The organism is Peribacillus sp. B2I2, from assembly GCF_041261685.1.
Classification (GTDB): domain Bacteria; phylum Bacillota; class Bacilli; order Bacillales; family DSM-1321; genus Peribacillus.
On record NZ_JBGCCB010000001.1, the window covers coordinates 3,230,649 to 3,461,334 of the forward strand.

The window sequence follows — 230,686 nt, forward strand, 5'->3', positions numbered from 1 at the left end:
GCGATTACCTTTTCATCGTCAAATGGATGGATAAAGGAACGCTCTTCTTTTTCACAGCATTCCATCGCCATGGCAAATGCATCATCGAATGTATCTCCGATTAGGATGATTTCCACATTATCCCGACCAAATAACTGAACTTGATCGACTTTTTGCCTTGGTGTTGTAGCAGGCATATAAATTTTCCCGTGGATACCTAATTGACTGCAAGAAAAAGCAACTCCCTGTGCATGGTTACCTGCACTGGCACAAACGACTCCATTCTTCGTCTCTTCCTCGGTCAAGCTTTTCATTTTATAGTAAGCTCCTCTTAATTTAAAGGAACGTACATGTTGAAGGTCCTCGCGTTTTAAATATACATTACATTCATATTTTTCAGAGAGCCTCTGATTTTTTTGTAAAGGAGTATGTAAAACGATTTCTTTCAGTTCTCTGTAGGCAATTAGAATATCTTCCAATTGAATCCCCCTATTCATGGATGCTGTCTGGTTCATATCAATCCCTCATTTCCTTCCTAATCAATTCAATCATTATAGCACTTTACTGTTATTAATGTAATTGATTTTTCTAAAAATTCTATCTTTTGTTCATTCCATACCAAAAAAAATCCGATTATGGTTATTTCCCCATAATCGGATTAGTCATTTATTTTTTTTGTAGAATAATAAAATCATGTGCATATCGATTTTTTTCATCGATGCTGCCTGGGTTTGAAGAAATTTTATCCCATTCATTTTCATCAATCACGGGAAAGAAAGTATCACCTTCAAAGGTTTCATGAATTTCCGTTATATACAGGCGGTCGGTAACAGGAAGGATTTCCTTGAAGATTTCGGCTCCGCCAATCACGAAGACTTCCTCATCACTATTATCTGCAAACGTTTTGATTTGTGTAATATCATGTAATACTACGCAACCTTCCGCTTTAAAATCCTGATTGCGGGTAACGATGACATTTTCACGGCCAGGCAGTACCCTGCCGATTGATTCAAATGTTTTTCTGCCCATGACGATTGGATGCCCCATCGTCACCTTTTTAAAATACTGCAAATCGGCCGGTAGATGCCATGGCAGTTTATTGTCTTCCCCGATCACACGATTTTGATCCATGGCCACTATCAACGATATCATATGCTAACCTCTCCTTTTATATGGGGATGGGCTTCGTAATTTTCCAAAACGAAATCCTCGAAGCTAAAATCAAAGATATTTTTCACTTCCGGATTTATTTTCATGATTGGCAATGGTTTCGGATCACGAGTCAACTGCAGTTCCACTTGTTCAAGGTGGTTAGAGTAGATGTGGACATCCCCAAAAGTATGTACAAATTCGCCAACTTCCAAATCACACACCTGCGCGATCATCATCGTTAGGAGCGCATACGAAGCAATATTAAAAGGAACACCTAAAAAGACGTCCGCTGAACGTTGATATAGCTGGCACGAAAGCTTGCCATCAGCCACATAGAATTGAAAGAAAGCATGGCAAGGCGGCAATGCCATTTCGTCCAGTTCCCCAACATTCCAAGCACTCACTATCAACCTTCTTGAATTGGGATTCGTTTTGATTTGTTCGATCAATTCACTGATCTGGTCGATTTGCCGTCCATCAGCCGCTCCCCAAGAACGCCATTGATGACCATAAACCGGACCTAATTCTCCCTTCTCATCAGCCCATTCATTCCATATGCGTACGGAATTTTCCTGAAGGTAGCCAACATTTGTATCACCCTTCAAAAACCATAATAGTTCATGGATAATCGCTTTTAAACTAATCTTTTTCGTTGTAAGGACAGGGAACCCATCTTTTAAATTAAATCTCATTTGATATCCGAAGGTACTGATCGTCCCTGTTCCCGTACGGTCACCTTTTTGAGTGCCATTCTCGAGTACATGCTTACATAAATCTAAATATTGCTTCATGATAAACCACCTTTTCTACTTTCATTCTCCTTATTTTAACGTATTATAGCCCAATGTTTAATCTAATTGTTTAATAAAATTATAAGTCTCGGGTGCTTTTTTTCTAAGTAATTGATTTTGTTCGAAGTTTACATAAAACATCGCAAACGTTTCTGCAAAGTATTCTTCAGGATAATTGGAAAAATACGACTGTCCAGGAAACAGTCCTCCCACTTCCTTGCCCCAAATCTTCAAATAATCCATGTCTTCACGGATACCATCATAAACTATATTATCAATGGAATGCCCTAGCTCATGCAGTTCCAAATTAATGGAGCCATGCCCGTTACCCTTGTCACTTGCTCCGATTTTAACCAATACGGTATGAGACCCCCCCATCCCAGGTACATCATCCCAAGTTGTTTCTTTATTCAAATAACCACGGGGGGATTTTCCCTTTAATTTAGCCGCAGATTGATTTTCTGTTAAATTACCATTAAATAGTTTGACCCTCACACCTCTGTCAGCAGTCTTCACTAAAAGGGAATGCGGCAGTTTGTCAATGGTTCCAACAATTTTCAGTGCTTCCTTTTCATTGTATTCCCCTTCTGGAAATAAAAATATTCTTTGTAATTCTTTATTATCATTAAAAATATCTGCTTGACTTAAAAGGTTATCTTTGGGCAAATTCCGCCATTTTACCCCTTCATCCTTTGCTAGGGAATAGGAGAGCATCGAGAGGAAAAAGGCAAATAATGCAAGAACGGTTAACCATTTTTTACTTTTCACAATCTTCTCTCCTTTCAATCATTTCTCATTATCGTCAAGAAATATATGTATTTTTAAATCTATAAATCTTCAACACTATTATATTAGTATAACATATTGATTTAATGTAAAAACTCTATGTTTTTTTGGTAATTTTGGTTCCAGCCCTTCCTTAAAAGAACCATTGTTCCGCTCTTTTCATATATCAACAGTATATAATCGTAAAAGGTTTAAGGTGATTGCATGGAAACCAATAATAAAAACGCCAGCTTGAATGAGCACCGTGAACTTGCTGAAGAAGTCCTTGATATTTACAGTTTAAAAGTGTTCATCATTCTCGACCTTTTTTTGTTCTCCATTTTCTTTGGCATATTGCTGCATCCGTTACTCCCTTCTCTCTGGCTTAACATTTTATTGCCTTTGATTTTCTTCACTACATTTACCGCCCTTCTTCAATTACTTGATATTCTCCAAAAAAGCTGACATCATATTTGATGTCAGCACAGACTGTATGCATCTCGATGAAAATCGAGTTTGCCTACAGTTTTTTTATGGGTGTACAATTTAGACGTTGAATTCCGCTCAAGGCACTCGCTTTCCGCGGGCGGTCCGGGAGCCTCCTCGGCGCCTTTGCGCCTGCGGGGTCTCCCCTGGACGCGCTTTTCCCGCAGGAGTCTCGCACCTTCTGCTCCAATCAACTTTGTTTTAACTTTTAGATAGAACTCTTTTGTCTACTAACTGAAGCACCGTTCTTCAAACTGTGCTCTTCCTCATATTTATCTTTATTAACTAATTGTACTAAAGCTCACCGTTAGTTATATAAACATCCATTAATTTTTCGAACGATTTTCAGTAAAAAGTGTAATTGAAAAGGTAAAAATCTTTCCCTACTAAAAAAGGGAAAGATGATGAAAATTATTTTTTTATATAATGAAGCATAGCAAGTTGACCTAATTTTTCCACTTTGGTTAATGTGTATTTTAGGGTAATATCATCTCCGATATAAAGGGAGATTCCTTTCCCCAAAATAATGGGTGCAATGGCTAGTTGGAATTCATCAATTAAATTTTCTTTAAAAAATTCACGAGCTAAGTTTCCTCCACCAATTAACCATATATCTTTACCAGGCTTTTGTTTTACATTTTTAATGAAAGTTTTGACATCTTCATCAATAAATGAAGCATATTCATCTGATCCACTAACAGATTTAGAAAATACATAATTTTTATAATCACAATAAGGATAATCCATATCAAATCCACGAATGACATCATAAGTTCCTTTTCCCATAACAACAGTGTCAATTCTTTCCAGAAGTGAATTGTAGCCAGAATCTCCTTCTACTTCTGTTGATTCTAACCACTCTAATGTACCATCATCATTTGCAATATAGCCATCAATTGAAGTACCAATGTATAAAATAGTGTTACGCTGTTTTTCCATCAACCAACTGATCCCCCTCCCTCGGAACATAAACTTGATATTTCATCATATAAACCATCTTGTAATTCCATTGATACTTCCTCAGGTAAGATACCACTCTTTACAAGGTTAATTCTTCACTAAATTTAATTCTCCTTCTTTCACTAACCTCCGTCGTTAGTTGAAGAGGAAAAAGGAATTCCATTGATAAAACAATGAGCTATTTTTTTTGAAGAATTTTATATAAATGGAGACTAATCGTTTATAAATTATACCTTCCCAAGAATACACCTTATCGGAAATTTTTAAACGCTGAGCAGGGGTTTCTTTTGTTTCACCTGACTAAAATGGTTTGCAGAAGTTATAATATGTTCTAAGTATTGTAATAGGGCCGCGAGGTCGGACCGCCCGCGGAAAGCGAGTGTCCCTACTTTCCAACCAACTTCAGATATCCGCTCCCTTTCCGCCGACTGTCTGCCAATCCCCCTCGCCGTAAGCATTTAGCGGGGGGCTCGGCATGAGTGTCGCATTTATCTTCAATCTAGTAAGGGTTTCATCCCCCATATAAAACAGTAAAAAACATGATAAAAACTCGAGGCTTAAAGTAGTGAAAAATCACCGCATTCTTATTCGCATAACCCCAAAAAAACATGGCATGCGGTTGGACGACTTTAAAGGACTTTAAAATGGACATGGAAAGATCAAGGAATGGTAAAAGTCGAAATTTGAGAGGTCTAATTAAGAGAATAACAAAAAAAGTCGAAAGGGGTTTGGGATGATAACGTTCCGAATTCTTTTGTCAACAAAAAGCTGACATCATTTTTGTGTCAGCTTTTTACATAGTGCTCAACCATGTTCTTTGAGCTTTTTCCCTTTCTTCAAATGAAATACGATCGTGGTGCCGAAAATTATCAAGATAAAGGCAAAAAAGATCGTAGGAGGGATTTCGATCCCTGCAACGGCAATTAGCATTTTTATAGCAATGAACCCGATAAGCACATATGCGGCAGTTTCCAATTCAGGAACCTTGTCTATCAATTTTAAAAATAAACCTGCTACTCCCCGCATCATCAAGACACCAATCATCCCGCCGGTCAGAAGGACCCAGACTTTTTCACTCACCCCGAAAGCGGCCAAGACACTATCGACGGAAAATGCTATATCCATCAATTCCACTGCCGCAACCGTTCCCCATAATGTACCAAACATACGGATCAGTATGCTGTTTTTACTCATTCCCCGGATATCTTCATCGGTCCCCGCTTGTTTTTTCCTTTTATCCCGAAAGTATTTAAACGAGAGCCAACCAAGATAGGCTGCTCCAATCACCTTCACCCACCAAAGCTTAATGAGGAAAATACCGATTCCAATCGCTATAAACCTAAAAGCGTAAGCACCTAATAATCCATAAAAAAGTGCTTTTTTCCGTTGTTTTTCCGGAAGATGCCTGACCATTACAGCTAATACCAAAGCGTTATCCGCCGATAGTAATCCTTCCATTAATACAAGCGTTCCTATCAATCCCCAGCTCACAGGGTCGGATAAAACCTCCACCCACATATGCCAATCAAAAAATTGAGCATATGTTTGAATGATGTTATTTAACAACTCTGACATGATAAAAACTCCCCTGCTACTATTACAGCAAAATTAGAAAACCATTTAAAATAACATTCTTCCCTGTAATGATAAAAACTCTACTATGTTTTAAACACAAAATAAATACGTTGCATGACAACGTATCATTTAATGCCTATTAGAAATTTCATTTTCATCATACGCTTACACTTAATTAAAATCAACGAAACCATATACACTATGAGAGCCTTTGTTTACTCGTCCACTCTGGCGGCGTATTTTTATCCCAATATATTTTCCCTATATCATAATGGGAGGCAAATGAATCATGGTAGGTATGATAGTGAAAATTGAACCAATATCCATCCAGTGGAGGATTTTCCTGCCTTACATGGAATCTGATGATATCCTTGCCGCTATAAGAATCATAAATATGAAAAATTTTCTCGGCCCTGCCAGCACTCGGCTGCTCAGTAATGGTTAATTGCTGTAATTTTTCATCTGGAAATTGGGCAGCCATTTCTGTAATGGCTTCTTCCATTTTTGGTAATATTACCATTTTGAACTGATCGCCTATTTTAGGATTGATCTTATCGCCAAATTTCATAAATGCGTTTTCCTCTGCTTTATTGAATATGCCCGATAAAAATTCTTCCCGGTTGAATTCCTCTTCAGGTTCAGTCGGTTTCTGTGAAGAAAGATAGGCTAACCCTTCTTCATCCACCAACCCTTTTTTAGTATCCTTTAACGAATCGGCTTCAGCAAGCCACGCCAGATCTGAAGGAGTGACAAGACCAAACGTTAAAACGGATACTAAAATGACCAGACTTTTCCTGAACCAAACCGCTGCTTTCAAATCACACTCCCCCTCCTTTTTTGTATTATCATTATATTTAGTATACTTTTATTTTTTAGTAATTACGAATATATAGTTACCCATGTTTCAAAAATCAAAAAAAAGGATAAATACCTATATAAACTTTATGAACCCGAACTTTTTCACTAAATATCAACAATTCTACAATTAAATGAAGGATTTTGACGATATTTGGAGAACTTAATTAGATTCAAGTCTTTTTAAGGAGGGGTCTTATATGGCTTTGACTACGACTGCCATGGTGGCTTTATGTCTTGTAACATTAGCATTTTTCGTATATTTAGCATTTGCTGATTAAGAATAAATAAATACCTACGAAAAATCTCCTTGTCATTTATACACAATGACAAGGTTTTCTTTTCACATAATCACATAAAGCCTTACCTTCTGGCAGATAAAAGGACTGAATACTGGAGGAATCATTATGGAAAACACCAATGAACACACTAAAGATAAAGATTACATGAGGGAAACAGCTACAGGGAACGCCGGAATGGTCGTTACCGCTCATCCCGTAGCCACTTCCATTGGGGAAAAAATATTACGTGAAGGTGGAAATGCTGTCGATGCGGCGGTCGCCATCCAATTTGCCCTGAATATTGTAGAACCCATGATGACTGGAATCGGCGGAAGTGGTTTCCTTATGGTATATAACGCTAAAGATAAGAAAACAAAAATATTCGATGGCCATGTTAGAGCACCTAAAGCAGCGCATCGAGACATGTTTCTTGATGAAAAAGGGGAAGTCATCCCATTTAAAGAACGCTCGATCAAAGCTACAGCGGTTGGAATTCCTGGAATACTGAAAGCTATGGATGAAGCACTCTCCGAATATGGAAGCAAGCCTTTAGCTGACCTCATCGAGCCATCCATTGAATTTGCAGAAAAAGGAGTTCCCGTCAATTGGGTCCTTTGCGATGCTCTTAAAAATTTTGAATATCGATTGGGAGAGGAAGCCCGTAAGTTCTTCATGCCAAACGGAAAACCCTATCAAGATGGCGAATTGCTGATAAAAGAAAATTTGGCGAATACCTATCGGATATTGCAATGTGAAGGCGTTTCCGCATTTTATGATGGTGAAATCGGAGAGGGCATCATTTCCTGTATACAGGAATTGGGAGGGTTCATGGAGCTTTCTGATTTACAGGATTATAAAGCAACGATTGATGAACCAATGTATGGGACTTATAAGGATTATCGAATTGCATCATCCATGGCCCCAAGTGCAGGCGGATTCACGGTCATTCAAATCCTGAAAATATTGGAGAGCTTCCAAATCGAACAATATGACGTCCGTTCTTGGGAAAAATATTACTTGATTGCAGAAGCGATGCGTCTTGCATTTACAGATAAAAAGGCATTTCTCGCTGATCCCGAATTTGCCGAATTGCCATTAGCGGGTCTACTGCATGATGAATATATAGCCAAACGCCGCTCATTCATTAATTTCAATGCAAGGAATAACGCCATTGACTTCGGAAACCCTTGGATATATGATTCCGTGAAACAAAGGGAAGTCATTCCGCAACCAAATGACGAAGATGTCAGTGAAACGACACACTTCACGGTCCGTGACAGATGGGGTAATATTGCAGCTTGCACTTCTACAGTTGAACATCCATTCGGCTCAGGCATCATGGTTTCCGACTATGGTTTCATGCTAAATAATGAACTGACTGATTTCGATTCCATTCCTGGGGGCATGAATGAAGTGCAGCCTAATAAACGCCCTGTCAGCTGCAAAAGCCCGACCATCATCTTTAAAGACGGCGAGCCGATTTTGACGCTAGGATCACCTGGAGGACCAACCATCATCAGTTCGGTCGTCCAAACGATCATCAATGTACTCGATTTAAAAATGGACTTGAAAGCAGCCATTGAAGAACCTAGAATTTTCACACCAATGGGCCCCCATATTGAATGGGAAGCAGGAATGGATATGACCAGCAAAGGTCACTTGGAAGGAATGGGCTTTGCCTTTAATGAAGTTCCCCATTCTATAGGGAATGTTCAAGCCATTCAAATTAATCCTGATGGTTCGAACTATGGTGCTGCCGATTCAAGCAGGGAAGGTTGTGCAATGGGATTAGACGAGACAGATTATAAATCCTGATCAAGAATGGAAATGAAGCCAAAATGAAATTTGGATGTTTTTCTCTTTAATACCTCAAATCCAAATTCCTCAAAGCGGGAGCTGCGAAAATGGTCTTTCAACACGACTCTCTTTCGCGCAACCCGCTTGGCTTCTTTCATTATTTCCATCGATAAATCCTTATCTTCCGCAAAATGAGTCAACCCCTTGATTCCATTCGATTCCTGAATCGTTTCCTCAAACATGGGATCGAAATATACGACATCAACATGATCATCCGGCAATGCTTTCAATATATCGTAATGATCCGCTTGAATGACCTCTATTCGTCTCATCGCTTGTATCATCTTTTCCTCTGCATTCTCCCAGGTCTTCATCCCATGTTCCACGAGCATGGCCAAATATTGATTTCCCTCCAATGCAACAACCTGTCCATGTTCACCAACTGCGAAACTTGCGACAATCGCATCAGAGCCCAAGCCCAATGTACAATCAAGCACAGAATCCCCCTCATTTATATCTCCGGCAATGAGAAATGGATCACTTTCACCAAGAATTAATCGTTTTATTCTTATCATTGCAAGGTTCGGGTGAAAAAAGAATGGTTCTTTTTCTTGGTACCGATATAACTCCATCCGCTTTTTACCAAAAACGAGGCAATCATCTTCATCATGTTCCGATTGGATATCTCTCACCGATCGTTTTCTTCGGGCAATATAGGGAATATGTAATTCTTCAGCTAACCTTTCGGCTAATATCATCGTTTCTTTATCGACTCTTCCTACTGTAGTGACAAACATGAATCCTCCCCCTCCATACTCTATTAAATTTGAAAAGAATGCCCTGTTTCCAGGACATTCTACTTCATCACTTATTCACTTGACTGAATGCTGCCAATAAATTTTCCATAATGGCTTCCATTGGCTGTCCTTCTATATCATGGCGCGGAATGAAATGTAAGACCTCTTTGCCCTTTAGGAGAGCCATTGATGGTGAAGAAGGTTCTATTCCATCGAAGTATTCCCGCATTTTAGCTGTCGCTTCCTTATCTTGACCGGCAAATACAGTTACCAGATGATCAGGCTTATTGTCTGCTTGAAGTACGGCTTGAGTAGCAGCTGGACGGGCTAACCCGGCAGCACAACCACAAACTGAATTCACAACCACAAGTGTCGTACCTTCTACGGAATCCATAAAGTTTTCAACCGCTTCGGCTGATTCCAACTCCTCAAAACCTGCTTGCACCAGTTCCGCACGCATTGGTTTTACCATTTGTTTCATATATTCATCATATGCCATCGACATAAAAAAACCCCCTTGGTTAAAATTCTTCAATTATTTTAATCATACTATATTCTTAAGTGCTTATGCAAAAATGACGCTTAGAGCGTTGTATATTCGTCCTTCCAACATAATGGGGCATAGTCAAAAAAGATTCATTTTCGCTGCAAAAAAAACATGGTGACAGAATCCGTTTCATTCTGCCACCATATTTTAGTATTTCCTTTAATTAAACTTTCATCACTCCGCCTGAGCTGGCATTCGTCACAAGTTTGGAATAACGTGCTAAATAGCCTGTTCTAACTTTTGATTCGAAGCCTTTCCAATTTGCTTTGCGCTTTTCGAATTCTTCATCGGAAATTTCCAATTCGATTTTACGATTTTCCAAATCCAACTCGATGATATCTCCATCTTCCACAAAGGCGATTGGGCCTCCCTCAGCTGCTTCGGGGGATATATGGCCAATGCTGATGCCTCGAGATGCGCCTGAAAAGCGGCCATCAGTAATCAAACCGACTTTGGCTCCAAGTCCCCTTCCGACGATTTGGGAAGTCGGTGCCAACATTTCCGGCATACCCGGGCCTCCTTTAGGTCCTTCGTAACGAATGACCACTACATTCCCTTCCTTAACTTTTCCAGTAATGATTCCGGAAAGTGCATCTTCCTGGGAATCGAAACAAATCGCAGGACCCCTGTGGTAGCCACCAACTGATTCGTCAACGGCACCCACTTTTATGATGGAGCCTTGAGGTGCAAGGTTACCGAACAATACCGCCAGCCCTCCACGCTCAGAATGCGGATTATCTAACGGATGGATAACATCCTTGTCCAAAATTTCACAACCGGCAACATTTTCGCGGAGCGTTTTACCTGAAACGGAAAGGCAGTCTCCGTTAAAGGCACCTGGTTTTTTGAGTAACTCATTAATGACGGCACTTACACCACCAGCATTATGTACATCTTCAATATGATAATCGGATGCCGGTGCAATTTTTGCTAGATGCGGTACGCGGTTAGCTATTTCATTTATGCGTTCCATTGGATATTCAAAACCTGCTTCATGTGCCAATGCAAGTGTATGCAGTACAGTGTTAGTTGAACCGCCCATCGCCATATCCAATGCAAATGCGTTATCAATTGCATCAATCGTCACGATATCACGAGGCTTGATATCCAGTTTGATTATCTCCATCAATTGTTTAGCGGATTTCTTGACGAATTCTTTACGTTCTTCTGCTACCGCCAAAATCGTTCCATTTCCCGGAAGCGCAAGTCCTAAGCCTTCTGCCAAACAGTTCATGGAGTTTGCAGTGAACATTCCTGAACAAGAACCACAAGTAGGGCATGCAACTTGCTCGATTTCCTGTAAATCTTCTGCATTGATATTACCTGCTTGATAAGCGCCCACCCCTTCAAAAACGGATGTTAATGAAAGAGACTTACCGTTTTTGTCTTTGCCTGCCTTCATCGGTCCGCCACTTACGAATATTGTAGGAATATTGACGCGAAGAGCTGCCATCATCATTCCCGGCGTTATCTTGTCACAGTTCGGAATGCAAACCATACCGTCAAACCAATGTGCAGATACAACAGTTTCCACGGAATCCGCGATGATTTCACGGCTTGGCAAAGAATAGCGCATACCAATATGACCCATCGCAATTCCATCGTCTACCCCGATCGTATTAAATTCGAAAGGCACACCGCCTGCTTCCCGAATCGCTTCCTTCACTATTTTTCCGAATTCCTGAAGATGGACATGACCTGGAACGATATCGATGTATGAATTACAAACCGCGATAAACGGTTTACCGAAATCTTCTTCTTTAACCCCTGCTGCCCGCAACAGGCTTCTATGTGGAGCTCGATCGACCCCTTTTGTAATCATGTCACTTCTCATATTTGATGTAGACATTTGTTGTACCCCCAATTTCCACTAAATGTTTAATGATTCAATATAATATAATTTTTAGTATACTCTAAAAATTCTAACATATTTACATTCAAATGCAACCATTCAACACTAAATATCTACAAAAATCATTTTACTAAAATAATAGAGAACAGATTTATATCTTAAAAAACTTCTATATTTCGAAAAATTGGCCATTTTAAATGTTTTGGGGTTCGACCTGAGGGAACTCAAAAATAAAAAGGCATGCGGATTAAATCATCCGCATGCCTTTTGCCTGGGTTATTCCAAATCACTTGTCATTCGTTTGCCTTGATTCTGTCATTTGCTTCCAAACCGAACCTTTCGCTTCTTCCCCATTTTCAATACGATCAATGGCCATCTTGACCTGAAGGGCCACTTCGAATTCAGGATCCTGTTCCGCTTGCTTTAGATAAGGGAGGGTCGTTTCATTTCCCGCTTCGTATAAAAACATCGCCGCCCTCCACCTTACCAACTTATTTTTATCTGAAAGTGATTGTGACATTTCCCCCATCGCTTCTTCAAACCCTAGATCGGATAAACAGTCACCAGCCGTACGTCTTACGGCTGCACTTTTATCTTTCAAAGCTTTGTACAAGCTCGGAAGCACTTTTCTATCTTCGATCATACCCAAGTATACAACCGCGAGCCTTCGAATGGAGACTTTACTGTCGGAGAGTGCCATGTCCAATACTGGAATATCATCCACTGTTGGATCTTCCATTTGTTCTAAAGCCTGATATCGCTTTTCCCAGCTTTCGTCATTCAGCATTTCTGCAGTCAGTTTAATTTTTGGCCGTTTAAAGAATGTTTCTTTTGTATCCACCATTTCTTTAGCAGCAGCTACTAGCCGATTAATTCGTTCTTCCGGATATGCTGCAATCAGCTCATCCGATACTTCCTTCACGATATCTTCCATATCACCATACCTTACGCCATAATCCTTCCATTTTCGAAGCAGGACTACATTATCATCTTCTTTTTGGGCAGCGGCAATGCCCTTTATGAAATATTCCGGTAAGGCAAAACGTTTCTCGTGTTGGCTATCACTTGCTTTAATTTGCATCGGAATGCCTTTGAATTGTTGAATGGCAACGGCTACTTCACCGTAATGTTCATTTAAAACCGTTTGTTGACTTTGTTCTTCGGTTTTTTCCCCGAAGACCTGACGGATTTGGACCAAGATATCTTTCCAATCATATTTCGCATTGCGCTCAACCGCTAAGAAATCCGCAACATGATATACCCCTTTCACCCCATCAATCATAAATAAATCTTTAATCAGCTGCGGTGCCTGTTCAGCTTGATCCTTCTTATAGTTATTACTTTTACCTGCTAATAACTCTTCAGTTAAATTGATTTTCATTGTATTCGGACTTGGTGTAGGTTCTATTGATTTAATTTTCAATCCATTTCTCTCCTTTTACAAGACGTTTCCATGTACTAGATATTATCACAACGGCAACAGATTCTCATGCAATTGAGATTGGCTAAAAAAAGACCGGTCCAAGTTTGCTCCCTTGGACCAGTCCCCCGCTCATTCCTCTTCCAATTTTTCCGCTAAATACGTCCATCTTTCCAAAAAATGCTCTAATTTATCCGTTAGTTCCTTTTCTTCTTCAAGCAGCAGGCGGACTTTTTCAAAATCACTTCCCGCTGCTGACATTTCTGACGTGATGTCTTTCAGACGCAGCTCGACCCGTTCCATGTTCCCTTCTATCTCTTCCCATTCCTTACTTTCCGCATAGGTTAGTTTTTTCTTTTTCTTTTCCGTGCGGTTAATCTGAGGTTCTGGTGTTTTCACTGGTACGGCCTCTTCCGTCTTTTCTTCCAAGAACTCCGAGTAATTACCGTAATAGAAATCAATTTCACCTTTATTCTTGAAAACAAGAAGCTGATGGCACGTTTTATCCAAGAAATACCTATCATGTGATACGGTAATGACTACACCTGAAAACGTTTCTAAATAATCCTCCAGAACGGTCAAGGTTTGCGTGTCCAAATCATTCGTCGGTTCATCCAAAAGCAGGACATTAGGCGCCGACATTAATATGTTAAGGAGATATAAACGCCTTTTCTCCCCACCGGAAAGCTTGCGAATTGGCGTCCCATGCGATCCCATTGGAAACAGGAACCTTTCAAGCATCTGCGCAGCCGAAATGAAACTACCATCTTTAAGGGCGATTGAATCCGCCGTTTCGCGAATATACTCTATCATGCGCAAATTCTCATCCATATCGACGCTTTCTTGCGTATAGTAGCCTATTTTCACGGTTTGCCCTTTTTCCAGGATTCCTTCATCTATAGATTCCCGTCCCGCCAGGATATTTAACAAGGTTGACTTACCACTGCCATTATTACCAACGATCCCAATTCGATCACCTGGTTTGAAGAGGAAGGAAAAATGGTTGATGATGGTTTGATCCCCGAAAGATTTAGTTACATCCTGCATCTCCAGTACCTTTTTCCCAAGACGGGCACCGCTTAATTCCATTTCCAGGTTCTCGGTTTTCTGCTTATCCTTTACACCAGATTCCAATGTTTCGAAGCGTTGGATCCTGGCCTTTTGTTTCGTTGTCCGGGCCTTTGCACCTTTTCGGATCCAGGCCAGTTCTTTTTTGAATAGACTTTCTTTTTTCGTTCTTTCGGTCGATTCGTTCTCTTCACGAATGGCCCTTGATTCTAAATAGTCAGCATAGTTCCCTTTGTATTCAAAAAGCTGCGTTTGGGCAATTTCCCAAATCTTATTGGAAACCCGATCAAGGAAATAACGATCATGGGTTACGAATAAGACGGACTTTTGATATTTCCCCAAATATTCTTCAAGCCATGTAATGCTTTCGAAATCGAGATGGTTCGTAGGCTCATCCAAAATCAGTAAATCAGGGGTCTCAATCAAGGTTTTTGCCAGGGCCGCACGTTTTTTTTGGCCACCTGACAGTTCCCCCAATTTCCTTGAGTGATCGGGAAGGCCCAGCTTGGTCAGTATCGTTCTGGCATTGGCACTTGTATCCCAGGCGCCATGCGTGTCCATATCCTGTTGCTGTTTTAACAAACGGTCCTGTATTGCACTATTCTGTGGATCTACCTGGAGTTGGACGAGCGTCTTTTCATACTCCTTGATCAATGAAAATACAGGAGTTGAGCTTTCGTACATATATTCCATGATCGTCAATTTCTCATCAAAATGCGGATCTTGGGATAGATAGGAAATCGTGTAATCATTCGGATGATCCTTCGTTCCTAAATCACTGTCTTCCAATCCTGCAATGATATTCAATAATGTTGATTTACCGGTGCCGTTTATGCCAACGATCCCGATTTTTTCCCCTTCGGTAATGGAAAAAGATACATCTTTAAATAGAAGTTTTTCCCCTTGGGTTTTCATTACATGTTCCATGCTAAAAACTTTCATAATCGTACATCCCATTCCTTTTTAAATTCCTCTAAAAATCTAACCATATATTCATGCCTTTCACTTGCAATCCTCTTGGCTGTGCAAGTATTGAGCATATCTTGCAAACGTAATAATTTTTCATAAAAGTGATGAACGGAAGAGCTTTTACCCGTCCTGTATTCCTTCTTTGTCATGTTTTCCCTGATGGGCAGTGAAGGATCAAACATAAGTTGTCCCTTTTTTCCTCCAAATGCAAATGTCCTGGCTATCCCAATGGCACCAATTGCATCCAAGCGGTCCGCGTCCTGAACAATTTCAGCCTCGATGGAAGGAAGCTTCAACTGCCCGGAACTATATGAAATTGTGTTGATGATTTGTTTAATGGCATCCACACTATCAATATCCAACTTCAGTTCCTGAAACCAAAGATCCAGCTTTCCCCATCCCTCATCAGCTTCCTGGTTTAGTTTATCATCAGGGATATCATGAAGCAGGGCCGCCAATTCAATGATGAACTCATTCCCTTTTCCTTCTTCTTTTGCAATATGTAAAGCCAGCTTACGGACCCGATCGATATGGAACCAATCATGGCCGCTGGCATCAGAATTCAATTGGTCGTATACATACTTCTCCGTTAAATCTATCATCGTTTGTTTCATTTCACCACTCCATGTCCTTTCTATTTTACCATGGTTCTCAATAATGTTGTGCTTTAATCTTCATTGAACCAACTGAGTCCAATCGTCTGTTCACCAGTATGTACCCCTATTGCACTACCGAGCGGAGATACATGGGTCAACACATGAGGAAATTCTTCGGAAATCATCTTTTTCCATCTATGTGCCTGCTCCGAAACAGCACCATATAATATGGTGCATTCTTTTACTTTTCCTGCTTCGACTGACCTGCGAAAATCAGTGAAGATCTGTTTTTCCGCCTTTTTAAGGTTCCGAGGTTTAGATTTGGTATGAAGCACACCATTTTCGATTGAAATGATGGGTTTAAAGCTCAATAGGCTTCCTAGAATAAACTGTGCGTTTGTTAACCTGCCGCTGCGATGCAGCTGATCTAAAGAACCTATTAATACATACGTTTCATGATTCTCCGCATATATTCTCGTTTTTGCGAAAGCCTCATTGATGGAATCGCCATTATCAATATAATGCATGAGCCGTTTCAAGATTAATAGCATCGGAAAGGAAATAAGTAAAGTATCGAACACGTCAACGGGGATCGTAACCATTTGTGCAGCTTGCCTGCTCGCGGAAACGGTCCCGCTCAATTCACTTGAAAGGTGTACGGCTATGATTCGATCATAGCGTTTTTCAAGCTCCTTATATAACTCTTGGAATCTGCCGACCGAGGGCTGTGATGTAGTCGCATTCATCTTATCCTCACTCATTCTTCGGTATAATTCCTCAGGTGATAGGTCGACGCCATCTTCATATTCCTTCCCATCGATGATGACGACCATCGGAACGACGTAAACATTCTCATTCAATGCTAATTCTTCGTCTAAAGTTCCCGTACTATCCGTTACCCATGCAATTCGTTCCATGGTTTCCCCCCTCATTTGTGTGTCTTCTATTATATTCAACATCCCAACCATCTGTCCCCCTCTAAAAATGGATCCATGCAATAAATATCTTACCTAAAAAAAACGAGCCCAACAGAAACTGCAGCATCCGTTGGACTCGATATCATTCTTCATAATAATTTTTTTAAATCCTCTTCCATTTCCAGGGGTTTTGTTTTAGGTGCATACCGACTGACGATATTTCCATCACGATCAATCAAGAACTTTGTGAAATTCCATTTTATCGATTTGGACCCCATCACTCCAGGAGCATTTTCAGTCAGATAACTGAATAAGGGATGGGCTTCCTTTCCATTGACATTCACTTTTGCAAACATCGGGAATGTTACACCATGATTCAATTTACAGTAAGAATCGATTTCCAGGTCATCACCAGGCTCCTGTTTCAAAAACTGATTACACGGAAAACCAAGCACGGCTAAACCATCCTCTTTATACTGTACATACAGGCTTTGCAAATCATCATACTGTGGTGAAAAACCGCATTTGCTTGCCGTATTCACGATAATCATCACTTTCCCTCTATATTCTTCAAGCGAGATGGTTTCGCCATTGATTTTATTAACTTCAAATTCGTAAATGGACATGTATGATCGCTCCCTTTTGTATGATGATGTCATTTTACCGTATTGAAAGGTACGTTTACCAACTTTTATCCTTTTCCGATCATCCCTGAATCTTCACCGCTTTTATGGATTGTATCAAATACTCTACCATGTCTTCCAAATCATCCATTTGCTCCTCTTTTACAAGCCTGCCAAATGAAACTTTAAATAAAGATGAATGAACGGGTTGCACCTTTTTACTGACCGTTAAGCTTGTCGTCACTGTAATGATTCTCTGATCTCCCCAAATTTTTCCCAGGTCGTTCAAGAATTGTTCAGCATTCACTTCATTAAGCTTTTGGGGAAAAGAAATGAAAATATCGACCGTGCAACCGGAATGCGTATCATCAATGGTGGAATCGAGTAACTCTGCACTTAGATTCTGGAGTGAAGCGTGTATCTCGATGGCACCGCTAATCGAAATGGGCGCCATGGGTTCTTTCAATTCCATCTCGATCTTATATGATCTGGACATGGTTGACAGATTCACCATATCATCACGGTTTATGACCAATATGTCTCCAATGAAGTCACGATCATAGACAGCTCCTTCCAGTACCACTTTCATGTTCTCAAATGCTGTAGGATCAAACAATCTCCATACACCTCTCCAACTTCATAAGTTTATGTATTCATGATCTTCCCATTTTACCATTCGCGAGCCATTTCCTTCGAGATTTACAAGAAATTATTAAAATTGCTTTTCTATTCAATAATTTTCTATATAATAAAAATATTATGATTTTTGGAGAAGGAGGCTAATCATGCCAATCAGAATTCCGGAACAACTGCCAGCTAGGGAAATTTTAGAACAGGAAAATATTTTCGTTATGGATGAGGAAAGAGCTACCAATCAGGAAATCCGTCCATTGAATATATTAATTTTAAACCTTATGCCAGAAAAAGAGAAAACAGAGGCTCAGTTACTGCGCTTTCTTGGCAATACTCCCATTCAAGTAAACATATCATTCCTGCGCCTAAGCACACATGAATCAAAAAACACGAGTAAATTTCATTTAGACCAATTTTATAAATCATTTACTGATATTCGCACAAAGAAATATGACGGCTTGATCATTACAGGCGCCCCAGTCGAAAAACTGGAATTTTCAGACGTTAATTATTGGGAAGAACTGCAGAATATCATGAATTGGTCAACCGAAAATGTAACATCCACCCTACATATCTGTTGGGGAGCCCAAGCAGCCCTGTACCATCATTACGGAATAGGCAAACACGAACTGCCAGAGAAATGCTTCGGCATATATACTCATGAGGTACTTGAACCAAATGAAAATCTAGTCCGCGGATTCGATGATTATTTTATGGCCCCTCATTCGCGCCATACGGATATTGACTATCAAAAATTAGTTAACCATCCAGAATTGAAGGTTCTGGCACAGTCCGATCAAGCTGGGGTATTGATGGCTGCTTCTGTTGATGGAAAAAGAATTATGGTTACCGGCCATTTCGAGTATGATGCCGATACCCTCGGTGAAGAATACAAACGCGATAGGGAGCGTGGGATCAATACGCAACTCCCTGAAAATTACTTTCCTGATAACGATCCCACCAAGGTACCCCTTCACCGCTGGAAGAGCCATTGCAGCCTGATGTTCTCGAATTGGCTGAACTATTATGTCTACCAATCAACCCCATATGAGTGGGATTGAAAGGGTAAGAAAAAAGAAGCTTTCTATTTAACTAAATAGTTTTTTTTGGCAGCCACTTTCGAATATCATGGGAAACAACCTGAGTTTCTGACTCAGGCTGTTTGTTTCATGATTCCTTATTACCGAAATATACTTCTTCAAAAGGTTGGACGACAACAAAACCTTGGCCTTCGAATTTCATTTGAACGGATTCGCCGCTTCCCCTTCCAAAAAACGACTTTAATGAAACATCCGTTACGAATTCAGGCTGCAATTCCCCTGACCATGCAACTGTTGCATTTGGGTCCGTATAGACTGGATTCCCTGGTTCCACCATTAAAGTAAGTGGCTCATAATGGGATGTGAATGCGACCATTCCTCTCCCCTCGAGCCTTACATTGAATAATCCCCCCGCCAATAACCCGGCAATGCGGCGCATCATTTTTATATCCCATTGAATACCCGGCTCAAAGGCAAGTAAATCATTACCGTTAACACAGATCGATTCACCATTTAACTGTAAAATTGAAATCTTCTTCCCTTGATCAGCGACGTATAGCTTGCCGCTTCCGGTCGCTTTCATCAAGGATGCACCCTCACCCGTCAAGGCTTTTTTGAAAAGTTTACCAAGACCATGCTCCAAGATGCCTTCCCGCTCGAATTTAATATGGCCGCGATAAGAAACCATCGTCCCCATTTTTGCCCATATCTGCTGTTCCAGATTAATTTCCAGAATTCGTTCCGTTTCAAGTTCAAATAAGCCTTGTCCTTTATCCTGCTGTTTCGTCTTTTCAACGAATTGATCGATTTGATACTTCTCCATCACATATCCACCTCTTTTTGAAGGAGGAACAGCCACATGAACGATACAGCTTGCTTTAATTCCTTTGAAAAATGTCCCAGTTTTGTATAGTCCACCCCTCTCTTCGCGACGCCTGTATCAGCCACCGCCTTCCATCCCGTTTCTGTTGCCATTCTTTCAAATTCCCAAGGCTGCATTGTATTCATGATGACTTTATCTCCTAACAACCGTTGAAAACTAAAGTTTTTTCGTGGTTCAGCTGTCGGACCAAGTATTCCAAAACAGACATAACCCCCAGGCTTTATTACCCGTTGGATTTCCTTCAACACCGTTAATGGTTCACCCGTATATTCCAGAGAATTAATGACCATTGCCGCATCCATTTCTTCATCCTTGAATGGAAGATTATAAAAATCTCCTTGAAGGAAAGAAAGTTCAGGTTGTTGAGAGGTTTTACCCTTTGCAAATTCAATCATCACATTGGATAAATCAACTCCAGTTACTTCAAATCCCGCTTCGGCCAATTTTAAAGATCCAACTCCATCACCACAGCCTATGTCAGCCACCTTCACTCCCGAAGGTACATATTCAGAAAAGAAAGGAATAATGTTTTTCCGGCTCCCCGTTTCCCACATTTCTTGCGAATTCTTCACCCACATAGGTGCAAAAACATCCCATTCCTTTTCCGACTCTTTATGCCAAGTATGTAAATTCATCAGACATTCCCCCTCTCATTTAACCCCTAATTATCTAAGTACCTGAAATATTCATGGCCATTACAATCCCGGCCCCGTTCACCAAGACAATAAGTTTTATCGAATCAAATACTGGGGCTACATTATAGCTATTCTGCTTTCACTTTAAAAATCCTTTTTTCAAAATACTTTTGCACTTTCCCTCACTTGTAACCGTATGTGTAAAATGAAGAACGACCAGGTCAAATAAAAAAAAACTGCCAGCGGCAGCTTATTTTGCATTTTCTTCATTTCTTTTTTGTATCTTTCGTAAATCCTCGACACGGTCAGGAGATTCCTCAAAGAATTCAACCAGGTCTCCAATCCTATCGATGGCATTCCAACTAAGGTGGTGTTCAATCCCCTCAACATCATGATAAATATTTTCTTCCTTGACCCCTATCAACCTTAGCATCTGTTCTAAAAGTTCATGACGGTATACGAGCCTTTTACCAACTTTTTTCCCATTTGCAGTTAAAACGAGACCACGGTACTTTTCATATATCAAATATTTTTCCTGATCCAGTTTTTGAACCATTTTTGTAACAGAAGATGGGTGGACGGAAAGATTTTCGGCTATATCGGAAACTCTTGCATATCCTTTTTCTTCAATAAGTAAATAAATTTGTTCTATGTAATCCTCCATGCTCGGTGTAGGCATTCGGAATCCTCCCATTCAAACGCATATCTAAAAATTTTACTATATTAACGGCCCCGAAACAAGAAGATATCGTCTCAGGGCGCCTTTAAATGATGTTTCTTCTCAAGTTTGGTTGACGTTTTGTTCTGTCGGGAATGTAAAACTGATCTTTTTTTCAGAGTCGGACCAGGATAATATGGCATCAAAAGTCTTTTCTCCTTTTTTAAAACCACTTATCAAATCCGTTTCACCGTTCGCCAACAGCTTTTTTATATTTGCTTGACTGATTTTCTTATTTAGGATTTTTTTGGAGATAGTAAAATTACACTTGGTTTTTTGATAACTTACACATCCATAGAATTCCCCTTTATCGACAATCTTAGAACCGCATAGCTTACAGCTGCCCACAGATGCTGAGCTTTTCCTTTTAGGGCCGCTCCGTTGAATCGACTCGGTATCCAGCCCTTGAAAATCCCAGCTTTCCGATGATTCCACGGCATCACTGATTATTTTTGCTGACATCTTCTTAACAGCTTCCATAAAGCCGCCGGCTGAAGCCTTCCCTTCACCAATTTCCCTTAAACGCTGTTCCCATTTGGCCGTCATTTCAGGTGAAGCCAGGATTTTCTCCCCGATGGCAGTAATCAGCACTTTCCCTTTATCTGTCGCAAACACCTGATTTTTTTTGACATCAATGTATTTACGATCTTTCAGCATGGTAATGATGCCAGCTCGAGTCGCTTCCGTTCCGAGGCCCTCGGTTTTCATCAGCACCTTTTCTAGCTCCTCATTATCCAGATGCTTTCCGGCAGTTTTCATCAATGTGATCAACTGACCTTCTGTATAGCGCTTGGGAGGCTGTGTTTTTCCTTCTTTCACCTTTATATTGGCGACCTTTCCGGTATCCCCTTTTGAAACGGACGGCAAAATGATATCATCATCATCCTTGTCATTTTGGAAAATCACTTTGCGCCATCCCTCTTGGATCTGTTGCTTGCCTTTTGAAATGAATTCGGCACGCTTATCGACAAGCGTTATAATGGTGGTGTAATCGAAAATGGCTTTCTCATAATGAGCCGCAATCAACCGGCGTACCACCAAGTCATAAATATTCCGTTCTTCAGCGGAAAGCCGCTTTGGGTCGGTTACCTGCTCCGTCGGAATAATTGCATAGTGATCAGTCACTTTTTTTTCATTTACAAACCGTTTATTATTCATGATGTTCGGTTGTGGCAAAGGAAACAGGGATTCATATTCTGAAAATCCACTTAGTTTTTGCAATATATCGGGAAATGTTTCGGCTTCCCCCTCCGTAACATAATTGGAATCTGAACGTGGATAAGAAACGATCCCTTTTTGATATAAACTTTGTACAATATCGAGAGTCTGTTTCGGTGAATATTTATATATCTTGTTTACTGTAGCCTGCAATGACGATAGATTAAATAGCAAAGGTGGCTGAAATTCTTTTCTTTCTGTGTCCATCTCTGCAATTTCTGCTTCTTTACCCTTGCAAAAAGCGGCAATTTTATCAGCAAGTTCTTTTGTCTTGATTCTCGGATCATTGTTCTGCTGCCATTTCCCCTGATACTTCTTACCATCCATCTTGAAGTCAGCGAACACTTCCCAGAACGGTTCAGACTTGAATTGCTCAATTTCCATTTCCCGCTTCACTATCAAAGCGAGAGTAGGTGTCTGAACCCTACCAGCTGAAAACACATCCGAAACGCCCCTTTGTTTCAATAAAATACTATACGCTCTCGATGCATTCATTCCCACAACCCAATCCGCACAAGCTCTCGTATACGCTTCATAATAGAGCGGCCTGGTTTTTTCCTCGCTCTTCAGATTTTGGAATCCCTCATAAATCGCTTTTGGGGTCAAAGAGGAAATCCATAAACGTTTCATCGGCTTATTGACATTGCATAGATTGACGATATTGCGTACAATCAATTCTCCTTCACGCCCGGCATCACCTGCATGAATGATTTCATCGACATCCGGTTTCCTAAGCAATGTCTTCACAACATTGAATTGCTTTGCCTTTTGCCGGGTCACTTCATATTGAAATTTCTCCGGAATCATCGGCAACGTTTCCATCGACCATTTCTTCCATTTTGAATGATAGGTTTCAGGGGAAACGAGTTGACATAAATGCCCGACGGCCCAAGTTACATAAGCTCCATCGGGAAAAAGTTCATTCGGCATGATTTCTATATAGCCTTGCTGTTTCTTCGTTTTAAATTGAGCTACTAACGTTGAACCTTGATCTGGTTTCTCCGCAATGATTAGCTTCATGATCATCTTCACCTAATCCGTTACAAAATATCTTTCCCTATCATTATACCTTAATTATTACAATCGGCTAGATATGACTTCGTTTTAACGGAACTGTTCCAAGAAAGCATGAAATAATTAACTTTATTACAGTGAAGAGTGGAGATTTCAGGGAGATGAAAAAATCCGTCCAGATATAGGCAGATTAATAGGCAAAAACTCCGGATTTTGGGGGAATCGGAGTATGTACAAAACAATGCAATATTAAATGTGCGTTCATTACTTTTCACTGTTTAGATGAAGAAATTAGTTGGATTGCAACACAGTTAATTATTGACCCTAACAGCCCCTTTTATAAAGGAACGTTAATTGGCAAAAGAACTAGAGAAAAGCATACACTTTACAATATGCATATAATTTTCTTTGGTTATTAATTAAAAATACAAAGATAGCCGAGTGACCTAAGGAAAAAATACTTAATATTACCCTTACATATTTTAATTGTTTTAAAGAGTTGTTACCTGTTGAATGGAGTGATTATAAGCAATATAGACTAACTCATATAGTCTGTTTAAATGCTTAAACTATAGCCGGCAATAAAATTATTCCTTCAAATTATAATTTTGTTTCTAACTACGCACAATTCACAAAACGTGTAAGTAATAACCAAAAGCCGGACATGAACAATTTTATCACCATTAATGTTAAGAATATGAAACGAAAGTTAAAAGTTATTGTTAACCGAAACGGCGACGTGGTTATTAACCTCAATTTGCGATTAAAAGTGTATGTAACAGAGTATCCGAAAGGAGACGTTGATAAAGAAATAGATAAGTTAAATAAAAAATTATCAAGAAGTTTTTCGAAAGATGCTACACAAGTGATTAGAAAGTTACAAAAAGCGAATTGTGACGCCCTTGGTATCGGAAGACATCTGATCGCTTTTTATCCCAATACATGGAAAGAAAAAGACAAAAATGAATATCTTCGAAATGTGAAATTTAAAACAAATGTAGATGTTGAGATTGTTCAAGTAGGCATTGCTGAATAATGCGATTTTAAAAGTAAACATATATAATCATAATTCCTTACATAAGGAATTATGATTTCCATTAATAAAATATGAATGGTATCCGTAACTATAAAACTGCCTTGACAGGGCTTCTTCTAATAGACCTGTTAGTTCAAGAACTCCCTATGTAAACTACTCAATAGCTTTCCAATTTTTATCCTTTATATCGGACTTATTAGGCTGTCTGACATATTTCAAATAAACTTATCAGAAACTCCAAAGTTTATAAAATTTTGTCGTGCTTCTTTTAAGGAAACACGATTTGCTCCATAAACACCTTAATCAGGCGCTCTCCTCTCTTTTAAAAAATGAATGAGCTGCGTCTACTTAATTATTGCCATTTTTCGGATCTCACAGAAGTTAATTTTCATGGTAGTTCATTAAGACTTATTGTAGAGTTGACACAAACTGTGCAATAAGTTGGAAGTCGAAATAAAAAAAAGACCTTATTCAGGTCCCAAAGATTGCGATCGATGTAAGAATTCTCTAATTTCATCAATAGATATACTTAACTCTAGAGCATATAATATTAATTCTGTCCCGACATTTGTCGCTCCGGTTATTGACAAGAGATGCTTCAACTGAAGGTATCCCTCTTGCAAACCTCGCATTCCCGTAGTTAATCAACCGTTGGTTCTAGATTATTCCTCAATCTTAAACCATGGGCCTGAAGCTTGAATGACGCCCCAAAGTTTTTCTGGAAGCTCAAGCTCACTAACCTTTGAAGCCTTTATCTCTGTTTGGATCTCAGACTCTTGTCCATTTTGAACCTTTTCAACCCAGTCTGGATTCATGATTAACGCGTGGCCAATTGCAGCTAGGGTAAGTCCCTTATCTAATGCTTTGGCAACATCATCCGAAGTTACCATAGAACCAGCAGCCAGTACAGGAACTCGTCCGTTTACATGGTCGACAACTAACTCAAGATATGTCTTTTCATCTTGACTGTCGACTGGCTTTGAAGAAAGAGCATCAGCCAATGAAGCATGCACATAATCAACATCCTCTTCAATCAGGCTTTCAATCAATGCATAGGTATCCTTCATTCTCAAACCGCCTTCTTGGTGTTCGTCAGGAGATATTCTGTATCCTAAAATAAACGGTTTTGTTGCATGCTTTTCAATGACATTTTTCACTTCCTGAACGATTGCAAGTGGGAAACGCATGCGATTTTCTAATGATCCTCCCCATTGATCTTCTCGTCTGTTGAAGAAAGGTGAGAAGAAGTTTTGCATTAAAAACCCATGAGCACCATGGAGTTCAACGCCGTCAAAACCTGCTTCAATTGCTCTTCTTGTTGTTTCTCCAAATGCATGAATCACTTCCATTATCTCGACATGGGAAAGCTCTCTAGGTAGTACTGAAGGTGCAAATCCAGTAGCTTCAGTCTCTAAAGCGCTGGAACTAACTACCTCACCATTTGGGGTCAAGTCCGGTAGTGCTTTGTTACCTGCATGGAAAATTTGAAGGATAGCAGGAGCTCCGCCACTTTTCGCGGCTTCAGCTAATTTACGTAAGCCCGGCGTAAATGTATCGTCATAAGCTGCAAATTCATTTGTAAAACCGATCCCGTTTTGAGTCACATGTGTACAACCTGTAATCACTAGTCCTACTCCGTTTACTCTTTTTTTGTAATAGGTTAATTCCTCATCTGAAACCGTGTAATCATCATTACTGGACCAAGTTGTCATTGGTGCCATAACCACTCTATTATTAAGGGTTATCCCGTTTTTAAATGTAAAAGATTTAAATAAGTTGCTATATTTTACGTTCATTTTTTAACCTCTTTCGAATAGTATCGTTCAAACATTGTTAGTTTGACGTATTTTGTAAAGGTTGATTAACCCTTCATGTATTAACTGGTGCAATAATAGGTTAATCCCTAGAGAGCACTCTAACGCAAGTGTTTTTTATTTTCGATAAATACACGATGTAGAAGTCTGTCTGCACGAGGGTTATCCAAAAGATGTAAATGAAAAAAACGAACAGCTGCTTAATTTCTAAGAGAAACAGTCTCCTACTTCATTTTCATAATAATTTATTTTATTATCCAAATGCTCTAAACTTTGACGAATCTTCTCCAATTCTTCCACTACTTTTTTGCGATGCTTTTTAAGCAGAGCTAATCTTTCTTCCATTGTTTTATCCCCCATATGCCCCCACATGGCAAATCGTTTCATGTCTTTTAGTGACATCCCTGTATTTTTTAGGTGGAGCAAGGATTCAATCCATAATTTATTTTCATCCGAGTAAATTCTGACATTGTTATCGTCTCTATTTACTTTTATTAACCCTTCTTTTTCATAAAACCTCAGTGTATGTTCGCTTAGCCCAACTATTTTAGAAAATTCTCCAATAGAATATGTCAATATAACCGCCTCCATTAAATCTGATATGTCTATTTCTTCTTTTTTTTTAATTTGTGTTATAAAGAAAGAATAATACTTAGAGTTTACTCTAAGTCAAGAATTGTAATTCTTCTGCATATGAAGATTAAAGATCTTTTGTGGTTTATTTCGTTAAAAAAATTTTAAAAAGGAGACTTAAAGAGTAGAATAAAAAAAGTCACTTATTTATAAATGGTTTGAAGTGCTTTTCCGAAATTATGAACCAAAATGACAGATGTTTGACTTGGTTATTTTTAAATAAAAAAGCAAACTCGCTCAGTTTTGGCGAGTTTGCTTTTTTATAGCTATCCGGTTCCTTATACAACTAAATTGCCCCGTTAGTTCCAAAAATCGAGTAGGGGGAGGCGCCTAGCCTCCGACCTCTCACACCACCGTACATACCGTTCGGTATACGGCGGTTCAGTTTAAGTCTGACGTAGTTTTGTATATCGTTCATATAGATTGACTAACCCTTGGTGGTGCCAATAAGCATTATTAAGGGTTTTGTCTAGAACAGGACTATGCGCTATGCGCCAAAAACCCTTTCTGCTATTTCCCCATTCATATGCTTTTCCAAATGGGACGCCTAATCCTTTGAGTTTCCTCACTCTCGTTCTTGGCAATTTCCATTGCTTCCATAGGCACATCCTGAGTCTTCTTCGAATCCATGAATCTAAATTCTGCAATACGTTCGGAGTATCAATGAGGGCGAAATACCCCATCCAACCTCTAAGGTATTGCTTTAACTTATTTATTCGGAGTTTCATGGGTATCGGTAATTTTCTCGAGGTCATTTCCCTGATTCGTTTCTTTACTCTCTTCACCGTTTGTTTAGCCAGTAGAACCTTCGGGTTCTTCTTTGACTTCGTGAAACTAAAACCGAGAAACGTTCTGTTCCAAGGGCGATCATACTTCGACTTCTCGTAGTTGACCTTTAGCTTCAGTTTATTTTCAATGAAGCTTGAGATATTTCCCATTGCACGTTTGGCGGCTTTTCGTGTCTTCACAAATATAGTACTGTCATCCGCATACCTTACGAATCGAAGATTGCGTTTCTCTAGTTCTTTATCTAAATCGTCTAACATGATATTAGATAATAAAGGACTTAACGGACCTCCTTGCGGAGTTCCCTCCTCACTTTTATGAAAAAGTCCGCCTATCATAATGCCTGCTTGAAGGAATTTTCGAATCAGTTTGAGAACTCGTTTATCTTCAATTTTCCGCTCTAACATTCCCATGAGCTTGTCATGATTCACTTTATCGAAGAACTTCTCCAAGTCCATATCCACTACCCATGTATAACCTTCGGTTATATAGGACTTTGCCTTTCGAACCGCCTGGTGCCCTTGTTTGTTAGGGCGAAATCCATAGCTATTCTCCGAAAAGGTTGAGTCATATATCTTGGTCAATATTTGGGCAATGGCTTGTTGAATGAAACGGTCTAGAACGGTTGGAATACCCAATAGCCGAACTCCGCCGTTTGGTTTCGGGATTTCGATACGACGGACGGGCTGCGGTTGATAGGTACCCTGTAAAAGGGCAGTTTTCATGTTGTACCATTCGGTTACGAGGTGCGGTCTCAGGTTTTGAACCGGCATTCCATCTACACCATGGCTCCCCTTATTTCTTTCAACACGCTTCAATGCCTGTATTAAGTTTTCCCTCTCTAGTATCTGTTCCATTAACATCGTTGATATCCTTTCTACGTGGATAAATGGTCTATTTGTGCCTTTATCTGCTCCGCCTTTTTGAAGTTCCCCGTGTATTCACCACTTCTTCCTTCAAATAAGTTCCGTTAGGAATTGTTTGCTTCTTCGCAGATAACGAACGCCTAGTATTCATCCTCCTTAATCTGTTCGGTCCTTCCTTATCTTCTCGAGTAGACAAGTACTATGACCTCTGCTGACTTCTGATGATTCAGCTGTCCATCACTGGACAGGTTACCAAGTGTACTTGGCTGTCATCAGACCTCCCCGAGTAAGAGTGCAATCTTTCCCTCCATCTATCTGCTTCATTTACTCTGTACCACCTTCGGCAGTAAGGACTTTGTTTTGTTTCGCAAACTCATCCAATGATACCTAGCCTTATATGAAGTTCGTGTTCCTCAGACCGGAGGTTTGCCGCTTGCTTCCTTCAGATTCCACGTCACCGTGGACACCCTTGCATTAAGCTAACCATTACTACTGCCTTCATGGTTCGGGACTCACACCCTATAGATTGCACCCATGCCGGGCGCACGAAAAAGCTGCCTTAAAGACAGCTCCGATCTTCAGCTAACGCACTTGTTAGTTTAGGTACATTTATTCACAATTCACAAAGTCTAAATAAGGGCTTATAATTTTAGAAACTTCATTGCTTGAATTAAAGTGTGACAATAATCGGACCATTTTTAGTAAGGATAATCGTATGTTCTAATTGAGCTACATAACTTTTTTCTGTAGCATAGGTCCAACCGTCCTCTTTTTGGAATACTTCTTCTTCAAAGGTTGAGATAAATGGTTCGAATGCGATAACCATCCCTTCCTTTAATATTTCATTATCCCATGGATCATTATAATTTAAAATATGGTCAGGTGCTTCGTGTATTCTACGTCCAACACCATGTCCTGTTAGGTTTTTGATAACAGTGAATCCATGCTGTCTCGCTGTTTCGAATACTGCTTTTCCGATTCTACTTTTTTTGGAACCGGGTTTTGCTTTCTTAAGACCTGCTTCAAATGCCTTTTTAGCAACGTCGCATATTCTCGTTAATACTTCTTCTCCTTCTCCTACTACAAATGAGATTCCTGTATCTGCGAAATAACCGTTCTTTGAAGCAGATACATCTATATTTACTAGATCCCCTTCATGAATAACCCGATGACCCGGAATACCATGTGCCACTTCTTCATTAAGACTAATGCAAGTATAGCCAGGAAAATCATATTCACCTTTTGGAGCTGAAACTGCACCTGCTTTTTCTAAAAGTTCTCCGGCTATATCATCAAGTTCTTTGGTCGTTATGCCAGGAATTGTTCTTTGTACCAATTCATCTCTAATGGAGGCAATAATTTTGCCAATTTCCTTCAAACCATTAAAATCTTCTTCTGTTTTTGCAATCATTTTTTCCCTACCTCATTATTTTTTATTATCATCATTAAACCATATAAGTATTAATTGTACCTTTACTTTCTCGAAAAATAAAAGCAATGTAAATTATTTGGTACAATACCCCTCAGCTGAATTTTTCTTCGATCATGAAATAGACCACAAAAAGGATCTAGTACATATGACTATACTATTAATTGGATTTACCTTCCACTTTTCTTATAGAGCTAACCTGCCCCTTTAGCTTCATAAGAAAATGGAGCTGTTTCCAACCCCATATTTATTAGTTCAACAAGATAATAACTTTTGTAAGGTAGTTCCATACATACCTGCTTTCATTAGTAAAAGAAAGTGACAACCAGGGATGGGTGCCTTTACAATTTCATAAACACTTTGATTTCGTTTATTAATAGTATTCCTATATACACACTTATAATTTCATTCAAATTGATTAACTATCTTTAAAAAATATTGTATTTGTTAGTCTTCTTATTAACAACTTGTCCAAACCAATCAATACTTTCCTCATAGAATGAATACAAGTAATTTTACCGAAATGGAGGAAACAAACCAATGAGTGACACAGATTTTTCAAATGATTCTCCAGGCCCAAAAGGAAAATTAATTACTGGCCATTCAAAGGAGTTTATTTCAGATACACTTGGCTTTCTTACCCGTTTAGCAAAAGAATATGGAGAAGTTGCTAAAATTCGTTTTGGACCTTTCCATAATGTTTACCTTATTTCAAATTCAGATTTAATTAAGCAGGTACTTGTAACAAAACAAAAATCCTTCTTGAAATCAAAGGACTTCTCTGCTTTAAAACCAGTAATCGGAGAAGGCCTTCTTACAAGTGAAAAAGAAATTCACATGCGCCAAAGAAGGCTTATTCAACCCTCTTTCAAAAAGTCTCATATTAGCAATTATGGTCAGGATATGATTGATATAACAATGGACTATATTTCCACTTGGAAAAACAGAGAAGAAAGGATTATTACGGAGGATATGATGAGCCTTGCACTGGGTATTATCAGCAAGACCATGTTCAGCATGAACCTCAAAGAAGGATATGGCATGCTCGGGGAACCTATAGAAGCCTTCATGAGAATTGCCGTTAAAAGAATGCGAACACTTCAAATGCCACTATGGGTTCCAACTAAAAACAACCGTGAATATAAAATTGCGAAACAGAGACTTGATAAGGTGATTTATGGCTTTATTGAAAAACGTAGAACAGAGGCAGAGAGACATGAGGATATGCTTGGGATTCTAATGGATGCTCGAGATGATGAGGATGGCTTAGCTATGACAGACAAGCAGTTACGTGATGAGTTAATGACCATTTTCCTTGCCGGTCACGAAACAACAGCAAACGTGCTTTCCTGGACCTTATACTTGCTTTCCCAACACCCTGATGTGGAAACAAAACTTTTCAATGAAATAGATAGCGTAATCGGCAACCGTAATCTAACACCTGGCGATTTTATGAAATTAACATTCACACAAAATGTTATCTATGAATCAATGCGCATATACCCGCCTGCCTATATCATACAACGGGAAGTGGCGGAGGATGTGGTAATTGGAGGGTATCTTTTTAAAAAAGGAGATATGATCCTGTTGAGTCAGTATGTGATGCACCACAAGCCTGAGTATTTTGATAATCCAGATTCCTTTAAACCTGAGCGATTTGAAAACAACTTTATGAAAACCCTACCTCCGTTCGCTTACTTTCCATTTGGCGGAGGTCCGAGAGTTTGTATCGGTAATCATTTTGCAGTGATGGAAGCTGTGCTTGTCCTAGCATGCATTGCTCAACGATATCGGATAAGGCTGGCGCCTGACCATCATGAAGTAAAGCCACTTCCGTCTATTACACTCAGACCGAAGCGTGGATTGCGCATGGTAGTCGAAGATAGAAATATAGGAGGTTTCCAACCAGAAACTTCTGAAATTTAAATGAATATTAGTTGTATTAATGAACAAAATTGTCACTCTACACCTAAGGAAGATCCCCCCCCTTTAGTTCCATAAAAAAGACTGCCGCATCAACCCTAGTTTTTGAAGTAAACCAGCTAATAGGATGTCAATATCTCTCTCTAAAATTTTCATTTATCGGATGAATGAATGTATCCTGCAGCCCTGAGTTCTTTAGCACCTAGTTCATGATAAAAAGCTGCAACATCTTTTTCCTCTTTTAAATACTTTTTTTGACCAACTGCATTATAAGAAGTAAGAAAAAACCTGGCTTCCAATGACAGACTATAAAACTTCTCCTTGTATTTATAAAATTGTCATCAAACCATAGAATAACTATAACAACTATTGCTATTAATATGCCGAACGCAGCTTTTCTCCAAACCCTTTTTTACAGGAAAGCTAGTATTAAAGAGACTATAAATACTGAAATCGTTATTAAGAAAATATGATTTCCAATAAAATCAACAACAGGTGCTAAACAAAAAAATTAGTTACTCATATCATTAAAAAGGAAAACTGATAATAACCCAGCATTTTTTTCAATGCGCTACCTCCATATCGATTCTCTTATTTTATCACCTGCACCGTAATAGGTTTTAATAGCCCAAAGGTTTAAAAGGATGAGGATTTACATGAAAAAGGGTGAGGTCCGAAGACCATCACCTCAACATTTGACGGAGAACAACAAAAACATGTGTGCTCCTTTTATCTTAATCTTATGCCTGAACGCTTGACTGTTCGGTTTGAGCTTTCCATTCTTCCTGACGGAACTCTTTTTCCCACTTCGAAACCACAATACAAGCGAGAACATGTCCAGGAGTATTACAAGCAGTACGTGCCATATCCAGCACACGGTCAATGCCTGCTATAATTGCAACGCCTTCTGCAGGAAGCCCTACTGCTGAGGCAGTGGCTAAAAGGACAACCAGCGAACCGGATGGAACAGCAGCAATTCCTTTTGACGTTGCAACAAGAACACCCATTACAATCAACTGTTGGCCAAAATCCATCGGGATGCCATATGCTTGTGCCAAGAAAATAGAGCAAACAGAAAGATACAATGTCGAACCATCACAATTCAGTGATAGCCCAGAAGGAATAACGAATGAAACAACACGTTTCGAACAACCGTATGCTTCCATTCGATCCATTAACTGAGGCAGAATGGTTTCCGTACTTGTTGTAGAAAAAGCGATAAGGAACAAATCCCATACCATTCGAAACACTTTAAAGTAAGAAATCTTCAAGAACCAAGCAATTATTGGAAACAGAACGAAAATAACAATAGCAAGTCCAAGATACACAACCCCAATCAACTTTGCCATAGGGATTAATAGGGCGATACCATACTGACCTACAGAGGCGGCCATGAGAGATAGTACACCAATCGGTGCGGTTACCATGACCATTTGTGTCAGTTTAAACATGATATTTGCAACTGATTCCATAAACTTCATTGCCGGCTCTGACTTTTTACCAATTGCTCCAGCAGCTGCACCAAATAAAATAGCGAAGAATATAACAGCTAATAAATCACTTTTTGCCATCGCATCAACAATATTGCTTGGAATGATGTTAACAAGCATCGTTTTAAAATCGACAACTTTGGTAACGCTTTCATTTAATTGTGTTATATCTTTCTGGGCAAGATGGGACAAATTAAGCCCATCACCAGGCTTTAAAATGTTAACAAGTAAAAGACCAATACCTAGAATCAGAGTGGTAATAAATTCAAACCATATAATTGTTTTAAGTCCTAATGAACCCATTTTTTTCATGTTTCCGTCGCCTGATGACCCAATGACAATAGTAGTGAAAACAATAGGCACAACAATCATTTTAATGAGATGAATAAAAGCGTCGCCAATTGGTCTTAAAGATTGGCCAAGTACAGGAAAAAAATGTCCGATAAGTGCTCCAATAAACAATGCAATTAACACTTGAAAAGCAAAAAACTTTTTCATAAGTTGTCCTCCCTGAACGAAAGATTAATAGCATCATTACACAATATGTCAATAAATAGAGTAGATCATTCCTTTCTCATTTGACTATTGAATGAGAAAGAAGAAATAGCTTTTATACATATTCTATGAATAACCTCCCATTTAAAAATATTTGTAAATATAGAAAATACTGTATCATTTTCTCGTAATTCAGTAAAATACTGAATTACTATAAAGTTATAAGAATTAATTATTAATCCCATTCGAATAGTAAATGCACTTCCAACACAAAAAAGGTCAGTGTTAATTAATTTTAGTAAATTATACAAAAATATTTAGATATTAATTTATATTAGAAACTTTTGATATAAAAAGCTACCCATTAAGAATGAGTAGCAAGTAATACAAGTTATTTGAAAATAATTTGTAGTTTTCCATATACTTTGCCAGAAGAATATCCATCTTTCACATCAACATAGAATTTACCTATTTTCATACCTGTGAATAATGTCTTTCCACCTGCTAAACTATGATAGCCTGTGCACTTTCCAGTACTAGCATTGCAGAGACGAGACCATAAGTTACTATAATTAGTCAATAACTTACTTCCAGAAGAGGTCTTTAAATAGATTGGGGAAACTAGTTCTACCTCTAGGTCACTACCTATGTTAGGATTTCCAATTTCACCATCCCATTTTCCATCTTCTGTTTGAAAAGAATACTGAGGAACACTTGCTTGTGCAGAAGAAGTACATAATACCATTCCACCTGCCAGAACCAACACAAAGGTACTTAAGATTGAAAATAAGCTTTTTATGTTATTTCCTCCTCCAATCTTTATCCCTTCCATAATATCAGAATAAACTGACTATTAAAATAGTTAAAAATGACCAAAGCTTCTTAGGTTCAAACATCTTTTGTTTGCGTCAATTTCATCAATCACAACACCATAATTTACCTATATTTCAAACGAATATCTTTGTTGAGTTTTACTGCCCCTTACGTACTATAAAAAGAATATTTTCATCACTAATGATCATTTTCCTTATTCAACAAGGCTGCCTAAAGACAGCTCCAATCTTAAGCTAACTCACCTTTTTATTTAAGTACATCCCTTGATAAACTTGCTAAATGCCTAGGTTGTTTACACTTTTATTGACTAACACGCATGATGCTGAAGCGATGTTTATTTTTGTTCCGCAATCGGGCCAGATAATTGAATTACACTTGGTTGTTAATTTAGATATTTATGTTAAAAATAGAGATTGAGAAGGAATGTACTTAAAGTAACGGGACAGTTAGAGCAATAATGCAGTTACACAAACATCGTGTTATTTGTATGAACCAGTTGTATAAAAATAAGCAAATGCCCCTCATAATGAAAGAATCTCCAACAGAATGCTGGAAGATTCTTAAGATTTTTTTTAAAACTTATCCGGAAACTGTTTTACAACTCCCGCAGAGATAGTATCTGCCATTAGGATTATATGTGTGACCCCTTCGTCAATTGAAACGATCCTTGCGTTCCAATCTTTTGCTAAGCATGCAGTTAAATCATTTGTCACTAATTTCAGATGCATATACAGCAAATTTTTTAGATCTTCATTTTTCAAATAGGGGTTGGCACCGCTAAGGAAAGCGGCTATTTCATCAGCATTTCTATACCATTCTTTGTTTAGCTGTTGCACCAAGGCATTATTTCCGCTTTTAGCCGCATCTACAATCTTTCCCGCAATAACAATATGCTCCTTAAGCAGATCCGTAAGTTTGTTCCCAGCCTTCTCTCCGTATACTGGCTTTACAAAACCAAGTTATTCCTTATGGAACTAACCTGCCCCGTTTGTTGCATAAAGAAAAAGCTGCCTTAAAGACAGCTCCGATCTTCAGCTAACACACCTGTTAGCTCAATAGCAAATGAATTACAACTCGTTATTTCTCCCAAAGCTCGACCAGTCGACCTTCAGGATCTTCAATCCAAATAAACTTTCCAAATTCACTAATCTCTTTTTTCTTTGCAAGAGATACACCAATATGTTCAAGGTGCTTAATAGTCTCGTTTAGATTATGTACTTGGAAATTTAACATCACTTGTTGTTCTGTTGGAAAATAACTGTCATTCTCGGTAAAGAAAGAAAAGATAGTCTCATTTTCTAATTGGGGTTTTATCACCGTCCCATTCCAATTTTCCATTTCAATCTTCAACACTTCACTGTACCATTTTTTTACAACTTCAAGATTCTTAGTTCTCCAAAATATTCCTCCGAAACCTTTTATCATCGTATCTAACTCCTGTCTGTCATCAAATTTTTAGCTATCCGATTACATTAGATATTCGAGATTTACATTTAAGTTCCTTTTTCAACTATATTGCCCCGTTTGTTGCATAAGAAGTTCTCTATCCGTCATATAAAAACCTTTTCTTATTAAACTAAACTGCCCGTTAGTGAAACAATAAAAGCTGCCAAAATGACAGTTGATTTGTGACTCTTGCACGATTACTAACGTACATATTCAACTCTTATTATGGGCTTATAATTTTTGATACTCCAATGATTTGCAGGAAGGACATTGTGCGGTAGATATATGGGTTTCATTATGTACCCACTTATAATGACAAGTCGAGCAGAGTAGAACTGTATGTTTTTTTATGAATTCCATGATGATTCCCTATGGATAAGCAAAGGACTAGATCAATTCCCACCCTTTTTGCAGCAATATACCGTCTGTAACCATTCGGATGGATCTTTATTCATCCACCTTTATCAGATCCATGCATGCTTGTCATCGTATACGAAGTATTCTGAAAAAAAGAGTTGACATTAAACTTGTACCTAACTTAAAGTATAGCTTATACAACAAAAAGTTTCCTTTGGGAAACTTTTTAGAAGGGGGTCAAATAATGTCGGATGAGAAAAAGGTTTCCCGCAGAGATATTTTAAAGATGGGGACTGCAGGTGCGTTTGGAGTAGCTGGATCTTATTACTTGAATAAAATGGCACAATTTCCAACTATGGCTCAGGCATCCAATAATTCGTCTCACAAGAATGGCAATCATTCCAATCATGCAAATATGAGTGATAAAACAAAAACCACAGGTTACAAAATGGCAGAACGGCTCCTTACTGAGTTTGATTATGGAAAAGTTACCAAGCTGCCCAACGGTCAAACACTCCGGGAATATGACGTAGTGGCAATTGATAAAGAAATCGAAATTGCCAAAGGAATTAAATTTCCAGGCTGGACTTATAATGGAACAATTCCAGGACCATCTTTTCGTTGTACCGAGGGGGACCTTTTGCGGTTTCACTTTATTAATCAGGGCAGCCACCCCCACTCTATTCATTTTCACGGAATCCATCCTCCAGAGATGGACGGTTTAACTTCTATTTATCCTGGACAAAAATTCACATACGAATTTGAAGCGAAGCCATACGGATTACAAATTTACCATTGCCATGTACTCCCCCTAGCCCGCCATATCCATAAAGGCTTATACGGTAATTTTATTATTGATCCTAAGAAGCCAAGAGAGCCGGCTTTAGAGTTAAACATGGTTATGAATGGATTTGATTTGGATTTAGACGGCGAAAACGAGTTTTATACGGTGAATGGCTATGCCTTCGCATTTATGAATCACCCTATTAAAATCAAAAAAGATCAACTCGTAAGGATCTATCTAAGTAATTTAACAGAATTCGACTTATTAAATTCGTTTCATTTGCATGCGAATTACTTTACGTACTATCCAACCGGCAGAAACGATAACCCCTCTCAGTTCACAGATACCATCATGCAATGTCAGGGAGAACGTGGAATTATTGAAGTTCGTTTTCCATACAAGGGAACATATATGTTTCATGCCCATGTAAGTGAATTTGCTGAGTTAGGCTGGATGGGATTCTTTGAGGTCGAGTAAAAAAGGAGGGATAATATGAAGGGCAAATGGTTAATTACTATTTTAATACCGTTAGTATTACTTATAGGGGTGCTAGGATGGGTGCTGAAAAATGGAGCAGGTGTAGAAAAAGATCCTGCAGCACCGATAGAAGTCTTGAACATTGAACGCATCAAGGTAACTAAAATCGGTTTCGAATTATCTGTTAGTAATACCGGACCCAAACCCTTAACGATTTCTCAAGTGATGGTTAATGATTCGGTGTGGAATTACAATGTCTCTCCTCAAGCAAAACTTGAACGATTTGATGAGGGAAAGGTGACCATCTCTTACCCATGGGTGGAAGGTGATCCACATACCATTAAGTTAATCACAGAGAATGGCATTATCACGGAAGGTGAAGTTGCAGCTGCCACACTCACTCCAGAAACCACCTGGAGCAACTTCCTTAATTACGGCTTAATCGGGTTTTACGTTGGAATTGTCCCGATCACATTGGGGTTGTTGTGGTATCCATTTATGAAACGTTTCTCACGAAAATCTATAAATGGGATTCTTGCTCTTACCGTTGGGCTCCTTTTATTCTTATTTGTCGGGACACTGGCTGATGGATTTGAAATTGGTGCAGAAGCACCTTCTGTATTTCAGGGGAATATGGTTGTCATAATTGGGGCTTCCTTAACCTTTTTATTATTGATCGGCTTTGATCAGTATCAACAAAGAAAACAAGAAAGGAAAGGATATTCACCTTTTGGTCTGGCTTTGTTAATGGCTACCGGAATTGGCCTTCATAACTTTGGAGAAGGTTTGGCAATTGGTTCTTCCTTTGCACTAGGTGAAGCTGCTTTAGGAACCTTTTTAATCATAGGGTTTACCCTTCACAACATCACGGAAGGGATTGGAATCGCTGCTCCTTTATTAAAGGCCACACCTCGATTTAGAGACTTTCTATTACTTGGAGTTATCGCAGGTGCACCCGCCATTGCGGGTACATGGGTGGGCGGATTCATCTTCTCACCAATTTGGGGAGCTTTATTCCTTGGTATTGGAGCAGGGGCCATTCTTCAAGTAATATATGTAATAACAAAAATGCTCATTGAAGATCATAGAAAACATAATGAAGCATCTGTTTCATGGTTAAACCTTTCTGGTTTCGCGATTGGACTATTAATCATGTACTTTACTGCATTTTTTGTGAAATTTTAAGGGATGCCTTAATCTTGTTTGGACCCATAAACAATTCCCGAACTTGGTAGAGCTGTGGGTTCAACATTGTTGAATTAAAAATTAACCAACGCTGCTAAAACTAATTAAAAGGAGCGTCAATGGTGATGAGACTTGGTAAAAAAAGAAGTAATTTTGGTAGATGGGTGGATAAACAAAAAGACATAAATGAATTAGAGTTAGAAAGAGCATCAAATATAAGTAGAGGTACAATTTCAAAATTATGTAGCGATTCGAACTATCGACCAAAAACTTCAACGGTAATTAAAATAAATCAGGGCTTAAAAAAACTTGATAAGTATATTGGATTTTAACGATTTTTTTACTGAAGTTATTCTAAAAATGATTTAAAAGGAATTACAAAATTTAATTACTTGGGGGAAGCATTATGTTTCAAAGTATAGGTATACCAGGTTTAATTTTAATACTTGTCATTGCCTTGATTATTTTTGGACCTAAAAAGCTGCCGGAAATCGGTAGAGCCTTTGGACGTACTTTAACTGAATTCAAGGGTGCAACCAAGGGATTAGTATCTGATGAAGATAAAGAAGATTGGGAAAATCCTGAGTTAACAACAGATAAAAAGAAGCAGGATAAATCAGGTGATCCACTTTTTGATTCAACCAAAGATCACCTTTAATTGTAAAAAAGATGAGGTGATGCCTAAAAATTTAAAATCGTTCCTGCTTTTTGATTTTTAGAATATCAACAAAAAAGTATACGTTTACAATCGGTAGTAGCAAGCTATACCGCCCATTTCTGAAATTTTATACGCTAAAAGAATTCTAACATAAAAAGTCGATCTCCTTTACGTTATAGGAATCGACTTTTTTACTTTTTCTTAATGAACTCCCTCAGTTTAATAGATAATGCTCACGAATACTCGCTTATTCGCAGGATTTCATACCACATGGTATAGGTTGCTTTAGATGAACGAAAGAGATAGGACCGTTTTGATAAGATGAGGGCAGATTGAAATAGGGGATCCATTAAAAATCCCATATTATTACATATGCTGCACGCATTTTCCACGTTGCCCCTGGAGGCTTTCCCTCCCATGTCTCAACGGGTCATAATCATATGCCCTTTCATTCCTTCGTCATACCTATCCAAGGGGTGGAGGCCGGTTTTGCTAACGGAACGGGTCATTGCCCTTTTGTTCATTACATCCAGTACTTCGTGCTTTCTGTGAAATCCTACGAATAAGCCAACTTTCGTTAATAACAATGTGAATGTAAATTTACGCTGCTAGTTGTTCAAGAGGGAAGACCATTTCCGGTTTATAGGCAGAGCCATTACGAGCAATCCCTACTAGAACACGGGCAAGTTTTCCACATAGTTTCATGATGGATTTCATTTTCTTAATCTTCTTCACTTTAACATTGTTCGAGTGTAGGGCTTTAAACTCAGGGTTATTCATCACCAGACTCATGGTCGCAAGGAAAAGGTAACGCCGCAGGCGTGATCTTCCACGTTTGGAAAGAACAATTTGGCCTTTCCACTTCCCAGAGCTTGCTTCAGCTAGATGCAATCCTGCATGACGAAGGAGCGCATTCCCGTGAGCGAACCCACTTAGATCTCCAGCTTCTCCTAAGATGCCCGCTAGTGAAATCTCGCTAATTCCTTTAATGGCAAGTAATGGCTTAACGAATGGAATCTGTTCCAAGACGTTTGTGACTTCTTGCGTCACTCTTTCGAGTTGGGATGAAGCGAGATCATATTCCTCTAATAACTGTCCCAAGTGAAGTTTATACGCATCAAGGGCTTGTTTCGTACCAATTGAACGCTTGGCCAACGCATGCAGGGCATGGGCTTTTTTATGCCCGGAATGTCGCTTCATACATGATTTCCACCCGGTTACGATATCTTGAGGCTGTAAGGAACATAATTCAGCTGGGGTAGGAAAGAGGCGTAGGGTTGCGATTGCCCCTTTACATGATACGTCTTTAAACACTTCCCGGAACTCGGGAAAGACAACATCCACCCAGCGATTAATTTGGTTGATGGAGCTAACAAGACGCTTAACGATCACATCTCGGTTAGCCATAAGGACACGAAGTTTTTCAAATGATTCTGAAGTGGAACGAACGATGGCATAGTAGCCATTCTTCACCATATCAGCTATGACAAGGGCATCTTTTTTATCACTTTTGGATTGCGTATTATCACGATTTTCTTTGTTTCTTTTGACATGGTGAGGATTGACCGTAACAACATCCATGTTTTGTTTGACTAGCCACTTTGAAAGGTTTATCCAATAATGACCGGTAGGTTCCATTCCGACTATCGTGGTGTCTAAGTTTTTCAAGTGTTTTAGTTCCTTGATCCAGTTTAGTAAGCTAGTAAAACCTTCTTCGTTATTTTGAAAAGACAAAGGTTTTCCGACCACAATGCCCCGATAGTTTACTGCACGGGCCACGTGTACGTGTTGGGCAATATCCACACCAACAACTAGATGTTGATCCGTAATTCTCTCAATTAGTTGATTTTGTTTGTTTTGCATTTTAAAATTCATAGTAGGGCTTCCTCCTTAAGGTTTTGAGTTAGATTGGTCTCTATACTCGTATCTTACTGAGGGGCTCTATTTTTTTCAAACCTGATATTTAACGATCTACAGGAATGCTAACGCACCTGTTAGTTCATTAAGAAAAGCGAATCTTCTTCCAGAATCGCGCCCTATAATGGAATAACTTTTTATATTCTTTTAACGTTCCATATTAAATACTTCACTATAGATTTTACGCAGCTTAGTTGAGTTATCGTGCCACTTAATTGGTTTACCATTGACGATTTGGACCAATACATCCAGACACCTATGCCATCCTGCCGCGGTATTAACTGCCCATGAATCATCGTTAAAAGTATGGGTAAAGATCATTCGACACCCTTTATCCTCTTCCTGCAATGAAATGTTTATCAGATCATCAACTTCACGGAAACCAAATAAATATGGCTTTTCTAACTCTGTAATGGTACCGTTATATGTCGTTCCTTCACCGTCATCGAAGGCAATCTGGCCACCAAGTCTGAGATCCATCTCCCCTGTGGCAAAAGGGTACCATTGGGAGAAGTAACTAGGATTCGTAATGACAAGGAAAACATCTTCTGGATTATGAGGAAAAAATCGTTCAAATCTTAAAGCATAACGACCGTTTGACTCATGTAGTGTACCAAATTCATTCATCATTTAATCCTCCTTCTTTTATCCTTAAAGCCTTGAGATTCATCACTAATTCACAAAAATTAAAGTTTGCATAGGCTCAGAAAAATCATCAACAATACTCATAATTGTGTTCATGCTATTATTTTACCAAACATTTATATAACTAAAAAAATAATAAAATCATTTTCGTGTTTTTTAACAATCTGGCCCAATTGTTGAATACAGATCAAACAGCACTCTTCAACTACCCTGCCCCCCCGATAGTTCCATAAGGGGTCTTGCCGCATGCCCATCAAGTTAAAACTTCTTTATACCCCAAAACGAAAAAAGCTATCTTCAGTAGCATTTACAGAAAGATTAGCTTATTTTTCGTTTTGGATATAATCCTTTTTCTTAGCTTGATGGCAATAGGCGGTACCTAATAAACAGACAAATTTGCCTGAAAATTTTTTTCAAATTTTGGTTTAAAATAGGAATTTAAAATAGGAATAATGTAAGATAAATCTATTTTTCTTGTATGTTAAAGTAGAATAGTAGGAAAATGAATCGAAGGATGTGGTATTATTTGATGTTAAATGTAAAAAAAATGTCGTTTGTTGTTTTTATTTGTTTCATGTTTTTTATACCAAATTCAATCTTTGCTCAAGAAATTTTACACAATGGAAGTCAAGGACAAGCAGTTTATGACTTACAAGAAAATTTAAAGAAAATGGGTTACTTTAACAGTCAACCAACAGGGTATTATGGTTCAATTACTGATCATGCAGTGAATCAACTTCAACTAGATTCTGGACTATTACCAGATGGAGTTTTTGGATTCCAAACAGAACAAAAATTACATAGTATTGAAATGATGGCCAGGGTTGTTCATGGAGAAGCTCGAGGAGAAACTTATGAAGGAAAAGTAGCTGTCGCTGCAGTAATTTTGAACCGAATGTCAACGCCAGGTTTTCCTAAAAATACTTACGATGTTATTTTCCAGACAAATGCTTTTACAGCTGTACATGATGGGCAATATTATTTGACCCCAAATAGCTATTCTTATCGAGCTGTTATTGATGCATTACAAGGTTGGGATCCTACTCATGGTTCTGTTTATTATTATAATCCTTCCTCGGCAACAGATGAATGGATTTTCACTAGGGAAACAGTCATTAGAATAGGCAACCACTTATTTGCAAAGTAAAACTAATCTACATACATATTGAGGAATGATATTTTTATAGTTTCGTATTATAAATATCCATTAACTATGTAGTGGGGTATAGTTGAAAGGTCGAGCAGTAGTTGCCCGCACTCCCATTCTTATCGAGCTGTTATTGATGCATTACAAGGTTGGGATCCTACTCATGGTTCTGTTTATTATTATAATCCTTCCTCGGCAACAGATGAATGGATTTTCACTAGGGAAACAGTCATTAGAATAGGCAACCACTTATTTGCAAAGTAAAACTAATCTACATACATATTGAGGAATGATATTTTTATAGTTTCGTATTATAAATATCCATTAACTATGTAGTGGGGTATAGTTGAAAGGTCGAGCAGTAGTTGCCCGACCTTTTTTGCGGTACCCTTGGCGGCACTCCCATAAGAAAAAGCTGCCTTAAAGACAGCTCCGAGCTTCAGCTAACGCACCCGTTAGTTGAAACGAGTGAAAGTTAAATTGTACCTTTCATTCTAATTACTTTCACACCTAACTCAAATTTAAGTTCTAGCATTGCTTTTTTTTAAAAAAGCTATTGCTTGCTTGTTACTTGGTGACACACGAAGGTGGTATTCATCCACTCCATTGTTTTTAAAGAACATCAATATAAATCACCCAATTAGTTCAATATCTATCTCCTTAAACTTTTGAATTATATTTGATGTTTTCCTTATTTCCGTACCCATTTGCTTATAAACAATATTAAGTACTTTTCCCTTGGTTCCAAAAGAAAAAGCGATTACCTGGTTTAGGAACCGCTTTCAACTATCTTTGCAAAGTCATCAAGAGTAGTTGAATACTTGATATAAATTCGTGGTAAAAGATAAAGTTCGTCTTTAATGCCCTTCTCAGAAAATAGTTCAGGAGTTGTCGTAAGTCCAAATAAATAATATTTCTTCGTTTCTTCTACGACTTTGTCATTGAAATTTCCGTATGGATACGCAAGAGCATTAACTGGTTTGCCTGTTATTTTTTGAATTTTATCTTTGGACCCTTTCAGTTCATATTCATAATTTTTTATTTCCGTCAAATCAGGATGTGTAGCAGTATGAGACTGGATTGAGATTATACCCGAATCAGCCATCATTTTTAAATCCGATTTCGATAAACGGTTTGAACGACCGATAAAGTCAGAAATAACAAAAATGGTACCACTTGGTTTAAAACGTTCGTTTTCAAGTTTTTGAAAGATAGCAAATGCATTCAGATTGTTTTTGTATCCGTCATCAAAGGTAATGAAAATGGGTTTATTTTCTTTATTAATGTCTTGCCAACGATCAAAAGTTAATAATGTGTAGCCATGGACTTTTAAATAAATCATTTGTTTCTGGAAATTATCAGGAGTTACATATAGCTCCTTAGAACCATGCCCAGTAAACTCGTCAATCGAATGATAAATTAAAATAGGTACTTTTCGTTGAGCAAAAACTTGTGATGGAAGAATTAAGATAAGCAGACATAGGAAAAACATTACAACCTTTTCCATAAAATTCCTCGCTTTGCATTCTTTTTATATCTTTTCAATTTATTGTGCCTCAAAAGCATAGTTCTATTATCATTTCTCCCATATTTGATTCTATCTCTCATTGATCAATGGTGACTTTGATAATCCCAAATGAAAAACTAATTTCTTAAAACACTAAGGAATCGGACTAACTGCCACAATAGCTCTATAAGAAAAAGAGCTGCCAAATGAACTGCACCCCAATTGTTAGACAACATCTAACAATTGGAGGTGTATTTTTTTGACTAAATATACGATAGACGAAAAATCAAATGCAGTTTTAGAGTACTTAGAAGGGAAAAAATCCTATAAATCCATTGCTCAAGAAAGAAATGTAGGTTTATCCCCTCTGAAAAGATGGGTCGCTCGCTATCTAAAACATGGGATGGAAGGACTTGTTCCATCCTATACAAATTACACTCTGCCCCTTAAACTAGAGGTGCTTAAATATATGAACGAATATGGGGCATCGATCAACGAGACCGCTGTACACTATAACCTTCCTTCCGATTCTACACTTTTGAATTGGGTAAATCAGTTTAAGGAAGGAGGTATAGACGCCCTAAAACCAATGAAAAAGGGGCGTCTATCCATGAAAAAAGAAACTAAGAAAAAATCGCAAGCTAATGGCTCTCAAGAAGCACTTCTTGCCGAATTAGAATACTTACGTGCAGAGAATGCCTATCTAAAAAAGTTGAATGCCTTAGTTCAAGAAAAGGAAGCCTTACAAAGAAAGAAAAAGCGAAAGTAGTCCATGAACTAAGGAAACAATTTGATTTAAAACTGCTTCTATCCATTTCTAAAATGGCACGGAGTACGTACTATTATTGGGTAAACGCCTTCGGGCGTGAGGATAAATACACAGAAATTAAATCCCTTATCAAAGAGATTTTCCATACGCATAAAGGGCGTTATGGGTATCGGCGTATTACCCTAGAATTACGTAACCGAGGTGCTCGCATCAATCATAAAACAGTTCTCCGATTGATGAATGAACTAGGATTGAAGTCATTGATTCGCATGAAGAAATACCGTTCGTACAAAGGGAACATCGGTAAGATTGCGCCCAACATTCTAGCACGTGATTTCAAGGCGGCAAAGTCCAATGAAAAATGGGTGACAGATGTCACGGAATTCCATCTAGCTGGGGAGAAACTATACTTATCAGCCATTCTTGACCTGTTTAATGGAGAAATCATCGCCTATACTATCGAATCTCGGCCTGTTTATCCGCTCGTTTCCAAAATGCTGGATAAAGCCTTTGATCGCTTGGAATCGAAAGATTCACCCATTCTCCATTCAGATCGGGGCTGGCATTATCAGATGAAACAATACTCGCATGATTTGAAAAAACATAACATTACACAAAGCATGTCCCGCAAAGGAAATTGTCTCGATAATGCGGTCATTGAAAACTTCTTTGGCTTATTAAAATCCGAATTACTCTATCTTCAAGAATTTGAAAGCATGGAGCATTTCAAACAAGAACTAGGAGATTATATCCATTACTACAATCATCAACGAATCAAGGTAAAATTAAAAGGCATGAGCCCGGTAGATTACCGGGTTCATGCCCTCAAGGCTGCCTAAGTAAATAAAGTGTCTAACTTTTTGGGTTCACTTCATAAAGACAGCTCTGATCTTTGCTAACTATTTATCATTTCGATATTAAGAATTCCAGCACATCCTACTGGACACCATTACACAACCGACCGATATTCTCGACTTCAACAACGACCTCATCCCCCGTCTTGATCGGGCAGCTGCCAGATGGTGAACCCGTGGCCAAAATGTCACCGGGCTCGAGTGTCATCACCTGCGAAAGCCAGCTGATCAGATACGGAATGCTCAGAGACATTTGATTGGTATTCCCGTCTTGTACAACACGGCCGTTTAAAGTGGTCACAATCCGCAAATTGGTAGGATCTATCCCGGTAACGATGCACGGCCCCAAAGGCCCGAACGTATCAAATCCTTTGCCCCGCGTAAACTGTGGATCTTTTTTTGTAAGATCTCTTGCAGTGACGTCATTAAATATCGTGCAACCAAACACATAATCAAGCGCATCTTCTTCTTTAATGTTCTTTCCGCGCTTTCCAATGACCAGGGCCACTTCCCCTTCAAGCTCCACTTGGTTGGTTAGCTCGTTTGGAGGAAGTATAATTTTCTCCTTGTCTGGAATAAGCGAAGATAATGGCTTTAAAAATAGAAATGGTTCTACAAGGTTTGCCTCTCCGCCCGTTTCCTTCGCATGACCTGCATATGTCCAGCCAAAATTAACCACTTTAGAAGGTTTTACAGGTTCCAAAATTTTCACGTCACTATATTTCAGCTCTACCCCGTCATACTTTATTTCCTTGTTGACAAGTTCAGCAAAACTGCTAGACAGTTGTAATATCATCTCATCCTCAACAATACCGTAATGTATTTTGCCCTGTTGATTCTGATAGCGAACTATTTTTTGTGTTTTTTGTTGCACATGCATGATGAATAAACTCCTTTGATGGGTAAGGTATACTTACCTCAGATAATATAAAACTCGGCTCTTCTCATAATCGCAAACAAGCCCCCTGTAGGAGATAATACCAAACCCTTATGTCTAAAATCTTTTTTATTACATGGTGTTTTCCTTTTTTAAAGTGGTAGCGTCTTGAGAGTGCTCCCAACAATCAAGGTTTTCAAGACCTTTAATGCTGTCTTTATAAAAAACTGGATCTTGACCGGCTTTTTTCTGTTTCATATAATCACTTAATGCTGCAAAAGCTACTTTTGATAATAAGAGAATGGCAATTAAGTTTACGATAACCATCAAGCCCATAAATAAATCTGCTAAATCCCATACAAGCTCGACCTTTGCAACCGCACCGAATACAATCATGGCGAACGCACCTATTCGATATAGAATCAACAACACTTTACTTTTGTGTAAAAATCGAATATTTGTTTCCCCATAATAATAGTTACCAATTAACGAACCGAATGCAAATAGGAATACAAAGATAGCAAGACAACCTGATGCCCAGGAACCGATGTGTTCACTTAATGATGTTTGTGTAAGTGCAATGCCAGTTAGCCCTGGTTGTTTATAAGCATCAGAAAGTAAAATAATAAATGCTGTGCTTGTACAGATGATCAGTGTATCCGTTAATACGCCAAATGCTTGAATAAGTCCTTGTTTCACCGGATGACTTGTTTTTGCCGTTGCGGCAACGTTTGGCGCACTCCCCATACCAGCTTCATTCGAGAATAAACCACGTTTAACTCCATTCATGAACGCAGCGCCTATTGAACCGCCTGCTATTTGTTCAAAGCCAAACGCGTTATTAATAATAAGAGAAAGAATTTCCGGCATTTTGGTTATGTTCATTGCTACGACAAATAATGCCATTCCAAGGTATAACACACCTAGAATCATAACCTTGTATTCAGCAATTTTTGCAATACGATTCACACCGCCAAAGATAATCACAGCGAAAGCAAATGTCATGAGAATCCCTACAGTTAAACGATCTGAACCAAATGAGTTCTCAAAAGCAATTGTAACGGTATTTGATTGTACAGAATTGAATACAAGACCGAAAGAAAGCGTAATTAAAATGGAGAATAATACTCCCATCCAACGTTTGTTCAATCCTTTTTCCATATAATAGGATGGACCGCCTCGGAAACCAGTTTTATCTTTTACTTTATATACTTGTGCTAAGGTACTTTCAATAAAGCTGGTTGCTGAGCTAATAATTGCAATTATCCACATCCAGAATATCGCTCCAGGACCGCCTAATGCAATCGCAATCGCAATTCCTGTGATATTACCTGTTCCAACGCGAGCGGCCATACCAATACAGAAAGCTTGAAATGGGGAAACGCTGTCTTTAGAACTAGTTCTCCCTTCCATTAAAACACGGACCATTTCCTTTAACATTCGAACCTGTACAAATTTCAATTTAAATGTGAAATAAATCCCACAAGAAACAAGCATAATAACTAATAATTTTGACCAAAGGAATTCATTTGTTACGCCAACTACATCATGTAATAATTGTTGCATTCTATCACCTCTTATAAGAAATTTACTAGCTTAGAAGATACCTAGTTTTTTCACTGTAAAAAGACCAACTTCATCAACTGATGAATTCTGTCCAAAGTCAGGAGTTATATAGCCCCCAAATATTTGAGTTAATCGCCTTGATAGCAGTATCTCAAAAAAATATGTAATATCTGCTGCAATCGATGTATCCATCATTTGTTTTACCTTTTTAGGATCTGATGTTTTTCCTAGCACCCACATCAATTTCGTCACGATTGCTAATGTGTTCATATTTTTAGAACGTACTACACGATTATGGTCAATTTTCCGACCGACTTCATATATACCCATGTCTTCTCCTTCTTCTAGACATTGAGTCGTAATGACAACTCTTTCGTATCAATACGGCAAAGTACATTTAATTCAGGTATGTAACTTAATAGATCATCGGCATGCATGCAGTTCAGGTACAAGTCCGTTTTCTCCTTCAAGTGAGGCTACTGTTCACCAGTCGTAAACAACATTAATTTTTTCAATGATAATGGCTCCTCTATCTCTTTTTTACAATAAGTTTTTTAAAAGAAAGTATTCAATTCGCGTATGTTTATTCAATTCGCGTACTTTCCATGTAATTATAGTAACATAAATATAATAATTCAAGATAAAAATATTCAATTCTCGTACACCTCATCCACTTTTTGAATCCACAGAATGGTGTTTGCTTCCTAAATCTGAGCTGAGTTATTACAAATAATAAATATCAAAAAGATAATTATTTCATTAAGTTACTTAATTGCAACTTAGATGTTTAAGCCTAAAAACCATATACATCAACGTGTTTATATGTTCATATTTAGCCAGACACGTTTTCAGCTCCAGTTTTGCCATTTCGAAGCCTTGTCGAAGTCCGATGGACTTACTGACTGCAGACCAAAAAATTAATGGAAGATTTACCAGAGGATGTTGATCCATGTGGTGAGTTTGGTGATTATCACTCATTCGTATATAACGGAGACATTTTCTCTCATTCGATACGACTAGACTTGGGAGATGAAATGTTTGTACTTCCTGCCAATCATTTATTCAGCGAGGTTGGCTATAAACGCGTGGTAAAAGTTTGAATTTTTCATCAATATTGTCAGGTGTTCCAATTTGCGAACACTTTTTAATAGATAAAAAAACATGGTCATAAAGTAACCATGTTTTCTTTTTACTCATATAGCTGTGTCTACACTAAGAGTTATTTATTAATAAATTCTTTGTTGATTTTTTCAGCCTCAGCCAAGTATTCTGTTTTAATCCCGCTCTTAACTCCCCACCAATAGAAGCAAAGTGCCAGACATGCGATGACCACCATATCCCAGCCAAATGTAAGAATATTTTTTCCGCCGAACTTCTCACTTCCAATATAAGAAATCAAAATCATACAACCTAAGTAAAGAAGCATCCAAACACCTGATAAAAATTGTTTTTTGAAACCATTCCATTTATTTTTAGCTTGATAATAAAAGTAAATAGGTAGTCCAATGGCAATGATGAAAACGACTTCTCCTGTTAATGGCCAACGCGCCCAGTATAAAGTAAGCGATGCAAAAACAAATCCACAAGGTGCAATAATAGAAGCACCTTTTAAGTGAAATGGACGGTTAAAATGAGAAGCAGTACGTCTTAAAGTTGCCAATGCAACTGGCCCCATGATATACGAAATAAGTGTAGCAACTGAAATCACTTCAGCAAGTACGCCCCATCCGCGGAATAAAAATAAAAAGATAAAACATACGCCTAAGTTTAATAACATCGCTGGACGAGGAACACCATAAAGTGGATGTAATGTACCAAAGATATTCGGTAAGTACCCATTCTTCTGCATTCCATAAAGCATTCGCGAAGTTGTAGCTGTATAAGTGGCACCTGAACCAGACGGTGATACAAACGCATCTACATACAATACAATCACTAACCAGTTAAGGCTAAGAGCAATTGCCAAATCTGCAAAAGGTGAATTAAAATTCAGTTGACTCCATCCGTTCACAATCATAGACGGATCGATTGCACCGATAAAAACAACTTGTAAAATAACGTATATAAAACCTGCAATTAGAATAGACCCAATAACAGCAATTGGTATAGACTTATTCGGCGACTTCGCTTCTCCTGCCATATTAACTGGACTTTGAAATCCGTTAAACGCAAACACTATACCAGAAGTAGCTACTGCTGTTAAAACGCTTGCCCAACCATATGGTGCGATTCCTTGAGAACTTGTAAAGTTTTCACCATGAAATCCAGCAAAAAATAACGATCCTGCCATTACACCTGGAACAATTAATTTAAAAATAGTAATAAATGAATTTGCCTTAGCAAAAAGGTTAACTGTCCAATAGTTGACGAAGAAATAGAACAATAATAGTAAAGAAGCTATGAATAATCCTTTGGTCGTTAAGATATTGTTATCAACTAAGGAATGAGACCATCTGGCCCATTCCCAAGGCCACGTACTCATATATTGTACCGAAGCAAATGGCCTCAACGGTAATAGTCGAAGCGATAGAAATCCAGTTCGCCCACGCAGCTAAAAATCCAATAAAAGAACCATGCGAATATTGAGGATACTTAACCATTCCTCCAGCTTCAGGAAACATTGCCCCAAGCTCTGCGTAAGATAATGCAATAAATAAAATTACAACCATACCGATAATCCAAGAAAAAATAGCTGCTGGCCCAGCAATCTGGGCGGCTTTCCACGCTCCGAACAACCAACCTGAGCCGATAATAGAACCAATACCTGTCATAGTTAAAGCAAAAGTCCCCATCTTTCTATGCATATTACTCATCTCTACCTACACCTCTTCCTAGGAAAATAAAAAACACTTAATCTATTTATAGATCAAGTGTTTGCCCAGGCGCGCGGCTTATACTCTATATGCTCCCCCATGGTTCTCCATGTTGCGCCAGTTACATATAGGAAAATAGTTTTTTTATAGTATATAGGATTATTTTAAATTTAACAACACTTGAAAAATATTTATATTTTATATATAACCTTATTTATTTTTCGTAATTTCCTATCAATATTCATTTTAATTTGAAAAAATAGGAAAATCAAGGTCCAAAAAACAAACATTCGTTTTCCAGAACACATGCTACATCAATATAATCATTTCTCTTTAACATTATACTTAAAAATCTTTAAGAGCTTATATGCGCAAAATAAACCGTTCATATTTTACAAATTATATCCCAACAACATTTACATAAACTGTTCTTTTCTTCCTCGAAAAAAAAGCCATGCACAAGTTGGGGAAAATACCTGAGGGATGAAGATCTCTCTTTGTTTCGTCCACAATTTATACACAACTTTAATTAGTGACTAATATATTTAACTAATGTGAAACACACTCGGCATAGCTAGAGTGATGAACGTAGATTGAATTTCCAAATCTGATCATTATTATCCACATATGATGATTAGCTTCATGATCATCTTCACCTAATCCGTTACAAAATATCTTTCCCTATCATTATCCCTTAATTATTACAATCGGCTAGGTATAACTTCGTTTTAACTGAACTGTTCCGAGAATAATTGCTTAACTCCGGTGTAGAATGGGAATTTCAATAGTAAGATTAATAGGTAAGAAAAGCTAACCAATGGGTGGATTTAAAGAGAAATAACTATTATTAGATTTTACCTATTAATCCTGATAGTCCTTTTTACAGTAGCAGTACTTCTATTGGTAAGAGAACTAAAGAAAAGCATATCACCTTACAAATTTTAAAATCATTGAAGAGAAAGTCAGATTTAGCTGAATTACCCAACGAAAAAATTTTATATATTTTTATTATTTTACTGAAATAAAAATATGAAGTATTAGAAAGTTTGAGCAGCTGTCCTGTTACTTGAATTGAAAAAAGCTCTGTAAAAAGTTTCCTCTAAACAGAGCTTACCGACATATTAAAGTATTTTCACCAAGTCTTTTCTAGCACTCAAGCAAATACTCTCACCTAGATGATCCATTTGCTCCTCATCAGATAGGTTAACAACAATCTCCTGAGAGCCTGATACACACTCTACCACTCTTTTTGAACCAACAAAATGGACCTTTTTCAATTTAGCCTCAAACGTAATTCGATTAGGCTGAAAGCGACTTTGGGTAATTTTTAAGTGTTCAGGTCTTATTACAAGCTTTTTATCTGAATTCTTAACTTGGGAAAACTCTTTTAATAGATTTTCTCTATTCTGGCTTTCTAATAGATCCACATCTATTACATTCGTTTCCCCAATAAAGTCGGCAACAAAAAGAGTCTTTGGATTGTTATAGATTTGCTGAGGCGTGTCAATTTGTTCGATTCTACCTTGGTTCATAACAGCAATTCGATCGGACATGATTAATGCTTCTTCTTGATCATGAGTGACATATATGAACGTGATTTCGAATTGTTCATGAAGTTTTTTTAATTCAAACTGCATCTTTTTTCTTAGCTTTAAATCTAATGCTCCTAGTGGTTCATCTAGAAGGAGCACTCTTGGCTTGTTGACCAGAGCTCTTGCAAGTGCAACCCTTTGCTGCTGCCCACCTGAAAGTTGTCTTGGATATTTTTCCATGTGCTGCTGCAACCCCATAATTTCGATCATTTCGGTTGTATCACTTGCAATTTGCGCCTTTGATATTTTTTTTTGCTTTAATCCAAAAGCAATATTATTGTAAATGCTCAAATGAGGAAACAAAGCATAGTTTTGAAAAACCGTATTTACCGGACGTTGGTTGGGTGGAAAATTCCCTGCTTCTTTTCCATCGATCTTTATACTGCCTTGATTTGGAAGCTCAAAACCGCCAATCATTCTAAGGGTAGTGGTTTTCCCACATCCGCTTGGACCAAGAAGAGAGAGGAACTCACCCTCCTTTATATTAAGGGAAATGTTGTCTACGGCAGTTGCTTGACTATATTTTTTCGTGATGCTATGTAACTCAATAATGCTGTCTTTTTCTTTGGCTACATGTGCTATATTATTTTCTACAATCGGAACCACTGACATGATTGAAACCTCCTTAATTTCCGATTTCTCTGTTCCATAGCTCGTTCCACTCATCTCGATGCTGGTTTATGAGATTATAATCAGGCATGTTCAAATCCTGTAAGGTGCCGTTTTTGCCATATGGCATTCTTTCAAGGGTTGTTTCATCTAATTCAACATCCTTATGAACTGGTGCCAAATATAAATCACTCGCAATTCCTTCCTGTGCAATCTTAGTAGTAGCATAGTTTAAGAAGGAATAAACCTGCTCAGACTTTTTCGAGCCTTTCACAACATGCCAAAAGCTACCTGCACCTAAAACGCCTTCTTCCGGAACAACAAATTCAATCGGTTGACCTTGGTCTTGCATTACATAAGTAGGGCCTCCGTAGTGAGCTCCAACTGATGCTTCCCCGCTTTGATATAGATTTGTAGCCGTTCCAGAACCATCGAAGTATGCTACTACTTCTAATTCCTTCATTTTTCCAAGGCCTTTTTCTACTTTTCCTTTTGCTTCTCTTTCTAGCTCAGAAACTTGTACCAATAAAGGAAAGCCTCCGGTAGTAGCAGGTGTAGGGACCGTTATTTTTCCTTTGTACTCTTCCTTCCAAAGATCTTTCCACGACTTTGGTGGGTTTTTAATTACGTCTTTGTTATAAACAATCCCTAGCCCCCAATACCCTAGAGCTACTCCAAATACTTCTTCACCATTACCTTGATATGCTTCTGGCAGAAGGGCAGCGTTTTCTTTGAGTTTACTTTTATCAATATTTTCAACAATTCCTTTTTCGTAGGATAGTTCAGAAATTCCGGAGTCCATTAATGCTAAATCAATGGTAGGCGCGCCTTTTTCCTGTAATAGACGAGAAAAAGTTGCCGTTGAATTGCCTTCAATGATTTTCACCTTGATACCAGTCTCCTTTTCAAAAGGATGAATGATATGCTTCTTGATAGTTTCGCCCCAATCACCACCGAAAATGGCAATCGATATTTCTTGTTCTTGTACATCTGTATTGGCTTCAGTCGCCCCACTATTTGGTTGAACGGGCTTTCCGCAACCGGTAGCTACCACTAAAATAATTGCCAACAAAATGGTGTAAACACTTAACTTCTTCATATAACATCCCCTAGTCCCATGTTTTATTTTGAAGCAACATTTTCAATGCCTACTAACATATCAATGACAAGAATTAAGAAAAATGCAATATAAATCGTCACGGCTGAAACAGCAGCTATCATTGGATCGATGTTGTACTGAACATAATTGAACATTTTAACCGGAAGTGCCATCTGATCGGCAGAGGTCAAGAAAATCGTAACTTCAACATTTACCCACGAAACAGCAAAGGAAAACAGCGTTCCTGCGATAATACTAGATTTCATCAGTGGCAATGTAATGAAAAAAAAGGTTTTCAATGCACCCGCACCTAAATCCCTTCCTGCTTCTTCAATATACGGACTTATCCCCAGGAAGCTATTCACACACGTCCGAACCACATAAGGCAATGTAATAATGATATGACCTAACACTAGGTTTAAGAAATTCTGTGGGCTATTAGTAAAGTAGTAAAAAAACTGAAGCAGTGCCAAGCCTAAGAAGATTTGAGGGAGCAAGAGAGGGGATGAGATAAGACTCATCACAATCCCCTTGCCTTTAAAATTATTCCTTGCCAAACCATATGAGGCTGGAATACCAATTAATACCGCACCTAGAGTAGCAACACCCGATAGTTTAAAACTATATATGAAGGATTCTACGTACGATATATCCTCATAAAGCTTTTGATACCATTTCAATGTAAATCCTTGTCCAGGAAAACTTAAATAATTTAGTTCAGTAAATGAAACATTAATCAACACCAATAATGGAAAGGCCAGAAATAAAAGCAGGAAGCCACCTATTGTCCACATTACTAGTTTAGAGATCAACGTCTTCCCTCCTCCATCCAGTCAGACCTTAATAAATAATGGTTTAATCCAATAATCAAAAAGCTAAAGATTAACACAGCAAAAGCAACCGCAGAACCGAACTGATAGTTGAATACCTGCATCATCTGTTCATAGATAACGGTCGCGATCAATTGGATCCTTCCACCGGAAAGCATAGCAGGCGTAACATAAGCACTAATAGCTAGAGAGAAAACCATCACACTGCCAGCCAATATTCCTGGGACTGTTAATGGAAGCGTTACCTTTAGAAAGGTTTGTAAACGACCTAAACCTAAATCCGACGCAGCCTCTTCCAGCCTGCTGTCTATATTATCCAAAACCGTCGTAATGGATAAAATCATAAAGGGAGCTAAAATATACACCAAACCTATTATTATACCAGTCTCATTATACAGAAGTCTTAGAGGCTGGGAGATGATACCCAGCCCTAATAGAGTTTTGTTGATAAATCCGTTATTCCCTAAAATGACCATCCATCCAAATGATCTTACGACAGCGCTCGTAAATAATGGTGATATGATCACGATATAGGCAATACGCTTAATTATCTTACTCTTGATATATTTGGTGGTGAAGTAGGCGATAAAATAACCGACCAACAAGGTGATAAATGTAGCTATTAAGGAGATTTTTATTGATCGTATGGTAATAGATAAATAGTGTTGATCGTTAAAATATGAAAGATAATGCTGAAAAGTTATTCTTCCGCTTTCATCCAAGATGGAATTATTAAGAACAACAATTAAAGGAATAACAAAAAGTCCCAATAAGATCAATACGGATGGAGCTAATAGGATAAGAACAGTTTTTTTGGACATGGGAATTCTCCTTTACTCTATTCGATTGAGTAAGTTGAAAACAGTCTCGATAATAAGCTCCACTTTGTCATATTCGATTTTTTCCATAGTATCTGTCGGACGGTGATAGTCCGGTAATCTCCAAAACATAAGGAGCGCTGTTGGAATCCCTTCTAAATGGAACATCCATTCATCGGCTCCCGCTTTAGGAGTATCAACATCAACTTCGAAGTCATCTCTATCATAAGCTCCAGCTTCTCTGAAACTTTCTTTTACCTTTTGACGGAAATCTTCCGGCCCTACCCAAGACCATATCTTGTCTCCCGCACTAATTTGGTCAAGATTGATAACTGCCGCTACCTCATTAAGTGTTCCTTTTTCCTTTAAATCGTTCACATAATAATCGGCTCCTATGAATCCGACTTCTTCATTGGAAAATGCTATGACATCAATATCAAAAGGAAAATCATGATTTTCAGTTTTCAGTCTTCTGGCAACTTCAACGATTCCTGCTATACCTGAACCATTATCATAGGCTCCAGGAGTATTTAACGTAGTATCAGAGTGACCACAGACAATTACTTTATTCTTTTTAACCGTATTTTTCGATTTATATGGATGACTAATGATGTTTGCCGATTTACATTCCTTTATTTTGCCCTCTACCTTAACAAATACCTCAATGTCATGTTTTTCACTTAATAACTCCTGAACACGAAGGTGATCTTCATAACTCATCACTACAGCGGGAATTGGGAATTTTGCTCTTGGATTCAATAATGCAATAGGGTCACCGCCGCTATTTACAACAACCTGTGCCAAAATTTCTCCTTCAGCGCCTAAGACATTGTAACAAGGCATATCATACACGCCCGGAATCAGGCCTTTTATTCCATGATATGTAAGCTTCCCTTTAATTCCTGTACTTGGAGTAGATCCAGAGAATAGTAGATAAGCCGTTTTTAATACTTTAGGAATTGGAGACAAGATTTCAAGCTCAGGTGTTCCTTCAGGCTCCCACCCCACAAAAGGATACACTTGCTTTTCAGTTTCTACTCCTAATTCGCTAAGTCTTTGGTGTATATAATCAGTACCCTTCCACTCACCTTCTGTTCCTGCGAATCGTTGCCCTACTTCTTCACTTAAAACTCGAATCGTTTCTTTGATTTCCCCGCGGATACTTGTCGTTTTCATATTACTCATTACAATCCCCCTGTTCTGATTACATCATTTTTCCAAACCGATTTGTTCGGAATGCATACTATCTTCCATTACCACTCTTTCATAATCTGTAATTCCGCTCAGATGTTTGATAAATACTTTTTCCACTCTGTCTTCGTCACGGCTACATAAAGCTTCATAGATTTCAGAATGCTCTTTGATGGATCTTTCTACAAGGTGGGGTCTGCTTAAAAAGGAATATCTAAAATGAACAATATAATCATGTAAGTTTTCTAGCATATTGATCAGCCTGTTTAACCCAGAAGTTTTAATGATTTCCGCATGAAATAAATCATGGACTTTCATAAGGTCTTCAATTCTACCTTGTTGAAAATACATTTCAGACTGATCTAAATAACTTTTTAATTTCAATAGCTGTTCATCGGTGATTTTGGACGCTGCGACTCTAGCAGCAGTAGGCTCTAATAAAGAACGAATGAGGACAATTTCATTGATGGCTTCCAAGGTTATGCCTTTCACAACGCAGTGTTTTCTGGGGAGTATTTCAACTAAACCTTCTTGTTCTAGCCGTTGTACCGCTTCTCTAACAGGAGTTCTGCTTACTCCCATTTCCTTGGCTAGATTCATTTCAACCAATCGCTCTCCATTTTTCAACTCACCATTGATTATTTTTAATCTAAGTTGATCAAAAACTTCTGAAGCGATTGAAACGGATTTAATTTTATTTAATTTCATTGCATCCATTTGCCCTCCTTTTTGTAAATTAAACTCATTATATGCCATATTGTATACAATACACAATATATTTATTTTATAATTCTGAATTTTTTATTAATAATTCAGTTACCCAAAAAACCCGTGCCACTCAAAACTTTTTACATTTGAAAAACCGGAACAATATTTTGAATTGGAGAAGTTGCTGTGTCCTTTTCTTTCCTTTAAATTTGCCTATAATTAAAACCTTTTTAAAGAGTGCTTATGTTTAAATATGGGCAGTTCTCTTCTATCATCTATTTTTGGAATTCGACCTTTTTTATACAGAATCCCCACTCACCAACTTTGTTAAGTCAATAAATGAAGTTTTGAATACTATTTACAGGAGAATGATCAACTTCCTAGGTCTGCGAACTGAGTAATAATGGTATCACCTCCACCAAAAGTGAAGAAACAGGTTTAGGCCTAAAACAAATATTCACAACGATACATAAACTTGGAGGAAATATGTTCATCCTCTCTTCTTCATTTCACCACGGTATATGAAGGAAAAAAGCATTTCATGCCCAACTAATTACACCTTTTGTCATAATTTTGTTGTGATAAAAACCAGCTGGACTAAAAACTTGCGTGTTTAAACGCGTCTGCCGGTTGAAGATTCCCCTTTCGAAACCTTGCCAGAATCCTAATTGCTACAATGATAGAAAAAGGAACCAATGAAATCTGTCAATTATGAATTGACTGAATTTTCAGCGTGTGTTAAAGTTGGTATACCACATACCAAGAGGAGGAAAAATGAAAAAAATAGAGCCAGTTATGCCGTTAAGAGATATAGCTTTTGAGGCAATCAAAAAATCAATTTTGAATTACGAACTTCTACCGGGTCAAGCCATTTTTGAAAGAGATCTAAGTGAAAAGTTAGGTGTAAGTAGGACTCCTGTAAGAGAATCCCTGTCGTTGTTAGAAAGAGAAAAATGGATAATTTCAAAACCACGGGTTGGTACGTTTATTAATGAAATTACCGAGGAAAATGTAATTGAAGTAATGGAAATTCGAATGATTATTGACCGATTCTCATTAGAAAAAATGTGTGGAAATATTACTCTAGAACAAATAAAAGTATTGGAAGGTTACATTGAGGAGCAAGAAAAAAATAAAACAGATCACCAAAGATTTATTGAATTAGATAAAGAGTTCCATTCCGAAATTGTATTTTTAACTAAAAATCAGCGATTAGAAAAATGGTTTGAGGAAATTGGTGATCAGATTAGATGGTTTGGGTTAAAAGCCATAACTGAGAAGTCGCGTATTGAGGAAACAATATCTGAACATAAAGCAATTGTGCAGGGTTTAAAATCACAAGATATTAATCAACTTCTGGTTGCATCAAATAACCATGTGGAAAATACCAAAAATGAAATCATTAATCAATTGAGGAGGAATTCAAATGAGAAAAGTAATTAATTTGCATCTTTCTAATGGAGAGGTTAAAAAGCATGAAATTGATATTAATAAAGTAATTGTTGTTGGATATGGTGGACGAAATATAGAAAAAATTCAAGAGCACATAGATGAATTAAAAGAATTAGGTATTGCACCTCCACCCCATGTACCGATGATATATCCACAAAAAATAGAACAACTGAATTTTTCTAATGAATGTAATGGAAGTGAATTTTCCTCTGGGGAAACAGAATATGTGTTATTCCATGACGGAAAAGAATGGTTGGTTACCCTTGGCAGCGATCATACTGATCGAGAAGTAGAAAAAGAAGATATTTTAAAGTCTAAATCAATTTGTGATAAACCTCTTGCAACTGATTTTTGGAGATTAGCAGATTTAAAAGAAGATTGGGATAATATTATTTTACGTTCTTATGTTACTTCAAATGGAGAGAAATGTTTATATCAAGAAGACACTTTAGATGCACTCTTAGAGGTTGATGTTTTATTGGAAAAGCTGGACAAGTTCGGGGAAAAGGATTTAGAACATACTATTATTTTTTCAGGTACTGTTCCTACAAAAAATGGGTTTATTTTTGGTGATAAATTTGAATATGAAATCGAACACCCCAAGTTAAAAAGAAAAATTACACATCATTATTCCATTGTTTATTAAGGGGGAATTGTTTTGAAAAAGAAACCTACAAAAGTTAGATGGGGACTAGCATTCTTTTTCTTTATAATAGGTGTAATCGCTTACATGGATAGATCGAATATTTCAATTATAGCAAAACCAATGATGGATGATTTAGGTTTAGATAAAGTGCAGTTTGGTATGCTCGCATCACTATTCTCATTAGGTTACGCGTTAGTTCAAATTCCGGCAGGACTTATGGCAGAAAAATTCGGTCCTAGAAAAATGATCGCTTTTTCTCTAGTATGGTGGTCAGTATTTACGGGTTTGACGGGTTTAGTTAAATCTCACGGTCTCTTGTATATGGTGAGATTCTTATTTGGGATAGGTGAAGGACCGATGTTTCCAGCTAATGCCGTATTTAATACAAACTGGTTTAGAAGAGATGAAAAAGCCAGAGCATCCAGTGCATTATTGGCAGGTTCATATTTGGACCAGTTATCGCCCCTATCGTCACGGTTTATATCTATCAATATTTTGGTTGGCAAGCTGTATTTTATATTTTTGGATTAATAGGAATAATCATTGCAGGTGTATGGTATGTTATAGCCCGGGACTATCCTGAAATTCATAAACTTGTGAATGAACAAGAAAAAGAATATATTCTAGAAGACAGAGAAATTGTTGATACTGCTAAAGTTAGAGCCCCTTGGAGTACTTTTCTGAAAAGCTATCGATTTTGGGCTTTAGGATTACAATATTTCGTTGTTTTGTATATTATCACTTTCTTTTTAGTTTGGTTACCTACATATTTACTGGAAGATCGAGGATTCTCATTAAGTAAAATGGGATTTGCTGCAAGCCTACCTTGGTTAGCAATACTGATAACAGTAATGACTGGTGGTATTCTTTCCGACTACTTAGTACGTAAAGGTTTTTCAAAGCAAATATCAAGATCCTCTTTAGCTATATCAGGTTTAATAGTATTTATTATTTCAATGTACCTTGCTGTTATGACAGTATCTCCTTATATGAATGTTTTATGGTTATCATTATGCTTGGGTTCACTAGGATTTACAGTAGTGTGTTCATGGGCTTCCGCTACAGACTTAGGGAGAAACTTTTCAGGTTCCGTTTCAGGTTGGATGAACTTGTGGGGAAATCTAGGAGCTTTTGTATCACCGTTATTATGTGGTTGGTTAGCAGAAAACTTTGGGTGGAATATCACATTAGGAGTAACTGTAATCCCTGTGTTTATTGCAGCTATATTATGGTTGTTTGTGAAACCAGATACTTCATTACTAAACTAAATACTATTAAGAGGAGTGACCGATTTGAATTATTTAGTATTTCAAATGGATTTAGTGGTTGGAAAACCTGTAGAGAATAGGAAAATCATTGAACGCTGGTTAGAAGCTAACTATAGTGATGATGTAGATGTTGTTGTACTTCCTGAAATGTGGTCTACGGGCTATGCGTTGGAGGAATTGAAAGAAATCTGCAAAGTGGATGGAAAGCAATCCATTGAATTTTTACAATCACTGGCTAAGAAGTTTAATGTAAACTTGGTGGGTGGCTCGATTGCCGTATTAGAAGGTAATGATATCTTTAATCGTGCGATTATAGTAAATCGAATGGGTGTGATTGTTCACACATATGACAAGATGCATCTTGTTCCGATGTTAGATGAACCTAAGTTTTTAACGGGCGGTCATAATCAAGTTGAAATATTTGAACTTGAAGGTGTGAAGATGGGGGTTATTATTTGTTACGATTTACGATTCCCTGAAATTATTCGTGACTTAGCATTACAAGGTATTCAAGTGTTACATATCGTCGCAGAATGGCCACTTGCAAGGGAAACACATTGGAATACGTTACTTCGTGCGCGCGCAATTGAGAACCAAATGTATGTTGTTGCATCAAATGTGGCGGGGACAAAGCTAGGGGTGGAATTTGCAGGTTGCTCACAAATTGTAGATCCATGGGGAGACATTGTTCAAAAATTAGATCAAGAAGTTGGTGAATTAAAGGCAACTTTAAATTTAGAGAAAGTACCCCAAATAAGAAAAGATGTTCCCATATTCGATTCCAGAGTACCAGAAAAGTATAGAAAGTTATAAAATAGGAGCTACTCCAGAGATACCAATCTTTAGGAGTAGCTTTTACGTTTAATTCAACAAAGCATAAGTTTCACGTAAAATCCATTGATAATTTTTATTTTTGTATGAAAATACATTAGTAAAAAAGCCATGCTAAAATAAACCCTCCATATTCTCATTATTTTTTTGATGGGGGTAAATGTACTATTGCGTTATTTTAACTGGTTATGCAGTTTGTTGTTCAGATGGAGCAATTGTATAGCCTTTCTTTTTTAGGTATTCGATCATTTTTAATTCTTTGTTGTTTTGTTTTTCTTCAAGGTAATTTGAGCCTAGTTCATGATAAGGTTCTCCTGTTTTTAAGATGTTGTAAGCAATCGTTACTAGTAAATGGGCAGAAGCGATTCGTCCCTTCATTTTTCCCTGTCGTTTGGTAATCCTTTTTCGATGTGAAGCAATTCGATTATTTTGCCTTGATGTCGCTAATACACATTCTACGGCCATGGTTTTTAAAGCTTTATTTCCTTGTGTGGTTTTACTCGTTTTTTTTTTACCAGCACTTTCGTAATTTCCAGGACTCACACCAGCCCAAGAGGCAAGATGTTTAGCTGACTTAAATACGGACATATCAACACCCATCTCCGCAATAAAAGTAGCTGCCGCAGCTTTGTTCACACCAGGTATACCATCCAATAATTCTACTTCCTTACGATAAGGGGACAGGAGTTGATCAATTTGTTTTTCTAATTCTTCTATGGTTTCTTCTAAATAACCCATATGCTCCCAATGGTAACGCAACATATCACGATGATGACGGCGAATACGGTCATTAATTGCATGGGCAATGTCAGTAATACTTGCTTTTGTTCGCCAATCCACCATTTTTCGAAGACCATCGGTCTCTATTTTTTCACCGTTTAGAATGGCTTCAAGTATACGGCGTCCCGATACACCAAAAATGTCTGATAGAACGGATGTTAGCTTGATATTAGCATCTTGAAGAATTTTGTGAATGCGATTCTGCTCTGATGTGCGATGATGAATCAATTTTTTTCGATAACGAGTAAGATCTCGTAAATCACGAATATCCTCTGGTGGGACAAAATTGCTTTCAATAAGTCCGCATCTTAGAAGCTTGGCAAGCCATTCGGCATCTTTTACATCAGTTTTACGCCCTGGAACATTTTTGACATGCCTGGCATTGGCCAGAACAAGGTGAAAAGATCCTTCGAGTATATTCCATATTGGTTTCCAGTAGACTCCGGTACTTTCCATCACAACATCGGATACCTGAAGGGTAGTTAACCAATCACTTAAAGCCAAGAGTCCTGTTGTTGTAGTCGAAAACGTTTCAATAGAGATTTTTGGCTTCTTATCTAATTGACCAAATAATACACAGGCTACTACTGTTTCTTGGTGTACATCTAGGCCAGCACACCGTTCAATCATTGCTTCCATAGGAGAATCACCTCAAAAAAAGATTAACAATACATATGACAGGAGATTTGTTACAAAAAAATTTTGTATACGTACTAGCAGTACACTAAATGGTTCTTCCATACTGTCACAACCAGTTTCTTATACAGGGTATCTTCCTTAAGATCCACCAAAAAAAGCTCAGCCTGGTTGTATTGTTATCATCCATTATCGTCAAGGGGTTAATGGGTTAGACTCTATTTTTGAGTGTAGATTTTCGTAGTAGATGGTGGCGGCGAGGAGCGCCGCCATTGGAGTTTCTTATGCAACTACTGTCCCGATAGTTGCATAAGAAAAGGAAATGACTACTCTTTATCATGGATGTAGTGTGACAGAACAGGATCCAATTTCCTTACCACCCCAGTTTAGTGAAAGCTTGTCTTGATCTGAAAGTGGACCGACGCCACTAGGAGTACCGGTAAAAATAATATCTCCTTTCCCAAGCCCAAAATGCTCTGCTGTAAAATCTATAATCGTTTGCAAATCAAAAAGTAAGTCCTTAATATTTCCGACTTGTACACGCTCTCCGTTTTTAAAAAGGGAAAAATCTAATTGTTTACATGCTTCGACACCTTGAAACGGAATGAAATCACTTACAACAGCCGAATTTTTAAATCCTTTAGCCAAAAGCCAAGGATGCTGTTTTTGCTTTAACTGTGCTTGAACATCTCTAAGTGTTAAATCCAAACCAATGGCTAAAGCATCTACTATTTCATCTACTTTCATTCCTGTTTCGTACGGCTTTGCGATATGAAGGACAAGTTCTGTTTCATAGTGAATGGAACCCTGATTACTCGGCAACGTAATTGACTGACCATTTGCTTCAACTAGCGAATGAGTTGGTTTTGAAAATAAAAAAGGGGAAGTTGGTACTTCATTATTTAATTCTTTTGCATGCAGAGCATAATTTCGACCTACACAATAGATATTTTTAATGTCTTTCATTATTAAACCCACTCTTTTCTTTTAAAGAATAAAATTTTTGATACCAAAAATTTCAGATTTATTTTTTATTAAATCTTACTGTGTAATGATTCAATAGTAAATGGAACTAACGCCCTTGTTTTTTCTTTAACTACTTTATTAATAATATAAATAGTTTTTTCTTAAATTCAATGTCAAACGACGTCATAATTATTAAGTGTGATAGATTGGCCCAACCTTCCTTACTATTAATTCTTCACAAACCCAGCACACGTATGAACAGTGATTCTCTAAAAGGTCACATACTTCCTAACGAGTCGTTGTTACTTAACTTTACTTTACTTTCAATTTCGATAATCCTACTCAAAACAGGAACTTTATTTTGGGAAAGCCTCTGTTTTTGAAACTCGTATTATGTCACTAGGAAAGTACTTTTTAAAATATTTAACCACCATTACATGTATATCCTCCCGATACCATTTCGAGAGTCCATATTCTTTAAATAATTCTGGCATTCCTAATCTCCTTGAACGTTTACCCATCGTACCATCGCCAATAATTAAAGTATCAATCCAAATATGATCCACGATTCCATCTAAAACTTTTGGGAAATCCGGGCTAAATGGCATTACGGGAGAAATCGAAACTTGGGTGGATATTCCGGCGTCATGTACCTCTTTTAAAGCTTTAGTACGCAGCTTAATTCCTGGTGCATAAGGAGAGAAAATTCGCTTTATATCTTCCCTATCTGTTTCAATCGTCATGGAAACAAGGACTCTACATTTTTTTTTCAATTTTACTAATAAATCAATATCCCTAATTATCAGTGGACTTCGAGTTTGGATTTGAAGAAAGTCAGGAGGATTTTTAATCATCTCTTCCAGGATTGCCCGTGTAATGTTTGTTTTCCGTTCAATTGGCTGGTATGGATCTGTTGCGGAAGACATAAATATATTCACAGTTTTGCTTTTTCCGCGAAGTGTTAAGATCTCCTTCCGGTAAATTTCTGCAGCGTTTGTTTTTATGTCCACCCATTCCCCCCAAGGAACTCCCTTAAATTTTTGAATGGGCATTTCTCTGACATAACAGTACCTGCAAGAAAATGCACATCCACTGTAGGGATTTAATGAATGTGTAAATCCAACATCCAAATAACCCTTTGCCTCAGTGAGGATTTTCTTTGAAAGAATATCCTTTGTTTCTATTATCATTTGAAATCTCCTCTCGTATTTATAGACGGATGAAATGCTGTCTGGTTATTTACGTCTAGTTCAGCAAATGATTTTTTCTAAAAACTCTTTGGCGCTATTCGCCTCTTTCTTCTCTGCGGCTACTTCGTAATTCATTTTTCTCATTTCGTCATCGGTAATTTTATCAGACAATTTATACAAAATTCCTTTTAACTCTGGGTATTCTTCTAATGTCTCTCGCTTTAACAATGGTGCTCCTTGATAGGGAGAGAATTAATGTTTGTCGTCTTCCAATACTGTAAGATGATATTTTTGCAATTCACTATCTGTTGAATAGGCATCAAGTGCATTTATCTCTCCCAGTTTGTTTATATTATTTTGATAAGTTCTATATAGCTAACTCGTTTGCTATAAGTGAAAAGGACATATTCTCCTTTACATATTGTTTTAACTATGTAAAGGAGAATATGTCTGGTAATTTTATAAAAACTTACTTTTTAGAACTTGGACGTTTACAAATCGGACCTTTATAACTGAAATATATATTAAAACGTTTTTTTCTCTTTGATCAAAATGACACCTAACAATCCCATCAAAGAAAATATGACAGGTATGAGAAATCCATAATGATAGCCCACATCTATAGAATGCCGAGGAAATAGATCCAGTACATTTCCGAAAACACTAGGCAACAACACGGCACTTAAGAATCCACCCATATTGGCAAATCCTGAAACAACACCTACTTGTTGAATAGGAAATGATTCCCGTACCACTGCAAAAGTCAAAGAGCTAGCTCCATTTCCAAAACCTATGATAAATAGTAAAACCACCACCATTATAAATGGAGGTTTTACGCCGGAGAAGAACAACCCACTCCAACTGCATAAGACAATTAGATGGATAAAGGTGTAGACCTTTTTGATAGAACCCAGCCGGCTTGTAATCCAGCTAATTAAAGGGCCTCCTATGATGGCTCCAAAAAGACCATACATAATAAGCTGGCTTGCCCCTGAACGAGACATTTCAAACACATGAATTCCATAGGGAACTCCCCACGAACCGATGAATCCTATATATGTGCCAACAACTCCAAAGTGGCAAAAGAAAGTGGCCCAGGCTTGACGGGTAGAAAATATTCGGCGTAGAATCGACCAAACACCTTCCCGGTCTTTAATTAGAATTTCCTTGGCTTTGGAATCAACTTTAAATATTTGTTTTGGTTTCGATACAAGAACGACATACAGAAGATATGATGAAAGCACTAAAATAATTCCTATGCTAAGGAATGGGGTTCTCCAACCAGCGAATGAAATCCACATGGAAAAAGGAACGGTAGCTGATAACGAACCAAGGCTCGCAACCATGGCAACCAGGCCTAATAATTTTACAAATTCCTGTGCCTTAAACCATTGGCTTAATATTAAAACCAAGTTGACAAAAATGGTGGCATCTCCAATTCCAACTAATAACCGGGAGAAAATCAACACATATTCATTGGGAGAAAGGCTGTATATTAGGCTTCCCAGCCCATTTAGGAGTGTGCCGATAATAAGAAATCGATTGGGGCCATATCTGTCTGATAAAAGACCAACCGGTATTTGTAATCCTGCATAGGCTAAAAATTGAATGCCGCTCATAAGACCTATGGTAGAAGCGGAAACATGAAAATCCTTCATCAATTGATCGGTAATAAGACCAGGAGCCGTTCTTTGGCTCACAATTAAAAAGTAAGCAAATAAAACGGTGCCAAATACCACCCATCTATAACCGCTTTCTTGTTTATTCATCTTTATGTATCGCCTCCCGTCTAAACCTCATCCTCCCCACAAACAAAATCAATGCAGCGTGAGCACATACCGCTCTCATACATGAAACCCCCAATTAATCTAATTCAAGCACTGGATGCCACATAGGGCTCTTCGATTTATTCAAATTAGGTGACATCCATCACATTATAAACAGCGTGACCGCCATAATTCAGAATTTCTTTTTGTAGTTTTCTAACAAACTTCGCGACGAGCTACCGATACCAGCTTCGCACCCTTAGATGCAAGCTCCTTTGAAGCGACTTCTCCATTGCCCCTGGAGGCGTAATAAAGACAACTTTATCTTGAAAATTAGACATACTGCATATCATCATTTTAGTTTTACCCACTTTTGGAGCAAAATGTACGATTATTTTTGGTGCGGTGATAATTCCTTGGATTTTAATCCCTACGATGCATATATAGTGAATCACACGATATGAGTTTATTCCAATTATATGATTTCCCCCTCATTACACCTAGGTACATATGTCCATTTAATTGTAATGAACTGCTTAACCCATTCCATTACTTTAGTAATTGCATATGATACCTCTATCCTCTTTTCAGAAAGAGAAAGAAGTTTTTAATACTTTTATAAGTACAAGCCTATGTAATTCCCGTCAATATAACCCTGTGTTTCTGATTCATTCATACCTTTTTTCTCCTCCCAGTAAATGTATTATACAGGAAAAGTAAAATCATAATGAAGGACCGACAATAAAGTTTCATTCTCTACAATTACTATGATTTTAAAAAGTTTTATAAAAATATCGCGCTCCTTTTTTTACATAAATGGGAGCGTAACTTGTTATAGGAGGATTGATGAAGGTGTATCCAATAAAGAGAGAAAATATCGAATCGGACTCTTTTACTTGTAAATCGTGTGGGGAAACGTATAATCACTCTCTTATGAAAATGAATTTGAATGTTTGTCCTAAGTGCCAATATCACTACCCCGTAACAGCTTATGACCGCATTTCAATGATTACAGATAGTAATTCTTTTTCGGAATTCAATAAATGTTTAACTTCCGTTGACCCGTTATCCTTTCCTGAATATAAAGATAAATTAGTTTCTGATAAGAAAAAGACTTCATTATATGATGGGGTCATTACTGGGGAAGCTTCCATAGGCGGCTATCCGGTTGTCATTTGTGTCATGGATTCTCGCTTCCGTATGGGTAGCATGGGCTCAGCCGTGGGTGAAAAAATCACAAGATCCATTGAAGAATCATTAAAAACCCGAAAACCATTAATAATATTTTCAGCAAGCGGTGGAGCTCGGATGCAAGAAGGGATTCTTAGCCTTATGCAGATGGCGAAAACAAGTGGTGCTTTAGAAAAACTAAACTATGAAAAAATTCTTTTCGTATCCGTTTTGACGAATCCTACAACAGGGGGCGTTTCTGCTAGTTTCGCTTCATTAGGCGATATCAATATTGCCGAACCACAAGCTTTAATTGGCTTTGCAGGTAGACGAATAATTGAACAGACTATAAGAGAAGAACTCCCGGAAAATTTCCAAACCTCTGAATTTTTATTAGAACACGGTCAACTGGATATGGTTGTAAATAGAAGTGCATTAAGACACTCATTAACAACCATTTTAAAAATCCATCATCTAAACTTCAAGGAGTGCCTTGAACGATGAATTTTCAAGAATTAAAAAAACTAGAAAACCATATTGCCGAACTGAAAGAGATGTCAGCAAATCATAATCTTGACCTTTCCGAAATATTAAATAATCTTGAGCAAAAAGCCATTGAAACCAAAAATCATCTTTATGAAAATATGGAAGTTTGGGATAAAATTAAACTATCTAGAATTCAACAACGCCCTACTACTTTAGATTTCATCCATCATATTTTTGAAGACTTTCTTGAACTACATGGTGACAGACTTTTTGGGGATGACCCTGCTATGGTTTCAGGAATAGCTACCTTCGAGGGAATGCCTATTACTGTAATAGGAAATCAAAAAGGGAAAAATACAAAAGACAATATCCATCGTCGTTTTGGCATGTCGCAACCTGAAGGCTACAGAAAAGCTCTAAGAATTATGCAACAAGCCAATAAGTTCAATAGACCTATCGTAACATTTATTAATACGTCTGGAGCCTTCCCGGGTCGTGAAGCAGAAGAACGTGGACAATCTGAAGCTATTGCCCGCAACCTTCGTGAAATGGCTGGCTTTGGAGTGCCCATAATCTGTATTATTATTGGTGAAGGTGGGAGTGGTGGCGCTTTGGCTTTAGGTATCGGCAATCGAATCTTCATGCTAGAAAACACATTTTATTCGGTTATATCGCCTGAAGGAGCAGCAGCATTATTATGGAAGGATGCCACACAAGCAAAACGCGCAGCTGAAGTATTGAAAATTACGGCTAAGGATTTGATGAAACTAGGCGTGATTGATGAAATCATAAAAGAACCAGTTGGAGGAGCACATATTGACCTCCCTCTTCAATCGCATTATATCCAAGAAACTCTTCGAAAAGCATTGCAAGAACTTGGTCATTTAGATAAAGGCATTTTACGCCAACAACGTTATGATAAATTCCGCAAAATTGGTGAGTATATGGACGAAATACTGGTTAAACGTGATAATTAACTAAATCGCGGAGTATTTTCAGGTTGGATTTCAATTCAATTGAAAATCGCCAAACTTCGGTATTTTGTATGCTAAGCAAATCTCAGCAAAAAAGAGCCGTTTCCTGTACGTAAGGAAATGACTTTTTTTATTTCTCTTATTTGTGCCATGGCACCTGGTAAAAAAGTACCAACCGTGGCTTTGAAATAAAGATTATTAACCGTGCCTCTTGATCCCCCATATTAGGGGTAGCACCACTGATGCAGGCTCAATAGGTTAAGCTGTATTGTGTAACCCGGGCAACTTTACCAAGAGGATACGCTTTCCAAAATGAGATTGAACTGCTTTATAATTTGTTTGAATTAGTCCTATCTTAAAATGAACAGCATATTGTCGCTCTATCTTTATAGTGAATTATTTTTGTACTTGAATCACTTTATTTTTTAGAAATATCGCTAGATTGACGACTGCATGATTCGTACTAGTTCTTTTTCTAAAACAACGGGCTCATTTGCGTAATTGTAAATCCCTAAAAACTTCTCTATGGCCTCTGGATGGGAACTGATTAGCTTGTTGACAGCATCCTGTTGTTCAGATATGCTTTCATTCTTGGAAATTTGGCATCCCATGTGAAACCGAACCATAAACTCATCTTCCATTGCCTTTTGATATTCTTCAGACATTTGATTTGATTGATCTGATTGTCCCTTATATTTTAATAGAATATTGGATAATATACGTGCCCCACATATAGCATCATGGATACCCTGCGCCATGCCAGGATCTTTAAAACAAACTGCATCTCCAACTAACGCCCATCCTTTTCCCATCCCTTTATACCAGTAATTATCATAGCCTAGAATGCCTTTGACCGGTTCTTCTAGTTTTGCATTTTTCAAGCGGGCCCCAATTGTTGTATTCGGAAAGTTATCTGTTAAGAGATTGCGTAGACCGCTTTCCGGATTTAATTTCAACCGTTCTATCAATTCCTTATTTCCTAATGGGAAAATGCCGACAATAACATATAAATCATCATTCGTCGGAAAGAGAATGGCTGTGTTATCTTTTAACTTGTATACTTCGAATTTAGGAACATTATCATGGCAAAATCCAGAGAAATACCCAAAATAGATGCCGACTGTTGCCGGAATACTTATTTTGAGTTCACTTTTTACCAGCTTGCGAATAATAGAGGATCGGCCGTCTGCACCGACTACCAGGCGTGCTGAAAATTCTTGTTTCTCGTTGTTGCTGTCTAAACCTTTCACGCCTATTACTGTTTCGTCTTCACGGATGACATCCGTCACACGAAATCCTTCTAAAACAGTTACATTCATTTGAGATTTGGCATGTTCAAGTAGGATATGATCGAGATAAGTTCGTCTAATGCAATAACAACTGTCCTCTCCGTAAACCTCAGGGATGAGACCTTCTATCACGGTATCCTCAAATTGAAATTTAATATCCCGTACCGGTGGTGCTTTTGTTTCCAATAACTTGTCCAGGACACCTATTTCTCGAAGAAGAGCGACAGTATTATTGAAAAAGGTATGGGTTGATAATGTGTCCCTTGGAAAAGTCGATCGGTCCACTAACAACACATGGAAACCAGCCTTAGCAAGATAAATTGCCAAGGTAGAGCCGGCACATCCAGCACCGGTAATGATGACATCATACATCTTATTCATCGTATCACTCCATTTCTAAGTACAATTATTAACTTGCATTTCCATTTGCAGAGTTCTAAAGTTCATGCTCCTAAGAGTTAAAGCAATGGGGAAAATTGATAAGAATATTCTTCATACATAAAGTATGGAAAATAAAACGAAATAAGTACAGAGAATTCCAAAGTCGATCTCCTCTACGTGAACTGCACCCCAATTGTTAGACACAACTAACAATTGGAGGTGCAGTTTTTTTATGGCGAGATTTTCTTCAGAAGAAAAAATACAGGCAGTAAGACAATATATAGATGGTAATGAGGGAGGACAAACCATTGCTAAATCTATTGGTGTTCATCCGAGTTTACTCCATCAGTGGATTAAACAATTTGAACTTTTTGGTGATGATGCTTTTGAAAAACGCTATACACCCTACCCTGCACAGTTTAAACTAGATGTACTTAATTATATGAACGAACAAGGGACGTCTATCAGGAAAACAGCGGCGATTTTTAATATTCCTTCTTATGAAACGCTTCGAAAATGGAAAGTTGCTTATGAAACAGATGGATTTGATGCCCTACAATCAAAGAAAAAGGGGCGTCCATCCATGAAAAATAAAAATAATAAGACATCAAATTCTCAAGTACCCGATGAAGGATCAATAGAGGCTTTACAGGCGGAGAATGAACGTTTACGTATGGAGAATGCCTATTTAAAAAAGTTGAATGCCTTAGTTCAAAACAAGGAAAAATCACCAAACAAGACAAAGCACAAGTAGTCTATGAATTAAGGAATGCATTCTCGGTGAAAGCACTTATACAGCTCGCTGACATTCCGCGTAGCACGTATTACTATTGGGTGAAAAACTTCGGTCGTCCTGATCCAGATGCAGAACTGAAAGTATTGATTAAATCTGTTTTCGATGAACATGAAGGTCGGTTTGGTTACCGGCGTATTCGTGATGAACTTAGAAATCGCGGACACAAAGTAAACCACAAAAAGGTGCAACGTATCATGAAAGAACTAGGGCTAAAATGTCTTGTCCGTATGAAAAAATATCGCTCTTACAAAGGAACTGTGGGCAAGATTGCACTAAATATTTTAGATCGCAATTTCAAAGCTGAACAACCAAATGAGAAATGGGTTACGGATATTACAGAGTTTAAATTATTTGGAGAAAAGCTATATTTATCGCCGATATTGGACTTATTTAATGGAGAAATCATTACGTATACAATCGGTTCAAGACCAACCTACTCACTCATTTCAACGATGTTAGATCAAGCTTTTGAACGTTTAACAGACGACGATACTCTCCTTATTCATTCAGATCAAGGCTGGCATTATCAAATGAAACAATTCCGTGATGCCCTTAGGGAACGTGGCATTACGCAAAGTATGTCTCGCAAAGGGAATTGTTACGATAACGCTGTTATGGAAAATTTCTTTGGTATCATGAAATCGGAACTTCTTTATCTAAAAGAATTTGAAAGTGTGGAACACTTTAAACAAGAACTAGCAAAATATATAGAATACTATAATCACAAACGAATCAAGGCAAAATTAAAAGGCATGAGCCCGGTACAATACCGAACTCATGCCCAACAGGCTGCCTAACGATATAACCTGTCTAACTTTAGGGGGTCAGTTCATACGTTTAGGATCGACTTTTTTACTTCTTCATATAGAACATTAAGAAATTAAATTATCAGGCGAAATTTTAACAAGCCAAAATACTAAAGCAACAATAATAAATACCCACTAAATAAAAGAGATACGAATTTATTAGAGAAATGCCCCTGATTGATGAAGTAAGAATAAATAAATCCAGATATTACTTTTAATTATGCAAAAAAAAAGAGCCAACAAGTTGTTGACTCTTTTTTTTAAAAAGTAGATGCTAAATCTTTTGATCGTGCAATGGAATTTTCTTTAATTTCTTGTGCTTTATCAGGCATTGCAGCATGTCCTTCAACGAATATACCTTCAAAGGAGGGCACTCCGAAGAATTGCATAATGATATTTAGATATCGGTGACCCATTTCCATTTCAGCTGCAGGTCCTTCGGAATAAATACCACCACGAGCTTGAATATGTAAGGCTTTCTTATCAGTTAAAAGACCAACTGGGCCTTGTTCGGTGTATTTAAATGATTTTCCTGCTACACAAACGGAATCAATATATGCTTTCAATACTGGAGGGAATGAAAAATTCCATAAAGGTGTTACAAATATATATTTATCGGCAGCTATAAATTGCTCACATAACTCTGAGAGACGACTGACTTTTGCTTTCTCTTCCGACGAAAGTTCTTCAAAGCCCTTTCCAGATTGAAGTTTCCCCCAACCACTGAAAACGTCTACATCGATCTCAGGAATATTTTCTTTATAAAGGTCAATATTCACAATCTCATGGCTAGGATTAACTTCTTTATAAGTGTCAATAAATGCTTTTCCAACGGCCATACTGTAAGATTGTTTGTCATCATGGGGATGAGCTGTGATGTACAATACCTTTGTCATTTTGTATCTTTCCTTTCTTTTTACATATTTGAACATTCTAGTTTGTCTAAGAAATCCTACATTTATACAAACCTCGAACTAAAAATGACCAATTCCTTGTACAATGCGCCCTTAAACAGAATAACCTTCTTCTAGCCGGTTCGTTTAAGACCAAATAATTTTAGTTCCTGGAAACTAAACCAATCTCCAATCATATTTTTTCGTGTTGACCAATTCGATTCTGCCTCTTGTTTCTACTAGGAACAACTCACAATGGATGTTGTGTAACCGACAAACATATTAAAATCCCCCGACTAAGAAATTTTCTGGCAGGTATAAAGTTGTTTTCAATGATAAGTGTTGTGTATAAAATTATTTCCTTTAAAAAAAGGGGTATCACCAGCTAAAGTAAATCCATTCCCCGTCCATAAAACGGCAGATTTAAGGAAGGTATAAATCTTCTTACAATTTGTGAGAAAGAGTTTGAATTTTGGATATGATAAAACAAGACAATATGGTTGGTTTTAGGAGGCCTAAGGAAATGACGAATTCAATAAAATTTGATCTGCACACTCACCATCATCGCTGTGGGCATGCTATCGGCACAATTGAGGATTATGTAAAGCAAGCCATCGAATACGAGTTGCATTATATTGGGATTTCAGATCATTCTCCATATTTTTATAGTGAGGACGACCATCTCTACCCAACTATTGCAATGGCAAAAAGTGAACTTGTCCCTTATATTGAGGAAGTACATCGTTTAAAAGAGAAATATGAAGGTAAAATTCACGTGTTATTAGGAATGGAAAGTGATTTCTTCCCTGATCACATTGAAGTCTACCGTGATCAATATCTTTTACACCCTTTTGACTACATAATTGGATCTGTTCATTATGTTCAAGACATTAGCATTTTTAAAAAAGGGCGTTGGAATGGTTTGACCTCAAAAGAACAGTCAAGAATCAAGGATGAATACTATGAATTAATACAGAAATCAGCAAAAAGCGGAGTGTTTCAAATCTTAGGCCATATTGATGCAATGAAGGGGTTTTATCCAGCCTTTTCATCCATTGAAACAGACAGTATTGAAAAAACGTTGAAAATCATTAGTCAAGAAGATATCGCCATTGAGATCAATACTTCTGGTAAAACAAAAGAGTGTGGTGGATGGTATCCAGCGGATGACATTTTAGAACGAGCACTTTTCTATAATGTGAAGGTAACATTTGGATCAGATTCCCATACACCTGAACGTATTGGTGATGAATTTGAATTAGTCCAAAAAAGACTAAAGGAGATTGGCTTTTCTGAGTGGGCTTACTTTGTTAATAAGCAAAGGATTCTCACTCCACTTTAACTTTCCCGTCAATAGGATTAGAACTGGGCCGATCACTAGAGCGTCCTGTCACAATGTGTATCGGAGGGATGGATTGATGTTTTTCAATCCTTTTGCTACTAAGATTGTCGAAGAACAAAAAATAATTCGTGGACAGGAATCGATAATGAATCCTGCCTGGAATTAATTTCATTACACCCCTCATCTGATCAATGAATCGGTACCAATCTTTTTTATCAACATAAAATAATCATTATGCATTCTGTAATAAAAATTTTAGCACTTTTGCTTACAATTTCTTACCCGTTCATTTCAACGAATTCGAGTCATCGCCGATATTTTTTAGCATAAAATTATAATATATAGGGAATTAATAACTTACCATTCGTTAATCTTATAAAAAGGAGTTGATCTGGGTATGATTGATAACCCATTGCGTAAAGAGAATGACGAAACCTCTGTAGAGTCAGTTGAAGGTGAGGCTGTAATTAACTCTTCTATAGGGCGATCCGAAGCCCCTCCCATAACTCAGTCAAAAAATCCTGAATTCGATCTTTTTGGTACAGGATTAAATGGGTATCCGTTTTAATTCAAACTTCCTATTCAATATACCTTCAGAACATATTGAATGGTATTAGAGGATTAGATATCAAGACCTACATTATAAATACCTATAAAATATAGAAGAGCACATATTGTCACGTTAATATGTGCTTTCCATTTATTAAATTCAAGCGCCCTTTTCTGGAATAAATCTGGTGTACCTAAATGTTAATTAACTTTATATTATTAATGAGTATATAAAAATGCAGTTTAATATCATTGTTAATTTCTTTATTTGGATTTCCTTAACGTTGTAAATCCGCATTTTCCTAACGCTAGCCCTTTAAGGAATTGGCCACTATAATATCATAAGTGACAATAGATAGGACCATTACGAAAACCTAGTGATGAATCATGAATCGTGACAACTTTACCTGGAGATAGATCAAGCATCTTCAATGCTGCTCGTATGAAGGCTGCCCTAGTATTCCCGAAAGACAAAGTCTAAAATTGCCTAAATACTCCCTGTTATAGAATCGACTAAACACTCAGCATTATATTCTCTCGCATTCGAAAGCGCTTCCATACCAAATAAAGAAAAGGCAGCCAATGAACTCATAGAAATACTAGGTTGCAGACGCCGGATTCTGTTGAGGTTTTTCATAAAAAAACTTATTAACTATGAAGGAATAGCGGCCAGACAGTTCACAATTTTGCTTGAATAAATTTCTTTTCCATTAAAATTATCTTCTATAATCCCTGAGCACACGCATTTTCAATCATTTCATTTCCTCCAGTAACTCAGGGATTTCGCGGTAAGCATCACCTACCCCGGCAGCTTCCCCTTCGTAAAACTACATGCAGGACGATAGGATTTGATTGAGGGCATTGAATTTTACCTCTCAATTAACTGAGTGACAACCGCCTGATTCATTAATTGTTAAACCAGTTGATGAATCACTTTTTTACCCTCTAATTCCTGTCTTCATTAAAAGACACAGAGCTTAAATTGAATTATTATTTTACTTTCTCGAACCAGGAACTGGCTGTCTCTTTCAATACTACATTCAGTTCTTCAATATTTCTTTTACCTGTATCTTGTAACCAGGCACGTCCTGCTTGTTCTCCATTTATAGCAAATGACGCCACACCATCTTTCCAGGTTGCCCGGCCACATAACACACCGTTAAAGGAAGAACCGGATTCTTTGGCAAATTTCAACGTTGCTTGGAATAGTTTTGCACTCACCCCTGCACTTAAGAAGATAAACGGCAGTTCTGTTGCTTCACTCTGTTCCTTGAAAATAAAGGCAGCTTCTTCTTTACTGTAAACAATTTCGCCTGCCGCATAACCTTCCACAAAGTTCATATCTACCGGAACTTCAACTTTCAACACATCAACTTGATATTGAGGTTTGGAGAACTCCTTCATGGCCCTGATCACTTTATTCGGTTTCACTTTTGCGTACTCTTTACTTTTCACATCATTATTTCCAGCATCATAAGAGACTATTTCCAAGAAAAATGGAATATCTTCAGCCGCACACTCGGATCCAACACGTTCCATATAGACATGTTTATAGTTATTGATTTTCTCTTCTTCATCTACATCATAATAAAGTAAGAATTTGATAGCATCAGCGCCGGCTTCCTTTAAACGTTTTACTGAACATTCCGGTAATAAATCAGGCAACCGGCCCACTTCTGACGCATCGTAACCGGTTTTTTCATAGGCCACTAATAAACCTGCGTTCTTGTCGCGGACCTTTGCTGCCGGCAAACCATATTCTGGGTCCAATAGAATTGCGGTTGCAAGCGGTGTTAATTCCTCAGAAACCAATTCTTTGAAACGGATGATACCTTCATCTCCCACTTGACTTGCATCGCCAGCCGCAATCATTTTTTTCAATGAGCCACGTTGATCAATGGCTAATGCTCCAATCACGCCATTTTCATCCGATAAACGTTTAAGAGCTTCTAATTTATTTTTAGTAAGATCTAACATTTTCATTCTCCTATCAATCTATTTTTTCAACTTTTACGAAATCAAAGTACTGTTTAAATTTGTTTATATTAATAAAACCGGTTACGGCTTCCATGGTATTTAACATTCCTGTGGTCATAGCCGTTTTCAGTACAGACTCCACCGTTTGATTTCGGTTCAGTGCCACAGCTAACCCAGCAACGGTCGCATCTCCGGACCCTACAGGATTGACCACATCTATTTTTGGAATCGTAACCTGATAATAATCGTCCCCATGCCTGACAAAGGCACCTTTATCACCCATAGACACGACAATCCACTCAATACCCTTAAAAATCTCATGGTTTAACATTTGTTTCAAATCGATGATTCCAACTTCAGCATTGAAGCCCAACAGTTGAGACAATTCCGCAGTATTCGGCTTGATGGCTAATGGTTTTTTCTCATGTAACAAGACTTGTTTTAACGATTCCCCTGACGAATCAACTATCACGGGCTTTCCCTTATTACGACTGATTTCAACCATTTTACGGTAATAGTGAGTTGGTAACCCTTTCGGTAAACTTCCTGAAATCGTAACAAGTGAAGCGGTTGTAAGCAGGCATTCGAATTTTTCTAAAAAAGCTGTCCCTTCTTCTTTGGATAACGTCGGTCCAGATTCTAAAATCTCTGTTTGCATACCCTCATGAATAATGGCGATACAATTTCTTGATTCATTTTCGATTCTCAAAAAGTCATTGGTAATATTACTTTTATTTAATTCCTGAACAATGTAATCACCAATCGTTCCGCCTAACACACCTGTCGACAAGACCTCTTCTTCCATCTGTGCGATCACTCGGGCAACATTCAAGCCTTTTCCACCAGCCGTTTTTCTTACCGTTTCTACCCGGTTGACATCGTCAAACTTGAATCGATCAACCGGATAAGAAATATCGACCGATGGGTTCATTGTTACAGCTAAAATCATCGTTAATCACTCTTTCTGGTTGTTGTTTAGATTTGATAACGACAAACACCATTCATGTAAGTCACGATCAAATCAAGCTCAGGATTAAACACAATAAAGTCAGCAATTTTCCCACATTCATTATCGAACTGAACACTCTTAGCAAGTGCAGTACATGCTTTATAAATGGTTTCTGCCGCAGTGGCAATACCTCATTGCTGATCCACCGGGTCTATTTTCTTAATAAATATCGAATACTCAATCTTTAATTTCCAGAAAACCAGGACCTACCACCTTTTCCTCAAGAAAAAACTTATCTGCAAAAATAAATGTTGACATGCTTCTTTCCCCTTATTCTATAAAACTACTTAAGCGTTCAAGTACATTCTATTTACTCATATTCGTATACGGTTACGCCTTTAACTACACGATTTACCGTTCCTGTCGGTGAAGGTGTATCCGGTGTATTACCGACTTTTACGGAAGCTAGTAGTGAGACTGTTTGCCCAATCATGACAAAAGGTAATGCCAGGTAAACATCCGGTACGGATTGAGCATCTCTGCCGAATAAAAACGTGTTCCCAACAAACCTGGTTTTGCCATCGACTTCAATCGCACAAATGTAGTTGGCAATGTTATCCCGCTGCAATTCATTTAACATATCCAAATCATATTGACGTGTATAAGGATGATTGGAAACAAAAACAAAAACCAACGTTTTTTCATTGACAAATGATTTAGGCCCGTGTCGGAATCCTAATGGCGAATCAAATGCGGTAACAATTTTTCCCGCTGTTAGCTCTAATATTTTTAACTGCGATTCTCTCGCTAAGCCTTCTAAACTTCCTGAGCCCAAATAAATGATCCGGTCAAAATCACGATTGATGATTTTTTGGATATCCTCTTCTCTACGAATAACACCTTCACCCATTTGGCGAATCGTTTGGACAATTGACCCTTTTTCATCCAATGGCAGCGGATCAAAAACGAGTAATGTTGTTAGTGTCATGCAAGAGTAACTTCCGGTCATGGCAAATCCTTGATCATTGGCTCTTTCAGGCATCAATAATAAAAGATTGTGTTCATCACCTTTTGCCCTTTTCGCTAACTCGCCATCATTTGCACAAGTAATCGTTAACTGGTAGAAGTTCGTTACGATTTGTTCAGCTAATTCTATGGCAGCCACACTTTCGGGGCTATTGCCGCTTCGAGCAAATGAAACCAACAAGGTTGGGAAATTTACATTTAAAAATTCATAGGGGTTTGACACCAAATTGGTAGTCGGAACACTCAGCAATTCCCATTTTTTTTCATCCACTTTTCCTTTTAAATAAGGTGTGACAGTATCACCGACATAGGCAGAAGTACCGGCACCTGTAAAAATGACACGAATTCGTTCATGTTGTTCAGCCAGTTTTTGTAAAAACGCTTGAATCTCTACGTGTTTCTTTGTATACAATAAATAGGTTTCATCCCATAAAACAGGTTGCTGCTTGATTTCCTCTGTTGTAATCGATGCACCTAACGATTCTAATTTTTCTTTATCAAGTGAAAACATCTCCAACACTTCTCCTTTTTTATAATCTCTCGAATACTCTTAATCCTGCACCAACGACGCCATTATCTTGCTTCAATGTGCTGATGCTCATTTGGCCTAAAATATGTTGTTGTTCAGGTAGCTGGTAGCTTTTTAGCTTTTCTTTCATTAACTTAAGCAGAAAAGGGTTGTTTACGATGACACTGCCTCCGAAAACCATTTTATGTGGATCCATTAAACAGGAAATCGTATAAAGTCCTTGAGCTAAGTTGTCAGTCACTTCTTCAATGATGGGTAGATATCCACAAGTCCCATTTGCATAGCCTGCAAAGACTTCTTTAGTGGAAATTTTTTCAACTTTCAAAGCCTTTTCCGCCAACTTTTCGATGGCAGGTCCAGCAGCCACTTTTTCCAATCGCTTAATTCCCTTATGGTCTGCCTTCGAAAGTATCGGTATCAACCCAAGTTCCCCGGCGAATCCGGCCCCCCTGAAAAATGAACCATTTTGAATGATGGAACAGGAGATTCCGGTACTAATAGTCACATATACAAATGTCTCGTTCCGCTTTACCTGAGCTGTCTTCCACTCGGCAAATGCCGCCATATAGACATCATTGTCAATACAAATCTGTTCGAGTCCGAATTGCTCCCGTAAACGGGCAGTGATGGGGAACTGTTTCCAAGGTAAATTATTTTGAAAAATAGCTATGCCATTTTCACAATCAACTTTACCTGGTACACCCACACCGATGCCCTCTATGTCAGCTAGGGAAAAAGATGATTTTTCAAGAACTTGTTCCACTGCTTCTAATACTCTGGCAAACATATTTTCCCGATCTAAAGGATCACTTTTTACATCCACGCGCTTTAGCAATTCTCCCGATTCCGTAATGATACCCGCTGCAATTTTTGTCCCTCCAATGTCAATGCCGATTGCCTTTTTCATTTTCTTGCACCTCTTATTCCTATCCATCGTCTACTTTTTGAACAAGCGATTCCGAACACTTCATAAACTTTTCCCCACTTCCACAAATAGTCAATTCCTTCAGACTTTTTATATCCTCTTTATATAGTTGGGTTGTTGGTACAAGTTTACTTTTAATAAAAACTCATAGCCAAAATACTATGAGTTTTTAAAATGTAAATTCAGTATAAAAGTGTCTAAAATATGCCTGCCTTCCAAAAACCATACTTACAATCTATACTTATTTATTTTACATCATCAATACTTGTTGGGTCAACCCAACAAGTATTGATGTCCTAGAATTAATTTTAGATGTAAGTACCATATTGAATCCTGTATATTTTTTTGTTTATTTTCCGCCGGTTACTGCAATTCCTTCAATAAATTGTTTTTGCAAGAAGATAAATAAAATCAGCATTGGCAGTATTGCTAAAAAGGAGCCTGCCATAAGTATAGGATAGTTTGTTAAATATTGACCTTGGAGCGATGACAATCCGACAGAAAGTGTCATGGCTTCAGGAGAACTATTTACAATCATTGGCCACATCAATTCATTCCAGCTCCAAAGAGTAGTGAAAATACCCAAAGCAATCAAACCCGGCTTAGCGAGGGGAAGCATTATTTTCCAGTAAATTTGGAAATGGTTACAGCCATCTAGTCTGGCTGCCTCTTCTAGTTCTTTTGGAAGCCCCATAAAGAATTGCCTTAGCAGGAACGTACCGAATGCACTAAACAGACCTGGTACTATTACCGCCTGTAATGTGTTTAACCAGCCAAGTTCCACCATAATCATATATTGCGGGAGTAAAAACACTTGCCCTGGTACCATTAATACCGATAAAGCTAACATAAACAGAATATTCCTGCCTGGAAATTCAATTCGAGCGAATGCATAGGCGGCTAACGAACACAAAAATAGTTGCCCTGCTGTCCGGATGACCGTAATTATAAAGGTATTAAACATAAATTTGAAAAAAGGCAGAAGTCCAAAAACCTCTATATAGTTCCCCCATTGGAAATCCTTCGGAATTATAACAGGTGGAACATGAATAGACTCAGCATAAGTTTTTAATGAGGTTAAGATCATCCATAAAAAAGGCATGACCATGGCCATAGATCCAACAATAAGTACGAAATGGATAAGGAATGTCTTACTTGTTACAAACTGTCTCGTTCTTTCCAATGGTTCTCCCTCCTTTAGTCATAATGAACCCATTTTTTCTGTAAAACCATTTGAATTGCAGTAATAATCAGGATTACTATTAATAGTAGAACAGCAATTGCTGCTGCATATCCCTTATCGTTTAAAACGAAAGCGTGCTGATAGAATAAGTAAACAACCGATTGTGTGCTTTCCAAGGCTGTACTACTTTTTCCAATCATCATGAATATTAAATCGAACACTTGAAAAGCTCCAATTAGAGAAGTGATGCTTACAAAGAAAATAACAGGAGAGAGCAGTGGCAGTGTAATTTTAAAGAACACACTGATTGGACCTGCTCCATCCATTTCCGCTGCTTCATAATAGGACTTTGGAATTCCTTGTAGTCCGGAAAGGAAAATAACCATGTTATAACCAATTCCACTCCAGATTGCTACCACAATAATCGAATATAAGGCAATTTTCGGATCACTTACCCACTGTGGGCCCTTGATCCCAAATAAAGACAAAAGATAGTTTAACAATCCGTAATCAGAATTATAAAGCCATTTCCAAACCATTGCGATGGCAGCAGGCATAGTAATTACGGGTAAGAAATATAATGTGCGATAAACGGATGTCCCTTTAATTTTTTGGTTTAGGAGTACCGCTATTAGAATAGAGAAGATAATTCCAATTGGGACAGTGATAATAATATAAATCCCCGTATTCTTAAACGATTTCAAAAGGTTAGTATCCTCGAGCATCCGTTTATAGTTATCTAACCCCGTCCACTCATAATGACCAAATGCTCCCCACTCGGTGAAACTAAAGTAAAAGGTCTGAAAGATAGGCCACAGGTAAAAAATGAACAAACCTAACATGGTAGGAGCAATCATGAGATAAGCCCAAAAGAAGTCTGAACTTTTCCTTGTCTTCATTAAGTTAGAAACCTTAAGTTTTGTATTCGTTTTCACTTCAACCTGTAGAGGGTGCTCCTTCACTGTATTCACTCCTTTTAAGGAAAGAAGAGAAGAATGATCTTCTCTTCTTCATTTTTTCTATTTCTTAGATAGCGCCTCATTTGCCTTTTCTGTTAACTCTTTTACAGCGTCTTCTACACTTTCTTCTTCGCTCCAAACCTTTTTAAGAACGTCCGTTTCGTACTGCCAAATTTCTCCTGTTCTTATCACACTTGGCAGTGGAACGGAATAATCGACACCATCAATAAAGGCTTGAAGATTTATATTTGGAACGGCTTGTATCCAAGCATCTTGTGTATCATTATAGGCTGGAATAACCGTCCCTGTTTTCGCAAATATATCTGCTGCTTCTTTAGAGCCAAGGAACTGGACGAACTTCCATGAAGCATCTTTATGCTTTGTGTTAGCCGCAATAACATTGGCTAGCCCATGAATAGCAACCGCGCGCTGTTTTCCTTTTGGTACTACAGCAACATTTATATCAGGATTATTCTTATACTCTTGTACCATCCAAGGGCCATCAAACATCATCGCTACTTTTCCTGAAGAGAATAATTCAGAAGCGGCTGTTTCTGTCATTTGAGCTTGTGTTGGAGATAATCCATCCTTAATGAAACTAATATTATACTTAAGTGCATCAATGGCCTCCGGTTGATCAAAACCTACGGACTTACCATCGTCAGAAATAATATAACCGCCATTTTGCCAGATAAAATCATAATAGCCACCTTGGTTGCCCATTAATGCAGCATAGCCCCAAATACCTTTGTCTTTATCTGTCAGTTTTTTAGCGACTTCCTTTAACTTATTCCAATCCCAAGTATCATCTGGATATGGCACACCTGCTTCATCAAAGATTTTTTTGTTATACCATAAGCCCGTTGTATCAAAGTCTTTTGGAATACCGAATATTTCTCCTTTAACAGTATAAAGATCAATTAAAGATTTCGGATAATTATCTAAGCCATAGTTTTCTTTTTTTGCAAGGTCAGTAAGTGGGAGGATTACCTTTCCTTCTGCATATTTCTCAACATGGGCACCATTCATCCACATAACATCTGGCAACGCCGCTCCAGTTGCAGCAGTTTCAAGTTTTTGAAAATACTGGCCATAAGGAGTAATCTCCGTTTTCACTTTAATGTTCGGATATTTTTCGTTAAATAATTTGATAACTTCATCTATGGCAGTGACTTGCTTCTTATCCCAAAATCCATAAGTAATTTCAACTTTTCCGTCCCCTGATGCAGTGTCATCATTACTACATCCGGCTAATCCAATTAATCCTAAAATTGCAGTTAAAAGCATTATTAGCCATTTTTTCATCATGTTACCTTCTTTCAAATAAAATTTAGTAGATTTCTAACAAAATACTCCTAGAACACGAATGGTTTTGTGACAAATATCCCCATGATAGCCCTTACATTTATTTCAACCATTAAAACTTTTACTACTGCATAACTGCGAAATAAGTACGAATGCTGAATTGTATAGGGCTTACCACCTCCACTAAATAAAATAGTCTCGGGAAATAAAACCAGAATGTGAACAAACTTTCTTTATATTGAATTTACACTCCAAAGAAAATGGGAGATGGTACTTTTCTCTTAATATAGGGAAACTACTTACCGCTTGGTTTTTCTTTTAAACTATTATAATAATCGTCAATATTAATGGATTGACCCTGTTTTAACCTTGACTCTTCAGCAGCAAATGCCATTAGGTGACTTCTTACTGAAGCAAGTGCGGAAGAAACGCTATCTAGTTTATTTCCATTTTGAATTTCTCTCAAGAAAGTTCTAATGATGCTGTTATCTCCTCCACCATGTCCACCAATGGGATTGTCAAATTTTATTACCGTTTCATGCTTGCTGAGAAAATTAAAGATTGAAATACTATTTTCCTCCATATTTCCACGTATTTCTCCTTTGGTTCCCATTATTTGAACAATACGTGTTTGCTCCTTTGTGAATCCGCACATACTAAACGTCGCTGTTGCTCCACCCTCAAATTCCATATTTACAACTTGATGATCCACCACATTATTATCTGAGCGATATACGCATTTTCCAAATGGAGTTTCATTTAACGCTTTTATTATCCCTTCATTTGTAAAGTCTTCCGTAAATTTCCTTGCCCATCCTTTTCCTTCACCAAGATAATACCTACCCGCATGAAATGGACATTCATGTTCAACAGGACAGCCATCTAAACATCTCTTCGGCGCTCCAATTGGTGCATTATCTTCCTTAAAGTGCATAAGCGAACCATATGAACTAATACGCTTACACTCCTTGTCTATCACAAAAGAAATAATATCCATATCATGACATGATTTTTGCAGAATCATTGGACTTGTTCTTTCTTTATTATTCCAATTTCCACGTACAAAGCTATGCGACATATGCATCACTTCTACATTTTCATTTAATTGCAGCGATACTACCTCTCCAATTTCCCCTGAGGAAATAACCTTTTTAATCGTTGCCCAAAATTCTGTATACCTCAATACATGGCATATTGTAAGATGTCTATTATACTTTTGGGCTGCTTGTTCCATCGCTATGCATTCGATTGGATCTGGGGACATAGGCTTTTCCAACAGAACATGATAACCCAGTTCCAATGCTTTCATGGTCGGTTTAAAGTGATTGCGATCAAGTGTACATATAATAGCTATATCTGCAATCTTTCTTCCTAGATTGAATACATCTTCCCACGACTCATAACAATTTTCATTGGAAACATTATGTTCTTGTTGAAATTTAGTTCTTCTTTCTTTATTCGGCTCAGCCACACCTGTGATCTTTAATTCATTAGGATAATCTAAGGCATAAGGCGCATAAGCTCTTACCCCTCTGTCACCTGCCCCGATAATTATTGCTGTCATTTGTTTCATGGTATACTCTCCTATCTTCCATTTTCCCGATCGTTTTCCTGATTTATTCCAAACGTTTTCCAACAAATTTCAAAAAAAGAACCGCTTAGGTTCGTTTTATGTTAGATGATTCCCGAAGGACTAATTCAAATGGCAATATGATTTTTATCGGAAGTTTAATCTTCCCTTCTACCATTTCCATAATAGTTTTAGCTGCAATTCTTCCCATTTCATATTTAGGTATTTCTACCGTCGAAAGCTGTGGAGACGAATATTTACCCATTTCAATATTATCAACCCCAAAGAAAGCGATATCCTCTGGAATTCTAAGGTTATTTTCTCTGACAGCTCTCATAGCAGGGATGGCCATCAAGTCACTCGCACAAACCATTGCTGTTGGTAAATGCAATGGATCTCTTTTAATCAAACTTTTCATTTTCTCATAGCTATTTTCCATTTTCCACTGTGTATTCATTACCCATTCAGATTGGATGGCTAACCCGGCTTCATCCATGGCATGTTGAAAACCTTTATAACGATGTTCAGCATACAAATTTTCAAAAGTTTCATTAACACCTCCACCAATAAAACCTATATCCTGGTGACCTTGCTTAACTAAATACTGAACCACCATTTTAATAGATTCCTCGCGGTCGTAGTCTACGATTGCTATATTTTTATCTGTATAAAAAAAGTCCAATCCTACTAGCGGTATATTTTGTTGAATATATTCGATAATGCTGTCATTAATCTTATCGATAAGAAGCAGTCCTTCAATCCCCGAATCATGTATAGTCTTTAGAAGTAGCGTCTCGTTTTCAAGTTCATCCCTGGTAATACTAATCAAGTTGTAATCATGATCTGTTAACACATCACGAATACCTGTATAAATATTTGCAAAGTAAGGGTTAATTTCCGCTTGTTTTGGATTGGCTACCCATCCAATTTTCATTGTTCTTATGTTATTCTTCCCTTGCTTGTTAGCAACTAAATTTCGTGCATGCTGATTTGGTATATACCCTAACTCCTTAACAGCCTCCCAAATTTTTGCTTTTGTTTCCTGGTTAACATTTCGTGTCTGATCATTTTGAATGACTCTCGAAACAGTAGAAATAGAAACACCTACACGTTCTGCAATATCCTTTAATCTTATCACTAATAAAACACCTCTTAATTATGTACTTAAGCGCTTTCTTATAAAGGATAACAAAAAATTTTTATCCTTTATAAGAAAAACTTTTTGAATGTTTGTAATGTTTTTAAGAGTAGTTTTATTTCGTTCCCCTTAATGGTTAATGGTTGTAGGTACAAGATGGATTAAAAAAAGGTTCCAAAAAACTATTTTTATCGACTTCAGCTTATAGTTGACAGAAAATTATGACTAATATAAATATATACCCCTTCCATTAACCTGTCAACCCAACAACTTAAATTAATAAAAAAAATTCGATTCCTTTATATTATAATGTTCTAGTATCTCTTTTCTTTCATGTTAGTGGGTTTTTGGTCTAAGTTGAATATAAAAAACTCATAGACACAATGCTATGAGTGCAAACTTTATGTTAGTTCCGTGTAAAAGCGGCAGCGATCGCCTCGTACAATGGATATACAAAATTCAACAGGCATTCCATTGATATCATAGGCTGTCCGTTCAAGCAACAGTGCCGGACGGCCTTCTTCTGTTTGAAGGTACTCACTTTCTTCAGCACGAATGAGGACGGGTTCAAATGCCTCTTTTGCCCTGGTTACTACGATATTAAATTGTTGTGAAAATAAATCATATAATGAAATTTCGCCAACTTTTTTAAGTTGCTCCGTATCTGAAACCACGTTTTTCGGGATGAAAGATGATTCCAAAATATACGGCTCATCGTTGGCACAACGAAGGCGTTTCATTTCAATGACATTCTCATCTTCTCCAAGCAGCAGCGCTTCCCGGATTTTTGCCGTTGATTTAACTTCCTCTATTTTTAGAATGATATCTTTAGGGTTCATTCCTTTTTCTTTTAATACTTTGCTAAAGCTGTAAAACCCCATCAATGACTGTTGCAATTTTGGTTTTGCCACGAAGGTACCTTTTCCTTGAATTCGGTAAAGGATGCCTTCCTGTACTAGCTCCTCAATTGCCTTTTTTGCTGTGTTCCGGCTCACACCGAATTGGTCCATTAATTGATTTTCAGATGGGATTTTGTCACCATGCGTCCAATTCCCCTTTTCAATAGAACCCCTCAGCCTCTCCATTAATTGGTGATAAAGTGGAATTACACTTTCGTGCTGCAGTGGTTTCATTATAATAAGCCTACCTTCCATCCATACTAACATTTCTATAACAAATTATATCATCGACACTTATAGTGTCAACCCAACAAGTACAGTTGGCTTAGGAATTATTGTTAGTAGTTGGGTTAGCAGATTGCAGCCTCATTATATTTATTTTCCTATTAGTTTTGGTGAAGTTTTATAGGAATAGCAAGTAGTACATTTTATTGTTATCTTGGGTTATTGGCATTGTTGCTATGATTGCTGTTCTTTCTACAATTTCTCTCTTGATTTCAATTCGTTTAGGAACGATTACAAAAGATAAAATTAGTTTCCCATCTTGAAATTAAATAAAATGAAATGCCTATTGGCCCTTTTTTAACTGCCTGCCCCTTTAGTAACATAATAAAAAAGGTTGCATCAGCAACCTCCCTTTGAAGTAAGCCCTCTCTTTCATTAAATAGATGAAGCCGGTCTTCTATTTCCCCCCTAAGTTCGCCTCTTTTCCCGGGTGTAATACTTGTACCTTGTCTCCTATTTCAATGGACAATAAATCCTCGCCTACTACAACTGTTCCTTCATATGTTTCTTTTGTTCTTCCGGGCAAATCAGCATTTTCTTCTGTTAACCCACCCAATAATACAATATGTGAGTACACAGCGAGCTTTGGCTGTATTTGGCTAAAGACTTTACCTGCTTCCTCAGGTGTGGTATGAAGATCAAGTATATTGGATATTGCTTCTGATTCATTATCAGGTCTTGCGGCTGCAACCTCATGAATGACTACGTCAGCACCTTTAGCATATTGAATGAGATTTTCATTATAACGGGTGTCACCTGAGATGACTACTGAATGTCCTTTGTAATTAACCCGATAACCGAAAGCAGGTTCAATTGATTTATGGTCAACCTTGAAGGCTATCACCTCAATTCCCTTTTGTTTATACACAACACCTTCCTTGATATCATTTGTAACGATACTTGCTCCTTCATCGTTTCCATTCCCAGAGGAATCCCTTGCATCCAAATCGGCTTTAAATGCTTTATTCATATGTAACATCATTTTCTCTGTTCCCTTAGGTCCCCAAATGTTAAATGCTTGCGCTCTTTTCCCTCCTGTTGGCAAAGAGCCAGTAAGCCATACGTCTGGGATGCCAACCGTATGATCCGAATGCAAATGAGTAAGGAATAACTTGTCAACACTTCCTGGTAACATATTCGCTTTATATAATTGTAAAGCGGTTCCACGTCCTGCATCAAAGAGTAGTTTTTCATTACCAACTTCGACAAGGGTTGCAGGACCGGAGCGAGCTGTACTTAAAATAGGAGAACCTGTTCCTAATAGAGTTACTTTAAAATCCGTTTGCTCTCCAGCTGACCGGCCAATAGAAGGAAGTAATATTGATAATGGTAGAATTATTGAAACTACCAACAAAAAACTGATAGAGGTATTCCTTATTCTTTTCTTCATAGCAAATCCTCCTATTAGATTATTTGACTTTACTCATGGAAAATCAATCCCAGACCTCCTTCTAACTATTTGTTTTCAATAAAAAACAATGTTTTATTACTGAACTCTGCAAACTAAATGCTACAACATTCTTAATATTCAGTCAATATAATCCATAGTGATTTTGGATTTAAAACATGTATGCTCTTTTAACCTATCATTCAGAACTAGAAGAATGATTAATTACAGGTCTCTGTTCGTTAAAGAAGCTGAAAATAATATTGATTTTATTTTGGTTCAATTGTTCATACTAAATAAAAATACTGTTAAAGAAGGAGTTTATATGCCTAATCAAAAAAATAGTAACCCTAACACAGCCCAACATAAAAACCAGGTTAGTCGTTTAAATAAAGAAAAGGATACATTCGATATACTTAACCAAGAAATGGAAGTGGATACAGATGTCAATGAAGATCCAAATCGGGAAAAGTTATTAGATGAATCAGTTGATGCTTTTCTACAATCGAAAGAAGAACAGCCATATTAGAAATCAAAAAAAGTGATACATAATTAAACTGGAAGACAAGATAAAGTCATTTCTCACCAATGGAAATCAGATCATTCTACCAAGTGACATTTTCAAAAGGGCCACTCCTGAAGCTATTGGGGGCCCTTTTGTATTAGTCTTGTAACTCTTATTTCCTGACTTTCACCTAGCTCACGAGACGAGAAAACTTTTCATCGACACAATCCTGTTCTATTTTTAAATGGTAGGTTAGATTTTATAAACATTATTATCTAAAAAAAGATTGGCAGTTCCTTCTTGGAGGACCGCCAGAAAACGCGAATTTACACGTTAAGGATGTTCTCTATTAAAAATCCCAATCTTTCAATGATATAAATCAAAAATTGGAATTTTATTAATATAATTTGCTGATTCATTCTTTATAGAAAAGTTTGTTCGTTTTATGATGTCATATTGCACTAAAGCTCTCATTTGTTGAAAAAGACGATATAATGTTTAGTGTAATATTTGTATTCGCAAAAGGAGGTTCTTTCTTATGAATATTTTGGTTTTAGGTGCAACTGGACGTGTTGGGAGTCAATTAGTTACTTATGCCCTTCATGATAGACATAACGTTGCTGTATTAGTTCGCACTCCAGAGAAGATTGAAATAAATAATGAAAATTTAACGATTATCAAAGGTAATGTTTTAAATAAAGATGATATCGTCCGCGCAATGCAAGGGATTGATGTTGTTATTAGTGCACTGAATACTGATGGGACAACCACATTATCAGCAAGTATGCCACTAATTATCAAAGCGATGGAAGACGAAGATATACAACGAATTATAACTATTGGAACTGCAGGTATCCTGCAAAGTAGAACCACCCCAAATTCACTGCGTTATCTGTCAAGTGAATCAAAGCGTAAATCTACCCGTGCAGCAAAAGAACATCATAAAGTATACGATATGCTTAAACAATCAACACTAGTATGGACTATTGTCTGTCCTACGTATTTGCCTGATGGAGAAAGTGTAGGTAAATATCGTGTAGAAGGTAATTTTTTGCCGGAGGGTGGAGTTGAAATATCTGTGCCGGATACTGCAGAATTTACATTTAGCCAAATAAAAAGTAGCGATTATATAAAATCACGTGTAGGTATCGCCTACTAATAATAGTCTTTTACTACTTGCTTATTGAACTAACCCGTTTATTGAAGAAGCAACGAAGACTCAAGGGAATTGAAGTGACAAAGAAGAAGGGCATGAAATTCTGTCGACGCAATAAGAGATTAATGCAAATTATATTCGGGTGAACGATAAGTGGAAATCTGTATTGATCACTGCGTCGTCTTTTCTTCAATGCTATATTCCCCCTCCAAAAATAGCTACATTCTGCCGGTTAGGAACAAGCGCTTGCCCGTTCCATTTCAATATGGTCTGTACAAACCCTAGTGAGTCGGCATTGTACCTCCCTGCTATTCTCTGATAGGCTTCGAGCTCATATATGCCGTCCCTATTAAAATCAACCGGATACAAACCAGATAAAGGATTGACCCATCCTTCTATCGGCGCCTTCAAAACACCATTCTGGTTATAAATTTCAGATAAATATTCCTTCCCCTTATAAGTTAGGTCAAGAATGTACTTTTCATTTAGATAATGACTGTTCACCTTTGCTTTGTATTGATTTTCATAAGCCACATCATACTTATAGTTTTCATTGAATGCATCGGAATCAAAAATCGGCGTGAGTTTACCATTAGAATAAGAAAATACATACGCATAAATAGTACCAGCGCTGCCACCTGTATCAATGACCACTAAAATATCATCCCTCTTGTTACCTGTAAAATCACCAAGCATAAGGGTTGGATTGTATCCTCCGTTATTTTTCAAAGGAACTTGTTCATATTGATTTGTACTCCCATTCCGGATGACTAAAGTTAGGTTTTTCCAAAATGGACTATCGGGGGTTTTATTTGCGGTAAGAAAAACATTGTCCTTTTCACCGTCCCCGTCAATATCGCCTTGCTTTGAAGTTACAATGGTTGATCTGTTCTGATTCATTTCTCTTGAAAGAACAGATTGGAGGCTCACTTGCATTTCTAGCAGTTCCTGTTTTGAAGGATATGGATTTCGGAACGACAAGGCGTTATCAATCGTTTGCAGTGCTTCGTTGGTTAATCCGGCTCTAATCTGAGTCTCAGCCAAACAATACCAATAATAAGGGTCATTCGTTTCTCGTATTTTTGTGGAATAGTAATGAAGCTCTTTTCTGATATCATACGTATCCATCTTCATCCCACCTGCCTTTTTATTCTCAATATAGAATTATATGCAGGAATTTGGGGAATAGCCGTATCTGCAAAACTTGAGTTGGGTAATATGAATTTTCCAAAAAAAATAAAGGAGAATGCAAATTAGACATGTCTCATTTGCATTCTCCTTTTGATTCAATTAAAGCGTCCGATTTTTCTACATTATCGCATTGCATAATACCATTCTATAAGCTAATCCGCTTGCTTATATTTATTAAATTTGCTAATATAACTGACGAACGTTCGTTAAATTTGAGGTGATATTATTGAAAAGCAATGAAATTAAAGAAGCCGCTCTAAAGTATTTCACGATTCATGGTTATGAAGGAGCATCCCTTTCTCTGATAGCTGAAGAAGTCGGCATGAAAAAACAATCCATTTACGCCCATTTTAAAGGAAAAGATGATCTTTTTCTAAACGTTTTACGTGATGCGAAAGAGACTGAGCTATCTTCGAAACTCCAATATTTCAGTAAAGTTGATTCAAAAAATCCTGAAAAAGATTTATACGGATTTCTACAATTGATCATCGATCTTTTCCAAAAAAATGAGCATTTAAAATTTTGGCTGCGTATGTCCTTTTTTCCGCCAGCCCATCTTGAAAAAGCTATCGTAGAAGAAGTCATGGATATCGAGGAAAAGGTACAGGCGATACTGGAAAGAAAATTCCAAGATTGGATCAATGCTAAATTACTCGTCGGAGATGCAGCAATAACGCCGACCTATGCTTTTTTGGGAGTAGTCGATTCCATTATGCTGGAGCTTGTATACGGCAATGATGAGAAACGGCTGAAGGACAAATTAGCAGCCTCTTGGAAAGTATTTTGGAGAGGAATTTCACAAAAATGATTTACATAGAAAGAGGTGTTAATACATGAATAAACCAATTAAAGAACAAAAGATGGTATTAATTATTCTTCTAAGCAATATATTCATTGCCTTTCTGGGAATTGGACTCATTATCCCCGTTATGCCATCTTTTATGAATATCATGCATTTATCAGGAAGTACGATGGGCTTTCTTGTTGCCGTATTTGCGGTATCACAACTTGTTATGTCACCATTCGCAGGCCGTTGGGTTGACCGTTATGGCAGAAAGAAAATCATCATTATCGGATTATTCCTTTTTGGTGTTTCAGAACTTATCTTTGGTGTAGGCACGAACGTATCCGTCTTTTATATATCAAGGATCCTAGGGGGAATTAGTGCCGCCTTTATTATGCCGGGTGTTACTGCATATGTTGCAGATATTACATCAGTACAAGAAAGGCCAAAAGCAATGGGCTATATTTCAGCCGCCATTAGCTTGGGCTTTATTATAGGACCTGGTATCGGTGGCTTTATTGCAGAATATGGTATACGCTTGCCCTTCTTCCTTGCGGCAGCCATTGCTTTTTTAGCATGCATTACATCCATATTCATTTTAAAAGAGCCTATGACAAAGGAACAGCTTGCAGAAGTTTCTGCTAATACTAAGCAAACAAACTTTTTTGGAGATATAAAAAGATCACTTAATCCGCTTTACTTTATTGCGTTTATCATTGTATTTGTACTCGCTTTTGGTTTATCAGCCTATGAAACTGTTTTTAGCCTATTTTCTGATCATAAATTCGGCTTCACGCCGAAGGATATTGCAACCATCATTACAATAAGCTCAATCTTCGGAGTTGTTGTGCAAGTATTCATGTTTGGAAAACTGGTAGATATCCTCGGTGAAAAGAAGCTGATCCAATTATGTTTAATCATCGGTGCAATATTTGCAGTGGCGTCCATTTTAATCTCCAGCTATTTGGCAGTACTTGTAGTAACTTGCTTCATCTTCCTTGCATTTGACTTGCTTCGTCCGGCATTGACGACATTTTTATCAAAGGCTGCCGGAAAAGAGCAAGGGTTTGTAGCTGGAATGAACTCAACCTATACGAGCTTAGGGAATATCGTCGGACCAGCAATGGGAGGAATACTATTTGACGTAAACATCCACTATCCTTATCTTTTCGCTGCTGTCATTATCGTCATTGGCCTAGGTATTACAGTCATTTGGAAAGAAGACCGATTGGCAGCAAGCTTAGCGGAATAATTTGAAAAGCACGAGGCAGATTGTTCCGAATATGATTTTTTTCAAAGTAGCTTCCTTTTTGAGCTGGAAAACTCTTAAACTTGAAAAGTAATATTATACTTTTATCTTTGAACAAAGATCCCTTGTCCATATTAGGCAAGGGATCTTATTTTCTTTAATTAAATTTAAAATATATCGGATATTCCTTATTTCTTTAAAAAGGGAGAACCCCTTACCCAATCGCTCTTTTCAGCAATGGGACTCTAATGAGAAAAAGAAAAAAAGAAAAGCCTATCTCACTTTAGATCAAGGAGATAGGCTTTTTAGCTTTTATATTATCCCTTTAATAGCGGCATTCTTACTACTGTCTTTTATCGCTTAAGATAGTCGCTCCAAATTAATTCTGAATTTATATCGATCAGCCCGGTAGACCGATCTGACTACCCCAAGTGGTATATTGGAATCCAGGGTGCTTCTTCGTTCAATCAGCAATACCGGGGAACCTTCAATTACTTCAAGCATTTCCGCCTCGTTTTTTTGAGCGATGGAGGCTTCAATCACCTGTCTGCTATGCTGAATTTTAAAGCCAAACGTTTTTTGAACATAGTCTTGAATGGAGGTTAAGGCTATTTCTTCCGTTAAATCCAGGGCAAGGTCTTTTGGTATGTATAGTCTTTCATATGCCATCGGCAACTGATCAGCAAGCCTAACACGTATCAGTTCGAAAATAGGATTTCCTGCTTCAACCTCAAGCTTCGCAGCAAGATCATCATCGGCTTTGACCTCGTTAAAACTGATAACTCGTGTACTTGGTTCAAATCCTCTTGAAATCATATCCTCTGAAAAGTTTGTTAATCCTTGCAAGGGTTGCTCCAATTTTTGTTGGGCAACGAATGTTCCTTTTCCGCGCTGCCTATATAAATAACCATCATTCACAAGGTTAGAAATGGCCTGTCTCACCGTCATCCTGCTTATTTCATATTTTTCGGTGTATTCTTTTTCTGAAGGAATCATCTCTCCTGGCGCCAATTCAAGTTTTTGAATCGCTTCTTTAATCTCCTCTTCAAGTTGATAATAAAGGGGACTCAGAGAATTCTTTTGGATCATTTAGCGTACATCTTCCTTCCATAGTGATGTAATTTTACAAGGCACCCTGATTGGAAACATCTCAAGCTAAAATACCGTTAGTAATAATCTTGTACGATCCATGCTTTTTAACACGATAAAAATTCCTGTAGATTAGATTCAAGTTTCTAAGTATCCAAATTCCTTTTTGTGAATTTCAATACAGATTCCCTTGAACGTTCAATTTCATTTTTATTTTCATTATAGAATTTTGAAACATACGCATAGAAAATAATGCTGACCGTTAGAAATTGTGCAAAAAGCGAACTTGTTGCTGCACTTCGGAATTTAGCCTCTGGTGCACGTACATGCTGGAGGGACATATCAACTTTTTCAGTTAATCCATTGTCCCCCAATCGTGATAAACCAATTGTTTTAATTCCATATGCTTTCGCTATATCAACGAGTTCCAGAATCTCTTCAGTTTCGCCACTATTGGATATACAGAAAAAAACGGTATTCTTTGATGAAGCAGCAAGCGCAGTGGCCGTAATATGCGGGTCTTGATTGGCACTTACAATCTTTCCTAACCGTAACCATTTCTGTGTAATATCTTCAGCAACGAGCCATGATGCTCCTAGTCCATAGACATAAATTACATCTGCACTCCTCATGGTTTCAATAATATTGTCAAGAACGACCTCATCCAAATAATGTGCAGTTTCTTGTATGGCTTGTACGGAGTTGGACACTATTTTATTTTTAATGGACGCTATTGGTTCATTAGGCTCAATGTCATGGAATCCTTTTTTCTCCGGTTGGGAAATGAGGGATGATAAAGAAACCTTTAGTTCAGAAAAACTGTTTACTTTTATGGAATGACAAAATCTCGTTACAGCTGAACTGCTGGCATTGGCATGATCAGCTAATTCATGTATCGTCATTCTGATAATATCATTTGGATTTTCTAAGATATATTGTGCAATTTTTCTTTCTGATTTTGGCAATTGGTTCAATAAACTTTCAATTCTTAGGATAATATTCTCGACTTGCATATGATGTAATCTCCTTGATTTTTACTTACTTTAACTGCTCCATTGCTATGTAGTAACAACCTAAGGTAGCAGATACGTCTTCTAAAATAAATTTCACTTTTGGGTTTTCAAGTTTAATATGGTTAATGTAAGAGCTTTGAACCAATGGTATATTTGTCAATATGCTACCTTTAATTGCAATTGTAACATTCTCGCTTAACTTTAACTTATTGATAACCTCAAGCGTCTTTTTGGAAAGGTGGTATCCTGCCTGACGAAGGATATTTTGCGAGAAATCATCGCCTGCATCCGCCTGTTGGACAATCAGGGGGACAAACGCAGCAATCTCGGCTTTCGTCGCGGAATAAATGAATTTCTTCAGTTCCATAACACTGTGGTAGCCCAGTTTTTTAAGTATTGACTCGGTTAAATGGCTATAATTAGATCCTTCATCCTCTTCTTTCGTCATTTTTATAAAAGCTTGCATCGCGATCCAATAGCCACTTCCTTCATCCCCAAGAATGTGTCCCCAGCCGCCAGCCGATTTCTCAATACCATTATGGATGCCGATACTTACAGATCCCGTTCCGGATATGGTCAAAATGCCATCTTTTCCTTTTAGTAAAGCAGCATGAGCGATAATTCCATCATTTACAATGGTAAACGGGGTAGTAAATGCGCTACTTATTGCACTTTTTATACCCTGTTGATTTTCAACTCCTCCATACCCAGCCAATCCTAAGCAAATGTAACGGCAACTTCCATTATTAATAGCAGCTACGCATTGTTCAATTGCCTGAATAATGTTAGCGATGGCTTGTTTTTCATTTATAAGCAGGTTTCCATACCCCGCTTTGCCTTCACTTATTTTATTACCCGCTAAATCATAAGCCACTGCTTCAGTTTTTGTGCCACCACCGTCTACACCCATAATATAATCCATATCATTCTCCTATTCAAAAAAAGGAAGGAATATCAATGTTCCTTCCCTGAAGATTCTCAATTAATATTGAATTGGAATTTCCCCCATGGCTCCAAATAATCTAACAGAAAAATTTCCTCTTCTGCTATTCTTCCGACTACATTTGTTTTCCCTGAGTTCTTCATTTCTTTCAGTGCAATCTGCAATTCCCCTTTATATTGTCCGTAGAGCTCATTTTCAATTAATATATCACCGCGTCTAATATCAGGCGTAAATGTTGGTTTAAAATCTTCGCTCTTATATTTTACGCGTGATTGAGTCGACCGAATAAGATAATCGGATACATCTCCACGGTAAAAATGAAATTCTTCCAATACTATTTTTTTCTCTAAATCTGTTATGGCTTCGTGAAGGTTAACATTAAATGTTAACAGACCGCTGTTTAACAAGCTAAGCTGTTTCAATTCATCTTCGGAGGCGTAGGCATTTGCAATAATTACATCATCGATTAATCCTGTCGCATACAAGTGTTTCGCTTGTGTTGTAATGGGCAATTCCCGGTGCATTTCTATTGTACATAATCCTTCCGTTATCGGCCAAGGTCCGTAAGTTGCTGCATTTGAGCTAATGAAAGCTGCCGTGCGGATATTGTGCTTTTTGAATGACTCACAGCATTTTATAAAATGAGGATAGCTCAATCCCGCATAGCGATGCGGATAGAAGTTATGTGATCCAACTAAATTTTCTTTATTAGGTTTGTAATCCATAATATTTTCTAAATATTTCGTTGCGTTGCTCATGTTTATTTCAATTTTCAGATCATAGGGATTATGTGTCATAATCGACTCTTCGTTACCTGTAAAACCCATGTCCAGCCTGATTCCATACGCACCTAATTCTGCAAAAAACGATAAGTCATTATAAGAAATGCCTAGCGCCCCAAATACCCGGGGTGCAATATCGACCATCACTTCCATATTCAATTGATTGGCATATACAATCGTTTCTTTAAATTCTTTTAAAATCTTCTCTTTGTCACCTTCAACAGAAAGCAAGCAAGTAAAGATCTTTTTGAATCCATATTTGTGTGCAAGTGCAATGTATTCGATGTCTTTTTCTACGGTTGAATGTTCTGGATAGATGGATATACCGAGTTTACCCATTGTTTAATCACCTCTTCTTTACTGTTGTGGGGCTAGCTTTTTTACAATGCGGATCATATGTTCAATTAGTTTTTGTTCACTCATTGCCGTCATCAAGTGGTCCTGAGCATGAATCATCAATAAAGTTTTTTCACTTGGAACTCCATTCAATTCTGCTTGAATTAGCTTGGTTTGTGTCTTATGTGCCAAGTTCAATTCTTCCTGACCTTGTTTAATTAGTTCTTCTGCTTTTTCAAAATTAAATTCTTCCGCTTCTTTCAATGCTTCGAATGCTAATCCTCTAGCATTTCCGCTATGTGAAATTATTTCAAAAATTTCCATTTCGTTATTGTTCATTTCAGTTGACATATCATTACACTCCTATTTATGTTAGATTATTAGATTCCTGTATTCCATATTCAATGTTTGAAAACTCTTCACTGGATGTAAGAAACTGTACTTTCATTGAAGAATCGCGGCAAGTATTCTTCATGCGCCTTTAATAGTTTTTGTAAAACCAATTCAGCTAGATCATCACTTGGAATAAGTGGGTTGATCGTTAAAGCTAATAACGCTTTATCATACGACCCTGTAACAGCTGCCTCTGCACCTATCCTTTCAAATGATTTGATCTGTTGTATTAAGCCTTGCACTTGTACGGGTAATTTACCCATTGTCAATGGAATTGGTCCATTTTTGGTGACGATACAGCTCACTTCGACTGCTGAATCATAATCAATATCAGTAAGCGATCCTTTGTTTTGGACATTTAACACTTGAATGTCTTTTTTATCATTATAAATAGAAGAAATGACGTTGCACGCTGCATCGCTATAGTAAGCTCCACCGCGTTGCTCTAATTGTGGAGGCTTGATGTCAAGGTTTTCATCTTTGTATAGGTCAAACAAACCTTCTTCTAATTTTTTCACGATTTCAGCTCGAGTTTTCCCTGCTTTGAATGCTTCCAGCTCTTCTTCTAAAATCGTTTTTGTTTTGTAATAATAGCGATGGTACGGGCAAGGCACCACACCTAAAGATTTCAAAAATCTTCTATTCCAAGCCAGAGGAGCAATATTCTTCATCGTCATCTGAATTTTTGGATTACCCAGCATTTCAAGCACTTTATCTGTTACTTCTTGATCATCAACGAACACATGCATCCCGTATACCAAGTGGTTTAACCCAGCGAAATCTATGTGCACTCTCTTCATTTCAACACCCAGCATGTTAGAAATGGACATATGCATATTAAAAGGTACATTGCATACCCCAATGACTTTTTTATGCTTGCTGTAGCGAAGAAGGGCTTCGGTTACCATCCCCGCTGGGTTCGTGAAATTAATTAACCATGCATCAGGGCATAGCTCTTGCATTTCTTCTGCAATTTCCAGAAGAATGGGGATTGTTCGTAATGCTTTGGACAATCCACCTGCGCCATTCGTTTCTTGACCAATCAATCCAAGTTCCAAGGGAATACGCTCGTCCTTGATTCGTGCATCAAGTAATCCCACTCTCATTTGCGTTGTGACAAAATCAGCATTTTGCAAGGCTTGACGGCGGTCTAATGTTAAATGTATTTCCATTGGAATCCCTGCTTTTTCAACCATTCGCCTTGCCAAGGTTCCTACAATCTCAAGTTTTTCTTTTCCTGCTTCAATATCCACTAGCCACAGTTCTCTAATAGGCAACTCATCAAATCGTTTAATAAAACCTTCGATTAATTCTGGTGTATAACTGGACCCTCCACCAATTGTGGCAATTTTTACCCCTTTGTTCATTTCCATTCTCCTAACACCTCATGCGTAAGCATTTATTTCATATCGGCCATTTTCATTTATTTATAGATAATTGCATAACAGACCAGTGCGCTTACCGCTAATAAAGACAAGAACAATAGTGATGCTTGTTTCTTGTTTTTAAACTTACCTTCAACAAAACAAACAACCATCGTCAATCCTGCGCTTATGGCAAAGGTATTTCCTAGGTACAGTGATAATTGTTTATCTATCTCCAAAGCATTCATTAATGTGTTAAAGATAAAATTAAAAACAAGAATAAAGCTAAAAAATAGAAAGGCACTTTTGTAACTAAAAAAGTGAATTCTGGATGTTGAATTCATGCCCTTTCCTCCCTCTAACAATTATTTTAAAGGGAGTTTGGAGCTTTTAGTCCCAAACTCCCCCTTTTAAAAATTCCTTATAAAGCGATATTTTTATTATCTGTCGTTTCTACCATGTTTTCCTGCGCCAAAAGCTTTTTGTCGTACATTTTGAAGAATGGCAGATAAATAATGACGGAAATTGTTAAATTAACCATCACGAGAACAATGGCCCTCCAATCACCGCCTGTTGAAAGGTAGGCACCTATTGGAGCAGGCAATGTCCAGGGAACCATTACATAAGTAGGGTTCACCAGCCCAACGGACGTTGCTACATATGCAAGTGTCGCACCAATTAGCGGTGTTATGATAAATGGAATGATCAATATTGGGTTCAATACAATAGGCATCCCAAAGATAACAGGTTCATTGATGTTAAAAATGCTTGGAACAATTGTTGCTTTCCCCATCGCTTTACTATAGGTAGACTTTGCCGTCAAGAGCATCGCAATTACTAAACCCAATGTTGCACCAGAGCCACCAATCCAAATAAACCATTGGAAGAATGTTTCAGGAGCTATGTGGGGAATTGTCTTCCCAGCTGCAACTGCTGCTGAGTTATTCGCTAAGTACACTTCCCAAACTGGACGAGCAACGGCACCTACCACTGATACGCCATGAATACCAAATGACCAGAAGAATGTAATCAAAAACACTGGAATTAATACACCTGGCAAGGTATCGCCTGCACTTATGAGTGGTGCAACCGCTTTATCAACAAGTGAATGTAAATCAACAGCAAAAACGACTGTAATCAAGGTCATGACAAGCAGTACAATTGTAACTGGTATTAATGCTTCAAATGACCGGGCTACTGAAGTTGGAACAGAATCCGGCATTTTAATTGTGATATTTTTGGTCTTACATAGACGTAAAATTTCGACTGCAAAAATGGATACGAGCATTCCTACAAAAAGGCCATGGCCTCCGAGATTTGTCATTGGCAAAACAAACCCCACACCATCCATCATTTTTACTCCTATTGTGAACAAGAAGGCTGCCAATGATAGTAAACCTCCAGATAGGGGATCAAGTTTATAGCTTTGAGATAAACTGTAGCCTATACCAAAAGTAATATATAGAGTCATGATAAACATCGTTAATCGATATGGTATTAAAATTTCAGCTATGTGTTTTGCAGCCCATTCACCTACTGCACTATCTGCTGCAACGGGCGGGAATGCAATGATCAAAAATAAACTCCCAAAGATAATGAACGGTAACGCAGAAACCACACCATCGCGAATTGCGCGTAAATGTTTTTGCTCAGACAATTTCGCCATGGGGGTTGAAAGATTATTTTCTAAAAAAGCTACAAACTTGTCCATTCGTCGTTTTCCCCTTTTACGTTTGATTGAAAAGAAATAGAGTTAGATTATTATTTTGCTAGTTCTGTTACAAGTTTTAGTAGCTTAGGTCCACCAAGAGGACTGTAAGCTTGAGCTGGAATGGCTTCACATGGAACACCTGCTTCATCGGCAGATGCCTTAAAGCCATCGAAACGATGTTTGACTTGTGGAGCTACCATTGCCACATCCCAGCCGTTACGTACTTCTGCATCAAATTCTTGAGTTCCGACTGCCAATACTTCGATATTTACACCCTGTTTTTCCCCTTCTTTTTTTAAAGCGCTTACAACGATAGCACTTGACATTCCACCTGAACATACGAATAATACCTTCATTATTTGTTCCTCCAATTTTTTATTTTTTTATTAAAAAGCGTTAAATCGTTTTTCTTATGAAACCATGTGCCTTTTCTAAACGATTTGATGCTTCTTCATATGAAACATTCGTTAAAATCATGACAATTGCAATTTTAGGCTGATCATGTGCCTTTTCTAAAAATTCATCTGCAACTTCATAACTACAGTCAGTAGCGTCCATGATAATACGTTTTGCACGTTCAACCAGCTTTTCATTTGTTAACTGTAAATCCACCATTAAATTCCCATAAACCTTTCCCACTCCAACCATTGAAGCTGTTGAAAGCATGTTGCATACTAACTTTTGAGATGTTCCAGCTTTTAAACGTGTCGAACCTGTCAGGACTTCAGGCCCGTTTACTACTTCAATCGCAACTTTTGCAATTTTCCCTATCTCTGAACCTTTGTTACAGCTTATAGACACTGTTCCTGCACCAACTTGATTGGCATATTCCAAGCCTGCAATAACATATGGAGTGCGTCCACTGGCCGCAATTCCTACTACAACGTCCTTGTTCGTCAATTCGATTTTCTTTAAATCTTCAGGACCTAATTCAAAACTGTCTTCTGCACCTTCAACCGCTTTAATGAAAGCCTTTTCCCCGCCAGCTATAAGACCCACTACTTCGCTTGGATCGGTATTGAATGTTGGGGGACATTCTACTGCATCCAATAAACCGATGCGCCCACTTGTACCTGCACCCATGTAAATTAATCTGCCATTTTTATTCATAGCTGCAACGATCATCTCCACTGCTTTGGAAATTTGCGGAAGTTCTTTTTTTACACAATGGGCAACTTTTATGTCTTCCTCGTTCATCACCTCTAACAATTCAAGTGTATTCATTTGATCTAAACTCATGGTCTTTTCATTACGACGCTCTGTCGTTAAATGCCCTAGCATACAAATCATCCTTTTTTTATTCAGTGGTGAAAGTGGTGAAACTTTTTTTGCTATAGTGAATATATCACTATTAAAATTTTATTTCAATATTGTGTATACATTTTTAAAAATTAATTTTAAAATAAACGTAGATACATAAATGATTTATAACTTTCTACTAAAAATGTAAACCGGTTGGCTATTTCATGAATCCTATGATTCTTTTATTGATTAGACATAATCTCCATTCAGATTGGTGACAATTTGATATATTCTTTATTTGTTAACGCTTACAAATAATTAAATATAAATATTAGTAATGAAATGAGGTTGTATTATTGATGAATGAAAGAGTTACAAAGAGAAAATTAGGTTCATTGGCGCTAGCCGCTTTGGTGGGAGGATCGCTTATCCTTCCATCTGACTTGATTGCAAATGCAGAATCAGGAACTATCCCTCAGCAAACGACTTATATAAAACAGGAACTGCGCGCAACTTGGATTGCAAGTGTGTTAAATATTGACTGGCCGTCCAAACCTGGTTTATCCGTATCAGCACAGAAAGAAGAATTCATAAAATATTTGGATGAACAAAAAGCAATGGGCATGAATGCTGTCGTTATGCAAATCAAACCCACTGCAGATGCTTTTTATCCTTCTGAATACGGTCTCTGGTCAAAATATTTAACAGGAGTCCAAGGAAAAGATCCTGGGTACGACCCTCTTGCATTCATGGTTGAAGCAGCACATGAGCGTAATATGGAATTTCATGCGTGGTTTAATCCATACCGCATAACCATGCCTTTAGGTAAAACAGCTGAAATATCGGATATTGATAATCTTCCAGAATCCCATCCTGCTAGAAAGCACCCGGATTGGGTCATACCATATGGACAACAATTGTACTTTAACCCAGGCATTCCTGGCGTACAGCGGTTTGTAATCGATGGAATAATGGAAGTTGTTAAGAATTATGATATCGATGCAGTTCATATGGACGATTATTTCTATCCTTACAAGATTGCAGGAGTACCTTTCCCGGATGAACATTCCTATCAAAAATATGGAGCAGACAGATTTACAAATATAGAAGATTGGCGCAGGGATAATGTAAATAACCTTGTTAAGCATATAAATGAAGAAATCAAGGCAGAAAAGTCATATGTGAAGTTTGGTATTAGTCCATTTGGAGTTTGGCGCAACAAAGCAGTTGATCCCACAGGGTCTGACACTGCTGCCGGGCAAACGAATTACGATGATTTATATGCAGATACCAGAACGTGGATCAATAATGGATACATTGATTATATTGCTCCCCAATTATATTGGAATATAGGATTGCCAGTAGCTGACTATGCCAAACTTCTTGATTGGTGGACAAAAGAAGTCGAAGGTAAAAATGTTCAACTCTATATTGGACAAGGAGACTATAAAATTAATACAGAGTCCAATGGTGTACAAAACTGGTTCAATCCTGAAGAAATGCCCAACCAGTTAAAACTGAATCGAACATATGAGGAATTTGATGGAAGCATGCATTTCAGTGCCAAAGATTTACGGAAAAACCCCCTTGGGATAGCAGATCGCTTAAGCGAGGATATTTATAAACATCCCGCATTGGTTCCAGCCATGCCTTGGATTGATGATCATGCTCCAAAAGCTCCAAAGGTAATCAAGGCAACACAAGCAGGAGATGGAATACAATTTGAAATTAACGATCACAAGCAATCGGATGCATCCTATTATGCCATTTATCGTTTTGATGGAGAGAAAAAAGGAAGTATAGAAGACTCAACGAATTTACTGGCTACCGTGCATAAAGAGAAAAACCGTCAATTATTTAATGATGGGACTGTAGTAAAAGGAAAGACTTACACATATGTTGTTACTGCCTTGGACCGTACCCATAATGAAAGCAAACAAACTAAACAGATTAAAATAAAAGTAAAATAATCATCAAGTTATGGCTTAACCGTTAAAGTGGAGCATGTAATTGAATAATGACGTAAGGTATGCATGAACAACATGCAGGAATGGTCTTATCTTTAGTATCATTTGCTGTTGCAAAAAATCACAAATCAGGATTATAAAAGTCAATTAAAGTAGGTGGAAGACTATGTACATAGTAGGGTTAATGTCCGGAACATCACTGGATGGAATTGATGCCGCACTTGTTCGGGTGGATTATAGTGGACTAGAGACTGAAATGGAAATGATTGAGTTCATAACATACCCTTTTCCAAAAGATGTTGAAAAAGAAATTATGCAGTCTTTATCGGTAGACACATCCAATGTGCAGTTAATTTGCAGTTTGAATTTTAAATTAGGAAAATTATTTGCCAATGCAGTAAAGGAAGTTTGTCTTAAAGCTGGATTTCCCATTAATAAACTGGATCTTATTGGATCCCATGGACAAACCATATACCACCAGCCCATACAAGAACAAAATTGGATTCCCTCCACGTTGCAAATTGGGGAAGCTGCAGTGATAGCTCATGATACAAACACTCCTGTTATATCTAACTTCCGTACGATGGACATGGCTGCAGGAGGACAAGGAGCTCCGCTTGTTCCTTTTACCGAATATATTCTTTATAGAAGCGAAACGAAGGGAAGATTACTTCAAAACATAGGGGGCATTGGAAATGTAACCGTCTTACCCAAGCAAGCATCTCTGGATGACATGTATGCTTTTGATACAGGGCCAGGGAATATGATCATTGATGAAGTATGCCGACAATTGTTCCATGTAAAATATGATGAAGGTGGTAAAATAGCTAAACAAGGACAAATTAATGACGAACTTTTATCTTATTGCATCAGTCATCCTTATATTATTAGCCCTCCACCAAAATCAACCGGCAGAGAATTGTTTGGCAAGCAATATGTTGTAAAACTATTAAAGATGTTTGAATCACTTCCAAGCCAAGATATTTTATCAACAGTAACGATGTTCACAGCAAAGTCTATTGTGGAGAATTATCGAAATTTCATCTTTCCTAAAACCAATATAGAAGAAGTGATTATTGGCGGCGGTGGCAGCTACAATAAAACGTTATTAAATATGATCCAATCATTACTTGGAAATTCCATTCAAGTCTTGACTCAAGAAGAGTTGGGATACTCTTCAGAAGCAAAAGAAGCGGTGGCCTTTGCGCTACTTGCAAATGAGACTTTTCATGGTCATGCAAGTAACGTTCCCAAGGCTACCGGCGCTAACATCGATGTCATCCTTGGAAACATGACCTTCCCTCCTTCAACACATCGAATTAAGAAGTAAACATAGTACAATATTATATTGGGAAGCAGATATATGAAGAAAAACAACGTTATCCTAAATGGATTGCAACCCAAATTTATATAACTTTTTCACAATTGTATAAGGTAAAAAGCTTATTAACTATTGAAAAAGAGTAAAAGGCACATCGATATTTGATGTGCCTTTTACTCTTTTTTTGAATGCCTGAAGAATCAGGCGAACTCTTCTATTTATTTAATTGCCAAGCATAAGAGATACATACTTCACTTCTAAATATTCATCCATGCCGAAGTGTCCCCCTTCTCTACCTAAGCCACTTTCCTTCATCCCGCCAAATGGTGCTTGGGCAGTGGATGGGGCACTGTCATTAATACCGACAATTCCATATTCAAGACCATCCGAATAAGTAACTGCTTTATTTAATGACTCCGTATACACATAAGCTGCCAAGCCAAAGTTTGTGTTATTGGCTCGATCTATCGCTTCTTGATCGGTTTTAAATGTACTGACAGGGGCAATTGGCCCAAACGTTTCTTCCTGCATGCACAGCATATCATCCGTTACTTTGGAAAGAATTACTGGTGCGATAAAATAGCCTTGTTTTTCTTCGAATTTGGAGGTTTTATGGATGAAAGCTCCTTTACTTTTAGCATCCTCCAATTGAAGCTGGACTTTTTTTACTGCGGCTCCATCTATCAAGGGACCAAGATCGGTTCCATCCATTCCATTTCCAACCTTCAAGGTTAAAACAGCTTCTTCAAAAGCTTGTAAAAACGGCTGCTCGATCGTCTCATGGACGAAAATTCGGTTCGCACAAATACATGTTTGTCCGGCATTCCTGAATTTCGATTGAATCAAACCTTTTACGGCTTCTTCGATATTCGCATCTTCAGCAATGATGAACGGAGCCAATCCACCGAGTTCAAGCGAGACTTTTTTAACAGTTTCCGCCGCCTTTTTCATTAGATGTTTCCCTACAGGAGTGGAGCCAGTGAATGTAATCTTTTTTACACGTGAATCATTCATCCACACGTCAGACACATCTCCCGGTTTTTGGGTTGTTACAATATTTATTACGCCGTCTGGAATGCCTGCTTCATGGGCACTTTCAACTAACAGCAAAGCGGTCAAAGGCGTTTGTTCTGCGGGTTTGATGACGACTGTACATCCCGCAGCAAGGGCTGGCGCAACTTTCCTCGTGATCATTGCAGCCGGAAAATTCCATGGTGTAATGGCAGCAACGACACCCACCGCCTGCTTTTGCACTAAAATACGCTTTGAAGCAACGGAGGCTGGTATGATTTCCCCGTAGTTACGCTTTGCTTCTTCAGCAAACCATTTCACGAAACTTGAAGCATATTTCATTTCAGCTTTTGCCTCGGCCAATGGCTTTCCTTGTTCCAGTGTCATGATTGTCGCGATTTCATCCAGCCTGTTCTCAATAATTGTGTACCACTTCTCAAGTAATTCCGCCCTATGATAAGCACTTGTTTTCGACCAAGTCAGAAAGGCAGCCTGAGCTGCATCCACAGCAGCCTTTGCCTCTTTTTCATTAGCGTCCGGAACATAGCCCACAGGCTCCAATGTTGCTGGATTTTCTACTACAAAATGGTGTTCTGTATGAATGGGTTCGCCGTTAATATAAATTGGCCATCTTTCCACTACTTTTTTCATCCCGCTTTAATCTCCTCTTCTTCTTCTTCTTCTTCTTCATGATCTGTAAAAGTATTATCATTTTCTCCTTTGAAAAAGTCCTTTCCATATAAAAGGGCACATAATAGGATTCCTGCTGCAAACGCCATTCCAGCACCTTTTATAACTAGGATGGCAGCAACGACCCCTGCAATTCCCAGGTCGCGTTGGCTCTTTGCCTGCATCACACCGACGCGTACGCTAACATATCCCTGAACCAAGAGTGTTAAGGCCAAAGCAACACCTAGAATTGGTTCCACTAAGCTGACGACCGGCAATAAGAATAACCCTGTATTCGTACCCCAACGGAATGAGCCAGCACCGCCAAAGAAAGAATTCATTGCTTTCTTGCCATTCTTGAACCGTTCCACAACTACGACCTGCATGGCTGCCCACAACGGACCACACATTGTAATATCAGGTCCGATAAAACTCATGATCACATTTCGGCCACCAAAAATTAAATGAGCTCTGTTTGGATTATAGTCCACTTTTTCATCATCCCTGACCTCATCGGATTCAGAAAGCAACGCTTTCGTTTTCAGCACATCCCCGAATACGACTAAATAAGTAGCAAAAACAGCTGGAATCGCACTTAAAAAGAAGGTCATGGCAGGAAACCCCAAACCAAAAACAGTATAGTCTGACCAAAGCGTAGCAAAATCCGGACTGCTGAATCCCCATTGAATATTAGGCCATTTTGCTTCTCCAAAAATCGGGGCTACAAAGACTGCGAGCAAGATAGCTGGCAATATCCCTAAATTCCCTAAAAATACCCAAGCTTTATTTCGCATTTTTAATTTTCCAAAACTTTTTGAGAAAAGTAGATAAAAGGCAAAACCGATACAAATGCTTATTGTATAAGGAAATAAATCAAACTTTCCACCCACTTCGAAAATGGAAACGACAGCACCGATACCAGCTCCTAAAATAATTCCTGATTTGATTGCATTCGGCACTAATCGAACGACCTTACTCGCAAGTCCGGTCATTCCTAGTACTATCGATAAAATACCCAATGTCAATTGAAACGCAACGAGTGCATAGACCCGATCAGGTCCTTCCGGAAATTGCCCGACAAACAATACAAGCAATGGAACCGCCGGTGTAATCCAACCTGGTATAACCGGGTCTCCGAGTAAATGATGTGCTAAATATAATAATCCATTTAAGACAACGACGGCTAGAGCCACATCAAAAGGCATACCTAGATGGTCTGCAAGCAGTGTAATCGCTCCAAGGTCAACTGCACACATCAATAGTCCTTGAACATAGTCCGGCCATTCAAACCGATAATGGACAAATGGCAATCTAATTTTAAAAGGTCCCGCAGGTATATATGATGTCTCTTCTCCGTAGCGACGGTTTTTCCATTTCATAATGTTTCCTCCACTTAAATGCCATAGGCTGAACGGTAAATTTTTTCGATATCCCGAACGTTTAATGCACGGGGATTATTCCGCAGCAATCGTACTTGTTTAATGGCTTCGGCAGCCATTTCACTTAAGGCAGATTCAGGAATGTCAAATTGACGAAGTGATTCAGGTATATCCACGTAACGACATATTCTCGTCATCGCTTCTATAGCTTTATCTGCTGCCTCATCATCATTTAAATGATTGACTTTCTCTCCCAGTGCTTCTGCAATGTCACGGAACCTTTCCAAACATGCAATTTTATTCCATTGCATGACATATGGCAGTAATAATGAATTGCTGACTCCATGTGATAAATGGAAGCGGCCTCCAAGCGGATAAGCTAAGGCATGAACAGCTCCAACACCAGCATTTCCAAAAGCTAACCCGGCCATTAGGCTTCCTGTGATCATGGCTTCCCTTGCTTCTAGATGATCTGGCGCAGCGTAAGCCTTTGGTAAATTTTTCGCTATCAACTTCATGGCTCCAATTGCCAAGGCATCCGTCAAGGGCGAGGCGAATTTGGAAATATAAGCCTCCACTGCATGAACCAGTGCATCCACTCCACTCGCTGCCGTCACACTTGGCGGGCAAGTCAGCGTCATGACGGGAGATACGATCGATACATCCGGTAAAAGATACGAACTAACAATTCCCTTCTTAACCTGTTCTTTTTTGTCGGATAGAATCGAAATATTCGTCACTTCAGACCCCGTGCCAGCCGTCGTCGGTATGGCTATTAAAGGAATTCCTGGAATTTCAATTAGGTTCGTGCCAAAATAGGTCTCGATGCTACCTGAATTCGTAGCCATGACGGAAGAGGCTTTGGCAATATCCATCGCACTTCCCCCTCCTACCGCAATCAGCCCATCATGATTTCCATCCCTGATGGACCGTACACATTGTTCAACGATTTCAATTTCCGGTTCAGGGTTCACATCCGAAAAAATACCGTATGCTGATGAAAGTAAATCTTCAACCTTTTGCACAACCCCAGCATCCAGTAGAACTTTATCTGTAACGATCAATGGATTCTTCATCCCTAATCGAGTAACCTCTTCAGTCAGCTGTTGTAAAGAATCTGCTCCTGTCACCAATTTGTTAGCCATTGAAAAAATAGAAATATTCATGATTATCTCCCCTTTCAGTTAATTACTTATGCATGAATCATGCCAAAGTGAAAACGCTTAATTTATAAGGGAAATAACTTATTCTTTCATGGGTAACCATATAAAAATGAGTAGAAATCAAATCAAAAAAACTGATTCGATTCGTTTTCTACTCGTATGTGAAATTTTTTCATTTTTTGCACTAAAGCGCTTTGACTGATATCCAAAGATATGGCAGCCGCCCTTGTTGTCCCGTATTTTTTCATCGCTTCCAGTATCAAGGTCCGCTCCAGATTGGAAACGGCTTCCTTCAAAGAATGAGATGTTGGTTTTTTTGATAAGACCGGCTGTATGAAAGATGGTAAATTAGCCAAATCGATCGTATCATCGTAAGTCGTGACAACCAGTCGCTCTGCAAGACTCGCAAGCTCACGTATATTACCAGGCCATGAATAGTTTGTCAGCCATTCATAGCATTCCGGTGTCATCCTTTTCTGTTCATTATATTTTTCATTGAATTTTTTCAAATACATTTCTAAAAGCGGGATCGTTTCTTCCTTTCGCTGGCGCAGTGGCGGAACTTCAAAGGATACAATATTAAGCCGGTAATATAGATCTTCGCGGAAAGATCCTTCTTGAACGAGTGAGGCCAGATCCCGATGAGTGGCAGTAATTAACCTGACATCCACTTCTTTCATTTCAGTGGAACCTACTCTCATAAACTTGTTTTCTTCTACCACTTTCAAAAGTTTAACCTGTAACTCTAAAGGTAAATCCCCTATTTCGTCTAAAAATAACGTACCACCATTCACTTTCTCAAAAATCCCCATTTTCCCATTCTTCAGGGATCCGGTAAATGCTCCCGGTTCATATCCAAAAAGTTCGGATTCCACCAAGTTCGCTGGGATGGCTCCGCAATTTAATTCAAGGAAAATTTTATCCTTCCTGGAACTTTTCGCATGAATGTACTTAGCGATTAAGCTCTTCCCTACACCCGTTTCCCCCTGTAACAAGATCTTCGCATCCGTTTTAGCTACTTTATCGGCCAGTTTGAATAAAGGAGTTGTAGTAGGCCCAATGATTATTTCCTGCAAATTCACCTGTTCCGAGCCGGGCAATAATTGAGAAATAGGTTGGAAAGATAACTTTTGACTGTCGATTGTGTACTTCATCCGGATTAATTCAGTAATATCCCTAACACTATTTATGACGAAAATGACTTGATTCTGTGGCGAAAGAATAGGTGTGGCAGATACGATAATCTTTCTCCCATTTCGGATTCTTTGTGTCAAAGTGACTTGATTCTTCATTCGAATAGAGTCCAACGAAGCAGAAACGGATATCATACCCTGCTCAATTAAATAACTCATTGGTTTTCCGGTAATTTCCTCTTCTCTTATTCCGGTAATGCGCTGATAAGCTTGATTGATAAATAATGTCGTTCCTTCCCCATCGGTGATATACACGCCATCATACAGGGCATTAAATACAACCCTGCATAGATCACTCTCAAAAAATGCTTGAAATTGTTCATATGGTATAGAGTAATTCCGTATATTTTGTAGCGGTGCATTCACTGTAATGAAATGAGAAATAGGCTTCGTCAAATCACTCTGCTGCACTGCCGCAGATAACGCTTCAATCGTCAGAAATCCGATAAATTCCTCTGAATCGTCCATTACTTCCACTTCATTGCTTCCGACAGGAAAACTTGAAATCGCTTCCTCCACTGTCATATCCGAATAAAATTTAGTCATCCATATCCACTCCTAACCTGATCCCTGACTGTCTTTAACATTTGATAGAACGCTTTCTCCTTGATTGGAGTACTCTTTGATAGTCCAGGCGAATTCCTCGCCTTTTCAAATTAAAGAAGGCATAAACATCGTTCTCATTAACTTATATTGTGAACATTATGTAATGTCCTTTCCTTTTGTATGATACTATGTACGACAACCAAAGACACCCAGAATAAGTGCTTCAGCGGTAAGAACATATTCAATCCCCATATGCTTTTTCCGATAAATATGCATTGGTATGACACTGTTATCATACCAAAAAAAGTTTGCCTGAAGTTTTCTATGGCTTGTACAATTGGGACGTGGCTTCCGTTCCAGGCACTCACTATCCGCGGTCGGTCCGGGAGCCTCCTCTACAATCAACTTTGTTTTAACATTTAGATAGAACTCCTTTTGCCTACAGTCCTTTTAAAATAGAAGGATTAAAACTTGAGTTGATGAGGATGCTTTTTGAACATGATTCTATTCAGCGAGATCAACTTGAAATGATTACTTTAGACCAACCGATGCCAGCGAACCATTTGGTTTGTAAAATTGAGACTGCCATTGATTAACCTTGGGCCAAAATTACAAAGGGAATTTTCAAAAGGGGTTCGGAATTTTTTAATTCCGCACCCCTTTTGTTACAAACTGAAACCTAATCCATATTTGGATTAGGTTCTTTGATTTGAATATGGTAAGTTAATTGCTTTCTCTCTAATTCTATGATTAATTTGGAAACCAGCCAACCGGTTTTACATCGAGATTAATGTTGATTTGTTTAATTTCCTGGTATTCATCCAAGCCGTATTTTCCTAAACTGCGTCCAATACCGCTCTGTTTGTAACCGCCCCATGGCGCCTCGACATAGGTTGGATGATAATCATTTACCCAGGTGATGCCTGCCCGTACCTTCTTGATCACTCGCAGTCCTTTTGCCCCGTCGTTAGAGAAGACGCCGCCTGCAAGGCCGTAGTCTGTATCATTTGCAAGTTTAATAGCTTCTTCTTCATCTTTAAACTTTTGGATGACAACTACTGGTCCAAAGATTTCCTCTTGTACGATGCGCATGTCAGGCGTTACATCAGTGAAGACAGTCGGTGCAATGAAGAATCCTTTGTCAAGACCGTCATCAACAAGACGGTAACCGCCTGTTGCAAGTGTCGCACCTTCCTGTTTGCCGATTTCAATATAGTTCAAAATGCTATTCATTTGGGCTTCGCTGACAATTGCCCCCATGTGGCTGTCTTCCGCGAGGCCAGGTCCTACTTTGATTTTATTTGCGCGTTCCACATAGCGTTTTACATATTCATCATAAATACTTTCTTCAACTAGAATGCGGCTACCTGATGAACAAACTTGGCCGGCACCGAAGAAGATGCCAAACAATCCGTAATCGACTGCCGTCTCTAAATCTGCATCTGCAAAAACGATGTTAGGTGATTTACCGCCAAGTTCTAGGGAAATTTTCTTTAAGTTGCCCGCGGCCGCTTTCATGATTGCGCGGCCAACATCTGTACTTCCTGTAAACGAAACAATGTCAACATCCTTGCTTTCTGCAATTGATTGACCGACAACAGTCCCGCGGCCCATCACCATATTGGCCACACCTTTAGGGATGCCCACTTCCTCAAGGATTTCAAATAATTTCATAGCTGTAACAGGAGTCAATTCAGCCGGTTTATACACAATGGTGTTACCTGCCGCAAGGGCCGGTGCGATTTTCCAGACACTCATTAGAAGAGGGAAATTCCATGGTACAATCAAACCGGCTACTCCTACTGGCTCGCGAACAACCATCGCTTGAACGGGAGCGGGAACTTGGTAAGTTTCCCCTTCAGGATGAAGGATTAAGCCCGCATAGTAACGGAAACACGCGGCTGCATCGGCAATATCGAAACCTGCCTCTGCTTTAAGTTTCCCGTTGTCCATTGTTTCAAGAATCGTTAACTCTTCCGCACGTTCATCAATTTTATCCGCGATTTTATATAGGTAGGAAGCACGCTCCTGTGCTGTTAGGCCTGACCATACTCCACTTTCAAAAGCTGCTTTCGCAACTGAGATTGCCATTTCTGTATCTTCTTTGGTGGCACGCGGTGCCCTTGCAATGACTTCCTGTGTTGCAGGATTAATTACCGGGATTACTTCATTTGAAGATGAGGACTGCCACTTACCGTCGATGTAATTTTTCAGCTCTAAAACTGCCGTTTCTAAAATTGTCATGTTTTATGCCTCCGGTTTTCATTATTTTTTTTTACCTGTACAGAATGATTAAAGTTTTAAAACAAGTCTGTCGTCCTTCGCACGTGAGCAGCATGTCAGTATTGAGTTGCGTGTTTGACGGTTTTCTTCGCTAAGGAAGTTATCCCGGTGGTCTACTTCCCCTTCTGCGACATCTACTTCACAACTTCCGCAACCGCCCACTTTACAAGAATAAGGTGCATCTATTCCTTCCCTTAAAAGGGCTTCAAGCAATGTTTCACCCTCATGAACGTTGATGGACCGATCGCTGTCTGTAAGGTCGACAATGAAAGGATCTTGCGGTCCATCATTTTTTGTCGCAAATAATTCGAAGTGGATCGCATGTTCCGGGTACCCATATGAACTTGCAGCTTTTCGATACTCTTGTACCATCTCTAGGGGTCCGCAAAAATATACATGTGTGCCAATGCGATGATCCATCATCGTCTCAGGCAACATTCTGCGTTTGTCTTCTGCCTGCGAAAAATAAAATGTACATTGATCAGGATATTTGGCTTTCAACAGATCATAAAAAGCACATAACTCCGGTGTGCGTGCTGCATAATGGAGTTCGAAGGTTTGCCCTTCGGCAGCCATGTCTTCCATCATTGCCAAAAATGGGGTGATGCCGATTCCAGCTGCATAAAAAGCATGATGCTTAGCTCGAAAGCTTAGAGGAAAGTTGTTTTTAGGGAAACTGACTTCCAACCTGGAATCTTTCTTTACATGATCATGCCAGAAAGCGGAACCTCCGCGAGACGCCTCGTCACGACGAATGGAAATTGCATATTTTTTGCGGTCTCTTGGATTGCTGATGATGGAGTATTCTCTCTCGAATATCGTATCTTCCGCTGGCATGAAAGTGGTCAAATGCGAACCGCCTGTAAATGCAGGCAACGGTTTTCCATCAACTGGTATCAACTCGAACTGTTTCACGAATGGAGTTTCTTGAATGATCTTGTTTACTTTCATTTGAATATTTCCTACTACCCGCATGATGATCAGCTCCCTACTTCTTCTTCTTTTCCGATTGGGATGAATGGGTAACCAATATAACCTTCCCGTACGATTGAATAAAAAGGACCTATTTCAAGACTGGCTCTGCACTGGTCACATTCTGCAATCTCTGCTTCTTCTGCGACTTCCGACACTTCGAAACATTTCATGCAATATACGTACCTTCGTTTAGGCCCGATAATCACCGTCTGGATCTCTTCCTCAGATAGACCAGCTTCTACTCCCAGCGAGAAGACCATAACGGCATTGTTCCATGCAGCCGCAATATAAAATTGGGTGCCCATCTTTTGTGACAAAATGACTCTCTTAATCTCCTCTTTATCTTCCATTCCGTTAATGGAAAGACCTTCAAAAGGTACTGTACCTGCAATTTCAGAAGTGAAACTTTTCGCCTTTTCATATCCGGCTTGATCAGAAATGATGACAAACTTCCTTCGTTCATTCCGAGGAGTAAATTGATTTACGATCGTAATGGATTTATCAAACAATACTGGACTATTGTACAAGGCCCTATCCCCCTACTTTTTGTTTATCTTCGCTTTTTGTTTTTCATCAATGCGCCTCAAATATTCAACCGATTGTGGAAGAAACGGGGCAATCCCTTTGTATTCAGCCATAGGTTCCGGAATATCCTGCAGTACGCTATATGTCAGATCAAACCACTCCTGGCGCAATGCCAAATCCTCTAGTGGCAGGAACTGCGTATTCAATACGAATAGAATGGCGTTGCTTCGTGGCATGCGATAAAACTTTTGTTCTTCAACACGCAAACGAACAAGTTTACCTGCATTTTCTGGTGTTATCCCAGAACGCTGCGGTCCCCATACATCCATCGTTTCATAGTTGACATCCCAACGGTCAGCCATCAGGTTCCAATTGATGCGTGTCCATGGCTTTCCTGGCTCAATGGATAATAAAAACTTACGAACGCGATCTGCCAGTTCGTCGCCTTTCCGCGATACAAATGGAACTGGTGCATGGATTTCATCAAAGGACATGCCTTTATTCCAGTTAGCTGAGAAGAGCGCGGCGTATGAAACTTGCCCCACTTCCAAATAGAAATTACTATCGCGATGAACCATTAACACAAAATCATTGTGGAAATGGCGGCCTATATAATCAAGCGGCTCATTTGGAAGCGTGCTGGCATCGCCATATACGAATGAATCGGATTCCCCGAAGATGTGGTTTTTGAAAGTCCAGTTGTCTCCATCTTTAATGACCTCGAAATGCTCCGGATAGCGATCGGTTGCCATGTCGACAAGCATTTCCAGTACCTCCCATTGCATTTCTAATGTGTGTGTAAAAGATTGAAACCTTATATGCGGCTGTTCTTGAAGGAGACGACGCTTCGTTTCTACTTGGAGTTTGTATTCTGGTGTGACTTCTATACAGTTAATGTTTGAGAGTCGTTTCAAGTCGTTTGAATAACGATAGTTACCTGAAGTGAATGGAAATGGGAATGTATCTAAATCAGTTGTTTTGAAATCTAAGCTTTGTGTAAACATTGAACAATCTCCTCTCGTTCCCTAGATTCTTTAAAGTGCGTTTTTTTCTATTTAGCTTCCTTTAATTCAACGGATGGACGCTCCATGTCAACTTCAAAACGGAAAAGGTATTTAGAAGATGCATAGTAGGTGACTAAAGCAACAAAGTATGTGGGAATTCCGGCAGCCGAATAAAGGAAAAAGTCACTTGCTTCAAAAGTCAATGGATTATAGAGTGCCCAGTATACGATCGTTCCAATAACCACTGTGAGAACTGCAGACGGGTTAATGCCTTTCCAATAGGTATAAGAGCCTTGCGTATCATACAAATCCCTTATTGAAATGCGTTGGCGCTTTACAAAAAAGTAATCTGCAACGACAATGCCGCCAAGAACAGCCATAATAAAAGAAATGACAGCAATGAATGAACCAAATGCATCGTAGAACGTTGAGCTTAAAAGTAAGAATATAGTTGGTACGGTTGTACCCATCGCTATCATCCATGACTTTTTCGGGAATACAGTTTTAAAGCTGACAGCTTGTGAGTACATAAGGAAAATGGCTGCACCGACATTCCCTACCGAAAGTAAAATCAAGCCAATGAAACCGCCCCAACTTCCTGCGATGGAAAACATCCAGTCAGAAGGATTAAGTGAACCAGCGACTAATGCAGCAAGGGCCCCAACTAAAGCAGCGATACTGACGATGATTCCATAGCTGTAGAATCCTGCTTTAAATGCTCCTCCTTCGGTTTTAGATAAACGGCTGTATTGGCCAAGATATGGAAGCCATGAGAAGCCGAGACCGATGTTTAATTCCAGGGCAGTCGCGAATGAACGGGAAGTCGTTTCAAACGGCTCAGAAGGAAGTATATTGGCAACTTTCGTGAATCCCTGTCCAAACAAGACTATTGCGAGAAGGCCAAACATGAGAACCATAAAAACCGGAACGGCTACTGCGGTATATTTTTGAATCGCTACCGGTCCCCTCACCGTTACAAGAAATGCACAGATAAAGAGTAAAATTGAGAAAAACGGCGCTCCCGTTGCTTGACTTGAGAAAATGGCGGGCATCCCCATCCAATTAGCAGCCTCTGCTAACGCCTGGCCAGACATGAAAAGCGCAATGGAAATGTAGCCGAGAGTCAAAATAAGGAAAACAAAGAAAAAGATATTGGATCCGATATACCCTAGTGAACTTCGAAACCCTACAAAAGTGTCTATGCCATAACGCGCAAAATACAGGGTAATGGGAACAATCAACAGCATTGGGAAGGCGTTACCGAATAAAATCGCTGCAAGTGACTGCTTCGCATCAAGCATTGTACCTGTGTATCCACCAGTTAACAGCCCAAAAGATGAGAGGCCAATAACAACCTGGACTAAAATTAAATCGCGAAGGTTAAAAATCCGGTCACTTTTACTTGCCGGTAAAAAGCCAAAGGCCACATCCTTTGAAATGGAGGAATTCTCTTTACTCACACGCTTCTCTCCCAACTATAAAATAATGATTGCATTGCTTGGAAATAAGGCTGTTATTGTTCTGGGGGTTCTAAACAAAACTACTTTAAACAAGTGAATAGACCAGGTAGACAATGATTAAAATCATGAAAAAAATAGAGCCTGTCGCATCCTTCCATTTCATTTTGTCGATTTTCACGGCATCTTCCTGTTCATACGCAATGATCCGCTCATTCAAATCTGAATATAAACTTTTAATAAAGGGATCTTCTGAATTGATATTCTGTTGAAACTGATTCTCTTTATTCAAAATAGCTTCTCCCTCCTTTGCAAATCATGCTTTTTAGTCCCTTCTCTTTACTTTGTTGCAATAACCATGCCAATCAGAAACTCTATGCTTACAAGGTTTTCAATAGGAAGAATATTCATTTTTGAAACTATTGAACAATTGTGAAACTTCTGTAATATTGAATTAGGAAGTTTAATGAAAGGCAGGTAGACATAAATGGATCACTTCACCTCTGCACTCTTGTCTATTTACGATCAGCTTATTGTGACAGATAAAAATGGCACCATTTTGAAGTCGACCGGAACAAGGAACTCCTTATTCCATACAGTCAAATCCGCTAATGTCGGTGGTTCTATCAAAGATGTTGAACAAGATTTATTTTCTACGAGTTTGGCAGAAGAGGTAATGGGCAAAAATGAAAAAAAAAGTTTCATGCAGTCCTCATGGCAGGGTCCAGAGGTGCTGGTGACGGCATACCCGATTGAATCAGGGGCATGGGTCTGGGCCTACAAAGAAATTAAAGACTCTTACCCAGATACATCAGTGGGGCAATCGGGGCCATTATTGGAAGCGAAAAAGCCATCTTTTCCATTTGTGATCCGCAGTAAACCCATGCTAGACGTTCTTCATAAAATGCAAATGGTCTGTGATGTCAGCGCAACAGTCCTTTTATTGGGGGAATCCGGTGTCGGAAAGGAAATAGCTGCCAGGGCCATACATAATATGGGTAACAGGAGCGACGGACCGTTTATACCAGTCAATTGCGGCGCCATCCCGGAAAACTTGATTGAAAGCGAACTGTTTGGCTACGTAGAAGGGGCTTTTACCAGCGCAAGGAAAGAAGGGGCCAAGGGGAAATTCACACTTGCACATAAGGGTATCTTATTCTTGGATGAAGTGGGCGAGTTACCGCCTAACGTACAGGTAAAACTGCTTCGTGTCCTTCAGGAACGCGTTGTTACCCCAATTGGCAGTACGACCTCACACCCTGTTGATATTCAAGTGATTGCCGCAACAAATAAATCGCTCGAAAAAATGGTGAAAAAAGGTGAATTTCGAGAAGACTTATATTATCGTCTTCATGTCGTACCTATCCATCTTCCGCCGCTTAGGAAACGTGTAGATGAAATCCCCCATCTGGTTCAATTTTTTTTACAAAAGTACAATACGCTGTACAAACGAAAGGTAGCCTTCACCCCGGATGCAATCGACTTGCTATGTATCTATCAATGGCCCGGTAACGTACGCGAACTTGAAAATACAGTTGAAAGGCTTGTGATTACAAGCGGAGTACCGGAAGTGGATGTTGCTTTGGTTAAAGAGGTCCTTCCTTTTAAAGGGCCCAAACCCACTTCAATACCTGTCATCGATTTTCTAATGCCGTTGCAAGAAGCAGTCGACCTTGTGGAGGAACAACTGATCAACATGGCAATGGAACAATACAAATCATTAAAACTAGCGGCAAAGGTACTGGAAGTCAGCCAGCCGACGATGAGCAGGAAATATAAAAAATTACGTAATAAAATTGAAGAGGCAAGCTTTTCACCAGTGAATAAACGGGCCATTTTAGAAGAACAAATAAATCAACGGCTTCGTTCCGTTGCCGTTGTAACTGCAGCTATCATTCCAGCTGATGAGGTTATCAGTCTACAAAAAAATATGAACCGGCAAACTTCCCATTCCCAAAAATTGAAACAAAAGCTTACCCTGATTCAAGAAAAAGAAGGCGTAATTGAATGGGTTTTCATATTTATCATGACGGAGGATGGACGTCTGATTCACCTCGTTGCAGACAAAGGCTTTGTAATTGAACCGGGGGAAGAATATATCGGTCCTCCGGAAATGGTAAATGTCGCTTACCAGGCGTTTAATGGGAAAGCGGGTGTTACTCCCATTTACGAAGACCGGTACGGTGAGTGGAAAACGAGCTTTGCGCCAATAATTGATGATGACGGCAATATCGTTGCCATTGTCGGATGCGATTACAGTAAAGCCTATTTCAATTCTGAAATGCAGCGTCTACGTAAGCAACTCAATATACATGTTTGAAATTCAGGATGCAGTCATGCCGGAATTATTTCAAACCGGCTGGATGCTATAGTTAAGATAAAAAAAGCTGATTACAGGAGCCGTCTTGAGCGGGCTTTTGCATTCAGCTTTTTCGTTATTTTCTTTTCATTTACATTATGAAGGTTATGAAGGAATTAAAATGGCATTAACGCCCGCCATTATCCGGATCCAACTGGTTTTTCCATATGACCACGCTTATATAGGTGATATTGTAGAACGTACCTGCCCGTGGGGCTTGGACCCCGTCAGGTAAACGGTTCACCCCCTACTTGTATAAACGCGACCAGGCTGATCGGAACAATGATCACGTATTACATGTGAAGCTATGATACTACTAGAAGGATTTAGGGAGCTAGATGGAATATATCATTATCTTTTCATAGTTGGAGTTTATATTTTCAACTATACTGCCACGTTAGTTCCATAAAAAAGGCTGCCTAGTAACCTTCCTTATTGAAGTAAAGAGCCGTTTGTTGCATAAGAAAAAGGTTGCAGCAGCAACCCCGGGTATTGAAGTATAGCACCTGTTAGCTTAACAAGGTTTGGATAGAATATTTTTCAAATTTAATGTATGTTCATTCGAATATAGGACGCATAAAGCTTCTCTCATAACTTAAAATACATTTAGTCTCTTCTGCAAATTTATATGCTTCTTGACATTCTGCATCCAATGCCATTTTTACTCGGTACTCTTCATATGCTGCTAAACTTGGGAAAGTGAATAATGCATAAGCAATATTATTAGCACCCTCATGCGGGAGGAAATACCCCTGATGTGCACCGCCTAATTTATTAACTAATCGAATCCACATCTTACCGTATTCTTCGAACTCATTTATTTTATAAGGGTCAAGAACATATTTCAGATAGCATGTAACCATTTTAATCCCCCCAAGAAAATCTATTTTTTTCCATCATAACATATAATTCTACTAACCTCCCTTGTTGTTCCATTAGAAAAAGAGCAACCGAAGCACTATCTGATTGAAGTAAAGCACCTGATAGTTGAATAATAATCGTTACATTCATATTTCTTTATTCTGTATTAACAAAATTACAAAATTCTTCATTACCAAAAACTTCAAAAACCATCTCATTCTCGAATTCAGTTGATAACATCCATTCTATATCTTTACCTATAAGTCCAGTAAAAGAAGTACCGCCTTCATCTGCTCAATTTTCAGTACAGATGTTTTATCCTGTCTCTTTAAACAATGAGTTCTAATGCTTTCTATTACCCTTGAAATATTATCATATACATTAACGTTAAATAATTACTCCCCTCTTCCTAAAAATTCTACATCCTTCCAATAAGGATTCATTTATATCTTCTGGAGAAATTTTGCAGGTTTTAGATTATGAACAACTGATTAATAACTCAACTTGTATTTAAAAAATCATTTTCAAGGATATCGTTTTGAAGAGACTTCCTGAGAAACTCTCACTTCAAGCATAGCTAAATGCTAGATAGTCTCCGTTCTATCGTTCGATACTTTGCAATCTCCTGTTCATAAAGGTCATTTCCATGTGTATCATAGACAACTAAAGCCGGGAAATCCTTGACAACAAGTTCACGGACAGCCTCCGGCCCCAGATCTTCATACGCTACTACCTCCGCTGCTTGTATCTTATCGCTTAAGAGGGCAGATAGTCCGCCAATGGCAGAAAAACAAACCGCTTTTTCATTTTGGCATGAATCTTTCACAGATTGACCTCTAGGCCCTTTGCCAATTACACCTTTCACACCATATTCAAACATGGCCGGCGCATATGGGTCCATGCGCGCAGCTGTCGTCGGGGCTATCGAGCCGATAATCTGCCCGGGCTTAGGAGGAGTTGGACCCGCGTAAAAAATAATTTGATTTCGCAAATCAATCGGTAGAGGAAGACCTTTTTCAAGAAGCCCAAGGAAGCGCTTATGGGCAGCATCTCTAGCCACATAAATCACTCCATTTAAAAAGACTTCATCTCCCGCTTGTAAACGGAGGGCATCTTCCTGAGTAAGGGGTGTTTGCAATGTTATTTTAGCCAATATTTAGCACCTTCTTTTCTGGATTTAAAGAATGTAGGATTTTTTTCTTGCTGCATGACACTGAATATTAACCGCTACCGGTAGTGCGGTGATATGACATCCGTATGTTTCCACAGACGTCCATAAGGCTGTATTTGTTCCGCCCAGTCCCTGTGGACCAATACCTGTCTTGTTAATTTCTTCAAGTAATTCTTTTTCTAGTTGCGCAATATGTGTATCAGAATGGTGCTTGCCGATATCACGCAAGATCGCTTTCTTAGCTATTTCCGTTACTTTATCAAAGCTCCCACCAATCCCAACACCAACCACAATCGGCGGACACGCTTTTCCACCTGCTGCTACAATCGTGTCCAGCACAAACTTCTTGACCCCCTCTGCTCCCTCTCCTGGAAGCAGAAATTTCATGGCGCTCATATTTTCACTTCCGCCGCCTTTTGGCAAAACCGTTAATTTAATTTGGTCTCCGGCAACGATTCTGGTGTGTATCACACCCGGCGTATTATCGTTTGTATTCTTTCGGAGTAACGGATCCCCGACGATGGAGTTGCGCAAATAGCCTTCTTTATAGCCTTTTCGAATTCCTTCGTGGATTGCCTCTTCAAAATTTCCACCTTCAATGTATACTTCCTGCCCCAATTCAACAAAAACCACCGTCAATCCTGTATCATGGCAGTACGGCCGATCTTCTGTTGCGGCCACTTGAGCGTTTTCAATGAGCTGCTCAATAATGGATCTTCCTAACGGCGACTGTTCGGATTCTCTCGCTTTATAAAATCCTTCTACAATGTCCTCTGGCAGGTTGTAACATGCCTCCCAGCAAAGTGTTGCAACTGTGTCACGAATTTGATCAACGGAAACCTTTCTCATGCTTTAACCACCCTTATATTTTTTGACTTTCATTATCCATTATCTTAAGATGCAATATCCGTGCTAACATTGCCGCAGCTTACATTTATCTCTCAAAAAATGAACAAATTCCTTTGTTTACACGGTTTTATCCAGAATGACTCAGCTCCAGCCAAAATGATAATTTCCAATTATTATATCCCGTTACTTAGATCAAAAATTGAAACTTGATACTCTCTAATTAAAGTTTTGTTTTGCGGTGATCTTCTTTCACTATCCTGCACCTTAGTCTGCACAGATGAATTTCTTCTCTTTAGATCGGACAACCTCAAAGTTTTCAAAGCTTTTATATGCAACCCACATGTTAAAATAAACAAAAAAACTTATCCCGAAAAATGGAATCAACCCTGTAAAATAACTAAAGAAATAATAGGTGGATAGACTACCGATAAGCATAAAGATTAACGTAGTTGGTCGTAAAAACCCAATTTTTAGAGCATGAGTCACATATTGATAGACCTTCAAATCATAATGAACAAAAACCGGGAAAATATATAGAAGAGTCATAAAATATACCATACCAATCAAGATCATAAGATAATTCATAATGGTGTAAAAAGTACCTTCAAATTGGCGAAAGAAATATAAGTCAAAATACCAAAAAAAACCTATGAGCGTTATTTTGAGACCCAAACCATTTGCCCGAATAAATTCTGTTCGATACGTACTCCAAAACGTTTTAATGACTGAAATATCCTCTTCACCCATTGCAGTTTTCCTAGCAATTGCAAACATTGCGACAGTACTGGGAATAATCCCTAAAATGACTCCACCTAATAAAGTGAAAATGATCCATAAAAGATTTAAATACGCAAAATGTGTGATCCATTTACAAAGATTATAGATTCCCGTTAATAGTCGGCTCATCTCCATTTCGCATTCCTCCTTCCATGATGTTCAACATGATCGTATTTTAGTTCTGCAGAGAAGCCAATAGGCCTCTCTCTTTTGCAGAACTTAGTTTTCTATGAATTTTTCACTTTTGGGGCATTTAATATTTCTTCAATATAAATAGGCCTATTTTCTTTAGAAGAACGCCAGACAGCCTCACCTGTTGCAACAGCATAGGCTCCATCTACACTTCCTGAAAGAATTGGGTAAGGTCTTGTTGGATCTTCACCCAGAAAAATATCTTCCTGAATAACTGGATCTCCTCCACCATGTCCGCCTTCTCTTTTCAAAACATGAATCGTCTCTTTAGAACCAAAGAGTGGAAAATACTCGATTGTCTGCTCAGGGACTGGAAAAGGGACACGGGCTGGTGCATGAAACTCTGTCGTTTCGAGACGTCCTTTTGTACCATTAATAGCTAACCGGTATCCTTCATATGGTAAAGAGAAATTGATAGAATAACTTAATAGGGCGCCTTTATCATATTTGATAGTTGCAGTATAAGTGTCTTCAATTTCAATATCTGAATCAAAGATACATTGATCTGTTCGGTAATTCGTATACGCATTCCTTCGACGGGCGTCGGAATCGATATGATCGTCTTGAACGTTTAAGCTATTGCTTCTTGAATTCCATCGACTATAATAGGAGCATTGACTCTTTTGGTTACAAGTAACACAATAGCGTCCGTCTTCTTCTTCAGGATTATGCTCACTTTTATTTCCATAGTAATTGAGAGCACCAAAGGAAAATACTTCAACAGGTTTTTGATCAAGCCACCAGTTCACTAAATCAAAATGATGTGAGCTTTTATGAATGGAAAGGCCCCCGGAAAATTCCCTATTTCGATTCCAGCGTTGGAAATAACTAGAGCCATGGTAGGTATCAATATACCAATTTAAATCAACCGAAGTAATCCGCCCCACTTTCCCTTCAAGGATTAATTCCTTCAATTTTGTGTGGAACGGACTGTAACGGTAATTAAATGTAACCGTAACTTTCCCTTTACTATCCTCTTCTGCTTCTAGTATTCTTTTACAGTCAGCTGCTGTCGTAGCCATTGGCTTTTCAGTGATAACATCTAAATCATGTTGTAACGCCTTCAAAATATATTCGACATGTGTATCATCTCTACCCGTAACAATAATGACATCAGGCTTTGTTTCATATACCATTTTTTCAAATTCATTATCACAATACTCTAGTACATCATGAATTTGCGGAAACTCTTCCTTACAAACGTTGAATCGTTTTGGGTCCTTGTCTAGTAAAGCAACTAGTTGACTGGTTTTGGAGAATTTTTCAAGAATCGGTTTAATAAACATCCCGTTTGCTCTTTTACTTACACCACAAACTGCAAACTTTTTCATGATTTACACCCCATTCTTAATTTGAAATTATCCCTTTTTACAGCTTAGGCAATAATTTTTGCATTTCTATACACGCTAGAATAAAAGAACCAACACCATGCAAATCATTTTCACAGGTTGGGCGATCTAAATAATGCTGATAATCCCCTACTCCTGTACCGATACAAATTTCAGGCATTAAAAACAATCCATTGTCATTAAACTCCATTCGATCTAACAAACCTCTATATCCTTTAATAGCAAACTCTTTAAACCTTTCATCCGTATGACCATCATTTATGGCACGAGCAATGGTATAAACAAATAATGCTGCACAAGAGGTTTCCAGCCAATTATTGATGTCATGACCTTTGTCGACTACTTGATGCCAAAGCCCAGTATCTTCATCTTGGAATTGAACAAGTCCTGTAATGAGATCCTGTAACGCTTTTACAATTTCTGGTCGTGAAGGATGTTCTTTTGGCAAGAATGCTAAAATCTCATTAAATGTAATACCATACCAGCCGATTGCTCTTCCCCAAAACTCGGGTGACTTTCCAGTATCTGGGTCAGCCCATGACTGCTGTCTTTTCTCATCCCAGGCATGATAGAACAAACCAGTCTTTTCATCCCTCGTATGTTTTCTCATTAATCTTTCTTGTTCAATCACCATTTCTAGTAATTCTGGTGCACCATACTCTTTTCCGTAATTCATGGCAAATACACCACCCATATACAAGCCATCCAACCACATTTGATATGGGTATTTATCCTTGTGCCAAATGCCTCCATCAGATGTTCTATTAAATGTTGTAAACATATTTTTCAACTTTGTTGCAGCAATTTTATATCTTGGATCATTGGTTTCTTTGTCTAATGTAAATAGTAATAGCCCAGCCTGAATAGCATCTAACTCTTCACGATTAAAATAAAAGTTTCCATCCTCATCAATAATATTGTCCACGTATCTTTTTATATAGTGGAAGTAATCTTCCCTGCCAATGATTTCATTAAGCTGCAACATACTATATAAAAATACCCCTTGGTGGTAATGCCATCTATTTTCAGGTGGAAGTTGTGCTGGTGTATATGTTGCTATTAATGAATCACAGGCCGCCTTCCCCCAGTCCAAAGGGGTTTGAAGTTGTTTTTGTCTATCACTCTTGTTCACTATCACCATTATTGAGCCTCTCCTTTGTTTCCTATTTTAAGATTTCAAACCACTTGTACTAATCCCGTCAACGATATAACGTTGGAATATAAAGAAGATAATGAATACTGGGATAAGGCTAATGGTTGACATTGCAAACATTGCACCCCAGTTCGTTACAGAGTTTGGATCAGAAAATAATTTTAAGGCCAATGATACTGGGTATTTCTCAGGTGTTGTTAAATAAAGCAGTGGACCCATGAAATCGTCCCAACGCCAATAGAATGAGAAAATCGCCGCAGTCATCATAGCAGGTACCACTAATGGGCATATAATCCTAAAAAATATTCCAAATGTACCGCATCCATCAATTTTTGCAGCTTGATCTAACTCCGTTGGAATCGTACGGATAAATTGAATGATTAAAAAGATAAAAAATGGTGCACCAAAAAATGTTGGTAATATAAGCGGCAAATAGGTGTCAATCCATCCAAAACCATTAAACATGATATATTGAGGTATCATTACCATTTCATATGGAAGCATCATGGTAAGCATCATACAAACAAACCAGAGTTTTTTTCCAACAAAATTAATACGTGCGAAGCCGTATGCAATAAGAGTAGAAGAAAGGACACTACCGATTGTGGAAATTATTACAATAACTAACGAGTTTGTAAAAAAGGTTGTAAACGTAATTCCGCCAAACCCTTTCCAACCTTCAATATAGTTCTCAAAGTGAAATGCATCTGGAATAATTTTATGTGCTTCAACAAAGACTGTTGAACTTTCTTTAAGAGAACTGCCAACCAGCCAAGCAAGAGGATAGAGCATGAGTAAGGTAAAGAGTATCATCGTGACATGTTGTGTAACTTTTTTTAATTTCTTTTTACTTTGTGTATTCATAAACATACCCTCCTTATTTTATTTTTGTTCACCTTCGTAATGGACCCACTTATCTGAACTTTTGAATATGAATGCAGTAAGGAGAGCAATGATAACTAACATTACCCAAGCCATTGCCGATCCATAGCCCATTTCGAAAAATTCAAATGCCCTTCTATACATATAAAGAACAAACAACACTGTACTATTCATAGGTCCCCCATTTGTTACGATAAAGCTTGGTGTAAATGCCATAAAACCATTGATTACCTGCATAACAGTATTAAATAGAATAACCGGGGTCAATAAAGGTAATGTAATCTTGAAAAATTGCTGGATGGGACGTGCCCCATCCACACTAGATGCTTCGTAATATGTTTTTGGAATATTTCGCAATCCAGCTAAAAAGATCAACATGGAAGAGCCAAATTGCCAGCCATATAAAACGATAAGAGTCCAAATGGCCGTACCTGGGTCACCTAACCAAGAATGGGTCGGAAGTCCTAATGTATCTAATATGGAGTTAAAAGCTCCGTCATTTCCGAATAACTGTCTCCACATGATAGAGATCGCAATACTTCCACCTACTACTGATGGTAAGTACAACATTGTTCTATACAATCCAACCATTTCTGTAATCTTATTTAGTGCAAGTGCCACTAGTAAGGCAAAAACAAGTCGAATAGGTACAGCAACTCCTGCATAAAAGAATGTAGTCTTCATCGAAGTCCAAAACATCGCATCATTGGTGAACATACGTTGATAGTTATCAAGACCAGTCCAAGTGGGTGTTCCTAACAAATCATATTCCGTAAAAGACAAATATAAAGAGTAAAGAACTGGATAGAGTGTTAAACACATTAATCCAATGAGGAAAGGTGAGATAAAAAGATAACCAGTTAAATTTTCATAACCCGATTTTTTCTTTCTGGACTTTAAAATCTTCACTGGATTATAAGTAATTTTCTTGTTTGGAAAATGTACAACTGAGTCATGCTGTTCAGATTTTTTTGGTATCATAACCCTCATCTCTTTCTTATTAAATATAGTCGTTTAAAGGTTGCATCTAAGTACTGCTAGTTTAATTTTTATTAGAAGTGAGTGAGTATTGTAAAAAAGAGGTCTGAAAGAAGATGGAGACCAGGACCACTTTGTTCCTTATCGGCTTAAAATCTCTTTCGCTTGTTTTCTAAATTCCTTAGCACCTTCTTTAGGAGTCATTTCCCCATAAATAACTAACTCATCAATGTCTGCCAATGCTTGTAATACTTCAGCAGCTGCAGATGGGAAGTTATCAATTGGAGAGCTATTTTCAGTAACTAATGAAATGTAATCAAATATTTTCTTTTCTGTTTCACTTAAGTTAGATGCCATTGCGTCTCTAATTTCTTGCTTCAGGGGAACTCCACGGTCTGAACCACCAATTTCATAAACTTTAATATTGTTTACAAAGAAGTTGATGAATTTAGCAGCTTCTTCTTTATGCTTGGATGATTCTGGAATGGACCATAGCATGGCAGGTTTTAAAAACATTCCTTGTGCATTTCCCTTACCAGGAAGAAGTGTTAATTCCAATTGTTTACCAGCAGCACTCGTAAGTGCTCCAACTTGGTTGGACCAACGGAAGTCAAATGCAGCTTTCCCATGGACGATAAGTTCGTCTTCAACTCCCTTAATTTGTTGAATCACATCATATCCTGGTGCTGCACCAGAATCTACTAACGTTTTATTCATTTCCATAAAGTCAACCAATAGTTGGTCATCATCATATCCTAAGCCTGTTCCATCTTCATTAAATAACTTGAAGCCTTTTTCTCTTAAATAATATTCAAAATGATTTCCTGGCTCTAAAAGTCTTGTACCATAAGTATCTAATTCGCTGTGAACCTTGTTTGCAGCGGTCAAGAAATCCTCCCATGTCCAATTTTCATCTGGAAGTGCCGTCCCTGCCTTTTCAAGCATTTCTTTATCATAAATAGCTGCCAGCGCGTTGGCTCCAGTTGGAATTCCTATAATCTTTCCTTCCTGTGTACCGGATTCCATGATCGTTTCACTTACACCTTTTACATCAATCGTCCCATTTTCCACAAATTCTGAAAGGTCAGCCAATAGCCCTTTATCAGCGTATTGATTTAAATACTCACCAAAATTTTGTTGCATAATATCAGGTAGGTTGTTTCCGGCGGCTTGTGCAGCCATCTTTTCGAAATATCCATCAAACCCTGTAAACTCTGGCACAATGTTAACGTTAGGATTTTCTTGCTCATAAAGATCAATAATAGCTTGTGTCTGGTCATGTCTACTTTGAGAACCCCACCATGACATTCTTAAGGTAATCTTTTCAGACCCATCTTCTTTCTGATTTTCTTTTTCATTACCTGCATCATTTGAAGCTTTGTTTCCTGAACAAGCACTGAGCACTAATGTAAAAATAATCATTAGTACAAATAAAAGATTTTTCTTTTTCATCCTGGAACCAACCTCCCTATTCATTTCGAAAGCTTTATTGAAAACGCTTTCTAAATTAATAATAAATTAACTGAGTTTTCTAAAAAATAGAATTTTCAGATATCTATGTGAAAAAATCAGTGGTCTTTTTATTTTTCTGACAAAAAAAAACTGTTGAGTTATTTTACAACTCAACAAGCTAACTTAGGAGCAAATTACTTTTATATTCTGAAGGTGTAAACCCTGTTTGTTTTTTAAATAGTTTGCTAAAATATCCCGGATTATTCCCAAATCCAACTTCTTCAGCCACCGTAATCATTTTAACTTCTTCTTGGCTTCCTATTATTTCAATTGCTTTTTCCACTCTTCGATTAACCAGATAGCTAGAAAATTTTTCTCCTGTCTCCTTCTTGAAAAGCTTTCCTAAATAATCTGGATTCATATAAAAAACATCATTTGCAATCTTGGATAATGATATGGACTCGTCAGATATGTTCTTTTCTACATATTCTATCACTTTTCGTATGACATCACTTTGTGTTTCCTTGGTGTGATCATAATTATTTTGTGCAATCTCTACGCATATGCTTTCAATAAAATCTTTATACTGGCCTAAATTCGAAAAGTCTTTGAAATAAATGATTCGTTGAAACAGTTCATCAATCATTTCCCTTTTTGCTTGTCTTATGATGCTCATATAAATCTCTAAACAATGTGATTTCACCAAGTTAATGTCGTATTTTTCCTTTTTGAAATATTCAAAGAATTGATTTAAATATTGTTTAACCTCTGAAATATTCCCACTTCTAATTGAAAAAATAAAATCCTCGTGATCAAGCAATAGAATATTATCAAAATATGATTTTTCTTTATGCAAGTCATTAACTGTTATAATACTTCCATTTCCTAAATAAAAACGCTGTGATAGACAATCGATAACCTCGTGGTAAAGCCTTCGCAGTTGATAAATACTTCCAACATTACTTATGCCCGTAGTGAATTCCAATTTATAGATAGTTGAAAACACTTCTTTTACGTTCTTAATTTTTTCTATCAGTTTTTGATTTGGACAGCTTTCACACAAAATGACAATTCTTTCACCAATTATTGTACAAAGTTGGATGGTATAGTTGTTATTTAAACGATCAACAGCAATCTCCTTTAAGGCAAAAATTTTCTCGAAATCATGACCTTCATCCTCATCAATCTCTAAAACAACTAATTTGAATTTCTGTGATGTTACTTTAATTTCAAATAATTGGCTGAAGTACTCCCATTCAGGTATCCCACATTTTTTATTTGTAATAAACTCCTTAAGGAATTGCTCTTTCGCTTTAGGCATTACATCTTGCAGGCTTTTTTTTATACTTGTTACCACCTGTTCCTTTTCTTTTTCTTTGTTTAATTCATCTATAACATTTTTTAGTGCTTCTTCAATTTTTGATTCATTGCTCGGTTTAAGTAAATAGTACTTGACATTGTATTGCATGACCTTTTTCGCATATTCAAATTCGTCATAACCTGAGAGGATAATAAATTTAATATGCGGAAAAATAGAGTGAACTTTTTCAATTAGTTCAACTCCACTCAGCCCTGGCATTTTAATATCTGAAATCACAATATCAGGAGGATTTTCCTGGATGAAATCAAAAGCAATCCGTCCATTGTGTGCTTTTTTTATAAGAGTTGCCCCACAATTCTCCCAATTTACAAGAGACGCTATCCCCTCTAGGATATTAATTTCATCATCTGCTATCAGTACCTTATACATGATATGTTTCACCCCATCCTACATGGTAATGTGATAATGACCCTCGTACCTTTCCCTTTCTCACTTTCCATTTGTATTCCATAAGAACTGCCAAACATGAGTTTAATTCTATCATTGATATTTCGTAATCCTATTCCGGTGCCCTTTGGCTTAATTTCTCCCTTAAAGATAGACGTAATAGTCCCCTGATTCATTCCTGGGCCATTATCTTCTACAACAATATGAAGATCTTCATTATCTAAAGTATAAATATCGACTGTTATACTACATCCGGATTCGAATTCCTCCACCCCATGCTGAATAGCGTTTTCAACAATGGGTTGAATGGACAGTTTAGGAATAAGATAATGTTCAATATCGGTCAAGCTATTTAAAGTGAAATGAAGTCGTTCCTGATATCGATATTTTTGTATGGTAATATAGTTTTCAACAATCTGCAGTTCTTCTTTAATAGAAATAAGCGGGGCCTTTTTACTAATGATATTTCTCATCATATTCCCCAATGCTTCAACCATAATATAGATTTTGGGTTGTTTATTGATTTTTGCAATCCAGTTAATAGAGTCTAAGGTGTTGTATAAAAAGTGAGGATTTATTTGTGCTTGCAATGCCTTATACTCTGTTTCCTTTATCATCAATTGTTTTTCATAATTTTCTTTAATTAAAACATTTATTTTATTGATCATCGTTTGAAAATCTTTATGTAATTGTCCCACTTCATCATTCGAATACTTTCCTTCCCTAAATACTGATGGTTCAAATCTTCCTTTTTGGACTTGTTTCATTTTTTCGGTTAATCCTTCTAGAGGTTTAGATAATGCACTTGCAGCTCTTCTGCTCAAGAAAATCGTAAGCAATATCATAAAAAATAAATACAGAACCATCCAGTGTTTGATAATAGTAGTTTGCTCAGTAATAGTGTCATAAGGAAGAAAGTGGTAGTATGTTAAATTAGAAAACTCCGAATCTTGAAATGCCACTAAATAGTCTTTCCCTTCAATATCCATAATTTCGTAACCGCTTTCATTTCTCCCTTTCGGAAAACTATGTTTTTTTAATTCGTTCAAATCACTCCTATAAACGATTTCATTGTCTTTAACAATGACAAAACCGTTATCGGAGGGGATTTTTAAACTCCCTCGAATGAGGTTATCCATATCGATGGTTATCATTAATGTACCTAGCAATTCTAGACTTATATTTTTTTTATCTCTGATCATTCTTGCTGCTGTTAACTTATTTTGATTTTCCATTCCATCCCATACATTCGTCCCTTTTTTCGAAAGGGCAAGGGGAACAATTTCCTCTGCATTGTGTTTTATTTTTGTATTATACCCGGCTATGTAGGTTCCTCCCTGATTATCTATAATCTGAAGGGAAGATATATATCTTTCTTGGGTTGCGAATGAAACTAATCCCTCTATTAATTTGTCTTTTGTTCTATAGGTTTCAAATACTTTTGGGTTCTTAATTATTTGCTTCAATGAATTTTGAACAAAATTATCAGTACTAATCTGAAAGGATAGTTGTTCCATCTTTTTTAATTCATTATCTAAAACAGCTGAAGATAATTGAAGGGTTTTTGCTGATTCTTTGTAAATTTGCTCTTCATACATTCTTGAAAAATAATGAAATGCGATTATTCCTATCAAACAAAATACGACTAATAACAACAACATAATGGAAAATATCTTATCCTTTATTTTAAAGTGAAAAAAAAAGTATTTCATATTCATTATAATCAACCCTCAATTTTTACTACTTTTCTTAATATTACGATAATAACTGCATAATTTCTCTTTTTCAATGGTATAAGGGCACTATTTAATTTCCTATTCAATAAAACAGAAGGCTATGTGAAAATTAACCTCCTTTCCCTATCCTATGCACCTTTTCTTTTCTTTTGTTTGATTTTTTTATTGCTCAATTTATAAACAATTGAAAATACTACAGCTAATCCTGCAACTTCACCTAATGAAGCAGCAATTGCCCCGTTAATACCATTCCACTCTGGGAAGAAGTATAGAAAGATAGCTAGACTGATTATGACCGTTATTAGATTTACTACTTGAGAAAGTACCATACGCTTTGTCTTTCTTTGAAGCATAAGAAATCCATTAAGAAAGTCTACAATTGGAAAAATAAGCGTTTTTAATATAAAGAATTTCAGAACTCCAATTGTTGTTGCCGCTAAGACTGGATCTGCCCCCATAGCAACCTTCATAAACCAACTGCCTAATGGTGAAAAGCACAATACTGTAAGTAAGATAGAGGGAGTAAGACCTATTAATAAAGTAAAATTAATTACTTTCTTTTTATTTTTTTCATAAAATTGCAAAACAATCTGGTGTGTATACATAAAAAAACTTAAAGTCATGTTCGTGATACTATGTGCAAGAGCAAAGGAAGCGATTCCCATTTGAATATTTTCGGATTTTGCCAAAAAAACATAAACAATTGGAATCATCATCGTTTGAAAAATGAAATAAAATACCAATGGAGTATAAAAATATACGATATCAGACTTTCGTAAATTAGAGGATTCGGTTGTACTCGGATATTCCTTAATAAGGAAATGGCCCTTCCATACGCTAATGAGACATTCAATGATCATCCCTGCTAAGAAAATAACCGCTCCCGCAACACTCGTTACATAATCAACCTTAACTAACAAAAAAGAGATAACAAACATGGTAACTAATCTTACAATTACCCCAATCGTAATCCACTTTGTTTCAAGATGATTGATAATAATCCCTTGATAAATACCACGTATCCCGGAAAATATTAATACGAGAATGATAATTTTAAAGGTTTGTGAAATAGTGTGAACCATATTTTCATCTGCATTAAATAAATGGACATACATCCAGTCGCCTATCCTGCTAAATGCCAATATAGAACAAAACAATAGAACGATTCCAATTACATACATAAAAAATACAGCAAGAAGTTTAAAAGATTGTTTGTCATTCACTAAAGCTGAACTTGTTTGTCTAAACACTATAATCGGTCTTTCAACAATTTGGAAAAGAGAAAAAGCTACTGCATAGCAAGCAATAATAAAGGCGGCATCTTCTGTGCGTGTTAAAGTACCATTAATAATGAGGTGTGTTATAGATGTTAAGCTGGCAGAAAATCCTAATGGAATAAAAAAAGCACTAAGCTGCTTATAGGAAACCTGGCTATTTAAGCTTTTCAACGCAAATTACCTCTTTTCTCTATAATATTGGTTATTCAAACACAAAATAACAACGTTGTTATTAACAATACATGACTATAAGTAAAACAACAAATACTTTTTTCACAAAAATCAGAATTATTAATTTTCATACACTTTCTAAATGATTTTATCCTTTTTAACATATTAGTTTTTATGATCTTAATTATTTAGTCATGGTTATCTTGTTATTCACAAAGTTTTTCCTTATCATTAATAACAATGTTATTATTTCTGGTTATTTTTTTTGGGGGGGAATCATTATTTGGGAACTACTATTAAAGATATAGCCAATGTTTCAGGAGTTAGTTTTTCTACTGTTTCAAAAGCATTAAATAATAGCCCACTTGTTAAACTTGAAACGAAATTAAAAATATTGAAAATTGCTGAAGAAATGGGATATGAACCTAATTTTGCAGCTCGAAGACTAGTTTCAAAGGAAACGAAAATAATTGGTTTAGTTTGGCCTTCTATAGAAAGAATTGCATTATCAACACTTGTTACAAAAATTAATGCTGAAATTGAAAAAAATGACTATTCCATGATTTTATCAATCAATTCCACTAAATCAGCAGTTGAAAAATTTAAACGGTTTCAAGTGGACGGAATCATTATTTTTGAGGAAAACGATAACCAAATAGACTACTTATTATCTTCAAAAATCCCTATCATATCTTATGGGCATTGTAATAATCAAACCACTATACCTTATATAGATGTAAACTATAAAAAAGCCATGTATCTTGCTGTTGAGTATCTATATAAATTAGGACACAAGGATATTTCATATATTGGTGATTTTTCACTAAATGATTCACGTCAAACAGAAAAGTATGCGGGTTTTTTAGAAGCAATGAAACAATTTAATTTACAAATTATAGGTCAATCACTTATAAATACTGGTGGCCTTGATTGGCAAAGTGGTTATAGGGCAACAAATCGTCTACTACAGTCTTCCAAAATCCCTTCTGCCATTATAGGTGGTAGTTATGATATTAGTGGTGGGATTATCCGGGCTGTAATGGAAAATAACTTAATCATTCCAAAAGATATTTCTATTATTGGCTATGACAACATTCCAAAAATGGGAGACCTAGAAACTCCATTAACAAGTATTGGTGTACCAGTAGAAATTCTAGCAAAAAAAATAACGGACTCTCTTTTTCAACAAATTCAAAACCCTAATTCCGTCCCACTTATTCAAAAGCTTAAGCCTGAATTAAAAGAGAGAATCTCATGTGCCCAAGTAAAAAAGGATTGAACTAACATAAAATCCTTTTTTTCTACATAGTCATCCTTATTAAAACTCTAATAAACTAGTTGAATTTCCCATTTTTTCTATCTAATAACATTATTCACCAATAATATTAATCCCTCTTCTAAGTTGATCAACTAAATAATACGTGTACTTTTCATCCCAATCATACTGATTTATTTTCGTCTGCTATTATTGAAACTTAAAATCCTATAAGAAGTGTAGCTATTGCAGACACAGCTGGTTTTACTGATCAGGTTTTTGGACTGAGCCATCTACTTCGTTTTCGGTTTGCACCTCACCTTTGATACCTGTCTGCTTTAATTGCTGATCACTTTCATGTCAGTGTATTCAAAGCGGGGTTTCTAGTGGGTCTCTTTGCACTAGCTGAAGCTATATCTAGGTAAACTTTCCCCGTTATTGGTCTCGGGTATAAATCGCAAGAAGGCAGTAATTATTTGTACTTGGTGTTTTCGTTCTTGGTAACATTGCCTCCATATTTGCATCAAACTTTACCATGGCATTCCTTTCGCATCAGGGGCCGTTTACAACTTATTATTCTTAATGGGACAGTTCACTGGACCTATGGCTTTAATTGTTTTGGTTTGGGGAATATTATTATCTATAGAAAATAATATTAGTCAATATTGGATTAAGTCTGCAGCACCGGAAGCTCCTGAATTTGTACTGCTGTAGGTGGGTTATTTATATCAGGAATGGGCATCCAATTCGTCGTATTAGTGGGATTCTTATTCTTAATATTGAGTTTGGTAAAAATAACTTCCTAGGTAGGAAATTAAACATCCTACAATAAACAAACCGGAGAGAGATAAATATATCCCCCTCCGGTTTGTTTTTATTAACATTCCTTGTTAAACTATTGCCGCCCCTTTTATTCCGTAAGTAAGCTACCGCAGCAACAGCAAGCTACTTTTAGTTTATTATCTATCTCCAAGTAACTCGTTAACACAGTACTTCAACGTTAAATCCTCCAGGCGCTTCTACGTAGAATGTATACCTGTGTAAGTGTTGTGGAGGTTTTACTTTGAATCCATCATCTTTCAATCGTTGATTGATACTGTTAACTTGTTCTTCATTTTCTTGTATGAATCCAACATGAAAAGTCTTGGGGTATTGTACATTGCTTCCTTTCATTAGAGTCAATATGGAACCATCATCATCTTTCATTGCGGCGAACCCATCTCCTCGACTTCCTTCACATGTCAATCCAAAATATGTTTCTAAAAACTCACGTGAAGCTGTAACATCATTAACAGTTAAATTCAAATGATTGATTTTCATTCTTTCACCCTTTCCTTTTTAGGTATTCTTTAATTGTATTACATTTATTTTTTATCTTGACTCTCTCGTTAAGATAGTTAATTTTTCACATGACATCCTGCCCTTAGCTTGATAAGAAAAAGCGATCCTTCTCAAGAAGAATCGCACTCGTTAGTTCATAAGCAGGAGGTTGTATACAGCTCCTGACTTATTATCTTATCTGCTGGCGCTTTTTTAGAAGGTCGTCGAGGCGGGAAAATTGTGAAGCACATCCCTCGACTATCCCCATTTCCATTACTTGCTGAAGACCCTCGACTGAATTGAATCGGGAATGCATGATGAGCTTTGTCCTACCCTCGTGTTCAACAAACGTCATCGTTACCAGTGTTTCTGGCATACTTTCGGCTGCGTTGCCTTCTTCATCTGAAAACATATCCGTTAAGACAATCTTCTCCGGTACAATAATTTCTTGATAGACGGCTTTACCCCAAGATTCTTGGCCATAAAATTCACCTTGGTTTTCATCTGTGCACCGCATGCAATAATGCCAAACGCCGTCAGGCTTAAAATTAAACTCTCGATTTTCCGTTTGCCATCCCTTCGGTCCCCACCAGCTAGCCAACTGCTCAGGTTTTGAAAACGCGTTAAAAACAAGGTCCCGTGGCGCGACAAATATACGCTCCATGATGAGATCCCGACCCTCTACGTTGGTTGTGATGTTGTCAGTTATTTTATTTTCAGACATGTTAATTCCTCCTTCCTATTTTTGAAATAAATCATTCCTTCTATTTCGTCACATTGTCAGTTTTTTCCTTCCATTCAAGCAAATAATCATCCTAATGACCGCAACTTCAAGATTAAAAAAAGGTCAACCAGTATAATAAAACTGGCTGACCTTTTAATATGAACTTCAATATAGAACTCCATTACAATATTTTTTCATTTTCAAAGTTAGTGTTTGACTCTACTTTCTTAGCCAGTTTAAATTTATAGAATAAAATACAGGCTACCAAAAATCCTATTCCATAAAACAGTCCTACTCGTTGGGTAGGGTCAAAAGCAAGGAATACAAGAATCAGCAAGCAAAAGCCTAAACAAAACAATGGGACAAATGGATAAAAAGGTACTTTATATTGTAACTCTTCCGTTTTCCCTCCCGCTTTTATAAATTTCCTGCGAAACATATATTGCGATAAAGCAATTCCCATCCATGAAATTGTGACGGAAATACCTGCTATTGACATAAGTATCACGAACACAGTATCCGCAGCAATGAAGCTTGTCAATAATGATAGAAGAGAAAATGATATGGTAAAAAGAAGGGCATTCAACGGCACTTTCCTATTTGACAAAATACCAAACAGCTTAGGTGCCATCCCATCATGGGCCATCGACCAAAGCAAGCGTGTAGATGCATAAAGACATGAATTCCCCACAGAAAGAATGGCTGTCAAAATTATGAAATTCATGATGCCTGCTGCATAAGGAACCCCCGCTATCTTCATTAAAGTTACAAAAGGACTTTCCAATAAGCCTAATTCTGAAGAAGGGAATATGGCAGAAAGGATAATAATGGACGCAATGTAAAAAACAATGATTCTAAAAAGGACATTTCGTATGGCTTTTGGTATGTTCTCTTCAGGTTTTTCACTTTCCCCTGCTGCTATTCCTATCAGTTCTGAACCTTGATAAGAAAATATTACATTCATCATAGTCACAAAGATAATTGTAATGCCCCCTGCTGGAAAAAGACCGGAAGGAGCCAGGTTTTCAAAGAATGGGGTTGGACGATCAGATAAAGAGACAAAACCAAAGATGCCCGCGATTCCAATCAAGATAAATAAAATAACTGCAACGATTTTTATTCCGGCGAACCAATATTCCGCCTCTGCAAAACCTCTTGTCGTCAATGCATTCAAGGTAAATAAAAGCACTATGAACACTGCACACCAAATCCAGGTAGGAATATCGGGGAACCATTGTTTCATCAATATTCCTGCTGCTGTAAATTCAACTCCTGCAGTTGCGGCTGAACCGACGAAATACATCCATCCGAGCGAAAAACCAGCCGAAGGCCCAATATATTCAGCAGCATATTTTTGGAAAGAACCTGTAACCGGCATATGAACGGCTAGCTCACCCAGACAGACCATTACCATATACAAAATAAGACCACCGGCTAAATATCCCAACAGGGCGCCTCCTGCCCCTGCTTGGTTAATTGTATAGCCTGCATTTAAAAAAAGGCCTGTACCAATAACGCCGCCAAGCGAAAGCATAAATAAATGACGTCTTTTCATTGAGCGTTGCAGCTGATCATTATTCTCCATTCCATCCCCCATATAATCACGTCCTTATCTTATCTATTAACCTATTTCTTCTCCCAAACTATCTTAGAATCTCAAAGAGAGACAACTAAGGCCGCCATCTTGTTTTTGAAATTCAGACATTTCCACTTCAATCACCGTGTATCCTAAATCTTCTATTTTTTTCCTTGTTCCCTCAAATCCTTTCGGGACAATAACATAGTCGTTCATTCGGACGCAGTTACCCGAATATTCTTCTTCTTGTTTTACAGTTATTTGATTAAAGCTTGAAAAAACCTCGTGATTGATGAATTCTCCGGCCACTAATAAATTATTGTCCCCCAGGTAATTGACACCCGTTTTTAAATGAAAGAATTTCTTAAGGGGAATGATGGTCGTATCATAACCATACTTACCCATGATATCCTTGAACTGCAGAGCTCCTGCTTCATTAGTTCTCGATGAAAGGCCAACATAGAAGTGATCTTCAACCTGCATTACATCTCCGCCATCTAACATGCCTGGGGATTGAATATACTCGATTGTGTCATAAAATCCCTTTAAAACTTCTTTCATTTCAATAACCTCACCATTTCGGCTTTCTGCACCAGGATTCGTTACAAGGGCACATTTTGGCGTCAACACGGCGGTATCTTCTACAAACGTAGAATCAGGGTATGTTTCATCAGAATCCAGAACGGTCACTTTCACACCGCAGCGTTTTAATGCTTCTACATAAGCCTCGTGTTGTACAAGCGCTTTTTCATAATCCGGGTTTCCTAAATCCGATGTTGTTAATCCATTTACAAAACTTTTTCCAATCTTTCGTACAATCGCATGTTTAAACATATATATTCCTCCTAAATAGGTAGCTTATCTTCTTAAGATTTGGGAGGTTAATAAACCTCCCGTACTTTAAATGTAATTTGACTTTTATCCCTTTTCTTTAGCAATCGCTTAACTATTCCAAAGCAGATACTAAACTCTTCCTTCAATCATTTTATTGACTGCATAATTTATCCGCTATCCCTACAAAATATCGCACTCCATACCCTAAAGCTTTCTCATCGATTTTAAATTTAGGATGGTGCAAAGGATAAGCTTTTCCAAACTCATTATTATGGACGCCTATGAACTGCATGGAAGAGGGAACGATTTCGGAAAAAGCTGAAAAATCTTCGGTCCCGAACATTGGATCATCAACATGGATGATATGATTTTCTTCAAAAATCCCTTCCATGACCGTTCTCGAAATATCAACGGCAGCTTTATCATTCACTACGGCTGGATATCCTAAATACCAAGTAATTTCACATTTTGCCCCATGCGCTTCTGAAATCCCCTTAACGATGTGCTCTAGATGCTCCCTTGCTTTCACTCGGCTATCAGAGTCCAAGGAACGAATGGTACCGCCGATTTCTGCATATTCAGGTATGACATTGAGCGCACTTCCGGAATGGAACTGAGTGACTGAAATGACAGGTGTCCTTAGAGCTGAAATTTTTCTGGAAACGATATGTTGAATATTCGTTGTAATTTCTGCACCAATGATTAACGGGTCCACCGTTAATTCCGGAGTCGACGCATGCCCGCCCTGACCAATTATTTTAAGTTCAAAATCATCAGCTGCTGCACAGAATACCCCTTCCCTTAAACATATTGTTCCAGTATTTTCATAAGGAGTAACATGCAATGCAAATGCATAATCCACTCCTTCCATGACCCCTTTTTTCACCAATTCCTGAGCTCCCCCTGGCAGAACCTCCTCAGCGTGTTGGAAAATAAACCTGATTTCTCCATTAATCGCTTCTTTTTTCCCAGAGAGGACTTTAGCAGCACCTAATAACATTGCAGCATGTGCATCATGTCCGCATGCATGCATAACCCCAGGATTTTTTGATTTATATTCAACTTCTGCTTCCTCTTCTATCGGGAGTGCATCAATATCTGCACGAAAAGTGATGGTATTAGATTTTCGTGCAGATTTTTTAGCACCTTTGAGAACCGCCAATACGCTCGTTTCGGTAGGTCTCGTCACCTCTAGTCCTGTAAAGGTTTTTAATTTCCTGTAGATGAATTCAGAAGTCTGGTGCTCCTGATATGAGAGCTCCGGATTTTCGTGAAAATGACGTCTCCATGAAATCACTTCATCCACAACTGTCTCCTGTATTGTCTTCATCATGAATGCCTCCTTGATCATTTAGTTAGAATATTCAGACTTTTCGAATCTTTAAAAAGGGCCATACTGTATGCTTTGAGCAATGATCAAAAAGATAATCGCTACCGCAACCTGAATCAAAAGAAATGGAAACACCCATTTTACCCATTTCGTAAATGATATGCCTGCCACTGCCAGTCCAGCCAACAGCACTCCAGAAGTCGGAAATATCATATTCGAGATCCCATCCCCTAATTGGAAAGCTAGGACTGCCGTTTGTCTTGTCACACCCATTAAATCCGCTAATGGAGCCATAATCGGCATCGTCAATGCCGCTTGTCCACTTCCAGATGGAACAATGAAGTTAAGAAATAATTGGACAATGAACATTCCGATTGCATTTATGGCGGGAGGAAGCTGCTCAACCAATCCTGCAGCATAATATAAAATAGTATCCAGCAATCCGCCACTTGTAATAATGACCAAGATTGTCTGCGCAATTCCAATTATCAATGCGCCAGAAACCATATCGCCTGCTCCTGAAATAAAACCATTGGCCATCTTGGATGGGGTCAGGCCTCCAATCATGCCCATGATGATCCCGCTTAATAAAAACAAGCCTCCAATTTCACTTATATACCATCCTAATTTAATGACTCCATAGACTAATAGGATGAAATTCACCAATAAAATAATTAAAGCAGCGCTATGTCTCTTACTCATCTTAAAGTTTTTATCAAGATGTGCATGATCTTCACGCCTGAATTTCCCATACTCCCCCAGTTCGGGGTTTCTTTTCACCTTCATTGCATGGAAATAGATGTACAATACTGTAATGACATAAAACACTGCAAGAAGAGCGATGCGCAATCCCATTCCCGAATACATGGGCAGTTCTGCAATGCTTTGGGCAACCCCTACATTAAAAGGATTTGTAATCCCCGAAATGAATCCAGTCGCCAATGTACCAAGGATAACGATCGCAAAACCTGTAAGTGCATCAAAACCTAATGCAATCGTCATCGGAACAATGATTGCGATATAGACTAACGCATCTTCAGCAGAGCCGATCAGTGTCCCTAATGATGCGAAGATTAATACCATCAACGGAATAAGCAATTTCTCTTTTGTTCCGAATCGGACAGCCACAAATTTAATGAATGAATCAAGGGCTCCTGTTGCCTGCATGATTCCGAGAGCACCGCCAAACAAAAAGACGAACAAGATTATTGACGCCCCTTCAATCATCCCCGCATGAATGCTGCTGAACATTTCCAATAACCCTACTGGTGTTGATTCGACAAATTCAAAAGAAGTGGGATCGACTACACTTCGGCCATCTTTTTCGATTCTTTCATATTGGCCTGCAGGTAGGATATAGGTCAATACTGTCACTATTACAATTACGATAAACATCAATACAAAAGGATTTATCCCTTTTTCCGGTAACTCCGTTAGCTGGTTAAGTGGCTTATTTTTCTGATTAAGCGGCTCGGAAGTGATTTGACCATTAGGCAGGTCATTCATATAAATACCCCCAGTTAAAGTTTTATACTTTTAATCCAGTTTTCCAGTCGAAGGGATAGGATCCCTCCATCACTTCTCAACCAAGCACTTAAACATACTCTTTATTAACTTCTCCAGCATAACGGGCGTATGGACGAAGGCACTATCAATGTGAAGGCGCTCAGTACGCTGGTGTGCATCCTTGCCGAACGGACCCACATTGAGCACGGGTGCCTGAAGTCTTTGCATATCAGCAAAAGGAATGCTGTAAGTATCGCCCCAGACTGGCGTATTCTTTTCAAAAGCCGTCCAGCCATCAGACCCCTCACGATAATGAACATAGCTTAAATCGCAAATACCATTGAAATAATGAATTTGGCTGACTTCTTCATCAAGGAAGCTGGCAGTTTCCTTGATTAAATTCACAGAATTTACGATAAGCGGATCATCTGACGTATTGACGGCTGGATAATATGGCGGTGCAAACAGCAATACAATGGCGGGTGCAAGCTCCTGACATTGTATCATCAGTTTTTCAGCGATTCGCAGTGACTTTTCCCGCTCATCCAAATCCATGTTCCCTTTTACTTCACTCTTGATTCGTTCAACAAAATTACCTCCAAATTTCCCCTCGGCATAAGAAAGTAACTTTTCGTAGCGCAATACTTTTACTTCTCCTACACCTTCAATTTGTTCACGCTGGCAAAGAGCTTTATATGATTCATTGCAATTCATCGCTGCTTCCTTTGCAACCTGCTCGAATAAATCCATAATTTCTGCAGCGCTTCTTTTCATGATGAAAACATTATAAAGCGCGGCTGCAAGATAAGGTGTCTGTGTTGAATATTGCAGTTTCAAATCTTTTTGCTGAAGCGATACGGGTAAAGGTGTTTCCTCGCCCAGATCACTTTCCTGAAAAAGAGTGTTCCACTCCATGAGCTGCGTAAGAAACGAGGCTATATAGTTGGCAGTTATCCCCTTCAATGGTTCACCCACGTGAGTTTCCTTCCCATAAAAAAGAGCAGCTGGCATGATTTTTCCCAACGTTCCAGAATAAATATAATGACTTTCATCGCCCGGTTTCTGTGAAAAGGATGGTTCACTATTTAAAAACATTTTATAGGAAATGTCATATTTATCACGTAAGGTCACAAGTTCTTTAACTGCAACCCTCATTCCCGCAGAATTCACTTCCTCATCAGGAACCGTTAACAGCAGGAGATTGATTGGCCATTGTTCAATGCTTGCCTTTTCGATGAGAGCCATGTGAAGGGCAAGCCCCATTTTCATATCCATCGTTCCCCTGCCAAACAAGTACTTTCCCGATTCAAGATCAATGCGCGCTTCTTCCGGGAGATCATCTTTCCGATCATGAAGTTTTTTCGTGAGCTCCTCTGGTTGAAAAGCGAGAGACTCAAGATCACCGTATTCTTCGGTATGAACTGTATCAAAATGGCTAATTAATACAACTGTCTCCTTTGCTTCAGGATGTTTATAAAAGGCATTGACAAAATTTCTCCCTAAATCAGCTTCGTGAAGCGATAAGTACGCCGGATTCCTTTTATAATAATCAAGCTCTCTTAATTTCTCTTGTAACTTATAAGGAAACGTGCTTTCCCCCATTGTAAGTGTACGGCTTTCCCAGCTAACAAGTTCACATAACAAAGCACGAAGCGTTTCCGGAGTACCCCATAGTAATTGACTCATTGAAATCCCCTTTCCGATTTTCATCTAATATTAGAGTAATAGTGGGAAGAAACACTTTTATCGAAATTCTCCGAAGTTTAAAACCGCAGTGACAAACAGCTCAATCCACCATCCTGCTTTTGAAACTCCGACATGTCCAGCTCAATCGTTTTAAAACCAACTTCATTCAATCGACTGGTCGTCTCTTCATATCCCTTCGGAATAATCACATAGTCATTTACGAGGATGCAGTTTGCTGAATATTCGTCTTCTGCTGAAACCGTGATTTTCTTGTATTGGGCAAAATTTGGATGGTCGAGGAATTCACCTGCTGCAACAATCAAGTCATTTCCTAGGTAGGCTATTCCTGTTTTCAGATGGAAGAACTCTTTTAATGGAACAATCGTCCCTTTATACCCTTCTGATTTTAAAATTTCCTTTAACTGGCGTGCACCTTCCTCGTTTGTACGATTCGAAATACCGATAAAAAATTGATCATCGACTTGAAGAACATCTCCCCCATCTAATGTTCCTGGAGCGTTTATATAGTGAAAATTAGCATAAAAATCCTTCAGAACCGACTCGATTTCTTTTATTTCACTGTTTCTGGAAACATCTCCTGGATTAGTAATGACTGCAAATTCCTGAGTCAGAACGGCGGTATCTTCAACGAATGTTGAATCTGGAAACTCCTCGCTTGCCGGCAAGTGTGTGACTGACACCCCACATATTTTTCAAAGCTTCCACGTAAGAAGCATGCTGTTGCAATACTTTTTCATAATTTGGCGTGCCAAGGTCGGATGTTGTTAATCCATTTACATAGCTTTTTCCTGGTGTTTTTACAATTACATGTTTATACAAAATTAAATCCCCCATCATTTATATTGTACGCACCACAGGGCAAGTTAAACAGGTTGGACCGCCAGTGCCTTTGTAACTGATTTCAGTTCCTTTGTATTCATAAACTGTTGCCCCTGCATCAAGAAGTTTTCGCTTTGTGTAAGCGTTACCAGAAGACATTACGCAAACCCGAGGAGCAATGGCGAGCACATTGCAGCCTAAGTTCAAGTACTCATCATCCGGCACTTCGATAAGCTGAATGCCCCGTTCAATAAGTAATTTTCTGAAAAAGACTGGCATTAGGCGAGAATGAACTACCGCTAAATCATGGTCGACCATACTGATGAAAGACATAAGATGGAGACACTCTGCCTCGCCTTGATCATGCGGAAGCTGAACTACGATGAATTCATCCACTAGATGAGCGGTCATTTCTTTTAATTGCCGAATGGCTTCAGCGTTTGTACGATAACCATGTCCGATAACAAGGGTCTTATCATTAAGCCAAACGATATCACCGCCATCCGCGACCGCATCACCCGTTAAATACCCAATGATCGGGATGTTTTTTTCCTTACAAAAACCCTTGTATACATTAGCCTCAGGCTGCCTTAATTCTTTCCCGGACTTTAAAATAATGGCTCCTTCGCTTGTGAATTTTACCGGGTCATGCGCATATAAGGAGTCAATCCCTACTACCGAAGATGCTGGCAAATAATCGATGTTTGGAACATATTTCTCCAAAATGGAAATAAAGTCACCATACTCTTTTAGGGCTTCTTTGAAATCTGGCTCTGACGCAAAGTTAAAGTTCCGCCATGCTTGGCTTAAATGCTCTTGACTGATAAAAGCATCGCTCGGATGTTTTACAATGACACGTTCCAATGGTTTGTACATAGACGAACAATATGTCACTGGCTCGCCCCCTTTTTCCGCATAGAGGAAAACACTTCCGCTAATAGGAATTTTTCTTTAATTATAAAATTATTTTTGCTATAATGTCAATATGTTTTAAATATTCAAATAAATCCTCATGTTATTCAACTTGTGATGAAAGATAGGTGGTTTGTTTATGCAATCTATTGACCGTGCCATGAACGTCATAAAGGTGCTAGTTTCCAATTCATCGGAAAACTGGCTGTCGATTACTGAACTTTCTCAAGAATGTGATCTTCCTGTCAGTTCCATGCATCGTTTGTTAAAAGCAATGTCCAAGCATGGATTAATTCAACAGGAAGGACAATCTAAACAATATGGTTTAGGGAATATTTGGCTCGAATATGGTTTGCGTATGTATGACAAAATGGATTACATCAGTCAAATTAGGCCTGAACTGGAAAGGCTGATGAACAAAGTGGAGGAAAGCGTCTATCTTAGCCAGCCAATAGGTATGGAGTCACTCGTTATTGAACGAATCGACAGTGAAAAAAGCCAAATCCGGGTTTATGACCAGCTTGGTTCACGCGTACCTATGCATATTGGAGCTGCCAATAAAGTGATGCTCGCCTATATGCCATATAATCAAGCGAAAAAAATCGTAGATGTTCTTTTGCCAATTAAAGAAAGAGCAGCATTTTGGGATATATTGCAAGAAACTAAAATGAAAGGACATGGAATCAGTCACAGCGAAAGGACAGAAGGAACATGTTCTGTAGCCGTTCCGATACTTAACCATTTTGGGGAAGTGCACGGGGCAGTGAGCATTGGTTTTGTCAGCTTTAACCTGACAGAAGAAAGACTTGATTTCCTCATTAAGAATGTGATGGAAACCGGCAATCGGGTTTCGTCAAAATTGGGGTATAGGGATCAATGAATAAAGGAGCAGGGCGGATTAACGGATAAAATGAAAAGAAGATGAATCATTTCATCTTCTTTTCGTTTTATATTAATCGCTGCCTGTCACGAATAAATCTTCTTTAAAATAGGCGAGGACCTCGCCGGCCACCACTGGTTCCCCCTCCAATACCTCCAATGACTCTATCTCCCCGCTGACCCCAATATCAATGATTTCCACACGTCCATCTTCCTTCTTAATCTGAAATAACTGTTCCCATTCGTAAAATCTGGAATTTTTGGATATTGAAATTTTTTCAACCCTGCCATCACATGGACTAAGAATCACATCAACGTACATTTACATCATTCCTTCCTTCAGTATTCTTCAAAATGAAATGGTGATTGTAAGACTAAATCGAGAAAGTTTTGGAACTCAGGTATATCTTCTTGTTCAATGCCAAGGGTCGGAGCCCAGTACTGATCTAAATTAATATCATTGGCACACAGCAGAATCATTCTTCCGCTTTGAATGGAAGTCACCATTGCTTTACCGAAAAACTGGGCCGAATAAACAATGGTCACATCATATCTATAATCTTGTGACAATAAGCAATAATGATGAATAGCCTGGTTTTCTTTATTTTCCGAAAGAATATCAAAATTCAATGGATTGCCCCCTTTCTTGTAAGCCCTAATTCGTTCAGAACCTGACCCAACCTCGAAGCCGGGATGCTTCTGCTATTTTGTGAATCCCTTCAATATAAGCAGCTACTTTCATGTTCACGGAATATTTTTGGGAAGTATGGTAGACATTCAAAAAGCTGGTTGTTATTTTTTCCTTCAATCGTTCATCCACAAGCTCTTCCGTCCAGTAATAACCTTGGTTATTCTGGCACCATTCAAAATACGAGACTATCACCCCTCCTGAATTCGCCAAAATATCCGGGACTACCACTATACCTTTTTCATCGAGAATCTTGATCGCTTCTTTTGTTGTCGGCCCATTTGCTGCTTCGATCAGGATTTCACATTTTAATCGTTTTGCATTATCTTTATTTACCACTCCGCTAATAGCTGCAGGAATCAGCACATCACACTCTTTTTCCAATAATTCTTGATTGGATAATGAATCTTTGTATAAATTCGATACGACACCAAAAGAGTCCCTGTTCTCCAAAAGGTAAGGAATGTCTAAGCCATTCGGATCGTATAATCCTCCAAGTTCATCCGCTATTCCGACTATCTTTGCCCCCATTTCATGTAAATACATCGCTAAATGACTGCCGACATTCCCGAATCCCTGGATGATTACCCGCATGCCTTCAATTGGAATCCCCTTTAAATCACTTATCATTTGAAGTGTATATAATACTCCCTTAGAAGTAGCCTTTTCCCGGCCTTTCGATCCCCCTAATCTCAGTGGCTTTCCTGTAATAAAGCCGGGTGAGTCGAATTCCCTTATGTGATCGTATTCATCTAGCATCCAGGCCATGATTTGAGAATTCGTATACATATCTGGTGCCGGAATATCCTTTGTAGGTCCCACTATTTGGCTGACTGCCCTGACATACCCTCTGCTTAATCGTTCTAGCTCAGACGAACTCATCTGTCTTGGATCACATACAATGCCGCCCTTTGCCCCTCCATATGGAAGATCGGTTATTCCGCATTTCAAACTCATCCAACCCGCCAAAGCCTTAACTTCTTCAGGTGTGACATCCGGGTGAAAACGAATCCCCCCTTTCGTTGGACCGGCTGCATCATTATGTTGAGCCCGATACCCTTGAAACATCCTTGTCTCCCCATTATCCATTTGAATAGGAATACAGACTTCCAAAAAACGCATTGGCGTTTTTAAAAAGTCAAAAACCAGATCTGGATAGCCCAAAACATGAATGGCTTCTTTTAAGATGTCCTGGAATTCTTGCAGCGGGTTATCCAATTGCCGTTTTTCAATTACCTTAATTTCCCCTGTCATTTTAGCACCTCTCTTTTATTCTTATAAAGTATTAAGGTATTAAGCAACTTTCATGCCAGCTTTGAAAACATAGTGTCGATAGTCATATACCGCCATTTGCAATCATCATCGGCACCAGCAATCATCCAGACACATATGTATTAATTCATAGGCAATTCAAGTTTGCATACGTAAAAATGATGATTACATACAAAAAATGAGCACCCGATAAATGTAAAAACATTCATTGAGTGCTCTTTTTTTGTTTATCCTGAAAAAGAAAGCGTTGATCTATAGCAGATGCCAGATGATGGTACAAGTCTAATCAATGGCAGTCAGTCCAAGGAACCGACTGTTAAATTTAAAAGAAAAATACTCAAAATATATATTGAAACTTCTATTTTTCAGCCAACAGGTTTAACTCATCTACAAACCTTTTTGTGATAATTTCCGGGCGAGTAATGGCCGTTCCTACTACGACTGCAAAAGCGCCACTTTCAATAGCTTTTCTAGCATGATCTTTAGTATGAATATGCCCTTCAGCGATGATTGGGATTTTTAAGGCAGAAGAGAGTTTTCGAATAAGGTCATAATCAACTTCTTTTACGTATTTTGTTTCCTCTGTATACCCACACAATGTGGTTGATATTATATCAGCACCGAATTTTTCTGCGATTAGTCCCTCTTCAAAAGTCGCACAATCTGCCATCACTAAAATATTTGGATGCTCACTATGGATTTTTCCTATGATTCTTTCTACCGTTTCTCCATGAGGGCGCTTTCGTTGAGTCCCATCTAAAGCTACGATGGACGCTCCAGCCTCAATAATGCTTATTGCACTTTCATAGGTAGGAGTAATATATACTTCACATTCATCAATCCATTGCTTGTGAATACCTAATACAGGTAATTTTGTTACCTTTTTAATCGCTTTAATATTTTCAGGCCCGGTAGCCCTAATACCAACTGCGCCTCCTTTTTCTGCAGCCTTGCTTAATGCGCCCATGATATCCGCCCCATACATCGGCCATCCCCTTCTAGCCTGGCACGACACTATCAATCCATTCTTAATAGATTCCAATACGTTTTTTTTATCCATAATTACCACCTAAAGAACTCCTAAGAATTTACCAGCTAATCCTACAATAAAGCAAAGGAAGATTAACCAGTAGATAGCCTTTTGATATTTAAGTAATGCCCATAAGAAACCAAGTGTTAAGAGGAGGGGCAAAAGCCCAGGTAAAATTGAATCAAGAAGTTCTTGCAAATTTATTTCTTTTCCACCAAAGTTCCATTTAGCAGCCACGCCCACTTTAACAAAATTCACTACCATTGATCCTGTTACCATTAATCCTACAATGGTAGCTCCCTGAACAAACTTATTTAGTACATCAGAGTCTTTCATTTTAAGGATTAGGCTTATCCCAAACTGGTACCCATAGACAATACCGTAGTAACGAGAAAAAATATTGAGCAAGACGTTTGGTACAATAAATATAATGGGTCCAAGTGAATTTCCATCCAACGCCAAACCAGCGCCAATTGCTGCAAAAATGGTCATAAAAGTTGCTTTAAACACAGAATCACCAATTCCAGAGAGTGGTCCCATCAATGCGGCTTTCGTAGAAGAAATTGTTTCTGAGGTGATGGGATTTCCTTGCGCTCGTTGTTCTTCAAGTGCAAGAGTAACACCAATGATGGCATTGGAAGTATACGGATGGCAGTTAAAAAACTCATTATGACGAACAACCGATTCTTTTAAATCCTGATTATTTGGATAGAGTTTTTTGAGTGCCGGCAATATCGCATAACAGAACCCTAAACTGCCATAACGCTCATAATTTATAGACGTCATGCTGAAGAAAGAACGCAAGAATGTTTTCATTAAATCTTTCCTTGTCAGAATCGTCGTTTTAGCTGCACTCTGTCGGGAGGAATCACGGGAAATTCCACTATCATTTCCTTTCGTTCCCACTGCTGAAATGCTGATCGCGATTCCAAGACCCAACAAGGCTATCGAAAGTACATTCAGGTCCAAGTAGACTGCCAGAACAAATCCAATTAGGAAAAATGACCAAAACTTCTTGAGGTTCATCATTTTCAGAAGCATGGCCATTCCAATTGCAGGTAGAATTCCTGCTGTAATCTTTAATCCTTCCATAAACCATGAAGGCATAGAGTCTACCAGATTATTTACAAATTCACTGCCAAAATAAATGGCTAAAAAAGTTGGAATGAACATAACTGTAAAAAAAACGATTATTCCAGAAAGGTGTAGCCGTTCTGCCCTTTTTAGATTAAGCTCTTGTAAAGCATTGTCTGCCCGATGCACTAGATAAATATTAAAGTTCCAAGCTAGCATGATTAAAAATTGTGCTAAAATACCGATTGGTAATGCCAGAGCAATTCCAACCTCAGGCTTACCCCCGGCACTAATCGCGAAAATGGTCCCTATTAGACCAGCAATTTGTGCATTAGGCGGAACGCTACCTCCAATCGGTAAGACCCCCATAAACATCAATTCCACACTGGCCCCTACAATCAATCCCGTTTGTAGGTCTCCCATTATTAGTCCTAATAATGGTCCAGCAAAAATGGGACGGCTAATCATCCAATATCCATACCCATAATTTTCGGTCATGAGAATTGCAACAAAACCACTTAACAAAATCGCTGATATTAACTCTATTTCCACTTTTCCTCCCCCTTTTTACACTGACTATCTTTTCGACCATTAAATCTTGCTAAATAAATCAATGGATTTATCATTAGGAGAGGTTCTGATTTCACAAGGGATTCCGTGATCTCTAATCTTGAGAAAAACAGATTTATCTTCTTCATCCAAATAGACTGTTTTACTTATTTCCTGTTTTCCTTCTTTATAGTACATGCCACCTACATTTATAGAAGGCAGAATGATACCTTTTTCAATGAGAGATAAAAGGACTCGAGGACTTTTTACTACGATAAACATTTTTTCCTGATCAGACCGCTCAACTAGATATTTCACTGCATCTTCGACAGAAAGGATAGCATGTCTTTTCCCCGAAGGTACTGCCAAGCTAAGTAACAAAAGTTGTGTAGGGTCGGTTGCAACGCCATCATCAATTACAATAAATTCTGTGACTTGATAAGCAACACTCCATGAATAAGCAACTTGCCCATGTATGAGCCGTTCATCGATACGGGTAACAACGATACTCATTACAATTCCTCCTTAATATTTATGGGGTTAACTGTAGAGTTTATATAGCTAATGCTCATAGAGGTATTAGCTATAAGCTCTTTGGGACTTACAGGTGAAAGGCAAGATTCAATAACTAAACCTAAATGGAAACCAGCGATTACTTGTACCCGGCTACCTTTTAACACTTGAAGTGTAGCTGCATTGCATGGGGTCCCCCCTTTAATATCTGCCAGAATGATTATTTCTTTGTACTGATCCAACAATTGATTGACTGCCGTTTCTAGTTCTCTTGAAAATGAATCTAACGTTACTTGGTCATCCATGCTCAATGCAAAGAGTTGCTTCTGTTTCCCTGCTATAAGCTCTACACAGTCTTTCATAGTCGAAGCTAAATTCCCATGACTTACAAGTAAAATGGCCCGATTCAAACTACCCCCTCCTTATAACAGAATTTTTTGAATATTTACATAAACTTATCTTATGGAAAAAGAATTAAAAAATCAAGGTTTTATTAATAAAACAAGAAATAAAATTTCATTTATGGCATTTTTTTTTTGCATTATGTGCAAAATACATTTCATTTATGATATAAATGAAACAATAGGGAGTTTACATCATTTAATAAAATATTTAATGAAGGGGACATATTATGAGCTTAACTTTATTACAAAAAATAAAAGAAAAAGCCGATTCCTTGTCTCGTGCTGAACGGCAAGTAGCCAAATATATATTGGACCATGCAGATTTAGTGCAAACTTACACGATTTCTGAAATATCAATCAACGCAAATGTTTCCCAAGCTAGTGTTGTGCGTTTTTGTAAAAGAATGGGTATAGACAGCTTTAAAACCTTTCAACATACATTAGTAAAAGAAATGAGTTCAAATAATGCCAACATTAATGATCTTTCTTTACTACGTGAAAATGATACTCCCTATCAACTTTTCCAAAAAGTAACTATGAGCAATAAATTTGCTTTAGAATCTTTAGGACAAACTCTGAACAAAAAAGAGTTTGAAAAAGCAGTAGAATGCTTAAGCCAAGCAAAGAAAATTGCATTTTTTGGTGTCGGGGGCTCCTCTACTGCTGCATTGGATGCCAGTAATAAATTCGCTAAACTTGGCGTTACTACAGGAATGAACACTGACTTTCATACAGTGATTTCCTATATTTCCAATTTCACTTCAGAAGATGCATTAGTTCTTTTTTCCACATCTGGCAAAACAAAAGATGTATTGGAGATGGCTACATATGCAAAAAAGATAAACGTACCAGTATTGGCAATAACCGCTTATACAAAGTCTCCTTTATTGAAAATAGCAAGTATACAACTTTGTTTTCCTGACATCGAACATGATCACCGAATCGGTAGTATAGCATCTAGAATCATGCAACTTAACATGGTTGATGCTCTTTACTTAAGTGTTTTTCATCGAATTGATAAACAAACCATAGATAATTATCAAAAAGCACGTGAAGAAATTCTACGTCTAAGAAGATAGCCTGTTTAAGGATGTGTTTTACTACATTTCGTTAAGAGGCGTAAACCATCCTAAACAAACTCATCATACTTGCATGCTAATTTTATATAGTATGTAATCAAAAATAATTAGTCATGCACATTATTCTTATCTATCACCCTATTAATATTGGTTTCAACTTTGAACACTTTTGCTATATCAGTTACACTCTTCCAGACATATATATTAATTCATAAGCATTTCAGGATTGCATATATAAAAAATGATAATAAAAAAACGCATTCTTTTTAGAATGCGTTTTTCCTTGCAAAGTCTTATAGCTGAATTTCTTCAACTTGATATTGGGGAGGAGCTTTTCGGAATGCCTTTGTGATATATAATAGATAACAAAACCCAATAATAAACCAGCCTGTTCCCATTATTAGTGAACTTGTCTCTAGATTGATCCAGAGAATGCCAATTGCTATAGCTCCGATTAAAGGCATAATTAAGTATTGGATACATCCCTTTATAGTTCGATGCTTCTTTTCACGAATGATAAAATGGCTGATCACTGACAGATTTACAAAGGTAAAGGCCATTAATGCACCAAAGTTAATCAGTGATGTGGCCGTCACTAAATCAAAGAATAAAGCGGACAATGAAATGACCCCAACTATGAGTACATTAATGGCTGGCGTTTTCCACTTAGGGTGAATGAATCCAAACCATTTTTCCGGAAACACTTTATCACGGCCCATAACATACAAAAGACGGGATACACTGGCATGCGATGCCAGTCCCGATGCTAGCGTATTGACGAGAGTCGTACACAGAAAAATGGATTGAAATAGCTTTCCGCCTACATATAGGGCGATTTCCGGTAACGCAGCATCCGGTTCCTTAAAACGGGATATATCCGGAAAAAAGAGCTGAATGAAGAAAGAAGAGGTAATGAAGATGATTCCACCCCAAAGTGCAGTTAAAAATATCGCTTTTGGAATCGTTTTTTTCGGATCTGGCGTTTCTTCGGATAGTGTCGTCACCGCATCAAAACCCAAAAAGGAAAAACAAAGAATCGTGGCTCCGGTTATTATTGCCGAATAGTCCATTCCCCCATTTACGAAAGGCTTTATTGTAAACACTTCACCCGTACCTTCCCCATTGTGCAAACCTTTGACAACAAGAATGATGAACACTGCCATGATGGCAATCTGAATTAAAACAAATAGCGCATTAAAGTTAGCAAGTACATTGACGCTCCGGAGATTGAGAATGGTGACGATTGCTACGAAAGATACTACCCATACCCATGTTGGGACTCCTGGAAATAATGCTGTGAGATAAATTTTGGTCAACAATGCATTTACCATAGGTAAAAATAGATAATCTAACAACGAAGACCATCCTACCAGGAATCCTAAATGCCGGTTAATGGCCTTTTGCGTATAAGTGTAGGCAGAACCTGCAGCAGGAAAAACCTTTACAAGTTTTCCATAGCTAGCGGCTGTAAAAAGCATCCCCACCAATGCCACGATATAAGCAGTCGGCACATGGCCGTCCGTAATCCCAGATACAATACCAAATGTATCAAATACGACCATGGGTGTCATATAAGCTAACCCCATCATAACAATTTGCCATAATTTCAGCGTTCTTTTCAATGTAACCTCATTTTCCACCTATCATTCCTCCTTGCAACCGCTTTCAAATAGTAGGATCAATATTCTTAAATAGATAAATTTCAATACCTCCCTCTTAAAATAATTTCAACTGTATACCTTAATGCAAGTTTTGTGCCAAATGATAACGGTTTACTTCGATAAATGAAATATGCGGGAAATGCACTTAATTTCCCGTATTCTTGACTGCATTGGATTGATTCATAGGAATTAAGTTGTTCAGCATCTTTAAATTGGCGATTCATATTCCCATAAATTATTCGCCCTTGCATATTCCAAGCACATGATACCTGGTTAGAAACCGCAAGAAATCACTACCTGTGACTTGGCATGGTAATTGCATAAATACCTATAAGAGTTTAAAAACTATTAAAGTTATAAGAAAATGGAGGAATACAAAAATGAAATATCCTTTATCCCCTGATGTTAAACCAGAGTTCTGTACGACCGGATCATTTATGCGCTTACCTTCTTCAAGAGAAAATGCCAGATTGGCAGTGGTAGGTTTGCCTTTTGATACAGCTGCTTCCTTCAGGGTAGGAGCCCGGTTTGCACCACAGGCAGTCCGCCAGGCATCCATGACCTTGTTTCCTTATCATCCCATTCAAAAGGTGTTCCCTTTTGACGAATGTAATGCCATTGATATTGGGGATGTTTCAGTGATCCCCCATAATATACACCGAAGCTATGAGTTAATCGAAAAGGCTATGGCAGACTTAATGAAAAATGGGATCATTCCAATAGGCATCGGAGGAGATCATTCAGTAACATTGGCTAATCTAAGAGCTGCCGCAAAAATACACGGGCCAGTTGCACTTCTCCATTTTGATTCACATACAGATACCTGGGATACTTATTATGATGAGAAATATTGGCATGGTTCCCCGTTTATCCGTGCATATGAGGAAGGTTTGCTCCAAACGGATAAAGTTTTCCAGATTGGGATCAGAGGTACGCTCAATCATCCAGGAGATATAGATTCCAGTACCGATCTAGGCTACAATGTGATAACTACGCCCCAGCTGAAGGAAAGAGGAATCGAAGATGTCGTGAAGGAAGTCAAGAAAACCATTGGGGATACACCATGTTTCTTGAGCTTTGATATTGATTTTGTTGATCCATCCTGTGCTCCTGGTACTGGCACTTTGGAGGTTGGCGGTCTAAATAGCTTTGAAACCCTACAGATGATACGTTCTCTGCAAGGATTCAATTTTATTGGATTCGACCTGGTGGAAGTCCTCCCACCATATGATCCAACACAAATCACATCACTGTTGGCAGCCACCATCATTCATGACTTTGCCAGTTTAGTAGCCTTACAATTAAAAGAAGAACAAAAAAAGGAGAATTTAACCCAAAATAGTTTATAAGATGAAAACTCCAACTTCTAAAGAATGGCCATCCAGGTCGAACTGTTATCGTTACACATTTACCGAGCTAAGTACAAAATAAAAAATTCCTAAAATTCAAAAAGCATCTGCTTGGGTGAAAGCGGATGCTTTTTTTCAATGTCATCTTTTTATATAATCCTGCTATATTCACTGTAAAAAATGTCATATCAACTGATTAAAAAGTTAGGCTTCTAGAAAATCCAAGTTTACTTCAGGTCGGATAATGCGTATCTCATCCTGTTTCCGATTTCATAAGGTAAAGACCACAAAAAACATCCCATTTGTAGGAATGGGATGTTTTTTCGACACATTGGTGTTCGAATGATCTCTATCCCTTTCAGAGATTTTACCGAGGGAATGATATGGTTTTAATGCATGACTTGGTTATACTCCATGATTTTTACTGTTTTAAATGGGATGAAACCTTTCTAGATTGAAGAAATTTGCGACACTCCTGCTTAATAACTGGCTGCCGAGACACCAAAGATGCTGCGACGAGGAGGCTTGGCGGAAAGGAAGCGGATTTCTGAAAACAACTGGAACGTATTTCAAATAAAAAAACTGCAGGCAAACTCGCTTTTCTTCAAGTTTGTCTACAGTCTTACATGCCGTTAGTTTATTCGTCTGATTCTGCCCCAGGACGATTGGATTGTGTTGGCAGGGTGTCCCAAAAGCCTGCATCAACAGTTTCAATAGAATCATCGGCAAGAGCTCTGACAGCTGCATCCAAAGTGGTTACCGTTTGCTTTATTAGATAACCATTACTTTTTTGTCCAAGTGCTACTGACTCGACATTGTGGTCAGACATACCTCGCATCTCAAATAACAGAGTGGCAATATCATAACGAACAGCTGCACCGTTACGACCTATATTTTCTCCTGAACCGCCATCATATTTACCAATATGGCCCCAACCAGCAGGTTCAATTGAGTTATATACAACAGCACCCAGTTTTTTTGAAGCTTCTAACACTTCTGGCTTTACGTTAGCGTTTGTAGGATAAAGAATGGAACCTGAAACAAGTTCACCATCCGTTTCGCTTAACGTCCCTTGATGATGTAAATCTATCATGTAATCTATATCATATTTCGCAAATACATTTTCGTGTAAAGCTTTTACCTCGACTTGCATTTGATCAGTTTTTTTATCATGCTCACGGTTCAAGTCAATCCCGTTTGCATTTGCCCGGGTTAGATGTCGATCACCTTTTGCTAAATAGTCATCAAGAGGGAAATTAACATCTCCCATTGCCCCATCTGCGTTTAACATAGGGATGATCAGAATATTAACATTGTCCAATAAACCTTTAGTCTTATTCGTGCCTAGATGTTTAATGAATTCGAGTGCACCCTCAGTAGTCAGTTGTTCATTTCCATGCTGTTGAGTTAAAAATAGTATAGTTGGGTTTTTAGGATTTGAAATATACTTAGCTAGGTAAATATCTCTCCCTTTTACCGTTTCCCCGATTACTTCCAGTGCCAATCTTTCTTGTTTAGCATCCTGGGTTTCAAGATAACTTACCAAGCTTTCATATGTATGTAGATTTGAAGTTGTAACTTGACCATTTCCAGCACTTGGGCCATTTCCAACCGCTCCGACTGGTAGCGCAACAGCTGTTACTGCGCTTAAAGTCATTAAACTAGATAATGAAACTGTTAGAACTCTCTTCTTAAAACTCATAAAACCCCTCCTTATTAATTTAACAATTAATATAACCTTATTAATATTCTGACATTTTTAACACTTTGTGTTAATAGTGAAAAATAACTATGTTTCCAACTAATATCATTTATTAAACAATAACCCTGTTGAAAGGACTTCATTTACAAAGGCGATTCTCTCAAAAAAATGTTCTGCCTGTGTTGTTCCTGAAAGATTTAAGTGAAAAATTCATCGAAACCGATCATGAAGAAAAACCAGGCGGGTATCCGTCTGGTTACTTCAATCCTATACTGGAAGTTAATATAAATATCTTTTCCCACTCAATTTTATTTTTTATTGCCTGCCCTCCGTCAGGGGAATTGACTCGTATTGTTCCGGATTTATTTTATATACAGATCCATCAGTAACACCATCAATTATCCCATATAACCCGCTTTCCACTGCTTTAGTAAGCATGCCTTTTTTCTTTTGGCCAAAGGATTGTGTTTGGCCCCTTACTTCAAAGAGTACTGTCCCACTTCCGTTTAAAGCAAAGGCTCCTAGTGCCGTTCCAGGAAGGTTTTGGTTTTGCGGATATAAGGATATATTTCCAAATGGAGAATTACCTTGTTGTTTCATAGCATTGTATACCGCTACATTTAATTGTCTGGAAAAATCATAATTATAGTTTTTTGCATATTTGGCATACGCTTGTCCTGAAGGTGTTCTTGGATCCGGAACAAATTGACCGGAAATCGAGTATGTGACTAAATCATCAGTCCCATCGATTTCATAATAGGGAGCTTGGTGGTGCAAGTCCACAAAAATCTCCACCTTCCCATATTGATTAATTAAAGACTTGTAAACATCACGTGATGCTTGTGATTCAGGTGTTATGAACCAACCGGGGGTGGATGATTTTCCAGGGAAGTCTTTAGCTTGAGGGTTATAATTCAAATCAGGATTAAAGTCACGATTGACATCGAATCCAGGTTTGGACTCATAATCAAATGATTCATTTTTATATGTATAATAGTTCCAAGATGGTTTGGCTCCAGCCAGTTGTGGAAATTGTTCCACGACCTCAGACCAGGTCATATCATTACCCCGACGGTTTAATTCAGCAGCATCCGGATTTATTTTAGGCAAAGCGACAAGGGTAATTTCTTTGCGAATTTTCTCCGCTTCAGGAGAATTGGTCCCCAAAAACTTCAAGATATTCAAGATGGCTTCCGTACCAGTCTTCTCATTTCCATGGATCTCACTTTGAATTAAAACTACTTTTTCACCTGTCCCCACGGAAGCTTTATAGATTTCTCTATTTCTATTGGAATATCCAGCTACATCCACTTTCACTTTACCTTGGCTATCACTTGCAATTTGTTCTAGCTTTTTCCCTAGTTCAGCATGGTCTGTAAAACCTGAAACGGAATAAGTTTGTTGACTAGGTGTTCCTGGGGATGTTTCTTTTGCTGCCAATGTCGGTGCCGCGATACTCGCAGATAAAACGAAAACTCCTAGTGTAGAAACAATTTTTCTGTTTTTCATATTACAACGATCACTCCCTTAAAGTATTCTTCTGTCCCATTATACAATTTGGAAAAGTAGAAATATGTTGGAATTTGATGTCGTAATATGGCTTTTTTTATGTACTGGTTTTATTCTATGAAGCATGAAGAACATTGGACTAGACAAGTAACTATTAGATGGGTGCTACGCTCCCTTGTTCAGATCGTAATTACATCCTCTTTTTATGAAAGAAGCCCAATTTTCCAACGTCAAAAAATCCGCGACATGTGTATCACGAATTGTTGCTGATATTGGCTTGTAATAGTCGAATTGATAATTTGTACTATAACATCACAATACGTTATAATTAAAGGAAAAATACAAGAAAGGGGAAAATATGAAACTCAACACTCATAGTTCTACGCCATTATACATGCAATTAAAACAATCTCTTATCGAAGATATAAACAAAGGGATTTACTCTTCTGGCGAAAGATTACCGACCGAAACAGATTTATGCGACATATATGGAGTAAGTCGTATCACTGTTAGAAAAGCGGTTTTGGACTTGGTGGAAGATGGGCTTCTTATACGCCAACAAGGAAAGGGAACATTTGTCCAATATCCTAAAGTAAAAAGAGAATTATTTGCCGTTAATGGCCATGCTGATTATATGTCAGAATTAGGGAAGGTACCTCAAACTAAAGTCCTTTCATTCGAGATACTACCTGCAACGACCAATATTTCCAAATCCTTGGAGATTACTCCTGAAAGTGATGTACTTGAATTACAACGGATCTTATACTATGATAATCAACCTCTCACCTTAGAAATTTCTCATTATTCCTTAAAGGTACTCCCAAATTTAAATCAACATGTCCATAACTCTGTTTCCATGTATGATATCATAAAGCAAAAATATAATATAACTCCTGTTCATAACACCAAACTTTTAAATATGGTTTTGGCAAATGCCGATGAGGCAAAACATCTAGAATGCGAAGTGGGAGATCCCCTTTTCAAAGTGGAGAAAGTGGCATATGATGCGAAGAAGCAGCCTATCCATTCTTCCTTCCTATATTATCCTGCAAATCGCGTGACCTTTACGATTGATAGTTCTATATCGCAAGAAGAAAAAGGTAACGAATCCCCCTGATTATCCGGGATCTCGTTACCTTTCTCTATGTATCATTTTAAACCATCATATGGTCGGGATTATATTCCTTACCATATCCAAATGCACCATAATCCTGACAAGTTCGGGAGGCAGCTAAAGCTCCTTTTTGTAAAGCTTCATATACATCTTTTCCTCGGACATACGATGAGAGAAAACCAGCAATAAAGGAATCTCCCGCTCCCAACGTATCTACAACATTGGTTTGGATAATAGCTTGTTCATATAATTGATTTTCAATTGATAAAATCGCTCCCTTTCCTCCACGAGTAACGCCTATCACTTTTGTGCCTAACGAATGTACCCTTTGAATCAATGTGTTGCACTCTGCCTCGTTCAAATTGCTTCCGGAAAAAAATGCATAAGTCACATATGGACAAACTTTTTGTAAATAGTGATCCTCTAAATTCGTCGAAAAATCAAAAGAAAGGTCAATGAATTGGCTTAATATTGGAAGGTTATATTCCATACGACTATATACACTTGTATGAAGGAGGTCGTGTTGCCGAATATAATCCATATCCTTATCACTCAGTACAATTCCCAATCTGGATTGAATTCCCCCTTTATTGGAACCGATAAAAATTCGGTCCCCGTCCTTATCCAACGCGACGACTGCCATACCATTCTCTCCAACTGCTTGTCTTACTCTACTAATTTCTACCTTTTCCTTTTGCAATACCTCTAACACATGGTCTGCTGGCCCGTCATTTCCTACAATGCCAATATATGAAGACTGCTCATCATTTAAACGGTTGTATAGCACGGCTACGTTTAATGCATTGCCGCCAGGATAAATCTTTCCTTGGTCTTTATAAAAATCAACTACGTTATCTCCAATTCCAATTAGTTTCATGCCCGTTCCCCCTGTTATCATTTTACACTTCCACTTGCAATTCCACGGATAAAATACTTTTGCATGAATAAAAATAAAATGACGATAGGTGCCGCTGAAATCGTTAATCCAGAAAGTAATACTCCCCAATCGGTTTGCAATGCATCCCGGAATTGCATTAAACCGGCTGGTATTGTACGTAAACTATCATCGTCTATGAAGATGATGGCGAACATAAATTCATTCCATGTATAGTAAGCTGTTAAAATTGTCGTAGTTAATAAAATTGGCGCACTCATAGGAATGAAAATTCTAAAAAGGATTCCAAGGTTCGTACATCCATCCAACCGTGCAGCCTCTTCCAGTTCTCTCGGAATGGACAGGAAGTAGGCCCGAATCAATAAGATGGTTAGCGGAATTCTGTATGCTACATAAGGTAAAATCAACGCCCAATGGGTGTTATATAAACCTAGCTTCTGAATTATATTATACAAAGGGATCAAGCTTACTTGGGGAGATAACATCAATCCGCCTAAGCATATGACTAAAATGAAAGCCTTTCCACGAAATTCAAAGCGTGATAATCCGTATGCACCCAATGCACTTACTAATAACGTAAGAATGCAAGTCAAGCCAGTAACAATGACACTATTAAAAAAATAAGAAGAAATCCCACTTTTCCAAGCTGTTACATAGTTTTCAAACAACCATGTATGAGGAAGTGACCAACTATGGTTGAAAATTTCCTCTGTGCTTTTGAAAGAACTGATGACCATCCATAATAAGGGATATGCAACAACAAGAAAGTAGGTGATCAAACCTGCATAGACAAGCGTTACACTCATTTTACCTTTTCTTTTCTTTAAATATTTTTGATTTTCCACAACTAGATCCGGTACTACGATAGTTGTTTTAGGCATCTCCATCATGAGTCCTCCTTTCCTGTTTTAAATATTTTCATTTGAACAAGAGAAATAAGTAACGTAATAATCAAGATAACCGTAGCAATGGCTGAAGCATATCCCATCATATCTTTTGAAAAGGCCGTTTTATATAAATAGGTACTCAGTACTTCAGAAGAAGTTCCCGGTCCTCCTCCGGTTAAGATATATGGCTCATTAAACACTGTAAAAGCACCGGTAAGTGTTAGTATTACGGCTACAAATGTCATTTCCTTGGTTGCTGGAACCGTAATGTGAAAAAACGTTTTAATTTTATTCGCACCATCCATTTCAGCCGCTTCATATAGTTCAGGTGAAATTTTTTGAATGGATACGATATATAACATGGCTATATAACCAATCGATTGCCACTGTGAGACAGCAATAACTGCATAGATTGCCGTTTCACTATCACCCAACCATGGTTTTGCTAAGTTATTTAATCCAATCATTTCAAGAAACTGATTTAACAATCCCACTTCCGGGTTATAAAAAAAACTAAACAATAAAGCTATGACTGTCATTGAAACGACGACTGGCAAGAAATAGACGGTTCGAAAGATAGGGGAAAATTTACGAATTAATTTATCTTCCAAAATAGCTGCAACAATTAACCCTCCAAACACTTGGAAAATAATTGAAATTACAGCATAAAGGATATTATTTTTTAACGCTTCATAAAATACGGGATCTTTAAGTAAAGTAAAGTAGTTATCCAATCCAACAAATGCTTTATCTGGTGAAAAAGTACTCCAATTATACAGACTATCGCCAATATTCTGGAATATCGGGATATAAACAAGCAGTAAAAAAACTAATGCCGGAAGAAGATACAGATAAGGTACAAGTTTATCGCGTTTTATCATTAAAATATCACTCCCTTATAAAACGGAAAAATGGTCTTATCTTATTTTCCCGCTTCAATTCTGACAGTATCAGCAGCTTTTTGAACATCACGCATAATTTGTTTAGGTGTTTTATCTCCATTTAACATCATTTGGGTTCCTGTTAAATAGGCATCTGCAACACGTGCATCGATGCTCATGTCAAACCAAGGGGCCATTTCATTTGCATTTAAAATGCTTTGAACCGCTCCCAGCTGTTCTGGGGAAGAATTATTTTCATTCACTGTACCTTTAACCGCACTATACTTGCCCACATCAGTGACTAGTTTTTCTCCCATCTGTTTGCTGGTTAAAAACTTTAAAAATTCCATCGCTTCTTTTGGGTGCTTCGTCTTGGAAGATATCATAAAGCCCTCTGGCGATCCCGTTAGATTTGTTTGATTACCCTTTCCTCCTTCCACTTCAGGAAAGTTAAACATTCCAAGTTCAAACTTAGTGGGTCCAAATAGCTCAATTTCTGCCGTTTCTGAATAAAACATAGTGGCTTTACCATTTGAAAATTGCTGCCTTGCATATTCATGATCTATTGAATTCGTATTGTCATTAAAATAAGGTAACAACTCTTTGAATTTTTCAAGCGCTTTTATGTAGTCGCCATCCTTGAATTTTCCGGTTTTTCGATTATAATCCATTGTCAGCACCTCAGGACTAACAAGGCGTTGATTCAATGAGCCCACATAATGTGAAATTGTCCAAGTATCTTGACTACCGAATTGAAGGGCTGTATAGTCATTCTTTTTTAACACTTTTAATACGTCGATTAATTCATTCCATGTTTTAGGTGGGTGTATGTTCAATTCTTCGAAGACATCCTTGTTATAGAAAAACATTTTCCCATCCATTGTTACGGGGACACCATACACCTTTTTATTAAATGTATATGGTTTGACTTGGGATGGAACAAGTTGAGAAGACCATGTAGGATCGTTTTTATAATAAGAAGTTAAATCCAAAGCTTTATTGCCTCGCACAAACTGACTGGCAAATTCATCACTCCATGAGAAAAAAATATCAGGTGGATTATTTGTACCAGTCATTACTTTAATTTTGTCTTTATACGAATCGTTTAGCACTGCTTCGGTTTTAATATTGATATCGGGGTTTTGTTTTTCAAATTCTTTTACAACTTCATTAAAGTAAGTTTTTTCCGGCTCCTTTGGCCACCTATGAAAAAATGTCAAGGTAGTTTTTCCCACATCCAATTCTGAAGATGTTTTTTCACCAGAACATCCCACTAGCAATAAAGATAAACTTAAAAATGATGCTACGATAAGTATGATTTTTCTCAAGAATACCCCTCCTTTTAATAAGTGCTTTTATCATCAGGAAATTATACTATAATGTTATAAAACATTATAGTATAATTCGTAAATAAAATATACAGAATATTAAGTTTTCTTTAACTGTTAGTACTCTACTTTCCACATATAGCGCCTTTTGCTTAATGGATGATTACGTGCTTCGGCTAATTCTTCTGCATATTGACGTAATACACGATTTAAGATAAGCGGTGCAATATATCCTTTTACTTCTTCATCGATACCAGCAAGATCATACTGTTTTGCATCTAACACAGTAAGCTTTTTTCCATAACGCTGAGAAAAAGATAATGCTCTTTCTTCTAATGGTCTTGTTTCATCCAATCCTAAAAGAATGATAAACGGTACATTCTCGTCAATAATTTCGAATGGGCCATGGAAGTACTCACCAGCGTGAATGGCATGTGAGTGAATCCATTGCATTTCCATTAAGATACAAATACTAAAAGAATAGGCTGGACCATAGTTGGAACCACTTGCCATTGTATAGATAACAGGTTCGTTTGCATGAGTATGTCCGAATACTCTTGCTTTAGAAGCTTCTTGCTCTAGCGCTTTTTCATACACTGGCTGTAAGTTCTCTAAACTTGATACTAGTTTTCCAAACTTTTCATTGTTTTCAGCTATATGAAGAACACCAAAAACCAGTTGATATAAGACACTGAGGTTTGTATCAAAGGCGTTAACTTCATTACCCCATTCATATTTAATGAAGAGGTTCGAATTCTGGGCTAATGGAGATGCTGGTTCGTTCGTTAATGCCACTGTAAAAGCACCTTTACTTTTTGCAAACTTGGCAGCTTCTGCTGTTTCAGGAGTTGTTCCAGACATAGAGCATAAAATTACTAAAGATTCCTTCCCTAGTTGTTTTGGATCACGATGTATAAACTCATTTGAACTGTATAAATCCGAAGTTATATTTTTAGCTTCACGATCTAGTACATACTTAGCTGAATACATAATGGCAGAAGATCCCCCGCATGCTACAAAATAAATATTGTTAATTTTCCTGCCTTTTAATTGATCCAATACTGTTTTCACATTACCCTTTACGTTAATAACCGATTTACTCATTTTTCCACTCCCTTAAAGTTTGTATATAACATTATGTAATGTTATATATTGTTATATTAATTCATGAAGTTTCTTTAGTCAATATATTTGTCAGAATATTTATTTTTTTCAACCTTTTAAACATCATGAAACACTTTCAAATTGTGAATTATTCATCATAGTTCCTTTTCTTATCAAAAATTTACATGGTAAGTTAATTTGTTGCCTGTTTCGATTCGTTTACTGTTTGAGCTTCGGGTATACCTAGCATCAGCATCCACTGGGACATCCAATAATACACCTTAAGCTACTGGGAACCGTCAAAACTACCTATCTTTACATTAGGGCTTCTCTAATTTTTTTCTTATTTTTCCAACCATTAATAATAATAACGGCATAAAAAAACAAATGGTTAAGGAAAAAGGTGTCCAGGCTATAGACATAAAGTTTTGATAATGCACTATATCGGGATGCGAAAAGATTGTAAAAGTGAGAATTAGAAAAGCTAATGGGAAAAGAAGGATTTTGTAATTTTGCAGACCTAGCAATTGAGCTAGTCCTAAGGCGAGTCCATAAAAGCATATGGTCAACTTAAAATATTCTGTAAAAATCCAAATGAAGGCCACAATGACCTCGACCCTTTCAAAAAAATTACCAATGCTAATCCTCATCCCCAGTTTATAAGAAGGATAGGTTAGTCTTGTTGTATTATCAGCACCTAATACGAGGATACTGAAAATGATCACTAAGAATAGAACGAAGCCCCCTATTATAGTCCCTATATAAAAGTTTTTCTTCATTGCTGCCTTTTCGTTTACAAATGGTGTGATCATTAAAAAGAAAACAAGCTGTACATAAGGAAGTGCTAAAGAGTGATATGCCCCCTTCATTATCGGTTTCATGCCCCCTTCAAATATAGGCTGCATTTTTTCGATTTTGATATCAGGTATAAGAAATAAGAATAATATGAAAAGCAGCACTACAATCCACGGAAAAAAGATAATTGCAGTCCGGCAGATGACTTCTAATCCCAGCCGTGCACCAAACAAGCTTGTTAATATAAACAAAATCATTATCATTTGTATTGGTGTCTCAACCAGAACCTGTGTCGAAAAAAAATTCCCAATTTCACTAAGTAACGCCGAAGAAAGGTAATAAATATAAAGAAGAAAAAGCATGGCAGATATTTTCCCGATCCATTTCCCGAATATTTTTTCATTAACCTCTATATAAGTCATGGATGGATAAAGTGAGGCAAGTTTGTTATATAAGAAAACGAAACATAAACCAAAGAGAGTTGCAATAATATAGGCAATCCAGCCATCCTGTTTTGCAAATGAGACAAGTACGGAAGGTAAAGTGAGGATCGCTCCTCCTATTGTGAATATGATGACTAATATTAGAAATTCACCAGAGCTAATTTTTCCTTTTTCGAGCATACTCGGTAAGACACCTCCCTAAGATAGAATACGATCCATGAAATGAGCGAGTGGACTATATATTTTTGTTATCCAGTCTATAGGAGTGGGAATGGTAATATCCTTGATTATTAAAATACTCAACGTCATACCAATTAAAAGCAATAATATAAAAATGATAATTTCCCTCCAGCATTTCTTTTTAAGAAGTGGAGGAATTTCGAAAAATGAAATTAAAGCTCCAGTACACACTGTTCCAATGATTGCCCACATTGATCATTACTCCTCAATATCTTTTTGAAAGGATTCTGATATGGTGCCCAAATTGCGAATCTTTGCTTTAACGGTTACATTCACTTCCAGATTTGCGAATTCCTGTTCCCAATTTTTTTCTAAACGTTTCCAAGCTTTGGGATCGATCCTATGAATTTCTTCACCAAAACCGAAGATGTCACTTTGATACTTCTCTTGAAGCGTTTTGATCGATCCTTCTATTTTACCTTTAATATTTTTTCCATATCTTTCATTCAATTCTTTGATTTTTTCCGGTTTGGTTAAGTCCATTTTGCATTCTACTTCACCTATACTCCCTTCTGACGTGACATTTATATCAATTTTCGGTTTTCCTTTTTCCATTTCCCCCTTAATTTTCGTTTTTGACCTATTCGTGTTGATCGTAATTTGCTCACCTTCACATGGAATGGTTACCGCCGTAGACTTAACATGATCTGTAATGTAGGTAACACCTTTACTGTCGTTCTTATTTAACCAGCCGACCAGTTTATCTTTCTTGAATACTCCAAGATAGTCCAATCGCAAACCGGATTTCGGGGAAATATTTTGTGCATTCGTCACATTGCTTCCGGATTCGGGATCACCATAAACGTATATCCCCGTTAGCATGGCCTCTTTACCGTTACTGACCATACTGCTGACCAGTTCATCCAAAGTGACCGTCCTTGTCGGTGCCCACCTGCTCTCTGAATTTTCCAAGGAGTCAAAAACTTTATTTGCCGGTATTTTTTCAAGAGCAGTTTGCACATTAAGCGTATCATAAGCAGTTGAACCCTTCGCAACTGTCATATAAAAATCCGAACGCATCTCCTTTTGTCGGGAAAGGACATCCAGAGGTTTCGCAATTCCTGCCCTGGCCATTTCCTCACCAAAGACAACCTCACGAAGATGGGATACATAAATCCTTCTTGGTACATCAGTTGATAAGCCCCTTATTGCTTCAAAAATGGTTGCACCGCTTTTCCTGAAGGTCACAACTTCCGTGCGACCAGACCTGGCATCACCTGCCAGCTCACTCGAATTTAGAACTTGGACGGTTACAAGATATCCATCTTCTGTTTTGTCAATTCCCATGGCAGTAACGATGGCTAGTTCATTCAACTCAATGCTGCTCCAACAGCCGGATAAACAAATTATAGGTAATATTAAAAATACCTTTAACATTTTTTGCATCGTGAACCCTCATAATCTCATCATTTTATCTAGGTGGTTTCGGAGAACTGACATCTCCTCTGTCTGTATCATTTTTACCGATCAAACGAGGCCGCTTTAATAATGACCAATGCGGCATCCTTATGATGTTGTCTTTTTGATCCTGTAAAATAAATGGTGCATTTGGAGCTAAATATGGTAATCCAAAAGATCGTATGCTATTTAAATGAAGGACCATCACGATCAGACCCAATATGATCCCGTATAATCCAAAAGTAGCAGCAAGGATCATAAACAAGAATCGAAGCATCCGAAAAGCCATGGCCATACTATTGGATGGGAACACAAAGCTGCAGATAGCTGTTAAGGACACGATGATAACCATCGTTGCAGAAACGAACCCTGCTTCGACAGCAGCCTGCCCAATAACTAATGCACCTACGATGGAAATGGATGAACCAATTGCCCTAGGCATCCGCACACCTGCCTCACGCAAGATTTCAAACACAACCTCCATCAGCATCGCTTCTACAAAAGCTGGAAATGGAACACCCTCTCGTTGTGAAGCCAGACTTATGAGCAAAGGTGTAGGTAGCATTTCTTGATGAAAGGTTGAGACAGCTACATAAAGTGACGGTGTAAGCAATGCAAGGAAAAAGGATAAATACCGTAATATTCGAATTAATGTTGCAATATCCGCCCGTTGATAATAGTCTTCGCTGGACTGGAAAAAATGCACCATCAGTGCTGGGATGACAAGGACAAATGGCGTTCCGTCAACGAGAATCGCAATCCTTCCTTCTAAAATTGCAGAGGCTACAGCATCAGGACGTTCCGTATTATAAACGGTTGGAAAAGGAGTGTATACTTCATCCTGGATAAGCTCTTCAATGTAGCCACTCTCAAGAATGGCATCTATATTGATTCGATTTAACCGGCTTTGTAATTCTGAAACCGTTTTATCATTGGCAACACCCTTTAAATACATAATTGCAACATCTGTTTGCGTTTTTTCTCCAATCTGTTTTGTTTCAAGCCATAGGTTAGGATCTTTTATTCTACGGCGTATTAAAGCTGTATTTGTTCGCAGCGTTTCAGTAAACCCATCCTTTGGTCCCCTTACTACTGTTTGTGAGGAAGGTTCCTGAACTCCGCGATCGACCCAGTCTCTTGAGCCGAGTGCTATTCCTATTGGGGAGCCGTCCATCAATAACATTGTGTCTCCCGATAAAACATGATGAAAAAGTTTTTGAAACTCAGTTATTTCCACTATTCCCCCTACAGGCAGCGAATGTGATTTTATCATTTCAAAACAGTCAGAGGGATTAAGGACCTTTACGTCCAAGTCCGAGTTCCGAATTTCCACCATCAAAGTGTCGAGGATAAAATCTTGGATTGATGCTGAATCAGTTAATCCATCGGTGTAAACGATGCCTAATTTAATCTCCCCATTTTTACCTGCTTGAAAATCCCTTGTGACTATGTCTGAACTATTTCCTAACGTTTTCTTAATATGGTCTAAATTAAATTGAAGATCAGAAGATATAAGTTTGGTATGATCATTATTTGAGTCTTGACTTCGGTTTTTGGCTTGAAGTGTTTGATTATTTTTTTCAGTTTTGCTTGAGTTTGGATTTCCGCTCTGATTTAGGTCTGCATGTTGTTTTTTATTATTTACTGATTGTTTATCTTCAATTAACTTCTTCAATGGGATAGGAACTCGAGATTTCAATGCTAACCCCCTCTAATCAAAAGCATGTTAAAAATATGTTTTCACCTTGGATGCAATTATATCCATTCAAATAAAATTATTGTAATGATCATTAATTGTTTCAAATTAATATGGCTATTTGAATAACTTGAACATAAAATGGCCAAAACTAAGGAGTATTAAAAAGGAAGGAACAAACAAAAAGGTGAATCAGAATGCCTAGTAGTTTCAAAATTTCATCACATCAATTGATGATTTTAATCCTTTTGTATTCGGTTGGAACGGTTATTTTACATACTCCTTCTCCTTTAGCTGGTTTTGCAAAGCAGGATGCGTGGCTTGCTGCATTACTTGGCACAGGAGTTGCTTTAATTTTTGTATGGTTCTTCATCAGAGTGGGAAATTTATATCCTGATCTCGCTTTAGATCAAATAAATGAAAAGGTTTTCGGCAGGTTATTAGGAAAGGTAATTAACCTCACATTTTTTTCTGGTCTTTTTCCACCGCTGCCGAGACCACTTATTATGTGGGGAATTTCATTAAAACTTTTTGGATGCCGGATACACCACTTGTAGCATTGAATATATTGTTAGCTGTAGTAGTGATCTTGACAGCTCGCCTTGGTATTGAAACTTTTACACGCACATTGGAAATTTTCTTCATACCTGTTCTAATATTACTTACTATTTTTTTAATTTCTGTCATACCTCAAGCGAATGTTCAAAACATACATCCAGTATTAGAGAATGGCGCCAAACCTCTTATACGTGCGACACTTTTTTACGTCAGCGTATTCACGCTGTCTCCCGTTATGTTTTTAATGATTTTCCCTTCAAAAGTCAATGAAAGTAAAAAAGGGGGAAAAGCTTTTTATATTGGGACATTGATTGGAGGAATCATTTTAACCCTTGTTATCATGCTGGATATCTTGGTTCTTGGGCCCGATACCACAGCAAGAAATATTGCGCCAAGTTATACGATGGCAAAAAAAATAAATGTAGGGAATTTCCTGACGCGAATCGAAGCTATAATTGCTACGATTTGGATCATTACAACCTATACCAGAACGGTGTTGTATTTTTATGTATCGGTTGTGGTATTTGCAAATATATTTAATATAAAAGATTATCGTCCATTTACTACAGTATTAGGGATGATCATGATTCTTTCTTCATTATTTATTTTTCCAACGGTCCAATCATCCGGGGAATTCAATAAAAATATTTGGTTTTTTTATGCATTAACTTTTGGTCTGGTCATGCCTTTATCATTGCTAATCATGGTTAAAATTAAAAAAATGATTAAAAAGCTTCAGCAAAGACCAAAATCAACTTTTTAATAACTAATTACCCTGAGATTGAAATCGAGACTATTATCAGAAAGCACCTCTCCAGCCAGAGTTAGCTGCTTATAAAGATCTATATCAGATAATGACGGTTGCATTAAGAATAAATTGGATATGATCGTAATGAAGTTACGAATGAGGTGATATATTGAAACATAAAATAATCATTATACTTAGTCTGGTTTTTATAGTATTCATGACTGTTTTACTCATCTTTTACCTCATAAAAGATGATTCTTCCCGATGGATGGTAGCTTTAGGGGGAATATTAGTAAGTGCGTTGCCCATTTCATTACTATTTGTGAAAAATAATCCTTTTAACATTCCAATCATAATCGGTTATTATGTTTTTGTTTTCTGTACGACATTTTTAGGGTCAATCGCAAATTTTTATGTGGATTTAAAATGGTGGGACTCTACCCTTCACTTCTACAAGGGTATTTTCGTGGGTTTTGTTGGAATTGCTCTTTATAAAAAATTCATTCCTCAAAAGTCGAGAAAAGATATATCAAGCTGGGTCCCCTTTCTTTTTGTACTCTCACTTGCAGTCCTTGCCACTGTCCTTTGGGAAGTCTATGAGTATGTAGGTGATCTAACTTTTACTCATACCATGCAGCGAGGCGGTAATAAGGATACCATGTACGATATAATTTGCGGTCTTATCGGTGGTCTGCTTATCTCCAGTTATTCCTGTATAAAAAAATCAAAATTATAATGATTTGTTGAGGTAATCATATGAATAGAAAGCTAGTTATTTTATTAAGTTTAGTGTATGTCCTTTTCATGGCGGCTTTATCTATCTTTTACTATACAACCGATGAAACATTCAAATCCCTGGTTTCGATAGGAGGAGTGGCATGTGGAGCAATTCCCCTTCTATTGGCCCTATTTACCAAGCTTCAATTCAATCTGCCAATTATCATTTCCTATTTAGTCTTCTTATTCGGTTCACAATATTTAGGATCTATTTTAGGCTGGTATGGTCTGGGGTGGTGGGACACACTCTTACATTTACTAAGCGGATCCCTTCTTGCTTTTACAGGTATTGCTTTATATGAACGTTTAATATACAGAAATGCAGGTAAAGAGATATCTCCTTGGTTTGTCTTTTTGTTTACCCTCTCTTTCTCAGCACTTGGTGGTGTTATATGGGAGATCTACGAATTTGGTTCCGATCAATTATTCGGAATGACATTACAAGGCGGGGGAAATAAAGATACAATGATAGATTTGATCGCGGATACTGTTGGAGGTCTTATCATTGCAGTGTGGGCCGGAGTTCGGACAAAGGTTAAGGTAAAGAAAACTTGAAAATTACACTTGGTTTAATCAGATCTTTTTTCTTATTGTTAACGTTTTGCTTCAAAAAAGTTGACTGCATATAAAAAACGACCATCATATGGATGGTCGTTTTTTGTCATTTAAATATGATAGATATGATCTTTTCCGTCGTCATCTCACTATCTACCACGTATGTTCCAGGACGTAATCCGTTGGCCTTGCCTTTCTTTTCAACCTCATCAGAAAACCCATAGGCATTCTTAATGACTTTTGCTTTTTGAAGGTTTTTACCCACATCGATGCTTGTCGAGCCTTTAGACACTGTCAGAACTGTACGGTATATGATTTTTTCTGTTGGTTCTTTTACAGTTTCTTTTTCCGCTTCCGCTTTATCTTTAATTGCCTCTGCTTCAGCAATCTGATCTTCCCATTCTTTTTCGGAATGTATGACATACCCTTCAGAAGCCAGGGACTCTTTCATATCATCTTCCGATAGTTTCTCTGATGTACCGGTCGCTTCACCTGGAACAAAGAAGTACACTGCACCGCACAAACCTGCTGCAACAATAAGGCCTCCGGCAAAGCTGCGCATTGATTTAGATGTCATTGGCCACTTTACTCCTTTCATTCTTCGTTTTAATGTAAGGAGTAAGCAAGTTTTCTATCTCATTTTCTGTCTGTTTTGTTTTCAGTGCGATGCTTTCGAATGAATAGCCTCGCTTATGTAGGTCGAGTACTTCACGCAACAAGCTCCGCTTTTCGGAAGACATTGCAAGAATGCCTGCTTCTTGCACCGTAATTTCAGCATCTATCTCGATGTTCCTGATTTTTTCCTGTAATACATTCATTTCATCCCCAAAAGTGCTAGCAATCTGCTCCAATTGACTGTCCACTTTTACAGAATCCTTTTTAATAAACGATAAAATGAACAGTAAAACTGCTGCACCAAACAAAATGACTAGAGCCCATTCCATCATTCTATGTCCCTCCTTAATCTTTGAAACTATTATCTCGCTTTCTAATTATATATTGATTTGTACCAAAACTCGATTTAAATGAACAAAATACCACAATAGTCACGTATTTATGACAAAAAAAGGCGCGAGATGGCCATCCATAAATATTAATAATGAAAAAACGAAATGTAAGGTTTCCATTTGAGGACTATTTTACCATATTTCATTCATTATTTATACCTTTGTTAAGATATTATGGCAAAGGATATTTGTTTGTCCCTTAACATACTGCCAGTTCCAAATAGAGCCCGGACAATGGAATGGATAATGCCTTGTCCTTAGATAAGTGCTCCAACTTTCAACTGGATTCAAATAATGAGAAAAAGCTAAGTATAAGTTTAGCTCATGAAAATAACTGCAGCACCCCTATTAGTCATGGCCCCTGTTGCTTCACCTTCTCTTTTACTTTTCCCTTAAAGGATTCCAAGATGTATATTAAATGACAAATGCATTTCCAAAAGATAAGATTATACTATTAGGTTCCTTTTCCTGTTTCATTAAATAGATGAGATTTTTAATAGCATATACTTTTTGGAGGTAATAAGGAGGAAACAATGAATATTAAAATAAATAAAATACCGGGTTTCATGCAAGCCGAAATCGAACAACTTCAATCATCATTATCCCCATTGTTGAAGAAAAATTTGAAATACGGATTTTTTTCGACGGTGATGATAGGCTTTTCCATCATTAACCTTTTTTTCCTTTTATTTAAGAGCGAATCCTTACTCATTTCGAAAACCGCACTTGGAATCTATGCATTGGTGGGAGCTGTAGGATTTGCCCTATTAAAAGAAAACAAGCACAACCAAAAAGAAATAGTGAAAATGAGTCAAAAATATATGTTGGAGAGAATCAAAAAAAGCAACTATTTAACAGATGCCAGAAAAAGTAATTACTTTAAAAGGGTAAATGAGCATCCGCTATCTGCCATGAATGTTTTTATTGAGTTTCTTGCCGAGGAACAACAAAGGAAGAACAAATCCTCACACAATGAGTAAATACAAAAAAAAGTTCGTGAATTTTTATAACTTTATCGGTCGTTGAAATAAGTTAACAAACGATTAGCGCATTTAAAAAACAACTCAACCAGTATGCTCGGGTAGACTTCCGATTCACACTGGTTGGTTGCTTCGCTTTTAAACTTCTACTTATTCGGGCAAGACCACTTTACGATAGATTCCTGCCAAAAAAGGTTGAATAAAATATCTTGCAAATTCTCTGTATCAACGTTTCTTAAATGACGTTTATTTCAATTGGGCTGCACAATAATTAGTCATGGAGGTTCTTATCAATAAGTTCATGAAAATAGACTGCAGCATGTTCAGTTGGAGAAAAGATACCATTTGTAAACGCCTGAGAACTTAATCCTTTTTGTAATTTTTCCACAAGTTCAAAATCTTCCTGGCGTACTTGATCAACGAAATTAAAATATTCTTCTTTTTCTATTGTTGTTTTTTCATTAAGGGAATAATCACGATAAATACCTAGCGACGTCTCTGCATCAACAGGTATTACTTGAATGGTATTCACATTTCCGTCTCCTGGATAAACGTTAATCATCATATTTGGCCAAATCCAATAAAAGCGCGCTTGGTCACCTTCAGAATTCTTGCTTGCTGTCATATATTGATAGGTGAATTTGTCGTGTGTCGTTGTGCAAAAGTTCGCTAGATCAAAAGATTTTGCAAAGCCTGGATGAGCAATGGAACAATGGTCACATTCAAGGTAGTTGTCAACAACAGCTTTCCAATTAGCCTTAACTACACGCCGGGTTTCCCTAACTAGTTTTAGAGAATGAAAGAAGTGATACTCTTTCATTTCCTCTAGAAATTCCTGATATGCTTCTGCCAAGGAAGGTGCATTTTTGTCTAGATTGACAAAAATCATAGCATTCTGAACTTCTAAACGAATGGATTTCATACAACTGTGTACTCCCAATTGATTCGTTTTAAAATTAGGAGCTCTATTTACATTTCCATCTAATTTGAATGTCCATCCATGGTATCCACATTGTAAAACTTTTTTATTTCCTTTATCAGAGTTTTCCACTTTCATTCCACGATGAGGACAAATATTATAGAAAGCACGCAGTTCTCCATCAGTTCCGTGAGAAACGATAATAGGCTCTCCGGCGACATCTAAAGTCAAGAAGTCGCCTACTTTTTCAACTTGACTGGCATGCCCCACCAATATCCAATTTTTCCTAAAAATCTTTTTTCTTTCTTCATTAAATACCTCTGGATCAACATACCGTGAATAAGGTAATGTTGGGCTAAACTGTACATTTTCTTTTTTCGTAGTCATATCGAAAATCCCTCCAGATAATTAGCTAATTTTTTAAAGTTCAACGCTTAATACTTACTATTTTCAATTTCCAGTTATATCCGATCCATATAGACTGTCTTGACCTCTGTATAGAATTCAACAGCACTCTTTCCTTGTTCACGGCTGCCTGCACTTGAATTTTTACATCCGCCAAATGGCATTTGCGGTTCGGTTCCTGCTGTTTCCGAATTGACATGTACAAGACCCACTTCGACATCTTCAATAAACCGTTGAGCAGACGTTAAATTATTCGTACAAATTGCTGCGCTCAATCCATACTCTGTATCATTCGCCATCATAACTGCTTCCTCATAGTTTCCGGCCTTAAAAAGAGCGATGACTGGCCCAAATATTTCTTCCCGTGCAATGCGGGCATGTTGAGGAACATTTTCAAAGATAGCCGGCCTGACATAAAAACCGTTCGCCAATTCCTCTTCTGTCGGAATCTCTCCTCCACACAAAAGCGTCGCTTCTGATTTCCCAGCATCAATCATATCAAGCACACCATCGCGTTGTGATCTAGATACAGCAGGACCGATATATGTTTCTTCATTGAGCGGGTCGCCCACTTTTAATTCTTTCGTACGCGCGACAAGACGTTCACGGAAAGCCTCGTAAATTCCTTCTTCCACAATCACCCTACTAGTTGCTGTGCATTTTTGCCCCGTGGATTTAAAAGCTCCTCCTACAGCAATTTCAACTGCTTTTTCAAGATCAGCATCAGCGAGGACGACGAGCGGGTTTTTCCCTCCCATTTCCACTTGCACTTTCTTCCCATGTTCAATGGCCTGTTTTTGAATTTGCTGACCTACTTGATTCGAGCCGGTAAAAGATATAGCCTTCACATCCGGATGTTCCACCAATGCAGCACCAATGATGGAACCTCTTCCGAACACACAATTAATGACACCAGCTGGAAGACCGGCTTCATCTAATGCTTTCATCACATGATAGACAGACTTAGGTGTAAGATCAGCCGGTTTAATCACGACTGTATTCCCGTAAATCAGGGCCGGCGCCAATTTCCATACAGGGATGGCAATAGGAAAGTTCCATGGTGTAATCAATCCCACCGGACCGAGCGGAGTGCGAGTAGTGTACAAAAATGTATTGGCATTAGTTGAAGGAATTACTTCCCCAAGTGGCTGCCGAGCTTCAGCAGCATAATATTCAAGTATGCTAGCGGCACGGTTGGCTTCCCCCATCCCTTCCAAGAATGTTTTCCCTTCTTCCTTTATCAAATCCTGACCTACTTCCTGCACATTCTTTTTCAAAATATCAGCTGCTTTCTGCAAGTATGAAGCCCGTTGCTGAAACGACAGTTTTTTCCAATCTGGAAATGCATTTTTTGCGGCTGCAACTGCATCATGTAAATCAGCCGCCGCACTAGATGGAAATTCCCCTAAATTTTCTCCATTATGGGGACTAAGATTTTCCTTATACTCCCCTGTAGTTGGTTCTTGCCATTTTCCATTAATATAATTTAAGTAACGCATACAATTTCCTCCCGCATTCTATTTTTCTACATCTTGATTAAAGATTTGATTATTACTAGAATCTTCTAAAATGAATTCTTCCACATTTGGTTCATACTCGAATTGTGGCACGTTTTCTTTTGTCGGAGTATTAAGAATAATTTCTATTGAACGAAATCATTTTGCTGTTCATTTGATAAGGTAGGCACATCTACCTTCCTTCTCGTATATCTAAAATAGTAAAATATATAGCAAGCAGTGACGAAACCTAATCCCCAATACAACGAAGTGCGCTGTGTCGGATCATATGCCGTGAACACGAAAATACCTAGACACATAAGGATGCAGAGAATCGGGGCAAAAGGGAAGAAAGGTACTCTATACTTCAGATTTTCCACCTTTCCGCCCTCTCTGATATACTGCTTACGGAATCTGTACTGTGCGAACGCAATCGCCATCCAAGTAAGTACCCCTCCAACCCCACTTATAGAAAGTAACACAACAAATAACGTTTCTTCCGCTACTACACTAGTAAGTAACGACAGCAAGGCAAAGAACAGAGTGACGAGTAAAGCGTTAATGGGTACACCGCGCCGATTGAGCTTTCCAAATGAGGAATGCGCCATACCGTTTTGAGAAAGGGAGAAAAGGATTCTGGTACAAGCAAACAGACCCGTATTCCCAACAGAGAGCACCGCCGTCAAAATCACGAAATTCATAATGTCAGCGGCATAAGGAATACCTACCATTTCAAAAACGGTAACGAAAGGGCTTTCCAGCACCCCAGCTTCTTGCCACGGAACGATAGCCGACAGAACAAAGATTGCTAGAACATAGAAAAGCAGCACACGTATTACGATGTTACGAATCGCTCTCGGAATGCTTTGTTGCGGGTTTTCCGTCTCTCCTGCTGCAACCCCCATGATTTCCGATCCCTGGAATGCGTATACGACCGTCATCATTGATATAAACACACCCGTGAATCCTGTAGGGAATAGTCCATCACCTATAAAATTGGAAAAAAACGGAGCAGGTTGAGCATCCATATGAATCAATCCAAACATTGCGGCCACACCGATAATTATGAACAGAATAACGGCAAGTACTTTAATCCCTGAGAACCAGTACTCTGTCTCAGCGAAACTTCTCGTTGTTAAAGCATTTATGGTGAACAAAAGTACGGTAAATATCACACACCATATCCATACTGGTATATCAGGAAACCATCTAGTCATGAGCAAACCAGCCGCCACAAATTCCAAGCCTACGTAAAGAGCCCAGCTCAGCCAGTAAATCCAGCCGATGACAAATCCAGTGGCGGGTCCGATAAATTTTGTTGCATGGACCTGAAAGGAACCTGAAACTGGCATCACTACCGATAATTCACCGAGACAAATCATCGCCAAGTACATTAATAAACCACCGACCAAATAGGCAACAATCGCTCCTCCGGGTCCAGCTTCACCGATCGCATATCCTGATCCCAGGAAAAGACCTGTTCCAATTACCCCACCTAAGGAGAGCATGAATAAATGTCTACTCTTCATCGAACGCTGTAATTCCTTTGGCTGATTTTCATGTTTTGTTTCCATGAATGCCCCCCTTTCTGATTGATAAACTGCCCCATACACTGATTAACACAAGTTATAGAGAGTTCCCATTATTCTGAAAATAAAACACATTATTGTGGAGATAAAGCTTCGGAAGGCTCTGCATATTCCAGCAAGTCGCTGATTGTCGGTTTGAATATTTCATAAGCTACATCTCTTTGATATTTATTTTGGTTTTTTGCTTGTGTAAACAAGTGATACGTATTTTTCCTGCATAGTTTTTCGATATCATCAACTACAGCTTGTGGATTTGGATTTACTAGTCCAAAAATAACGGCATCATAAAATCTAATCGCCCCAAGGTTCGCAACGAAATCATTGACAACATCAATTCCTCTTTGTTTTATGATTTCGTCTCCCTCTAAAGAAAGGGGAATGTTTGCCGCCTCCACAATTAAGCTTGCTTTTACGCTTTTAGCATTTGATTTGTGGATGACATCCTCTAGTGCGGACGGAATTAATATGTCGCAATCTATATCGAGCCAATCCGTGTTTGCCCTTACATCATAATGCGGTTCAAAAAACTCTTTATCCATTTCTCCGTATGAATTCTTACGATCAATAAGCTTTTGGACATCTAATCCTTCTTCACACGTTACCAAAAGGTTGGCATCAGAAATCCCTACAACTTTATAACCTAACTGGGACATTTTCAATGCACAACTTGCTCCTACACAGCCGAATCCTTGAATGACAACTCTCGCTCCATCTTTTCCGCTTTTAAATTTCCATGCCTCATCTGCCGAAAATGCTACACCATATCCTGTTACGACATCGTTTAAAAACAACCCGTCAATTTTTGTCGTCAAAAGTTCATCAAAGTCTTTTATCCCTTGCAGAACATTCGGATTCTGCTTCATTGATTTCGTAAGAGGTATATCCATACCAAACTCATTGAATATTTTGAGCACATCTTCATATTTGGTACCTAAGTCACTGCCTAAAGATACCCCGATGTCTATATAAGGCATCATCGCAATTAGAAATCTTCTTAATACTGCATACGCGTCTGGCGCTTTATAATCATAGGCAATGCCCGCTTTACAACCGCCTGTCGTCTCGGACTCACAGGCTACATACTTATAAGCCATCGCCTTAGCTAATCTTTCGACCTCTTCTCGTGTAACCGTTGGATGCATTCTTGTACCGCCGCCTGCGTAGCCTTTAACAAAGTTATGCACGACCAGCCACCCTTTTGCATCTGTTTCCGTATCATTCCATTCCACAACTAAATATGGTTTTAACATTTGTGAACCCTCCCCAAAAACTTCCTTTTATTAATTCCTACGACTGACTTCTAATGGAAACAACCAAAGCATGGATGCCGCAACTATTTGTTGGACACTAGCTTTTCGTGTACTCCCTTCTTGTCTTGGCCTACAGTTAGAATCTTTGGATTGACTGCAACTTCGATTACAGCCGGAAGCCCTGAAGCAATCGCCCTTCGAAGCGCTGGCGCAAAATCACTATTTTTTTCAACCTTTTCACCATGCGCTCCAAACAAGCGGGCCAATTCGGCAAAATTAGGGTTGGACAATTCAGTTCCAACGACCCGTTTTGGAAAATGACTTTCTTGATGTACACGAATCGTTCCGTACATATTGTTGTTCACGACAATTGATATGGTCGGAATTTTATACCGTACAGCCGTTTCAATCTCTTGGAGAGTCATCATAAAGCCGCCATCTCCTGAAAAAGAAACAACATGTTTCTGAGGTTGCGCCAGCTTTGCCCCTATTGCAGCAGGCAGTCCATATCCCATCGCTCCCGAAGTTGGCCCCACGTAAGTGTTTTCATGTTCAAAACGATAATATCTGGATAGCCATCCAAAAAAATTGCCGGCATCATTTGTAATAATGGTGTCCTTCGGAAGACAGACAGCAACGTCATGCATTAATCCATCCATATCCACGAAATCTTTTGTGTAGTCAGCCTTTGGTTCAGAAAATGTCATATATTTTTCATGTAATTCTTTCACATTATCTTCGTTTGAAATGGAAGAACCTGAAGCTTGCAGTGCTTGTTCTAAGAAACTCTTGGCATCTGCTTCAATGGCAAGGGAAGGAGCATACACTTTACCAAAAATATTGGGACAAATATCTACATGGATCAGTTTTGTATTTTCAGAGAGCAAGGTGTAATCTTGTGTTCCTACTTGAGAGAATCGTGTCCCTAACGCCAAGACTACATCTGCATCTCGGATTGCATCAAGTAAATATTGTGGTGTCCCAAACCCTAGCCATCCTGCATAGCAGGGGTGTGAGTTCGGAAACGCGTCGAACCGGCGGAAAGCGGTAACAACAGGAAGCTTCATTGCCTCGGCAAACTGTACAAGCAGCTTGTTAGACTTAGCATGAATCACACCGCCACCAGCAATCAATATGGGGCGCTCCGCGCTTCGTATCGTCTCTATCGCCTGCTTCACATCGTCCAAATGTGGTTGGGGAGGAAGCGCGCGATAAGAAGGATAGATGTTCAACTCTGCCTCATCTTCTAACATGTCATGCGGCAAAGCCACTAATACAGGACCCGGACGTCCCGATCGCGCCATATGGAACGCCCGTTGCAATAATTCCGGGATTCTTTCCACACGATCAATCTCAACCGTCCATTTACATAAATGACTGAAAAAACCCGTCAAATTCACTTCCTGAAACGCTTCCTTTTCTTTAAAAGGGCGTTCGACTTGGCCAATAAGCGCAACCAAAGGGGTTGAATCCTGAGCAGCAGTATGAATACCGATAGCTAAGTTTGTAGCACCCACTCCACGCGTTGCCATACAAACTCCTACCTCACCTGAAGCCTTCGCATACCCTTCCGCCATAAAAGAGGCACCTCCTTCATGTCTGGCGGAAATAAGTTCTATTTCAGGATGTTGATATAGTGCATCCATTACACTAAGATAACTTTCACCTGGTACACAAAAAGCTTTTTTTACCCCTTCTTTAGCCATTACTTCTACGACTGCTCTTCCTCCACTGACTTTCATATTCAGCCTCCCGCTTTCAAGAACATGTATTTGTTCTGCTAATTTATCTTTCTATTAATATTGCACTCATTCTTACTATCATTTAACAAGTTTTTCGATACCAGAAACTGGTTTATTAGCTGCTTCCGTCTCAATTGAAGTATTTCTTGTAATAGCACTTACTCCCAAAGTTACTGCAATGTTGATGAATAATACAGCTAACCCCACATCAAGATCCTGTATTGCTTGCGGTAGAGATGGAAATAATGTGGCAAGTGTCGTACCTGATGTAGTCGAGTAAATGACAATTAGAATTCCAGCTATCATTCCGGCAAAAGCTCCTTGAACGGTAACAGGATTCTTTTTCCACAAACTGAAAAATAGTGCTGGGAACAACTGTGCCATGAAGCTATATGCCATAAGATACAGCGTAAAAATCGACTCCCCGCCATTGAACGTAAAGTATAGGGTCACTATAGAAATGACAGGTACTAACATCATGCTCAATCTTCGAAGTTGGTCATCTGATGTATTCGGTTTCCACACCTTATATACATTTTTTGAAAGTATCGTGGCCGTAGCCGTCAACACGAGTGAACTAGGTATAAGGGCGGCCATCGCCCCAGATGCTCCAATAACTCCAACAAACCAGGGATCGAATGACATCTTCGCCATTTTAAATAAAGCCAAATCTGCTTCTGCTCCCTGTAAATTCGGAACTTGAAGAATCGCAGAAAAACCAATAAAAAGCGAAAAAATGATGATTACTTGATAAATTGGCATAACCCCAGCATTCCATCGAAGTGATTTTGGACTTTTTGCAGAAAACACTCCCGCTAACATATGAGGAAACATATAGAATGCCAGTGCTGTCATAATCGTAGCGGAAATAAACCAAGAGATACTCAATCCTTGTTCAGGGAATATCAATAATCCATGTTTTGCTGTATCGATTGCTTCAAACATCGACTGCAAACCACCGTAATAATGAAGTGGAAAATAAATCCCCATAAAGACGACAACTGCCAAAATCATGATATCTTTAATAACCGCCGTCCACGCTACGCCATGCATCCCTGAGGCAGTTACATAAATTGTGATGGCAATTACACCTACAACTATAGCCACATTAGGAGAGATGGACCCATAGGACGCCTCCGATACGATAATTCCTAACCCTTTTAACTGCATGATTAGATAAGGAATAATTGAAATAACGCTGATTACCGCCACAAGAACACCTAAAGCCGGACTATTGTACTTCTTGTCATAAAAATCGGATTGAGATATGACATTATTTTTTTTGGCATATCTCCAAATTGGCGGCAACAGCCAATAGGCTATTACAAAATAGAAGCAATTGAAAGCATATAAGGCTGGAGGCATACCAGATCTATAAGCGCCGCCGCTGGCCCCCAAAAACGTATATGTCGTAAACATTTCACCTGCAATCAAAAAGAAGAGCAAAAAGCTGCCGAAACCTCTTCCACCTATAGCCCATTGTTCCAAACTCATATTTTTACCTTTTCGAGCTTGAAGCCCTAACCAAATACACAGAACCAGAAAGAAAAGGATGACAAGCAGGGCTTCATTCATTAGTCTTCTTCCTCCTTGGTTGCAGGATCAAGTTTATTAGCAATTATCAAGCACACCGATGTAAGACAAACCCATAATATTGCCCAAAAAAGAACAAATGGCATTCCTAAAACATATGGTTCAATTCGATTGATAACAATAAGCGAGCCAAGTGCTGGTACCGCACTTATCACATAGATTATTTTCTTCATTTGTTCACCATCCTTATCAACAAACAGATAATTACACTTGTAGCACTACTACTTTGGCACCCCTTTAGTTAATGGCTCATTTACTGCCCAATTCGGTTTCATTCCAGTAAGGACTTGTTCCACTTGCATTGCTGCATGTACAGCCATGCGTATCGAACCTTCTTTCGTCAATGCCGCATTATGAGGGCTGACAATCACATTATCCATTTTAAAAAGGGGATTCCATTTATCAGGAGGCTCAACTTCAAATACATCTATTCCAGCGCCGGCAATTTCGCCCGCTTGCAAAGCATTTACTAAATCACTCTCCTTCACTACGCCTCCCCTGGAAGCGTTTACAAAATAGGATGAGGGTTTCATCCAGGAAAACTCACGGCTTCCTATTATTCCTTTTGTTGTTTTCGTTAACGGCAGATGCAGACTGATAACATCAGAGTTTCTGAAAACCCACTCTAAGTCAGTTGCTATCTCTAACTCCGAATTCGTGCTGTCCGTAACATAGGGGTCGTAGCCAATCACTTTCATATCGAAGCCTTTTGAAGCTTTTTTTGCCAGTATTCTACCAATTCTCCCTAGTCCAATAATCCCTAATGTCTTGCCTTCCAAATCCATGCCAAAAAGTTGATTGCGGATAGCAAAATTCCCACTTCGCAGCTCTTTATCAGCCACACTCAAGTTTTTGGACAAAGATAAAATAAATGCCATTACATGTTCAGCTACAGCATTCGCATTTGCCTCTGGCGTATTTGTTACATAAATGCCCCGTTCTGTAGCAGCTTCGATATCGATATTGTCCAACCCAACTCCATACTTAGCAATTACTTTGAGGTTTTCAGCTGCTTCAATAACTTCCTTATTTATTACAGCCGTTGATCTCGTTAATACTGCATCACAATCCTTGATTTCTTCCATAAGGATTTCTTGTGCCAGTTCAGATCCCACTTTAATCTTATAGCCTTTTTCTACCAAATAACTTTTCCCCTCTTTCTCAATATCTTGAGGAATATACACTAAATGACTCACATTACCACCCTTTCATGTTTACCTTGAAGGAAAAATCTTTCCTACTTCATTGTATATATACAATTATTGTGCCAACATAAAAAACATCAGTTTATTCAAGAAAGAAGCCAATTAGTTCTCAAATTAAGAAATAAATAAAGTTAACAAATTGTTTCATAATGAATTAATAAGTTTCATTACGTTTCAATTTGTTTCAATACTCAAATTTTTCATCTTTCTCCATAAAGTCGTGCGACTCATCTCTAACTCCAAGGCAGCTTTTCCTTTATTAAAATTAACCTTATTTAACGTTTGAACTATTCTTTCACGCTCGGATAGATGTATCCCAGGTGGCATATCAAGTTCTTCTGCTTGTTTTGACAGTATTTTCTTTTTACTTCTATTCGGAAAATACATTTCGATATCGTACACATCAATTAACTTGTCTTTATAAAGAGCACATAATCGCTCACAAAAATTTTGCAATTGGCGGATATTCCCTTCCCAATTCTCTTCACTCAGCTTTTTCATGGCAGTATCCGTAATCTTAATTTTTTGATCCGAATGGCCTTTCTGAATAAAAGCATTCACCAATAACGGAATATCTTCTCTGCGTTCCCGAAGCGGAGGCAAGACAAGGTCCAGTACACTCAAGCGATAATATAGATCCTCCCGAAAGTCATTACTTTTGACCATTTGCATGAGGTCTTTGTTTGTTGCCGACACAATTCTCACATCAACCGGAATCACTCTATCATCACCGATTCGCATGATTTCCCGCTCTTGCAAGACACGAAGCAGCCGACTTTGCATTTTTGGGGAGATTTCCCCTATTTCATCTAAAAAAATCGTACCTCTATGAGCCAATTCAAAATAGCCTTGCTTTCCGCCTTTCATAGCCCCCGTGAAAGCTCCTTCTGCATATCCGAATAACTCACTTTCCAATAAATTTTCGGGAAGCGCAGCGCAATTAATGGCTACAAACGGGTTATTTTTCCGGTTGCTATGATTATGTATGCTTTGGGCGAATATTTCCTTGCCCGTTCCGGTTTCTCCAATTATAAGAATGTTTGAATCTACTTCACTATAATGTTGAGCAGTTTCAATCGTCCTCTTAATTTCGGAACTCCGGTACAATATATCATCAAAGGTGTACTTAGCCACATGTCCACGTGAATGAATCTTTCTAAAGAACTTCCCTTCCATCTCCTGAATGCGTGTAACATCTTGAAAGGCGACCATATCCCCCACTTTTTTACCTTTTAAAAATATCCCAACTTTTTTAACCGATAATTGAATGGCTTGGTAAGCAACGATATCTTTTTCGTATTCATTGTCACTTAACAGCATATTACGAAATTTTCCGTCCTTTATCATATCGTATATAGAATTTCCAATTAAGCTCCCCTTGGAAATGGATAATATCTCCTGAGCCGCCGTATTAAATACAGATATTTGTCGTTTTAAATCTATTGCAATAACCCCTTCATAGGCATAATTAAGAATCGTTTGGTAACGCTTGGTCTTCTCCTGTTCCCTTCTGCTGACAAGAGCTACTCTTTTCGCCTCAATCAACGCCTGCCGAAATGATTCCTTTCCAGTGTCAACCAGAATGGCTCCCAACCCTATCTCTTCAGCATAGTTACAGGTACTTAAACCACTTAACACCACCTCACAGCCATCTCTGGCTGCTAAATCCACTAAACTAACTGAGGACTCGATATCATTCAATATATAGGACTGAATTGGCAAATTAACGATATCCGAAAGGTTTTCCACGCCATAAATCATATTCAGCGCCCCTATAACGGCCACTTTTTTACTGCCAAAACGTGCCTTGCAATCATAAAGGGAACGAATGAGGTCAATACCTTGTACAGGTATATCAACGATAGGAATAGATTCATTGCTTTCTTTTAATAGTTTCGTGATTAATCCCCTTGAGATGATTACATCCGCATCAAGCTTCAACTTCCCAATCTTATCGGCATCCTCAACTACCTCCTCTAAAACAAACTTCACTGAACCGTTATCATTGTTTTCCGATTCTTCCAACTTGTTGAATTCCTCAAACCTTTCAAAAGCATCCGTAATATACCCTTTTCGAGGAACAACGAGTTTAATTTTTATCAAAATGCCAACCTCCAACGTAAAATCATTTTGGTTTATTGGATATAATCTCAAGCAACCTGATAATTAAGCCCTAGTCAAACCAGGATGTGTTTAATCGAGATGGCTAAGTATGCCAAGCAAATGTTTTCGTTCAGAATTATATATATCATTTTTACAATCACTTTTGAAAAACAAAAAACCCTGTTACCATGGGTTTTTTCGTCAATAAACGACCTTTTCACTTTTAATTTACACCCTATTATTCGAATTGTTATTGATAGCAGATTATTCTTTCAATAAGAGTCACATTCAAATTACCCTACTCACCTTTTTCTTCTTAAAATGTTTATGTTCCCCTGCTTATCATCACTGTAATAAGCTTTTACCATTAACAACAGTATGAAGATTTCTTAAAGTTTTCATTATTTAGTGATTCAATGAAATCTAAAACTGAATTAAAAATGCTAGCCCCCTCTTTGCTCTATAAAAAAATTACCTGGCATATAAATCATTTTATTTGGTATAATTTTCATTCCTTTCTCGACAATAGGACTATATTCCTTATATTCTTCATACAAACGTGGAATTCCTTTTGGTTTTAAAGTTACTGACATTAAAATTAGTCTACAAACACATAACCCCGTTCAAGAAATCCTGAACGGGGTTTTACAATATACACGATCTGTTTCATTTTGAGTATTTGAGGTCTTGGAGCTTTGTTGTCAATCATCGTAGAACTATTCATTCAAGGAGGTTCTACTTACGAACTTAAAACTGGATCAGCAATGACAAGGATTTTCCCGGACTTGATACCCTCCATATATTGATCGACTTCGGCTTCCTCTAGTCCCATATCCAATAATGGCTTTCTCAATCCGCCTGCTCCCGATGCTGCCCCGGCTGCTGCTCCGCCAAAAGTGGCAAAAATCGGTCCTGCCGCCAATATTGGACCAATTCCTGGTATGGCTAATGCACTCATTCCAATAAGGAGGCCGGTCAACCCGACAGCTCCGCCGGCTGCTGCCCCAGCAACTAATCCATCAGTCTTTGCCGGGCTGACTTCCTCAGCTTCATTAGGTAATTTATCAATGTTTTTTGCCACTACTGATATTTGATCGGATGTATATCCTTGTTCCTTTAAATTTTCGACTGCTGAAGTCGCTTCATTTTCATTTTCATATATTGCTATAAACCTCTTGTCCATGGTATCTGCTCCTTTAAAAGTAATGTACTATACAATACCCTTAATTGAGTTTCAATAACCTTCTATGAAAAAAATGAAATTCACTCCCGGATTTGCCCCTGGCCATAAATGAAGTACTTGCTTGATGTCAAGGCCGGTAAACCCATAGGTCCACGTGCATGGAGCTTTTGTGTGGAAATGCCGATTTCTGCGCCATAACCAAATTCAAAACCGTCGGTAAAACGGGTGGAAGCATTATGATAAACTGCTGCCGCATCCACTTTATTCAAAAATACGGTAGCGTTTTGTTCATCTCTCGTCAGGATTGCTTCGGAATGCTTGGTACCGTACCGATTAATGTGTTCAATGGCATCCGAAACACCTTTTACAATTTTTACGCTGATTTTTAATGCTAGGTACTCTGTAGACCAATCATCCTCCGTAGCCTTTTTCGCTCCTGGAAAAGCGCTGCAAACCGCTTCGTCTCCGTATACTTCGATACCTTTTTCGTCTAGGATTGCCAAAATCCTCTTACCATTTTCTTCAAACCATTTTTCGTGAATAAGAAGGCTCTCAATTGCATTGCATACGGAAGGGCGCTGTGTTTTACCGTTTAAGACAATTTTCTCGACCATCGTGATCTCTGCTGTCTGATCGATGAATATATGGCAATTGCCTGCTCCTGTTTCAAGGACGGGAACAGTGGACTCCTTAATGACCGTTTCTATTAAATTCTTTCCGCCGCGAGGAATCAAAACATCTAAATACTCATTAAGATGAAATAGTTCTTTAGCGGTTTCACGGCTCGTATCCTCGATTAACTGAACTGCTTCCATAGGAATCTCCGTATTCTCTAATGCTTTATGGATGGAAGAGACTAGTGCCATATTGGAGTATTTGGCTGACGAGCTACCTCTTAAGAGGACCGCATTCCCCGTTTTCAAGGATAGTGTAGCTGCATCGATGGTCACATTCGGCCTAGCTTCATAAATCATTCCGATTACACCGATCGGCACTCTTAACTTTTTAATCAATAACCCATTTTCTTTTTCGATAGTCTCCAATTTCTCTCCAATAGGATCCTTTAAATCGATTAAAAGTCTAATTGCCGCTGCCATGTCATCAATACGGTTAACATTTAACATGATTCGATCTAAAGTAGACTCACTGAAGCCCTTTTTCCTGCCTTCTTCCAGATCCTTTTGGTTTTCTTTTATCAAAAGATCTTTATCGATAACAAGTTGCTTAGCAATTTTCCCAAGTGCCTCATTCTTCTTATCCGTTGTTAACCCAATTAGCTGATAACTGGCTTTTTTGGCTGCCTTTCCTTTCGCAGTCACTTCACTCATTTTCAAATGCCCCCTTTTCCTTCGCTAATATTTATAAGCTATGCCTTTACCCATTTATCACGATGGATCACTTCGATGGAAGTGATTACAAGCTCGGTTGTCCGCTTGCCCATCGCCTGTTTTAATTCTTCGTCGGAATAAAGGACCTCACCCCGCCCCAATAATCCATTTGCACCAAAGACTTCGACGACATCTCCCTTATTGAAAACTCCTTTAATTTCATAAATTCCAGCTGGCAGCAGACTGCTGCCATTTGAAACTAAAGCCTTTTCGGCACCTTCATCAACGAAAATTTTTCCGGATACTTGTGAATGAAGGGATATCCACTGTTTGTTTTTCGTTACCGTCGTCATGACATCATTTCCAATATATGTGCCATCACCGTTGCCTTCTAGGATTGTGAGAAGTTTTTCACTCCCCGCACCAGATCCGATGAATACTTTCACTCCAAGAGACAATGCAGTTTGGGCTGCTATCAACTTCGATTTCATTCCACCGGTTCCAACATTAGAGCCCGCACCTTCTGCCATTTGCAATAAATCCGCCGTTACTTCGGATAGCTTTTCAAATCGTTTCGCCCCTGGATTTGTCTGTGGATTGGAATCATAGAGCCCATTAATGTCCGTTAATATGATCAGGTTGCTGGCATGGACTAACCCGCTTACTAAGGCGGATAGCATATCGTTATCACCGAAAGTCAACTCCTCGACTGAAACTGTATCATTTTCATTTATAATCGGAAGGATGCCGCGTTCAAGCAATTCCATCAATGTCGCATATGCATTTTTATATCTATCTTTTTTCGAGAAATCTTTCCGTGTTAATAATATTTGCGCCGGAACGATCCCAAATCCACCTAATTGTTCCATATATGATTGAATCAATAGGCTTTGCCCTACAGCTGCAGCAGCTTGTTTTCCTTTGAGAGTGACAGGTCTCGTAGGATAACCGAGCTTGCGGAAACCTGTCGCTACGGCACCTGATGAAACAAGGACAACTTCATGTCCCGCTTTCCTTAATGCTGCAACTGCCTGGATATGATCGGAAAATTTTTTTTGGTCGATTTCACCTTGTGTGTTGGTTAAAGAACTACTTCCTATCTTTACTACGATGCGTTTCTTTTCCATCGATTTTTTCCTCCAATAAATATCTTAGACATGAAAAAAAGCCCTTTTCATCCTCGAAATAAGGACGAAAAGGGCTGCTCTCCGTGGTACCACCTTCATTGAATGCAAGTTCATGCATTCCACTTTGCCTGATAACGCCAGGATTTGCGCCTATGTTTTGCATAGGACTCAAGAAGCAGGTTCTGCGCTTTCCTGTCGCGGGTCTTCCAGCAATTGACGCCGCTCTCTGTCACAGTGATTCTCGCATACTAATCTTCTCTCAACGTTCATTGTTTTAATATAGTATGCAAAATTATCTTCTTGATGTCAATAACATTCCAACTATGAATGAACCTGAACCTTATAACGCCATGGCTGGGCCGAAGAACTCATAGTGTATTTTATCGGGATTTACCCCCAACTCTTTCAGGTAAGTGATAATGGCCTTCATGAAAGGAACAGGACCACACACATAATAATCAGCATCAGGTTTTACATGACGGCTCAACAATTCCTTATCGATATACCCTTCCTTCTCAAAATTCGGCAGGTTCTTATCCTCCTCACTCGGATTTTTAAAGACGAAGGATAAATGATAGCTGGCAAGCTTGTGCGTCAGCTCTGTCAATTCCTCTCTAAACGGCTGTAAATTTCCATTACCGGATGCATGAATGAACTGGACATCACGCTCAGGCTTTTGTTCAGCCACCGCATGGACCATGCTCATGAAGGGTGTTATACCAACGCCTCCGCTCAGAAATACTGCAGGTGTTCGTTTTTCCAAGTCGATGGTGAAATCCCCTGCAGGAGCCGTTACGTCTATACTGTCACCCATCTGAATGGATTCATGCAAGTAGTTCGAGACCCTTCCATCAGGAGAGATTCCCGGCTTTTCTTTTTTGACGGAAATCCGGAAGTAATCTTTCCCCGGGACATCAGACAAACTATACTGACGGTTGAATAAATAGCGTTCACCCGGTATCTCGATACGAACGGTAATATATTGTCCAGGAAGAAAAGATGGAACCTCATCGCCATTTGATGGCTTTAAATAAAAGGAAGTGATTACATCACTTTCGCGGACTTTTTCCACCACAGTGAATGGTTTGAAATCTGACCATCCCCCTACCTGATTGGAAGCTTGGTCGTACATTTCCTTTTCGATGCTAATGAAAACATCGGCAATGACTCCATAGGCCTCTCCCCAAGCTTGGAGGATTTCTTCTGTAGCCGACTCTTGTAAAACTTCCTTGATTGCACCTAATAGGTGTTCTCCAACAATCGGATAATGCTCGGCTTTAACTGCGAGACTTCTGTGTTTTTGTGCTATTTGCTTCACGGCAGGTAAAATCGTTTCAAGTTTATCTATATATTTAGCTGCTGCCAAAACCGTGTTGGCAAGTGCATTTTGCTGGCGCCCTTTTTTTTGATTGGCGTGATTAAAGACATTTAATAATTCAGGATGTGCCTCGAAAAGATTTTTATAGAATACAGTTGTTATAGTTGTACCATGCACTTCTAAAACAGGTACGGTTGATTTGATGATATCGATTGTTTTCTGGGATAGCATAGGAAAACTCCTCTTCATAAACAAGTATTTTAAATACATGTTTATATTAGAACTTAAATCCATTAAAAGCAATATTTTTAATGCATCTTTTCAGAGAATAAGTTTTCATGTTTATAAAATGTTCACATTTATGATATAGTCAAATGGGGATAGAATGTGAGGCGATAAACATGAGGTTGACGAGTTATTCCGATTACTCACTTAGAGTTTTGATTTACCTGGCTTCCCACGACCAAAGCAAATTATCAAATATAAAAGAGATCTCTGAAGTTTATCAACTGTCTAAAAATCATTTGATGAAGATTGTTCATAATCTAGGTAAATTAGGCTATATTGAGACGATACGTGGAAGAAATGGCGGTTTCCGGCTAGCAAAATCCCCCGCTGAAATAAATGTAGGGGAACTGGTGCGGAAAACCGAAGAGGATTTTTATCTAGTGGAATGTTTTAAAGATCACGATAACTGTGTGATTTCTCCCGTTTGTTCTTTGAAATTTGTCCTTAATAATGCCTTGGATGCTTTTCTACAGGTCCTTGATCAATATACGATTGCAGACTTCATCGAAAATAAAGTGATGCTCAAAGCATATTTCGATTCGGTAAAGCAAAATGAAGAAGAGCCCGATTTTTTATAATCGGGCTCTTCTTTCATTAACTGATGATCCGTTCAATCTGCCATCCCTTTTCCATTCGCAAATCAATGATCCCAGTATTGGTTTTCAATAAAACTTTAAGGGGTTCGTATGGATGGATCATAATGACTCTTTATTTGCTTGCATTTCTTCAAAAAGGTAATAAATATGAGGAATCTTTGCCGCTTCTGCAATGACAGGTGCAACTTCCGCTTTAATCACTTCAACAATTTCAAGCTGTATCTTTCCTGCTTTACGTATATCTTGAAAGATGTTTTTAATTTGAAGCGAAGCTTCGTTGAGTCTTTCATGAGTTGTCACTTTAGGTTGTACTTGATTTTCTGACCATGCAGCTTCCCATTTCTTCAATGCTCTCACATATTTCTCTAATTTTTACCTATAATACCATATCCTTCATGACCCTGTATCTTAATCAAAGCAATTTTCAGTACTTACGAACGGCCACTAAGTTCATTGCCTAGCTGTTTTAATTTTTCACCGACTGTACATTCTGATATACAGAACTGATGGGCATAAGAACGCCCCTTCTCTTTTCGAAAATGCTTTCGTAAAAAACAATCTTGGCAAAACGAAGCGAGAACATCTTCCACTTCTTCATATATTTTTTTCCTGTTCATTGTTGTTATGGCTCCTTTGACCCAGCAACTTCTATTTTGCTGAAAATGGCTTTTCCCTGAAGAGCAAGTGTTGCCAGGCGATCGGCTTCCTGGTTTTCCTTTCGTGAAATTGGCTTGTAGACCGGAATAATCTTTAACTTATCCAGTTTCGCTTCAATGCGGTCCAGCCATTTATTCAAGTTTTCTTCCATACAGGGCCATTCACCGGAAAGTTGATTTAAGACAACTAGAGAATCCCCTTTAAATACACAGCTTTGGTGATGGATTCCAAGTTCGTCCATCTGCCTTACCGCTTCATGAAATGCTGCATATTCCGCTTCATTATTGGATTCGAATTGCTCCAATTTTACATTAGTGCGTAAACGCCAGAACTTCTTACCTTGACGATAATAAATGGCAACACCGATTCCTGCCATCTTTTCATCTTTTTGAAAACCGCCATCAAAAAAAACCGTTACATCCTGCGGCTCTTCTTCAACTTCAGTAAGGAGTTTCTTTAGCTCCTTCTTTGTCCATGCTGTATCAAATTCATCCTTGAATTCCACTTCTTTCAGCCTTCCCGCCTTTTCAAGGTCTTCTGTAATGACTAGTGCAGTCCCGGCATCAAGCCAATCCGAAACGAAATCGGCAGATGGTTTTTTTGAAGCATGATATGTCCATTGCATAATTACCTTCAAAGATTTCCAGCTCCTTATCAATTCACTATTCATGCAGAACAGCTTACAATTTTCATACCTTTTTCTCGTCCCACCATTTATAATATAATGTAAGCAATTGAATCACTCTTTTCATTATAGTTCCCATATCAGCCTGAAATTCTCATGTTTCAATCTTAATTTTATATGAAAAACAGTTTTTAATCATAGCATATTAACAGCTTAATCTCGAGGAGGAGCACATCTTGATCGAAGTGTATATTGATGGTGCCAGTGCGGGCAATCCAGGGCCGAGCGGGGCAGGTGTTTTCATAAATAATAATGGTGTGGTCGAGCGGCACTCCATTCCGCTTGGAAATATGGAAAACCATGAAGCGGAGTACCATGCTTTAATCAAAGCGTTGGAAATTTGTGTAGCCAATAATTATCAAATCGTTTCTTTTCGGACTGACTCCCAAGCCATCAACCAGGCCATTGAAAAAAGATTTGCAAAAAATAAATACGCCATATTGCTGGAACGAGCGCTTAAACTTTCCGCCGAGCTTGAATTATTTTTCATGAAATGGATTCCAAGTCTCGAAAACAAGTCAGCGGATGTATTGGCGAGACGTGCCATTCGATTGAATAAGGCTGAGGAAATTCATGAACAAGACAGCTGATTTTTCATTATTATTCGTTGTATTCATCTGGGGTGTCACTTTTGTCATGGTTCAAAATGCCCTATCGTTTCTTGACCCCTTCACGTTTAATGCCGTCCGTTTTTTCATGGCCTTGTTTTTCTTACTCATCCCTTATATATCGACTTTACGCAAAAGAGGGAAAACATGGAATAAAGGCCTTTTTAGAGCGGGGTTTCATATTGGGGTTTGGCTTTTTCTTGGGTATGGTCTTCAAACGATTGGATTGAATCATACAACTCCTGCGAAGACGGGCTTCATAACAGGCCTAAGTGTCGTCATGGTACCTGTTTTTTCTCTGTTACTTTTGAAACACAGGCTATCCCGCAATACGATCATAGGTGTGGCAGCTGCAACCGTGGGGCTTTATTTAATGACTTTCGCGGACCGCTCCAATTTGAATATCGGTGATTTACTCGTATTTTTATGCGCAATAAGTTTCGCCATGCAGATCATTACGACCGCCAGATATGCCAAAACCCATCCCGCTTTACCGTTGACGCTGATTCAGGTTTCCACCGTATCTTTATTATCCTTTGTTTCAGCCTTCATTTTCAAAGAGAATCATTCTGTCATCTTCAGCTCAGAGGTCATGTTACAGAAAGATGTATGGACTGCTTTATTGGTTACGGCAGCACTTGCCACGGCGTTCGCCTTTTTCGCACAAACCTTCTTCCAAGCCTATACGACACCTACAAGAGTCGCGTTGATCTTTTCAATGGAACCGGTTTTTGCTGCGTTATCCTCATACATATTGATAGGGGAAAAATTGACTTCCGCTTCCATCATCGGCTGTGTCTTCATTTTCATGGGGATGATACTTGCTGAGCTGCCTGCGAAGAAAAAGAAACCGGTCACACAGGAGTTTTCCTGAAAAGCCAAATAAAATAAATCGGACTTCAAAGTTAAGAAGTCCGATTTATTTAAGCAGGCCCTGTTCTTTAGCAAATGATACCGCTGCACTACGCGTTTCAATGCCATTTTGTTTTAAGTTTTCCAAAAAGGAAATATAGAAGCTACCATCAAAATTCTTTTGAACCTTCAAAGTCAATTCTATTGCTGCATTGACTAAAATATCACTTGCGTCAGTGTAGCGCTTACCAAAATAAATAAAACCTATAGCGTCATTACCAAAAGTGAATCCCTTACCCTCTAAAAAATTAACATACTCTTCAGTTGATTTCGCCACTTCTGCATCCACTCCATACTTCATGCCTTATTTTCATCTTACCGTAAATCAAAGATTTTGACTATCCATTTTTCGACAAAAAATTCACCCTACAAATTAAAGGAGCTCCCATTGGGGAGCTCCGAAAAGTTTCATTATTAAATCATTTTCAGTAAAGCCCTGAATTCATGATCCCTAGCCAGATTTTTGACCTTCTCGCGATCATACCGATAAACAGCATCATCCAAAGAACATGAAATTGGTACATCACATTTTATTTCTGCTAGTTGTCTGGATAAATGGAGCATATCGACGGCTGATTCAATCTTAGCCCGTTGTCCGTTGGTCAATGAAGCAACATTTTCAAGAATCCCTTCGATACTTTGATACTGAATCAATAATTTCAATGCAGTCTTCTCACCTATCCCCTTAACTCCGGGATAGTTATCAGCTGTATCGCCCATTAAAGCTTTTAAATCAATCATTTGTCTTGGAGTGATCCCTTTCCATTCAAAAAAGCTATCGGGATTATGCACTTCATAGTTCCCATATCCTTTTTTTAACAAAAGAACGGAAATGTTTTCTTCAATTAACTGGAGCATATCTTGATCGCCTGTCAATATACCCACTCGGCTATGTTGTGCAGATGCCTTCGCAATTGTCCCGATACAGTCATCCGCTTCATATCCTGAGAGCCCTATGTTAGGAATATCAAACGCTTCAACCGCTTTTTTCGCTAGGTCGAATTGAGGGATCATTTCGACTGGAGCTTCTGAACGATTAGCCTTGTATCCATCAAATAATTCATTTCTGAAAGTCTTGCTGCCCATATCCCAGCACACCGCTACATGACTAGGTGAAAAATGATTCACTGCCGTCAGCATATGCTTCAAAAAACCTTGAACGGCATTAGTTGGAATGCCTTTTGAGTTTATCATGAATTGACCAGTAACGGCCGTTGCATAAAAAGCTCTAAATAATAACGCCATCCCGTCAACAAGCATAAATGATGGATGTAGCTCATTTTCTTTCATTAACACATTATCACCTCTATCATGATGTACATCCATTTTAACATACCTGTCCTCTTTTTTAAGGATCGTTTAATTGGAAAAAATATTATTCAATCGGATTTTCATCATAAGAGATCCAGTCACTGAAACTGCCAATATATATCTTTACATCTTTATAGCCCGCTTCTTTCAGGGCGATATAATTGGGAGAAGCCGTTACACCTGAACCACAGTACACAATGATTTCCTTATCCATGCCGATACTTGAGAAATTCGCCTGAAGATCTTCCTTATTTTTATAATAGCCATTTTCCAGGACGTTTGACCACACCTTATTTACTGCACCAGGTATATGGCCGGCTTTTTTATCAATCGGTTCCTCAATTCCCTCGTACCGTTTAGATTCCCTTGAATCCATTAATACGACATGGTCAGCCCTATTCATAGTATAATCCTTCACTTTTTGAAAAGATGCAAAAACGGTTTGATTTAAATCGATATGATATTGTGTTTGAATATAATTCGTTTGATTCGAGTCAATCGGATAGCCCGCATCCTTCCAGGCGCGATATCCCCCGTTAAGAACATAGACTTTCTGATGCCCAAGATAGCTCAGCAACCAGACAAACCTTGAAGCAAAAGAACCTTCTCCCCCATCATAAGCAACAAGTACCGTATCATTGGTAATGCCATTTGATTCCAGTTTGTCTTTAAACGTTTCCAGGTCAGGAAGAGGATGTCTTCCGCCATGTTCTTGAACCTGCCCCGATAAGTCCTTTTCAAGATCGAAATAAACAGCACCGGAAATATGGTCTTTTTGGTATTCATTAAACCCTGCATCAGGAGAGCCTAGACGAAAGCGGCAGTCACAGATCCTGATATCACTAGAATCCAACAACGGCAACAGCTCTTCTTTTTCCATTATATAACCCATTTGCATAACCCCCTATTTCAAAATGGTCCAAATTAATTGATTAAGCTCCGTTTCCATGTTCTTCCCGGGAGGAAGCTTAGTTATTTCATTCTTTAAAAAAAGTGATTTCCCTTTTAATAACGAATGATTCTTTTCGCTATCATTGATGTTCATACATTCATCCTTTTGTTTTGCCTTAAATATTCGGGTCATCCTGGTTTTCATTTCTTGATCGATTGAAACCACATCAAGCAGTTCCCATACTGATAAAGGCGGCAGTGAACCCTGTTGGATGATATATACCAGGATTAAATATGAACGGTAAACTTGTACCCATGTTTTTAGTTCTTTTCTTTCGGATTCCATTGGTTTTGCCAATTGTTTAAGATTGTCGGTCATCATCCGATAGTAATGGTGTCCTAGTGTCTTTTTGGAATAGCAATCCGTTATTAAATCATTCATCTTCCTAAGATAATCCGGATGTGTAACCAGCTTGATTGGTGACTGAAATAATTCAAATAGAGCAGGATTACTCTTTACCGTAAGACGGGATGATTTAAAAAGATCCCAGCCTTCCATATCATATAGACCTTGTTTTAAATGAATCACTTCAACGGGCTGACTCAAGCTGAGGTATGTTCGCTTATCATTATGTACAAATATAAACCGAACATCGATATCCGAATGGGCGGAAGATACACCAAAAGAATGGCTGCCTGTAACAGCAGCCATTAAAATGGTCATATTCTCATTCTTTTCTAGGTATTTCAATTTTGAAATAAGGTTTTCTTTCATGAATGAACCTCGTTTCTATTTCGAATGCATTTTTGCCAATTCCGCAACTGCATTTTCATAATAAGGTAGATCGACCGTTTCCTCCAATGCTGCACGTAAACCTGCAAAGATATCCGATATTTCCCTCATAAACTCTTTTTGAATCGAGAGTAACTCTTGGTCGAGGACTTCATTATACATTTCGAAAATCCGCTCACCCTGTCCTTTTACATACATAAGGGCAGGTTCATCCAAACGCTGCTGAAGCCCTTCGCTCATTTTCAATTTCTCGTTTTTTTCAAAGAAGGATTTGGGATTTTTAAATAACGCCAATTCCTTTTTGAATTCGCCAGTATCCAATTGGACAAAAGCTCCTGTGAACTCAAGCGACTCCCTCTCATTAGGTTCGTATGGCTGTAATGAAAGATTTTTTCTTACTTTTTGAATTTGCTGAAGCAAACTGCCTTGTTTCTCATTCAGCAATTTATTTACGAACATTTCCGTCCTTAAAGCCGTTGCCCGCATTTCCTGGGCAAGATCAAAGCCTAACGCATCCAATAAGTTCTTCATCGCTTGCTTGAGGACAATTTTCAGATCCCCTCCATCATCCTTTAAAACAGCAGGGTTGAACGATTCTTTGAAGAAATCATTAAACCGGAAAAAGACCCGTTGTTTACTATAGAAAGTCAGTTCATCGATTTCTTTTTTCAAACGTTGTTTTTCTGCATCCCCTTTAATGACCGAGAGAAGTTCCGAAATGGACTGAGCCTCATGTGAAAGGGACTCCAGAGCTTTTCGTTTCGCTTTTTCATCCTGCCTGGAAGCTGTAATTACATCCCGTAGCAATTCTTCCGTTCTTTTTACAGCCGCTTGAGCGGATTCAATTGCAAGTCCAGTTAAATCGTTTTCGATGAAAGAATCGAATTGGTCTTGGAATTCCGAAATACCGCTATTCGGAAGGAACGAATGCTTAAATGAACCAGGCATTTGTTTTTCCATCAAAGCTCCCTTACTCGTTAGCGGGAATAGTTTTGGAAAACGGATTCCGAATCCATTCAATTGATCTGTGACATATTCCTTCACTTCGTCCAATTCGTCAGTGGTTTGTGCAAGATCGACGGCATTGACAATGAAGAACATCTTATCCATGGCGAAAGAATCTTTCACACGTCCAAGTTGTATCAAGAACTCCCTATCTGCCCGTGAAAATGGGTGATTATAATAGGTCACAAAAAGGATGGCATCCGAATTCTTAATATATTCGAAAGCTGCTCCTGTATGTCGGGCATTAATCGAATCCGCCCCAGGAGTGTCAACAAGGACCATCCCCTGCTTTGTCATTTCACAGTCATATCGCAATTCAATCAAATCAACAAGACATGACTTGGACTCTTCCGCAGCAAAACGTTTAAACCCATCAAGATCTACCGTAACCACATTTCCTAAATCATTTTGGTGCTCGGACAGCCCTTGATGAAACGCCCTAAGGAAGGATAAATGCGTTTTCCCTTTATCAACTTCCCCCGCCTTCGCAATGATTTGTCCTGCTAGCTGAAGTGCTTCATCCAGAGTCTTGGCCGATTTATCAAAAGCTGCCAAAGCCAAGCTTACATCTTCCAACAGCATCGCTTCCGTCTTTAATTTGACGGTTGCCGTCCCATGTGGATGCTCAGCGTCTGAAGCCATGATTTTATTGATTGCAGCAGTTGTCGGATTAGGTGAAACAGGAAGGACACTTTCTCCCATCAACGCATTGGCAAAGGAAGATTTGCCTGCACTGAATGCACCGAAGAGGGCAACCGTGAAAGTCTGCTGTTCCAAGCGATTCGCCTTATCCGTCAATTCTTTATAAAGTGATTGAAACCCTTTCAAAGGTTGTATCAGCTTGGCCGCCTGATGTAAACCGGCTGCTGTCTCCATTAGCTTTTCTTTTCCGCGTAAATCAAAAGCACCAGATGAAGAAACAGCCACAGAAGGTACAGCCTTATTTTCTTTATCATGATCTTGTTCAGGTTGTTCGTTGACGTGCTTTGAATTACTTCCTTTATCGGTTTTCATGATTTTGACTGTAATATTTTTTTCTTCCTCTTCCCATTGAGTTAAAAGCGTATCAATATCACGTTCATCGACCAATGATTCAGATTGATTGGTTATGGCCTCTAAACGTTCCGTTTGGTACTCGATTTCCGCGTTCATCGCCGCAGTAACTTTAAGGGCTTCCGCAAATTCAGAAAAACCTTCAAGCTCTTTATCGATGGATATAGACTGCTGTTCGACTATTCCTTCCATTACGGCAACCATACCATTCAAAAATCCTTCTGATACATCACGTGCTTTCTTTTTGATGGCTGCGGCCAAATCATTCGTATAGTTTAAAACGTATTCACCTGTAATATCGACTTGAGGCTTCAAAGAGTTTTTTATGTAAGCTTCCGTAACCTCGATTTGAAGTGCCTGAGCTTTACTTTCAAGTGTTGAATCATGGATCTCCGCTTTATTAAGCGTTTTAGCCGCTAATTCTTTAAGATGCCATTCAAGCTGGGTCTTCACCTTTTCTTGTAAATCAGTCAAGAATGCTTTGATGCGTTCCCCACGTTCTGCCTCCGTTTTTTTCTTGGCAAATAATAGACCCATTTTAAAGTCAGGCTGCGCCGATTCCAAGAATGATTTACCTAGGTCCCGTGTAGCCGCGGGCATGATGTACGCACTTTTCAACATTGTTTCCAATGCTTCAGCATATTGGACTTTGATGTCCTCTATACGTCCAGTCAATGAATTTTTTTCTTTTATTAGGCTGTCCACTTGATTCGTCAGATGAATTCGCTCTTCATGAGGAAGTTCCGATAATACTTCAAAATCATCGGCATGTGCCTCTTCATATTGGTCCTTCAGCCAAATAAGATGCCTTTCGACTAGGGCTTTAGCCGATTGCATGATGGCATCTTTCCCATCATTTTGACCTTTGCCCGCCATTTCATAGATAAACTGCCGGACCACTTCTATTTCATTTTCGCTATTGTTCAAATCTCTTACAGATGTATAAAAAATGCCATCAGGATAAACATTCCAGTTCGCAAATGCTTCAGAAACGGAAAGCTTGAAGTCTTGAAAGCTAAGCTCGGTCTCATCATGCTTATCGATCATATTGATAATTAAGTATGTCGGCTTTTCAGCCTCCAACAATTCTTTTGTGAATAGGAAATTCACTTCTGACTGGACGTGATTATAATCCATAACATAGAAGACGACATCAGCTAGATGCAAGGCAGATTCCGTAGAAACTCTATGTGCATCGTCTGTCGAATCGATTCCTGGCGTATCCATGATTGCACATGAATCCGGCAGTGAAAAATGATTGGAACTTATCGTTATTGCCGATACTGAATCACCATCCTTGGCAAATTTCTTCACCTCTTTAAAATCATAAGGTGCCGGAAATAAGACTGGTGGCTGTTGATGGTAAAAGACTTTGGCATAGTCTTCCCCTTTTTGGACTTTTACCGTATTTGCACTCGTTGGAATCGGACTTGATGGCAATACTTGATCACCGAGGAGAAAGTTGATCATACTTGACTTGCCCGCTGAAAAATGGCCGCAAAAAGCAATGATGAACTCCTCATCATTCACTTTCATGATTAACTGTTTCATTTTACCGGCATTGCCTGTATCACCTGCCGATTGGAATTTCTCATACATGGCAGTCAAAATCCCCAATTTGGACTGTTGCTTTAATGTTTCTTGAATCATGAATCCATACCCCTTAACTATCGTCATTTTGATACTCTTATTGTAAACGATTTCGTTTATTATTCATACCATCAGCTTTAGTTTTACTATATGATTCATTACAGGCCGTGTTCAAAAAAAAAACCGCCGTTTGGCGGATTCATCTAGTTTGATTATATAATCGTCGTGAATGCAAAAAAAACCAGGTGTTTACCTGGTTGTAGGGGTGGGGTTAAATGCAGCTCGGTTTTCCATTGTTGACTCGGTATAAGGTTTTACTGCCTTTGCCGGTTTTTGAATATTATTTAATACATATTTCATCACAAAACCATATGTAGCGATTGTCAATAAAATGAATACCCAGACCATTACCAACACCATCCTCTTATATATTGAGTAGCTTTTAGTTTTTAATAATAAATTTATCGATATGTGATTGAGAATAATTTTCATCTTCATTTAGAATCTTATCACGAACGATAATCATTTTCAATAAGAATTTATAATTTTTATTATTTTCCCTTAAAAACCGCAGAATATTCCGTATGTTCCTTTAATGCCTTCTCTTCTAGGGGGATTCTTACAGCCATCATCCAAACGTTCAGTAAACTAAAGATGATTGCAGTATAATATGCATTGAATAATAAGGAAATAACTATAATCTCAGTTGCTACTATTATATAGTTCGGATGTTTGAAATATTTATAAGGTCCTTTAATGACTACTTCGGCATTAGGAACCACTATGATTTTTGTATTCCAATGTTTTCCCAATGAACTGATTACCCAAATCCTTCCCGACTGCGCAATTAGAAACAGGATCAGCCAAATTGGCCAAACTCCAGCCACATCCCGTTCATACACGACCACCTCAATAATGAGAAAAATAAAAAAACTAAGGTGCATTAGAACCATCCATCTGTAATGAGACTCACCGTATTCTACAGCTCCTGCAACTTTCAGCTGTTTTTCATTTTGCTTGGCAATATATAGTTCAACGAGGCGTTGAATGGCAATCAAGATTATGAAAATGGCGAAGATCATCATTTCCACCTCATTAACACAAGTTCAGATGAAAATCCAGGCCCCAATGCAGCAGCCAAGCCGACTTCATCTTTATTCCCGCCACGCTGCATGAATCTCTCCAGGACGTACAATATAGTGGCTGAGGACATATTGCCAAATTCCTTCAATAAACTCATTGATTCTCCCGTCATGCTTTCATCGAATCCCAGGGCTTCGTGATAAGCATCAATTACTTTTTTCCCTCCAGGATGAGCAATGAAATCTTTGATATCCCCAAGCTCCAATCCATTCTCCATTAAGAATTCCTGAACATTCGGTTTAAGCCAATCTTTGATGATTGAAGGTATATCTTTCGAAAAGATCACGTATAACCCTTGGTCTTTAACATCCCACCCCATTACATCCAATGAATTCGGCATAAGCGTGGATTGCGAATCCAAAAAATTCAAATGGCTTCCTTTTCTTGAAAACTGTTCATCCGGTACTTCATCACCGCAAACCAAAACACAGCTCACTCCATCAGAAAATAAGGAAGTTCCAATTAAATTACTTTTGGAGATATCATTCCTTTGAAATGTCAGACTGCATAACTCCACACTTAAAACAATGACCTTCGCCGCCGGATATGCTTGGCAATATTCAAAAGCACGTGATAGGCCACTCGCTCCCCCTGCACAGCCAAGTCCCCAAATCGGAATTCTTTTTGCATGCGGGTTAAATGGAAGCTCATTCATTATCCTGGCATCGATGGTCGGGGTAGCGATACCCGTACTTGAGATGAAAAAGAAAGCATCCAGGTCGTTTGCATGCAGTTCTTCTTTTAAAAATTCTGTGTTGGCTAAACATTTTTCTATAGCCTCTTTCCCAAACTTGACTGCCTGTTTGATGTATAAATCATTCCGATCGGAAAAAGTATGATCTTCTTTAAACCAATCAAGATCATTTGAAAAATATCGATTTTCCACTTGTCCATTTTTAAAGGCCTTTAGTAACCGTTCTATATTCTTATACGAGGGTCCAAAGATTTCTCTCGAAAATTCCATGATTTTTTCCTGTGAAAGTAAATATGGTAGCTTTATATGTGATGCAGATAATAAATATGGCATGATCCCACCCCTTATTATTCATGATATGGTTAATATACCCACCAAGATATCATTTATGCTTTACGCTTAATGGTTATATTTATTGATGCTTCATTATATTTTTTGTTTTTTCTAAAACAAAATAGGTAAAAGAACCTATAATATTGTTAAAGTAGAACACATAACCATACAATCGGAGGAATGAAAATATCAACACTGTAATTACAAAAGTGTTAAATGGATCCATCCTTGCTGTTAAGTCCGTTATTCCTTTTAACTATAGATATTCAAAAGCCATCCCTCATCAGGCAGCCTTTCAAAGAGGAATCCATTAGCGTGCTTATTGGCATATCAGGGGATAACCGCGGAAGAATAATCATTGAAGGAACAAACGGATGCATGAGTAAAATAGTGAAGGCATGTTCGTCATTCCAATAGAAGGTGAAATGCTTGAATCTTTCGCAGCAGAACTCGGCAACATGCTTGCTGGCAATATCGCCACCTGCTTAGAAACGGAGAATACAATTATCGATATTACACCTCCCACCGTCATTGTGGGCAATACCAAAATGTATGGGTTTAATGAAGCAGTCAATTTGCCCATTTCATTGGAAGGCGTAGGTACCCTTCATATCATCTTAATGGTTGAAATGTAATCTTGAACCAATAAACCCCCTTACCCAGATAATCGGTAAGGGGGTACGTTCATTCTTCCTTCTTCACTGAAGATTGATTTTGTACTTGTATAATGATATTTTGAAACTCCTCATTTCCACATACACTGCACCTATTCTCCTGACTTAAAATGGTCCGACAATGAATACAATATTTTCTCTCCATATCTATCACTACTTTCCTGAACATATACTATCAATATATTCAAAAAGTGAAGAGAGTTTCCTTTTATCTGACAAAATCTCATTTCATGAAAAAACTTCATTATCAATGATATGTCTTCGCGCGGAAATATAAAATGCCCCTAATCCATCATCTGAGGATTTGGGGCATTTTATGGGTGAATCTATCAAGTATACCGAATCTATTTTTAATCAGGCTACATTCTGCCTTTCAATACGCGCTTCCTTCACTTTCCCTTTTGTAGGGACGATGTTAAAGACGATGTTCAGGAAAATGGCTGTCAGACTTCCAGCCACGATTCCATTATCCGTTAATATTTGAATGCTTTCCGGAATTTTAGCAAAAAGCTCAGGAACGACCGTGACCCCAAGTCCCATACCTACGGAACAAGCGATGATCAATAAATTTTCTTGAGAGGCAAAATCCACTTTACTTAACATCTTAATTCCAGCGGCAATCACCATTCCGAACATGGCAACCATTGCCCCGCCTAACACGGAGGAAGGAATAATCGTCGTGAATGCACCAATTTTCGGAACAAAGCCAATGAAAATGAGCATGCCCGCTGTTGTATAAATGACATTTCTTGTTTTTATTCCCGACAATTGAATCAAACCGACATTTTGTGAAAATGCTGTATATGGAAAAGCATTAAACAAACCGCCGAGCATGATGGCAAGCCCTTCAGAACGATATCCACGCGCGAGATCGTCTTCCGATATCTCTTTGTCCGTGATTTCTCCTAAGGCATAATAAACGCCAGTCGATTCCACTAAGCTGACGATCGCCACCAAGGTCATTGTAATGATAGCCGTGATATTGAAAGTCGGAGTGCCAAAGTAGAAAAAATGAGGCAAATGCAACCAAGTGGCACTTGCTACTGAGCTAAAATCAACTTTTCCAAGGAAGAAAGCGACAAATGTCCCGACTAACAGTCCTAGTAAAATAGAGATGGAGCGTACGAACCCCGTTGAAAATTTATACATGAAAATGATGAATAACAAAGTTCCAAAACCAAGAGCTACATTATCCAAGTTGCCGAAATCAGGAGCACCTTGGCCGCCGCCAAGATTGTTGATGGCGACAGGAATGAGTGTGATCCCAATAATCATAACGACTGATCCAGTAACGACCGGTGGGAAAAACCTTGCCAGTTTCCCAAAGAACTTACTAATTATTATGACGATCAATCCTGACACTAAAATGGCTCCATAAATGGTGGAGATTCCATATTGGGTACCTACCGCGATCATGGGGCTAACTGCCGTGAAAGTACAGCCTAAAACGACGGGAAGCCCAATTCCAAAGAATTTATTTTTCCAGACTTGTAATAACGTCGCTATTCCGCACATTAAAATGTCTATCGAAACTAAATAGGTTAACTGCGCAGCTGTTAAACCCAATGCACCTCCGACAATCAGTGGAACGACGATCGCACCTGCATACATTGCAAGAACATGTTGTAGTCCTAAGGAAGCAACTTTTAATGGTGATTGATTAGACATTGACGGTTGCCCCTTCCTTTTCCTCAGCGAACGTTATCTCACCGAATTTCAACTCTGCAATTCGCGCAAGGGATTCCACTTGAAAACCTTGTTCCCTAAGATCCTTACCGCCACTTTGGAATGCTTTTTCAATAACGATGCCGATACCGGCCACTTCTGCTCCAACCTGATTACAGATATCCACCAAGCCCCGGGCTGCTTCTCCGACCGCAAGGAAGTCATCGATGATCAAAACCTTATCTCCAGCTTCAATATATTTATTGGAAACAGTAATTGTATTGGTTTCTTTTTTTGTAAAGGAATGTACGGACGCCGTTACTAAATCATTTGTTAAAGTAAGTGATTTACGTTTACGGGCAAAAATTAACGGAACTTCCAATTCCAAGGCAGCCATCAAACCAGGTCCAATGCCTGAAGATTCAATTGTCAGCACTTTTGTTATTTCTTTTTGTTCGAAACGTTTTACGAATTCTTTACCGATTTCTTTCATTAGCATAGGATCCATTTGATGATTTAAGAATGAATCTACTTTTAAAATATCTTCTGATAAAGCTTGACCCTCGGACAAGATTTTTTCCTTTAAAAGTTGCATGAAGGTTCCTCCCAATCTTGGATGTTATATTGACCCATAAACCATGCAATTGTTTCGCGGCATATAAAAAAGCCCAAGAAACATTGCGGCACTTTTTTGGAGTGAAGCAATATTTCTTGGGCATGAATGAAAAATGAATCAGCAAAAGCCTTCCATTATGCAACAAGATCTATTACTCACCCATAGTCGAATTATTTACGGTAATCCGGTAGAAACTTGCAGGCCATATCCCTGCTATTATACGAGTGAAAATTTTTATTTTATTAATATATGAATTATAACAACGCTGGCTCTATTTGAAAAGTCATTTTTAACAAAAACCGAACTTTCAATTAAAAAAAGTAAGTATTATTCGTATTATTTGAAAATTATGAAATCACCAAGACTGATTAACATGGATTTACCCATTAACAAATAACCACTTACTGTTATCCTGCGCATGCACTTCAGTGGATTCCATACCAAACCGCCCAGGCGATAGGTGGTACTATACTCTTTTTTGGAATCACTCCAAGAAGAGGGTGAAACGAAATAACACAGTTTTTTAAGTTTTGGAAAATTATGAATTTGATTAACGCAGCTATAAAAAAAGAAGAAGGCCTTGAAATAATTCCAAGGCCCTCTTCTTTTGATTCATTTGATTTTATAAACTTCTTTATATTTATTTTCAAGATACTTTATTAAATACTGAACATTCAAGCCTTCACCTGTCGTTTCCTTCAAAATCTCCAGAGGCTTTTTAGTTTTTCCGTATTTATGTATCTTTTCATTAAGCCATTCCCTGATTGGAGCAATATCACCCGCTTCCAACAGTCCATCAAAATCAGGCAAATCTTTAAGCATCGACTGCTTGATTTGGGCTGCATACATATATCCCAATGCATAAGATGGGAAATAACCAAAGCTGCCATCTGACCAGTGTACATCTTGTAAAACGCCCATGGCATCATTTTCAGGTACAATCCCCAAATAATCCTTGTATTTTTCATTCCAGACTTTTGGTAAATCCTTCACCTCGAGTTCTCCATTAAAGAGAGCCTTTTCCAATTCATACCGAATCATAATATGTAGGGGATACGTCAGTTCATCTGCTTCAATACGGATGAACGATGGTTTTGATTCGTTAATGCCCCGGTAAAATTCATCCAGCGTCACATCATCGAATTGTTCGGGAGCATATTCTTTTAATAGGGTGAATTTGTTTTTCCAGAAGCTATAGTTCCGTCCAATGAAATTTTCGAAAAACAAAGATTGTGATTCATGGATTCCCATTGATGTCCCACTATCGAGCAGTGTTCCGGTTAACTCTTCGGCGATATTCTGCTCATAAATGGCATGTCCACATTCATGAATGGTACCGAATATTGCCCCCCGGAAATCATTTTCATCGTAACGGGTCGTCACACGGACATCGCCCCTGTTTATTCCAGTTGCAAAAGGGTGAACCGTTTCATCCAGCCTGCCAGAATTGAAATCGTATCCTAGCTGTTTTAAAACTTCCAGGTTGAGTTGATGCTGCTTTTCTTTTGGAAATTCTTTGTAAAGGAACGCTGTTTCAGGTCTATGTTCGCTTTCAGCAATCTGTTTTACCAGAGGGACTATCCTTGACCGAAGCTCACTGAATACGCTGTCAAGTATATCTACAGTCATGCCTGGTTCATACATGTCTAAAAGGGTATTATATTTCTGCCCTTCATATCCCCAATACTCTACGAACTTACGAGTGTAGGCAACAATTTGCTCAAGATAAGGTTGAAATAATGAAAAATCAGCTTTTTCCCTTGCCTCTTCCCACGCACTTTCAGAACGGGATTGTAAAATGACGAATTCCTTATATTCGTTTGCAGGAATTTTCTTATTTCTTTCAAACTCTTTTTTACACTCTTGAACCATTTTATTCGTCGTTTCACTAAGAGTCGCTTCCTCCATCGAAAGTTCTGTAATGAAGGATTCCATTTCTTTACTTGTGATCATATTAAAAACCTCGGAGGAAAGTACCCCGATAACTTCAGAACGCTGCTCAACGCCCTTTTTCGGTGCACCTGTACGCAAGTCCCAAAAAATTAACGCGAGCGCTTCATTATAGGCCGAGATTTTCTTGACATATTCTTTAAATTCTTTTTCAATCAAATCGATACCCTTTTTCATATCCACAGCTCCTTCCAAATACACTTTACCATATTATACAAAAATCTTTCATATCAGAACTACTTCGTTTAATAAAATAAAATAAGAGCCAAGGGGGCCCTTGGCTCTTATTTTGGATTGGATTGACTTAAAGCGTTACAGGAAGAACGGATACAATCTTCTCTTTCACCTGTTCCGAAAGGTTCTTTTCAATCAAAATCTGTACGGTTCCCGAGTCATTGCTTGTCCTGATCAATCGCCCTATTCCCTGACGCAATCGAAGGAGCATGTATGGAAGGTCCACTTCTTCAAATGCATCGGTAACCGAGTTACGTTTGGCCTCGAATACTGGATCGCGTGGCGGGAATGGAAGGGAGTGTATCACTACATTTTGTAATGAAGGTCCTGGAACATCAAGACCTTCCCATAAATGATAGGAGAAAAGAACAGAGTGCTCATTCTCTTGAAACTTCTTAACAAGCTCGCTGATTTCCGCTTCACCTTCAAAATAAAAAGGATAGGTTGATATTGGGCAGTTTTCCTTGAACCAATGCAATTCTTCTTTTGATTGGAATAACACAAGTGTTCGACCTTCATTTTCCTCAATTGTCTTCATCGTATATTGAAGTTTTGCCAATTGGTCTCCATTTTCGAAGACCGGCATGTTCATTTTCATGACTTCATCGTAATCGAATGGTGACTCAACTGAGAAGCTGTCATACTTTTCTATCCCTAAGCTATCTGCAATGTATTGGAAAGATTTATTATCCGATAATGTAGCCGATGAAAAAATGTAAGGGATTTTTTTAGAGAATACCTGTTCAGACAAAATATCCTGTACAAGCCTTGGCATGATGACCAATGTTTTGGTCATTTCATTTTCTTCAAACCAGGAAACGGCCTGTTCATCCTTCACAAATAGGGAAAGGGAGTAACCCAGCTGTTCTAAATATTCTTCCGTCACTTTTAAATCATAGTCATTGATCGTGTACATTTCCGCTTCAAAAACAAGGTTTTCCTCTAACTCTTCAACCTTTTTATGAAGTTTCTGGGCAAAGCTTGTTATCTCTTTGGACATCGGGATTTCATAACGATTAGATCCGCTTACATGTATGGCTTTTTCATCCAACAAATCAAAAAACTCTTCATTGATATCAATTAAGTCCTCAATGATGTATAAGGTTTCTTCACGAACCTGATTGGCAGTAAGCAATTCTAAAACCGAAGCAAGGGTTTGTTCCCCAACTTTATAAGTTAAAGCCTTTTGAGCAGCAAACTCCAATAGATGGCCTTCATCAAAGACAACGCAGCTATGTTCAGGCAATAATGGCAACTGTCCTTCACGCTTACGTTTTTCCTTAGTCCATACATGCTCCATAAAGAAGTCATGTGAACAAATGATCAAATCGCTTGATTTTCGGTAGTGGTCCCGTGATAGGGTTTGTCCACAACGATGGCGTTTATCACAAGTAAAACAGTTTTGAAGCTGATCCCAGCCAACTTTAGACCAGTCTTCATCATTTAAATATGGATACTGTTTACGGTCCCCATATGCTGTATAGGCGTTCATGGATGAGTTATCATGGACAAACTTGGGAAGTTCATCATAGAGCTGATCTATTCCCTCTGAATCTTCATGATTCACTGCGTGATCCAATTTCTTAAGACATACATATTGATCGTGATATTTGGCAAGCCGAACATCCACTTCAATACCTAAGGCATTCTTGATTTTTTGGATGTCGCCTTCTTCTTTGACAAGCTGTTCAATCAACGTTTCGTCTGCACACGAAATAATTGCCGGTTTGTTCGTATATCTCGCATAACAAATCGCATATAGTAAATAGACCAAGGTCTTACCGGTCCCTACCCCTGCTTCAGCAAAACTTACATTCTTTTCTTTAAAGGCTTTTTCTAACTGAAAAGCCATGAAGATCTGTTCGTCACGCAGCTCAAATCCTTTTTCGGGAAGAATATCGTAAAAAACATCACCGATCCATTCTGAAAGCTTATCGTAAAAAGAGTCTTCCTTTGTTACCGAAAAAGGCAGTGTTTTAAGCATCATGGTCTCCCCTTTTATCTATCATCAGTATATCGAATCCACATTATAATATATCTAGGCAAAAGTATATTATCCTTTATTTCACATTAATAGTCAAGATATTTACCCTACCATCAGAAATGAAATGTATAAAGCATGTTTTTCTTCTATGTATGCTGTCAGGTTACCCGACTCGTAAAATAAAAGACAGGCTCCTTTAGAGAGCCTGTCTGTAAATAATATAGGGTTGAATTAAGCTTTGTTTACGTTTGATGCTTGTGGTCCACGTTGACCTTGTTCTACATCAAATGTAACGTCTTGGCCTTCTTCAAGTGTTTTGAAACCTTCGCCTTGGATAGCTGAGAAATGTACGAATACATCGTCTCCACCTTCACGTTCGATGAATCCAAAACCTTTTTCTGCGTTAAACCATTTTACTTTACCTTGTTCCATTTTTGTTGCCTCCTAGTGTGTTTTCCACACATTATATTACTATCCTTGCTCATTGAATATTAAGGTATTCCTTAAATCTGAACAAAAATAATTCATTATTAGAATAACAGAAAAGGAAATGATAAGCAAGACTGGAACCTATTATGAATAAAACGTCCTGACTATCAAAATTCACCGTTATATTCTACCCACTCATTTTCACCTTAAAACTGTTTCGGCGGTCTTTTTCCCCAATACTGATAAAGGTCTGCACGGATGAAACCATTGAAAAGCTTCCTTTTTTTCGTTGCAGGCTTACCGTAATGCTGTTCAAAGTCAGGATTGGAGGTAATCATGTATACTGACCAAGTATCAAGCTTCTTGAAGGCTTGTCCCATTTCCCTATACATCTGTTCAACGGCTTTTTTCTCACCTAGACGCTCTCCGTAAGGGGGGTTCCCGACAATGACACCATACTCTTTCCTAGTCGAGATATCCCTCACTTGCATTTGTTTGAATTCAACCAGATCTCCAAGACCGGCCTCAAAACTATTCGCTTTAGATATTTCTACCATCCGATGGTCGATATCACAACCGGTTATGTCCAAGTACTGATCATAATCGGCTAAATCTTCAGCCTCAACCCTTGCTTCATCCCATACCTTGCTGTCCATCCACGACCAGGTTTCAGAAACGAACTCCCTGTTAAACCCAGGTGCTATGTTCTGCCCAATTAAGGCAGCCTCGATAGGAATCGTTCCTGATCCACAAAACGGATCAATGAAAGGCATATCCGGTTTCCAATTGGTCAGCATGATTAACGCAGCCGCCAATGTTTCTTTAAGGGGAGCCTCCCCCTGCCCTGTCCGATACCCTCGTTTATGCAAACCTGCACCTGAAGTGTCCATGGTAAGTGTCACTACATCTTTTAAGATAGACACTTCAATTTTAAATAAAGGACCCGTCTCCGCAAACCAAGATACCTGCTTATATTTACTTTTCAATCTATCAACAATCGCCTTTTTGACGATAGCCTGACAATCAGGGACACTGTAGAGCTGGGACTTAACCGATTTCCCACTCACTGGGAACTCGACATCGGCTGATAAGTAATCTTCCCAATTCAAGGCCTTTGTTTTTTCAAACAACTCATCAAATGAATATGCTTTAAATTCTGCGACCTTAATTTTCACCCTGTCTGCACTCCGCAGCCATAAATTAGAGCGGGCAATGGCAGATTGGTCCCCTTTGTACGTGATTTTACCATTTTCGACTTGACAATCGTAACCAAGATCCCGAACCTCCTTGGCGACAATTGATTCCAATCCCATTGCTGATGTTGCGATAATATCGAATTGTTTCATTAATCCTGCACCTTCTTTCCATTAATCCAAATCAATTGTACCTTTACCTAATTCCTTCATTATAAGAATAAAGAATTGGGAATCGATTTTAGACATGTAAACCTTATTTAAAAGTTCCACCGTCAATTTATTTTTGCTTAGAATTCGTCATTGATTTCCTGAAAAAAATGTCGTTGTCATCTAGCGAGAGCATTTTTTATAGTAACCGGAAAATCAAACTCAATAAAATAAAGTTTTACTCAATTATCCATCAAGGTAAACGCTGCAAATATTTATCCATACAGCGAAGGACCATTTATTCACACCAAATATGTATACCTTATAAAGAAATGCTTCCCATTCATTGACCAGAAAATTTGAAGTCATGTCTTAATACCTTCAAATAGAAACCAAACAGAACCTTTATAAATAGGATGCCCCAGAATCAAGGAATGCTTAACATTTCAACGCTATTTTAAAAAACGTTACGGACAGACGTCAATCAAGCAATTGTCCTCCTGCTGGAATTAAAAACTTGCCAAGTTCTTAGTTTAACACAGCTGAGTTTCAGAAAACGAAAAATAAATTGGAATGCCCCCTTTTTTATTCAAAGGCAATCTCCATAAACAAAAACTCTCCTTTTAAAAGGAGAGTTGTGCTTTTAGTGTTATATGATAACGTTCTGTAAGCCATGTTTTGTTCCTCAGTACTGCAAGCGACTCGCGTCTCGTACTTCGGCGGTAATCATCTATCTACAGAAGCATGGCTTCTGTCCTTCTCCTCGTTCATTTCCAAGGAAGAAAGCGCCCCTACCATTAATTTGGGTTTCTCGCTCGTGGGGTTTACCTCGTTCCACCCTTTACATTTCTGTAAAGGCTCCGTCACTGTGGCACTTTTATAGGTATTCATGCCATATCCAAAAGGACTTAGGCATTTTCCCAGCCGTCAGCAATCCAAGATTGCTGCCCAAGCTTATTTTTTCGCCAGGCACGAACACTACGGACATCTCAGTCCGTGCGAGCATGGACTTTCCTCTACTGCAAAAATGCAGCAGCAATTACCCAAACGTTAACATAACATAATTGATTATACTCCATTATTCATGAAAACACAATACCAAAATCAATTTCACTTTTACAAAGCAAAACCTCAATCAAAAAGCTTGTTTCCGAAAACGTGCTTTTCCAAGTTGGATAACCGTTTAAGGATGTCAAAGTTAGTGGTTCCAGGAGTGGCACTGGGAGCAGGTTGATTTGGACGTTTTGTACTCTCTTCAGCTTGTTTTTTCAATTTAAGATTTTCTTGTTTAAGATCTTCAATTTCCTGATGGAACACTTCATAATCTTTAATGATCAGATCCAGGAATTGATCCACGTCTTCAGGTTTATAACCGCGCATGGCTGGTTTAAAATCTTTCTCAAGAATATCTTTAGCCGTTAATTTTATCTTATCGGATAGCATAAGACTTCACCTCAATACTTTCGCCAATACAATCGACTTTTTATTATTTTTTCAAATCTGCTTGGGTTTGTCAACGAAACACCTTTTTATTTGCATAATGTTTCAGTGAACGATATGTACTCCCATGAATCTGTATCTAAATTTCATCATAATATGAATATGCTTTAGAAACAACTTTTAATCCATAATTATTTTCACTCTGTCATTCTTCGGACCAGCTGCTTTCTTCCGCAGCCAGCTGCAGATCATCAAAGTTTATCTGAAAGATGGGGTAAGGCTGTGTTTCCGCTTTTTTCTTCGCTTCGAAATATGGATATCGGGCTGACCCTTCTTTTTCGGCATCGAAAATGATGAGCATGGCATCGCTTTTATGGACCATATACTTATTTTTGATTTTCAGCTGTTGTGGCCCTTCATATGGCTTGTTGAAAATGGATTCAACAAAATCGGCACGGGCCAAAATGGATCGGTAATAGTCTTGATTCGTCTCATTCCATGACTCTTCCTGTTTCAGGAAAGGAGTAAGCACCCCTAATTTAAGCTGATTATATTCTTCCTGCATTTCGAACACCACTTCGGCACCCCATAGTTCCGTACCCAACTGACCTGATATTATCACCCATTCCAGCCCATCTTCCACCAATGGCAGAAGACGTTGCTTCATCGCTTTCTTTATATATTTTACGGCTTCATGGTCATTTTTGAAAATCCCGAATTCAAAAGCTTTGTAGCCAGTCATATACAAAACCTTCATTGCTTGGCCAATCTCCTTATAACATGATTATGTATGAAAACAAGGGCTTAATAAGCCCTTATTTTTTAGTATCCGAAATGCCTAGGCGGACAGCATGGGTTATGCGGCGGCCTTCCACATATCAAGTGTTGATTATAGCACTCGTTCACCACGGATTGAGTATGCGGGAAGTAATGCTTAAACGTGTTCACCTGTTTATTGACAGTCGTTGTATGTGATGGATGAACGACAGGAATAACTGTGTTCGATACATTCGTATTAACATGTTGCTGTGTTGGAGAGACTTGAGCTGGGGCAACTTGAGATGGAGATGTTTGTGCTGGACCAAATTGCCCTGGAGACACAGCAGTTGGACTATAGGCTCCCATTACGTTAGAGTTTTTACCGGTTGACGCTCCCATTACGTTATTGGGGTGTTTACCGGTTGATGCGCCCATTACTCCAGGTGCGTTCCCGTATGCACCCATTACATTGTTGGATGCGCCCATTACATTGTTGGATGCTCCCATTACATGGGGTTTATTTCCTCCACAATTACGAAAATACATTTATAATTCGTCCCCTTTCATCATGATAAGTTTAGTCTTACCATTACAGACTATGAGAAAAAGGGGAGACGTGTACTGATGAAATGACCTATTTATACAGAATAAGTATAAAACTATGTATGGCTGTCAATTAGTACACTTTAATTATAATATGGCTAACCCTTCAAATGCACCGAGGGTAATTTTCTATAAAAAGGAATAGAGACTGTCTTTTAATGATGTAAATAAAACAATCGTTAAACAAAGGACTACAAAAAATAGAAATAAAGTCGTTTTATACATTTCTCCGCTCCGCTTTCACCTTAAATTTATATGATGTAAAGGTATGAAATGAATGCCTCGGAATTTCACCCTCAACTCTTTCCATTTTACACATAATAGTTGAAGGCTACAATATTTGTATCCACATTTTTTTTTCAGCCTTTCGCACTAAAAGACAATTCCGATTCCCTTATCTTATACAGAAATACCCTTAGATTCCTCTTTCTTTTCGAGCCGCCGGATCCTCTTTTCCAATTCCAACTGTTTTTTCCCTGGAATGGTCCCTTCCCTCACCATCTCTTGTTGTGCAATTTTTGCACATTTTAGAGCAGTTCCGACTTCCTTAAATTGATGTTCATATAATTTTGCACATTCAATTTGTGCCTGTATCCTTATTTGCACATTCCCTTTTAGGGCGACTTCCTTCCAAATTTCCAATGCTTCATTGAATTGTTGTTGCTTCTTTTTCTGGAAGGCTAAGGCATGGCCTGCAATTATCCGATCTTCCTCATTTCCCGCTTCCACTATTTTTTCATATGTCTCGACTGACTCCTCTTTTTTACCCAGATAAGCGAGCCAGCGTGCAATTTCCATGGACTCTTCCGTATATCCATCGATTTGGAGAATTTTCCGGGACAAATGAATATACAATGTTATCAGTGATAAGATATCCAATTCATTATGCTTCATGATTCCAAACAAAATTTCTGGATTCTTCCTCTCAACAAAATCAAAATAAATCATCGGTGCCAAATATCCAGGAATATCATCCTCCCTATGCACACCTAGAATATCTGTTTCGACTACTGATAATTTCACTCGTTCCAATTTGTTTTTCCAAAGGCGTCTTGAAGCATGATATAAATCGAAATGTCCGAATTCCGGTAGTTTTGGTACATGTTCCTTTACCAAAGTATGTCTGGTTTTTAGCTGGGGCCAATCAAAGGATTTACCATTATATGTGACAAGCGTTTCGTAATTGATGTTTTCCAGAAAGCTCTGGTAAAGCGGTATTTCACTTCCGGGCTGCGGAAGGATATGTTGTTTCACGACAACTTCTTCACCTTCTAAATAGGCATAACCTAGTAAAAAAATGGTGTTGCCGGCTCCGCCTCCAAGCCCTGTTGTTTCCGTATCGAAGAAAAACAGGTCTTCACTTTTAACGCCCTTAGCGGATAGTGGATGCTCCAAAGAGGTTTGATTCCACTCTTTTACGATCTTTTTCAGCTCAGAAAATGCATATAACCCGTGTTTATGATTTATAGGGTAGCGGACCTCCCTAATGAAACAATAGTCATCATCGAAATGAAAGGAAACGGTATCGTTCTCCTGCCACTTTTCAAGATAAGGAATTTCTTCATTCACTATATGGTTATTTTCTTCTTCGGAAGGATGTTTCACTGGCTCCAGGTTCATATGCGTTTTCATACGGTTCAATTTATTTTTTAATGACATAAACTACACCTCTTTTCACTTATCCCCGCAAACTATGCTTGTTTTTCCTTGAAAAATTGACCCAATAACTGTTTTGCATCACTCTTGGCCGTTTTCGTGGCGGATTCCGTTCCGATACAGGAAGGACAGCCGCTTTCACAAGTACAATTATCGATCATGGATATGGTTTCCAATAGAATGACTTCAGAGTTTTCATATACCTTATCACTTAACCCAATGCCTCCCGGATAACTATCATAGATAAAAATTGTTGGTTTTTCATTATGCGCTGCCTTAACCTGCGGATAAACATGGATATCATGTGGATCGCACATAACATATAGCGGAATCATGTAATTAAGAGCATGGGAAGCGCCTATCATTCCTTGTTCTATTCGATTTTCGTCCCATTCAAATATATCGGGCTCCATGGAAAGCATGGCCGAACTCGTGTGCAGTTCCATCTCAGGGAGACTGATTGGCCCCGAACCAATATTTTCATGAGTTTCAAATTTGATTTTTTTGAAGATCGTAGGCATCGCCCGGATGGCGACATCACCAAAGGCAGCTGCTGTGGAAGCAAAAGTTCGCTGTTTATCCACTTCCAATACAGACAACTGAACGGCAAGGTTAGCATCCGTATAATAGTCCACATTGACTTCACGTACATAAGCTTTTTTTTCCTCCCAATCAAGTTCTTCCACCTGAAATTGCATTCCCTGGTGCAAGTAAATGGCTTCATCGTGGAGAAGGGTCATTGCACTGAACGTATCCATTTCACCTATGACCCGATTAACCGGTGCGTTCGTTTGATCGATGATTACGACATTTTCCTGTGCCGCAGAACGCAGGCTGATATTGCTTGCGGGAAAAGCATCGTTCATCCAATGCCATTTGTCCCCATTCAGGTGTAAGACCCTTTCTTCCGTAAGGAATTCCAGTACGTCCATAATCTCTGTTTTTCCAAAGGTATCGCCTTTTTTAAATGGCAGCTCATATGCTGCACATTTGACATGATCAACCAAGATCAAAAGATTATCTGGATTGATTCTTGCAGTTTCTGGATTTCTGGTAAAAAAGTAATCGGGATGCTGGACGATATATTGATCAAGGGCACTAGAACTGCCGACCATGATGATCAGTGCTTCACCATGCCTTCTTCCTGCTCGTCCCGCCTGTTGCCATGCACTGGATATCGATCCAGGGTAACCAGTCATTATGCAAACCTGGAGCTGGCCGATATCGACACCCAACTCAAGTGCATTCGTAGATATAACCCCATAAATGGAACCATCCCTGAGGCCCTGTTCAATTTCTCTGCGCTGTGTTGGCAGATACCCCCCGCGATAGCCCCTGATCGATTTTGGCCCCAATTGCTTTGAGACGAGTTCCTGTAAATAGGTCAATAGAATTTCCACACGAACCCTGCTTCGCGCAAAAACGATCGTTTGAATTTTATTCTTCAAAAATTCATTTGCGAGCTTCCTGACTTCCAAAACCGCACTCCTTCGAATGTTTAGTGGTTTATTGACTATTGGGGGATTGTAAAACACAAAATGCTTTTTCCCACTTGGGGCCCCGTTATTATCGATGAGGACCATTTTTTTTTCCGTAAGCTCTTCTGCCAACTCTTTTGGGTTATTGATCGTAGCGGAGGTACAGACAAAGACAGGGTCGCTTCCATAAAACTTGCAGATCCTTTTTAATCTTCTTATGACGTTAGCGGTATGACTTCCAAAAACGCCGCGGTAAATATGGAGTTCATCGATGACCACATACTTCAAGTTTTCAAACAAAGAAACCCATTTCGTGTGATGCGGCAAGATTCCGGAATGGAGCATATCAGGATTGGTGATCACGATATGCCCGGCCTGTCGGATTTTTTGCCTGATATTTGAAGGTGTGTCCCCGTCGTACGTATAACTATTTATCTGAGCATCCATTTCATGAATCATTTCGTTCAATTCGCTTTTCTGATCATAACTCAGCGCTTTTGTCGGAAAAATATACAGTGCTCTGGTTTTTTCATCTTCAAGTATTTTTTGAAGGACCGGCAAATTATAGCAAAAGGTTTTACCAGAAGCAGTTGGGGTGACCGCTACAAGGCTATTGCCACTGACAGCTGTATCAAATGCCGTTGCCTGATGCGTATACAACCCATTTATTCCCCGTTTTTCAAGAGCATGCTTGATCTTATCATTCATTCGATCGGGAAAAGGGACATGTTTTGCTTCTTTCGCTTTAATTACTTGCCAATGTACAATATTATCTTTAAAATTTTCATTGGTTTTTAAATCCGTGATGATTTCTTGTAAATTTTTTCGCAGTTTCATATAACCACCTCATACTCCTATTCTATCGAATGAACGTTCTATGCAAAAGGGAAACTATTTCCTATTCAAAAAAAAAGCAAGAAACGGCAACAGCCCGTTTCCTGCTTAGACTTTTTTCAGTTAATTTTTCTCGACATAGCGAATGATTTCTTCGATTAGTCTGTTTGGAACTTCCACCATTCCCATATGGCCGCTCCCCTCAAGTATAACTTCATTAATATGACTCCCTTTTACAGAAAAGGTTTTTTCAGCGGGAATCACCTTATCTTGTTCACCTGCAACCAAAAGGACCGGCAGCTTCGTATCTTTAAGTACATGATTTCTGTCTGTTCTGTTCCTCATGGCATGCAAAGATCCGATTGCTCCACTTTCACTGGTTTTATAACCGATTTCCTTAGTATGTTCAATATTTGGATCATCGGAATGAGCGAAAAGCTTTGGTACAAGTCCGTCAATGAAAGCAGGGATTCCATCCATTTCGATTTTCTCAACAGATTTTAAACGTCCCTCCTTACCAGCCTCATCATCCGGAAAAGCTGTAGAATGAATCAGTGAAAAACCAGACAATTTCCCAGGAAACCTTTCGGCGAATGCCAAGGTGACATATCCCCCTAGTGAATGACCAAACATATAAACCTGTCCGATTTTCAGTTCTTCCAAAAATGACGCAATATCAGCAGCCATATCTTCAATTGAGAAAGACTTCCCTATTTCCTCACTTGACCCATGTCCTCGTAAATCAACGGCAACAACCCGGTATTCATCCTTTAATTCAGCAATGATGTCACTCCAATATTCATGACTTCCACAAAATCCATGGATAAACAACAACGTTTTATTTCCTTTCCCGGTATCTATGTAGGAAAGCTTGCTATTTTTTGTCTTATTCATATCAATCCCTCATTTCCTTTATTGATCATTCAGTAACTTTATTCCCTATAGACCCGTATCTAAAACCCAAGAATGCATTCACAATTCTTCAGTCCTCACATAGCCTATAGGCAAAGGAATTTTTTAGGAAGGAGCACCGTGATGACCTCTTCTGAAAAAAAAAATAATCGGAATCGAATAGAACCCTTTACCCATTTCATTAACAAAATGGATCGACTGTTTTCCGAAAGGCCACCTAAAGGCATGCTGCAATCCCTTGACGATTTCTTCGGTTCAACTAAAGAACGCAGCTTTCCTGTTGATGTTCACGAGACGCTTTCAGAATATACCCTTACCGCTACCTTGCCTGGTATTGCACGCAGCCAGATTTCAATTGATGTGCTGACCCATGCAGTAACCATAACTGCAAAGCATGTAGATAGGAAGCACAAAACTCAAGGAATGTTTCAAAAGGAAGTTTCAGCAGGTACATTTTCAAGAACCATTTCCTTTCCAAAAGCGATTGATGAAGCAAAAGTGACCGCACGACATCGCGATGGCATCCTCACGCTTCACCTTCCCAAAATCAGAGGGAATCGAATTGAAATCAATTAGGCAAGATTAAAAGCAGACTTTAAAAAGTGGCTGGGTCACTTGTAAGTCTGCTTTTATACTTTATTCACCATTTAAACTTTGAAGAAGCCCCCTACTCCTTTGACCATTGAAGATACTTGAGAAACTGTATTCATCATTTGTCCAGCTGTATTCATCATCTTCGTTATATCCATTGAGCCATCTTGTGTTTTGAATTGATTCATGACCGATTTGATACCCGATGGCTGTGGCTTTTGCATGAACTGCTGCTTAGGATAAGGATTATAAGCCTGCTGCTGACTTTGTGGGGGCCGTTTAGCTGGCTGCAGCGGATTGGCGAACGGACTAAAAGCTTGCGGCTGCTGATTGGACTGCATTTGTTGCATTTGTTGCATTTGTTGCATTTGTGGCATTTGCGGCAGTGGCTGCATTACACTGGTGCCCGGATAAGCTCCCACAGGCATCGCCTGCTGCTGAACTGGTTGGAATGGGTGATAGGCCGCTTGCTGATATGGATCATGATATGGCGTCATATAGCCCCCTGTATCCTGGGGAAGATATGGATACATAAATGGTTGTTCAAGATTATGATTATTTGGCGGAGGATACTGCATTGGCTGCTGGTACCCTCCCCAATATTCCGGCATTGATTGAGGATACTGTCCTTGATTTGGGGAGACTTGGTTAAAACCGGATCTCATCATGTTCAATGAGCCCTCCTCTTTTTTCATTACATGGTTCTGATAATATATGAAAAAAGAGGAAATATAGTGTAGGTGATTTTATGATAAAATCCGATCGATTTCCGCTTTTACATTATGAAGGATAAATTCGACCGATTGGATATGACTTTTAAATCGCTTGTAACTGGTTTTAGGAAAGAATGCCTGAACGGCTACATCAGAAAGGTTATGAGCGGTTTGTTCGATTTGCTCGGGGAAAAGATGCTTAAACTCGGTTTCTTTCATCCACTCCTTCATTCCAGTTTCCCATTCGATGCATACGGTCCTGACTTGGTCTGCGAAGGGCTTGACTTCCGAAAAGAAATCCTTTTCCTTTCCTTCCTTGCGTACACCCTCATAGATATCATCGGCTTGGACCGTATATTTTATTAATTGTTCAGTCAATAGCTGCAGTTTTTCTTTTTGCACAATATATTCCTCCGCACGTTTGTTTCCCTTTAGTATAATCCAGTTCTTTATAAAATGATATTCTGTTGGCTTATACGTGCAATTCAGTTAAAACCTTGTGATTAATTATTGATTTTTCCGGAACAATGGAAAAGGAATGGTTTTCACTTTCAGCATTCACCCAATAATCCTCGGCTTTTTCAATGGCTTCCTGGGCTTCATTAACTAATGTATATTGCTCTGCCCATAGTTTGCACCGGACTGTATTTACAGTTTCCCCATATGAAATTTCCAAACGATCCAGGCTGGTACTGATCTCAGCTATCATCCTTAATATTTCCTCTGTTGCGACACTTTTATTGACCATGCTGATCCCTCCCATTCTTTACCTGTACTATTCTTTTTTTTATCACAAAGCCCTTCATGACTGACAAAACTAGAAGGGAATCGGCAAAGAAAGTGTAATTCACTTAATTTATTATGCCCTTCGACAACAATGGCAGAATGAAGAATGGAGTTTTAAACAAAAATACAGACAGGAGGTGATTTTATGCAGTCGAATGAAAGCAGACAGCAAAAAAACGAAAAACGACAAAAGCCGCCCACTAAAAAGGCAGGAACGGGGAACCCGAAACTTAGTGGAGAAAACCGCCCCTCAACGTAAGTCTTAAATACTGTACAATAAACAGGGAAGGCTTAATCGACGCCTTCCCTGTTTCCTTTTATAAAAACCAATTCTTGATCATTGCAACTGTGTGCAGCTGCTTTTGTTTATGGTCATACCAATCGGTCAATTGCGGGTCTTCTTCTTCCCATTGAGGTTCAATGAACCAATCCTTTTTAATCTTTTTTTTCAAATCCCATTGCTCCGTCTCACGCACTTGATGATGAATCAATGGATAAACTCCCCTCAGCATCGGGGTTTCATGGTACCTAGGTTTTTTTCGATATCGTTCATAATCATATCTAGCCCCAGTTGGTTCAGTCCTGCAGGAAAATTCATGAAAAAGCGGAAACAAATCTTCAGAAAATAAAAGACCAGCCAACCTTTTCCCCAATTCAATCCTTTTATCGATATTTCTAAAATGCGAAACGGAAGAGCCATACAGTCTTCCATTGCAGGTAGGAAATAAGACAGTGCTAAAATGCATCCAGTCCTGCAGGAAAAATAATATAGAATGAAAAACGAAAGATTGCTTTTTAATAACCGGTTTTTCAATGATATTTTGTTCATTTATTATAAGCGCAGTGACTAATCTTTCACGATTCCCATATTTCCAAAAGGAATACCATTCATTCGTCATGAATTTAGTAATAAAAAAATAATGACATAAGTGAAACAAAGGACGTTCATACTTCGTCGAATAATGATAGAGAAGCAATTGCGGATAAGCATCTTGAAATATTCTCCAATTGGCATCTTCATACGTTAGAAATAAATGATGCCTGTATTTGGGGCTAAGCAAATGGGAAAGCCAAATCCCTTCAAGGTCACACATATTCCAGCCTGCATTTCTAGAAACCATCCCCGCTAAAAAAGACCATTGTATTTCTGGATGCATTTTGAAAAATTGTTCATATGCCTTTGTTCTTGATATATTATCCCTATTCCCTTTAGCGGTTTGGACTTTTATGGAATGGAGCAATTGCTTTTCCGTCTTTAACATTCGCATCTATGTGTCCAGCCTTTCTATAGCGATGAATTGTGACATATAGTTGTACATTAATCCTATCGTTCTAAGAAACAATTCTTTTTATTCACATATTGGATTCTTTTTTTGCTAATATAGATAAGTGAAAAAAAGGAGGGGTAAAAGTGGCATTTCATTATCCCAACGGACGAAGATTTGTACCGCAGGCTATGGAAGAAAAAAAAAGCCCACTAAAAAAAATCAGTTATAGCAACCGGGGAAAAACATTGGAAGACGATTTGAACGAAACCAATCAGTATTATTTAGCACACGGCATTGCCGTCATCCATAAAAAACCGACACCTATTCAAATTGTCGATGTCCACTACCCGAAGAGAAGTGCTGCAGTCATTAAAGAAGCCTACTTCAAACAAGCGTCGACCACCGATTACAATGGTGTTTATAAAGGAAAGTACATTGATTTTGAGGCAAAGGAAACGAAAAACAGCAGTTCGTTCCCACTGAAGAATTTTCATGACCATCAAATTGAACATATGAAACAGATCATTCAGCATGATGGAATTGCATTTGTCATCATCCGGTTTTCCGCAATGGATGATATATATCTAATGAGTTCTGAACAACTGAGTTTTTATTGGAAAAGAATGAAAGACGGTGGACGCAAATCTATAACTCTTCAAGAGGTTGAAAGCAGTTCACGAAAGATTACTCTTGGCTTTCAACCGAGAATTGACTATATTAAAGTAGTAGATTCGCTCATCGCAGAAAATTTTTAGTTTTTTTAGAAAGGCAGGTTAGCTGTAATGGCTGAAAAATATAATACTAGAGAAGAACGCCGAAAACAGAGTCAGACACAAAAAAAGGAACCGAAGAATGGACCTAAAAAGCCAACCAATATGCTTAAGCGCATTTTCCTTATACTAGTCACGATCGGAATTATAGGCTTGGTTGCCGGAGGAGCTGCAATGGCTTACTTTATAAGCGATGCTCCAAAACTTGACGAAAAGCTTTTGAAAGATCCAGTCACATCCAAAATTCTGGATGAAAACGGAAAATTGCTAGCTGAAGTCGGAACGGAAAACCGGGATTATGTAAATTATGAAGACATACCTGATCTTGTCGAAGAAGCGTTCCTTGCTACGGAAGATTCCCGCTTTTATGAACACCACGGGGTGGATTTCTTACGTCTGGGCAGTGCCGTCATAGCCAACTTCAAAAACGGATTCGGCTCAGAGGGTGCAAGTACATTGACCCAGCAGGTTATCAAGCGTTCTTATTTAACACCTGATAAGACCATTAAAAGGAAAGTCCAGGAAATGTGGCTATCCATTCAGCTTGAAAGAAAATATACAAAAGAAGAAATTTTCGAAATGTATGTGAATAAGATCTTCTTTGCAAACCGTGCCAACGGGGTCTTAACTGCTTCCCAGACTTATTATGGAAAAGATCTAAGCGAATTGAAATTAAACGAAGCGGCCATGCTTGTCGGATTACCGCAAAGCCCAAGCCGTTATGACCCTTATAAATACCCTGAACGTGCGAAAGAACGCCGTGATATTGTCCTGCACTTAATGAATAAACATGGATATATCACCGAAAATGAAATGAAAAGTGCACAAAGCATCGATATAACAGAAGGACTTCAAGAAATCGATAAAAGTCAAATCGATACGACTGCTTATGATGCATTCATCGATTTGGTAATTGAGGAAGTCGGAGATATGGGTGACTATAACGTCTTTACCGATGGTTTAGAAATCCAAACGACCATTGATAAAGATGCCCAGGAATATGTCTATAACATGTTGAACAGTGATGAAATCATTAATTATCCAAGTAAAGATCTCCAAGCTGGAGTCACCTTACTCGATACTGAAACTGGTGAAATAAAAGCAGTGGGCGGCGGCAGGAACACGACAGTTAAACGTGGCTGGAATTATGCAACGGATGCCAAGCGTTCACCTGGTTCGACCATTAAGCCAATTTTGGATTATGGTCCTGCCGTAGAATATTTAAATTGGTCCACCTACCATCAAATCAAAGATGAGGAATATAGTTACACTGATGGAACACCGCTTAAAAATGCTTCCGGGCGACATTATGGTACCGTAACGACTCGCGAAGCACTGGCACGTTCATTAAATATCCCTGCCTTAAAAACGCTTCAAGCAGTCGGATTGGACCGTGCGCGTGATTTTGCCACTGACCTGGGCATTCCTTTTGAAAAGGAAATAACAGAATCAGCAGCATTGGGTGGCGGTAAAGACGTTTCTACTCTTGAACTTGCCGGTGCATACAGTTCATTCGGAAACAACGGTATCTATAATGAACCGCATAGTGTGAAAAAGATTGTTTTACGTGACAAAACAACCATCAAAAACAAGACTGATTCGAAGCCGGTCATGAAAGATTCCACGGCTTTCATCGTGACGGACATGTTGAAGAGCGTAATGAAAGAAGCTTATGGAACAGGAAGGTTAGCCAATATACCTAATCTCCCAGTAGCCGGTAAAACGGGTTCAACCAATTTCACGCCTGAACAGCGTGCAGCG

Annotated in this window: 206 protein-coding genes, 1 other RNA gene, 7 pseudogenes and 2 riboswitches (2 of these 216 only partly in view); of the genes and pseudogenes, 47 read left to right on the top strand and 167 right to left on the bottom strand. The window is 38.4% G+C overall.

Features of this window, described 5'->3' with window-relative positions; translation table 11 throughout:
- The 4 genes from ilvA to ABIE66_RS15960 all read right to left on the bottom strand — a co-directional run.
- On the bottom strand, positions 1-494 hold the start of the coding sequence (ilvA, locus tag ABIE66_RS15945; protein ID WP_289325424.1) for a threonine ammonia-lyase IlvA. It extends 775 nt beyond the left edge of the window; only the first 494 of its 1,269 coding nucleotides appear in the window; it begins with the start codon at positions 492-494; the stop codon falls past the left edge of the window.
- Positions 495-645: 151 nt separating this feature from the next.
- Positions 646-1,131: a dihydrofolate reductase gene (locus ABIE66_RS15950; RefSeq protein ID WP_370015440.1), complete on the bottom strand. Its 486-nt coding sequence runs from the start codon at positions 1,129-1,131 to the stop codon at positions 646-648.
- On the bottom strand, positions 1,128-1,922 hold the full coding sequence (locus ABIE66_RS15955) for a thymidylate synthase (protein WP_370015441.1): 795 nt from the start codon (positions 1,920-1,922) through the stop codon (positions 1,128-1,130). The genes ABIE66_RS15950 and ABIE66_RS15955 overlap by 4 nt, the downstream gene beginning before the upstream one ends.
- Positions 1,923-1,979: 57 nt before the next feature.
- A complete protein-coding gene (locus tag ABIE66_RS15960) occupies positions 1,980-2,690 on the bottom strand; it encodes an anthrax toxin lethal factor-related metalloendopeptidase (RefSeq protein ID WP_289325427.1) in 711 nt (236 codons plus the stop codon).
- 222 nt (positions 2,691-2,912) lie between these two features.
- Here ABIE66_RS15960 and ABIE66_RS15965 point away from each other — a divergent pair, with 222 nt between their 5' ends.
- The gene (locus ABIE66_RS15965; RefSeq protein WP_370015442.1) at positions 2,913-3,152 is read left to right on the top strand and encodes a hypothetical protein; all 240 of its coding nucleotides are present in this window, start codon (positions 2,913-2,915) and stop codon (positions 3,150-3,152) included.
- A 432-nt stretch (positions 3,153-3,584) separates the two neighbouring features.
- On the opposite strand, the gene ABIE66_RS15970 is transcribed toward ABIE66_RS15965, so the two are convergent.
- The 3 genes from ABIE66_RS15970 to ABIE66_RS15980 form a co-directional block, all read right to left on the bottom strand.
- Positions 3,585-4,112 (bottom strand): dihydrofolate reductase family protein, encoded by a 528-nt coding sequence (locus ABIE66_RS15970; protein WP_370015443.1) that lies wholly within the window; start codon positions 4,110-4,112, stop codon positions 3,585-3,587.
- 825 nt (positions 4,113-4,937) lie between these two features.
- Positions 4,938-5,708 carry a TerC family protein gene (locus ABIE66_RS15975; RefSeq protein ID WP_370015444.1) on the bottom strand — a complete coding sequence of 257 codons (771 nt, stop codon included), beginning with the start codon at positions 5,706-5,708 and terminating at the stop codon, positions 4,938-4,940.
- 199 nt (positions 5,709-5,907) lie between these two features.
- Positions 5,908-6,525, bottom strand: a complete 618-nt coding sequence (locus ABIE66_RS15980) for a YpjP family protein (RefSeq protein WP_370015445.1) — start codon at positions 6,523-6,525, stop codon at positions 5,908-5,910.
- A gap of 445 nt (positions 6,526-6,970) precedes the next feature.
- Here ABIE66_RS15980 and ggt point away from each other — a divergent pair, with 445 nt between their 5' ends.
- Positions 6,971-8,659: a gamma-glutamyltransferase gene (gene ggt / locus ABIE66_RS15985; protein WP_370015446.1), complete on the top strand. Its 1,689-nt coding sequence runs from the start codon at positions 6,971-6,973 to the stop codon at positions 8,657-8,659.
- Here ggt and ABIE66_RS15990 read toward each other — a convergent pair.
- The 9 genes from ABIE66_RS15990 to ABIE66_RS16030 form a co-directional block, all read right to left on the bottom strand.
- Positions 8,647-9,438 (bottom strand): class I SAM-dependent methyltransferase, encoded by a 792-nt coding sequence (locus ABIE66_RS15990; protein WP_370015447.1) that lies wholly within the window; start codon positions 9,436-9,438, stop codon positions 8,647-8,649. The genes ggt and ABIE66_RS15990 overlap by 13 nt on opposite strands.
- 67 nt (positions 9,439-9,505) lie before the next feature.
- Entirely contained in the window at positions 9,506-9,943 is a 438-nt protein-coding gene (locus tag ABIE66_RS15995; RefSeq protein ID WP_370015449.1) for a BrxA/BrxB family bacilliredoxin, read from the bottom strand.
- Between the two features lie 205 nt (positions 9,944-10,148).
- Positions 10,149-11,834 carry a dihydroxy-acid dehydratase gene (gene ilvD / locus ABIE66_RS16000; RefSeq protein ID WP_370015450.1) on the bottom strand — a complete coding sequence of 562 codons (1,686 nt, stop codon included), beginning with the start codon at positions 11,832-11,834 and terminating at the stop codon, positions 10,149-10,151.
- Between the two features lie 289 nt (positions 11,835-12,123).
- Positions 12,124-13,260 carry a conserved virulence factor C family protein gene (locus ABIE66_RS16005; protein ID WP_370015452.1) on the bottom strand — a complete coding sequence of 379 codons (1,137 nt, stop codon included), beginning with the start codon at positions 13,258-13,260 and terminating at the stop codon, positions 12,124-12,126.
- Positions 13,261-13,389: 129 nt separating this feature from the next.
- Positions 13,390-15,267, bottom strand: coding sequence for an ABC-F family ATP-binding cassette domain-containing protein (locus ABIE66_RS16010; RefSeq protein WP_370015453.1), 1,878 nt, complete (start codon positions 15,265-15,267; stop codon positions 13,390-13,392).
- Positions 15,264-15,908, bottom strand: coding sequence for an HD domain-containing protein (locus ABIE66_RS16015; protein WP_289325438.1), 645 nt, complete (start codon positions 15,906-15,908; stop codon positions 15,264-15,266). Before ABIE66_RS16015 ends, ABIE66_RS16010 begins: the two co-directional genes overlap by 4 nt.
- A gap of 53 nt (positions 15,909-15,961) precedes the next feature.
- On the bottom strand, positions 15,962-16,807 hold the full coding sequence (locus tag ABIE66_RS16020; protein ID WP_370015455.1) for a DegV family protein: 846 nt from the start codon (positions 16,805-16,807) through the stop codon (positions 15,962-15,964).
- Positions 16,808-16,956: 149 nt separating this feature from the next.
- A complete protein-coding gene (locus ABIE66_RS16025; protein WP_289325440.1) occupies positions 16,957-17,433 on the bottom strand; it encodes a glutathione peroxidase in 477 nt (158 codons plus the stop codon).
- Positions 17,434-17,512: 79 nt separating this feature from the next.
- Complete coding sequence (locus tag ABIE66_RS16030; protein WP_370015457.1) at positions 17,513-18,046, bottom strand: hypothetical protein; 534 nt, start codon at positions 18,044-18,046, stop codon at positions 17,513-17,515.
- 169 nt (positions 18,047-18,215) lie between these two features.
- Between ABIE66_RS16030 and metA the strand changes: the two genes are divergently transcribed.
- Positions 18,216-19,124 carry a homoserine O-acetyltransferase MetA gene (metA, locus tag ABIE66_RS16035; protein WP_370015458.1) on the top strand — a complete coding sequence of 303 codons (909 nt, stop codon included), beginning with the start codon at positions 18,216-18,218 and terminating at the stop codon, positions 19,122-19,124.
- A 106-nt stretch (positions 19,125-19,230) separates the two neighbouring features.
- Here metA and ABIE66_RS16040 read toward each other — a convergent pair whose 3' ends face one another.
- The 4 genes from ABIE66_RS16040 to ABIE66_RS16055 all read right to left on the bottom strand — a co-directional run bounded on the left by ABIE66_RS16040 (position 19,231) and on the right by ABIE66_RS16055 (position 23,577).
- Positions 19,231-19,926, bottom strand: a complete 696-nt coding sequence (locus ABIE66_RS16040) for an AIM24 family protein (protein WP_289325443.1) — start codon at positions 19,924-19,926, stop codon at positions 19,231-19,233.
- Positions 19,926-20,621: a class I SAM-dependent methyltransferase gene (locus tag ABIE66_RS16045; protein ID WP_289325444.1), complete on the bottom strand. Its 696-nt coding sequence runs from the start codon at positions 20,619-20,621 to the stop codon at positions 19,926-19,928. Before ABIE66_RS16045 ends, ABIE66_RS16040 begins: the two co-directional genes overlap by 1 nt.
- Before the next feature lie 250 nt (positions 20,622-20,871).
- The gene (gene mntR, locus ABIE66_RS16050; protein WP_289325445.1) at positions 20,872-21,300 is read right to left on the bottom strand and encodes a transcriptional regulator MntR; all 429 of its coding nucleotides are present in this window, start codon (positions 21,298-21,300) and stop codon (positions 20,872-20,874) included.
- Positions 21,301-21,402: 102 nt separating this feature from the next.
- Complete coding sequence (locus ABIE66_RS16055; RefSeq protein ID WP_370017059.1) at positions 21,403-23,577, bottom strand: DNA topoisomerase III; 2,175 nt, start codon at positions 23,575-23,577, stop codon at positions 21,403-21,405.
- A 583-nt stretch (positions 23,578-24,160) separates the two neighbouring features.
- On the opposite strand from ABIE66_RS16055, the gene ABIE66_RS16060 reads away from it, so the two are divergent.
- Entirely contained in the window at positions 24,161-24,607 is a 447-nt protein-coding gene (locus ABIE66_RS16060) for a Ger(x)C family spore germination C-terminal domain-containing protein (RefSeq protein ID WP_370017060.1), read from the top strand.
- A 215-nt stretch (positions 24,608-24,822) separates the two neighbouring features.
- Here ABIE66_RS16060 and ABIE66_RS16065 read toward each other — a convergent pair.
- The 5 genes and pseudogenes from ABIE66_RS16065 to map form a co-directional block, all read right to left on the bottom strand.
- A pseudogene (locus ABIE66_RS16065) lies at positions 24,823-24,894 on the bottom strand (hypothetical protein); the annotation flags it as partial.
- Between the two features lie 375 nt (positions 24,895-25,269).
- Entirely contained in the window at positions 25,270-26,403 is a 1,134-nt protein-coding gene (locus ABIE66_RS16070) for an NADH-dependent flavin oxidoreductase (RefSeq protein ID WP_370015461.1), read from the bottom strand.
- A gap of 225 nt (positions 26,404-26,628) precedes the next feature.
- Positions 26,629-26,997 (bottom strand): MerR family transcriptional regulator, encoded by a 369-nt coding sequence (locus ABIE66_RS16075; RefSeq protein WP_370015462.1) that lies wholly within the window; start codon positions 26,995-26,997, stop codon positions 26,629-26,631.
- A 443-nt stretch (positions 26,998-27,440) separates the two neighbouring features.
- A complete protein-coding gene (gene ltrA, locus ABIE66_RS16080; RefSeq protein WP_370015463.1) occupies positions 27,441-28,703 on the bottom strand; it encodes a group II intron reverse transcriptase/maturase in 1,263 nt (420 codons plus the stop codon).
- A gap of 673 nt (positions 28,704-29,376) precedes the next feature.
- A complete protein-coding gene (map, locus tag ABIE66_RS16085) occupies positions 29,377-30,117 on the bottom strand; it encodes a type I methionyl aminopeptidase (RefSeq protein WP_289327333.1) in 741 nt (246 codons plus the stop codon).
- 558 nt (positions 30,118-30,675) lie between these two features.
- Here map and ABIE66_RS16090 point away from each other — a divergent pair.
- A complete protein-coding gene (locus ABIE66_RS16090) occupies positions 30,676-32,061 on the top strand; it encodes a cytochrome P450 (protein WP_370015464.1) in 1,386 nt (461 codons plus the stop codon).
- Between the two features lie 149 nt (positions 32,062-32,210).
- Here ABIE66_RS16090 and ABIE66_RS16095 read toward each other — a convergent pair whose 3' ends face one another.
- The 5 genes from ABIE66_RS16095 to ABIE66_RS16115 form a co-directional block, all read right to left on the bottom strand.
- The gene (locus tag ABIE66_RS16095; protein ID WP_370015466.1) at positions 32,211-32,357 is read right to left on the bottom strand and encodes a hypothetical protein; all 147 of its coding nucleotides are present in this window, start codon (positions 32,355-32,357) and stop codon (positions 32,211-32,213) included.
- A gap of 441 nt (positions 32,358-32,798) precedes the next feature.
- Complete coding sequence (locus tag ABIE66_RS16100; RefSeq protein ID WP_289325453.1) at positions 32,799-34,046, bottom strand: dicarboxylate/amino acid:cation symporter; 1,248 nt, start codon at positions 34,044-34,046, stop codon at positions 32,799-32,801.
- A gap of 388 nt (positions 34,047-34,434) precedes the next feature.
- Positions 34,435-34,875 (bottom strand): hypothetical protein, encoded by a 441-nt coding sequence (locus ABIE66_RS16105; RefSeq protein ID WP_289325454.1) that lies wholly within the window; start codon positions 34,873-34,875, stop codon positions 34,435-34,437.
- A gap of 574 nt (positions 34,876-35,449) precedes the next feature.
- A complete protein-coding gene (locus ABIE66_RS16110) occupies positions 35,450-35,716 on the bottom strand; it encodes a hypothetical protein (protein WP_370015467.1) in 267 nt (88 codons plus the stop codon).
- A 238-nt stretch (positions 35,717-35,954) separates the two neighbouring features.
- On the bottom strand, positions 35,955-36,302 hold the full coding sequence (locus tag ABIE66_RS16115; protein WP_370015468.1) for a VOC family protein: 348 nt from the start codon (positions 36,300-36,302) through the stop codon (positions 35,955-35,957).
- A 622-nt stretch (positions 36,303-36,924) separates the two neighbouring features.
- Between ABIE66_RS16115 and ABIE66_RS16120 the strand changes: the two genes are divergently transcribed.
- The 4 genes from ABIE66_RS16120 to tatA all read left to right on the top strand — a co-directional run bounded on the left by ABIE66_RS16120 (position 36,925) and on the right by tatA (position 39,784).
- Positions 36,925-37,941, top strand: coding sequence for a multicopper oxidase domain-containing protein (locus ABIE66_RS16120; RefSeq protein WP_370015469.1), 1,017 nt, complete (start codon positions 36,925-36,927; stop codon positions 37,939-37,941).
- 15 nt (positions 37,942-37,956) lie between these two features.
- Positions 37,957-39,126: a ZIP family metal transporter gene (locus tag ABIE66_RS16125; protein WP_289325457.1), complete on the top strand. Its 1,170-nt coding sequence runs from the start codon at positions 37,957-37,959 to the stop codon at positions 39,124-39,126.
- A 125-nt stretch (positions 39,127-39,251) separates the two neighbouring features.
- Positions 39,252-39,458: a transcriptional regulator gene (locus ABIE66_RS16130; RefSeq protein WP_370015470.1), complete on the top strand. Its 207-nt coding sequence runs from the start codon at positions 39,252-39,254 to the stop codon at positions 39,456-39,458.
- Positions 39,459-39,532: 74 nt separating this feature from the next.
- A complete protein-coding gene (gene tatA / locus ABIE66_RS16135; protein WP_289325459.1) occupies positions 39,533-39,784 on the top strand; it encodes a twin-arginine translocase TatA/TatE family subunit in 252 nt (83 codons plus the stop codon).
- A gap of 600 nt (positions 39,785-40,384) precedes the next feature.
- Here tatA and ABIE66_RS16140 read toward each other — a convergent pair.
- Positions 40,385-41,659, bottom strand: coding sequence for an IS110 family RNA-guided transposase (locus ABIE66_RS16140; protein WP_370015471.1), 1,275 nt, complete (start codon positions 41,657-41,659; stop codon positions 40,385-40,387).
- Between the two features lie 189 nt (positions 41,660-41,848).
- Positions 41,849-42,328 (bottom strand): SRPBCC family protein, encoded by a 480-nt coding sequence (locus tag ABIE66_RS16145; protein ID WP_289325460.1) that lies wholly within the window; start codon positions 42,326-42,328, stop codon positions 41,849-41,851.
- A 547-nt stretch (positions 42,329-42,875) separates the two neighbouring features.
- On the opposite strand from ABIE66_RS16145, the gene ABIE66_RS16150 reads away from it, so the two are divergent.
- Complete coding sequence (locus ABIE66_RS16150; RefSeq protein WP_370015472.1) at positions 42,876-43,493, top strand: cell wall hydrolase; 618 nt, start codon at positions 42,876-42,878, stop codon at positions 43,491-43,493.
- Between the two features lie 78 nt (positions 43,494-43,571).
- On the top strand, positions 43,572-43,757 hold the full coding sequence (locus ABIE66_RS16155; protein ID WP_370017061.1) for a cell wall hydrolase: 186 nt from the start codon (positions 43,572-43,574) through the stop codon (positions 43,755-43,757).
- 505 nt (positions 43,758-44,262) lie between these two features.
- Here ABIE66_RS16155 and ABIE66_RS16160 read toward each other — a convergent pair.
- Positions 44,263-45,000: a polysaccharide deacetylase family protein gene (locus ABIE66_RS16160; RefSeq protein ID WP_370015474.1), complete on the bottom strand. Its 738-nt coding sequence runs from the start codon at positions 44,998-45,000 to the stop codon at positions 44,263-44,265.
- A 259-nt stretch (positions 45,001-45,259) separates the two neighbouring features.
- Here ABIE66_RS16160 and ABIE66_RS16165 point away from each other — a divergent pair.
- A protein-coding gene (locus tag ABIE66_RS16165) for an IS3 family transposase (protein WP_370015476.1) occupies positions 45,260-46,608 on the top strand; the annotation gives its coding sequence in 2 pieces (ribosomal slippage) (positions 45,260-45,704 and positions 45,704-46,608; 1,350 coding nt in all).
- Between the two features lie 97 nt (positions 46,609-46,705).
- Here ABIE66_RS16165 and ABIE66_RS16170 read toward each other — a convergent pair.
- The 10 genes and pseudogenes from ABIE66_RS16170 to ABIE66_RS16215 form a co-directional block, all read right to left on the bottom strand.
- On the bottom strand, positions 46,706-47,503 hold the full coding sequence (locus ABIE66_RS16170) for a fumarylacetoacetate hydrolase family protein (protein WP_370015477.1): 798 nt from the start codon (positions 47,501-47,503) through the stop codon (positions 46,706-46,708).
- A 129-nt stretch (positions 47,504-47,632) separates the two neighbouring features.
- Entirely contained in the window at positions 47,633-49,066 is a 1,434-nt protein-coding gene (locus ABIE66_RS16175) for an alanine/glycine:cation symporter family protein (protein WP_370015478.1), read from the bottom strand.
- A gap of 165 nt (positions 49,067-49,231) precedes the next feature.
- Positions 49,232-49,435: pseudogene (locus ABIE66_RS16180) on the bottom strand (L-asparaginase 1); the annotation flags it as partial.
- An 850-nt stretch (positions 49,436-50,285) separates the two neighbouring features.
- Positions 50,286-51,879 (bottom strand): annotated as a pseudogene (locus ABIE66_RS16185) (APC family permease).
- 56 nt (positions 51,880-51,935) lie between these two features.
- A riboswitch (ZMP/ZTP riboswitch) is annotated at positions 51,936-52,014 on the bottom strand.
- 986 nt (positions 52,015-53,000) lie between these two features.
- Complete coding sequence (locus ABIE66_RS16190) at positions 53,001-54,077, bottom strand: ABC transporter ATP-binding protein (protein WP_370015479.1); 1,077 nt, start codon at positions 54,075-54,077, stop codon at positions 53,001-53,003.
- A gap of 19 nt (positions 54,078-54,096) precedes the next feature.
- Positions 54,097-55,179 carry an ABC transporter substrate-binding protein gene (locus ABIE66_RS16195; protein ID WP_370015480.1) on the bottom strand — a complete coding sequence of 361 codons (1,083 nt, stop codon included), beginning with the start codon at positions 55,177-55,179 and terminating at the stop codon, positions 54,097-54,099.
- A 23-nt stretch (positions 55,180-55,202) separates the two neighbouring features.
- Positions 55,203-55,991, bottom strand: a complete 789-nt coding sequence (locus tag ABIE66_RS16200) for an ABC transporter permease (protein WP_370015481.1) — start codon at positions 55,989-55,991, stop codon at positions 55,203-55,205.
- Positions 55,988-56,830 (bottom strand): ABC transporter permease, encoded by an 843-nt coding sequence (locus ABIE66_RS16205; RefSeq protein WP_370015483.1) that lies wholly within the window; start codon positions 56,828-56,830, stop codon positions 55,988-55,990. The genes ABIE66_RS16200 and ABIE66_RS16205 overlap by 4 nt, the downstream gene beginning before the upstream one ends.
- Before the next feature lie 12 nt (positions 56,831-56,842).
- The gene (locus tag ABIE66_RS16210; protein WP_370015484.1) at positions 56,843-58,012 is read right to left on the bottom strand and encodes a M20/M25/M40 family metallo-hydrolase; all 1,170 of its coding nucleotides are present in this window, start codon (positions 58,010-58,012) and stop codon (positions 56,843-56,845) included.
- 24 nt (positions 58,013-58,036) lie between these two features.
- Positions 58,037-58,774, bottom strand: a complete 738-nt coding sequence (locus tag ABIE66_RS16215) for a GntR family transcriptional regulator (protein ID WP_370015485.1) — start codon at positions 58,772-58,774, stop codon at positions 58,037-58,039.
- Positions 58,775-59,500: 726 nt separating this feature from the next.
- Between ABIE66_RS16215 and ABIE66_RS16220 the strand changes: the two genes are divergently transcribed.
- The 4 genes and pseudogenes from ABIE66_RS16220 (at position 59,501) to ABIE66_RS16235 (ending at position 62,905) form a co-directional block, all read left to right on the top strand.
- Positions 59,501-60,169 (top strand): GntR family transcriptional regulator, encoded by a 669-nt coding sequence (locus tag ABIE66_RS16220; protein ID WP_370015487.1) that lies wholly within the window; start codon positions 59,501-59,503, stop codon positions 60,167-60,169.
- Positions 60,153-60,824: a DUF2848 family protein gene (locus tag ABIE66_RS16225; RefSeq protein WP_370015488.1), complete on the top strand. Its 672-nt coding sequence runs from the start codon at positions 60,153-60,155 to the stop codon at positions 60,822-60,824. The genes ABIE66_RS16220 and ABIE66_RS16225 overlap by 17 nt, the downstream gene beginning before the upstream one ends.
- 12 nt (positions 60,825-60,836) lie before the next feature.
- Positions 60,837-62,092 (top strand): annotated as a pseudogene (locus tag ABIE66_RS16230) (MFS transporter).
- Between the two features lie 24 nt (positions 62,093-62,116).
- A complete protein-coding gene (locus tag ABIE66_RS16235) occupies positions 62,117-62,905 on the top strand; it encodes a carbon-nitrogen family hydrolase (protein ID WP_370015489.1) in 789 nt (262 codons plus the stop codon).
- A 204-nt stretch (positions 62,906-63,109) separates the two neighbouring features.
- Here the strand turns inward: ABIE66_RS16235 and ABIE66_RS16240 are convergent, their stop codons facing one another.
- The 5 genes and pseudogenes from ABIE66_RS16240 to ABIE66_RS16260 form a co-directional block, all read right to left on the bottom strand.
- Positions 63,110-64,342, bottom strand: coding sequence for an IS110 family RNA-guided transposase (locus tag ABIE66_RS16240; protein WP_370015490.1), 1,233 nt, complete (start codon positions 64,340-64,342; stop codon positions 63,110-63,112).
- A gap of 333 nt (positions 64,343-64,675) precedes the next feature.
- On the bottom strand, positions 64,676-65,305 hold the full coding sequence (locus ABIE66_RS16245; protein ID WP_289325474.1) for a fumarylacetoacetate hydrolase family protein: 630 nt from the start codon (positions 65,303-65,305) through the stop codon (positions 64,676-64,678).
- Positions 65,306-65,661: 356 nt separating this feature from the next.
- Positions 65,662-66,495, bottom strand: coding sequence for an SPL family radical SAM protein (locus ABIE66_RS16250; protein WP_370015491.1), 834 nt, complete (start codon positions 66,493-66,495; stop codon positions 65,662-65,664).
- 60 nt (positions 66,496-66,555) lie between these two features.
- Positions 66,556-66,834: pseudogene (locus tag ABIE66_RS16255) on the bottom strand (glycine betaine ABC transporter substrate-binding protein); the annotation flags it as partial.
- A 185-nt stretch (positions 66,835-67,019) separates the two neighbouring features.
- On the bottom strand, positions 67,020-68,264 hold the full coding sequence (locus ABIE66_RS16260; protein WP_370015492.1) for an MFS transporter: 1,245 nt from the start codon (positions 68,262-68,264) through the stop codon (positions 67,020-67,022).
- A gap of 843 nt (positions 68,265-69,107) precedes the next feature.
- Here ABIE66_RS16260 and accD point away from each other — a divergent pair.
- Together accD and ABIE66_RS16270 are read left to right on the top strand one after the other, a co-directional pair.
- The gene (accD, locus tag ABIE66_RS16265; RefSeq protein ID WP_370015493.1) at positions 69,108-69,935 is read left to right on the top strand and encodes an acetyl-CoA carboxylase, carboxyltransferase subunit beta; all 828 of its coding nucleotides are present in this window, start codon (positions 69,108-69,110) and stop codon (positions 69,933-69,935) included.
- Positions 69,932-70,894: an acetyl-CoA carboxylase carboxyltransferase subunit alpha gene (locus tag ABIE66_RS16270; protein WP_370015494.1), complete on the top strand. Its 963-nt coding sequence runs from the start codon at positions 69,932-69,934 to the stop codon at positions 70,892-70,894. The genes accD and ABIE66_RS16270 overlap by 4 nt, the downstream gene beginning before the upstream one ends.
- 434 nt (positions 70,895-71,328) lie before the next feature.
- Here ABIE66_RS16270 and ABIE66_RS16275 read toward each other — a convergent pair whose 3' ends face one another.
- Complete coding sequence (locus ABIE66_RS16275; protein ID WP_370015495.1) at positions 71,329-72,561, bottom strand: NAD(P)/FAD-dependent oxidoreductase; 1,233 nt, start codon at positions 72,559-72,561, stop codon at positions 71,329-71,331.
- Between the two features lie 232 nt (positions 72,562-72,793).
- Between ABIE66_RS16275 and ABIE66_RS16280 the strand changes: the two genes are divergently transcribed.
- Positions 72,794-74,154 (top strand): IS3 family transposase gene (locus ABIE66_RS16280; protein WP_370015497.1). Its coding sequence is split into 2 segments (ribosomal slippage): positions 72,794-73,250 and positions 73,250-74,154, totalling 1,362 coding nucleotides; the frame shifts between segments, so codons are not numbered across the junction.
- A gap of 269 nt (positions 74,155-74,423) precedes the next feature.
- Here ABIE66_RS16280 and ABIE66_RS16285 read toward each other — a convergent pair.
- On the bottom strand, positions 74,424-75,059 hold the full coding sequence (locus tag ABIE66_RS16285) for an FMN-dependent NADH-azoreductase (protein ID WP_370015498.1): 636 nt from the start codon (positions 75,057-75,059) through the stop codon (positions 74,424-74,426).
- A gap of 520 nt (positions 75,060-75,579) precedes the next feature.
- On the opposite strand from ABIE66_RS16285, the gene ABIE66_RS16290 reads away from it, so the two are divergent.
- The gene (locus ABIE66_RS16290; protein WP_370017062.1) at positions 75,580-76,398 is read left to right on the top strand and encodes a histidinol-phosphatase; all 819 of its coding nucleotides are present in this window, start codon (positions 75,580-75,582) and stop codon (positions 76,396-76,398) included.
- A gap of 397 nt (positions 76,399-76,795) precedes the next feature.
- Positions 76,796-76,966, top strand: a complete 171-nt coding sequence (locus tag ABIE66_RS16295) for a hypothetical protein (RefSeq protein ID WP_370015499.1) — start codon at positions 76,796-76,798, stop codon at positions 76,964-76,966.
- Between the two features lie 971 nt (positions 76,967-77,937).
- Here ABIE66_RS16295 and lacD read toward each other — a convergent pair.
- The 11 genes from lacD to ABIE66_RS16350 form a co-directional block, all read right to left on the bottom strand.
- On the bottom strand, positions 77,938-78,924 hold the full coding sequence (lacD, locus tag ABIE66_RS16300) for a tagatose-bisphosphate aldolase (protein WP_370015500.1): 987 nt from the start codon (positions 78,922-78,924) through the stop codon (positions 77,938-77,940).
- Between the two features lie 13 nt (positions 78,925-78,937).
- Positions 78,938-79,873, bottom strand: coding sequence for a tagatose-6-phosphate kinase (gene lacC, locus ABIE66_RS16305; protein ID WP_370015502.1), 936 nt, complete (start codon positions 79,871-79,873; stop codon positions 78,938-78,940).
- 370 nt (positions 79,874-80,243) lie between these two features.
- Positions 80,244-81,410, bottom strand: coding sequence for an SIS domain-containing protein (locus tag ABIE66_RS16310; RefSeq protein ID WP_370015503.1), 1,167 nt, complete (start codon positions 81,408-81,410; stop codon positions 80,244-80,246).
- A gap of 19 nt (positions 81,411-81,429) precedes the next feature.
- Entirely contained in the window at positions 81,430-82,335 is a 906-nt protein-coding gene (locus ABIE66_RS16315; RefSeq protein ID WP_370015504.1) for an ROK family protein, read from the bottom strand.
- A gap of 367 nt (positions 82,336-82,702) precedes the next feature.
- Complete coding sequence (locus tag ABIE66_RS16320; protein ID WP_370017063.1) at positions 82,703-83,467, bottom strand: carbohydrate ABC transporter permease; 765 nt, start codon at positions 83,465-83,467, stop codon at positions 82,703-82,705.
- Positions 83,468-83,550: 83 nt separating this feature from the next.
- Complete coding sequence (locus tag ABIE66_RS16325; protein WP_370017064.1) at positions 83,551-84,435, bottom strand: carbohydrate ABC transporter permease; 885 nt, start codon at positions 84,433-84,435, stop codon at positions 83,551-83,553.
- 120 nt (positions 84,436-84,555) lie between these two features.
- Entirely contained in the window at positions 84,556-85,800 is a 1,245-nt protein-coding gene (locus tag ABIE66_RS16330) for an ABC transporter substrate-binding protein (RefSeq protein WP_370015506.1), read from the bottom strand.
- 295 nt (positions 85,801-86,095) lie between these two features.
- On the bottom strand, positions 86,096-87,373 hold the full coding sequence (locus ABIE66_RS16335; protein ID WP_370015507.1) for a Gfo/Idh/MocA family protein: 1,278 nt from the start codon (positions 87,371-87,373) through the stop codon (positions 86,096-86,098).
- An 85-nt stretch (positions 87,374-87,458) separates the two neighbouring features.
- Positions 87,459-88,508, bottom strand: coding sequence for a LacI family DNA-binding transcriptional regulator (locus ABIE66_RS16340; RefSeq protein WP_370015509.1), 1,050 nt, complete (start codon positions 88,506-88,508; stop codon positions 87,459-87,461).
- 401 nt (positions 88,509-88,909) lie between these two features.
- Complete coding sequence (locus tag ABIE66_RS16345; RefSeq protein WP_370015511.1) at positions 88,910-89,641, bottom strand: GntR family transcriptional regulator; 732 nt, start codon at positions 89,639-89,641, stop codon at positions 88,910-88,912.
- Positions 89,642-90,089: 448 nt separating this feature from the next.
- Entirely contained in the window at positions 90,090-91,082 is a 993-nt protein-coding gene (locus tag ABIE66_RS16350; RefSeq protein WP_370015513.1) for an MBL fold metallo-hydrolase, read from the bottom strand.
- A 322-nt stretch (positions 91,083-91,404) separates the two neighbouring features.
- Between ABIE66_RS16350 and ABIE66_RS16355 the strand changes: the two genes are divergently transcribed.
- Together ABIE66_RS16355 and ABIE66_RS16360 are read left to right on the top strand one after the other, a co-directional pair.
- Positions 91,405-91,608, top strand: coding sequence for a hypothetical protein (locus ABIE66_RS16355; protein WP_370015515.1), 204 nt, complete (start codon positions 91,405-91,407; stop codon positions 91,606-91,608).
- A gap of 514 nt (positions 91,609-92,122) precedes the next feature.
- A complete protein-coding gene (locus tag ABIE66_RS16360; RefSeq protein ID WP_370015517.1) occupies positions 92,123-92,743 on the top strand; it encodes an NAD(P)-dependent oxidoreductase in 621 nt (206 codons plus the stop codon).
- Positions 92,744-92,935: 192 nt separating this feature from the next.
- On the opposite strand, the gene ABIE66_RS16365 is transcribed toward ABIE66_RS16360, so the two are convergent.
- Positions 92,936-93,676 carry a VCBS repeat-containing protein gene (locus ABIE66_RS16365; protein ID WP_370017065.1) on the bottom strand — a complete coding sequence of 247 codons (741 nt, stop codon included), beginning with the start codon at positions 93,674-93,676 and terminating at the stop codon, positions 92,936-92,938.
- 481 nt (positions 93,677-94,157) lie between these two features.
- Between ABIE66_RS16365 and ABIE66_RS16370 the strand changes: the two genes are divergently transcribed.
- Together ABIE66_RS16370 and ABIE66_RS16375 are read left to right on the top strand one after the other, a co-directional pair.
- Entirely contained in the window at positions 94,158-94,739 is a 582-nt protein-coding gene (locus tag ABIE66_RS16370) for a TetR/AcrR family transcriptional regulator (protein ID WP_370015519.1), read from the top strand.
- A 25-nt stretch (positions 94,740-94,764) separates the two neighbouring features.
- Entirely contained in the window at positions 94,765-95,967 is a 1,203-nt protein-coding gene (locus tag ABIE66_RS16375; RefSeq protein ID WP_370015521.1) for an MFS transporter, read from the top strand.
- Between the two features lie 357 nt (positions 95,968-96,324).
- On the opposite strand, the gene ABIE66_RS16380 is transcribed toward ABIE66_RS16375, so the two are convergent.
- The 10 genes from ABIE66_RS16380 to murQ all read right to left on the bottom strand — a co-directional run bounded on the left by ABIE66_RS16380 (position 96,325) and on the right by murQ (position 104,885).
- Positions 96,325-97,053, bottom strand: a complete 729-nt coding sequence (locus ABIE66_RS16380) for a GntR family transcriptional regulator (RefSeq protein ID WP_370015523.1) — start codon at positions 97,051-97,053, stop codon at positions 96,325-96,327.
- Positions 97,054-97,199: 146 nt separating this feature from the next.
- Positions 97,200-98,066 carry a MurR/RpiR family transcriptional regulator gene (locus tag ABIE66_RS16385; RefSeq protein WP_289315953.1) on the bottom strand — a complete coding sequence of 289 codons (867 nt, stop codon included), beginning with the start codon at positions 98,064-98,066 and terminating at the stop codon, positions 97,200-97,202.
- 25 nt (positions 98,067-98,091) lie between these two features.
- Positions 98,092-98,988 carry an N-acetylglucosamine kinase gene (locus ABIE66_RS16390; RefSeq protein ID WP_370015526.1) on the bottom strand — a complete coding sequence of 299 codons (897 nt, stop codon included), beginning with the start codon at positions 98,986-98,988 and terminating at the stop codon, positions 98,092-98,094.
- 56 nt (positions 98,989-99,044) lie between these two features.
- On the bottom strand, positions 99,045-100,130 hold the full coding sequence (locus ABIE66_RS16395) for a DUF871 domain-containing protein (protein WP_370015528.1): 1,086 nt from the start codon (positions 100,128-100,130) through the stop codon (positions 99,045-99,047).
- An 18-nt stretch (positions 100,131-100,148) separates the two neighbouring features.
- A complete protein-coding gene (locus tag ABIE66_RS16400) occupies positions 100,149-100,478 on the bottom strand; it encodes a PTS lactose/cellobiose transporter subunit IIA (protein ID WP_289315950.1) in 330 nt (109 codons plus the stop codon).
- Positions 100,479-100,546: 68 nt separating this feature from the next.
- Positions 100,547-101,893 carry a 6-phospho-beta-glucosidase gene (locus ABIE66_RS16405; RefSeq protein WP_289325489.1) on the bottom strand — a complete coding sequence of 449 codons (1,347 nt, stop codon included), beginning with the start codon at positions 101,891-101,893 and terminating at the stop codon, positions 100,547-100,549.
- Between the two features lie 50 nt (positions 101,894-101,943).
- A complete protein-coding gene (locus tag ABIE66_RS16410; protein WP_289315949.1) occupies positions 101,944-102,228 on the bottom strand; it encodes a hypothetical protein in 285 nt (94 codons plus the stop codon).
- A 77-nt stretch (positions 102,229-102,305) separates the two neighbouring features.
- Complete coding sequence (locus ABIE66_RS16415) at positions 102,306-103,595, bottom strand: PTS sugar transporter subunit IIC (RefSeq protein WP_289315948.1); 1,290 nt, start codon at positions 103,593-103,595, stop codon at positions 102,306-102,308.
- A gap of 50 nt (positions 103,596-103,645) precedes the next feature.
- Positions 103,646-103,951 carry a PTS sugar transporter subunit IIB gene (locus ABIE66_RS16420; RefSeq protein WP_289315947.1) on the bottom strand — a complete coding sequence of 102 codons (306 nt, stop codon included), beginning with the start codon at positions 103,949-103,951 and terminating at the stop codon, positions 103,646-103,648.
- Positions 103,952-103,991: 40 nt separating this feature from the next.
- Positions 103,992-104,885, bottom strand: coding sequence for an N-acetylmuramic acid 6-phosphate etherase (gene murQ, locus ABIE66_RS16425; RefSeq protein ID WP_370015533.1), 894 nt, complete (start codon positions 104,883-104,885; stop codon positions 103,992-103,994).
- Positions 104,886-105,196: 311 nt separating this feature from the next.
- Here murQ and ABIE66_RS16430 point away from each other — a divergent pair, with 311 nt between their 5' ends.
- Complete coding sequence (locus tag ABIE66_RS16430) at positions 105,197-106,807, top strand: glycoside hydrolase family 10-like protein (RefSeq protein ID WP_370015535.1); 1,611 nt, start codon at positions 105,197-105,199, stop codon at positions 106,805-106,807.
- A gap of 163 nt (positions 106,808-106,970) precedes the next feature.
- On the top strand, positions 106,971-108,134 hold the full coding sequence (gene anmK / locus ABIE66_RS16435; protein WP_370015537.1) for an anhydro-N-acetylmuramic acid kinase AnmK: 1,164 nt from the start codon (positions 106,971-106,973) through the stop codon (positions 108,132-108,134).
- Between the two features lie 213 nt (positions 108,135-108,347).
- On the opposite strand, the gene ABIE66_RS16440 is transcribed toward anmK, so the two are convergent.
- The 10 genes from ABIE66_RS16440 to ABIE66_RS16485 all read right to left on the bottom strand — a co-directional run bounded on the left by ABIE66_RS16440 (position 108,348) and on the right by ABIE66_RS16485 (position 120,622).
- On the bottom strand, positions 108,348-109,787 hold the full coding sequence (locus tag ABIE66_RS16440; RefSeq protein ID WP_370015538.1) for an NAD-dependent succinate-semialdehyde dehydrogenase: 1,440 nt from the start codon (positions 109,785-109,787) through the stop codon (positions 108,348-108,350).
- On the bottom strand, positions 109,784-111,184 hold the full coding sequence (locus ABIE66_RS16445; RefSeq protein ID WP_370015540.1) for a hypothetical protein: 1,401 nt from the start codon (positions 111,182-111,184) through the stop codon (positions 109,784-109,786). Before ABIE66_RS16445 ends, ABIE66_RS16440 begins: the two co-directional genes overlap by 4 nt.
- A 14-nt stretch (positions 111,185-111,198) precedes the next feature.
- Entirely contained in the window at positions 111,199-112,350 is a 1,152-nt protein-coding gene (locus ABIE66_RS16450) for an iron-containing alcohol dehydrogenase (RefSeq protein ID WP_370015541.1), read from the bottom strand.
- 122 nt (positions 112,351-112,472) lie between these two features.
- On the bottom strand, positions 112,473-114,086 hold the full coding sequence (locus ABIE66_RS16455) for a sigma-54 interaction domain-containing protein (protein WP_370015542.1): 1,614 nt from the start codon (positions 114,084-114,086) through the stop codon (positions 112,473-112,475).
- A 750-nt stretch (positions 114,087-114,836) separates the two neighbouring features.
- Positions 114,837-116,330 carry an aldehyde dehydrogenase family protein gene (locus tag ABIE66_RS16460; RefSeq protein ID WP_370015544.1) on the bottom strand — a complete coding sequence of 498 codons (1,494 nt, stop codon included), beginning with the start codon at positions 116,328-116,330 and terminating at the stop codon, positions 114,837-114,839.
- A gap of 48 nt (positions 116,331-116,378) precedes the next feature.
- The gene (locus tag ABIE66_RS16465) at positions 116,379-117,344 is read right to left on the bottom strand and encodes a PDR/VanB family oxidoreductase (protein ID WP_370015546.1); all 966 of its coding nucleotides are present in this window, start codon (positions 117,342-117,344) and stop codon (positions 116,379-116,381) included.
- Between the two features lie 5 nt (positions 117,345-117,349).
- Complete coding sequence (locus ABIE66_RS16470; RefSeq protein ID WP_370015547.1) at positions 117,350-117,871, bottom strand: hypothetical protein; 522 nt, start codon at positions 117,869-117,871, stop codon at positions 117,350-117,352.
- Between the two features lie 12 nt (positions 117,872-117,883).
- Entirely contained in the window at positions 117,884-118,873 is a 990-nt protein-coding gene (locus ABIE66_RS16475) for a heme-dependent oxidative N-demethylase family protein (RefSeq protein ID WP_370015548.1), read from the bottom strand.
- Positions 118,874-118,920: 47 nt separating this feature from the next.
- Positions 118,921-120,333: a purine-cytosine permease family protein gene (locus tag ABIE66_RS16480; RefSeq protein ID WP_370015549.1), complete on the bottom strand. Its 1,413-nt coding sequence runs from the start codon at positions 120,331-120,333 to the stop codon at positions 118,921-118,923.
- An 85-nt stretch (positions 120,334-120,418) separates the two neighbouring features.
- Positions 120,419-120,622, bottom strand: a complete 204-nt coding sequence (locus ABIE66_RS16485) for a hypothetical protein (RefSeq protein WP_289325503.1) — start codon at positions 120,620-120,622, stop codon at positions 120,419-120,421.
- A gap of 219 nt (positions 120,623-120,841) precedes the next feature.
- Here ABIE66_RS16485 and ABIE66_RS16490 point away from each other — a divergent pair, with 219 nt between their 5' ends.
- Positions 120,842-122,650, top strand: coding sequence for a sigma 54-interacting transcriptional regulator (locus ABIE66_RS16490; protein ID WP_370015550.1), 1,809 nt, complete (start codon positions 120,842-120,844; stop codon positions 122,648-122,650).
- Between the two features lie 596 nt (positions 122,651-123,246).
- Here ABIE66_RS16490 and ABIE66_RS16495 read toward each other — a convergent pair.
- From ABIE66_RS16495 to ABIE66_RS16555, 13 genes are all read right to left on the bottom strand, one after another.
- Entirely contained in the window at positions 123,247-123,552 is a 306-nt protein-coding gene (locus ABIE66_RS16495; protein WP_289325505.1) for an NIPSNAP family protein, read from the bottom strand.
- A 1-nt stretch (position 123,553) separates the two neighbouring features.
- Positions 123,554-123,700: a hypothetical protein gene (locus ABIE66_RS16500; protein ID WP_370015551.1), complete on the bottom strand. Its 147-nt coding sequence runs from the start codon at positions 123,698-123,700 to the stop codon at positions 123,554-123,556.
- Positions 123,701-124,127: 427 nt separating this feature from the next.
- Entirely contained in the window at positions 124,128-124,703 is a 576-nt protein-coding gene (locus ABIE66_RS16505; RefSeq protein WP_289325507.1) for a FumA C-terminus/TtdB family hydratase beta subunit, read from the bottom strand.
- A gap of 24 nt (positions 124,704-124,727) precedes the next feature.
- Positions 124,728-125,570 carry a fumarate hydratase gene (locus tag ABIE66_RS16510; RefSeq protein WP_370015552.1) on the bottom strand — a complete coding sequence of 281 codons (843 nt, stop codon included), beginning with the start codon at positions 125,568-125,570 and terminating at the stop codon, positions 124,728-124,730.
- 264 nt (positions 125,571-125,834) lie between these two features.
- Positions 125,835-126,482, bottom strand: coding sequence for a YesL family protein (locus ABIE66_RS16515; protein ID WP_370015554.1), 648 nt, complete (start codon positions 126,480-126,482; stop codon positions 125,835-125,837).
- Between the two features lie 92 nt (positions 126,483-126,574).
- Positions 126,575-127,870: a Gfo/Idh/MocA family protein gene (locus tag ABIE66_RS16520; RefSeq protein WP_289325510.1), complete on the bottom strand. Its 1,296-nt coding sequence runs from the start codon at positions 127,868-127,870 to the stop codon at positions 126,575-126,577.
- 37 nt (positions 127,871-127,907) lie between these two features.
- Entirely contained in the window at positions 127,908-129,029 is a 1,122-nt protein-coding gene (locus ABIE66_RS16525) for a glycoside hydrolase family 88/105 protein (RefSeq protein ID WP_370015556.1), read from the bottom strand.
- Between the two features lie 27 nt (positions 129,030-129,056).
- Complete coding sequence (locus ABIE66_RS16530; protein ID WP_370015557.1) at positions 129,057-129,905, bottom strand: carbohydrate ABC transporter permease; 849 nt, start codon at positions 129,903-129,905, stop codon at positions 129,057-129,059.
- Positions 129,906-129,923: 18 nt separating this feature from the next.
- A complete protein-coding gene (locus ABIE66_RS16535; RefSeq protein WP_370017066.1) occupies positions 129,924-130,847 on the bottom strand; it encodes a carbohydrate ABC transporter permease in 924 nt (307 codons plus the stop codon).
- 195 nt (positions 130,848-131,042) lie between these two features.
- Positions 131,043-132,353: an ABC transporter substrate-binding protein gene (locus ABIE66_RS16540; protein ID WP_370015559.1), complete on the bottom strand. Its 1,311-nt coding sequence runs from the start codon at positions 132,351-132,353 to the stop codon at positions 131,043-131,045.
- Positions 132,354-132,531: 178 nt separating this feature from the next.
- Positions 132,532-134,103: a response regulator transcription factor gene (locus tag ABIE66_RS16545; protein ID WP_370015560.1), complete on the bottom strand. Its 1,572-nt coding sequence runs from the start codon at positions 134,101-134,103 to the stop codon at positions 132,532-132,534.
- An 8-nt stretch (positions 134,104-134,111) separates the two neighbouring features.
- On the bottom strand, positions 134,112-135,719 hold the full coding sequence (locus ABIE66_RS16550) for a cache domain-containing sensor histidine kinase (RefSeq protein WP_370015562.1): 1,608 nt from the start codon (positions 135,717-135,719) through the stop codon (positions 134,112-134,114).
- Between the two features lie 266 nt (positions 135,720-135,985).
- Complete coding sequence (locus ABIE66_RS16555) at positions 135,986-137,305, bottom strand: multi antimicrobial extrusion protein MatE (RefSeq protein WP_370015563.1); 1,320 nt, start codon at positions 137,303-137,305, stop codon at positions 135,986-135,988.
- Between the two features lie 283 nt (positions 137,306-137,588).
- Between ABIE66_RS16555 and ABIE66_RS16560 the strand changes: the two genes are divergently transcribed.
- Positions 137,589-138,584, top strand: coding sequence for a LacI family DNA-binding transcriptional regulator (locus ABIE66_RS16560; protein WP_370015564.1), 996 nt, complete (start codon positions 137,589-137,591; stop codon positions 138,582-138,584).
- Between the two features lie 227 nt (positions 138,585-138,811).
- Positions 138,812-138,883 (top strand): annotated as a pseudogene (locus ABIE66_RS16565) (Tn3 family transposase); the annotation flags it as partial.
- Positions 138,884-139,541: 658 nt separating this feature from the next.
- Here ABIE66_RS16565 and ABIE66_RS16570 read toward each other — a convergent pair.
- The 9 genes and pseudogenes from ABIE66_RS16570 to ABIE66_RS16610 all read right to left on the bottom strand — a co-directional run bounded on the left by ABIE66_RS16570 (position 139,542) and on the right by ABIE66_RS16610 (position 149,252).
- The gene (locus ABIE66_RS16570; RefSeq protein ID WP_289315930.1) at positions 139,542-139,880 is read right to left on the bottom strand and encodes a VOC family protein; all 339 of its coding nucleotides are present in this window, start codon (positions 139,878-139,880) and stop codon (positions 139,542-139,544) included.
- Positions 139,881-140,070: 190 nt separating this feature from the next.
- Positions 140,071-140,604, bottom strand: a complete 534-nt coding sequence (locus tag ABIE66_RS16575) for an SRPBCC domain-containing protein (protein WP_289325519.1) — start codon at positions 140,602-140,604, stop codon at positions 140,071-140,073.
- Positions 140,605-140,785: 181 nt separating this feature from the next.
- The gene (locus ABIE66_RS16580; protein WP_370015565.1) at positions 140,786-142,189 is read right to left on the bottom strand and encodes an amino acid permease; all 1,404 of its coding nucleotides are present in this window, start codon (positions 142,187-142,189) and stop codon (positions 140,786-140,788) included.
- Between the two features lie 63 nt (positions 142,190-142,252).
- The gene (locus ABIE66_RS16585) at positions 142,253-143,014 is read right to left on the bottom strand and encodes a dimethylarginine dimethylaminohydrolase family protein (RefSeq protein ID WP_370015566.1); all 762 of its coding nucleotides are present in this window, start codon (positions 143,012-143,014) and stop codon (positions 142,253-142,255) included.
- A 151-nt stretch (positions 143,015-143,165) separates the two neighbouring features.
- Complete coding sequence (locus tag ABIE66_RS16590; protein WP_370015567.1) at positions 143,166-144,344, bottom strand: amidohydrolase; 1,179 nt, start codon at positions 144,342-144,344, stop codon at positions 143,166-143,168.
- A gap of 51 nt (positions 144,345-144,395) precedes the next feature.
- Positions 144,396-145,739 (bottom strand): YfcC family protein, encoded by a 1,344-nt coding sequence (locus tag ABIE66_RS16595; protein WP_370017067.1) that lies wholly within the window; start codon positions 145,737-145,739, stop codon positions 144,396-144,398.
- A 180-nt stretch (positions 145,740-145,919) separates the two neighbouring features.
- Complete coding sequence (locus tag ABIE66_RS16600) at positions 145,920-147,536, bottom strand: M20/M25/M40 family metallo-hydrolase (RefSeq protein WP_370015568.1); 1,617 nt, start codon at positions 147,534-147,536, stop codon at positions 145,920-145,922.
- A gap of 77 nt (positions 147,537-147,613) precedes the next feature.
- Positions 147,614-148,391 (bottom strand): annotated as a pseudogene (locus ABIE66_RS16605) (dimethylarginine dimethylaminohydrolase family protein).
- A 3-nt stretch (positions 148,392-148,394) separates the two neighbouring features.
- Positions 148,395-149,252 carry a dimethylarginine dimethylaminohydrolase family protein gene (locus ABIE66_RS16610; RefSeq protein WP_370017068.1) on the bottom strand — a complete coding sequence of 286 codons (858 nt, stop codon included), beginning with the start codon at positions 149,250-149,252 and terminating at the stop codon, positions 148,395-148,397.
- 175 nt (positions 149,253-149,427) lie between these two features.
- Here ABIE66_RS16610 and ABIE66_RS16615 point away from each other — a divergent pair, with 175 nt between their 5' ends.
- Positions 149,428-150,168 (top strand): IclR family transcriptional regulator, encoded by a 741-nt coding sequence (locus tag ABIE66_RS16615; RefSeq protein WP_370015569.1) that lies wholly within the window; start codon positions 149,428-149,430, stop codon positions 150,166-150,168.
- A gap of 72 nt (positions 150,169-150,240) precedes the next feature.
- On the opposite strand, the gene ABIE66_RS16620 is transcribed toward ABIE66_RS16615, so the two are convergent.
- The 7 genes from ABIE66_RS16620 to ABIE66_RS16650 all read right to left on the bottom strand — a co-directional run bounded on the left by ABIE66_RS16620 (position 150,241) and on the right by ABIE66_RS16650 (position 155,703).
- The gene (locus ABIE66_RS16620) at positions 150,241-150,489 is read right to left on the bottom strand and encodes a biotin/lipoyl attachment domain-containing protein (RefSeq protein WP_289315922.1); all 249 of its coding nucleotides are present in this window, start codon (positions 150,487-150,489) and stop codon (positions 150,241-150,243) included.
- A 17-nt stretch (positions 150,490-150,506) separates the two neighbouring features.
- A complete protein-coding gene (locus ABIE66_RS16625) occupies positions 150,507-150,797 on the bottom strand; it encodes an SAV0927 family protein (RefSeq protein ID WP_289315921.1) in 291 nt (96 codons plus the stop codon).
- 34 nt (positions 150,798-150,831) lie between these two features.
- A complete protein-coding gene (locus ABIE66_RS16630; RefSeq protein WP_370015572.1) occupies positions 150,832-152,109 on the bottom strand; it encodes a Glu/Leu/Phe/Val family dehydrogenase in 1,278 nt (425 codons plus the stop codon).
- A gap of 376 nt (positions 152,110-152,485) precedes the next feature.
- Positions 152,486-153,187 (bottom strand): N-acetylmannosamine-6-phosphate 2-epimerase, encoded by a 702-nt coding sequence (locus tag ABIE66_RS16635; RefSeq protein WP_370015573.1) that lies wholly within the window; start codon positions 153,185-153,187, stop codon positions 152,486-152,488.
- 9 nt (positions 153,188-153,196) lie between these two features.
- Positions 153,197-154,783 (bottom strand): PTS system mannose/fructose/sorbose family transporter subunit IID, encoded by a 1,587-nt coding sequence (locus tag ABIE66_RS16640; protein WP_370015574.1) that lies wholly within the window; start codon positions 154,781-154,783, stop codon positions 153,197-153,199.
- A 39-nt stretch (positions 154,784-154,822) separates the two neighbouring features.
- Positions 154,823-155,293: a PTS sugar transporter subunit IIB gene (locus ABIE66_RS16645; RefSeq protein WP_370015575.1), complete on the bottom strand. Its 471-nt coding sequence runs from the start codon at positions 155,291-155,293 to the stop codon at positions 154,823-154,825.
- Positions 155,293-155,703, bottom strand: a complete 411-nt coding sequence (locus tag ABIE66_RS16650; RefSeq protein WP_289325530.1) for a PTS sugar transporter subunit IIA — start codon at positions 155,701-155,703, stop codon at positions 155,293-155,295. The genes ABIE66_RS16645 and ABIE66_RS16650 overlap by 1 nt, the downstream gene beginning before the upstream one ends.
- Positions 155,704-155,921: 218 nt before the next feature.
- Here ABIE66_RS16650 and ABIE66_RS16655 point away from each other — a divergent pair, with 218 nt between their 5' ends.
- Positions 155,922-156,776: a MurR/RpiR family transcriptional regulator gene (locus ABIE66_RS16655; RefSeq protein ID WP_370017069.1), complete on the top strand. Its 855-nt coding sequence runs from the start codon at positions 155,922-155,924 to the stop codon at positions 156,774-156,776.
- A 293-nt stretch (positions 156,777-157,069) separates the two neighbouring features.
- Here the strand turns inward: ABIE66_RS16655 and ABIE66_RS16660 are convergent, their stop codons facing one another.
- Complete coding sequence (locus ABIE66_RS16660; RefSeq protein ID WP_289325531.1) at positions 157,070-158,416, bottom strand: APC family permease; 1,347 nt, start codon at positions 158,414-158,416, stop codon at positions 157,070-157,072.
- A 401-nt stretch (positions 158,417-158,817) separates the two neighbouring features.
- On the opposite strand from ABIE66_RS16660, the gene speB reads away from it, so the two are divergent.
- Positions 158,818-159,786, top strand: coding sequence for an agmatinase (speB, locus tag ABIE66_RS16665; protein ID WP_289315917.1), 969 nt, complete (start codon positions 158,818-158,820; stop codon positions 159,784-159,786).
- 637 nt (positions 159,787-160,423) lie between these two features.
- Here speB and ABIE66_RS16670 read toward each other — a convergent pair.
- Together ABIE66_RS16670 and ABIE66_RS16675 are read right to left on the bottom strand one after the other, a co-directional pair.
- Positions 160,424-161,488: a M14 family zinc carboxypeptidase gene (locus ABIE66_RS16670; RefSeq protein ID WP_370015577.1), complete on the bottom strand. Its 1,065-nt coding sequence runs from the start codon at positions 161,486-161,488 to the stop codon at positions 160,424-160,426.
- Positions 161,489-161,803: 315 nt separating this feature from the next.
- Complete coding sequence (locus tag ABIE66_RS16675; protein WP_370015578.1) at positions 161,804-162,997, bottom strand: M14 family zinc carboxypeptidase; 1,194 nt, start codon at positions 162,995-162,997, stop codon at positions 161,804-161,806.
- A 358-nt stretch (positions 162,998-163,355) separates the two neighbouring features.
- On the opposite strand from ABIE66_RS16675, the gene ABIE66_RS16680 reads away from it, so the two are divergent.
- Complete coding sequence (locus tag ABIE66_RS16680; protein ID WP_370015579.1) at positions 163,356-164,114, top strand: GntR family transcriptional regulator; 759 nt, start codon at positions 163,356-163,358, stop codon at positions 164,112-164,114.
- A gap of 37 nt (positions 164,115-164,151) precedes the next feature.
- Here the strand turns inward: ABIE66_RS16680 and ABIE66_RS16685 are convergent, their stop codons facing one another.
- The 9 genes from ABIE66_RS16685 to ABIE66_RS16725 all read right to left on the bottom strand — a co-directional run bounded on the left by ABIE66_RS16685 (position 164,152) and on the right by ABIE66_RS16725 (position 173,781).
- Complete coding sequence (locus ABIE66_RS16685; RefSeq protein WP_370015580.1) at positions 164,152-164,988, bottom strand: PfkB family carbohydrate kinase; 837 nt, start codon at positions 164,986-164,988, stop codon at positions 164,152-164,154.
- Between the two features lie 17 nt (positions 164,989-165,005).
- Positions 165,006-165,893: a carbohydrate ABC transporter permease gene (locus tag ABIE66_RS16690; RefSeq protein WP_370015581.1), complete on the bottom strand. Its 888-nt coding sequence runs from the start codon at positions 165,891-165,893 to the stop codon at positions 165,006-165,008.
- Positions 165,893-166,774: a carbohydrate ABC transporter permease gene (locus tag ABIE66_RS16695; protein WP_370015583.1), complete on the bottom strand. Its 882-nt coding sequence runs from the start codon at positions 166,772-166,774 to the stop codon at positions 165,893-165,895. Before ABIE66_RS16695 ends, ABIE66_RS16690 begins: the two co-directional genes overlap by 1 nt.
- Before the next feature lie 41 nt (positions 166,775-166,815).
- The gene (locus ABIE66_RS16700) at positions 166,816-168,102 is read right to left on the bottom strand and encodes an ABC transporter substrate-binding protein (protein ID WP_370015584.1); all 1,287 of its coding nucleotides are present in this window, start codon (positions 168,100-168,102) and stop codon (positions 166,816-166,818) included.
- 117 nt (positions 168,103-168,219) lie between these two features.
- Positions 168,220-169,206, bottom strand: coding sequence for an SIS domain-containing protein (locus ABIE66_RS16705; RefSeq protein ID WP_370015585.1), 987 nt, complete (start codon positions 169,204-169,206; stop codon positions 168,220-168,222).
- A gap of 320 nt (positions 169,207-169,526) precedes the next feature.
- The gene (locus ABIE66_RS16710) at positions 169,527-170,624 is read right to left on the bottom strand and encodes a GerAB/ArcD/ProY family transporter (RefSeq protein ID WP_370015587.1); all 1,098 of its coding nucleotides are present in this window, start codon (positions 170,622-170,624) and stop codon (positions 169,527-169,529) included.
- Positions 170,625-170,642: 18 nt separating this feature from the next.
- Complete coding sequence (locus ABIE66_RS16715; RefSeq protein ID WP_370015588.1) at positions 170,643-170,876, bottom strand: hypothetical protein; 234 nt, start codon at positions 170,874-170,876, stop codon at positions 170,643-170,645.
- A gap of 6 nt (positions 170,877-170,882) precedes the next feature.
- A complete protein-coding gene (locus ABIE66_RS16720; protein ID WP_370015589.1) occupies positions 170,883-172,070 on the bottom strand; it encodes a Ger(x)C family spore germination protein in 1,188 nt (395 codons plus the stop codon).
- A gap of 25 nt (positions 172,071-172,095) precedes the next feature.
- The gene (locus tag ABIE66_RS16725; RefSeq protein WP_370015590.1) at positions 172,096-173,781 is read right to left on the bottom strand and encodes a spore germination protein; all 1,686 of its coding nucleotides are present in this window, start codon (positions 173,779-173,781) and stop codon (positions 172,096-172,098) included.
- Positions 173,782-173,975: 194 nt separating this feature from the next.
- Here ABIE66_RS16725 and ABIE66_RS16730 point away from each other — a divergent pair, with 194 nt between their 5' ends.
- The 4 genes from ABIE66_RS16730 (at position 173,976) to ABIE66_RS16745 (ending at position 176,416) form a co-directional block, all read left to right on the top strand.
- The gene (locus ABIE66_RS16730; RefSeq protein WP_370015592.1) at positions 173,976-174,335 is read left to right on the top strand and encodes a GerAB/ArcD/ProY family transporter; all 360 of its coding nucleotides are present in this window, start codon (positions 173,976-173,978) and stop codon (positions 174,333-174,335) included.
- A complete protein-coding gene (locus ABIE66_RS16735) occupies positions 174,314-175,099 on the top strand; it encodes a GerAB/ArcD/ProY family transporter (RefSeq protein ID WP_370015593.1) in 786 nt (261 codons plus the stop codon). The genes ABIE66_RS16730 and ABIE66_RS16735 overlap by 22 nt, the downstream gene beginning before the upstream one ends.
- A gap of 154 nt (positions 175,100-175,253) precedes the next feature.
- On the top strand, positions 175,254-175,820 hold the full coding sequence (locus tag ABIE66_RS16740) for a DUF2238 domain-containing protein (RefSeq protein ID WP_370015594.1): 567 nt from the start codon (positions 175,254-175,256) through the stop codon (positions 175,818-175,820).
- 20 nt (positions 175,821-175,840) lie between these two features.
- A complete protein-coding gene (locus ABIE66_RS16745) occupies positions 175,841-176,416 on the top strand; it encodes a DUF2238 domain-containing protein (protein WP_370015596.1) in 576 nt (191 codons plus the stop codon).
- Between the two features lie 106 nt (positions 176,417-176,522).
- Here the strand turns inward: ABIE66_RS16745 and ABIE66_RS16750 are convergent, their stop codons facing one another.
- Positions 176,523-176,993 (bottom strand): hypothetical protein, encoded by a 471-nt coding sequence (locus tag ABIE66_RS16750; protein ID WP_370015598.1) that lies wholly within the window; start codon positions 176,991-176,993, stop codon positions 176,523-176,525.
- Entirely contained in the window at positions 176,983-177,363 is a 381-nt protein-coding gene (locus ABIE66_RS16755; RefSeq protein ID WP_289325539.1) for a hypothetical protein, read from the bottom strand. Before ABIE66_RS16755 ends, ABIE66_RS16750 begins: the two co-directional genes overlap by 11 nt.
- Before the next feature lie 593 nt (positions 177,364-177,956).
- Here ABIE66_RS16755 and ABIE66_RS16760 point away from each other — a divergent pair.
- The gene (locus tag ABIE66_RS16760) at positions 177,957-178,403 is read left to right on the top strand and encodes a DUF5392 family protein (protein WP_370015600.1); all 447 of its coding nucleotides are present in this window, start codon (positions 177,957-177,959) and stop codon (positions 178,401-178,403) included.
- Between the two features lie 271 nt (positions 178,404-178,674).
- Here ABIE66_RS16760 and ABIE66_RS16765 read toward each other — a convergent pair whose 3' ends face one another.
- The 14 genes from ABIE66_RS16765 to hmpA all read right to left on the bottom strand — a co-directional run bounded on the left by ABIE66_RS16765 (position 178,675) and on the right by hmpA (position 195,892).
- A complete protein-coding gene (locus ABIE66_RS16765) occupies positions 178,675-179,709 on the bottom strand; it encodes an aromatic ring-hydroxylating oxygenase subunit alpha (protein WP_289325541.1) in 1,035 nt (344 codons plus the stop codon).
- A 74-nt stretch (positions 179,710-179,783) separates the two neighbouring features.
- The gene (locus tag ABIE66_RS16770) at positions 179,784-181,226 is read right to left on the bottom strand and encodes an aldehyde dehydrogenase family protein (protein WP_370015602.1); all 1,443 of its coding nucleotides are present in this window, start codon (positions 181,224-181,226) and stop codon (positions 179,784-179,786) included.
- Between the two features lie 143 nt (positions 181,227-181,369).
- Positions 181,370-182,797, bottom strand: a complete 1,428-nt coding sequence (locus ABIE66_RS16775; protein WP_370015604.1) for an amino acid permease — start codon at positions 182,795-182,797, stop codon at positions 181,370-181,372.
- Between the two features lie 89 nt (positions 182,798-182,886).
- A complete protein-coding gene (locus ABIE66_RS16780; protein WP_370015606.1) occupies positions 182,887-184,062 on the bottom strand; it encodes a Glu/Leu/Phe/Val family dehydrogenase in 1,176 nt (391 codons plus the stop codon).
- Between the two features lie 83 nt (positions 184,063-184,145).
- Positions 184,146-185,804: a thiamine pyrophosphate-dependent enzyme gene (locus tag ABIE66_RS16785; RefSeq protein WP_370015608.1), complete on the bottom strand. Its 1,659-nt coding sequence runs from the start codon at positions 185,802-185,804 to the stop codon at positions 184,146-184,148.
- Positions 185,805-185,882: 78 nt separating this feature from the next.
- Entirely contained in the window at positions 185,883-187,379 is a 1,497-nt protein-coding gene (locus ABIE66_RS16790) for a sodium:solute symporter family protein (RefSeq protein ID WP_370015610.1), read from the bottom strand.
- A complete protein-coding gene (locus ABIE66_RS16795) occupies positions 187,379-187,570 on the bottom strand; it encodes a DUF3311 domain-containing protein (RefSeq protein ID WP_289325547.1) in 192 nt (63 codons plus the stop codon). The genes ABIE66_RS16790 and ABIE66_RS16795 overlap by 1 nt, the downstream gene beginning before the upstream one ends.
- 48 nt (positions 187,571-187,618) lie before the next feature.
- Positions 187,619-188,593, bottom strand: a complete 975-nt coding sequence (locus tag ABIE66_RS16800; RefSeq protein WP_370015612.1) for a hydroxyacid dehydrogenase — start codon at positions 188,591-188,593, stop codon at positions 187,619-187,621.
- A gap of 183 nt (positions 188,594-188,776) precedes the next feature.
- The gene (locus ABIE66_RS16805) at positions 188,777-190,705 is read right to left on the bottom strand and encodes a sigma 54-interacting transcriptional regulator (RefSeq protein WP_370015614.1); all 1,929 of its coding nucleotides are present in this window, start codon (positions 190,703-190,705) and stop codon (positions 188,777-188,779) included.
- Between the two features lie 443 nt (positions 190,706-191,148).
- Positions 191,149-191,298, bottom strand: coding sequence for a hypothetical protein (locus tag ABIE66_RS16810; protein ID WP_370015616.1), 150 nt, complete (start codon positions 191,296-191,298; stop codon positions 191,149-191,151).
- 146 nt (positions 191,299-191,444) lie between these two features.
- On the bottom strand, positions 191,445-191,888 hold the full coding sequence (locus tag ABIE66_RS16815; RefSeq protein ID WP_370015618.1) for a general stress protein: 444 nt from the start codon (positions 191,886-191,888) through the stop codon (positions 191,445-191,447).
- An 80-nt stretch (positions 191,889-191,968) separates the two neighbouring features.
- A complete protein-coding gene (locus tag ABIE66_RS16820; RefSeq protein ID WP_370015620.1) occupies positions 191,969-193,216 on the bottom strand; it encodes a glutamate-5-semialdehyde dehydrogenase in 1,248 nt (415 codons plus the stop codon).
- 38 nt (positions 193,217-193,254) lie between these two features.
- The gene (proB, locus tag ABIE66_RS16825; RefSeq protein ID WP_370015622.1) at positions 193,255-194,343 is read right to left on the bottom strand and encodes a glutamate 5-kinase; all 1,089 of its coding nucleotides are present in this window, start codon (positions 194,341-194,343) and stop codon (positions 193,255-193,257) included.
- Positions 194,344-194,683: 340 nt separating this feature from the next.
- Positions 194,684-195,892 (bottom strand): NO-inducible flavohemoprotein, encoded by a 1,209-nt coding sequence (hmpA, locus tag ABIE66_RS16830; protein WP_289315897.1) that lies wholly within the window; start codon positions 195,890-195,892, stop codon positions 194,684-194,686.
- A gap of 170 nt (positions 195,893-196,062) precedes the next feature.
- On the opposite strand from hmpA, the gene ABIE66_RS16835 reads away from it, so the two are divergent.
- The gene (locus ABIE66_RS16835; RefSeq protein ID WP_289315896.1) at positions 196,063-196,527 is read left to right on the top strand and encodes an RrF2 family transcriptional regulator; all 465 of its coding nucleotides are present in this window, start codon (positions 196,063-196,065) and stop codon (positions 196,525-196,527) included.
- A 117-nt stretch (positions 196,528-196,644) separates the two neighbouring features.
- Here ABIE66_RS16835 and ABIE66_RS16840 read toward each other — a convergent pair whose 3' ends face one another.
- The 3 genes from ABIE66_RS16840 to ABIE66_RS16850 all read right to left on the bottom strand — a co-directional run bounded on the left by ABIE66_RS16840 (position 196,645) and on the right by ABIE66_RS16850 (position 197,839).
- Positions 196,645-196,893 (bottom strand): hypothetical protein, encoded by a 249-nt coding sequence (locus ABIE66_RS16840; RefSeq protein ID WP_370015625.1) that lies wholly within the window; start codon positions 196,891-196,893, stop codon positions 196,645-196,647.
- Between the two features lie 83 nt (positions 196,894-196,976).
- Entirely contained in the window at positions 196,977-197,162 is a 186-nt protein-coding gene (locus tag ABIE66_RS16845) for a zinc-finger domain-containing protein (protein WP_289315894.1), read from the bottom strand.
- A 5-nt stretch (positions 197,163-197,167) separates the two neighbouring features.
- The gene (locus tag ABIE66_RS16850; RefSeq protein ID WP_370015628.1) at positions 197,168-197,839 is read right to left on the bottom strand and encodes a reverse transcriptase-like protein; all 672 of its coding nucleotides are present in this window, start codon (positions 197,837-197,839) and stop codon (positions 197,168-197,170) included.
- Positions 197,840-198,063: 224 nt separating this feature from the next.
- Between ABIE66_RS16850 and ABIE66_RS16855 the strand changes: the two genes are divergently transcribed.
- Entirely contained in the window at positions 198,064-198,477 is a 414-nt protein-coding gene (locus ABIE66_RS16855) for a reverse transcriptase-like protein (protein WP_289315892.1), read from the top strand.
- On the top strand, positions 198,461-199,369 hold the full coding sequence (locus ABIE66_RS16860; RefSeq protein WP_370015630.1) for a DMT family transporter: 909 nt from the start codon (positions 198,461-198,463) through the stop codon (positions 199,367-199,369). Before ABIE66_RS16855 ends, ABIE66_RS16860 begins: the two co-directional genes overlap by 17 nt.
- 45 nt (positions 199,370-199,414) lie before the next feature.
- Here the strand turns inward: ABIE66_RS16860 and ABIE66_RS16865 are convergent, their stop codons facing one another.
- From ABIE66_RS16865 to ABIE66_RS16900, 8 genes are all read right to left on the bottom strand, one after another.
- Complete coding sequence (locus tag ABIE66_RS16865; RefSeq protein WP_370015632.1) at positions 199,415-199,696, bottom strand: DUF6123 family protein; 282 nt, start codon at positions 199,694-199,696, stop codon at positions 199,415-199,417.
- 125 nt (positions 199,697-199,821) lie between these two features.
- The gene (locus tag ABIE66_RS16870; RefSeq protein ID WP_289327339.1) at positions 199,822-200,697 is read right to left on the bottom strand and encodes a 5'-3' exonuclease; all 876 of its coding nucleotides are present in this window, start codon (positions 200,695-200,697) and stop codon (positions 199,822-199,824) included.
- An 85-nt stretch (positions 200,698-200,782) separates the two neighbouring features.
- Positions 200,783-201,610 (bottom strand): sulfurtransferase, encoded by an 828-nt coding sequence (locus ABIE66_RS16875; protein ID WP_370015634.1) that lies wholly within the window; start codon positions 201,608-201,610, stop codon positions 200,783-200,785.
- A gap of 12 nt (positions 201,611-201,622) precedes the next feature.
- Complete coding sequence (locus tag ABIE66_RS16880; RefSeq protein WP_370015636.1) at positions 201,623-202,384, bottom strand: DNA polymerase beta superfamily protein; 762 nt, start codon at positions 202,382-202,384, stop codon at positions 201,623-201,625.
- 15 nt (positions 202,385-202,399) lie between these two features.
- Complete coding sequence (locus ABIE66_RS16885; RefSeq protein ID WP_370015638.1) at positions 202,400-206,137, bottom strand: dynamin family protein; 3,738 nt, start codon at positions 206,135-206,137, stop codon at positions 202,400-202,402.
- A gap of 162 nt (positions 206,138-206,299) precedes the next feature.
- Positions 206,300-206,464 (bottom strand): hypothetical protein, encoded by a 165-nt coding sequence (locus ABIE66_RS16890; protein WP_289315886.1) that lies wholly within the window; start codon positions 206,462-206,464, stop codon positions 206,300-206,302.
- A gap of 137 nt (positions 206,465-206,601) precedes the next feature.
- Positions 206,602-207,132 (bottom strand): isoprenylcysteine carboxyl methyltransferase family protein, encoded by a 531-nt coding sequence (locus tag ABIE66_RS16895; RefSeq protein WP_289327340.1) that lies wholly within the window; start codon positions 207,130-207,132, stop codon positions 206,602-206,604.
- A complete protein-coding gene (locus ABIE66_RS16900; protein WP_370015641.1) occupies positions 207,132-208,220 on the bottom strand; it encodes a type III polyketide synthase in 1,089 nt (362 codons plus the stop codon). The genes ABIE66_RS16895 and ABIE66_RS16900 overlap by 1 nt, the downstream gene beginning before the upstream one ends.
- 216 nt (positions 208,221-208,436) lie before the next feature.
- Between ABIE66_RS16900 and ABIE66_RS16905 the strand changes: the two genes are divergently transcribed.
- Complete coding sequence (locus ABIE66_RS16905) at positions 208,437-208,637, top strand: hypothetical protein (protein ID WP_370015643.1); 201 nt, start codon at positions 208,437-208,439, stop codon at positions 208,635-208,637.
- A complete protein-coding gene (locus tag ABIE66_RS16910) occupies positions 208,619-208,855 on the top strand; it encodes a chemotaxis protein CheC (protein WP_370015645.1) in 237 nt (78 codons plus the stop codon). The genes ABIE66_RS16905 and ABIE66_RS16910 overlap by 19 nt, the downstream gene beginning before the upstream one ends.
- 393 nt (positions 208,856-209,248) lie before the next feature.
- Here the strand turns inward: ABIE66_RS16910 and ABIE66_RS16915 are convergent, their stop codons facing one another.
- From ABIE66_RS16915 to ABIE66_RS16975, 13 genes are all read right to left on the bottom strand, one after another.
- A complete protein-coding gene (locus ABIE66_RS16915) occupies positions 209,249-210,562 on the bottom strand; it encodes a nucleobase:cation symporter-2 family protein (protein ID WP_289315883.1) in 1,314 nt (437 codons plus the stop codon).
- Entirely contained in the window at positions 210,555-211,154 is a 600-nt protein-coding gene (locus tag ABIE66_RS16920; RefSeq protein ID WP_370015647.1) for a xanthine phosphoribosyltransferase, read from the bottom strand. The genes ABIE66_RS16915 and ABIE66_RS16920 overlap by 8 nt, the downstream gene beginning before the upstream one ends.
- Positions 211,155-211,317: 163 nt before the next feature.
- Positions 211,318-211,419: riboswitch (purine riboswitch) on the bottom strand.
- A 368-nt stretch (positions 211,420-211,787) separates the two neighbouring features.
- Entirely contained in the window at positions 211,788-213,302 is a 1,515-nt protein-coding gene (locus ABIE66_RS16925; RefSeq protein WP_289325562.1) for a carboxypeptidase M32, read from the bottom strand.
- A gap of 127 nt (positions 213,303-213,429) precedes the next feature.
- On the bottom strand, positions 213,430-215,346 hold the full coding sequence (locus ABIE66_RS16930; protein WP_370015650.1) for an ATP-dependent DNA helicase: 1,917 nt from the start codon (positions 215,344-215,346) through the stop codon (positions 213,430-213,432).
- A 228-nt stretch (positions 215,347-215,574) separates the two neighbouring features.
- Positions 215,575-215,775, bottom strand: a complete 201-nt coding sequence (locus ABIE66_RS16935) for a cold-shock protein (protein WP_034307871.1) — start codon at positions 215,773-215,775, stop codon at positions 215,575-215,577.
- Between the two features lie 203 nt (positions 215,776-215,978).
- A complete protein-coding gene (locus tag ABIE66_RS16940; protein WP_289325564.1) occupies positions 215,979-217,118 on the bottom strand; it encodes a THUMP domain-containing class I SAM-dependent RNA methyltransferase in 1,140 nt (379 codons plus the stop codon).
- Positions 217,119-217,777: 659 nt separating this feature from the next.
- Positions 217,778-218,166, bottom strand: an RNA gene (gene rnpB / locus ABIE66_RS16945) — RNase P RNA component class B.
- 80 nt (positions 218,167-218,246) lie between these two features.
- Complete coding sequence (gene gpsB, locus ABIE66_RS16950; RefSeq protein ID WP_289315878.1) at positions 218,247-218,558, bottom strand: cell division regulator GpsB; 312 nt, start codon at positions 218,556-218,558, stop codon at positions 218,247-218,249.
- A gap of 202 nt (positions 218,559-218,760) precedes the next feature.
- Positions 218,761-219,312, bottom strand: a complete 552-nt coding sequence (locus ABIE66_RS16955) for an SLOG family protein (protein WP_370015654.1) — start codon at positions 219,310-219,312, stop codon at positions 218,761-218,763.
- A 65-nt stretch (positions 219,313-219,377) separates the two neighbouring features.
- Positions 219,378-219,860, bottom strand: coding sequence for a CotD family spore coat protein (locus tag ABIE66_RS16960; RefSeq protein WP_370015656.1), 483 nt, complete (start codon positions 219,858-219,860; stop codon positions 219,378-219,380).
- 456 nt (positions 219,861-220,316) lie between these two features.
- Positions 220,317-221,576: a ribonuclease H-like domain-containing protein gene (locus ABIE66_RS16965; RefSeq protein ID WP_289325567.1), complete on the bottom strand. Its 1,260-nt coding sequence runs from the start codon at positions 221,574-221,576 to the stop codon at positions 220,317-220,319.
- A gap of 32 nt (positions 221,577-221,608) precedes the next feature.
- The gene (locus tag ABIE66_RS16970) at positions 221,609-223,888 is read right to left on the bottom strand and encodes a DEAD/DEAH box helicase (protein ID WP_370015657.1); all 2,280 of its coding nucleotides are present in this window, start codon (positions 223,886-223,888) and stop codon (positions 221,609-221,611) included.
- Positions 223,889-224,008: 120 nt separating this feature from the next.
- Positions 224,009-224,779 (bottom strand): alpha/beta fold hydrolase, encoded by a 771-nt coding sequence (locus ABIE66_RS16975; RefSeq protein ID WP_370015659.1) that lies wholly within the window; start codon positions 224,777-224,779, stop codon positions 224,009-224,011.
- Positions 224,780-224,920: 141 nt separating this feature from the next.
- Between ABIE66_RS16975 and ABIE66_RS16980 the strand changes: the two genes are divergently transcribed.
- Complete coding sequence (locus tag ABIE66_RS16980; RefSeq protein WP_370015660.1) at positions 224,921-225,373, top strand: Hsp20/alpha crystallin family protein; 453 nt, start codon at positions 224,921-224,923, stop codon at positions 225,371-225,373.
- A gap of 71 nt (positions 225,374-225,444) precedes the next feature.
- On the opposite strand, the gene ABIE66_RS16985 is transcribed toward ABIE66_RS16980, so the two are convergent.
- From ABIE66_RS16985 to ABIE66_RS17000, 4 genes are all read right to left on the bottom strand, one after another.
- On the bottom strand, positions 225,445-226,056 hold the full coding sequence (locus tag ABIE66_RS16985; RefSeq protein ID WP_370017070.1) for a YppG family protein: 612 nt from the start codon (positions 226,054-226,056) through the stop codon (positions 225,445-225,447).
- Between the two features lie 78 nt (positions 226,057-226,134).
- On the bottom strand, positions 226,135-226,503 hold the full coding sequence (locus ABIE66_RS16990) for a YppE family protein (RefSeq protein ID WP_289315871.1): 369 nt from the start codon (positions 226,501-226,503) through the stop codon (positions 226,135-226,137).
- Positions 226,504-226,573: 70 nt separating this feature from the next.
- Positions 226,574-226,849 carry a hypothetical protein gene (locus ABIE66_RS16995; RefSeq protein ID WP_370015662.1) on the bottom strand — a complete coding sequence of 92 codons (276 nt, stop codon included), beginning with the start codon at positions 226,847-226,849 and terminating at the stop codon, positions 226,574-226,576.
- A 355-nt stretch (positions 226,850-227,204) separates the two neighbouring features.
- Positions 227,205-228,149 carry a DUF2515 family protein gene (locus tag ABIE66_RS17000; protein WP_370015663.1) on the bottom strand — a complete coding sequence of 315 codons (945 nt, stop codon included), beginning with the start codon at positions 228,147-228,149 and terminating at the stop codon, positions 227,205-227,207.
- 149 nt (positions 228,150-228,298) lie between these two features.
- Between ABIE66_RS17000 and recU the strand changes: the two genes are divergently transcribed.
- Together recU and ABIE66_RS17010 are read left to right on the top strand one after the other, a co-directional pair.
- A complete protein-coding gene (gene recU / locus ABIE66_RS17005; RefSeq protein WP_289315868.1) occupies positions 228,299-228,910 on the top strand; it encodes a Holliday junction resolvase RecU in 612 nt (203 codons plus the stop codon).
- Positions 228,911-228,937: 27 nt separating this feature from the next.
- Positions 228,938-230,686, top strand: the 5' portion of a protein-coding gene (locus ABIE66_RS17010; RefSeq protein ID WP_370015665.1) for a PBP1A family penicillin-binding protein. It continues 978 nt past the right edge of the window; only the first 1,749 of its 2,727 coding nucleotides appear in the window; the start codon lies at positions 228,938-228,940; the stop codon falls past the right edge of the window.

Bases quoted from the DNA above. Each gene is read 5' to 3' on its own strand.
- ABIE66_RS16520 (WP_289325510.1), bottom strand. From the start codon at position 127,870: ATGAAAAAGTTTGCAGTTTGTGGTGTAAGTAAAAGAGCAAACGGGATG.
- ABIE66_RS16705 (WP_370015585.1), bottom strand. From the start codon at position 169,206: ATGAGTAAATCGGTTATTAACGTAAAGGGTAATGTGAAAACAGTATTG.
- ABIE66_RS16250 (WP_370015491.1), bottom strand. From the start codon at position 66,495: ATGATAATAGAAACAAAGGATATTCTTTCAAAGAAAATCCTCACTGAG.
- ABIE66_RS16015 (WP_289325438.1), bottom strand. From the start codon at position 15,908: ATGAAACAAACGATGATAGATTTAACGGAGAAGTATGTATACGACCAA.
- ABIE66_RS16115 (WP_370015468.1), bottom strand. From the start codon at position 36,302: ATGATAAAAGGTTTCGGAGGAATATTTTGGAGAACTAAGAATCTTGAA.
- ABIE66_RS16430 (WP_370015535.1), top strand. From the start codon at position 105,197: ATGAATGAAAGAGTTACAAAGAGAAAATTAGGTTCATTGGCGCTAGCC.
- ABIE66_RS16350 (WP_370015513.1), bottom strand. From the start codon at position 91,082: ATGAAGAAAAGAATAAGGAATACCTCTATCAGTTTTTTGTTGGTAGTT.
- ABIE66_RS16765 (WP_289325541.1), bottom strand. From the start codon at position 179,709: ATGACTACGAAAAAAGAAAATGTACAGTTTAGCCCAACATTACCTTAT.
- ABIE66_RS16600 (WP_370015568.1), bottom strand. From the start codon at position 147,536: ATGAGTCAATTACTATGGGGTACTCCGGAAACGCTTCGTGCTTTGTTA.
- ABIE66_RS16275 (WP_370015495.1), bottom strand. From the start codon at position 72,561: ATGAATAAGATGTATGATGTCATCATTACCGGTGCTGGATGTGCCGGC.
- ABIE66_RS16105 (WP_289325454.1), bottom strand. From the start codon at position 34,875: ATGGAAGGGATAAAGATTGGAGGAGGAAATAACATAAAAAGCTTATTT.
- ABIE66_RS16780 (WP_370015606.1), bottom strand. From the start codon at position 184,062: ATGTTAAAACCATATTTAGTTGTGGAATGGAATGATACGGAAACAGAT.
- proB (WP_370015622.1), bottom strand. From the start codon at position 194,343: ATGGAAAAGAAACGCATCGTAGTAAAGATAGGAAGTAGTTCTTTAACC.
- ABIE66_RS16795 (WP_289325547.1), bottom strand. From the start codon at position 187,570: ATGAAGAAAATAATCTATGTGATAAGTGCGGTACCAGCACTTGGCTCG.
- ABIE66_RS16400 (WP_289315950.1), bottom strand. From the start codon at position 100,478: ATGTCAACTGAAATGAACAATAACGAAATGGAAATTTTTGAAATAATT.
- ABIE66_RS16720 (WP_370015589.1), bottom strand. From the start codon at position 172,070: ATGCAAAAAATGTTAAAGGTATTTTTAATATTACCTATAATTTGTTTA.
- ABIE66_RS16040 (WP_289325443.1), bottom strand. From the start codon at position 19,926: ATGGAGAAGTATCAAATCGATCAATTCGTTGAAAAGACGAAACAGCAG.
- ABIE66_RS15950 (WP_370015440.1), bottom strand. From the start codon at position 1,131: ATGATATCGTTGATAGTGGCCATGGATCAAAATCGTGTGATCGGGGAA.
- murQ (WP_370015533.1), bottom strand. From the start codon at position 104,885: ATGATTTGTATGCTAGGGCATTTAACGACAGAGCGTCGTAATGAAAAG.
- ABIE66_RS16995 (WP_370015662.1), bottom strand. From the start codon at position 226,849: ATGGTCAATAAAAGTGTCGCAACAGAGGAAATATTAAGGATGATAGCT.
- ABIE66_RS16215 (WP_370015485.1), bottom strand. From the start codon at position 58,774: ATGGCATATAATGAGTTTAATTTACAAAAAGGAGGGCAAATGGATGCA.
- ABIE66_RS16815 (WP_370015618.1), bottom strand. From the start codon at position 191,888: ATGGACAAGAGGTTTATAGCAATATATGAAAATGAAAATGAAGCGACT.
- ABIE66_RS16120 (WP_370015469.1), top strand. From the start codon at position 36,925: ATGTCGGATGAGAAAAAGGTTTCCCGCAGAGATATTTTAAAGATGGGG.
- ABIE66_RS16530 (WP_370015557.1), bottom strand. From the start codon at position 129,905: ATGAATACACAAAGTAAAAAGAAATTAAAAAAAGTTACACAACATGTC.
- ABIE66_RS16710 (WP_370015587.1), bottom strand. From the start codon at position 170,624: ATGCTCGAAAAAGGAAAAATTAGCTCTGGTGAATTTCTAATATTAGTC.
- ABIE66_RS16900 (WP_370015641.1), bottom strand. From the start codon at position 208,220: ATGCCATATTTATTATCTGCATCACATATAAAGCTACCATATTTACTT.
- ABIE66_RS16070 (WP_370015461.1), bottom strand. From the start codon at position 26,403: ATGAACGTAAAATATAGCAACTTATTTAAATCTTTTACATTTAAAAAC.
- ABIE66_RS16870 (WP_289327339.1), bottom strand. From the start codon at position 200,697: ATGAAAGAAAATGAGCTACATCCATCATTTATGCTTGTTGACGGGATG.
- ABIE66_RS16935 (WP_034307871.1), bottom strand. From the start codon at position 215,775: ATGGAACAAGGTAAAGTAAAATGGTTTAACGCAGAAAAAGGTTTTGGA.
- ABIE66_RS16955 (WP_370015654.1), bottom strand. From the start codon at position 219,312: ATGAAGGTTTTGTATATGACTGGCTACAAAGCTTTTGAATTCGGGATT.
- ilvD (WP_370015450.1), bottom strand. From the start codon at position 11,834: ATGTCTACATCAAATATGAGAAGTGACATGATTACAAAAGGGGTCGAT.
- ABIE66_RS16100 (WP_289325453.1), bottom strand. From the start codon at position 34,046: ATGAAAAAGTTTTTTGCTTTTCAAGTGTTAATTGCATTGTTTATTGGA.
- ABIE66_RS16630 (WP_370015572.1), bottom strand. From the start codon at position 152,109: ATGACAGGGGAAATTAAGGTAATTGAAAAACGGCAATTGGATAACCCG.
- map (WP_289327333.1), bottom strand. From the start codon at position 30,117: ATGATTGCAAAAACAGAAGAAGATTTTAATGGTTTGAAGGAAATTGGC.
- ABIE66_RS16440 (WP_370015538.1), bottom strand. From the start codon at position 109,787: ATGAAAAAAGTAGTGGAAAGATGGCCAATTTATATTAACGGCGAACCC.
- ABIE66_RS16420 (WP_289315947.1), bottom strand. From the start codon at position 103,951: ATGAAGGTATTATTCGTATGTTCAGGTGGAATGTCAAGTGCTATCGTT.
- ABIE66_RS15990 (WP_370015447.1), bottom strand. From the start codon at position 9,438: ATGTTTGTCACTACAGTAGGAAGAGTCGATAAAGAAACGATGATATTA.
- ABIE66_RS16325 (WP_370017064.1), bottom strand. From the start codon at position 84,435: ATGAAGACAAGGAAAAGTTCAGACTTCTTTTGGGCTTATCTCATGATT.
- ABIE66_RS16140 (WP_370015471.1), bottom strand. From the start codon at position 41,659: ATGAATTTTAAAATGCAAAACAAACAAAATCAACTAATTGAGAGAATT.
- ABIE66_RS16645 (WP_370015575.1), bottom strand. From the start codon at position 155,293: ATGAGTATCGTTGTTACCCGTATCGATGAACGGCTCATACATGGGCAA.
- ABIE66_RS16965 (WP_289325567.1), bottom strand. From the start codon at position 221,576: ATGTCATTAAAAAATAAATTGAACCGTATGAAAACGCATATGAACCTG.
- ABIE66_RS16615 (WP_370015569.1), top strand. From the start codon at position 149,428: ATGCAATCTATTGACCGTGCCATGAACGTCATAAAGGTGCTAGTTTCC.
- ABIE66_RS16355 (WP_370015515.1), top strand. From the start codon at position 91,405: ATGCCTAATCAAAAAAATAGTAACCCTAACACAGCCCAACATAAAAAC.
- ABIE66_RS16695 (WP_370015583.1), bottom strand. From the start codon at position 166,774: ATGATAAAACGCGATAAACTTGTACCTTATCTGTATCTTCTTCCGGCA.
- ABIE66_RS16405 (WP_289325489.1), bottom strand. From the start codon at position 101,893: ATGGAAATGAACAAAGGGGTAAAAATTGCCACAATTGGTGGAGGGTCC.
- ABIE66_RS16455 (WP_370015542.1), bottom strand. From the start codon at position 114,086: ATGACTAAATTTTATTCGGATATGACAGTGGAGGAAGCGATTTCAAGT.
- ABIE66_RS16575 (WP_289325519.1), bottom strand. From the start codon at position 140,604: ATGTCTGAAAATAAAATAACTGACAACATCACAACCAACGTAGAGGGT.
- ggt (WP_370015446.1), top strand. From the start codon at position 6,971: ATGGAAAACACCAATGAACACACTAAAGATAAAGATTACATGAGGGAA.
- ABIE66_RS16395 (WP_370015528.1), bottom strand. From the start codon at position 100,130: ATGGGTAAACTCGGTATATCCATCTATCCAGAACATTCAACCGTAGAA.
- ABIE66_RS16860 (WP_370015630.1), top strand. From the start codon at position 198,461: ATGAACAAGACAGCTGATTTTTCATTATTATTCGTTGTATTCATCTGG.
- ABIE66_RS16375 (WP_370015521.1), top strand. From the start codon at position 94,765: ATGAATAAACCAATTAAAGAACAAAAGATGGTATTAATTATTCTTCTA.
- ABIE66_RS16785 (WP_370015608.1), bottom strand. From the start codon at position 185,804: ATGAAAGTCAGTGGAGGAAGAGCAGTCGTAGAAGTAATGGCTAAAGAA.
- ABIE66_RS16735 (WP_370015593.1), top strand. From the start codon at position 174,314: ATGCCGGATACACCACTTGTAGCATTGAATATATTGTTAGCTGTAGTA.
- ABIE66_RS16460 (WP_370015544.1), bottom strand. From the start codon at position 116,330: ATGACAATTTTAGAAACGGCAGTTTTAGAGCTGAAAAATTACATCGAC.
- ABIE66_RS16790 (WP_370015610.1), bottom strand. From the start codon at position 187,379: ATGAATGAAGCCCTGCTTGTCATCCTTTTCTTTCTGGTTCTGTGTATT.
- ABIE66_RS16170 (WP_370015477.1), bottom strand. From the start codon at position 47,503: ATGCATGTGCAACAAAAAACACAAAAAATAGTTCGCTATCAGAATCAA.
- ABIE66_RS16960 (WP_370015656.1), bottom strand. From the start codon at position 219,860: ATGTATTTTCGTAATTGTGGAGGAAATAAACCCCATGTAATGGGAGCA.
- ABIE66_RS16905 (WP_370015643.1), top strand. From the start codon at position 208,437: ATGGATCCATCCTTGCTGTTAAGTCCGTTATTCCTTTTAACTATAGAT.
- ABIE66_RS16635 (WP_370015573.1), bottom strand. From the start codon at position 153,187: ATGGATAAAAAAAACGTATTGGAATCTATTAAGAATGGATTGATAGTG.
- ABIE66_RS16220 (WP_370015487.1), top strand. From the start codon at position 59,501: ATGAAAAAAATAGAGCCAGTTATGCCGTTAAGAGATATAGCTTTTGAG.
- ABIE66_RS16540 (WP_370015559.1), bottom strand. From the start codon at position 132,353: ATGAAAAAGAAAAATCTTTTATTTGTACTAATGATTATTTTTACATTA.
- ABIE66_RS16545 (WP_370015560.1), bottom strand. From the start codon at position 134,103: ATGTATAAGGTACTGATAGCAGATGATGAAATTAATATCCTAGAGGGG.
- ABIE66_RS16580 (WP_370015565.1), bottom strand. From the start codon at position 142,189: ATGGAGAATAATGATCAGCTGCAACGCTCAATGAAAAGACGTCATTTA.
- ABIE66_RS15995 (WP_370015449.1), bottom strand. From the start codon at position 9,943: ATGTCGATGGCATATGATGAATATATGAAACAAATGGTAAAACCAATG.
- ABIE66_RS16940 (WP_289325564.1), bottom strand. From the start codon at position 217,118: ATGAAACAATTCGATATTATCGCAACATCAGCAATGGGATTGGAATCA.
- ltrA (WP_370015463.1), bottom strand. From the start codon at position 28,703: ATGTTAATGGAACAGATACTAGAGAGGGAAAACTTAATACAGGCATTG.
- ABIE66_RS16145 (WP_289325460.1), bottom strand. From the start codon at position 42,328: ATGAATGAATTTGGTACACTACATGAGTCAAACGGTCGTTATGCTTTA.
- ABIE66_RS16680 (WP_370015579.1), top strand. From the start codon at position 163,356: ATGAAACTCAACACTCATAGTTCTACGCCATTATACATGCAATTAAAA.
- ABIE66_RS16715 (WP_370015588.1), bottom strand. From the start codon at position 170,876: ATGTGGGCAATCATTGGAACAGTGTGTACTGGAGCTTTAATTTCATTT.
- ABIE66_RS16550 (WP_370015562.1), bottom strand. From the start codon at position 135,719: ATGTATGAAGAGCAAATTTACAAAGAATCAGCAAAAACCCTTCAATTA.
- ABIE66_RS16125 (WP_289325457.1), top strand. From the start codon at position 37,957: ATGAAGGGCAAATGGTTAATTACTATTTTAATACCGTTAGTATTACTT.
- ABIE66_RS16330 (WP_370015506.1), bottom strand. From the start codon at position 85,800: ATGAAAAAATGGCTAATAATGCTTTTAACTGCAATTTTAGGATTAATT.
- ABIE66_RS16930 (WP_370015650.1), bottom strand. From the start codon at position 215,346: ATGATGCTTAAAACACTGCCTTTTTCGGTAACAAAGGAAGACTCTTTT.
- ABIE66_RS16775 (WP_370015604.1), bottom strand. From the start codon at position 182,797: ATGGAAACAAAACATGAAAATCAGCCAAAGGAATTACAGCGTTCGATG.
- ABIE66_RS16670 (WP_370015577.1), bottom strand. From the start codon at position 161,488: ATGAGTTTTAAGAAGAGAGTTCTAACAGTTTCATTATCTAGTTTAATG.
- ABIE66_RS16770 (WP_370015602.1), bottom strand. From the start codon at position 181,226: ATGCGTTACTTAAATTATATTAATGGAAAATGGCAAGAACCAACTACA.
- ABIE66_RS16750 (WP_370015598.1), bottom strand. From the start codon at position 176,993: ATGACATCTAAATCAATGCGCAGCTTTGCCGGAGGCCTTATTGTTGCA.
- ABIE66_RS16755 (WP_289325539.1), bottom strand. From the start codon at position 177,363: ATGATGGAATGGGCTCTAGTCATTTTGTTTGGTGCAGCAGTTTTACTG.
- ABIE66_RS16175 (WP_370015478.1), bottom strand. From the start codon at position 49,066: ATGCAACAATTATTACATGATGTAGTTGGCGTAACAAATGAATTCCTT.
- ABIE66_RS16570 (WP_289315930.1), bottom strand. From the start codon at position 139,880: ATGAAAATCAATCATTTGAATTTAACTGTTAATGATGTTACAGCTTCA.
- ABIE66_RS16150 (WP_370015472.1), top strand. From the start codon at position 42,876: ATGTTAAATGTAAAAAAAATGTCGTTTGTTGTTTTTATTTGTTTCATG.
- tatA (WP_289325459.1), top strand. From the start codon at position 39,533: ATGTTTCAAAGTATAGGTATACCAGGTTTAATTTTAATACTTGTCATT.
- ABIE66_RS16835 (WP_289315896.1), top strand. From the start codon at position 196,063: ATGAGGTTGACGAGTTATTCCGATTACTCACTTAGAGTTTTGATTTAC.
- ABIE66_RS16450 (WP_370015541.1), bottom strand. From the start codon at position 112,350: ATGAATATTTCTATTTTTTCAATGGCTAACAAATTGGTGACAGGAGCA.
- speB (WP_289315917.1), top strand. From the start codon at position 158,818: ATGAAATATCCTTTATCCCCTGATGTTAAACCAGAGTTCTGTACGACC.
- ABIE66_RS16380 (WP_370015523.1), bottom strand. From the start codon at position 97,053: ATGATCCAAAAGAATTCTCTGAGTCCCCTTTATTATCAACTTGAAGAG.
- ABIE66_RS16585 (WP_370015566.1), bottom strand. From the start codon at position 143,014: ATGTTTAAACATGCGATTGTACGAAAGATTGGAAAAAGTTTTGTAAAT.
- ABIE66_RS16675 (WP_370015578.1), bottom strand. From the start codon at position 162,997: ATGAAAAACAGAAAAATTGTTTCTACACTAGGAGTTTTCGTTTTATCT.
- ABIE66_RS16385 (WP_289315953.1), bottom strand. From the start codon at position 98,066: ATGCAAGTCGAGAATATTATCCTAAGAATTGAAAGTTTATTGAACCAA.
- ABIE66_RS16260 (WP_370015492.1), bottom strand. From the start codon at position 68,264: ATGAATAAACAAGAAAGCGGTTATAGATGGGTGGTATTTGGCACCGTT.
- ABIE66_RS16495 (WP_289325505.1), bottom strand. From the start codon at position 123,552: ATGGTTACATGCTATCTGAAATATGTTCTTGACCCTTATAAAATAAAT.
- ABIE66_RS16475 (WP_370015548.1), bottom strand. From the start codon at position 118,873: ATGTTTACACAAAGCTTAGATTTCAAAACAACTGATTTAGATACATTC.
- ABIE66_RS15975 (WP_370015444.1), bottom strand. From the start codon at position 5,708: ATGTCAGAGTTGTTAAATAACATCATTCAAACATATGCTCAATTTTTT.
- ABIE66_RS16920 (WP_370015647.1), bottom strand. From the start codon at position 211,154: ATGCAACTTTTAAAGGAAAAAATCTTGTCCGAGGGTCAAGCTTTATCA.
- ABIE66_RS16365 (WP_370017065.1), bottom strand. From the start codon at position 93,676: ATGCAAGTGAGCCTCCAATCTGTTCTTTCAAGAGAAATGAATCAGAAC.
- ABIE66_RS16760 (WP_370015600.1), top strand. From the start codon at position 177,957: ATGAATATTAAAATAAATAAAATACCGGGTTTCATGCAAGCCGAAATC.
- ABIE66_RS16315 (WP_370015504.1), bottom strand. From the start codon at position 82,335: ATGAAAAAGGCAATCGGCATTGACATTGGAGGGACAAAAATTGCAGCG.
- ABIE66_RS16415 (WP_289315948.1), bottom strand. From the start codon at position 103,595: ATGGACAAGTTTGTAGCTTTTTTAGAAAATAATCTTTCAACCCCCATG.
- ABIE66_RS16025 (WP_289325440.1), bottom strand. From the start codon at position 17,433: ATGTCCATTTACGAATTTGAAGTTAATAAAATCAATGGCGAAACCATC.
- ABIE66_RS16020 (WP_370015455.1), bottom strand. From the start codon at position 16,807: ATGGAACGAATTGCATGGGTAACGGATAGTACGGGAACTTTAGACGAA.
- ABIE66_RS16885 (WP_370015638.1), bottom strand. From the start codon at position 206,137: ATGACGATAGTTAAGGGGTATGGATTCATGATTCAAGAAACATTAAAG.
- ABIE66_RS16045 (WP_289325444.1), bottom strand. From the start codon at position 20,621: ATGAATTTACATACTTGGCATAAAGAGTCGGAAAAGGAATGGGATGTT.
- ABIE66_RS16690 (WP_370015581.1), bottom strand. From the start codon at position 165,893: ATGGAGATGCCTAAAACAACTATCGTAGTACCGGATCTAGTTGTGGAA.
- ABIE66_RS16980 (WP_370015660.1), top strand. From the start codon at position 224,921: ATGACCTCTTCTGAAAAAAAAAATAATCGGAATCGAATAGAACCCTTT.
- ABIE66_RS16985 (WP_370017070.1), bottom strand. From the start codon at position 226,056: ATGATGAGATCCGGTTTTAACCAAGTCTCCCCAAATCAAGGACAGTAT.
- ABIE66_RS16510 (WP_370015552.1), bottom strand. From the start codon at position 125,570: ATGAGAAAGGTTTCCGTTGATCAAATTCGTGACACAGTTGCAACACTT.
- ABIE66_RS16685 (WP_370015580.1), bottom strand. From the start codon at position 164,988: ATGAAACTAATTGGAATTGGAGATAACGTAGTTGATTTTTATAAAGAC.
- ABIE66_RS16895 (WP_289327340.1), bottom strand. From the start codon at position 207,132: ATGATCTTCGCCATTTTCATAATCTTGATTGCCATTCAACGCCTCGTT.
- ABIE66_RS16320 (WP_370017063.1), bottom strand. From the start codon at position 83,467: ATGGCCATGGTCATGCCTTTTTTATGGATGATCTTAACCTCATTAAAA.
- ABIE66_RS16730 (WP_370015592.1), top strand. From the start codon at position 173,976: ATGCCTAGTAGTTTCAAAATTTCATCACATCAATTGATGATTTTAATC.
- ABIE66_RS16970 (WP_370015657.1), bottom strand. From the start codon at position 223,888: ATGAAACTGCGAAAAAATTTACAAGAAATCATCACGGATTTAAAAACC.
- ABIE66_RS16390 (WP_370015526.1), bottom strand. From the start codon at position 98,988: ATGGATTATATTATGGGTGTAGACGGTGGTGGCACAAAAACTGAAGCA.
- ABIE66_RS16240 (WP_370015490.1), bottom strand. From the start codon at position 64,342: ATGGAAGCAATGATTGAACGGTGTGCTGGCCTAGATGTACACCAAGAA.
- ABIE66_RS16245 (WP_289325474.1), bottom strand. From the start codon at position 65,305: ATGAAAGACATTAAAAATATCTATTGTGTAGGTCGAAATTATGCTCTG.
- ABIE66_RS15955 (WP_370015441.1), bottom strand. From the start codon at position 1,922: ATGAAGCAATATTTAGATTTATGTAAGCATGTACTCGAGAATGGCACT.
- ABIE66_RS16745 (WP_370015596.1), top strand. From the start codon at position 175,841: ATGAATAGAAAGCTAGTTATTTTATTAAGTTTAGTGTATGTCCTTTTC.
- ABIE66_RS16160 (WP_370015474.1), bottom strand. From the start codon at position 45,000: ATGGAAAAGGTTGTAATGTTTTTCCTATGTCTGCTTATCTTAATTCTT.
- ABIE66_RS16880 (WP_370015636.1), bottom strand. From the start codon at position 202,384: ATGAAAGAAAACCTTATTTCAAAATTGAAATACCTAGAAAAGAATGAG.
- gpsB (WP_289315878.1), bottom strand. From the start codon at position 218,558: ATGCTATCCGATAAGATAAAATTAACGGCTAAAGATATTCTTGAGAAA.
- accD (WP_370015493.1), top strand. From the start codon at position 69,108: ATGAAGGTGTATCCAATAAAGAGAGAAAATATCGAATCGGACTCTTTT.
- ABIE66_RS16915 (WP_289315883.1), bottom strand. From the start codon at position 210,562: ATGTCTAATCAATCACCATTAAAAGTTGCTTCCTTAGGACTACAACAT.
- ABIE66_RS16925 (WP_289325562.1), bottom strand. From the start codon at position 213,302: ATGAAAAAGGGTATCGATTTGATTGAAAAAGAATTTAAAGAATATGTC.
- ABIE66_RS16010 (WP_370015453.1), bottom strand. From the start codon at position 15,267: ATGAAAGTTTTTAGCATGGAACATGTAATGAAAACCCAAGGGGAAAAA.
- ABIE66_RS16500 (WP_370015551.1), bottom strand. From the start codon at position 123,700: ATGAATGTAACGATTATTATTCAACTATCAGGTGCTTTACTTCAATCA.
- ABIE66_RS16195 (WP_370015480.1), bottom strand. From the start codon at position 55,179: ATGAAGAAGTTAAGTGTTTACACCATTTTGTTGGCAATTATTTTAGTG.
- ABIE66_RS16335 (WP_370015507.1), bottom strand. From the start codon at position 87,373: ATGAAACAAATGACAGCAATAATTATCGGGGCAGGTGACAGAGGGGTA.
- ABIE66_RS16270 (WP_370015494.1), top strand. From the start codon at position 69,932: ATGAATTTTCAAGAATTAAAAAAACTAGAAAACCATATTGCCGAACTG.
- ABIE66_RS16290 (WP_370017062.1), top strand. From the start codon at position 75,580: ATGACGAATTCAATAAAATTTGATCTGCACACTCACCATCATCGCTGT.
- mntR (WP_289325445.1), bottom strand. From the start codon at position 21,300: ATGCCTACACCGAGCATGGAGGATTACATAGAACAAATTTATTTACTT.
- ABIE66_RS16465 (WP_370015546.1), bottom strand. From the start codon at position 117,344: ATGCGGGTAGTAGGAAATATTCAAATGAAAGTAAACAAGATCATTCAA.
- ABIE66_RS16590 (WP_370015567.1), bottom strand. From the start codon at position 144,344: ATGAAGACAATACAGGAGACAGTTGTGGATGAAGTGATTTCATGGAGA.
- hmpA (WP_289315897.1), bottom strand. From the start codon at position 195,892: ATGCTATCCCAGAAAACAATCGATATCATCAAATCAACCGTACCTGTT.
- ABIE66_RS16595 (WP_370017067.1), bottom strand. From the start codon at position 145,739: ATGTTTATCGTAATTGTAATAGTGACAGTATTGACCTATATCCTACCT.
- ABIE66_RS16285 (WP_370015498.1), bottom strand. From the start codon at position 75,059: ATGACAAAGGTATTGTACATCACAGCTCATCCCCATGATGACAAACAA.
- ABIE66_RS16210 (WP_370015484.1), bottom strand. From the start codon at position 58,012: ATGAGTAATATGAAAACGACAAGTATCCGCGGGGAAATCAAAGAAACG.
- ABIE66_RS16410 (WP_289315949.1), bottom strand. From the start codon at position 102,228: ATGAATTCAACATCCAGAATTCACTTTTTTAGTTACAAAAGTGCCTTT.
- ABIE66_RS16310 (WP_370015503.1), bottom strand. From the start codon at position 81,410: ATGTTTTCACTTGATAAAGAAAAATTAGAATCGTTAGGTGCATCGATT.
- ABIE66_RS16295 (WP_370015499.1), top strand. From the start codon at position 76,796: ATGATTGATAACCCATTGCGTAAAGAGAATGACGAAACCTCTGTAGAG.
- metA (WP_370015458.1), top strand. From the start codon at position 18,216: ATGCCAATCAGAATTCCGGAACAACTGCCAGCTAGGGAAATTTTAGAA.
- ABIE66_RS16445 (WP_370015540.1), bottom strand. From the start codon at position 111,184: ATGAAATGGAAAAACCGTCGCTACGGAGAAGAGACATCATATATACCT.
- ABIE66_RS16090 (WP_370015464.1), top strand. From the start codon at position 30,676: ATGAGTGACACAGATTTTTCAAATGATTCTCCAGGCCCAAAAGGAAAA.
- ABIE66_RS17000 (WP_370015663.1), bottom strand. From the start codon at position 228,149: ATGTTAAAGACGGAAAAGCAATTGCTCCATTCCATAAAAGTCCAAACC.
- ABIE66_RS16845 (WP_289315894.1), bottom strand. From the start codon at position 197,162: ATGAACAGGAAAAAAATATATGAAGAAGTGGAAGATGTTCTCGCTTCG.
- ABIE66_RS16610 (WP_370017068.1), bottom strand. From the start codon at position 149,252: ATGTACAAACCATTGGAACGTGTCATTGTAAAACATCCGAGCGATGCT.
- ABIE66_RS16515 (WP_370015554.1), bottom strand. From the start codon at position 126,482: ATGGAGATGAGCCGACTATTAACGGGAATCTATAATCTTTGTAAATGG.
- ABIE66_RS16130 (WP_370015470.1), top strand. From the start codon at position 39,252: ATGAGACTTGGTAAAAAAAGAAGTAATTTTGGTAGATGGGTGGATAAA.
- lacD (WP_370015500.1), bottom strand. From the start codon at position 78,924: ATGTTAGATCTTACTAAAAATAAATTAGAAGCTCTTAAACGTTTATCG.
- ABIE66_RS16345 (WP_370015511.1), bottom strand. From the start codon at position 89,641: ATGAAACCACTGCAGCACGAAAGTGTAATTCCACTTTATCACCAATTA.
- ABIE66_RS16360 (WP_370015517.1), top strand. From the start codon at position 92,123: ATGAATATTTTGGTTTTAGGTGCAACTGGACGTGTTGGGAGTCAATTA.
- ABIE66_RS16810 (WP_370015616.1), bottom strand. From the start codon at position 191,298: ATGTCAGTAACTTTAAAACCAAAAGGAATTCCACGTTTGTATGAAGAA.
- ABIE66_RS16875 (WP_370015634.1), bottom strand. From the start codon at position 201,610: ATGGGTTATATAATGGAAAAAGAAGAGCTGTTGCCGTTGTTGGATTCT.
- ABIE66_RS16975 (WP_370015659.1), bottom strand. From the start codon at position 224,779: ATGAATAAGACAAAAAATAGCAAGCTTTCCTACATAGATACCGGGAAA.
- ABIE66_RS16055 (WP_370017059.1), bottom strand. From the start codon at position 23,577: ATGAAGCTAATCATTGCGGAGAAACCAGATCAAGGTTCAACGTTAGTA.
- ABIE66_RS16910 (WP_370015645.1), top strand. From the start codon at position 208,619: ATGTTCGTCATTCCAATAGAAGGTGAAATGCTTGAATCTTTCGCAGCA.
- ABIE66_RS16820 (WP_370015620.1), bottom strand. From the start codon at position 193,216: ATGAGTGAAGTGACTGCGAAAGGAAAGGCAGCCAAAAAAGCCAGTTAT.
- ABIE66_RS16620 (WP_289315922.1), bottom strand. From the start codon at position 150,489: ATGTACGTTGATGTGATTCTTAGTCCATGTGATGGCAGGGTTGAAAAA.
- lacC (WP_370015502.1), bottom strand. From the start codon at position 79,873: ATGATTTTAGCTGTAACAATGAACCCATCGGTCGATATTTCTTATCCG.
- ABIE66_RS16525 (WP_370015556.1), bottom strand. From the start codon at position 129,029: ATGGTGATAGTGAACAAGAGTGATAGACAAAAACAACTTCAAACCCCT.
- anmK (WP_370015537.1), top strand. From the start codon at position 106,971: ATGTACATAGTAGGGTTAATGTCCGGAACATCACTGGATGGAATTGAT.
- ABIE66_RS16225 (WP_370015488.1), top strand. From the start codon at position 60,153: ATGAGAAAAGTAATTAATTTGCATCTTTCTAATGGAGAGGTTAAAAAG.
- ABIE66_RS15965 (WP_370015442.1), top strand. From the start codon at position 2,913: ATGGAAACCAATAATAAAAACGCCAGCTTGAATGAGCACCGTGAACTT.
- ABIE66_RS16205 (WP_370015483.1), bottom strand. From the start codon at position 56,830: ATGTCCAAAAAAACTGTTCTTATCCTATTAGCTCCATCCGTATTGATC.
- ABIE66_RS15970 (WP_370015443.1), bottom strand. From the start codon at position 4,112: ATGGAAAAACAGCGTAACACTATTTTATACATTGGTACTTCAATTGAT.